This window comes from Clostridium sediminicola (genome assembly GCF_050402865.1).
Lineage (GTDB): Bacteria > Bacillota > Clostridia > Clostridiales > Clostridiaceae > Clostridium_AF > Clostridium_AF sediminicola.
In genome coordinates this window covers 403,699-572,015 of the sequence record NZ_BAABMF010000002.1, presented here as the reverse complement: position 1 = coordinate 572,015, position 168,317 = coordinate 403,699, and the positions used below count along the sequence as shown (strand labels likewise).

Below are 168,317 nucleotides of genomic sequence, written 5' to 3'. Positions count from 1 at the left end.
AATAAATCTTTAATATCTCTTACATGCGCAAAAGACATATTATGCGGTATTAATCTCCCTTTCGAGAGGCTATCCCCCACTTCGAGGTAGGTTGCCCACGTGTTACTCACCCGTCTGCCGCTAATCCACTTCCCGAAGGAAGCTTCATCGCTCGACTTGCATGTGTTAAGCACGCCGCCAGCGTTCGTCCTGAGCCAGGATCAAACTCTCAATTTGAAAAGTTCAATCATTTACTCATTACTTAAATTCATTGACTGGCATTTATTATCATTCTCTGTTTAATTTTCAAAGATCAAATCTGTAAAACTGTTTTGCTGTTTTTTCGACAGCTATATTAGTTTAACATTTTACTTCTTTATTGTCAAGAGTTTTTTTTATTTTTTCTTTCGACCATTTTCCTGGTTTCTCTTGGCGACAAGGAATATCTTATCAAATATATTATATGTATGCTTATATATTTTATTCATATAAGTCAATTATATCATATTTACTTATTAAATCTTTAATTATCTCAATTATTCTTATATTGATACACTAGGATAAGTTTATAAATATATTTCATGATATTTATAAATTGCGAAGAAAATCACTTCGCAATTTATAGTGACAAGTGGTAAGTAACAAGTTGTTGATACCTTTCGTAAACGAAAGCTTTTAATTAACCAAAATATAAAAAGAATCCTTTTGCATATCAAATGCACCATTTCAATCATTGAAGATGATAAAAACTTAGTTTAAAGATTTTCTGCAAGAAAATTTTCCTAAGAGTCGGCTTAAGGATTAGTAGAAGTTATTCTTCAACGATTTATTTCTATTCTGCATTATCTATTTCTATAAAAAAAACAGCTCCTAAGAGCTGCTTTCTATTCATTTACTTCTTCATTTACTTTTTCTGTTATTTGTTCTGTTGCCACTTCACATTCATCTATTTCATCTTGACTTATTGCTTCACATTCTTCTTCACATTTAGTAATTGCTACTTTTGTCATTGTCATAATTCTTTCTTCGTCAGATGTTCTCATAAGTGTAACTCCCATTGTATTTCTGCTTGTAGTTGAAATATCTGCTACATTTATCCTAATTGCGATGTCATTACTATTTATAAGCATTATTTCATCAGAGTCTTCTACTATTCTGGCACCAATAAGTTTACCTGTCTTATCAGAAATTTTATACGTAATTACACCTTTACCTCCACGCTTTTGAAGGCTATATTGGTTTACAGGTGTTCTTTTACCAAATCCATATTCACTTACAACAAGGAGTTCTTCTTCTCCGTTTGATATTTCCATAGAAACAACTTCATCTTCATCTCTTAATGTTATTGATTTTACTCCAGATGCTGTTCTTCCTATCGGCCTAGCATCTGACTCATGGAATCTGATAGCATAACCATCTTTAGTAACACACAGTACTTCACTTTCACCTGTTGTTACCCTTACACTTATTAATTCATCATCTTCTTTAAGATTAATGGCATTCAAGCCATTCTTTCTAATAGACGAATATTTGTCTAAAGAAGTCTTTTTAATTAATCCTTCTTTTGTTCCCATTACTAAAAAGTTATCTTCATTGAATTCTTTTAGACATATTACAGCTTGAATTCTTTCATTACCTTCTACAGGTATTAGATTGATTATATTAGTTCCTTTTGCAGTTCTTCCTGCCTCTGGAATCTGATATGCTTTTAATCTATATGCCTTACCCCTATTAGTAAAGAATATTACATTATTATGAGTAGTAGTAACAAACATATGCTCTACAAAATCATTTTCTTTAGTAGACATCGCTTGTATTCCTCTACCACCACGTCTTTGTGCACTATAAGTATCTACTGGCAATCTCTTTATATAACCAGAATGTGTTAAAGTTAAAACAACATCTTTTTCATCAATCAAGTCCTCAATATCTATTTCATAATCTTCGCCTTGAATAATCTGGGTTCTTCTTACATCGCCGTATTTTTCTTTTATTTCATTCAATTCGTTTTTGATAATATCTAACACTAATTCTTCACTCTCTAATATTGCTTTTAAGTTACTAATTACTTCTAGTAGATTAGCATATTCATCTTCAATTTTTTGTCTTTCTAATCCTGTCAACCTTTGAAGTCTCATATCTAATATGGCCTGAGATTGTTTATCACTTAATCCAAACTTATTCATCAAGCCTTCTTTAGCTTCAACAGCATTTTTAGAAGATCTAATTAAATTAATAACTTCGTCTATATTATCTAACGCAATTCTTAATCCTTCTAAGATATGTGCTCTTGCTAATGCTTTATCGAGGTCAAATTTTGTTCTTCTTTTAATTATATCCTTTTGGAAGTCTAAATAGTAAACTAAACATTGTTTCAAATTTAATGTTTTAGGTTCTCCATTTACTAATGCAAGCATATTTACTCCAAAAGAATCTTGTAATTTAGTATGCTTATACAACTGATTTAAAATAATATTCGAATTTGTATCTTTTTTTAATTCGATTACAATTCTCATACCATCTCTATCTGATTCATCTCTAAGGTCTGAAATACCTAGAATCTTTTTATCCTTTACAAGCTCAGCTATATTCTCTATTAGTCTAGCTTTATTTACTTGATACGGAATTTCTGTTACAACTATTTTTTCTCTACCCTTAACTTCTTCAATATTTGTAGTTGCTCGAACTACAATTCTTCCTCTACCTGTCTCAAAAGCTTTTCTTATTCCAGATCTACCAACAATATTTGCTGCCGTAGGAAAATCTGGTCCTTTTATTTCTCTCATAAGTTCTAATATAGTTATATCAGGGTTTTCTATTAATAGATTAATTCCATTTATCACTTCAACTAAGTTATGAGGAGGTATATTCGTTGCCATACCCACCGCAATACCTGAAGATCCATTAACTAGTAAGTTTGGATATCTAGCTGGTAGTACTGATGGTTCTTTCTCTTCTCCGTCAAAGTTAGGTACAAAGTCAACTGTATTTTTATTTATATCTCTAAGTATTTGTGTAGCTATTTTATCCATTTTTGCTTCAGTATATCTCATAGCAGCCGCGCTATCTCCATCTACTGAACCAAAATTACCATGACCATTAACTAATGTATATCTCGTAGAAAAATCTTGTGCTAATCTTACTAATGCATCATAAACAGCTGTATCACCATGTGGATGATACTTACCTAATACATCTCCAACTATTCTTGCACATTTTCTATAGCCTTTTTCAGGTGATAAACCTAATTCATACATAGAGTAAAGTATTCTTCTGTGTACAGGCTTTAATCCATCTCTTACATCAGGTAATGCACGACCTACTATTACGCTCATGGCATAATCAATATAACTTTTTTTCATTTCTCGACTTATATCAATTGGTAATATATTTCCATCGTTACCCATTAAAAACACCTCTTTACTAGCTAAATATCTAAGTTAACTACTTTTTTAGCATTATCTTCTATAAACTCTCTTCTTGGTTCAACTTTATCGCCCATCAATATTGTAAACATTTCGTCCGCTTGAATTGCATCTTCAACTTCTACTTTAAGCAAAGTCCTATCTTCAGGATTCATAGTTGTTTCCCATAATTGGTTAGCATCCATTTCACCTAAACCTTTATATCTTTGTATGTTTGTATTTTTATCCTTCCCACCAACTTCACTTAGAATCGAGTTCAACTCTTTGTCAGAATAAGCATATTTTATTTTTTTGCCCTTTTGTATTTTATACAATGGTGGTTGTGCAATATAAATATAACCTTGATCTACTAGTGGTTTCATATATCTATAGAAAAATGTTAACAATAATGTTCTAATATGTGCTCCATCAACGTCTGCATCAGTCATGATAATTATTTTATGGTATCTAATCTTATCAATTTCAAAATCTTTACCTATTCCTGCACCAAAGGCAGTTATCATAGATCTAATTGCTTCATAGTTTAAGATTTTATCTAATCTTTGTTTTTCAACATTCATTATTTTGCCTTTAAGTGGTAAAATAGCTTGAAATTTTCTATCTCTACCTTGTTTAGCAGACCCTCCAGCTGAGTCTCCCTCAACAAGATAAATCTCACATTCAGACGGATCTTTGGATTGACAGTCTGATAATTTCCCAGGCAATGATGTGCTGTCAAGAGCAGTTTTTCTTCTAGTTAACTCTCTTGCTTTCCTTGCAGCTTCCCTAGCTCTTGAAGCCACAAGCGCTTTATCTATTATTATCTTAGTTATTTTAGGGTTTTCTTCGAAAAATACACCAACTGCTTCACTTACAATACTATCAACAATTCCTCTAACTTCTGTATTTCCAAGCTTTGTTTTAGTTTGGCCTTCAAATTGAGGATCTGTAAGCTTAATAGATATAACAGCTGTTATTCCTTCTCTTGTATCATCTCCAGATAAATTTTTATCATTTTCTTTAACAAATCCAAATTTTCTTGCATAATCATTCAAGACTCTTGTTAAAGAAGACTTAAATCCTGATAGATGGGTTCCCCCCTCTACAGTATCTATGTTATTTGCAAATGAAAAGATATTCTCAGAGTATGAATCATTGTATTGAATAGCAACTTCTACAGCATAATCCTCTTTTCTACCTTCAACATAAATAGGATCTTGGTGTAATTTTTGCTTATTTCGGTTTAAGTATGATACAAAAGATTTTATTCCACCTTCATAATGAAACTCTTTTGATTTATCAGTTCTTTCATCCTCTAAAATTATTCTTATTCCTTTATTTAAAAATGCAAGTTCTCTAAGTCTTTGCTCTAATGTTTCATATTCGAATTCAACAGATTCAAATATATTAGCATCAGGTTTAAAAAATACACTTGTACCTTGTTCTTCAGTGTTTCCAACTTTCTTTAATTCTCCTACAACTTTTCCTTTTGAATATTCTTGTTCCCATATATGGCCTTCTCTTTTAACGGTTACTTTACAATATTCTGATAAGGCATTTACAACCGAAGCTCCAACACCATGTAATCCACCAGATACTTTGTATCCACCTCCACCAAATTTACCACCTGCATGAAGTACTGTCATAATAACTTCAACTGTTGGCTTTTTCATTTTTGGATGGATTCCTACAGGCATACCTCTACCATCATCATCAACTCTTATACAGTTATTTTTATCAATTAAAACTTTGATATTTTTACAATATCCACCCAAAGCTTCGTCTATACTGTTATCTACTATCTCATAAACAAGATGATGTAGTCCTCTAAGCCCTGTACTACCGATATACATACCTGGTCTTTTTCTAACAGCTTCTAATCCTTCAAGTACTTGAATCTGTGATGCATCATAATTTTGTTTATTTTCCATGTATATCCTCCTAACTAAAATCTATGGCTCATAATAATTAATATCACTTCGTTTTGTCAGCGTAGCAGAAGATATAGGTGAAAGATAAACTTTACTTTTCTTTTCAACTTCAGCTATAATAAATGACTTAGGTCTTTCCTCCGTTATTTTCTCAACGAAGCCGTCTTCTTCTGCTAATCTTAAAAATTGTCTTGTGTCAGAACTATACATGGTCGTTTCTACATCAAAGATACCTATAACATCTTTTAACGGGACTACCACATTTTCTCCTAAATGCAAAAACATACATTTACCTCCTAGATCTATATAAGCGTTCTATAAAAGTATTTCTTTTTTTATTGATCCTTCTTTTACATAGTAGACATTAACTTTATCATGTAAATATTTTTTAATATCTATAATACCTGTACATGTAATTAGTGTCTGAAATTTATTTATGGAATTTAAAATGTATTTTTGTCTTTTTATATCAAGTTCTGATAATACATCATCTAAAAGTAAAACAGGATATTCCCCATAAATATCTTTAATAATTTCAAGTGATGCAAATTTAATTGATAATACTGCGGTTCTTTGCTGTCCTTGTGAACCATATGTTCTTGTATCTATAGAATTTATACTAATTGAAAAATCATCTCTATGCGGTCCTATTGACGTTGCACGTTTATTAATGTCTTTTTGCCTATTATTTTTAAGCTGTAAATACAAATCATTTTCAATGTTATTTAAATTCTTGACAAAAGTTAAATATTTCAAACTCATTATTTCTTTATTCATTGTAATTTCTTTATGAATAATATTTGATTTTTCACTTAATCTATTAATAAAATCTACTCTTTTATTAATGATATAAGCTCCATACTTACTTAATTGAGAATCATAAACATCAAGTATTTCGTCATTATTATTCCATTTTTTAAGTACAATATTTCTCTGGTTTAAAACTTTATTGTACTGCGAAAGTGCATGATAATAACGCTTATTAAGCTTACATAACTCGATATCAATAAATTTTCTTCTATGCGTCGGGGATTCTTTGACTATTCTTAAATCTTCTGGCGAGAACATAACAGCATTAAAAGTACCAACCAAATCAGATAGTTTATTAACTTTAATAGAATTGATTGTTGCTCCTTTTTTACCTTCTTTAAAAATTTTTATATTTATTTTCTTATCAATTCTCTCTTTAGCAGCATAAACACTAATAAATGCTTCTTTTTCTTCCCAGTTAATTACTTCTTTATCTTTATTCGTTCTATGAGATTTTCCTAAACTGCAGAAATATATGCTTTCAAGAATATTAGTTTTCCCTTGAGCATTATCTCCTACCAAAATATTAGTACCTTTTCCAAACTCTAAAAATAAATTTTTGTAATTTCTATAATTTTTAAGTTCAACATATTTTATATACATAAAAAACACCTATTCTTTATTATACCACATATAAATCTTCATGAACAATTAATCTATTATTTTATATTTTTTGTCTTCAAATTCAATTATATCTCCAATATATAATTTTTTACCCCTTCTAACTTCAATTTCGTCATTCACTTTTACTTCACCATTTCTTATGAAAAATTTAGCATCTGAACCACTTGAAACAATATTTGCCCATTTTAAAAATGCATCTAGTTTTATAAACTCACTATTTATTTTTATTTCTTCCATTATTTTTCCCGTTGACACAAGTCAACGGGTTTCACCTGCCTTTTATTATATTTTAATTTGAATTCAGTAATCTTACTGGTAAAACTAAGTAAGTAAATTTAGTGTCATTATTATTTTTAATTAGACAAGGGCTTACACTACTTGAAAATTCGAGAGAAATCTCATCTTCATCAATTATTTTTAAAACATCAATTAGATATTTTGAGTTAAATGCAATTTCTAGTTCGTCACCTTGCAAAATAATATTTAATTCTTCTCTAACCATTCCCAATTGAGAATTGGAAGTTATAATTATATTTTCATTGTTTATATTAAATTTTATCAAGTTAGTATTACCATCTTTTGCTACAAGTGAAGCTCTCTCTATACAATTCAATAGTTCTGATCTTTTAACTGTTACTTTTGAATTGTATTCTTTAGGGATTATTGAATCATATTTAATAAATTCACCTTCTAGTAATCTCGAAATAATTTTAGTTTCTCCTAAATTGAACAATATATGGTTCTCTGTAAATGTAATATTTACCCCATTATCATCATCACTTAAAATTTTAGATACTTCACTTAAAGTTTTACCTGGAATAACTGCTGAAATATTATTATTATTTTCAATATATTCACTTCTTAAAGCTAACCTATAACCATCTAAAGCAACTAAATTTATGTTATTATCTGTTACCTCAAATAAAATTCCTGTTAAAATTGGTCTTGTTTCATCTTGAGCAATAGCGAATATTGAACCTTTTATCATATGTTTTAATAATTTTTGATTAACATTAAAAACAATATTTTCATCTATTTCTGGTAAACTAGGAAATTCATTAACATTTAAATTAACTAATAATGTGAATTTACTTTTTTCACATCGTATATTTAGATTATTTTCAGTTTTTTCAATTTCTATAAAACTATTTGGTAATTTTCTGATAATGTCTCCAAATAATTTTGAATCAACTGCAATAATACCATTTTCAATTACTTCAGCTTCTATCTTGGTTTCAATACTTAAATCTATATCTGTTCCAATAAAAGTTAAACTATTTTGTTCAGCTTTAATAAGAATACTATGAAGAATTTCCATTGGTGACTTAGTAGTAACAGCTTTTTGAACTATTGAAATAGCTTCTTGTAATTTTCCTTTTTCACATCTAAATTTCATTAAAGCAACCTCCTTTTATCCACACAGGATAATTTTATATAATAGAATAGTAAATAATCTTTTTAAAGTAGTAATAGTAGTAGGGGCTGTGGGTATGTGGATAAGTAGGTGTATCCAAGTAATACACTCAAAAATTACATAAAAATAAATGTGGATAAGTGATGCATGATTTTTAGCCTTTTCCACAGTATTTTTAATGTTTTATGATTTTTAGGTTTTTCCACAACATATCCTAATAATATTATAAACAGATGGTGATTATTTTTGATTAATCTTTTTAGTTAACTCTGAAATGACATTTTTTAATGAATCATCCTTTTTTAAATTCATTGATATTTTCTCATATGCATGAATAACAGTGGTATGATCTCTACCTCCAAACTCTTCTCCGATTTTAGGTAAAGACATATCAGTTAACTTTCTTGACAAATACATTGCTATTTGTCGTGGATATGTAATATTCCTAGTTCTTCTTGATGATTTTAGATCTTCAATTTTCATATTAAAATAATTTGCTACTATTTCTTGAATAAATTTAATTGTAATTTGTTTTTTGGCATCGTGAGATATAATATCTTTTAATGCTTCAGCTGCTAATTCTTCACTTATTTCTTTATTTGTTAAAGAAGAGTAAGCAACAATTCTTATTAGAGCGCCTTCTAATTCTCTAATATTAGATTTTATTTTATTAGCAATATAAACCATGACTTCATTTGGTATATTTAAATTTTCATTATCAGCTTTTTTCTTAAGAATGGCAATTCTAGTTTCAAAATCAGGAGCTTGAATATCAGCAATTAACCCCCATTCGAATCTTGAGCGTAAACGATCTTCTAAAGTTGGAATTTCTTTTGGTGGTCTGTCACTTGATAAAATAATTTGTTTATCTGCTTCATGAAGAGCATTAAAAGTATGGAAAAATTCTTCTTGAGTTCTTTCTTTTCCTGCAATGAATTGAATATCATCTATTAATAAAACATCTACATGCCTATATTTATTTCTAAATTCTTCATTTTTATCATCTTTAATAGAGTTTATTAATTCATTAGTAAACTTTTCAGAAGAAACATAAACAACTTTAGCTTTAGGATTATTTTTTAATATATAATGACCTATAGCATGCATAAGATGGGTTTTACCTAAACCCACTCCTCCATAAATAAAAAGTGGATTGTATGCTTGCGCTGGAGCTTCAGCTACTGCAAGAGAAGCAGCATGAGCAAACCTATTACTATTTCCTATAACAAAAGAATTAAAAGTATACTTAGGATTCAATGTACTATTCATTGCTTCCGAAACAGTAATTTTTTGCTTTTTATTTTTTTCAGCATATGTTTCTGCTTGGTTAGAATCTTCGGATAAAATTAAAAATTCTATTTCATAATTTTTTGAAGTAAGTACATTAATTGCATTTATTATGAGATTTTTGTATCGATTTTCTAATATTCCTCTTGTAAAATCATTTGGAACCTCTAGTTTTATAGTGTCATTCTCGATTTTTAATGGTGTAATACTTTTTATCCAAGTATTAAAACTTACTTGGCTAAGTTCTCTTTTTACAATACCTAGAGTATCATCCCATAATTTATCTAGTTGGGTAGCCATATTTTATCCTCCAGTTTCATGATCGTGCCACAAAATATAGTAATTTAACTAAATTGTTGTGGTTTAACCTTTTATAATATAAAAAATAAATATAACAAATTTATAAAAAATAAATAAATTAATTTACAAAGTATAAATTAGTAACAAGTTATTAACAATATTAAGTATCATAACATTAAGTGTTGACAATTATAATAAAAAAAATAACATGTTGATAATTATGTTGATTATTTTATTAGATTTATTTTATCAACAGATGTAGATAAAACGTTACTAACAAAATAAATAGTGCAATAAATGGCTTGAAATTATAGTTTTTTTATTTATTTATCGAAAAATTAAGAAAAAGCAAACAAGTTATACACAAAACAATCCACAAGCTGTGGATAAAAAATACTGTGGAATGTTTTCAACAGTTTAGTTTTATAATAACAAAAGAATAATGCCTATTCAAGAACTTATCCACAAAAAAAACACATAAATAAAAAATAATCAACAAGTAGGTATTTTCTTGACATTATATTTAGGTATATATATAATTAAAAGGTAAAATTACTTTAAATATCTTAGATAATATGCTTATGCTTTAAGTATAGACTTAATTTAGTAAAAGGGAGGTGTTTTGAATGAAAATGACTTATCAACCTAAAAGAAGACAAAGAAAGAAAGAACATGGGTTTAGAAAAAGAATGAAGAGTCATTCTGGTAGAAACGTAATTAAAAGAAGAAGAAGAAAAGGAAGAAAGAGTTTGACAGCATAAGGGCCGCAGAAAAGTGGCCTTTTCTGTAATTGCAGAAAATAAGGAGTTCCTAGTTAATGAAGAAGGAAGAAAAAATTAGAAAGAATAGAGACTTTATAAGAGTATATAAAAGAGGTAAGTCTTTTTCAAACTATGTACTCGTCCTGTATATTTATAAGAATAAACAAAATGTAGATTTAAATCGAATAGGAATATCAGTCAGTAAAAAAGTCGGAAATAGTGTTGTAAGAAGTAGAGTAAAGAGATTAATTTCGGAAGCATATAGAATAAATAAAGATTGCCTAATTGAAGGCTATGATTTGGTTTTTATTGCACGAAATAGTTCTAAAGAAAAAAGTTTTAAAGAAATAGAAAGTTCTGTTTTAAAATTATTGAAAAAGGCAGGTCTTTATAATTAATGTTGAAAAAAATTATAATCTATTTTATAAAGATATATCGAAAATATATATCTCCTTTAAAGGCACCATCTTGTCGATTTTATCCCACTTGTTCGCAATACGCTATTCAAGCTATTGAAAAATATGGTTTGTTAAGAGGTGGTTTTATGTCTATTAAAAGAATTGCAAGATGTAATCCTTATAGTAGGGGAGGATATGATCCTGTTAAATAAACATTAGGAGGTAATTGTATTGCATTTTTTAATTGCAAATTCAATATCAACAGTTTCAGCAAAATTTTTAAGCTTTACTTGGTTGAACAATGCTTTGGTAGATTTTTTTAATTTACTTCATAGTGGTGTAGAAGTTGTATTTAAGAATCCTAACATTTCATATGGATTAACTATAATTTTACTTACGGTTATTATAAGGCTATTGTTATATCCTTTAAATAGAAAGCAGTTAAAGTCTACTAGTAAAATGAACGAGATTCAACCTAAAATAAAAGAATTACAGAAAAAATATAAAAATAATCCGGAAAAATTAAATCAAGAAACGATGAAACTATATAAAGAAGAAGGGGTTAATCCATTAGGTGGCTGTTTACCATTATTATTACAATGGCCAATATTAATTGCTATGTACTCAGTATTTATGAATTTAGCTACTTTAAATCCAAATATAAGTGAAGTAACTTTTTTAGGATTGAGACTATTAGATTCACCTGCTGGAATACAAGCAGTTATGGGAAACCCACTTTTGGTAGGAACTTGGATACTACCTTTAGTATCAGGTGCCACTACATATCTATCTACAAGTATGTTATCACCTAAAAATTCTGAGACATCTAAACAAACGGGTACAATGAGTATCGGTATGAGTTTATTCATAACTTATTTAAGTTTTCAGTTTACAACTGCGTTAGTTTTATATTGGGTAACTAATAATTTATTCCAATTGGCACAAACATTAGTTATAAAAAGAAGTTCTACAAAACAGATACAAGAAGCTTAATAATTAATTTACGATTATTGCCTTATAAAGAATAATTGGAAGGCAGGTGCTAGTATGAAAATTATAGAAATGACAGGAAAAACAGTTGATGAAGCTATTGAAAAGGCTTTAAAGGAATTAAATACTACTAAAGATAAAGTTGAAATTGAAATATTGGAAGAAGAAACAAAAGGTTTTTTTAAGATTTTTAAAAGTAAAGAAGCTAAAGTTAAAGTAATTTTAAAAAAGAATTATGCTGATGAAGCAAAAAATTTGTTAAGAAAAATATTAAATAGTATGGATGTTTTAGCTGAAATAAGAATAAAAGAAGAAAAAAATACATTAAAGATTAATTTAATAGGCCCGAATATGGGAGTTGTCATTGGACATAGAGGTGAAACTCTAGACTCTATTCAATATTTAGTTAATTTGGCAGTTAATAAAGGTATTGAAGGAAATCATATTAGAGTAATATTAGATACTGAAAATTATAGAGCTAAAAGAGAAGAAACACTCAAAAGACTTGCAAACAGATTAGCGAGAAAAGTTAAGAAAACTCGTAAAAGTATTAAGTTAGAGCCTATGAACCCATATGAGAGAAGAATTATTCACTTTTCACTACAGAGTGATAGAGGGATTGTAACATATAGTGAAGGTGATGAACCGTATAGAAGAGTAGTTATTGATTTAAAAAAGAAAGCCATTTAGGCTTTTTTTTTGAATATTTAAGTTAAGATACCTTTGTGCTTGAAAGTATAGTATTTATATGTTATTCTTAAATACTATATTTGGTGAAAACTTAATATAGTATTTAAATCTACACACTTATACAATAAGAAATAGTTGTTTAAGAAATAAGTATGATTTTGCTTAAGTTTCTAGAAGGGATGAAAAAAATGAAAGAATATGATACTATTGCTGCTGTTGCAACTAGTGTTGGCCAAAGTGGAATTTCTATTATTAGGATATCAGGGGAAAAATCATTATCAATAGTTAGCAAAATTTTTGTTGGTAAAAATAACAGAAAGTTAGATGATATAACATCATATACTATGAGATATGGTTTTATAACAGAGTATAATACTAATGAAAAATTAGATGAAGTTATTGTTAGTTATATGAAAGGCCCTAAAAGTTTTACTTCAGAAGATACTATTGAGATAAATTGCCATGGCGGAGTTGTAGTTACAAATAAGATATTAGAACAAGTTATAAAAGCTGGTGCTAGAATTGCAGAACCTGGTGAATTTACAAAAAGAGCATTTTTAAATGGAAGAATAGATTTAAGTCAAGCTGAAGCTGTTATTGATATTATCAATGCTAAAACAGATTTAGGGATTAAATCTGCTTTGAAGCAGAGTCAAGGAAGACTTTATACAGAAATATCAAAACTTAGAAACGAGTTATTAGAAAATATTGCAAATATTGAAGCTACTGTTGATTATCCTGAAGAGGACTTAGAAGAAATTACTGCAGAAAAAGTAGAGAAAAATATTAAAGAAATACTTTATAGAATTGAGAATTTAATAGATAGTGCTGATGAAGGCAAGATAATTAGAGAAGGACTAAATACTGTTATTGTAGGAAAGCCTAATGTAGGAAAATCTTCACTTATGAATGCTTTGCTAAGTGAAAAAAGAGCAATTGTTACAGAAATACCTGGAACAACTAGGGATATAATAGAAGAGTATATAAATGTTGATGGTATTCCAATAAAAATTGTAGACACTGCAGGGATAAGAGAGACAGAGGATATTGTCGAAAAAATTGGGGTTGAAAAATCAAAGGAAAAGATTAATGAAGCTGATTTGATAATTTTTATGTTGGATACAAGTAGAATAATAGATGAAGAAGATAAGGAAATTATTGAGTATATAAAAGATAAAAAATATATAGTACTATTAAATAAGAGTGATTTAGAAAATAGATTTTTGTATAAAGGATTAGAGATGTTGGATAATAAAAAAATAATAGAAACATCTACGATAACTGGAAAAGGTTTAAGTGAATTGAAGTCTAAAATCAAGGAATTGTTTTTTTCAGGAAATATTGATGTAAAAACTATAATGATCACTAATCAACGACATAAACAAGCATTAATAAGGTCGAGAGAAAGTTTAGTTGCTTCACTTGATGCAATTAAAAATACTTTAGCTATTGATCTTGCTTCTATAGATATTAGAGATGCTTGGTCATATTTAGGAGAAATAACTGGGGAATCACTAAAAGAAAATATAATAGATAAGATTTTCCAAAAATTCTGTATAGGAAAGTAGGTGAAAAGATGAGCTATTTTGGTGGAAATTTTGATGTAGTTGTAATAGGAGCAGGTCATGCTGGTTGTGAAGCAGCATTAGCTTCTGCAAGGATGGGATGTAAGACTTTATTATGTGCAACGGATTTAAAAAGTGTTGCAATGATGCCGTGCAATCCTAATATCGGGGGAACTGCTAAGGGGCATTTAGTTAAAGAAATTGATGCTCTTGGTGGAGAAATGGGTATTAATATAGATAGTACATTTATTCAATCACGTATGTTAAATACTTCTAAGGGACCTGCAGTTCACTCGTTAAGAGCACAAGCAGATAAATTTAAATATGCAGCTAGAATGAAACGAATTGTAGAATCCACTGAGAATTTAGTACTAAGACAAACTGAAGTTGCGGCCATTGATTATGATGGAGAAGAAATTATTGGTGTATTAACAAAAACTGATGCTTATTTTAAAACTGGGGCTGTAATAATCGCAACGGGTACTTATCTAAATTCTCAAATTATATTAGGAAACTTAATTTTTGATGAGGGACCAAGTGGTTTATCTTCAGCGAAAGCAGGACTTACCACAAGTCTAATAAATATTGGTGTAAAAATGAGAAGATTTAAAACGGGTACTCCAGCTAGGGTTAATAAAAGATCCGTTGATTTGTCAAAAATGATCGAACAACCTGGAGATGAAAGAATAGTACCATTTTCATTTATGTCGGATGATGTCGAAAGAGAACAATTATCATGCTATTTGACGTATTCAAATCAAGAGACTCATAATATTGTTAAAGAAAATATTGATAGAGCACCTTTATATAATGGATCAATCAAAAGTGCAGGTCCAAGATATTGTCCATCCTTCGAAACAAAAGTAATGCGTTTTCCTGATAAAGGAAGGCATCAGATATTTGTTGAACCGGAAGGGGAAGATACTGCTGAAATGTATGTTGATGGTATGTCTAGTTCACTTCCAGAGGATGTACAAATTCAAATGTTGAGATCAGTTCCTGGCTTAGAAAATGCAGAGTTAATGAGACCTGCTTATGCTATAGAATATGATTGCCTTGATCCAACTCAATTAAAGCTTTCATTGGAATTTAAAAAAATACCAGGTTTATTTTCTGCTGGTCAAGTTAATGGAAGTTCTGGTTATGAAGAAGCTGCTGCTCAAGGTTTGGTTGCAGGAATAAATGCTGCCATGAAAGTTAATGGAAGAGAACCCTTTATATTGAAAAGATCAGATGCTTATATTGGTGTTTTAATTGATGATCTTGTAACAAAGGGAACGAATGAGCCTTATAGGATGATGACATCTAGATCAGAGTATAGATTGTTGTTACGCCAAGATAATGCAGATTTAAGATTAACAGAATTAGGTTATGAAATAGGTCTTGTATCACAAAAAAGATTTGAAAGATTTAAAATAAGAAAAGAAAATATATTTAATGAAATTGACAGGATAAAGAATATTCAAATAACAAATAACAATGGAGTTAATGAATATTTACTACAACTAAACTCTACACCTTTAAAAAAGCCTATAAAGTTATATGAATTAATTAAAAGACCTGAGTTAGATTATTTTAAAGTAAAAGAGTTAGATAAAAATAGAACAGAGTTACCAATAGATGTACAAGAAGAAGTTAATATTATAGCAAAATATGAAGGATATATAATAAAGCAACAAGATCAAGTGAACCAATTTAAAAAATTAGAAAGAAAAATAATTCCAAATAACATTGATTACTTTAGTATTAGTGGACTTAGAATAGAAGCTAAGGAAAAACTTGATAGTATTAGACCAATAAATATCGGTCAGGCTTCAAGAATTTCAGGAGTTTCTCCTGCGGATATATCTGTTTTGTTAGTTGCTTTAGAGCAATTGAATAGAAAACAAATATCAAAGGAGGAATAATATAATGGAATATAATAAAACTCACTATAATTTATTAAAAGATACATGTAAAAAAATGGAATTAAATTTTACTGATGATAAATATGAGAAATTCAATCTGTATAAAGATCTAGTTAAAGAATGGAACGAAAAAGTCAATTTAACAGCTATTCTTGATGATGATGAGATTTTTAAAAAGCACTTTATTGATTCTATTAAAGTCTATGAATTTAAGCCTTTAATCAATGCCAAAAGAATAATAGATATTGGTACAGGAGCTGGTTTTCCAGGGTTACCTATTAAGATTATGAATGATAAATTGAATATTACTTTACTGGATTCTTTAAATAAAAGAATTAATGTATTAAATGATATTGTAAATAAATTAGAACTAGAGTCTGTAAATCTTGTACATGGTAGAGCGGAAGAATATGTAAGGAATAAAGGTATAAGAGAAAGTTATGATATTGCTATTTCTCGAGCAGTTGCGAATTTAACAACTTTAAGTGAAATATGTATACCGTATGTAAAAGTAGGTGGATTTTTTATTGCATTAAAAGGTCCAGGAGTTGACGAAGAAATAGATATTGCTCGAAATTGTATTGGTACTTTAGGTGGAAAAATAATGAAAGTAGTACCTATTAACATTGAGGATTCAGATTTAAAACATAATCTTGTCATTATTAAGAAAGTTAAAGAGACTGATTTGAAATATCCAAGGAAATGGAAACAAATAAATAATAAACCAATACTATAAAAGCACTTTTTTAGTGCTTTTTTTCATTAATTTTCAATAAAATAAAGGAGTTTATATTTATTTATAGTATAATATATTTGTGTTATTTTTTTAAAAAAGAATTAAGTCTATTTAGTATATAACATTTTAAGAAGAGGATGAGGTAAGATGAAAAAAGATATAGAGTACATACCTTTAGAGCAGATAATTCCTAATGCATATCAGCCCAGAAAAACTTTCAATGATAACACAATAGAAGAGTTGGCTCAATCCATAAATACTTATGGTATAATTCAACCACTATCTGTTAGAAAAATGAAAGATAAAGTTTATGAAATAGTAGCTGGAGAGAGAAGATACAGAGCTGCTAAGAAATTAGGATTGAACGAGATCCCAGCTATTATCATAGAAGTTACTGATAAACAATCTGCTGCAATAGCTTTATTAGAAAACATTCAGAGGGAGAATTTAAATTTTCTTGAAGAAGCTGAAGCTTACCATGATTTATTAAAAGAACATAATTATACGCAAAAGGATTTAGCAGAGAAAATTGGAAAGAAACAATCAACTATAGCTAATAAGATTAGACTTCTAAAACTGGATAGAGAAGTTAGAAGTCTTGTGGTTGAGAGTAAATTATCAGAGAGGCATGCTAGAGCTTTATTAAAACTTCCTTCTAAAGAAATTCAGATAAAAATTATCAATAAAATCAAAAAAGATTCTTTAAATGTTAAAAAATCAGAACTCTTAATAGATAAAGAATTAAATAAATTAAAAGGTGATACTGTTGCTGCTGATGGGAAGAAAAAGATAAAAGGTATATTCAGTCCCCAAATTTATATAAACACTATCAAGCAGGTTTTTGATAAATATGGTATAAATGCTATATATAAATCTATTGATAGGGATGACTATATAGAAGTTGTAGTAAGAATTCCAAAAGAGTAGACTTAATATGTTTCACGTGAAACATTTATAGAATGACATAATATTGAAATTCAATAAACGAGCTACAGAGAAAAGTATAATTTCAGGAAACTTAATAGAAAAATAAATTTCAGGGATGGTGAAAAAATGAAAGTAATTTCTATATTTAATCAAAAGGGTGGAGTAGGAAAAACAACGACATGTATTAACTTATGTTCTTACTTAGCAATGAAAGGCAAAAAAGTTTTGGCAATTGATATAGATCCACAGGGAAATACTACTAGTGGAATGGGAATCGATAAAGCAAATCTTTCTGGTTCTATGTATAATATTTTAGTTACAAACAATAAAATAGAAGATGTGATTATCGAAAGTGAATTAGTAAGTAATTTTTATATTGCACCATCAGACATGGAATTAGTTGGAGCGGAAATTGAATTAATAAATTCTAAGAAAAGAGAAGGTATTCTAAAAGAAAAAATTGCAAAACTTGAAAAAGAGTTTGATTATATATTTATTGATTGTCCACCATCATTAGGTTTCCTTACAGTTAATGCTTTAACAGCCTCTAATAGTGTTTTAATACCAATTCAATGTGAATTTTACGCTTTAGAGGGAGTTAGCCAATTAATTAATACAATTCAGTTAGTAAAAAAATCTTTAAATAAAAATTTAGCAATTGAAGGTGTAGTCATGAGTATGTATGATGCTAGAACTAAGTTATCTAGCGAAGTAGTACGTGAAGTTAAGAATTATTTCAAAGGAGCAGTATATGATACTACTATTCCAAGGAATATAAGGCTTGCTGAAGCACCTAGTTTTGGGTTGCCTATAATGTTATATGATGAAAAATGTAAAGGTGCTAAATCTTACGAAACATTAGCAGAAGAATTTTTAAACAAACAGAATGGAGTGAAATAATTGAGTAAAAAGTTTGGATTAGGAAAGGGTCTTGGAGCTTTGATACCTGAAGAAAGTCAAACAGAGGAAGGTGTAACTAAAATTCTGCTTAATCTAATTAAAGCTAATAAAGAGCAACCTAGAAAATATTTCGACGAAGAAAAAATCCTCGAACTCTCAGAATCTATTAAAATATATGGAGTTATTCAACCTTTAATACTAAAAAAAGAAGGCTCTACTTATACAATTGTTGCAGGTGAAAGAAGATGGAGGGCATCAAAATTAGCTGGGTTAAAAGAAGTTCCAGCAGTAATATTAGATACTACTGATAGAGAATTACTTGAGATTTCTCTTATAGAAAATATTCAAAGGGAAGATTTAAATCCTATTGAAGAAGGACAAGCATATAAAAAACTTTTAAAAGAATTTGATATTACTCAAGAAGAATTAAGTAAAAGAGTGGGAAAATCAAGAACTGCAATTACAAACACAATGCGATTACTAAACTTGGATGAGAGAGTAAAAGAATATATTATTGAAGAGATTATTTCAGAAGGGCATGGAAGAGCTTTGCTAGGTATTGAAGATAATGATATTCAATATAAGATGTCACAAAAAATAATAGATGAAAGATTAAGTGTTAGACAAGTAGAAATTTTGATAAAACAGTTAAAAAAGAATGAAGTTGAAAACAAGAAGCCTAAAGATGAAGTCAATATTTATTATAATGACTTAAAAGATAAACTAGAAAGTTTATTTGATACAAAAGTTATAATCAAATCTAAAAATAAGGGTAAAGGAAAAATTCAAATTGATTATTATTCAGAAAATGATTTACAAAGGATTATTGATATTTTAAATATTTAATGTTTCACGTGAAACATAGGAGGAAAAAGTAATGTTTGCTATTGAAGAATTTATTAAACAGAATGTTGTATTAATAATAGCTATTATGAGTGGATTGATTTTGATAATGTTTTTTATGATAATAGCTTTAAAATTCAATGTTAATAAAATGCAAAAAAAACACAAAAGATTGCTAAGAGGAGTGAATAGCGCTAATTTAGAAGAAGTAATTGATAATTATTATGATAAAATTGAATATCAAATACAAGAAAATGATCTAATAAGAGAAAATATCAAAACACTAAATATGAAATTAAAAAGTACAACAAGCAAAATATCATTAAAGAGATATAGAGCTTTCGAAGATGTAGGTAGTGACTTGAGTTTTTCTTTAGCTATATTAGATGAAAATAAAAATGGTGTTGTTATAACTAGTTTATACAGTAGGTCTGAAAGTACTGTTTATGGCAAGACAATAGAAAATGGAAAGTCTACATATGAACTTTCTCAAGAAGAAAAAGATGTAATAGAGGAAGCAATAAAAAGAGGTTAGTGAATTATACTGACCTCTTTTTATTATTATTACTAATTCTTTCGCATGAAGCTTTTAAAATATTCTGAGGTGCTTTTCTACTTCCCATAGTTTGAATTACCGAATGGTAAATTCCACTAGAAATTATCTCTGCTAACATCATTACAGTATAGAGTCTAGTATTTTGAAGTACCATGAAATCAAGAGTTCCAGACACATTCACAATTCCTTTTATACTTAAATCACCAACAGGGGGTAACTTTTTTTCCAATGCTGATCCAGGCATTAAGGGTGTATTTTTGATAATAATATTTCCAACATCGTCTATACTACCCAAAGAAGCATCGACTGCTATAATATATGGGTCTTTATATTTTTTTTTGATAATCGATAGAGTTTCACATAGATTTTTAGCATGAACAGGATCTTCTAGTGTTCCAAAAAGAGAAAAATTTGATCTTCTTAAGAATTTCAACTTTTCACCAACTATAGGTCCCAGACTATCTCCAGTTGATCTATCTGAACCAATACAAATTAATACAATTTGTTTAGTTAAATTTTTTTTAATATTAGCAGAAAGAGTATCTCTAATTTTATAAACTGCATTTTTTTCTTTATATGTTATTATACAAGATGATTTCATAAAAAACCTCCTATTAGCATTATTTACTAATAAGAGTATTTTTATTCTAGATATATTACAATATATATTTTTATTTATGCAATTTTTTCAAAACATTTAAAGTATACTTTATATCATCTTCATTTTGAAAGTAACCAATACCAAAACGAGTTGTACCAGTAGGGTATGATCCAATAGTTTTATGAGCTAAAGGAGCACAATGAAGTCCAGTACGAGTCATAATACCATAATCCTTATCTAAAACATAAGATAGTTCTGAATTACTAAATTTGTTTGATGTAATGGATATAACAGCAGTTTTCTTACTGGTATCTGACGAACCATATAAAATAATACCATCTGTATTTTGTAAACCATTTATAAATAAAGAAGTCAAATATTCTTCTTTTTCCTTAATGGTTAAAATACCTTCTTTATTAATAAATTTAATACCCTCATATAAACCATAAATGGCAGGTGTATTTAGCGTTCCACTTTCAAACTTATCAGGGAGAAAATCTGGTTGAACAATACTTTCAGATAAACTACCAGTACCACCTTCTATAAACGTAGTACATAATTCATTAAGATCATCACTTATTATAAATCCTCCTAAGCCTTGCGGTCCAAGTAATCCTTTATGTGACGTAAAAGCTAAAGCACTACAATTGATTTCCTTAAAATTAATTGGAATTATTCCTGCACTTTGGGCTGTATCTACAATAAACAAAATATTATTATCTTTACATATTTGACCGATAGATTTTAAATTTTGTATACTTCCCACTATGTTAGATGAGTGGTTAACAATAATTGCAATAGTATTTGATTTAATTGAGTGAATAATATCGTCAGTATTAATAAAACCATCTTGATTTGCTGAAATAATATCATATTCCACATTTTTAATAGAACTTAACGAAAAAATTGGTCTTAATACAGAATTATGCTCCATTGATGTAGTTATAATATGATCTCCATCTTTTAAAAAAGATTTTAAAAGTATATTTAAAGATGTAGTTATGCCACCAGTAAAAACAACATTATTAGGATTCTCATAATTAAAAAAATTTGCAATTTCCTGTCTACATTCAAAGACAATACGAGAGGATGCTAAAGATTTTTTATATGCACCTCTTCCGGGACTTGAACCAATATTATTCATATAGTTAGTCATAGAAGTTACAACTTCTTTAGGTTTAGGGTAGCTAGTTGCAGCATTATCAAAGTATAAATTCATTTTAAGCCTCCTAGAAAATTTAAAAATTTGGTTGGGAATCATTGAACTATAGTAGTAATATTAAAGTAATATTATAGTTATTATTATACATTAAATTAGTGTATAATAGTATTAGTCGAAATTAATTAAATTGTAGAATAGGAGTGTTTAAATGTCTAAGGTAATAGATTGTAAAAATATGAGTTGTCCATTGCCAGTAGTTAATACAAAAAAATATTTTGATAATATAGAATCAGGAGAAGCTATTGTTATAGTAGATAATGAAATAGCGAGAAACAATATAATAAAGTTTGCTGTAAAACAAAGACTTGCATGTGAAATGAATAAATCATCAGGAAGTTCTTATGAACTAAAATTGACAAAAGGTTATGAAGAAATAAGTGAAGTACTAAATAAAGAAGAAAAACAAGTAAAAGAGAACTTATCAGTAGAAGAAAATAAGTTACCTAATTCAGAAAAATTTGCTATTGTTATAGGTTCAGATAAAATGGGAGAGGGTAATGATGATTTAGGTAAAATACTTATGAAGAGTTATTTATTTGCTCTTTCTGAATCAGAAATAATTCCTTCACATTTGATATTTTTAAATAGTGGGGTATATTTAACAGAAAAAAATTCGAACACTATAAATAGTATAAATAAACTCATACAACGTGGAGTTGAAATAATTATTTGTGGAACATGTATAGAATTTTATAATATTAAAGATAACATAGAAGTTGGAGAAATTAGTAATATGTATTCGATTGTTGAAATAATGAATGAATCTGATAAGGTCTTAAAAATATAAAAGGTATGAATAATAAATATTTTTTAACTTTTAAGAATACTCATGAAGCAATAAAGGCAGAAAAAACAATTGAATGTAAGGGAATATATATAGAAATAATGCCAACTCCAACCGAAGTAACAAAAAGCTGTGGAATTTGTATTTGTATTAAAGAAGATGATATTAAAATTATTTTAGAAATGATTGATAGTAATTTAATTGGAATAGATAGTATTTATTATAAAAAAGATAAAGAATATAAAAAATTAAGTAATTAACTTTTTATATTGGTTTAAAGTGAGGTAGTAAAATGAAGGAATTTAATATTGGAGATATAGTTGAAACTAAAAAAACTCATCCTTGTGGATCAAATGAATGGGAAGTTATAAGACTTGGCGCTGATATAAAAATGAAATGTGTAGGTTGTGGAAGAATTGTCATGTTACCTAGAAGTAAATTTGAAAAAAGAGTAAAAAAAGTTGTAAAATAAAATATAGATGAAAAGTAAAAAAGTGTTGATTTTACTTACATTAAGTGATAAAATAGTTAAATGTGGTCCCTGCTGTAGAAAGATTTTTATCTTAAACAGCCGTTAGTCCATAGGGAGGAGGTGAAAACATGAATAATTACGAAACTCTTTTTATTCTTAATGGAGCTTTAGATGCTGAGACTATCAAGTCAAGCATTGAAAAGTTCAAAGGTGTTATAGAAAATAATGGTGGTGTAATTGAGAATGTTGACGAATGGGGTAAAAGAAAATTAGCTTACCCGATTAAGAAACAAAACACTGGTTACTATACATTAATTAATTTCAAATCAAACCCAGATTTACCTAGAGAATTGGAAAGAAATTACAGAATAAGTGATGCTGTTATTAGATTCATAGTTGTAAATCCTGAAAAATAGGTGGTGCAAACATGAATAAAGTTGTATTAATTGGAAGATTAACAAAAGATCCAGATTTGAGATTTACTGCTGGTAAAGGTACTGCAGTGGCATCATTCACTATTGCGGTAGACAGAAGATTTAAGACACCTGGTCAGCCAGAAGCAGATTTTATTCCTGTCGTTGTATGGGGAAAACAAGCTGAGGCGACTGCTAATTATATGAGCAAAGGTAAACTAATATCAGTTAGTGGACGAATTCAAACAAGAAGCTACGAAGCAAAAGATGGAACTAGAAGATATGTTACTGAAGTAGTAGCTGATGAAGTTCAGTTTTTAGAATGGGGCGGAAGTTCCAATCAAAGACAAACTCAACAGTATCAAGGTGGCGCTACGCAACCAAATGATAATAATAGTAATTTCGGTAATTTCAATTCAGATACTTATGATGAGGATATAACTCCTATGGATGATGGAGATATCCCGTTCTAAAGATTTAGGTAAGGAGGGTCGATCATGGCTTATAATAAGAAAAATAACAGAAAAAAAAGAAAAAAGGTTTGTTCTTTTTGTGCAGATAAATCTAAAGCTATAGATTATAAAGATGTTAACAAATTAAAAAAGTACATTACTGAAAGAGGTAAAATATTACCTAGAAGAATTTCTGGAAACTGTGCTAAACATCAAAGAGAATTAACTCTAGCTATCAAAAGAGCTAGAAACATGGCATTACTACCATATACAACAGATTAATAAACAGCAGTGTCTTTTTAGGCACTGCTGTTTTAAACTATAATCAAATATTTGTTGAAAGATATGTATAAAAAACTTAAAATATATATATGGGAATTTCTTTGAAAAGGAATGATTTATATGAAAAAAGAAGATTTTAGTATAATGTCAAATGTTAAAACTATAGAAAATTTAAAATCACAGCTATTGTATGTAATAGCAGACTTCTTTGGGCTTTTAACTAAAGGAAGTAATGTAGCACAGGAAACTATGCTTCATTGTATTTCTAGCGGAATAATTATATTTTACATGTTAGCAGACAAGTTAGGCTATTCATATATTACAGTAGATGAATCAATAAAAAAGAATCTTAAGGTTGGAATAAAAGAAAACGATAAATTAGAAAAAAATGATAAAAGTTTAAGTAGGCTACATTCACATATATCAGATAGAAATTAATGGAGGAAGTTATGGAGAATAAAAAACATAATACAAAATCTATGGTTGAAGCAGGTTTAATTTCAGCGCTTATTTTTGTGATATTCCTAATCAGTGCTTATACGTCAATGCTTTCATCTGTGGGAGCGTTCATTCTACCTATTCCAGTAACAATATTATATATAAGGTATGACTTTAAAACAGCAATTCTATCAGTAGTTGTAAGTTTTATACTTGTTTCTTTGATGTGGAATGTTGTTTCTGCTTTAATTGCTGCAGTAACATTCGGATTAATTGGTCTTAGTTTTGGGTATTGTATAAATAAAAACTTTTCTAAAAAGCTAACATTATTTATATTAACAATAGTTAATTTAATCGCATATATTTTTCAAATGGTTATAACACTTTCACTTATTTTAAAACAAAGTTTAGTGGAACAAATTCAGTTTATGAGTAATATGTTTAATGAATCAATGGATATGACTATAGGGATGTATCAATCATTGGGAATGACTGAAGAACAACTAAAGACATTCGATTTGTTAAAAGAATCCTTTTCAACTGACTTCATCTTAAAAATGTTGCCTGCATCAATTTTATTTGTCGCTATAGTATCAGCATTGCTAAATTATACAATTACAAGAAGAGTATTTTGCAAATTAAAATATAATAAGATTGAAAAATTTGGTGAGTTCCAATATTTTTATATTTCCAATATATTTACTGCAGGGCTTATTATCATATGGTTATCAGGTATTTTACTAACACATTATAAACTAGATATAGGAGAGTATTTACAACTATTTGCAGTATTTACGATGCAAATTCTATTTATGTTAAATGGGTTAGCGTTATTAATTTATTATATTAGAAATCGCCGTAATAAAAATATTTCAAAAATACTAATTGTAGTAATAGCATTTTTAGGATTTACGAATAATATTTTTGCAAAAATGTTCTTTTTTACAGGTCTTGCAGAGAGTATTATTGACTTGAGAAAATTAGATCCGTATTCAACAAGAAAGAGGAAATAGGAGAGTAGGTATGGACAATAAGTTCTACTTTGAAACAAATAAATTATATTTATTTTTTTTAGCGGTATTAATAACAATATTATTTATATTAAGTCACTATGTTATAGGAGTTGTATCAGTACTATTTTTTATTGTACTAATAGTATATAACTTTTATAAGTTTAAGAACAGAGAAAGAGCTTTTTTGAAATTTATTACTGATTTTTCATCAAAAATGGATATAGCAACTAAAAATACATTGATAAATATGCCTTTTCCATTAATAATATGCAATAATGAGGGTGGTATATTATGGTATAATGGAAAATTTAATAATAAAATCGAATCTGAGGAGTTATTAGGAAATAATATAAAAAAATATATAAAAGATTTTTCTACAAAAGAAATATTACACACAAAAGAAAAAGTTTACAGATATGTAAGTATAGATAATGAGTTCTATGAAGTAACAGTTAAACTCTTAGAAAATGAAGTGAAAGGTAATAAAGAAGATTTATTCCTTCTTTATTTAAATAATAAAACTGAAGAAATAAATTTATACAGACAAAAAGAAGATAGTAAGAGTATAGTATTATTGATAGAAGTAGATAATCTAGAAGATGTTTTAAAAGTCACTGATGAAGATAATATTCCTTTATTAACAGCAGAAATTGAAAGAACGATAAAGAATTATGCAAGTAAAATAAATGCAGTTAATCTTAAATACTCACCTAGAAAGTATTTGCTTATTTCAGAAGAAAAATATATAAAAAAAGAAATGGATTCAAAGTTTGAAATACTAGAAGAAATTAAAGGATTACAATATGGAAATACAATAAATGCTACTCTAAGTATTGGTGTAGGTAGGGGTGGAGAACATCCTGAAGAGAATTTCCAGTTTGCAAATTCAGCTATGGAATTAGCACTTAGCAGAGGTGGAGACCAAGTAGTTGTTAAGACTAATGATCATTTAGAATTTTTCGGTGGAAAATCCAAAGAAGTAGAAAAAAGAAGCAGAGTAAAAGTTCGAGTTATGTCAAACGCATTGAAATCAATAATAAATGAAAGCAGTAATGTGTACATCATGGGTCACACTAATCCAGATTTAGACTTCTTAGGATCTGCATTAGGATTAAGTAGAGCGGTTAAAATTTTAGGCAAAAAGTGTTATATTATAATAGATGAAATAAATAATAGTTTAAAATCTGCTGCTGATCTCCTTAGATTAGAAGAAGAATATAATAATTTAATAGTAACGACAGAAAAATGCTATAGAAGTAAAGACAAAGATAGTTTATTATTAATATTAGATGTAAATAATAAAAATCATGTTGGAAACTTAGAATTAGCATCTTCATTTGAAAGAAAAGTTATTATAGATCATCATAGAAAAGCTCCTAATTATATAGAAGACAGTATACTTTTCTATATAGAGCCGTATGCATCATCTACTTGCGAATTAATTACAGAAATGCTTCAATATATAGTAGATGATATAAAAGATTATATACGGCATGAGGAAGTGAATCTTTTATTAGCAGGTATTAACGTAGATACAAAAAACTTTTATTTTAAAACAGGAATACGAACTTTTCAAGCAGCAGCTTATTTAAAAGGTCTAGGAGCTAATTCATCAGAAGTAAAAAAAATTCTATCAAGAAATTTAGAATCTTATAAAAGTAAAGCAAAAATAATTAGTACTGCAGAAATTGAAAATAATATTGCTTTTTCTAAATGCTCAGATGAAATAAGCGATAATACTATAGCGGCACAAGCTGCTGATGACCTTTTAAGTATTACTGATATAAAAGCGTCTTTTGTTTTGATTAAAATCGAAGATGATATTCTAATTAGTGCAAGGTCCTATGGAGATATTAATGTACAAATTATACTAGAATCTCTTGGTGGAGGAGGACATTTGACAATTGCAGGTGCAAAATTGAGTAATATCTCTTTAGAAAAAGCAGAAGAAATATTAAAGAATGCTATAGAGAACTATTTAAAGGAAGGTGGAGACTAATGAAAGTTATTTTATTAAAAAATGTAAAAGGTAAAGGTAAAAAAGGAGATGTTGTTAACGTTTCTGATGGATATGCGAGAAATTTTTTATTTCCTAGGAAATTAGCAGAAGAGGCTTCAGATAATAATGTCCATATTTTAACTAAACAAAAGGAAACAGAAAGAAAGTTGAAATTAGAGGAAATAGAAAAGGCTCAAAAACTAGCAGATTCTTTGAGAGATAAGGAAGTTATAATCAAAACAAAAGCTGGAGAAAGTGGAAGATTGTTTGGAGCTATAACAAATAAAGATATTTCAAAAGAATTAAAAAATCAGCATAGTGTAGAAATAGATAAGAAAAAAATTGTATCAGATACTATAAAGCAGTTAGGAACATATGAAGTTGAAGTAAAAGTATATCCAGAAATAGCAACAAAAATAAAGGTTGTTATTAAGGAAAACTAAAAACTAGATTGGGGGAACGCTCTAGAATTATTAGAGCTAGTATATATTTGAAATCATCAAAAGAATTAATAGAAAAAGCATTTTTAGAGTTTATAGATAACTCGCTTACAATTGAAAATAAAATAGAAAAACTTGAAGAGATAATTAAAAGTATTATTGATCCGAAAATCATTAGTACAAGAATAGTGAAGTATAAACTATCAAAATATATGAATTCAGCTGATCCATGTAAGAAAGTATATGCATTAAATAAAATTGTATCAGATAGTAAAGGTTTGGTTATAGTTCCAGATAAACAAAATCTAGAAGCTGCTTATGAAGATACAAAAAAATGGATTGCTGATGTTGTTGCCAAAAGATACATTGAGTCTTCCATTGAAAAAGAAGTAGAGAAAACAGTGATGGATAAACAAGAAAAATATATTGATGAAGTTCGCTTAGGAATAATTAAGAAGAAAAAGGGAATAGAGAACAGAAAAACTCTAAAGAAATTATCTGAGCTAGAACTTTTAGATTCAAGAAAACTTTCTAAAAATATTCAAGCATTATTAAGACCACAGAATTTTGATGAAATAGTTGGTCAGGAGAGAGCTATTAAATCATTGATTTCTAAAATAGCATCTCCATATCCTCAACATATAATATTATATGGACCTCCAGGAGTAGGAAAAACTACTGCTGCTAGATTAGCTTTAGAAGAAGCAAAAAAATTGTCATACACTCCGTTTTTTGAAGAATCAAAATTTGTGGAGGTAAATGGAACAACACTAAGATGGGATCCAAGAGAAATCACAAATCCACTATTAGGTTCTGTACATGATCCTATTTATCAAGGAAGTAAAAGAGATTTAGCGGAAATTGGAGTTCCAGAACCAAAACCTGGTCTTGTAACTGAAGCGCACTGTGGGGTTCTATTTATTGACGAAATAGGGGAATTAGATAATATCCTTCAAAATAAATTATTAAAAGTATTAGAGGATAAAAGAGTAGAGTTTTCATCATCATACTATGATCCAGATGATGAAAGTACTCCAAAATATATTAAATATTTATTTGAAAATGGCGCTCCAGCAGATTTTGCTTTAATTGGTGCAACTACTAGAGAACCTAAAGATATTAATCCAGCACTAAGATCAAGATGTACAGAAGTATATTTTGAACCACTGTCTTCAACAGATATTAGAAATATTGTTGTTAAAGCAGCAAATAAACTTAATATAAATATAGAAGATGGGGTACCTGAATTAATTAGTAGATATACCATTGAGGGTAGAAAAGCAGTAAATATTTTAGCAGATGTGTATGGATATGTTATTTATAAAAATAATTCTTTACAAGATAGAGAAATATTAATAACCCTAAAGGATGTTGAAGAAACTGTAAGTATTAGTAGATTAATTCCTTATGAAAAAGAAATTAAAAAAGCAAACTCTGAAGTAGGCCATATATATGGGCTAGGAGTAAGCGGATACATTGGTTCTACAATAGAGATAGAAACCACAATATTTGAAGCTAAAGAAAAAGGCAAAGGAACTGTAAGATTTAATGATACAGCAGGTAGTATGGCTAAAGATTCAGTATTCAATGCAGCTTCAGTAATAAGAAAGATAACAGATAAGGATATAAGAGATTTTGACGTTCATGTAAATGTTATTGGTGGAGGCAAAATAGATGGTCCTTCTGCAGGTGCTGCTATTACAGTATGTATAATAAGTGCTTTAACAGATAAACCATTAAAACAAGACATTGCTATAACAGGTGAAATATCTCTAAGAGGTAAAATTAAACCTGTTGGAGGAGTTTTTGAAAAAATTTATGGCGCAAGAAGAAAGGGAATTAAAACTGTTATTATTCCAAAGGATAATGAAAGAGAAATTCCACAAGGCCTTAATGACATAAATGTTGAAACAATTGAAAACATTGAAGAACTCATAAAATTTGTATTCTAATGATAATAAAATAGTTAAAACACAAGAGTATTTTATTTAAATATACTTTTGTGTTTTAATCTTGAAGTAGGAGAGATATATATGGATGCACCAATGAAAAGTTTACCGCATAATATACAAGCTGAGCAAACTATACTTGGGTGTATGCTTAAAGATAAGACATCTATAGTAAATGCGGCAGAAACTTTAAATGAAGAAGATTTTTATAGAGGTTCACATAAAATTTTATTCAAAGCAATTATTGATTTATTTATGAAAGATATTCCAGTCGATATGATAACTTTGATTGAGCATTTAAAGTCTATTAATGTGTTAGATTCTGTCGGAGGTATCACGTATATTACTGAGATTTCAAATTCAGTAATAATAACGTCTAATTTAAATTCATATGTAAAGATAGTTAAAGATAAATCAATTTTAAGAAATCTAATAAAATCATCTACGGAAATAATAGAAGAGTGTTATACAAAACAAGATGATGTTCCTGATGTACTTGATACAGCAGAAAAAAGAATTTTTGATATAGCACAAAATAGAGCAACAAATGATTATGAAGCTATAAGTACAGTACTTGAAAGAAGTATTACAAATGTAGAAAATATTTTTAATCAATCAGGTGTAACTACTGGAGTAAGCTCAGGTTTCCCAGAATTAGATGAAATGACATCAGGATTTCAGCCTGGAGATATGGTACTAGTAGCAGCAAGACCTTCCATGGGTAAAACAACATTTTCAATAAACATAGCTCAGAATGCGGCACTAAGAGATGGAAAAAGTGTTGTAGTTTTTTCTCTGGAAATGTCAAAAGAGCAGTTAGCAAATAAAATACTAAGTGCTGAGGCTAATGTAGATATGTTAAAACTTAGAACAGGAGAATTATCAGAAGAAGACTGGGCAAACATAGGTAAAGTAGCTGGTCCAATAGCTTCGTCAAGAATATATATAGATGATACTGCAGGAGTTACAGTAATGGAAATGAGATCTAAGTGCAGAAGGATTAAAATTGAGCATGGCATAGATATGATACTAATAGATTATCTTCAGTTAATGTCTGGTAGTGCTAGATCTGAGAGTAGACAACAAGAGGTATCTGAAATCTCAAGGTCAATAAAAGCACTAGCTAAGGAGATGGAATGCCCTGTAATAGCACTTTCACAGTTATCACGTGCACCAGAGCAAAGAGCGGATCATAGACCTATGTTATCCGACCTTAGAGAATCTGGATCTATTGAACAGGATGCTGACTTAGTTATGTTTCTATATAGAGATGAGTATTATGATAAAGAGACTGAAGATAAGAATGTAGCTGAAGTAATTATAGCTAAGCAAAGAAATGGTCCAACAGGAACTGCAAAATTGGCATGGATTGGTCAATATAGTAAATTCGGTAGATTGGATGTTATACACCAAGAATAAAGAGCTGATATTTCAGCTCTTTATTCAATTTCAATTCTTTTTTTAGTATCTAAATCTTTTTTTTCTTTAGGTAGATTGATAGTTAATACGCCATCTTTAAATGAAGCTTTAATGTCATCTTTTTTTATATTACTGAAATAAAAACTTCTTTTAAATTCACCAAAATGTCTTTCTTTTCTAATAAAATCTGAGCCTTTGGTTTCAATATCATCTTCTCGTTTGGCAGATAAAGTTACGTAATTATTTTCAAAGTTAATCATTATTGAGTCCTTTTTAAAGCCAGGCAAATCAGCTGAAATAGCATATGAAGTATCAGTTTCTTTTACATCAACGTTGAAGTTATTACTGAGTTTAGATGTTACGAAAAAATCATCATTAAAGAAGTTATCAATTAAAGTATCAAATGAACCGAAAGAGTTTATAGAGTTTTTTCTATAAGGAATTAAGTTAAACATATAAAAACCTCCTACACATTTTGTATATTTATTTTGTAACTATATTGTAATACTAAGGTCAAAGAAAGTCAAAGTTAAAAAGTCAAAGAAAGTCAAAGACAAATAAAGAAAACCTTTATTTTTTGAACTTATTTAATTATAAAAATAAATTTTGATAATATTTAAGAAAATATAGATTATTATAGGGAGTTAATAAAACATATTAATCAATAAATTACATTAAATAGCATTGCAAGAAATACTTTGCTATAGTAAAATAGTATAAAGGTTGGTAACTTAAAGTATTTGTAATATGCTTCTGTAGCACAGTCGGTAGTGCAGCTGATTCGTAATCAGAAGGTCGCAGGTTCGATTCCTGTCAGAAGCACCATAATAATTGCAATAATAAATGTAATTATTAAAACGTAATTAATAGTATGAGGGGGACGTGCATGAGTACACAAAAAAGTAGAAAGAGAGTAAGAAAAGGAGTAAAGAATACTACAAAAAAAATAATTAACAATGATTTAGAAAAAGGTATAGAGAGTGTGATGAGTACAGCTCAGTCATTTAAGGAAAACACTCAAAAAACGGGAGAAATAATTCTAAAAAAAGCAGAAAGAATAATACAGAAAAAAGAAACGGAAAAGAAATTTTTTGTAGAATATGAAAATACAAAAGTTGACAGTGATAAAGTTACAGAAAAATTTTATGAGGTATGGAATAAAAACCATGAAGAAGCAGACATTCAATCTTTAAGTATTTATTATAAAGTAGAAGATAAGACTGCATATTGTGTAGTAAATGATAATATAAAAGTTAATATAAAATTATTATAGGTATAAATAATACTTGAAATAATTGAAGATTAAATTAAAAGTCAAAGGATAATCCTTTGGCTTTTTTATTTTATATTTACATATGATAGTTAAACAAATAATTGAACAAGGGGCAAGATATACTTAACATCGATTTAACATTATCATAACACAGCCTTAACATAGAAATGATAAATTATAAATGTACTTAGGAAATAAGATTAACAAGAAATAATCAAAAATAAATTTAATTTTAGGAGGATTTACAAGCTATGAAAAAAAGAATTTTAAGTGTAATTTTGGGAATTAGTTTAGCATTTACAGTTGTTGGATGTGGTGCAAAAAATAATGCAGGTAACAATACTACTACTGATGATACAAAAGAAGAATCAAAATTAGAAGGAACAGTTGCAGTAATAGGATCTACTACAGTTCAACCAGTTGCACAAGCAATTGCGGATGAGTTTGCTAATGTTGAAACTGGTATAAAAGTTGATGTCCAAGGTGTTGGTTCTTCAGCTGGTGTTAAAGCCGCTAACGAAGGCACTGCTGATATTGGGATGGCTTCAAGAGAATTGAAAACTAAAGAAGAAGAATGGGGATTAGATAAACATATTATTGCTTATGATGGAATAGCTGTTATATTCAATTCTACTAACGAAGTTACAGATTTAACTAAAGATCAAGTAACTAAAATATTCAAGGGTGAAATTACAAACTGGAAAGAAGTAGGCGGAGCTGATGCTGAAATATTAGTAGTAAGTAGAGAAGCTGGTTCAGGTACTAGAGGCGCTTTTGAAGAATTAACAGATCTAGATGGTGCGGATGGTTCATTAGTAACTGAAGAAGCTGAAATTAAAGATGGAAACGGTGCTGTAAGAGCTTTTGTTGCTGGAGATGAAAATTCTATAGGATATATTTCTTTAGGATATATTGATGATACAGTTAAACCTGCAGTAATAGATGGTGTTGAAGCAACAGTTGAAAATATAAAGGCTGGAGATTACTCAATATTTAGACCATTGTTAATGATTACTAAAGGTGAATTATCTGCTGAAACAAAAGTATACTTAGATTTTGTTCTAGGTGCAGAAGGTCAAGCAATAGTTGCTAAAAAATACATCCCAGTAACTGAATAATTTTAGAGAGAAATAATAGATACTAAAATATTAATAAAATAGACACAATATATACAAAAGTATAAAAAGTAGAAAACTATTTAAGGGATATATACTAATTTTGGGTTTAGTATATATCCTACTTACCATGTTTATAAAGAGTAAGAGGAGATAAATTTCCATTAGTACAAGTTTGATTATGATTTAAATTAATAATATAGGAGGAAGGTATATGTTTAAAGGGGATACCTTAATATTTTCAAAAAAGAAGCATGCTTTAAACAATGATTCGAGTAATTCCCATAACGTTATTTCTTCAAATAAGAGCAAAGACTTTATAGAAAATTTATGGAAATATATATTTTTAGGCTGCGCAAGTATTGCAATTTTAAGTATTATAACAATCACAATATTTATATTTGCAAAGGGAAGTCCTGCAATTTTTGAAATTGGAGTCTTTGATTTTTTATTTTCAGCTAAATGGAAGCCTTCAGCAGAAAAGTATGGAATTTTTGCTATGATAATAGGTTCTATCTATGCTACTATAGGAGCTATAACAATAGGGGTTCCAATAGGTATTTTTACAGCAGTCTTTTTAGCTGAAATTGCACCTGACTGGTTGACTAAAATAATGAGGCCATCGGTTGAATTATTAGCTGGAATACCATCAGTTGTATATGGATTTTTTGGTCTTATAGTTATAGTTCCGATAATTGATAGTATGCCCGGTAGTGGTAGTTCAGGGTCCAGTTTATTAGCAGCTTGCATAATTTTAGGTATAATGATTCTTCCAACGATAATTAGTATTACTGAAACATCTTTAAGGTCAGTTCCTAAAGAGTATAAAGAAGGAGCTTTAGCAATTGGAGCTTCACATATGCAGACAATTTTTACAGTAATGATACCAGCAGCAAAGTCAGGAATTTTAACTGGTGTAATATTAGGTATTGGTAGAGCAATTGGTGAAACTATGGCAGTTATTTTAGTATGTGGTAATACAGTTAAAATACCACTAAGCATATTTGATAGATTTAGACCAATGACAGCAAATATAGCTTTAGAAATGTCTTATGCGTTTGGTTTACATCAAGAAGCTTTACTTGCTACAGGAGTTATATTGTTTATTTTTATTATGATTCTTAATCTTATACTTAACTCTTTAACACATAAGGTAGGTGATAGGTAGTGAATTCATTTCAAAAAATAAAAGATAATACGCTTTTAGGATTAATATATATAGCAACATTCTTAACACTAGGAATATTAGTTTGGATAATAGGTTATGTTATGATTAATGGATTAAGTCAGGTTAATTGGGAATTTTTATCCACTAACCCTGTAGGGGAAGAGGGTGGAGTATTACCGATGATTGCAAGTACGTTTTACATTGTAATATTATCATTGCTTATCGCTACTCCTATTGGTATAGGTGCAGCAATATATCTTGTTGAATATGCAAAACCTGGAAAGTTAGTTAGAGCTATAAGATTTTGCACAGAAAGTTTAGCCGGTATACCTTCAATAATATTTGGTTTATTTGGTATGATATTCTTCGTAACAATATTAAAACTCGGTTTTTCGCTTTTGGCGGGAGCATTTACTGTTAGTATGATGGTTCTTCCTACGATTATAAGAACAACAGAAGAATCTTTAAAGTCAGTTCCTAACGCCTTTAGAGAAGGTAGCTATGGATTAGGTGCTTCAAAACTAAGAACTATAGTCAAAATAATTTTACCTTCCTCAATTCCAGGAATATTAGCAGCAGTAATTCTTAGTGTTGGACGTGTTGTTGGTGAAACAGCGGCACTATACTTTACAGCTGGGATGGTTCCGAGAATGCCAACATCGATAATGGATTCAGGAAGAACACTATCCATTCATATGTACTTATTGGCTAAAGAGGGAGTATCATTTCAAAAATCATTTGCAACAGCAACAGTTTTAATCATATTTGTTGCAGTCATAAATTTTGCTGCAAATAGAATTGCTAATGCATTAAATAAATTTAAATAATTGAAAACTACTACTGATACGTAGATAAATATAAATATTAATTTGAAATATGGAGGAAGTTTAATGAGTGATTCTAAGTTAAGGGTACAAGATTTAGATTTGTATTATGGTGATTTTCAAGCACTTAAGAAAATTAATATAGATATTCCTGAAAACAAAGTTACTGCATTAATTGGACCATCAGGATGTGGAAAATCAACGTTCTTAAAAACTTTAAACAGGATGAATGATTTAGTTGAAGGAGTAAAAATAGAAGGTGATGTAAGATTAGATGGTGATGATATTTATGGAGGAATAGATGTAATAAGGTTAAGAAAAAGAGTGGGAATGGTTTTCCAAAAACCAAATCCATTTCCAATGAGTATTTACGATAACATTGCATATGGACCAAGAACTCATGGAATAAAGAAAAAGTCACAACTAGATGAAATAGTAGAAAAAAGTCTTAGATCAGCTGCTATATGGGAAGAAGTGAAGGATAGACTAAAGAAAAATGCACTAGGGTTATCAGGTGGTCAGCAACAAAGAATTTGTATTGCGAGAGCTTTAGCAACAGAGCCTGAAGTACTTCTCATGGATGAACCAACGTCTGCATTAGACCCTATTTCTACTTTGAAGATAGAGGATTTAGCGGCGGAATTAAAGAAAAAATATACAATAGTAATGGTAACACATAATATGCAACAAGCTGGAAGAATATCTGATAGGACAGCATTCTTTTTACATGGAGAAATTGTTGAATATGATGATACAAATGTAATTTTTAGTAATCCAAAAGATAAAAGAACAGAAGACTATATAACAGGTAGATTCGGTTAATAGGGAAGGAGAGATTAAATGAATATCAGAATTGGTTTTGAAAGGGAATTAGAAAATATTCATAATTCACTATTAGATATGGGTAAGATTATTGAAGAATCCATTGATGAAACAATAGAAGCTTTAGTAAATCAAGATATTAAGTTAGCAAATAAAGTGATTGTAAAAGATGATATTATAGATAATATGGAATTAGATTTGGAAGCACAATGTATAAAAATAATAGCATTACAACAGCCTATAGCAAGTGATCTGAGAATGATAACATCTATTCTTAAAATGATTACTGATTTAGAGAGAATTGCAGACCATTGTGCAGATATTTCAGAGTATACAATTAAACTTACGGGCGAAAAATACAAAAAACCATTAATAGATATTCCTCGAATGGCAAAACAAGTAAAGAAAATGGTAAGTGAAACTATTAAATGTTACATTGAATTAGATGTAAAAAAAGCAAAAGAAGTAAAATTAGAAGATGATATAGTTGATACTTATTTTGAAGATTTAGTAGAAGAAATAAATGGTTTAATGAAATCTGATAAAGAGTTCGTGTATCAAGGAACATGTTTATTGTTCATTATTAAATATTTAGAAAGAATGGCAGACCATGCAACAAATATCTGTGGTTGGATTATTTATAATGCTACAGGTATTCATAAATAGCTTCTTATATTATTATATTTTGATAAATCCCCCTTATCATATCCTATGATGTCCCAAAAGGGGGATTTACTTTATCATAAAATTTAAATAAGGGTTTTATGGTCAACACCAAAAAGTTGTTTTGCTTGAACTAAAGCACAACCTTCAATTGCAGTTAAATTATTCTCTTTACAATAGTTTAAAATTTCTTCGCTTTCAGCTCCTGGTTGGATTAAAAATTTATCTATACCCATTTCTTTTGCTTTTTTAACAAAATCGATACCGAACTTAGCATTTATACATAAATCAACACAATCTGGTTTAAAAGGGACTTCCTCTAATGATTTATATGCCTTTCCAGTTTTATCAGTTGGATAAACATCTGCAACGTTAAAGTTACTAGCGTTTAGTACTTTTGATACTTTATAAGCGAATTTATCGGGTTTTGTAGTACTACCGATAACAACCCAATTTTTGTAATTAAATAATTCTTTAATATCCATTCTAATACCTCCATATCATTAAGATGAACTATTTCTAAGTTTCATTCTTATAATGCACAATTTAGAATACTCAATTGTGTTTGAATATATATTTTACCCATATTATATTATAAAAACCTAATATTTAAAAGAAAATAATATATTTTAAATATGAGCATATAGTTTATTAGTAATATTTGTTATAATAAAAACACATGCATTTTTTAGGAGATGATTTAATGGTTAAAATTTATGCTCACAGAGGTGCCAGTGGGGAATATCCAGAAAATACAATGATAGCTTTCAAAAAGGCTATAGAACTTGGTGCAGATGGTATAGAAACTGATGTACAAATGACAAAAGATGGTGAACTTGTCCTAATACATGATGAAACTGTAAATAGAACTACAAATGGAAAAGGTCTAATAAAAGACTATCGTTATTGTGAATTAGAAAAATTGGATGCAGGGTCTTGGTTAGACGAAAGATATAGAGATGCTAAAATCCCAAGGCTAGAAGATCTTTTTGAATTAGTTAAAGACAGTAATGTTGTTATAAATATTGAACTTAAAAATAACATTATTATTTATAAAAATTTAGAACAAAAAGTAATACATATGATAGAAAAGTATAATATGACCAATAGAGTTATAATTTCTAGCTTTAATCATTATGCAATAAAAAAATGCATTGAAATAAATAAAAATATTGAAACTGGGTTATTATATACTACAGGACTATATAAACCAGAATTTTATGCGGAATATGTTGGTTCTAAAAATTTACACCCTTATTATTATGCTGTTTATAATGAACAGATTTTAAAAGGGATAAAGGCAAAGGGAATAAAAGTAAATATTTTTACAGTTAACAATGAGAGTGATATGGAGTTTTTTGTAAAAAACAACGTTGATGGAATAATTACTAACTTTCCTAAAAAGCTAAAAAGAATAATAAAATCTTTTAAAACAGAAATGGATAAAATATTATAAACGTTGATTAGTTTTAAAAATCCTTTTTCGTTGAGTGAATTTTCTAAATATGATATAATGAAGTGTATATTGTTATTTTTTATCTAATTACTAAAGATTTGATATTCTATGTGTATAATACTACAAAATGATTGATTAGTAGGTGAGGATTACAAATGATTAATAAGAAGAAAATTGGCAAGTACTCAGTGATACTTATTCCTGGAAAATATGGAACAGCAAAGAATTGGAGCATTCCAGCATGGGTATTACCTGCGGTGATAGCATTTAATGTAGCTTTTTTTTCATTTGTACTCGCTATGTATTTACAATTAAAAAATGCTAATAATGACCTGTTACATATGGAATCATTAAAAAATAGTGTTCAAATTTTAAATGAGAAAAAAAGTAATCAAGATGAGCAATTAAATCAGTATGAGCAATATACAGAAGAAATAAAAGAAAAATTACAACAGATTGAAGAATTAGAAAATAAAATACAAGATACAATGAAGCAGACTAAAGATTTAAAATCAGTGGAAATTGCTCAATTATCATATTCAGAAATGAGTGAAGAAATTGCACAATTGAATTATACTCAATTATCACAAGCACTAGATGAAAAAATACAAACATTAGATGATATTCAGAAAGATGTTAACCTTGTAAAAAGGTATAATAATAAAATTCCTACGTTATTACCGTGTACAGGAAGATACACAAGTAAATTTGGAAAAAGATCAAATCCTTTTAGTAGAGGTGGAACTGAATTTCATTCAGGTGTAGATATTGCCAATGCTTATGGAACAAAGGTAGCGGCGACAGCAGATGGAGTTGTTATTATTGCGGAATATAGTGGAGGATATGGAAATCTAGTGGCTGTTGATCATCAGAATGGATATGTTAGTTATTATGGGCACAATTCAAAAATATTAGTTGATAATGGAGATTATGTTAAAAGAGGCGAAGTATTAGCTTTGATGGGTAGTACTGGGAGAAGTACAGGGAATCATGTACATTTTGAAATAAGAAAAAATAATACACCGGTTGATCCTTTTAAGGTGTTATGGGGAGGTTTATAGTATGTTTTCATCAGCTAAAAAAAATAAGTCAGTTTCGAGTTCAGTAGGTACAATCGATACTATAATTGGGGTATCATCTTCTATGGAAGGTAACATTAATTCTAATGGTATTATAAGAATTGATGGTAAATTTAAAGGAGATGTAGTAACAAAGACAGATTTAATTGTAGGTGAACAAGGTTACATAGAAGGCAATATAATAGTAAATAATGCTAGTGTTTCTGGTAAAATAGAAGGTAATATAAAATGTCACGAGTTATTAGAAATACTTCCAACAGGTAGAGTGCTTGGTGATATTGAGGTAGCTAGTATGGCTATAAATGAAGGTGCTGTATTTAAAGGAAACTGTAAAATGGTATCAGAAGCTGCTGAAGATATAAAGCTTATAGAGTCAGCTAATGAAGAAAAGCAAGTTGAAAGTAACGCTTTTGAAATAAAAGAATAATCTTGGATATTTGTTATGTTAGGTATAATAGATAGATTCGAAGAAGATTTAGCAGTTGTGGAACTATATACTGGTGATATTATTAATGTTGAAAGAAAAAGAGTACCTAAAGAAGCGGTTGAAGGTTATGTACTTAATATTGATACAGAGATAACTATTAATCAAATAGAAACAGAAAAAAGAAGAAAAGAAATTGAAGAGCTAACTAAAGATATATGGGAAGAATAAAAACTACTGAATTTTCAGTAGTTTTTTATAATAAGTATAGTTATTAATTATCTTATTTGGCCATTTCCATAAATAATATATTTAGTTGATGTCAATTCTTTGATTCCCATAGGACCTCTAGCATGAAGTTTTTGAGTACTGATTCCAATTTCTGCACCAAATCCAAATTCACTACCATCTGTAAATCTTGTAGAAGCATTAACATAAACTGCAGCTGCATCTACTTCATTTAGAAAGGTTTGTGCATTGATGTAGTTAGAAGTTAAAATAGATTCTGAATGCTTAGTTCCATATTTGTATATATGGTTAATAGCTTCTTCCATTGTATCAACTATTTTTATCGCTAAAATTAAATCTAAAAACTCATTTGCCCAATCATGTTCTTCGGCTTTTGTTGCATTAGGAATTATTTTTAGCGTTTTTTCACAACCTCTTATTTCTACGTTATAATCTGAAAGTGTTTTTGCAAGATTAGGTAAAAATTCTGATGCAATGTTTTTATGAATTAAAACAGTTTCTAAAGCATTACAAACAGCAGGTCTTTGTGTTTTTGCATTGATAATAATATCTATTGCATTTTGTAAATCGGCAGTTTCATCAACGAAAACATGGCAATTACCGACTCCAGTTTCAATTACAGGTACAGTTGCGTTATTAACTACTGCATTTATTAAACCAGCACCACCCCTTGGAATCAATACATCTATATATTCATTAAGAGTCATCATTTTATTTACAGCTTCTCTGTCTGTTGTTTCTATAAGATTTATACTACCTTTTGGTAAACCAGCATCTTCAGCAGCTTTAGAAATAATTTCACATACTTTAATATTTGAATTAAGAGCTTCTTTTCCGCCTTTAAGAATAACAGAATTTCCTGTTTTTATACACAAAGCTGCTGCATCAACTGTTACATTAGGCCTAGCTTCATATATTATTCCTATAACTCCTAGAGGTACTCTTATTTGACCTATTTGAAGATTATTAGGTCTTTTCCACATCTTAATAACTTCACCAATAGGATCGTCTAAACCAGCAACATCAATTAAACCTTGGGCCATATCTTTGATTCTTTTTTCTGTAAGTAATAATCTATCTAGAAGAGCCTTTGAAAGTCCGCTTTCTTTTCCATTAACCATATCAATTTTATTTGCCTCAAATATTTCGTCTTTTCTTTTTAGTAAAGCATCTGACATGGAAATAAGTGCTGCATTTTTCAAATTAGTATCTATTGTAGACAATATTCTACTTGCAGACTTAGCTAATTTACCTTTTTCAATTATTATTTCATGAATATTCAAATTAATACCTCCTAATAAATATTAGTTATAAGTTGTAGATTATAAGTTTAAAGGATAACCATATTATTGGTATGTACTACTACATGATAACTTTTATAACCTAGTTTTAATTCAATTTCATTAGAGTTTAATCCTTTAATATTTTTTATATCTAATGAGCTGAAATTAGTTATTCCATTAGCAATACATTGTTTGTTGCTATTTAATATTGAAACTACATCACCTTCTTGAAAATCACCTTCAATATTAGTAATACCTTTAGGTAGCAAGCTTTTATGATTATTTATAATTGCTTTCTCAGCACCATTATCAATTATAATATACCCAGAAGGATTAGTATTATATGCTATCCAATGCTTTCTTGCATTTAGTTTATGAGAATCTGGGAAAAAGAATGTTCCAACATTATTACCCTCAATAACATTACTAAGTATATTCTCTTCAGAACCATCAACAATAATCATGGATGCACCAGAAGTTGAAGCAATTTTTGCAGCATTTAATTTCGTAATCATTCCGCCTGTTCCAAGATTAGATCCAGCACCGCCTGCGCAAGAAATTATTTCATCTGTAATTTCATAAACGTTATTAATAAGTTTTGCATCAGGATTAAGCTTTGGATTAGAGTCATATAATCCTTTAATATCCGATAATATTATAAGTAAATCAGCTTCAACTAAACCAGTTACCATAGCAGAAAGAGTATCATTATCACCAAATTTGATTTCATCAACAATTACTGCGTCATTCTCGTTTACAATAGGAATTACATTAGATTCTAATAGAGAAAAGAATGCATTTCTTATATTCAAGAATCTTTTTCTTTCGGACATATCATCTTTTGTTAAAAGCATTTGGGCAGCAATTTTACCGTATTCAGATAAAATTTTTTCGTACATATGAATTAAAATACCTTGACCAACAGCGGCAGCTGCTTGCTTTTCAGGTATAGTTTTAGGCCTAGATTTTAAACCTAATTTACCAATTCCAGCTGCAACAGCTCCTGAACTAACTAATATTACTTCAATACCCCTATTATTTATATCGGCAATTTGTCTTACCAATTTTTCTATTCTTGAAAAGTTTAATAAACCAGTGGGATATGTTAAAGTAGAAGAACCAATTTTAATAACTATTCGTTTTACATTAGAAAGATAATCATTTCTAGTAGATATATCCACTATGCTTCCCCCTTAATCAATGAATATTTATACTTATAATGTATTTTTTATTTATATAGTAGTATAATATGTGCTATATTATAATTAAGTATATAAAGTTTTATTTTAGTAATTATTTGATTTAGCAAATTATATCATATAAGTGTATAAAAATTCAATTAAAGGAGAGAACTTATGAGTAAAAAAATTGGATTTATTGGTTGTGGAAATATGGCAAAGGCAATTATCAAAGGCATAATTAATTCAGGTATTTTTCAGGGTGAAAATATTATAGCAAGTGACATTAATATTGATAAATTAGAAGAAACAAAAAAAGAGTTAGGGATAAAAACTACTAATAATAATGTATTTGTAGCAAGTAATTCAGATTACATAGTATTATCAATAAAGCCTAATATGTATAATAAAATTATAAGCCAAATAAAGAATGAAATAAAGAATAATTCAATCATTATAACAATAGCAGCAGGTGTTACATTAGAAAAGACAGAGAACAACTTCGATAAGGATATTAAATTAGTAAGGGTTATGCCAAACACTCCTGCGTTAGTTGGGGAAGGTATGAGTGCACTATGTCCTAATAGTAAGATGAATGAAGAAGAACTTAATGAAGTTAAAAATATATTTAATAGTTTTGGTAAATCAGAAATTGTTGAAGAAAAATATATGAATGCTGTAACAGCGTTAACAGGTTCATCTCCAGCAATAGTATATACATTTATTGAAGCATTAGCAGATGGAGCGGTATTGAATGGAATATCACGTGATATAGCCTATAAAATGGCGTCACAAGCAGTATTAGGATCAGCTAAGATGGTGCTGGAAACAAGGAAACATCCAGGAGAATTAAAGGATGCGGTTTGTTCTCCAGGAGGAACTACAATAGAAGCAATGTATTCTTTGGAGAAGAATGGTTTTAGAGGTACTATAATTGAAAGTATAAATAAGTGCGTAGAAAAAGCAGATAAAATGTCTAAATAGAAGCTGTAGCTTGATAATATCAGGCTACAGCTTCTATTTTTCTTAACGATACGAATTTTAAATTAAATATTTAAAAAAATATTCGTATTTGTATTGCTTTTAATAATACTGTCTGTTACTATGTTATGTGGAGACAATAATAAATTTAAAAGCTATTACATTAGTAAGTAAATATTAAAAATTGCTAGTACAAAAATTTATATAAATAAATTGAATAATGAAAGCGAGGAATATGTATGTCAGCGTTTATAGTGTTAGGTGCCCAATGGGGAGATGAAGGAAAAGGAAAAATGACTGACTATCTTGCAGAAGATGCAGATGTTGTTGTTAGATTCCAAGGAGGAAATAATGCTGGTCACACGGTGGTAGTAGGAGATGCAGAATATAAACTTCATTTAATACCTTCAGGAATTTTATACGACGATAAGTTAAACGTAATTGGTAACGGAGTAATAGTAGATCCAAAAGCATTATTTGACGAAATCAATTATCTTAAGGGTCTTGGTATAAAAATAACTCCAGATAAATTAAAAATAAGTGATAGAGCTCATTTAATTATGCCATATCATAGAGTTTTAGATGGTTTAAAGGAAAGTGCTAGAGGAAAAAATGATATAGGTACTACAAAAAAAGGAATTGGACCTTGTTATTCAGATAAAGCTTCAAGAAGTGGTTTAAGAATGTGTGATTTATTACATTTAGATGTTTTTAAAGAAAGATTAGAAATGAATGTTGAAGAAAAGAATAAAATTATCGAGATGTATAATGGAGAAAAAGTTGACTTTCAAGCTATTTACGAAGAGTATGTAGGATATTCTAAAATGTTAAAAGACTTTATTACAGATACTTCAGTTGTAGTTTATGATAGCAAAATGCAAAATAAAAACATATTGTTTGAAGGTGCTCAAGGAACATTACTTGATATTGATCATGGATCATATCCTTATGTAACATCATCAAATACTACAGGTGGTGGAGTTTGTCCTGGTGCTGGTATTGGACCAACTATGATAGATAGTGCTGTGGGTATAGCAAAAGCTTATACAACTAGAGTAGGTAAAGGACCATTTCCAACAGAATTAGTTGGAGAAATGGGAGACTTAATTAGAACAAAAGGTTTTGAATACGGAGTAACAACTGGAAGAGCTAGAAGATGTGGATGGCTTGATTTAGTTATACTAAAGAGTGCCGCTAGAATTTCTGGATTAACAAGTTTTGCTGTTACTAAAATTGATACTTTAGCAGGATTAGATAAATTAAAGGTATGTGTTGGATATAAACTTGATGGTAAAGTTATAGATTATTTCCCAGCAAGTTTAGAAGATGTTGCTAGATGTGAACCTATCTATGAAGAGTTTGAAGGATGGGATGAATCAATAGCTGATGCTAGAAGTTACGAAGAAATTCCTAAAAATGCACAAATATACTTAAAGAAGATAGAAGAATTTACAGGTATTAAGATTTCTATTGTGTCTGTTGGACCAAAGAGAGATCAAACAATGAGAGTTACAGAAATATAAAATAAAAACTGCTGATTTTTTCAGCAGTTTTTTAAACTTTTTTTGAACTTTTCCAATTAAGTAACGTATATGTAGTTGTAAGATTTAAGTTGCAAGTTATAAAATGTGACAAAAAATATACTAAAAAGAGGAGAATTAATAATGAAGAAAATTTTAATTGGAATGACAGTATTTGTAACACTATTTGTATTTATAGGTTGTGGCAAGAAAACGCCAGAGGTTAATATTGCTGTAAGTGATATTTCAAATGATGTAAAATCAATAATTGCTGAAGATTTGAAAAAAGCGGGTGTTCCTGAAGAATCTTTTAAAGATGGACAATTGCCTATGTACATGGAAATAGATTTAACAGGTGAAACACAAAATCCATTTAGTGAAATTATAAATAAAGAAGATATAGAAGAAGGTATTGCTATTCAACAAATGATGAATGTTAAATCAGATATGATAGTAATTTTAAAAGCAAAGGATGAAACTAAAGTTGAAAGTTTAAAAACCTCACTTGAAAAAATAAAAGAGCAACAAACTAAAATATGGGAAACATATTTACAAGATCAATATGAAAAAGTAAAAAACAATCTAATTTTAACAAATGGAAAATATTTAGTATATATAACATATGAGTCACCAGAAAAAATTGAAACTACTTTCAATAATGCATTAAATGAGAAATAGTTGAAGGTTTACGTTAAAGGAAAGCTTTCACTTTGTGAAAGCTTTTAATTTAAAATTAACAAGGAGTAAATTCATGGTATTTAGTAGCTTAGTATTTTTATTTATATTTTTACCTATTGTTTTATTTATATATATAATTGCACCTAAGAAGATAAAAAATATAGTGTTATTGACTGCTAGTTTGATTTTTTATGCATGGGGAGAACCGACTTATATATTTTTAATGATTTTTTCATCAGTAGTGGATTATATACATGGTTTACTTATAGAAAAATTTAGACAAAATGATAAGAAAGCTCGTATTGTTGTTCTATCATCTGTAATTATAAATTTAGGGTTATTATCTTTTTTTAAATATTCAGATTTTCTAATTAGTAATATTAATTTTTTATTTTCAACAGACTTTGTATCCCTTAACTTACCACTACCTATTGGGATTTCATTTTATACCTTTCAAACTATGTCCTATACCATTGATGTATATCGTAAAAAAGCACCAGTACAAAAGAATCCAATTGCTTTAGCCACTTATGTTACTTTATTTCCACAATTGATTGCAGGGCCTATAGTTCGGTATCAAACGGTTGCGCTACAAATCAATAAAAGAGAGGTAACAATTCAAAAGTTTAGTGAAGGTGTGAAGCGTTTTATAATTGGATTAGGCAAAAAAGTATTACTTGCTAATAATATTGGACTTTTGTGGACTCAAATACAAAACACCCATTTTGAAGATTTAACAATATTGACTAGTTGGTTAGGAATAATAGCTTTTGCATTTCAAATATATTTTGACTTTAGTGGGTATTCAGATATGGCAATTGGTTTAGGAAAAATGTTTGGATTTGATTTTTTAGAAAATTTTAATTATCCATACATATCTAAAAGCATAACAGAGTTCTGGAGAAGGTGGCATATTTCACTTGCAACATGGTTTAAGGACTATGTATACTTTCCTCTTGGAGGTAGCAAATTAAGTAAGATAAAAATGTATAGAAATTTGTTTATAGTATGGATATTAACAGGATTATGGCATGGAGCCGAATGGAATTTTGTTATTTGGGGGTTTTATTTTGGTATTATAATAGCTATAGAAAAACTTGTTCTTTTAAAGGTATTAGAGAACACTTGGAATTCAGTTAGGCATATTTATACTATTTTTATACTCTTAATTGGATGGGTAATATTTATATATGACAATTTATATGATGGAGTATTGTACTTAAAAACAATGTTTGGATTTAAAAATATTATTTTATTGGATTCACAATTCTTATATTATCTTTATAATTACGGAATCTTGTTGATTATATTATGTATAGCCTCAACACCGTTTGTTAAAAACATGCACATAAAATTAGTGAAAAATCTAAATAAAAGATACTTATATATTTATTATAATTTAGTTATGCCTATAATGTATTTCACAATATTATTTGTTTCCACTTCTTATTTAGTGGATTCAACTTATAATCCATTTCTGTATTTTAGATTTTAATTTTTATATAGAGGATGATTCATATGAAAAAAAGTTCTAATAAAATAATAGTAGTACTATTTATATCATTTTTAGTAATTATAAATATTCTAAATTTTGCTATACCAGATAGAGTGTTTTCTGAATTTGAAAATCGTATTCTTGCTCAAGCACCTAAAGTTAATTTTAAAAATTTAACTTCTGGTAGATATACGAGTAAATTTGATGAATATATTACAGACCAATTTCCTTTTAGGGATTTTTGGGTATCAATTAAGAGTGATATGGAAAGATTGACATTTAAAACATCTAATAATGGAATTTATTTTGGTGATGATGGATATTTATTAGAAGATTATAAAAAGCCTAATGAGCAACTGTTAAAAAACATAAATAGTATAAAAATATTTTCAAAGGCAGTACCTGAAGTGAAAACATATTTTTTATTGGCACCTAATTCAGTAAAAGTATATGAAAATAAATTGCCATTGTTTGCAAGTCCATATAATCAATCAAAAACTATCGAAATAGTAGAGGAACAATTAGATCAAAATGTAAATTTTATTGATGTATATCCTAAAATGATAGATAAAAAAGATGAATATATTTACTTTAAGACAGATCACCATTGGACTATGAGAGGGGCATACTATGCTTACAAGGAATTATGTAATAAAATAGATATTAAGGCATATAGTATTAATGAATTTAACACAAAAATAGTTGATACATCTTTTTATGGTACATTTTATTCAAAAGCTAATAATAGGCATATATTACCTGATTCAATCGAAATATTTACTCCAAATTTTGAAAATGAATGCAAGGTACAATACAGAGACATTGAAAAATCATCTGATTCACTTTATGAATATAAACATTTAGAGAAAAAAGATAAGTATTCAATTTTTCTTGATGGTAACCATGCACTAACGACAATTAATACAGAAATTAAAAATGAAAAAAAAATAATCATTTTTAAAGACTCATATGCGCATAGTTTAATCCCATTTTTAGTAAATCATTATGAGGAAATCCATATAATTGATTTAAGGTACTATAAATTAAATATTTATGATTATATACAACAGAATAATATAAGAGAAGCTTTATTTTTATATAATATTAATTATTTTTCTGAGGATGAAAGTATTAAGCTATTGGAACTTTTTCTTTAACAAAAGCCCCAATAACAACTATAGATGAATATTATTTTTGTGTTTGGTCAAAACAAGATTTTGCAGCAATAGCAGCTGAAGACCAAGCCCATTGTAAATTAAAACCACCGCAATCGCCATCAACATCTAAAACTTCACCAGCAAAATAGAGACCAGAAATGATTTTTGAATGTAGAGTATGAGAATCCACTTCAGTTGTATCTACTCCACCAGCAGTTACTTGAGAGTTTTTAAATCCATTAGTATCTGTAACTTTAAATGTCCACTCTTTTAAAAGTTTAAGAATACTATTTTTTTCTTTCCAAGTAATTTCCCAACAAGGTTTATGTATATTATCTACATTAGCTTCTTTCAAAATAATAGGGATAAGTTTTTTATTAATAATCCCAATTAGAGAATTGTATAAACTTCTATAGGATAGAATTCCCCAATGATTTTCTAACATATCTTTTAACTCATCGGAGGTTAGAGTATTCATCATATCTATTTTTATATGAACATTTTTTTTATTCCATTGAGCTAGTGAAGCAATTCGACTTAGCTGAAGAATAGGTGGACCAGAAATACCATAGTCAGTAAATAAAATTTCTCCAAAATCAGTTTGAATTTCTTTATTCTCAACAAGTACTGTGGCTTTTCCATTAAACTTAACTCCAGATATAGCTTTTAATTTTTTATAGTCTAATTTAAGTTGAACTAGAGCAGGTAATGGTTTATTGATTGAATGACCAAGGTTTTGAGCTAGGGTATACCCAGAACCATCAGAGCCTGTATTTGGCGCAGAATTACCGCCTGTAGCTAGTATTACAGTTTTAGAGATAAAAGTACAGTTAGTAGAAGTATTTAGTTCAAATCCATTTGAACTATGATTTATAGTATTCACTTTAGTAGATAAATAAATTGGAATATTTCGATCTTCTAAAGCCATTAAAAAAATATCAAGAACGGATGATGCCTGTAGAGATAAGGGATAGAGTTTACCATTATCTAAATTTATAAGATTTAATCCAAGAGATTTAAAGAATTCTTCAGTATCTTTTGAAGTAAATTTTGATAAAATAAAATCTGGAAATCCAGTATTACTACTATGAAATCTATTATAATTAATATCAGTATTTGATATATTGCATCTACCGTTTCCAGTAGCTAAAATTTTCTTGCCAATTCTATTATTTGACTCAATAATAGCTACATCCATTCCGCAATCTTTAGCAATAATTGCAGCAAATAAACCGGAGGCCCCCCCTCCAATAATTATTAAATCATGTTTCAACGCAATCGCTCCCTTTATCTAAAATTAGAAATGCACAATTGTAGAATAATGTGCATTGAATATATTAACACCATTTTAAAGTATTGTTGTAGACCTGTAAACAAAAATACATAAATTATTAACTTGAAAAAAGAGATGCTTATAATTATAATAAAAATAGAAAATACAGAACTATTTTAAAGTATTTTTTTATTATTATTTTGTGTATAAATAAACAATTTAAACGATAAATTAAGTATATGTAATGTTTATTTATATAATATGAGGAGGTAAAAAGATGATTACAAAAGATATGACTATAGGAGATTTAGTTAGAACAAATCCAGAAAAAGCAGATGTACTTATGCAGTTTGGTATGATGTGTGTTGGATGCCCTTCAGCTCAAGGAGAAACAATTGAAGAAGCAGCTATGGTTCATGGAATGGATTTACAAAAATTACTAGATGCATTAAATGCGTAGAGAGTTTAAATAAGTAAAGATAAAACAGCACTATTACTGTGCTGTTTTGTTTATAAATTTTAATAGGAAGTGATGATATGGGAGGTATAGTTACTGAAAAAATATTTGAAGTTCACTATTCTCATGTAGACTATTATAAAAGAGCAAAACTTACATCAATTATTGATTTTTTAAACGATATAGCAACCTATCAAAGTGAAAAATTAGGAATTGGTATTGATTACTTAAGAGAAAATAAGTCAGGTTGGGTAATTTTAAAGTGGGAAATAAATGTAAAAAAATATCCTTTGTATATGGATAAAGTTCTTGTGAGGACTCAACCAGTGGCAGGAAGAAAGATATTTGCATATAGAAATTTTCAAATTCTTGATTTACAGGGAAATTTATTGGTATCTGCAAAATCAGTATGGTCATTAGTAGATATAGAAAATATGAGACCGGTGAGATTAACAGATGAAATTTTAGGAAGATATGAAATAAAAGAAGAAAAAGGTCAAAAATATAAAATCGAAGAAGCTTTAGATTTTAGTGAAGATAAAATAAATAATAGTACAAGCTTCAGAATCAGATATAGTGATATTGATACTAATGGACATGTTAATAACGAAAAATATGCTGCGTGGATGATCGAAAATGTACCAAAAGATATTGTCTTGGGGTATAGATTAACAAAGCTTAAAATACATTTCAAAAAAGAAACTAAATATGGAGAAAACATTAAAGTCTTAAGTGAAGTAATTCAAAAGGATGATAAAATTATTTGTTTACATAAGATCAAAAATAATAAAGATATGCTTTTAACATTAGGAGAAAGTATCTGGGAATTATAGAATGATTACTGAGAGAATTAGTCATTTAGTTGCATATCATTGAGAAAGTTAGAAAATAATATTCGTGAAATGAAAATATTGATTATTAATCAAAATTTAAAAAGGAGGCAAACTAAATGTTAACAATATTTGCTGTATCAGATTCAATAGGTGAAACGTCTGAAATGGTTGCAAAAGCAACGGCTACTCAATTTACAGAGGGAATAAATGTTAAGAGAGTACCGTATATTAAAACACAAGAAGATGTTAACACATTTATAAATTCTATTGCAAAACCAGAAAATTCTATGGTAATAAGCACTATAATCTTAGTAGAAATAAGAGAATTTTTAGTAGAGAGATGTGTGGAAAAGGGAATTCATATAGTTAATATTTTAGGCCCAAGTATAAGTACTGCGGCAAGAATAATTAAGACAACTCCTAATTATAGACCAGGTGCTGTATGGAATATGGATTCTGAATATCATAAAAAAATAGAAGCTATGGAATTTGCAATTCAATATGATGATAGTAAAGATCATAGTGGTATAAAATTCGCTGATGTAGTATTGGTAGGGTTATCAAGAACATCTAAAACACCTTTATGCATGTATTTGGCTAATAAGGGTATAAAAGCTTTAAATATACCATTAATGCCAGAAGTACCTGTACCAGAAGAGGTATTCAAAATCGATAGGAAAAAGGTTATTGGCTTAACAATAGATCCTATGCAGCTTATAGAAATTAGAAAACATAGAATAGGTAAAATGCAAGCTCAGACTTCTTCTAACAAAGAAATTCAATATGCCAATGCTAAAAGAGTACTTGATGAATTAGATTATGCAGAAAGAATAATGAAAAGACTTGGATGTAAAGTGATTGATGTTACAAAGAGAGCGATAGAAGATACGGCTCTAATAATAATGGAAAGAATTCAAAAATAAAAATAAATATAAGACTATAATTTATGAGTATTAGACTTAATAAAAAAAATATTAAAAAAAATATTGAAAATATGTTGACAAAAGTTTTGATATACGGTATTATAGTCTTCGTTGGGTTACGAAGCAGTTTGAAATTCGACATATTTTTGGCTCCTTGGTCAAGCGGTTAAGACATCGCCCTTTCACGGCGGTATCAGGGGTTCGATTCCCCTAGGAGTCACCATTTTCATGGGCGCATAGCTCAGCTGGGAGAGCACCTGCCTTACAAGCAGGGGGTCACAGGTTCGAGCCCTGTTGTGCCCACCATGAAATACTATATTTAATGTGGCCCAGTGGCTCAGTTGGTTAGAGTGCCGGCCTGTCACGCCGGAGGTCGAGGGTTCGAGTCCCTTCTGGGTCGCCATTTTAATATATATTATTTAAACAAGCATATAAGCTGGCATGGCTCAACTGGTAGAGCAACTGACTTGTAATCAGTAGGTTCCGGGTTCAAGTCCTGGTGCCAGCACCATTAAAATTAATTGTTAATTAATTTAATATGGCTCCTTGGTCAAGCGGTTAAGACATCGCCCTTTCACGGCGGTATCAGGGGTTCGATTCCCCTAGGAGTCACCATTTTCATGGGCGCATAGCTCAGCTGGGAGAGCACCTGCCTTACAAGCAGGGGGTCACAGGTTCGAGCCCTGTTGTGCCCACCATGAAATACCTATATTCAATGTGGCCCAGTGGCTCAGTTGGTTAGAGTGCCGGCCTGTCACGCCGGAGGTCGAGGGTTCGAGTCCCTTCTGGGTCGCCATTTCAATATAAATTATATAAGTAAACATATGAGCTGGCATGGCTCAACTGGTAGAGCAACTGACTTGTAATCAGTAGGTTCCGGGTTCAAGTCCTGGTGCCAGCACCAATATATGAGCATATGCTCATTTTTATTTTGCAAAACTTTATAAATAAACTGAACTCAATTTAAAAATCAGTAGATAGTATCTACTGATTTTTTATTTTATTTAAATTTAATTTTACTCTTATATCATCATCATTATAAAAATTAAATATATGAAAATTTCCTAATAATCTGGATGTTATTCTATCAGTATATGTAGACATTAACTCATCCAAAGAATAATTAGTTGAAACCAACATTTTTTTGTTTGAAAGTAATTTTGTATTCAATAAATTAAATAGTTCAGTTTTAGTAAAACGGCTAATTTGTTCAGTACCTAAGTCATCAATTATTAGTAAATCACAATTCAAAAGTAAATTCTCAAGATTTGAATTATTATTTAACCTAATGTCACGTAAATCCCTAAATAAATTTTCTGCTGTTCTATATAACACAAAAAAACCTCTATCTAAAAGTTCCTTAGCGATACAATGTGTTAAAAAGGTTTTCCCAGTACCGGGCTCACCATAAAATAGAAGATTTTCACTTTTTTCATTAAATGATTCCGCATAATTTAGTGCTCTTGGGAATATTTCTTCCATGTTTTTTCGTGGTGTTTTTGGTTTATTTTCTACTCTTCTATTGGAAAAGTAATCATAAGTAAAAGTATTGAAATTTTCTCTTTTTAACACACTACTAAGTTCTGAATCCTTGTAGTAAAGTTTAACTAATTTTTTATTGAAGCATATACATTTTCTTGTACCTATAAAGCCCGTATCTTTACATTTATTACAGGAGTATATTTCATCTAAATAATCAATTGGATATCCATTTTCTACAAGTAATTCGGATTTTTTGATTTTTAAATTCGTAATTTCGTTCTTTATTGTATTTAAAGAATCTTCCCTATTCTCAATATTGTTAATAGTGTTCAAAGTTAATTTAACACACAATTTTCCAATTTGACGTTGTATGGTTGGTATTATTGGAATAAGTTTTTGGATTTCTTCTTTTCTTTTCTTTTGTTCTGATTTATTCGCACTTCGTATTTTTTCATAGATTTCTAATACTTGAGCCTGATAGCCTTTAATCATTATCATCCCATCCTAATAAAGTTTTTTCAATTTTATCTAAGTCGTAAGAACGTTGTTTTCTATTACTAAAAGAATCTGGTTTAGCACTAGAATTATAGTTATTAGCTTTTTTATTAGTAAATTTAGTTCTTTGTCTATCTTTTTTTTCAATATCTTCAATTGTACGTAAATTATCTTTGTACCAACTGTTTAATATACCATCTATATATTTAAATTCAGCTTTATTTAACCTTTCAAAACAAATATCACATGCTTTATAAATAATTTCAAGCGGAAAATTATATATATTAAACCATTTTATCAACATTTCTTCTTGTGGTTTCATAACCTCATTTGAGTTAAAACCTAAGTATTTTAAAACTTTTCTAATTTTCACCCAAATATCTTCACGTTTTTTAATAAATGATTGAGCTTCTGCAATATTTTTTATATTGGCATCATGCCATGAAATAGCTACTTTTTCAATATATCTATAATCATTTTTTCCTTTTGATATACAATATTGAATCAATAACAGAATCATTTCAGGCAAAAATTGATAATCTTTTTGCCAAGAAAGGTACATTGCAATTTCTTTATTTGATAATGTTCTACCTAATAATTTTTCAATATCCTTCATCATATCTTTTATTGAATTATTACTTAATTCATGTAATAAGTTAATATCTTCTTCTGGAATTTCCTTATTATTATTATATAAATCAATAAATTCTAATCTAAAGTTATTCATCTGATCTAATTTTTTAAAGCTAACTACACCTATATCATTCCAATAATTCCAAGCTTTTAAAACATCAGATTCTAATAAATTAAGCTGATTTGATATTTCTGAAGAACTGATACCAATTTCACCTGATAAACAATGACGAAGTCCAAGCAGATAAACTTTCACATACTCACCAGGAGCTGAGATCATAAATTTATCAATAAATTGGTTACTTACTGATGTATATGTATTAATTTTATTTTTTAACATGAATGTACTCATGTTACATCACCTTTCTGGTTATTTATTTAATGGATGATTCATATTTAATTCTTGGTCTATATTTAATTATATCAGAATAAATATTAATACTCAATTTGGGTATAATTGAAATATGAAAGTGCCTTAAATAAATTATTAATAATATTTGAACAAATTTTAATATAGTTGACAGAATTGTGATTATGATATATACTTTGATTGTCAAAATATTTGAGAGTCAAACAATATAGTTTAATAGGAAGTGATGTAGTGCATAAGTCGATAAATGCTGTGTTAAATGAATTATTAGTAACTACTTTCAATGATATTTTAGAAATAGAACAGTCAGCTATAAAAAAAGGTATTCTTAAAGATTTATCTGTTACTGAAATACATACAATTGATGCAATAGGGATGTATATTACTAGAACAATGTCCGAAGTTGCAGCTGATTTAAACATTACAGTGGGTACTTTAACTACAGCAATAAATAATTTGGTTAAAAAAGGCTATGTTGTTAGAAGTAAAGATGAAAAAGATAGAAGAGTTGTTAAAATAGGACTTACTAGAAAAGGTAAATTAGCCTATAGAGTTCATGAAAAGTTTCATTTGGATATGATTAAGGAAACGATAGAAGGTTTATCCGTTGAAGAAGAAACTATTCTTGAAAATGCATTAACTAAACTAAATAAATTTTTTAAATCTAAATATAATTTAAAAAAATAATGAAGGAATGAGAATATGTATAATGTTCAAATCATAGGCACAGGAAGTTATGCTCCAATAAATGTTATGAAAAATAGTGATATTACTCAGTTTGTTGAAACAAGCGATGAATGGATTTCTAATAGAATAGGTATTAAGGAAAGAAGAATTAGTACTGGTGAAGGAACAACAGATCTTTCTGTTGAAGCAGCAAAGGCGGCTATTGAGTCAGCAAATATTTCACCAAAAGATATAGATTTAATTGTAGTAGGAACTTGTACACCTGATAATTTTATTCCTTCAACTGCTTGTCTTATTCAAAGAGAAATTGGAGCAGTAAATTCAACTTGTTTTGACCTTAGTGCAGCTTGTACTGGATTTATTTACGGTATAAGTGTTGCCACTCAATTTATAAGAACTGGTCAGAATAAAACAGTTTTAGTAATAGGTGCTGAGACATTGTCAAGAGGCGTTGATTGGACAGATAGAGGAACTTGTGTACTCTTTGGAGATGGAGCAGGTGCAGCAATACTAACTAGAGCTGAAAATGAAGAGCAAGGTGTAATTTCAATATATACGGGTGCAGATGGAAATGGAGCAGAATTTTTAGAATATCCTGCAGTACCTTTAAAAAACACATTCGTAGAAGAAGTTGAAGAAAATAATTCTATTATAACTATGCAAGGCGGAGAAGTATTCAAATTTGCTGTTAAAATTATTGTAGAGTGTATTGAAAAGGTATTACAGGATAGTGACTATAGTATTGAAGATATAGACTATATAGTACCCCATCAAGCAAATATGAAAATTATTGATGTAGCTGCAAAAAAGTTAGGTATAGATAAAGAAAAGTTTTTTATGAATATTAGTAAGTATGGAAATACTTCAGGTGCAAGTATCCCTCTTGCATTGGATGAAATGGAGAAAGCAAATATGCTAAAAAAAGGGGATAAAATTATAATGGTAGGTTTCGGTGGAGGCTTAACATATGGAGCAGTATTGATTAATTGGAATAAATAAATTAATATAAAAAGAATCAAAAATAAAATATAAATTAAACTTTGGAGGTAGTATTATGATATTTGAAAGATTAAGAAAAGTAGTTGCAGAACAAGTTGATATTGATGTGGAAGAAATAAAGTTAGAATCAACTTTTAGTGAAGATTTAGGTATTGATTCTCTTGACATTTTTGAAATTGTTATGGAGTTAGAAGAAGAGTTTGACATGGAAATTCCAACTGAAGATTTAGAAGATATGACAAAAATTGAAGACTTAGTAAAATATATAAACGAAAAGCAAGCGTAGACTTTGATAATTTTCTCTTAAAACTAAATAAAACAAAATATGAGACTGTAGGATTCCTTCAGTCTTGTTTTCTAGGAGTGATTTTATGAATGAACTATTTAAAAAATTAGGAGCTACATACCCGATAATTCAAGGCGGTATGGCATGGATAGCTGAGAGTTCATTGGCAGCAGCAGTATCAAATGCAGGTGGAATAGGTCTGATTGCAGCAGCTAATGCTCCAGTTGATTACATAAGGGAAGAAATAAGAAAAGCTAAGAAATTAACTGATAAAACTTTTGGTGTAAATATAATGTTATTAAGTGATAATGCAGATGAAATTGCAAAGTTAGTTTGTGAAGAGGGAATAAAAGTAGTTACAACAGGTGCAGGTAGTCCAGGAAAATATATGAGTATGTGGAAGGAGCATGGAATAACTGTAATTCCAGTAGTAGCTTCAGTTGGTCTTGCTAAAAGAATGGAAAAATCAGGGGCTGATGCTGTAATTGCTGAAGGCGGAGAAGCAGGCGGACATATTGGAGAAATAACAACAATGGCTCTATTACCGCAAGTAGTTGATGCAGTTAATATTCCAGTAATTGGTGCAGGTGGCATTGGGGATGGTAGAGGTATAGCAGCAGCATTTACTTTAGGTGCTTCAGGAGTTCAAGTAGGAACTAGATTTTTGGTTGCTGAAGAATGTGTAGTTCATCAGAATTATAAAAATAAAGTGATAAAAGCAAAAGATATAGATACTGTTGCAACGGGTAGATCTACAGGTCATCCAGTTAGAGTTCTAAGAAATAGATTAACTCGACAATACAAAGAGTTAGAGAAAAATGGAGCTTCTATAGAGGAATTAGAAAAATTAGGAGCTGGTACATTGCCAAAAGCAGCAAGAGATGGTGATGTAGACTATGGGTCAGTTATGGCAGGACAAATTGCTGGAATGATATGTAAAGAACAAAATTGTGAAGAAATAATTACTGAAATGTTTAAAGAGGCTACAAAAACATTAAAATCAATAGATAATATCTTTTAATATTTTGTAATAAAGTGGAGGTTACTATGGGAAAAATAGGGTTGATATTTGCAGGACAAGGTGCTCAATATGTTGGAATGGGTAAGGACTTATATGACAATATAGATGTTTGTAGAGAAGTGTTCGAAAGTGCGGATAGAGAGTTAGGATACTCAATAAGTGAAATATGTTTCAATGGAAGCAAAGAAGAGTTAGATAGTACTGAAAATACTCAACCAGCTATTCTAACTGTTAGTATAGCTGCACTAAAAGCACTTGAGATTAATGGTATAAAAGCTGATATTGTTGCAGGTCTTAGTTTAGGAGAGTATTCAGCATTAGTATGTAGTGGAGTAATATCTTTTGAGGATGCTGTTAAAGTAGTTAAGAAGAGAGGTAAGTTCATGCAAGAAGCCGTTCCTCAAGGAGTAGGTGGAATGGCGGCTATATTAGGATTAGATAGAGAAAAAGTTCAAGAAGCATGTGATGTTGCTGGAGAAAAGGGATTAGTGAAAATTGCAAATTATAATTGCCCAGGTCAAATAGTAATAGCAGGTGAAAATGAAGCTCTTAAACTTGCTTGCGAAAAGGCTGGAGAACTTGGTGCTAAGAGAGTATTAGAACTAGCTGTTAGTGGACCTTTCCATACACCTTTATTAAAACCAGCAGCTGATAAATTATATTCAGAACTTGAAAAAGTTCAACTTAAAGAAATGAAAACACCTGTTATAACAAATGTTACAGCAGATTATATAGAGGATACTAAGGAAATAAAAAATATTCTAAAGAAACAAGTTATGAGTTCTGTATTATGGGAAGATACTATAATAAGGATGATAGAAGACGGAGTAGATACTTTTATAGAAGTAGGTCCTGGAAAAGCACTAAGAGGATTTGCTAAAAAAATAAATAGAAAATTAAACTTATATAATATTGAAGATATAAAATCAATGAATAAAACTTTAGAAAGTTTGAAAGTATAAAATATAAGCTAAATAGGAGGAAACATATGTTAAATGGTAAAACTGCAATTGTAACTGGTGCTAGTAGAGGTATTGGAAAAGCGGTTGCATTGAAGTTAGCAGAACACGGAGCAAATATTGTTATTAACTATAGAAATAGTAAAGAGGCGGCATTAGCAGTAGTTTCTGAAATAGAGCAAAAGGGAGTAAAAGCTTTGGCAATTCAAGCGGATGTAAGTAAATTCGATGAGGCTAAAGATTTGATTCTAAAAGCAAAAGAAGAATTAGGTTCAGTTGATATTCTTATTAATAATGCAGGTGTAACAAAAGATGGTGTATTACTTAGAATGAAAGAAGAAGATTTTGATAGTGTTATAGATATAAACTTAAAAGGTGTTTTTAATTGTATAAGACACGTAGTTCCTATAATGATGAAGCAAAGAAGTGGGAAAATAATAAGTATGACTTCAGTGGTAGGTATACTTGGTAATGCAGGTCAAGCAAACTATTCAGCTTCTAAAGCTGGAATTATTGGATTAACAAAATCAACTGCTAAAGAGATTGGTGGTAGAGGAATTACAGTAAATGCTATAGCACCAGGATTTATTGAAACAGAGATGACTGGAGCTATGGCTGATAAGTATAAAGAAGCAATAATTGGTAGTACAGCACTAAGAAAATTAGGAAAACCTGAAAATGTAGCTGATGCAGTTTATTTCTTAGCATCTAGTATGGGAGATTATATTACAGGCCAAGTATTAAGTGTTGATGGTGGAATGGCATTTTAAGGAGGATAATTATGAAAAATAGAGTTGTAATAACTGGTATGGGAGCTGTTACTCCTATAGGTAATGATACAGTAAGTTTTTGGAATGGAATAAAAGAAGGTAAATGTGGTGTAAATGAAATTATGGCTTTTGATGCTTCAGAGTATAAGGTGAGTTTAGCTGCTGAAGTTAAAGATTTTAAATTTGATGAATATATGGATAAGAAAACAGCAAAGAGAATGGATAGATATAGCCAGTTTGCTATGGTAGCTGCTGGAGAAGCTATGAAAGATTCTAAATTAGATCTTGAAAGTATAGATGCTGAGAGATTTGGAGTAATAGTAGGTTCAGGAATAGGTGGAATAGGTACAATCGAAGAGCAACATAAAAAGTTAATAAATAAAGGACCTAATAGAGTTTCACCATTTTTAATACCTATGATTATAGGAAATATGGCAGCTGGTAATATTGCTATTAAGTATGGTGCTAAAGGAATATGTACAACAATTGTAACAGCATGTGCAACAGGTACACACTCAATAGGTGAATCTTTTCATAAAATTAGAAATGGAGAAGTAGATATTATTTTATCAGGTGGAGCGGAAGCTTCAATAACACCATTATCTATGGCAGGATTTACTTCATTAACAGCATTAAGCAACAGTACTGATTCATCAAGAGCATCAATTCCTTTTGATAAAGAAAGAGATGGATTTGTAATGGGTGAAGGTGCTGGAATTGTTGTTTTAGAATCTTTAGAGCATGCATTAAAAAGAGGAGCAAAAATATATGCTGAAGTTGTTGGATATGGAGCAACTTGTGATGCTTATCATATGACTTCACCAGCACCAGGTGGCGAAGGTGGAGCAAGAGCAATAAATATTGCAATCAAAGATGCGGCAATAGAAGCAAAAGAGATTTCTTATATTAATGCTCATGGAACTAGTACTCCTTATAATGATAAATTTGAGACTGCTGCAATTAAATCTGTCTTTGGTGAAGCAGCATATAATATTCCAGTTAGTTCAACAAAATCTATGACAGGTCATTTATTAGGTGCAGCTGGTGCTATTGAGGCTATTATTTGCGCAAAAGCTTTAGAAGAAAGCTTTATACCTGCAACGTTAGGATATAAGGTAGCAGATGAAGAATGTGATTTAGACTATGTGCCAAACGAAGGTAGAACAGAAAATATTCAATATGCCCTATCTAATTCTTTAGGATTTGGTGGTCATAATGCAACGATAGTTCTAAAAAAATGGTCAGAGGTGTAAATTATGGAATATAAAAATATAGAAAAGTTGATAAAAATAATGAGCGAATCAGATTTAACAGAACTAGAAATTGATAGTGATGATATAAAGATAAAAATGAAGAAAGAAAAAGAAAGAGTACCTGTAATGGAAGTAGCTGAAGAAACTAGAATGGTGTCTAACGTTGTTGTTCAACAACCAGAAGTTAGTGTTGCAGATGTTCAAGAAGACACATTATCACAACCAGTAGTAACTAAAGATGATGGTCTTGAAAAAGTAAAATCACCGATTGTGGGTACATTTTATGAATCTCCATCTCCTGATGCTGATGCGTATGTATCAGTTGGAAGTAAAGTGAAAAAAGGAGAGGTTATTTGCATAGTTGAGGCTATGAAGTTGATGAATGAAATTGAAGCAGAATTTGATTTGGAAATCGTAGAAATATTAATTGAAAATGAAGGTATGGTTGAATATGGTGAACCTTTATTCAAAGTTAAAAGACTGTAAAAGTACAGGGGGAATTAATTTATGTTAACAATAAAAGAAATTCAAGAGATTATTCCACATAGATATCCATTTTTACTTTTGGATAAAGTTGAAGAAATTGAAGAAGGAAAGAAAATAGTTGCTTATAAAAATGTAACAATGAATGAATACTTTTTTCAAGGACATTTTCCTCAAGAACCAGTAATGCCTGGGGTACTAATTATTGAAGCATTAGCACAAGCTGGAGCAGTTGCTATTTTAAGTATGGAAAAATATAAAGGTAAAATAGCTTATTTTGGTGGAATAAATAAAGCAAGATTTAAGAAAAAAGTTGTTCCAGGAGATGTACTTAAACTGGAAGTTGAGATAATCAAAATAAAAGGGCCAGCAGGTGTAGGTAAAGCAATAGCATCAGTTGATGGTAAAAAAGCAGTTGAGGCTGAAATTATTTTCTTTGTGGGAGATAGCAAATAATTAGTAATCCTTATTAATTAGAGAGTAGGTGTAGTGTTGTTTAATAAAATACTCATAGCTAATCGTGGCGAAATTGCGGTTAGAATCATAAGAGCTTGTAGAGAAATGGGAATATCAACAGTAGCAGTTTATTCTGAAATTGATAAGAATTCTCTACATGTAAATTTAGCAGATGAAGCTGTATGTATCGGACCTCCAAAATCAAAAGATAGTTATTTGAATATGCAAAACATAATTAGTGCAACTGTATTAACAGGTGCTGAAGCTATCCATCCTGGCTTTGGATTTCTTTCTGAGAATAGTAAATTTGCAGAAATGTGTAATGAGTGTAATATAGTCTTCATTGGACCAGATGCTGAAGTTATGTCTAAAATGGGTAATAAAGCAAGAGCTAGACAAATTATGATAGAAGCAGAAGTTCCAGTTATACCAGGTGTTGATGGTGTACTACATAGCTATGAACATACTGAAAAAGAAGCAGATAGAATAGGATATCCAGTAATATTAAAAGCATCTGCTGGTGGCGGTGGAAGAGGTATAAGAATAGTTCATGAAAAAGAGGAACTAAAGAAAGCATATGAAACTGCCAAAACTGAAGCAAAAGTTTCTTTTAATGATGATACTATGTATATGGAAAAATTCATAGAAAATCCAAGGCACATAGAATTTCAAATATTAGCAGATAATCATGGTAATGTGATTCATTTAGGTGAAAGAGATTGTTCTGTTCAACGAAGAAATCAAAAGGTTATAGAAGAAGCACCATCTACAATAATATCTGATGATTTAAGAAGTAGAATGGGTCTGGCAGCTATTAATGCAGCAAAAGCAGTAAGGTATAAAAATGCTGGAACTATTGAATTTTTAGTTGATAAAAATGGTGAATTTTACTTCATGGAAATGAATACACGTATTCAAGTAGAACATCCAGTTACAGAATATATTACTGGTGTAGATATAATTAAAGAGCAAATTAAAATTGCTTTTGGAGAAAAATTAGAAAATCTTCAAGAAGATGTTTTAATAAATGGTCATGCAATTGAATGTAGAATAAATGCTGAAAATCCAGCTAAAGGATTTAGACCATCACCAGGAAAAGTTTCAGTAGTTGTAATACCAGGTGGAAATGGAGTAAGAATAGATAGTGCATTATATAATGGATATAAGATTCCGCCAACTTATGACTCAATGGTAGCAAAACTAGTTGTTCATGGAAATGATAGAATAGATGCGATAAATAAAATGAGAAGAGCTCTTGGAGAATTTGTTATAGAAGGTATAGATACTAATATTGAATTTCTTTATGAGATTTTAGGCAATGAAAAGTTTGTGTCTGGGGATTTTGATACATCCTTTATAGCAAAAGAGTTTAATTATTAATTTAAAATACTCTAGGGTTGGTGAAGAATGTTTAGAATAGATAAGGTTTTTAAAAAGACTAAGTATATTACACTTAAAAAAGATGAAATTGAGAATACTCAAGATTCAGAAGTCAAAGTAATAACAAAAGAAAAGAAAAACACAGATGCAAAGCCGAATATCCCCAATGGGCTATGGATAAAGTGTAATGACTGTGGAGAAGTTTTATATAAAAAAGACTTTGATGTGGATAAAAAAATATGTGTTAATTGTGGAAAACATTTTCGAATGGATGCGAGAGAAAGAATTTCAAGTATTATAGATGAAGGAACCTTTGAAGAATTTGATAAAAACATGAAGACAGTTAATCCACTTAACTTTGAAGGTTATGAGAATAAAGTTGATAACTATAAAAAGAAATCCAAACTAGAAGAAGCAGTAGTTACTGGTTGTGGAAAGATAAATGGTAAGAATGCTGTAATTGGCGTTATGGATAGCAATTTCATGATGGGAAGTATGGGTTCTGTACTTGGTGAAAAAGTTACCAGAGCAATAGAATATGCTACCCAACGTAGATTGCCAGTTATAATATTTACCGCATCAGGTGGAGCAAGAATGCAGGAAGGTATTTTTTCTTTAATGCAAATGGCTAAAACAAGCGCAGCAATAGCAAAACATGGAGAATCAGGACTATTATATATCCCAGTTTTAACTGATCCAACAACAGGTGGAGTTACTGCTAGTTTTGCAATGTTAGGGGATATAATAATATCTGAGCCAAATGCGTTAATAGGATTCGCGGGAAAAAGAGTTATAGAACAAACTATAAAACAAAAATTACCTGAAGGATTCCAAACAGCAGAGTTTTTATTAGAACATGGTTTTATCGATAAGATAATTCCTAGGACTGAAATGAAGGAAACTTTAGCGAGCATTATTGAAATACACCAATAGTGATTTTAATAATGATGATGGAGGTGTATTTAGATGTTGGAATGTGAGAAAGAGATATTTAGCTTACAAAAAAAGATTGATGATATAAAGAAATTTTCAGTAGAAAAAAATGTGGATTTTTCTTCAGAAGTAAAAAAGTTAGAGAGTGAATTAGAACATATCAAAAATAATGTTTATTCAAGCCTAACTCCAATGGATAAGCTAACTTTATCTAGAATGATTGAAAGGCCAACAGCATTAGATTATATAGAAAGAATTTTTGATTCATTTATTGAATTGCATGGAGATAGGCAGTTTAGAGATGATCCATGTATAATAGGTGGAATTGCAAAATTAAATGGTATGCCTGTAACTGTTATAGGACAGCAAAAAGGTAGAAACATAAAAGAAAATGTAAAAAGAAATTTCGGTATGCCAAATCCGGAAGGATACAGAAAAGCATTAAGATTAATGAAACAGGCAGAAAAATTTAATAGGCCAGTAATATGTTTTGTTGATACACCAGGTGCTTATCCAGGAATAGGAGCAGAAGAAAGAGGCCAAGGAGAAGCTATAGCTCGAAATCTAATGGAAATGTCAAATCTAAAGGTTCCAATTATCACAATAGTAATAGGTGAAGGTGGAAGTGGTGGAGCACTTGCTATGTCTGTTGCTGATGAAATATGGATGCTAGAGCATGCGGTATATTCTATTTTATCGCCAGAAGGCTTTGCCAGTATATTATGGAAAGACGCAAAAAGGGCAAAAGAAGCAGCAGAAATCATGAAAATAACAGCACAAGATCTATTAGAGTATAATATAATAGATAAGGTTATAACAGAACCTGTTGGTGGTGCTCATACTAATATTGATGAAGTAGCAGAACTTATAAAAGAAAAATTATTACTAGTACCTTTTAGTGAAATGAAAAATAATATTAATGATGTAACGCAAAAGCGATATGATAAATTTAGAAATATGGGAAAATTTGATGAATAAGTATTAATGATTTATTTGACTATAAAATATCTTTCATGAAAAGAAACTCTTAGGAGTTTCTTTTTGTTTAAGATATTTTTATTTTTTTTTGCAACCTTTTTTATATTATTAGCATCTATAATAATGTATAAGATAAATCTTAATTAAATTTATTAAATATAAAAATTAATAAGAAGCTCTGTAGGAATAAATAAGGAGAAAAATATGAAAATTGAATACTTGAATGAAGATTGTTTAATTCAGGCATTGAGAAAAAAAGATGATGAAGCTTTTAAATTTTTGCTAAAGAATTATGGAAGTAGTATCTTAAAGCTGTGCTTTTCTATTTTAAAAGATATACATTTAGCAGAAGATATTGTACAAGAAACATTTGTTAAGGTATATAACAAGATAGGGGAATTTAATGAACGATCTTCTTTGTACACTTGGATTTGCAAAATTGCAGTGAATGAGTGTAGAGGGAGGCTAAGAAAACAAAAAAAAGAGAAACTATTTTTTAAGATTCCCGAGATTAAATCAAAAGATAATGTTGAGGAACAAACAATAAAGAATATTGAAGGGTCAAAAATACGTAAAATAATATTTTCTTTGAAACCAATCTATAGAGAGATATTAACCTTATATTACATATCAGATTTTTCTGTAAAAGATATTAGTAGGATTACGGGAGAAAAAGAGTCTACAATAAAAAGTAGATTAAAAAGAGGTAGAGATATTGTTAAAGATGAAATTATAGAGGAGGTAAGAATATATGAAGAAAAATAAAACTAATATAGATAATAAAATAGATAAATATTTTGATGAAGAAATTTATTGTAAGTTGGAAGAGGATTTTAGAGATATACAACTATCATTTGATTTAGAAAATAGAATTTTGAACAATACAATAGATAAAAAACCGTCATTTTTGCAAAAAATAAAGAATGTTTTCGAAAAAGAAATTGAAATTTCAGGACCAATTATTGGGATATCAATGCTAGCTATTACAATAATTTTAGTAAACCCTTTTATTATTACAGAAAATATGAAAAAAACTAGTGGATTTATGGTTACTAGTAAAACTCGAGTTATATCTTTAGATGGATCAGGGTATATATTTTTAGATGACTCTTTTAAAGGAGGAGCTTTTGTTGAAAGTAAGAATTAAGTTAAAGAATTTAATATTTGTTATAATTATCTGTGTTATTTCTATAGCATTATTAATACCGCATGTCATTTATAAAAGAGCAGAAATGATTTCAGAAAAAGACCCAATTACAGCAAATTTGTTTTATGAAAAGTATATAAAACTAATACCATTTGGAAAAAATAGAGCAAAGGCGTTATATAGTATTGCTGAAAATATAGCACCTTATGAAAAATTAGTTGCTTTTAATAGTTTTCATTCCTTTGGATCTGGAAGTACAGGAATACCATTAAATAAACAGGCTCTTGAACTAGGAGAAAAATATTATTGGGAGATTATAAATAAATATGAGAATGAAGAATATGCAAGTAATGCATATAAAAAACTTGTTGATACGAAAATTGCACTATGTGATATAAAAAATGTTGATAAATTAATAACTCAGGGTAAGGATTCAAGTAATGATGATATAAATAGATTAGCTAAAAAGTATGAATTATTAAATCTAATAGTTAGAAAAGAGTATAATCGTGCTGAAAAAGGGTGTTTTAAGCTCTTAGAAAATAATAGCACTGATACAGATATTTATAGAATGCTTAGAGATATTTATTATTTCCAAGGAAATTTTAATGAATCTAAAAAGTATATAAAGAAGAGTCAAGAAGGAAATACTAATAACAATGTTTCCATATATCCAGTTTTATCTGGTGAATCATCATCTAACTATTTTGATGAAAAAAATTCTATAGATTTTGCTGAAGATTTTTATAATGGAAATAGTACTATAAAAGGAAAGGTGAAAAACATTGATAAGGGTATTCCCTATGTTATTGTAGAGTTAAAGGATAGTAGAAAGGACAGTTTAAATGAATGGAGTTCTCTTGTAGACGGTAAATTTGTTTATACTGATGAGAATGGAGATTTTGAATTTAATAATCTGTCAAAAGGAGAATATAGCATAGAAGTAAGAGTACCATCATTGTTTTTTGTGGATAATGAAGTTAATGTTAGTAAAACCATTTTTGATGATGGTTGGGTAAATATTGATGTAGATGAAACAAAAGAATTGGATGTTTCTTTTAATTCAGTTATTAATGTAACACAACCTAAAGGAATTGTAGAGGATTTAAATGAAGAAGTGGAAGTTAAGTGGTTATCTTATCCAGAAGCTTCATATTATAAAGTTGAAATAATAAGTTTTGATGATCCAGTAAATTTAACTGGTTCCAGATTTCAAAGTCCAATTAGTGATAAAATCTATACTAATGAATATAAAATTTCAATGAATGAAATAAAAAATACTAATACAGGATTTTCAACAGATGGAGATGGTATAATAAGTCCTCAAGCTTACTTTGGTTATACTTATCCCGGAAGTATTTTACCATTAGTTATAACGGCATATAATGATAAGGATAAACAAATTAGTACATCTTTGCCTTTGATAACAAATTTTAAGGATATTTCTGCTATAAAAATCAATGATGAAAATATTTTAAATGCAGATAAGTTAGTTTTAGAAGGAAAAGTAAAAGAAGCAAAAGAGGAGTATGAAGAATATTTAGAAGATAATCCAGATGATACTAGAGTACTTACAATATTAACAAAAATATATGATATAGGATATAGATGGGATAGAGAAAAACATGCATACATCGGTCAAGATAAAGTTAAGATGATTCAAATGGCAGAAAAAGTATATAAACTAACCAATGAACCTTCAATATTTAAGACTATTTACGATGGTATCTATAGGGATTTAGATAAAAAAGATGAGTTAATTTGGGCTAAAGATAAGATCAATAAGCTGCCTGAAGAAATTAAAGATGCCTCAATATATATAACATTAGCTAATATTGAAATAAAATTAGGTGATTTTGAGAAAGCAAATCAGTATTTTAATAAGGCAAAAGAAAAAGATAATTTTTATATTTCAGATGATAATATAATTACAAAATTATATCTTAAGGAGTATCAAGAGGCATTAAATCTTGTAACTCGGGAAGATTATAAAATATATTATAATGGGAATAAAGTGAATTTAATTCAATATTTGAAAAATATTATCAATAAAACATTTAATGCTAATGAGGAAAACGCTTTTGTTTCTATAATGAAAAGTTTATTAGTTAATAGTAGATTAAGTGAAAATGAAGATTTTAAGAAAGAATATAATACATTAAAATATAATATAAAAGATGATGATATGTTGAATTTACTAAAAGAATTGGAGAGAATCTTATATATAGGTTAAAGGTAAACTGAATACTAACAACCGTCAACTAAAAAAAGGAGTTCCAAAACGGAACTCCTTCTTAAGGGAGATTATGAAAATTCAAAAATAAGATAATACCATAGAATAAATTAGATCAACTGATGTTGTTTTACCTAATATGATTTATCAAGAAAAAAAATAGCTAAATAACAGTAAACACATTAGCATAAATGAAAAAACAATAGTAGAACTAATAATTAAATCTACTGAAATATTATCAAAAATGCTATTTTTTATAAATTCGTCCTCTTTATAATTCATTATGATTCACCTCCAGATATTTTAATTCTTACCAATACGGAGATATATATTCATAATTCAAATAATTTATAACAATAATTTTGGATTTATACTAAAGGATAATGAAAGTGGATATAAAAAAGTTTTAAGGATTGTAATAGAATCAGAAAAATAAATAAAGGTATGCAATGATAGCATACCTTTAGAGTTAATTAGAAGATTTGTTCTTTTTACACATATACATTTTTTTATCAACTTTGTGTATTAATTCATTAAAATCAATGTTATCTTCACCACTATAATTGAATGAACCATAAGAAAAAGAATATTTTATTTTTGTATTAGATGAGGCGTCTCTATAATTAAAACTTTGATTTTTAAAGCTATCAATAAGATTTGAGGTTGTTCCCTTATTGCTTAGCATGACGCAAAATTCATCACCGCCGTACCTGAAAATATTATCATCTCTACGTAAATATTTTTTTAATTGGCAAACAAAATCAATTAAAACTGCATCACCAATTACATGACCATATAAATCATTAATTTTTTTAAATTCATCTAAATCTAAGAATAAAAGAGTAAAAGGAGTTCCTTGAAGAAAGCTTTCTTTTAATTTTAATTCTAAAAAATTTCTGTTAAAAGCACCAGTCATAGTATCAGTAATTAGTTTTTTATTAATATCATGTGAAGATGTTTTTAAAAGTATAGCGCCATGAAGTGGAAGTATTAATAATGAAATAAATATAAGTCCCCATATGTTATAGGATTTATATGAGTAAATTAAAATAATTAATATTATGCTATAATAATATAAATAAGTAAATAAATATCTATATTTATATTCTTTAAAAGCATTACTATTCGTAAACAGGCTAATTATAGAAAGTGTTAAAATAATATTGAGAATATTATCAAAAATAACAAGTAGTAAAATATTTATTATAGTTAAAATTGATGATTCAATGGTAAAAAGATTCAATCCAATAGATACCAATTTAGCCAGTATAATATATTGGCTTATGTTATAAATACATTTCATATCAAATATACGATTATGTTCTCTTGATTTAAATTTAAGGTAAAGCTTTGATGATAGAACATAGAATATAATCATTAAATATATAAATATTAAAGGTTTGTGAATTATAGCAAAAATTGTGAATGGGCCAGTTAAAGATATACTAATGGAATTTTTATGATTTAATTGCATTATTTCTGTAAAGATAGTAACAAGAAGTATTATTAAAGATAATAAATCAAAAGATTCTATTAGTGATTCAGTAAAAAGTGAATATATAGCCAAAGCTATACTTATAGAAACTATTGAATAAAAGTATGGTTTGAACAATTTATTCATATATAATAGTTAACTCCTTTAATAGATATTTTCAATTTTCATAATGTTTGTCTATATTATACCATTTTTAGAACAATAATTTCCAGAGTAACAATTTTAATGATTAAATTTAATAATTTATTCTATAAAAATATGTATTTATCCAATACGAGGGGGTTAAAATATGAAGCAGAAAATACTAGAGTTATTAAAAAGACATTTTGGAGAATATATTTCAGGTCAAATAATAAGTGAGAAACTTGGAATTAGTAGAGCAGCTGTGTGGAAACACATGAATGCCTTAAAAGAGGATGGATATGAAATTGAATCAGTATCAAGAAAAGGTTATAGAATAATATCTACACCAGATGTATTGACCTATAATGAAATTGAAGATTTATTAAAAACTGAAAGTATAGGTAGAAAAATTGAATATTATAAAAGCTTAGATTCAACCAATAATTTTGTAAAGTCTAATGCTAGTAGATTAGAGGATGGAACTGTTATTATAAGTGAAGAACAAACAGCTGGTAGAGGTAGATTAGGTCGCTATTGGGTTTCACCTATGTATAAAGGAGTATGGATGTCTATAATCTTGAGACCAGATTTAAATCCTATTTATGTTTCTAAAATAACACAAGTAGCAGCTGCAGCTGTTAATAAGGCATTTTCAGATTTAGGAATTGAAAACAAAATAAAATGGCCTAATGATATTATTGTAAATAATAAAAAGGTTTGTGGAATTTTAACTGAAATGAATGCAGAAATGAATAGAGTTAATTTTATTGTAGTAGGTATTGGTATAAATGTGAATTTAGATATAGACGATATACCAGAAGATATTAGGTATAAAGCTACTTCTCTTAAAATAGAAAAAGGAATTGAAATCAGTAGAAAAGAAGTTGTTTCAAGGATATTGAACACTTTTGAAGAGTTATATAGAGATTTTGCACAAAACAATGATTTAAGGAAATCAATTGATATTTGTAGAGATAATTCAATTCTTATAAATAGAGAAGTTAAAATTATAGAAAGAACTAGGGAATATTATGCAAAAGTAACTGGATTAAACGAAGAGGGACATTTAGTTATAATAGATAATGAAGGTAAAACAAAAGAATTATTATCAGGAGAAGTTTCTGTAAGAAATAAAGAAGGATACATATAATAAAAAGAACCTAATGGTTCTTTTTATTATATGTATCTATTTTGATTCATCATAAATTTCTAATGGTTTTTTCATAAAATTATTAAAATCTTTAATATAGACAGGTTTAGAAATAAAATATCCTTGTACCATATCACAATTATTATTTGTTAAATATTCTAACTGACTAAGTGTTTCTACACCTTCAGCAATAACATGAAGGTTAAGGCTTTTGGCCATTGCAAGGATTGCATTGACAAGGGAATTGCTATCATTATTTTTATTTAAGTCATTTATAAAAGAACGATCTATTTTAAGGGTATTTACAGGTAATTGTTTCAATTTAGCTAGTGAAGAATATCCTGTTCCAAAATCATCCATTGAAACACTTATACCCATATCGGTAATAATTTTTAGTATTTTCAAAGTGTTTTCTGTATCACTTATTGCAATGCTTTCAGTTATTTCAAATTCTAAATATCTAGGATTAATATCAGTTTCTAATATAATACTTTCCACCATTTCTGTAAAATCCTTTTGTTCAAGTTGTAAAGATGAAATATTTATTGATATTATTAATGGTGATTCTCCGGCATCAACCCAAGATTTAATTTGTAAACAAGCTTGCCTTAAAACCCATTCTCCAATTTTAAGTATAAAATTAGATTTTTCAGCAATTGGAATAAATGTAGATGGAGGTACTTGTCCAAAGATTTTATTTTTCCATCTTAATAATGCTTCTGCTTTAATCAGTTGTTTTTTATGGATATCAATAATAGGTTGGTATGCTAAAGCTAGTTCATTGTTATTAATTGCTTTATTTAATTCGTTTTCTAGCTCAAAATTTTTATTCACAACTGATTGGAGTTTATTGGTATAAAAATTAATACAATCATTCATTGAGTAATCTTTATTGGTGATTGCAATACGAGCTTTTTGAATTAAATGATTCAAATTTTCACCATGATCTGGATAAACACTTATGCCAGTATTTGATGTTATAGATATTTCATAGTTATCAATTATAAATGGCTGTGATAATACAAATAAAATTTGTTGTGCTAAATTTTTTATGATGTTATCTTTTTCTATCTGCGTTGTAAAAACGACGAATTCATATTTATTTAAGAAAATTAAAGCATCATTATTAAAAAGCTCATTATTGATTCTTTCTGAAATTTTTATAATAAGCTTTCTTTCAAACTCATATCCTAATATCTCAGATGGTTCTTTAATCTTATTTATTTTTATGAATAGAATAGGCATTCTTTTTATATTGTTTTTAATTGAGTCATCAAATCTATCTTTTATATAATTGATATTTTTTAAACCTGTGAAAATATCAGTAAATGCAAGGTCTTTAATTTTGTTCTCAGCTATTTTGTAATCAGTTATGTCAAAAAGAAAGCCACCAATTAAGGGTTTTTTGTTTTCGCGGATTATAGGAAATTTTAAACACTTAAAATTAACTTTATTTCCAGTAGCATCTGTATAGATTTGTTCGTAAGAAATTTTACCTTCGTTTAACACTTTTTTATCGTACTTTATAGTCTCTAAAGTTTCAATTTTAGACATATATGTAGAAAAATATTTATTAGTTAGATTTTTTTCACCTAAAAAAGATTCTAAAAATTTGTTAGCGAATATATATTTACCATCTAAGTTTTTTATAAATAAACCTGCTTCTAAATGATTGGCAAATAAAGTGAACTTTTCGTTTGATTCTAATAATTTACGTTTAGATAGATTTTTTTCTGTTACATCAATTATTAGAGAATATAGATATACTTTATTACCTATATTTATTGGGCCATTAAAAACTTCAACATCCTTTATTTCGCCAGTTGAAAGCTTATGTTTAAATTCAAAACGCTGGGTTCTTTCATTAACTTCTAAGTTTATTTTATTTATAAGTGAATTATCATCCAAAATATTTATTTGGCTGATTTTTAATTGAATAATTTCTTCATGAGAATATTTATAAAAATCTAATGCTGCTTTATTTGCTTTGACAATATTTTTGGTATCAGGATCAATTATTAAAAAGGGAAGATGGTTATTATTAAATAAGCTACTATAGAATTCTTCACTCAGAATAAGTGTATTATGTGATTCAACAAGTGAATTTACTACATTTATAGTTATTAAATAAAGAAGCATGGATGTTATAATTATAAAAAGAATACCTTTAAAAGTTTGTATTATATTTACTGTATTAATATCATTAACTAAGAGATTTAGTAGATGATCGGAAAGTGAAATCCATAGAATTCCGAATATAAAGTATAGGAATACTATTTTAAATGATATTCTATTTTTACTGAATTTTGCTTTTGTTTTATTCATTTGAACCTCCCTATTGCAAGAATCCTAATATATATTATACCATGATTTAGATAAAGTCAGTCATAAATATAAAAAACAATTATCATAAAATAATTATTTCCTTTAACACAATAAAATAGAATTAATAAAATAAATTATAAAGAATTATTGGAGTGTTAGTAATGATATTAGGCTTTAAAAATAAAAGGTATTTGATGCAGTATAATAGAGAAAAAGCGGTTAGATATGCTATTCAGTATGCTAAAAAACCTAATACGATAAAATACCCATATTATAAAGGTAAAGATTGTGCTAATTTTGTTTCTCAATGTTTATATGAAAGTGGTATTAATGAAACTGGTGATAGATGGGATGATTTAGAATCGTGGTTTTGTAAATCAAATAATTCAAAAGAGTTAAAAAGAGTGTCTCTAACATGGAGAGCAGCGCGATATTTCAGAAGATATTGGGGAAATGAAAATGGTTTAGGAAATAATAGAGCGTATCAATATATAGAACTAATGCATAATGAAGTATTAGAAAATATAAATCAAATATATTCCTGGATAAACATTGGTGATGTTATTCAATATGGAAAACGCAAAGATGAATATAATCCTAGTCATACACAAATAGTTATTAATAAAAAATATAACAGACATAATAATAGGATGGATATATTTATGGCGCAACATTCAGAGAATAGGATTTATATTTCTTTATACGACTATATAAATCAATTTAATGATAAAGAGTTGAGGAGAGTATATTTATATAAAATAGCTAAAAAATAATGGTATAATGAGTAGTATATTAATAAAAAGGGGTGTTAAAAATGTTTTCTGACAAAATAGTAAAAAATCTAGAAAATTCATCATGGATTAGAGCAATGTTTGAAGAAGGGGCTAAACTTGCTAAAAAATATGGTCCTGAAAATGTTTATGATTATAGTATAGGTAATCCGTATGCTGAACCACCAAAAGAGGTTTTTGATTCTTTGAAAAAGCATACATCAGATGATGAAAAGGGACTTCATAGATATATGAGTAATGCGGGTTTTGTTGATGTTAGACAAAAACTTGCTAATAAACTTTCAGAAGAAAGCGGAGTAGAGTTATCACATGAGAATGTTGTTATGACTGTAGGGGCTGCAGGTGCGCTTAATGTTACATTAAAATCAATTTTAAACCCTCAAGAGGAAGTAATATTATTCTCGCCTTATTTCGTGGAATATGGAACTTATATTGACAATGTAGGCGGTAAGGCTGTTGTTATTTCTACAGATAAAAAAACTTTTGAACCTGATTTAGAAATATTAGAAAAATCAATTAATAGCAAAACAAAAGCAATAATAATAAATTCTCCTAATAATCCAACGGGAGTTATTTATAAAGAAGAAAAACTAAAAGCTATGGCTGAGCTTCTACTAAAAAAAGAAAGAGAATTGGGTATAAAGATTTATGTTATATCTGATGAGCCGTATAGCAGAATTGTATATGATGACGTGAAAGTACCATCTGTACTTGGCATTTTTGATAATGCTATTGTAGTTAATTCTTATAGTAAATCTTTAGGACTTGCTGGAGAAAGAATTGGATACATAGCAGCAAGCAGTAAAATTGAAAATATAAATATTTTAATGACAGCACTAGCATACTGCAATAGGACATTAGGTTTTGTTAATGCTCCTGCATTATTTCAAAAAGTTATAGGTGATGCTTTAGATGCCGCTGTTGATGTTAATGAATATAAAAAAAGAAGAGATTATTTATATGAAAATCTTACAAGATTAGGATTTGATATAGTTAAACCTGAAGGGGCTTTTTATTTATTCCCTAAAGCATTAATTGAGGACGATGTGGAATTTGTTAGAAGAGCACAGAAATATAATCTTTTATTAGTGCCAGGTTCAGGATTTGGATGTCCAGGATATTTTAGAATGTCTTATTGTGTGAAATTTGATATGATAGAAAGATCTATACCAGCTTTTGAAAAGCTTGTAGCTGAATTTAAAAAATAAAAAAGAGCCATGGGCTCTTTTATTTTTTAAATTCAGGATTTGTAATTTGTAAAGAATCTATACCAGATGATATAAAAACTTTTTTGTCACTATTTACAAAAATAGCATCTACACCATTTAATGATTCTATTAAATTCATACCTTTATCTATACCTAAAGTAAATAGAGTTGTTGATAAGCCATCAGCATCTATAGAATTATCCGCAATAATTGTCACACTCATTAATTTATTATCTACCGGATATCCAGTAAATGGGCTAAGTATATGGTGATAAGTTTTGCCGTCTACTTCTAAAAAACGCTCATAAACACCAGATGTGACAATTGATTTATTGCTTACTTTCAAAATTGCAAAATAATCGCCTCTTGAATCAAAAGGATTTTGCACGCCTATACCCCACTTTTCACCTGTTGTTTTATTACCTAGAGCAAATATATTTCCACCAAGGTTTATAATTGCAGAGTTAACATCTTTTGATTCTAGATATTCGGCTATCTTGTCAGCAGCATATCCTTTGGCTATACCGCCTAAATCAATTACCATTCCCTCTTCACTTAGTTGTATAGTTTGTTTTTCTTCATCAATTAAGATTTTTGTATAATCAATCTTACTTGTAGCTTTATCTATTTCTTTTTGAGAAGGTACTTTAGCAGATTCACTTCCAATTCCCCATAGTTGAACCAATGGACCGATTGTAATATCAAAATTTCCCTCCGATAAATTGGAGTAGTATTCACCTCTTTTTATAACTTCAAAAGTTTCATGAGAAACCATAACAGGGGATTTCCCAGCATTTTTATTGATTTTTGAGACTTCACTTTCTTCTATATTTATACTCATTTTTTCTTCAATATCATTTAAAATATTGAACATATCAGTAAACATATCATCGCTAGACTTATCGTATAATTTAATGCTTATATATGTGCCTAAAAAATAATTAGATTTCTCTTTAGGGGTATTTTCTTCAGAGGTGGCTTGAGGTTTCACTTTAAAAAACACTATTGTTAATGATATAATAATTGCAAAAAAGATTATAAATATAACTAATTTCTTATTTTTCATGTATGCCTCCGATAAAATAGATATTCTAAACCATAAATAAGATAAACTTATTTATCAGTTGACAGTTTGCAATTAACAGTGACCAGTTATAGATACCTTTCGATAAATCGAAAGCTTTAATTTAAATCTTTTTCTTTTGCAAAGCAAAAGGTCATAAAAAACTTAATTTTAAAAATTTCTGTAAGAAAATTATCATTAACTGTGAATTGTCAACTGAAAATTGTACACTTATTTCATATGTGTTTGATTATAGCATTAATAAAAGATAAAATAAAGATTGATAAAACTATAAAATAAACAGGTGATAAAATGAAAAAAGCAGATTTAATAATTATTGGTATTGCATTATTTGTAACAATAACTTTTTTTGGAGTAAAAGGATTGAATAAGTACTATGCTATAAAAAATTCTAAGAGTATATATGTTGAAATTCAAGTTAAAGGTGAAATATATAAAACAATACAATTAACAGAAGAAACAGAAGAAACTATATCAATAGAAACAGAATTGGGAAATAATACAATAATTATTCATAAAGGAATAGTAGAAATGTATGATGCTGATTGTAGAGACCAAATTTGTGTGAATGAAAAGCCTATGAGCAAAATAGGGGATATTATAGTATGCTTGCCACACAAGGTTGTTGTTGAAATTAAAGGTAATAAAGAAGCTAATATTGATGCTGTATCTAATTAAAAATAGGAGAATACTATGGTGGTTTCTAATGATACAATAAAAATATCTGTAAGAAATTTAGTGGAGTTTATATTAAAATCTGGGGATTTAACATCTACATTTGTTGGTAGTAGTAGAATGCTTGAAGGAACAAAAGCACATCAAAAAATACAGAAATCAGCAGGTGAAAATTATAAATCAGAGGTTCATTTAAAACATATATTGAATAGAGATGATATAAAAATTGAAGTTGCAGGAAGAGCAGATGGAATTATTATTAATGATGATGAGATAATAATTGATGAAATCAAAAGTACTACTAAGCCACTTGAATATTTGGAAGAAGATTTTAACATCAAGCACTGGGCTCAGGCTAAATGTTATGGGTATTTTTATTGTTTAGATAATGAATTAGATAAAATAAGTATTCAGATAACATATTATAATATTGAGACCAAAGGAATAAAGCATTTTAAAAAAGAGTATTCTATAGATGCATTAAAAGAGGACTTTGACTATTTAATTAATTCATATATAAAGTGGGCAAAAACTTTAAAAGAGTGGATGAAGAAAAGAGATAAATCAATTGAAATCCTAAAATTCCCATTTGAAGATTTTAGGGATGGTCAAAGGAAATTATCAGTTTGTACATATAAAACAATAGAAGAGGGAGAAACTCTTTTTGCACAAGCACCAACAGGTATAGGAAAAACAGTTGCAACGATATTTCCATCAATAAAAGCTATGCAAAAGGGATTTACTTCTAAAGTGTTTTATTTAACAGCAAAGACTATTACTAGAACTGCAGCAGTAAAAGCTTATGAACTGATGAAAGAAAATGGATTACGATTTAAAGTATTAACAATTACTGCGAAAGAAAAAATATGTTTTAATGATGAAGTAAATTGTGATCCAGAAAAGTGTAAATATGCAAAGGGACATTTTGATAGAGTAAATGAAGCAATATTTGAAATATATAATGAAGAAAATATTTCCAGGGAAAACATTGAAAAGTATGCTAAAAAGTACTGTGTTTGTCCTTTTGAATTTTCTCTTGATCTTGCTTTTTGGGCAGATGGAATAATCTGCGATTACAATTATGTATTTGATCCAAGGGTTCATTTAAAAAGGCTTTTTGGTGACGATGGTAGTGATTATGTATTTCTCGTAGACGAAGCACATAATTTAGTAGACAGAGCTAGAGAAATGTTTTCAGCTGAGTTGTTTAAAAAAGAAATTTTAGAATTAAAAAAGCTATGTAAGGAAGAAGCTAAAGAATTAACATCAATTTTAAACAAGATAAATAGTTATTTTGTAAAATTGAGAAAATTATGTGAAGAAAAGGGTAAATATATTACTGATAATGAATGCCCAAAAGAATTAATATCATTATTAATCAAATTTACTAACAAAGCAGAAAAGTGGTTGGTTGAAAATAACAATTGTAAAGAAGAGTTGAAAAAAGGAGTATTAGAAATATACTTTAATGCACTTACATTCATAAGAACTTCAGAAATGTATGATGAAAAATTTATTACTTACGAAGAACTGATTCCAAACAATGATGTAAAATTAAAATTATATTGTATGGATCCGTCAACTTTACTTAAGGATGCTATGGGAAGAGGAAAAGCAACTATACTTTTCTCGGCAACTTTAACACCTATGGATTATTTTCTTGATTTATTAGGTGGTAATGAAAACTCATATAGAGTAAAATTAAAATCACCTTTTAAAAGAGAAAATTTAAGTGTTTTAATTGATGGTAAAACATCTACAAAATATAGAAATAGAGAGTATACATATGGAAAAATTGCTGATAATATTTTTTCAGTTATAAAACAGAAAAAAGGAAATTATCTTGTGTTTTTTCCGTCGTATAAATATATGGATAATGTATTTTTAAATTTTAAAGAAAGATATGAAAAAATAAATATAATTTGTCAAAGTATTGGAATGAGTGAAGAGGAAAGAGAGAACTTCTTAAACAAATTTAAAAATGATAATGATAATAGTTTAGTTGCTTTTGCTGTGATGGGTGGGATTTTTGGTGAAGGTATTGATTTAGCAGGAGATAGATTGTTAGGTGCAATCATTGTAGGGGTAGCACTTCCACAAATTTGTTTTGAGAGAGATATTATAAAAGATTATTTTAATGAGAAAAACGGATTTGGATTTGATTACTCCTATGTTTATCCAGGAATGAATAAAGTGATGCAAGCAGTTGGAAGAGTCATAAGGACAGAAGAAGATAAAGGTGTAGCTTTATTAATTGATGATAGGTTTACAAGTAATAAATATACGAAATTATTTCCTTATGAATGGAATCATTTTTATAAAATCAAAAAACGACAAGATATTGATGTTTTTTTAAAAAATTTCTGGGAAAAGGTTGACATGAGAACATAAGTTCTTTATAATGAAAACATAAAGCATTATTAAGTCGAGAAAAGTAAAAATTAAATGCTTTATGGGAGGCTTATTCATGAAAGATAAAAGAACTTTAATAGTAAGAGTTAATTATAGTATAGTAGATAATGTCACTGAAAATAGACAGAAAAAACTTCATATCATAAAAGCAAATAATGAAAAGATATCTAAATATCTAATTGGTGGAGGATATTGCAACAAGTATGGAGGATCTTTTACTTTTAAAGCTAGAGACTTAAATGAAGCTAAATTAATAGCAGATAATAATTTATTTGTTAAAAATAAGCCTTATAAATATGAAATGTTGATAATGGATGAAAGAACTTTAATCGCATAGCCCATAAAAGCTTAATGCTTTTAGATAAATACTCACACATAGTAAGAAAAAATCATAAAAGTATTTGTTAAACAATACTTTTATGATTTACTTGCTTAATAATTATTGAATAAAATCTAATAAAATCCTTAAAATACTAACAACAGATTAAATTAAAATCTGTTGTTATTTTCATATTTTGGTATAATAAGCATAGAGACAGTTAAAATCTTTTTTGAGGAAGGAGTTTAATATGAGAGCAGAAATTTTAGCAGTAGGTACAGAATTGTTATTAGGAAATATAGTTAATACAAATGCTCAATTTTTAAGTCAAAGGCTTGCAGACTTAGGTATTGATGTATATAGACATACGGTTGTTGGAGACAATCCCGATAGACTGAAGAATGCAATCAAAGAGGCTTTTGAGAGAGCTGATTTGGTTATTACTACAGGAGGGCTTGGGCCAACAAAAGATGATTTAACAAAAGAAATAGCTTTTGAATACTTCAATAAAAAAGCTGTTTTAAATAAAGAATCATTAGAGAAGATTGAAAAATATTTTGAAAAACTAAATAGAGATATGGTAGATAGCAATAAAAAACAAGCATATTTTCCAAAGGATGTAACAATATTGGCAAACGATGTTGGTACGGCACCGGGTTGTGCTATTGATGAAAAGGGTAAAATTCTTATTTTATTACCTGGTCCTCCAAGAGAGATGAAACCAATGTTTGAAAATCACGTAATTACATATTTAAGTAAATATAGTGAAGATGTTCTTACTTCAAAGATATTAAGAGTAATGGGCATAGGTGAAAGTAAAGCAGAAGAAATGATAAAGGATATTATAGATGGCCAATCAAATCCAACAATAGCACCTTATGCTAAAGAAGGGGAAATGATATTTAGAATTACAGCTAAAGCAAAATGTGAGGAAGAAGGTTATAAATTAATCGAGCCTGTAGAAAAAGAAATAAGAGAAAGACTAGGTATTGCTGTATATGCAGAAGGAGAGACTACTTTGGAGACTACAGTAGGAGAGATGTTAGTAAAAAATCATCTTACTATATCCGTAGTAGAATCCTGTACTGGTGGACTTTTATCAGGAACAATTATCAATTATCCGGGAATTTCTAAAGTTTTTCTTGAAGGAGCAGTCACTTATTCAAATGATGCTAAAATGAAAAGACTGGGCGTTTCAAAAAAAACATTAGAAGAACATGGAGCTGTAAGTAGAGAGACAGCAGAAGAAATGGCAAAAGGGATGGCTCAGCGAGCAGAAACTAATATTGCAATTTCTACAACAGGAGTTGCTGGGCCTGGGGGCGGAACTAAAGAAAAACCAGTTGGACTAGTTTATGTAGGTTTATATATAAATGGTGAAGTAAAATCAAAAGAATTCCACCTTGTTGGAAATAGAGAAAAAATTAGATATACAACTGTAATGCGAGCTATTGAATGGTTAAGGAGAGAAATTATTCGATTGGTAGTTAACAGTTAGAAATAGATAAAAAGAGCCTTATGGTTCTTTTTATTGATTTATGTATGTATTATATATAAAATGTAATAAAATATATAAATAAAATTTAATTGATGCTATTCAAAAAAATTTTAGAAGAGGGGGATTATATGAGTATAAAAGATTTATTGGGGAAAAAAATATTGGTATTCGATGGTGCTATGGGAACAATGCTTCAGAATAGGGGTCTTAAGACAGGAGAAATACCTGAACTATATAATTTACATAAAAAGCAAATAGTATTTGAAATACATAAAAAGTATATTGATGCCGGGGCTGATATAATTACAACAAATACTTTTGGAGCAAATGAGTTCAAATTAAATGATACTGAGCATAGTGTTGAAGAAATAGTTAAAGGTGCTGTAGAAATTGCAAAAGAAGCTGCAGGAGAAAAGTTTGTAGCTCTAGATATTGGACCTACGGGAAAGCTTATGGCACCTTTTGGGGATTTAACCTTTGAGAAAGCATATGATGTATTTAAAAGACAAATAATTGCTGGTAAAGAAGCTGGCTGTGATTTAGTTTTAATCGAAACTATGTCAGATATGTACGAAGCAAGAGCAGCCATATTAGCAGCTAAAGATAATTCGGACTTGCCCATATTTTGTACAATGACTTTTGGTGAGTATGGAAGAACTTTAAATGGAACTGACCCGTTAACCATGGTGGTTGGGTTAGAAGCTTTAGGTGTGGATGCATTGGGAATCAACTGTTCTTTAGGTCCAGATCAAATTATGCCTTTCGTTAATGAAGTATTAAAATATTCTTCAATACCTGTTATGGTTCAGCCTAATGCTGGTCTGCCAAAAGTAGAAAATAATATAGTTACTTATGATATAAATCCTAAAGATTTTGCAAAGAGTATTAAAACTTTAGCTGAAAAAGGGGTATCCATATTAGGTGGGTGTTGTGGAACAGATGAAAGGTTTATTTATGAAGTTAAAAAAACTTTATCAAATGTGAAACCTAAATCTATAAATATTAAGGAATTTGCTGTAGTATCATCAGCAACTAAAACAGTTATTTTAGATGAGGGAATAAAAATTATTGGAGAGAGAATTAATCCTGCTGAAAAAGATGAACTAAAAGAGGCAATCTTAGATAATGATATTGGTTATATTCTTGATGAAGCATTAACTCAAAAAGATGATGAGGCAGATATTTTAAAGGTGAATGTTGGTTTACCAGAAATAGACGAAAAAAAAGTAATGATTGATTGTATAAAAGAACTTCAAGCTGTTGCTGCTATACCATTACAAATAGATAGCTCAGATAAAAATGTTATAGAGGCTGCAGTAAGAGTATATAATGGTAAACCTATAATTAATTACGTAAATGGCAATGTAGAAACAATGGATGCCATATTGCCTATTGCAAAAAAATATGGAGCTTGCTTAATTGCGGGAACAGTTGATGAAGAAGGAATTCCAAGTACAGTAGAAGAAAGAGTTGAAATTGCTAAAAGAATCATCAAAAAGTCTGAAGAATATGGTATTCCTAAGAAAAATATTTTGATAGATTGTTTAGTGTCAATAGAATCAGATAAAGAGCAGCAAGTTATGGAAACATTGAAAGCTATTAAAATAATTAAAGAAAAATTTGGGGTTAAAACAACTTTGGAAATAAGTAATATATCTTATTTAAAAATGGCCCTTACTATGGGATTAGATGTACCAAGTATTGACCCTAGCTCAGAAGAAGCAATGGGATGTATTAAGGCTTTTAAATTATTATTAAATGAAGTTAAATAGGGTAAAGAATGTATTGGTAGATGAAACTTCATTTTCTGTTTTAGTCATGTTATAATTAAACATAAATTACATAATTTGTTCTTAAAGGAGATTTTATTATGGATACGGTTATATTAGTTGATTCAAGTAGTGATTTGCCAAGGAGTTTTATAGATGAGAACAATATACCAATTGTAGGCTTAACTTGTCATCTACATGATGTAGATTATGTAGATGATTTTGGTAAAACATTGTCATATGAAAATTTTTATAATGAAATAAGAAATGGTGCGATGCCTACAACTTCACAAGTGAATGTTTTTACATTTGTAGAGAAATTCAAAGAGCTCTTGTTAGAAAATAAAGCAATTATATATTTAGCTTTTGACTCATCTATTAGTGGAACGTACAATAGTGCTGTTATTGCTAGAGAGCAAGTTTTAGAAGAAATTTCTGATGCAGATATAACTATTATAGATACAAGAAGTGCAAGCATAGGGGAAGGTTTATTAGTTTATAAAGCATATGAAATGTTGAAAAATGGTGAACCAAAAGAAAAGATAATAAATTGGGTAGAAGATAATAAGTTTAATATTCACCACTTTTTTATTGTTGAGGATTTGAATCATTTAAGAAGAGGTGGAAGAGTATCATCAACAAAAGCCGCAATTGGAACATTATTGAATGTAAAACCTATGATTTATGTGAATAAAAAAGGTGAATTAATTAATATTGCCAGCATTAGAGGAAGAAAAAAAGCGATAAAAACCATTATAGAAAGATTTGATCAAAACATTACAGATAAAAGTTGTGAAGTAGTTTGTATAAGTCATGGAGATTGTTTAGAGGATGCTTTATATTTAAAAGAAATGTTGCAAGAAAAATATAAAGCAAAAAAAGTTTTGATCAACCATGTAGGGCCAGTAATAGCTTCTCATACTGGAGCAGGAATGCTTGCTCTTTGTTTTATAGGAAAAGAAAGGATTATTTAAGGAATAATAAATAAGGAGCTTTTATTGAGCTCCTTTTACTTATTTAAATTAATATAGTTGCAAAAGAAAAAAACTGCTAAAATAAGCAGTAAATATAATGAGGGTAAATCGCAAGAAGCAGATTTAATCAAAACTTTTTGAGATAAAACCCTTAATATGAGTATTGTGAGTATAAGTGAATAGGAATACATCTATTTAAAACAAATATGTTCCATAGCTGAAACTAAAAATTAATAAAAAGAAAAATGCTGCAATTGTTTTATAAACTTTTATTTTAAATGAAAAATTTTTCAAATCTTTTGATAAATTAATATTTTTAACCAATAGCTTCACCTCATAATAATAGTCCTAATCTTTATCTTAATTTAATTATACCTCTGAAATATAATTAATTAGTAACAAATAGGTAACAAAGAAGTGAAAATTTTATGGAAGTAGATTATTAAATTCTATAGCACCTGCCCCTTGGATAAACTTGGATTCATTAATCATATTACAGGATAATTTTAAAAGAGATAGAATATCTTCAAATTTCAAATCATTATTGTTTTCAAATAATAAGGTACAAATTCCTGCAATAAAAGCACAAGAAATGGAAGTACCTGTATAGGCTACATAAGACTGTTTTAATGTATGAGGATAAATTTTTCTACCATTACGTTGAGAGATATATTCTTTATCTGAATTTAAAGAATATATATTTACACATGACGCAGATAAATCTGGTTTTACATTATTTATACTAGAACCACCTGAAGAATAAGGATACGCTTTTAAGCTATGAGTAGAATCTAAACCACCAACAGTTATACAACTTTCTAAAGTGGCTATTCCTCTCATAGAATTTTCTGTATTTCCATTATGTCCACTAGGTACAATAGGTATAATATTTTTCGAAATCGAGTGTTTAAATATACTATCAAATAGTAATAATATAAATTTGTTAGAATCAACTAATTCAAATGGAAGACATAATACTTTTATATTATATTTTTCACTTTCAGATAATAGGGTTTCAATTGAGAAAAGTATATCTGAAATAAAACCTCTTCCCAGTTTATTAAACGCTTTAACCATATATATATTACTGTTTTCAGCTATGCCTTTGTACAGTCCATTAGAGTTATAGCCACTAGAAGAGATAATACCACTAATGAATGTACCATGCCCATTATCATCATAAGGATACTCCAAGTTATTCAGTATATCTAAAAAACAGCTAATTTTATTTCTTGGATTTTTCAAGTCAGGATGAGGATAAACTCCACTATCTACTATACCAACAGTTATTCCTTTTCCAGATAATTTATAACGATTATCATGGTAAATACCATTAGCAGACGTTACACTTGATGCGCAGAGAAAAGCTTGAGTATCAAAACTAATATAATCAATTTCAGGATACTCAATTAATCTTTCAATCATTTTCTTTGAGATATTTGCACAAATACAATTAATTAAAGAAATTGAATGTATAATTTCTATTTTGTTTGACTTTAATTTTTGTTTTATCTTTTCAGGCAAATATTTACAATGGATAATAACTCTATGATTTTTAGAGTTATGTCCTTTTATAGCTGTTATTAGATTGGGATCTAATTTTTTTTTGAAAGATAACATAAAGACCTCCTTAAGAACTCTATATTATATAATATAGTACTTAAGAAATATTAATGTTAATTATTTGAAGCGGCATGATAAATAAATTAATGCTTCCATTTAAAAACTATTATCCCAACAATCATAATAATAATTCCTAAAAATTTTGTTATATCAAAATGAATTTTTTCTGCACCAAAAAGACCAAAAGAATCTATTATTCCAGCTGCTAGTAATTGAGAAATTAAAATTGTAGATATGGCATATGTAGGCCCTAAGTTTTCAATTCCACTCATAACGGTAAAAATTATTATAACACCTAAAGGTCCTCCTAAAAAGTATAACTTATTAGTTGATGATAGATTGCTGAAATTACCATTACCAGCAAAAAATAAAATAATCAATGTAACAACAAATCCAGTTCCTTGAACTAAAGTATTTGTTTCCCATACGCCTATTTTCTCACCTAACCGAGTATTAAACACTCCTTGTAGACTCATACTTATTCCTGCAATTATTGAAGATATTAAACCGAACATAATATCAACCTCCTATGATAGTTTAACCTAATTTCAATAAACTATTATAGGAGGTTGATATTAAAAAAATAAGTAGTAATTAAATTATGATTTCGCAATAGTTTCCTTTTTATGAAGAAGTAGATTTTTTTGTAGATAAGCTTTTTCAATGGTTTCTTTTTCAAAACCTAATGAAAAACCTATTGAAAGAAAGTTCTCGAATAATGTTTTGTAGTTGTCAATGTTAGGACATACAACAAAATCGTTAATGTCTATGTACAAATTAATAAATTGAGTAGTTAAGTCATTTTGTGTTTCTTGAACATCTAAATGAACATTAGTATAATCTTCATCTAAACCGATGCTTAGAATATAGTGAATCCCTTCTACAAATTCGTTTAAAACCTTGTTGTTACTAAAATTGTTTTCTTTCACCCAAAATTTATAACATTGGGTTTGGTTGACTAGTTCGCTAATTTTAACTTGTAATCCTAGAATTTTTTCAGGCAATAAAGAGTTCTTTCCCATATTACAATTTTTGTTGAATCCTTTATCAACACCTTTTTGTAATATGAATAGATTTTGTAAATCCATCACTTATTCCGCCTTTCGTAAAGATTTCCTTATAATATATTTTATAATATTTTATAAAATAAAAAAAGAAACCATAACGTTTACATGAAAAAATTTTTAAAAAAAAGTGACAATTTCAAAATAATACATAAAATATCACTATTTTTTAACAAAGTCATAAAAATAAAGTTGATTTATTGGGAAATTAATAATCTCTTAAAGGAAACGACTTAATCAAGATTTCTTTCTTATTATTAACAGGTTTTCTTAATTCTAATCTATTAATTTTTGCAAATCCTAAATAAGGAGAATCAGTCTTGTTAGGAATAGAACAATTGGATTTATCTCTAAACATTTTTCTTGCTTGATAATTGGAACTAACGATATGAATTCCAAAATTATTTTTTTGATTGCTTATGTTATATCCATGCTGATATAAGGTATCAGACAAATTTCGTGAAATCTTTTTTATGTAACCTGATTTGTCTACTTTCAATCCTATATGTTTAAAATGATCATCCAAAAAAAGTTCGGAATTTATTTGTATTTTAAATTTTTTGTATGGATATAAAGATTTAGATATTATTTTAGAAAATTCTTCAATATTGGAATCGTTGATTGTCTGTATTTTAATATAAAAATCAGTTTTTAATTTGTAAACTCTATACTTTCTACATAAATCTCTTTGGACAAGATTAATTAATTCATTTGAATTTTTATCAAATAATGCAACTAAATTATATTTCATAGTTTCCTCCACAAAATAGTTTATTGGTTTATTGTCTTAGAATTTTTAATTATTTTAATAGTTATTATACCACAAAAATTACACTATTTGTACAGATGCTTTGGTTCAGGAGATATAATAGCATTTGAATAAAAAAAAAACTAAAACAAATAATATATAGAGTATTTAAACAATAATAGGAGGTATGTTAAGTGAAACATAATAACAGTATTCATTGTAATGTAAGAGAGTGTAAAAACCATTGTGAATCTGAAGATTATTGTACACTAAAACAAATTAATGTAATCAAACATGGATCAATGTGTAATTCTGTAGAGGCTACAGACTGCGCTTCATTTGAAAAGAAACAATAATAAGTTAATATTTAGAAATAACTGCTGAACAAATTTCAGCAGTTATTTTTCGCTCTAAAATAGTATTAAATAATAACAATAAGTAAATTTTATCATAATATTACATAATTTTTTATATTTATAATAAAAATATACACATAGGAATAAAATTGTAATATAAATTTAATGTAGTTTAAGTGTTAACAATTCGTTTTATTGTGGTATAATAAATGATGTGATTATGTCTGTAATTGTAGAGTATGCATTGATAAACTTCAGTTATACATATAGATAATTTTTGAAATTATAAATTATTATTTTGTATGAAGGTTTTTAGAATTGTATTTCTATATAACACTACACAGCGAGGATGGTAAAGTATATGGATAAATTAGTTATTGAAGGTGGGCATTGTTTAGAAGGCTCTGTTGATATAAATGGAGCTAAAAATGCAGCAGTAGCAATTTTACCTGCATCAATAATGGCAAGTAGAGGAATTTGTAATTTGGATAATATTCCCAACATAAGTGACGTTAACTGTATCCTTAGCATAATTGGGTGTTTAGGAGCCAGTGTTACAAGAGATAATGACAAAGTTATAATTGATAGCAAAACTATTGAAACTACAAATGCCTGTAATGAAGAAGTAAGGAAAATGAGAGCATCATATTATTTAATTGGAGCTCTATTAGGAAGATTCAAAAAAGCAAAAGTAGAAATGCCAGGTGGATGCTCTATTGGAGTTAGACCTATTGATCAGCATATAAAAGGATTTGAAGCTTTAGGAGCAAAAGTAACAATAGAACATGGGGCAGTAATTGCTGAAGCAGAAAGGTTAGTGGGTACAAATATTTATTTTGATGTAGTAAGTGTTGGAGCTACTATTAATGTTATGATGGCCGCAACTTTAGCTGAGGGAAAAACTATTCTTGAGAATGCAGCGAGGGAACCACATATAGTTGATGTTGCTAACTTTTTAAATTCTATGGGAGCCGATATTAAAGGTGCTGGAACAGATGTAATTAAGATAAATGGCGTTAAAGAATTAATAGGATGCGATTATAGTGTTATTCCCGATCAGATTGAAGCGGGAACTTATATGATTGCTACAGCAGCATGCGGTGGTAGAGTAACAATAGAAAATGTAATTCCTAAACATTTGGAGTCAATAACTGCAAAGTTAGTTGAAATGGGAGTAAAGGTAATTGAAGAGGGAGATGCAATTACTGTTGAAAGTAATGGTGTTTTAAAATCTGCAAACATAAAAACATTACCATACCCTGGGTTTCCTACGGATTTACAGCAACCTATGTCTGTATTGTTATCAATTGCAAATGGAGTCAGTATAGTTAATGAGAGTATATGGGAAAGTAGATTTAAACATGTTGATGAATTGAAGAAAATGGGAGCGAAAATAAAAGTTGAAAATACGCTAGCGGTTATTGAAGGGATTCATAAACTTTCAGGCGCTAAGGTAGAATCAACAGATTTAAGAGCAGGTGCTGCAATGATAGTTGCAGGATTGGTAGCTGAAGGCAATACCGAAGTTTATGAACTTCATCATATTGATAGAGGTTATCCAAATATCGAATTAAAATTCAATAAACTAGGTGCATGTATTAGAAGAGTTAAAATTGAAGAATAGAGATAAACCACTTAAACTTTTCATTTATTTAAGTGAAAACTTGTTAATGCCTATGTTTTTGTGTTTGAATAAATTTTGTTTATACAAGGTTTATCTATAGAATGGAGTATTTATATGATTTTTTGCCCTTTATATAGTGGAAGTAGCGGAAATAGTATATTTGTCTCTTCAGAAGAAACAAAAGTATTAATTGATGCTGGCTTACCTGGTAAAAGGATTGAAAGTGCCTTAGAACAAATAAATCAAGAGCCGTCAAAAATAGATGCTATTTTTATTACTCATGAGCATGGTGATCATATTAAAGGGGTAGGTGTTATGTCTAGAAGATATAATATACCAATATATGCAAATGAGTCAACTTGGAGAGAAATGTTTTCAAAGATAGGGAAAATAAAAGAAGAGAATATTAAAATCATGAAAGATGATTATGTAACTATAAAGGATATGAAAATATCTAAATATAATATCTCTCATGATGCAGTTGAGCCTGTAGGGTATTCAATAGAGGCTGAAAATAAAAAAGTTTGCATAGCTACAGACTTAGGGTATTTTTCTAATGAAGTTAAAAAGGCACTTTTAGGGTCAGATGTAGTTTTATTAGAAAGTAATCATGATGTTGAAATGCTAAAATTTGGTCCATATCCATATCATTTAAAAAGAAGAATTTTGAGTGATATAGGACATCTATCGAATGATGATTGTGGTAAAGCAATAGTAGATATTGTAAAGCTTAATTGTAAAAGATTCGTATTAGGACATTTGAGCAAAACTAACAATTATCCTGATTTAGCATATGAAACAGTGGTTAATGTTTTGAGAGAAAATAATATCCAATTAAATAAAGATGTATGGGTAGATATGGCTAAAAGGGACATGCCTAGTAAATGTATAGAATTATAATTGTATTGAGTATGAGAGAAGGAATTGAGATGAAAAAAATAATATTCTTAGTTTTATTAGTACTATCATCAATGTTATTAATGATTGGTTGTAAATCAAATCAAGTTACAACAACTGTAAATAATAATGATAAGATAAAACAGAGGAATATAGGAAATTCTGATGAAAATAATGTTCAGCTTAACCTATATTTTGATGCTTCTAAAGATGATAGCAAATTAGAAATAGGTCAAGAAGAAAGAATATTAATAAAAGAAGAGATGTTAGGACAAATAATAGTACAAGAACTTATTAAAGGTCCTACTATGGATAGTTCATTAAAACCAATTTTATCTAAAGATACAAAGGTGCTATCATTTTCTATTAATGATGGAACAGCATATGTAAATTTAAGTAATGAAGCAAAGGCAAATATGTCAAAAGTTAAGGAAGAAGCATATTTAAAAAGCCTGGCATTATCTTTGTGTGAATTAGAATCTATTGTAAATGTTAAAATATTAATTCAAAACAAAGATGTGGATACATTAGGTGGGAATTATAATGTATCAAAGCCTTTTTGTGCTGATACAATAAAGTTGATAGAAGAAGAATCTACAGATAATATTGAAGATGCTGAAGAAAAAAAAGAGTAAAAACATATATTATTTAGATAATTAAGAACATAAGGAGAATTGAATATGAGTTTATATAATGATTGGACTGAAATGGTTGTAGACTATGTGAAAACTAAAGGAGAAGCAGCTTTTTGGAGTAAGTATGAGGAAATAGAAAAAGAGGTATATGTAAGAGTTTTAAACGATTATACAGAAGTGATTTCAGGAAAAGTTGGGGAGTTAGCTGAAAGATTTGAAACTCCAATTAATTTCTTTATGGGATTTTTAGATGGGATAAATGAAAGTTTGGTTCAAAAAATAGATGTTGAAAATCTTGAATTAGAAACAGAAATTACTTTAGAGATAGAATATGAAAATCTTTATTTTAATATGCTAGATGCTAAAGCTGAATATTTATATAATTTATCTCAATGGAATGGTATATTTTCAGAAGAGAAGAGAAAAGAAATAACAAAAGCATGGAGAGCATCGAAAATGGTTGTTAGAGATCCTAAAGTAGGAAGAAATGATCCTTGTCCATGCGGAAGTGGTAAAAAATATAAAAAATGTTGTGCTAATAAATAATCGGTTAAATCATTAAGGGAGATTTTCTTTTGAAAATCTTCTTTTTTATGATATATATACTTTTGTTTTCATTGAAGTTAGTACTATTATAATTTATACTTTAAGTAGGTGTTTATGATAATTTAGTTTGGAGGTAGAATTATGGATAAAAATGCTTATTTTGTAGTTCAAAAAAAAGTAGAAAGAACTATAGAAAATCTTAACAAGAATAATATGGATGGCTACTTTGTTCAAGATGAACAAGAGTTACAGAAAAAAGTAAAAGAGCTAATGAGTGCAGGGGAAACTGTATCTGTTGGTGGATCAATGACATTATTTGAAACTGGACTAATTGATTTATTAAGGAATGGTGATTATAACTTTTTAGATAGGTATGAGAAGGATTTAACACCAGAAGATATAACTGAAATATATAGAAAAACCTTTTTTGCTAATACATATTTAGTAAGTAGTAATGCAGTAACTGAAGATGGTGAATTATATAATGTTGATGGGAGAGGAAATAGAGTATCAGCAATGATTTTTGGGCCTGATAAAGTTATAGTAGTAGTAGGAGTAAATAAACTTGTTAAAGATTTAGATGCTGCAATTGAGAGAAATAGAGAAATAGCAGCACCAGCTAATGCTGTTAGATTAAGAAGAAAAACACCTTGTGCAAAGGTAGGATATTGCATGGATTGTGATAGCCCTGATAGAATATGTAATTCTTATACATTAATTGGAAGACAAATGAAAAAAGGAAGAATTCATGTTATATTTGTAAATAAGGAATTAGGATATTAGAGATAAATTAATAACATTTTAAAATAGAGGTATTTGATAAAACTCCCAGTTTGTAGTGGGAGTTTTGTTGTGAGATAATCATAATATACAGTTTATATGAAAGTGAGAAAGCTAATGAATGTAACAATTATTGCAGTTGGTAAGTTAAAAGAAAAATATTTAAAAGCAGCTATAGATGAGTATAGTAAGAGATTAGGTAGATATTGCAAAATAAATATTATTGAATTAGCAGACGAAAAAACTCCTGATAATGCTTCGGCTAAGGATGAATTAATTATTAAAGATAAAGAGGGAGAAAAGATTCTAAAAAATATTAAAGATAATACTTTTGTCATAGCTTTAGATTTAAATGGAAAAATGTTGTCATCTGAAGAGCTAGCTGACTTTATAGATAAATCTACAGTTTCAGGGAAAAGTAATTTTACTTTCGTTATTGGAGGTTCATTAGGATTATCAAAGGAAGTATTAATGAGAGCAAACTACAAGTTATGCTTTTCAAAAATGACATTTCCTCATCAATTGTTTAGAGTAATGCTCCTAGAACAGATATATAGAGCCTTTAGAATAAATAATGGTGAACCCTATCACAAATAATAATTATGATGCTACATAAAAATGATATCTAAAAAATTAAAATAAACTATTATAATTTATCTAAATTAATGTTAAAATAGTCAAAGAATAAAAAGAATAGTGAGGGTAATTATGAAAATAGGTTTTGATCACAAGAAATATTTAGAAGAACAATCCAAGTTTATACTTGAAAGAGTAAATGATTATGACAAACTTTATTTGGAATTTGGAGGTAAACTTTTATTTGATATGCACGCAAAAAGAGTGCTTCCAGGTTTCGATGAAAATGCTAAAATTAAACTTCTTCATAAGTTAAAGGAAAAAGTTGAGGTTATCATTTGTGTTTATGCAGGTGATATTGAAAGAAATAAAATCCGTGGAGATTTCGGTATAACATATGATATGGATGTACTAAGATTAATTGACGATCTTAGAGCTTATGACTTAGATGTTAATAGTGTAGTAATTACTAGATATGATAATCAACCGGCAACTACAGTATTTATGAATAAGCTTGAAAGAAGAGGAATCAAGGTATATACACATAGAGCAACAAAAGGATATCCTACAGATGTAGACATTATTGTTAGCGATGAGGGGTATGGAAAAAACCCTTATATTGAAACAACAAAGCCAATTGTAGTTGTTACAGCACCTGGTCCAGGTAGTGGTAAACTTGCTACATGCTTAAGCCAGTTATATCATGAACATAAGCTTGGTAGAGAAGTAGGATATTCCAAATTCGAAACTTTCCCTGTATGGAATGTACCACTTAAACATCCATTAAATATTGCTTATGAGTCAGCAACAGTTGATTTAAAGGATGTTAATATGATTGATTCTTTCCATTTTGATGCATATAACGAGGTTTCAATAAATTACAATCGTGATATTGAAACATTCCCTGTACTTAGGAGAATCATTGAAAAGATAACAGGAGAAGAAGCTGTCTATAAATCACCAACAGATATGGGTGTTAATCGAGTAGGTTTTGGTATTGTTGATGATGAAGTTGTTAAAGAAGCATCTAGACAAGAAATAATTAGAAGATATTTTAAAACTGGATGCGAATACAAAAAGGGATATGCTGATTTAGAAACTTTTCATAGAGCAAAGCTAATTATGGAAGAGCTTAATCTCAAAGCAGAAGATAGAAAGGTAGTTTTACCTGCTAGAGAAAAAAGTATAAAATTAAATAAGCAATCAAGTAATGATGAGAAATTCCCTGCTGTAGCGCTTGAGTTACCAGATGGTACAATCTTAACGGGTAAAGGATCAAGTACAATGAATGCTACCGCAGCGGTTATTTTAAATGCTGTTAAGTATCTTGCTAATCTTACGGATGAAATACACTTGATTTCACCTGTAATTCTTGAACCGATAATAAATCTTAAATCAAAAACTTTTGGTAGCAAAACAACAGCTCTAGCTTGTGAAGAAATTTTAATTGCGCTTAGTATAAGTGCTGCAACTAATCCAATGGCGAAAGCGGCTATGGAAAAATTATATATGCTTAAAGGGTGCCAAGCTCATTCTACAACTATTTTAAGCACAAATGATGAGCAAACTTTAGGTAAATTGGGTATTGATGTTACAAGTGATGCTGAATATTTGTCAGATAGTTTATATTATAACAACTAGCTTTTGCAAGTAAAAACATAAGAATAAGTCTCAATTTTGTTAGAATTTTAGTAGGAAATAAAATAACAAATTTGAGGCTTTTTATGTTAAAATAATTATAAAAAGAAATAGAAAGAGGTGAGCAAATGGATAAAGTAGTGACACATAAAGATATAGAAAACTTTCTAGAAGAGTATAGTGAAAATAATAAAAATAAGAGTAGTTTAGGAAATGGGTATATTGATAACAATTTGGAATTGATACTAGATATCCCATTAGAGATAAGTGTTGTATTAGGTAATACGAAAAAAACTATTAAAGAGATTATGAATGTAATTCCTGGATCAATTATTCAATTGGATAAATCTATTAATGAACCTTTGGTGATAAACGCTAATGGAAAAAAGATTGGAGAAGGAGAAGCTATTGTAACAAATGAAAAATTTTGTATAAGAACTACTGAGATTGAAGATAAAAAACAATTAAATAGTAATGGGTAGACTTTCGCTAGAACTTTATTGGGCGAAAGTTTACCCATTGTTATTATAATTGATTTAAATTTAAAAAATTTATATTAGTGCATTTTTAAAATAATCTAGTTTTATTTCAATAATGAAAGTAAAGTTTGAGGTATTTTTTCTAGAGAAACTTGTTTTTCTACAGCACCTACTTCAAAAGCAACTTTTGGCATGCCGTAAACAACACTTGAATCCATATCTTGTCCAATTGTTCTTGCACCTTTTCTCCTCATAGATAGTAAACCTTTTGCACCATCATAACCCATGCCAGTCATTATGATACCGATAGCATTATCTTTACATTGTTTTGCTACTGATTCAAATAGAACATCAACTGAAGGACAGTGACCATTTATTTTCTCACCAGAAAATACTTCTACTTTATATCTTTGCCCAATTTTTCTGACGGCCATATGTTTATCGCCTGGAGCTATAAGGATTTTTCCAGGTTCTAAATAATCTCCTGATTCAGCTTCTTTAACCTTAAAATTCGTTTGATTATTAAGCCGATCAGCAAACATTTTAGAAAATAGTGGTGGTATATGCTGAACAATTAAAATACCCGGCATTTGGGATGGTAATTGTTTTAGTAATGAATAAATTGCTTCTGTTCCTCCTGTAGACGCACCTATAGCAATTAGTTTTCCATTATCTATATTATCCTTTTTTTCTAAGTTTCGATCTTCCGAGAAGGAATGTTTAATAATTTTTGCTTTGGCTGCTATTTTGATTTTTTTTATTAGTTCGTTTATGAAAGTTTCTACTCCTTCTGGCGATTGAACATCTGGTTTTGTAACAAAGTCTACGGCACCAGCATTTAAGGCATCAAATACAGCTTCGCTTACAGAACTAACGACAATTATAGGAAGAGGGTACTGTGGCATCAGGCGCCTTACAAAATCAATTCCATTCATTTTGGGCATTTCTACATCGCATGTTATTACGTCTGGTTTAAATTCTAAAATTTTGTCTCGCGCATCAAAAGGGTCAATGGCTTTAGCAACAACTTCAATGATAGAATCTGATTCTATTCCTCTTGATATAACTTCCCTAAAAACTAAACTATCATCTAAAACGAGTACTTTTATTCGTTTATTCATATGAAAGCCTCCTTAAATACTGCTATATTTTTCTATAGATAGCTGGACTAATATATTTGAATCTGGTCTTATCTCGATTTAACGATTCTGAAAGGCCTATAAATAGATACCCTCCTGGCTCCATAATATCATAAAATTTATTTACCAGTCTATTCTTTGTTTCATCATTAAAATAAATCATAACATTTCTACAAAAAATCACATGGAACTTCTTTTTAAAAGGAAAGGTATTTTCCATAAGGTTAAACTTTCTATAAATGACCTCAGACTTTATCTTATCTGCAACTATAAAATTTTCTTTATCGTATTTGTTGAAATAATTCAATTTCCATTGTTTGGGTAATGGTTGAATCTTTTCATTGCTATAAACTCCTTTTTTAGCAGTTTCTAAAACACTTTTTGATATATCAGTTGCTAATACTTTGGTATCCCACCATAACTTTTCTTTATTAAAAAATTCATCTAAAATCATAGCAAGTGTATATGGTTCTTCACCTGTAGAACTGGCTGCACACCAAATACGAAGATCTTTGTCTAAAGCAATTTTTTTCAAATATGGAAGTACTTTATCTCTAAAAAAATAGAAATGTTCAGCTTCTCTCATAAAATAAGTATGATTTGTTGTGATTTTGTCAATAAGAACTTTACTTGCTGTTCCGGTTTTATCAGATACAAGGTATTTGTAATACTCTTCATAACTGTTGAAACCTAGTTGAGCAAGGGTGTTATGAAGTCTCCCAGTAACTAAAGTTTGTTTTTCTTTCTTTAAATGAATCCCGAAATTTTTTTCAATATATTCCGCTAATAAGTAGAATTCTTTATCTGTTATTGTAATCAATGTCTACACGTCCTTTTATAATAGGAGTCCACTATTTAGTGGGCTCCGTATTATTAAGATTTTTAATGCCGTGAATTACCTATTAGTACTTTCCGAATTCTGGATCACTTAATACAATTTTATCAGGAGTATTAGGTGTATCTTCTTTACACACATTTTCATTTAGCATACTTTTTTTGCTCATACTTTCAAGAATTTTCAGTACTTCTGGATTGAGATTTTCAATACCTTTATAAGTCAGTATTTCATTTTGCTCTTTAAGTTTGAATTTATCCACTTGATTTTTGAGCATTTGTGCTTGACTCGAAAGTTCTTCACTAGCAGAAGCTGTCTGTTCAGAAGTAGCTGAAGTTGTTTGTACAACATTTGCTATTTGATTAATGCCCTGATTCACTTGGTTAACACCAATAGCTTGTTCGTTAGAAGCAACAGCAATATTTCCAACCAACGTAGCTGCTTTATCAATGTCCTCAACTATACCATGAAGAGATTCTGCTGTTGACATTGCAATTTGAGCGCCATCTCCGATTTTTTTAATAGAATCTTCTATCATAACTGTTATTTCTTTTGCTGCATTAGCTGAACGAACTGCAAGATTTCTTACTTCTTCAGCCACTACAGCAAAACCTTTACCATGTTCTCCTGCTCTTGCTGCTTCCACAGCTGCATTAAGTGCTAGGATGTTGGTTTGAAATGCTATTTCATCAATTACTTTTATTATTTTTGATATATTATTAGAGGATTCGTTAATTACGCTCATTGACTCTAACATATTATACATTTGTTTATTGCCTTGAGATACATTATCTTTAGCGGTTTCTGTGATTTCTTTTGCATCATTGGCATTTTGAGCATTTTGTTTTGTTTGAGAAGCGATTTCTTCTATGGAAGCTGTTAACTGTTCGATAGAACTTGCTTGCTCAGTAGCTCCTTGAGATAGTGCTATACTTGAGTCTGATACTTGACTTGAGCCTGTAGCTACTTGATCTGCGGCATTATTTATATCTGATAAAACTTGGTTCAAAGAATCAATTATATTATCTAAAGAAGTTTTTATCTCGGCAAAATCTCCTTTATATTCTACAGTTGTCTCCACATCTAGATTTCCGTTGGATAATTCTAATAATATATGTGATACTTCTCCTATGTTAGTAGACATATTTTCTATTGCTGTTTTAAGGTAATTGTTTATTTTTACAAAATTCTCTCTATCATGTTTAGTATACTCATCTGCTTCAGCAACTTCAAAATTTAGACTTAAATTTCCTTCTGAAAGTAAATCAAGATTTTTGGCAAGTCTTTCAACTTCTGTATTTTGGTAAACTTTCTTTCTATGTTCCTCAGTTATATCTCTTGTGAGTTCTATATGACCTATTTTTTCCCCGTCTTTATTGTATAGATAAGAAGCGTCTACATCTAAATGTTTTCCGTTTTGATCAAACATAGTTTGATTTATATTATTCCTTAATCGAGTAATTCCACAGTTTTCTGTATTACATATAGTTCCGTTTAACATAGAACACTTCTTACCAATTATATCTTCTTTTTTTGAGTGGAGAATTTTTTCGAAAGATTTATTGATAAATGTCCAATTCATATCTAAATCTGTTACTGATATTGGGGTTGGTATAGAATTTAGAATGCTTTCATACCAGTAAATTTTATCAATAACAGTATGGAGGGTTCCGTTTATTCCTTCAACAATATTTTTATATCCACCATCAAACTTATTTATATTACCCCTAGCATCAAAATTTCCTTCTTTGGCTGCTTTAGTAAGAGTATTTGTTTCTTCAACAACATTCTTTAAAGTGTCAACTACTAACTGCATACTATTAGCTAGTACATCTTTTTCGGATTTTGATTTTATATATACTGAAAGGTTTCCGGTAGATATTTTTTCAGCAACAGTAGCTTGAGCTTTTATGTTCTGTATCATTTTTTCAAAAGAAGTAGTAAGGATTCCGATTTCATCTTGTGAAGTTGATTTAACATTGACATCTACATCACCATTTGCAAGTTTATCAGATGCTTCTACTAATTTTTTTATTGGTTTGCTAATAATTCTTGATATATATAGTCCAAGACCAATTGCTAGTATTATTCCAATGATAATATATATAGTCATTTTAAATATAGCATCTTTTGTGATTTTTGAATTAAGAGCAGCTTTTTCACCAGCCTCTTCAAGTTTCTTAGCAGCAAGTTTTTCTATAGCTGTTTCTACCTTGAAGGCTTTTCTGCCTAAATTTCCTTTTATTAGGGTTAAGGCTTCATCATCTTTATTTTGTTGACATAAAACTAATAACTCATTCAAACCATCTGAAAACTCAATTTTAGCAGACAAGAACTCATTGAATAATATTCTTTCTTCATCAGATTCATCATTAGAGATTGAATTTTCAAGGTTATCGGATTCTTCATCAATGGCTTCCATTGCTTTTCGGATATTTGCAAATTTAGAACTAACTTCAAATCCTTGATCTTCAAGAATTAACTCATTAGCCGCTACTCTAGTTCTTTGGAAAAGAGAAACAATTTTAGCTGACTGAGCTACTGGAACTGTCATGTTATCATAGAGCTCTTTATCATTATTATCTATAGTTTTTATATTAATAATACCAATTATTCCAACAATTCCTGCTATCATAGCAACTAAAATAAAACTAGTAATAAGTTTTGTTGAAATTTTAAAATTATTAATTCCTTTAAGCTTAAAACTTTTCTTTTGTTTTTTAATTTCTTTTGATTTTTTAATCTTTTTGAAATTATTAAAAAGTTTCATGTGTAGTACCTCCTAGCATTCCATATCTGCTAAATCGCTTACTTCCTCTTCTTCTAAGAGTCTTTCGCAATCTAGAATCAATGTTACATTGTTACCAGTTTTGCCTATACTTTTAATGTATTTTTTCCCTTGTTTATTAAGGTTCGGCGGAGGTATTATATCATCATCTGGGATAGCAAGAACTTCTGATACGCTATCTACTATAAGACCAATTGAAAGCTCATCTAAATCGATGACAATAATGCACGTCCTATCATTATATTCTTTAGATGATTTTTTGAATTTCAACCTGACGTCCATAACGGGAATTATTTTTCCACGGAGATTAATAATTCCTTTTATATAATCTGGAAGTTCAGGAACCTCTGTGATAGATTGAATACCGACTATTTCAGTTACATATAAAATCTCAATACCATATGATTCTTTATCAAGTGAAAAAGTAAGAAATTTACCTTTTTGAGTATCTTCTTTTTCTTCTGGTACTATTTTTTCATTCATATTTTCAGCTCCTTTATTGTTTTTTATAAATATAAAATATTTATAAAATTAATCTTCCAATATCAAGAATTAAACTAATGCTTCCATCGCCAAGTAATGTACATCCACTTAATCCATTTATTTTTTTGTTCTTTTTAATATAATTAGGTAAAGATTTAACAACCACCTGTTGTTTGCCTATAAGTTCATCTGCAAATAGACAACATGCTCTTTCATCTTGTTCTACCATAATAAAAATACCTTTTTCGAAATCTGTTATATCGGTTTCAACATTGTAATAGTTATGAAGGCGAAGAATTGGGAAACATTGACCTCTAACCATAACCATCTCATTTTTTTCAGGGTCTATGACGATATCATCCTCTTTTGGTCTAAAGGATTCTTTTATCGCAGTTATTGGAATAGTGTATTTAGAACTCCCTACTTTAATATTCATTCCATCAATTATTGCTAGGGTAAGTGGTATTTTCATTGTAATGATTGAACCTCGTCCCTCAACACTATCTACAGAAACTGAACCTCCGACGCTTTCTAGATTTTTGGCAACTACATCCATACCAACTCCTCTTCCAGAGAATTCAGTAATCTTTTCTTTTGTGGAGAAACCAGGTAACAATATTAAATTATAAATTTCTTTATCAGTCATCTCAGTTTCTTTTTTCTTTAATATATTATTTTCTTTTGCTTTTTTTAGTATTTTTTCTTTATTTAAGCCTTTGCCATCATCTCTAATAATTACTAATACATCGCTACCAGAATTTTTTGCCTCTAATGTAACTGTACCTGTTTTTTCTTTTCCTAACCTTATTCTTTCTTCAGCATCTTCTATTCCATGATCAATTGCATTTCGAATCAAGTGCATTAGAGGATCAGAAATATGTTCAATAATATTCTTATCAACTTCTGTTTCTTCTCCAATGACATTTAGATTAACCTCTTTATCTAATTTTTTGCACATGTCCCTTACAATACGGTGCATTTTAAGAAAAGTAGTTGAAAGAGGAACCATTCGTATTGACATGACTACATCTTGTAATTCATTTGTTATCTTGTGTAATTGTCGGGCAGATTTTTTGAAATTCTTTAAATCTAAGTTCACAACTTCAGGATTTTGTGTTACCATTGCTTCTGCAATAACCATCTCAGCAACTAAATCCATTAAGACATCTAATTTTTCTACATTAACAGTAATCATGCTTTGGTTACTTGAACTAGATATTTCCTTGGAAGCTTGTTTTTTATTAGCAATTTGCTTTTTAATAGGTGGCTTATTTGCTTCTGGAGCTTCTGTTTTTTCACTTTGAATTTGTTCGAATTCTAAATCTTTTAAAAACATAGTTTGCTCAAAAAATTTATTCATTTCTTCGTAGGAATGTTCAGTTTTTAATACTATTTCAAAGCCTTTATCTCGTATTAGCTGTACACTTTTGTCATCTTCTAAAATATTATTTGGGGTATGAGAAATATGATGTGCTAATTCGCCTAGATCATTAATGATTGAGTATGCCCTTATATTTTCCATTTCACAACCATCTTCAAAGAAAATAGTTGCTTTAAATATATTTTCACCTTCATGGGGTATGCTTTTTTCAGTTACTTCTAAGATTTGTTCTATTTCTTTAGGTTTTAAACTTTCAGATTCTAGTTCAATGGAATCTGATGATTTAAGGTTATTAAGGAATGCCTTTATTTCTAAAATTATATGGCCTGAATCTCCATCAACAGCATCTCCATTTTTGATTTTTTCTAATTCAATTTTAATAAAATCAACACCTTCAAGTACTAAATCTGAAAGAGTTGAATAATCTACAGTATCAGGTTTGTTTTCTCTTAAGTAATAAAATAAATCTTCAATAGAATGTGCAAGGGATCCTATTTCATTAAAAAGCATCATGGTTGATGAGCCTTTGATAGTATGCATAAATCGAAAAATTTCATTTATTGAATCCATTGAATAACCACCTGATTTTTCACTCGATATGATTGCTTGCTCTAATTGTTCTAATAATTGTGATGTTTCAAAAATGTACATTTCAAGCATCGGCTCATTAGTATATGTTTCTGACAATTTATTAGCCCCCTTTTGCTAGTTCTTATATAATTAATATGATTTTTTAATAGTCTATTAAATTAAATTATATTATATTATAGATTATCTGCCAAGTCTTTACTGGGAATTTATAAAAACATATAATTTAAAATTGTATTATATTAAAAATTATATTATAATCTATATTATGTATCGGTATAAGTTGATTTAATTCAATATGTTTCATGAAAATAAATAATTAATATAGGATTATTTAAGAAAATATATTGGATAATGTCATTTACAAATAAGTGAGGAATTTAAACTTAAATTGGAGGTGTTAAATTTTGAAAAGGGTATTGATAGTTGATGATGCTGCATTTATGAGAATGGTAATTAAAAATATGTTAGTGAAGAATGGTTTTGAAGTTGTAGGTGAAGCAGAAAATGGTAAGGAAGCCTTCAAAAAGTATTTGGAGCTAAAACCAGATGTTGTTACTATGGATATAACAATGCCGGAAATGGATGGAGTTCAATCATTAAAAGCTATTAAGTCTCAGGATCCTAATGCAAAAATAATTATGATAACTGCAATGGGACAAGAGTCAATGGTTAAGGAAGCAATTATTTCTGGCGCTAGAGGCTTTATAGTAAAACCATTTAAAGAAGAGAATGTTTTATCATCTGTAAATAAAGTACTCTCTTAGTGAGAATACTTTGTGTAGAATTTTTTTAAGCTGATAGATAAGAGGTAATTTATATGATAATAATTGGTATTGGTGAATATCATATTTCTAATGATAAAAAAGATGTAATAAAAACATATTCATTAGGATCATGCGTTGCTATGACAATATATTGTCATAAAAGAAAGGTTTCAGGTATGGCACATATTGCTTTACCATTTTACACGAACGATAGGGATTTAAAAGAACGTCCTGCTCATTTTGCCAATTCTGCAATCCCATTGATGCTAGATAAATTTTGCTATAATTATGGTTGTAATATCAAAAATTTACAAATAGGGATTTTTGGAGGAGCATCATCAATTAGAAAAGATGATGTATTTAAAATTGGTTTGCGCAATGTTGAAAGTATAAAAAATATACTATCGAGTAGATCCTTACCTATATACAAACAAGATACAGGTGGATATTGCAGTCGAACGATTGAAATGGCTGTAGATACTGGGGAAGTAAAAATAGATACTCAACCCATTATTATTTAGAATAAACATATAGACTAGATACAATAAATATTTGTATATCATACAAAGGTTAAAGGAAGGAGGGATTACTTATGAAACAGGAATATATTGATCCATTTATTGATGGTAGTAAAAGCGTAATACAGCAAGTTACGGGAATTGAACCTAAACTTGGAGAAGTATTTATAAAAGATATTCCTTACCACAGTGATTCCGTTGTTATTTTGATAGGATTAACAGGACAAATATATGGTAATGTAGTTATTTCTTTATCAAAAAAATTAGCATGTGATATTGCATCAATTATGATGGGAGGCATGCCTGTTCCAGAATTAGATGAAATAACAAAGAGTGCTATTGCTGAACTCTGTAATATGATTTTAGGCAATACTGCAGCTAATTTCTATAAGAACAATATGGTTATTGATATTACACCACCTACAGTTTTCACTGGTGAAAATATGCAAGTTACACCAAGTAAAGCTGAAACGGTGTGCATTCCTCTAATGTTTAATGACGGTGAGCTTTTTGAGATAGATATCACTTATAAAGAAAAGTAAATTATTTTTAGCTACAAATAGAATATTTAAATTTAATTATTTATCTGTAGCCAACAGGGTTTCTAGCGTAAGCTGGAAACCCTGTTGACTTACAATATTAAATAAATTATACAGAGATAACACAAAGGATAAATGGAGCTAAATAATTATGTGGTTTAAACATATAATTATGATATAATATTTATAATTAAGATACAATGCAAGGGGAGAGATTATGGAAGAAGTATTATCTAATGAGGAAATTGAAAAACTACTCCAACAGTTTGAAGGAAATAGTAAAAAAGAAAGTAATGTAAAAGACGATGGACCTTATGATTTTACTAAACCTCATAGTATAAAAAAAGAAAATATTGAAGCTCTTAAAATTATCTATAATATGTATTCAAATTATTTAGGCAACTATATTTCAGATTTAATTAGGGAACCAGTTAAAGGTAAGTTGGTTACTATAGAGCCAATTAGGCTTGATGAGTTGGAACGCTGGGTACCATCTAATAGTACATTGGCAAGTTTTAACAGTATTCCATTAAACGGTGAATTTCTGATTTATGTGCCAGATGTTTTTTTGGGCCAGATTGTAGAATTAATATGTGGTGCAGATATTACAGAAATCGCTAGATATACTCAAGACAAGATTTTTACTGAGGTGGTTTTTACTGACCTTGAATTAAGTGTTATTGAAGATTTGATGGATAATATGATTCAGCAAATGATACCTTGTTGGAAAAAGATTTTGTCAATGGAAACAAAATTGAACTATGTTCAATCACATAGAGAAAATTCTAGAGTAGTTGACGAAGGTATGTATTATTTACTGGTAACAATTATGATAGATTGTTATGAAATAAAAGGCGAAGTTTATATGTGCATACCATATGAGGCTCTTGAAAGTATTACTGATAAACTAGAGGTTGATAAAAAGAACCTTAAACTAGCAGAAGATGATAAAAATAGATACATTGAAGATATGAATGATACTATTGAATCGGTAAAAGTGAATTTACAAGTAAATTTAGGAGATGTATCAATGACAGTGAAAGATTTTCTTCAACTGGAAACAGGGGATGTTATTCAGTTAAATAAGCATATCAATACTCCTATTGATATGTATGTAGAGGAAAAACTTAAATATAAAGTTATATCAGGCAAGCAAAATGGTAATATGGCAGTAAAAGTTGTAGATATTTGCGAAAAGGAGGTATTCTAAAATGGATGATCTATTGTCAAGTGAAGAAATGAATATGCTATTGGATAAAAATACTGGCGAAGAGATACCTAAAGAAAGTGAGCAGACATTAGCAGATTTCGCTGAATTCTCTGATTTTGGAAGTAATAAAGAAACTAGTTCTCAAATTACTGGAAACTTAGATTTAATACTAGATGTTCCTCTGAAAATAAGTGTGGTACTAGGAAAAGCAAAAAAATCAATTAAGGACATAACTAATATCGTACCAGGTACAGTAATTGAATTGGATAAATCGGTTGATGAACCTCTAGAAATTTATGCTAATGGAAAGAAAATAGCAGAAGGAGAAGCGGTTGTTATCAATGAGAAGTTTTGTATAAGGATAACTAAGATTGTAAGTAAAAGAGAATTATTTAGTAAATTATAGGACTTTCGCTAAGAGTTTTGCTTAGCGAAAGTTTTTTGTTTATAATTTGGTATAAATAAATTTATAGGTAAGTCGATAATAATGATGTAATGAATTTTAGGAGTGATTTTATGAAAATTTATAATAATAATTACTATGATAAAAAACTTTATACAAATAATAAGACAAATAAAAGTGATAAGACTTCCACTAAAGAAACTAAAGCAATAAAAAATAATAACGGCGATAGAGTTGAACTATCTTCAGCAGGTACTAAGTTAAAATCCTATATTGATAGAATTGAAAAATTAGATAAAGCTAGAATGGATAAAATTGAAGATATAAAAAGTAAGGTAAAAGAAGGTAAATATAAGGTTTCTTCTGAAGAATTAGCGGATAAAATTATTGATAAACTAAATAGATAAACTAGAAGAGCGGGGGGAATAATAATGAGTATTTTTCATTTATATTCTAAAGAAGAAAAAGTGCTAAAAAACTTAAAAACTCTTTTATTAAAGGAAAAAGATATTTTAGTAAAAGGTAAGTGGCAAGATTTAACGCAGATTGTTGAAGAAAAGAAAGAAATCATGAACGAGTTAAGTAGATTAGAGAATAAAAGATTAGAAGCAAATGAAGATGATTTATTTAATGAATTGACAGGGGATATAAAAGAGAAAAGTTTAACTGTAAGACAGAATATAAAAAAGTTGATTATTGAAATTCAACAACAAGAAGAAACAAATGATTTACTAACCAAAAGTTCATTAAGCTACACAAAACAAGTGTTAAATAGCTTGGGAGTAAATAATAAATCAAATACTTATGGAGCCAATGGGAAAATAGAGAAAAGTTTAGGAAAATTAAATATTTCAATTAATCAATCTGTATAGAAGAGGAGATATTATGTCACAATTATTTGCAAGTTTTTATACACCAAAAAGAGGAATGTACGATGCACAAAAGAGAATAGAAATAGCGGGAAAAAACATTGCTAATACAAATACAGAAGGATATTCAAGGCAAAAGGTATCCACAGTGAGTGCTAGAATCTATAACATAGATATAGCTGGGAAAATTGAAAATGGCCCAGATGCATTAAGGGTTATGAGAGAAAGAGATACTTTTTTAGATAGTCAAATAAGAAAAGAAAATGGAATTTTCGGACAGTTCCGAAGTAAATCAGAAATTTTAAGTCAAGTAGAAACTTCCTTTTTAGAACCTTCAGATAACGGTTTAAATAAGGCCATGTCTGAAATGTGGAATTCTTGGCAAGAACTTAGCAAAAATCCTTCAGAAGTCAGTGTCAAAACTGTAGTTACCCAGACTGCTGAAAACTTTGCATTGACGTTGAATACTGTCGCTGCAAGATTAGAAGATTTAAAAGACAATTCAAAAAATATTATAGAGAATGAAGTTTTTAATTTGAACAAAACGTTAGAAAGAATTGATAATTTAAATAATGAAATATACAAGGCTACAATCAGAAATATAGAGCCAAATGAGCTTCTAGATCAGAGAGATTTGTTGTTAGATGAAGTTTCAAAGTCAGTAAATATAGATGTAACTCTTGATAAGTTTAATAGAGCTACTGTTACATCAAGTGGAGTTGATTTAGTATCAGGTAATCCTAAAGTAGAAAGTGATTCTGCAATATCATTTGTGGATTCTATTGAAGAAGTAGCTGGAGGCTACGAAGTAAGACTTTCTTTAGCAGGAGATGGTGTTAAGAATTCGAAAAGTATAACTATATCAAAAGCTGAATTTGAAGCTAACTATAGTTTCTTAGAGGAAGGGGCAGTAGTCGTAAGTAAGAAAGATTTTATTGATGAGAGTTCAATATCTAAATTTGAAGATAAAATGGTTACTGGAGAAATAAAAGGATATAAAGAATCTTTTGAAAAAACAAAAGAATACTCAAATAACCTAGATAATCTAGCAAATTCTATTGCTCAAAGAATTAATATTATTCACAAAGATGGAGGAAGTAATTTCTTTGAAGGTGCTATAGATGGTAAATTCACAGCTAAAAGTATAAAGATGAATACAGAAATTGTTAATGATCCTTCAAAAATAAATGCAGATAAAGATGATGGAGATGGAGCAAGAGCTTTAGCTATTTCGGTTCTTAGAAATAGTAATTTCTCGATTGATAGTAGCGATACTGCGGCAATTGAAAGTACATACGATACAAATAGTCTTGAATTTGACACAGAGGTTACAGGTGTAAGTTTTGATAGCTATTATACAAATATGATTTCTAACATAGGTATAGAAAAGCAAAGCGCTGATAGAATGGTTGAGAATGAAGAAGCGTTGCTCCAACAACTAGATGGAAAAAAAGAATCCATCTCAGGTGTTTCATTGGATGAGGAGATTGCAAATTTGGTACAATTCCAAAATGTATATGCAGCTAATGCAAAAGTCATGTCAACTATGTCAGAGATGTTAGATGTTCTTATGAATAGAACAGGGTTATAGGAGGTAACTAATGAGAATTACAAATAAGGTGTTAACAAATAATTTCATTAATAATTTAAATAAAAACTCAGCACAGCTTTCAAAATTGCAAAATCAGCTTGCATCTGGTAAAGAAATAGAAAAACCTTCAGATGACCCAATTGGTGTAGCTAAAATTATGAATTTGACAAGAGATATTGATAGAAGAGAACAATATAACAAAAATATGGACGATGCAATAGGATGGAATAATATGACTGATACTGCCATGGAGAACATAGGTAATTCACTGCAAAGGCTCAGAGAAATAACTGTTCAAGCGGCTAATGGTACTTACTCAGATAGTGACAAACAACAGATGTTAGAGGAAGCAGACCAATTGATACAACAAATAGCGCAAGATGGAAATACTATGTATGATGGTAGATACATATTTGCAGGGAATAAGATAAAAACTCCTCCATTTGAACTTTCGGATTCAGAATTAGTATACAAAGGGGATGAGGGTGAAATGATGGTAGAAGTAAGCCCTTCTCTTAATGTTAAAATAAATACTACAGGTAAGGAGTTTGATAATGGTGTCAAATTATCAGATACTTTAAAATCATTAAAAGAGGCTTTGTCTAATGGGGATGAAGATGAGTTGAGTAATGAAGTGTTAGGTGACATAGACGAAAGTATTGAGGGTATTTTAAATCAAAGAGCAAAGGTTGGAGCAAGAACCAATAGATTTGAATCTATAAAAGAAAAAAGTAATGCAGAAACATTAAATATGAAAGAAATATTATCAAAAACACAGGATATAGATGTAGCTGAAAAAATGATGGAATTCATGACTATGCAAAGTATATATCAAGCTACACTTTCAACAGGAGCTAAGGTTATTCAGCCGACATTGCTAGACTACATTAGATAATGCACGATGCACAATTTAAAATGCACAATTAATGTTGATTTTCTTGCAGAAAATCTTTAACTAAGCCTTTATCATTTTCTATGATCGGAATAAGGTACTTTTGCTAGTGCAAATGAAATCATTTTATCTTTTTTTCAATTAAAAGCTTTCGCTTACGAAAGGTGTTCTGAATTGTGCGTTGTGAATTGAACACAGGGGGTTTTTTATGTTAGTTAAAAGCAGATTTTTAGGAGAACTTCATATAGATGAAAGTAGGATAATAATCTTTGAAGATGGAATTTTAGGGTTTGAAGATATAAAGGAATATTGTATAGTGCCTATTCCACTGAAAGAAAACTTCTTTTTACTTCAAAGTGTTAAAGATAAGAATATTTCATTTGTTTTAATTAATCCTTGGGATACTTTTAAAGCTTATGATATAAATATAGAAGATAACTATTTAAAATCAATGGATATAAAGGATACTTCTCAACTAGCAGTATATAGTATTATAAGTTTTAAGAAAAATGATGTAACAGCTAATTTATTAGCTCCAGTAGTCATCAATGCGGAAACAAAAAAAGGAACCCAAATTGTTTTACATTCCTCAAAGTATAAAACAAAACATAGTATATATACTACTATGCATGAGGAGGAATGCTAATGTTAGTTCTTACAAGAAAAAAAGGAGAGAAAATCACATTAGGTGATAATATTGAGGTAGAAGTGATTTCTATTGAAAATGGAAAAGTAAAACTTGGAATAAAAGCTCCAAAAGATTTGAAAATATTTAGGACTGAAGTATTGGAAGAAGTTAAAGAAGAAAATAAAGAGGCTTTAACTGTAAATATAGATATTTTAAATAATTTTTTAAGAAAATAATAAAAACAATTTATAAAGGTATAAACTTATTTTAAAAATAGCCGAAATAAATAATGTAAGAAACATTAAATGATATTTAATGGTGTACACCCATTTAATATAAAGTAATTTATAAAAATGTATAGTTGACAGTTAACGGTGTGCGGTTGTCAGTATTGGACTTTTCTTTAGAAAGTTTTAATTAAAGGCTTTTACAAAGTGAAAGGTGTCCATAATTGTGAATTGTGCATTGTGAATTGTGAATTAAATAAACGGCATGGATGCCAACAAAATTCAAGGAGGAATATATAATGAGAATTAATAACAATTTAGGTGCAATGAATACTTATTCAAGACTTACAAACACAAATGCTTTAAAAGAAAAATCTTTAGAAAAATTATCTTCAGGCTTAAGAATTAATAGAGCAGCTGATGATGCTGCTGGTTTAGCAATATCAGAAAAAATGAGATCTCAAATCAAAGGTTTAAATCAAGCAAGTAGAAATGCACAAGATGGTATCTCTTTAATCCAAACAGCAGAAGGTGCTTTGTCAGAGACTCATTCAATGCTTCAAAGAATGAGAGAATTATCTGTACAAGCTTCTAATGGAACCGTTAGTGATGATGACAGAAAAAATATTCAAAAAGAAATAACAGCATTAACTGATGAAATTAGTAATATTGCGACGAAAACAGATTTTAATGGTAGCAAATTATTAGATGGTAGTTTTGGAGCACAGATGACCTCTTCTACTTTAGATGCTCAAACAGGAATGAATGTTACACTAGATGGAGCAGCGGCTGGTACGACTTTTAATGTAGCATATGATAATGCCACAGATTTAATGACAATTGAAAATGATACAACAAAGGAATCACAAACTATAAAGGTATCAACTGCTAAGGCTGTCTCAAAGGGAGATTCATTTGATTTTGATGCATTAGGAATAAAAGTTTCTTTCTCAGAAGATATAGCTGATATTAGTGCTGCTGATTCAAAAGATATTGTAACAGGCGCAGCAGGTGGAGATATGCAGGTGGGGGCTAATCAAAGCGATACTATTAATATCAAAATTGATAGTATTGATACAGGCGCATCTGGTTTGAATATTGCAACTGCAAATGTTGAAACTCAAGCAGGTGCTACAGCAGCAATTACTACTTTTGATAATGCAATTAAAAAAGTATCAACACAAAGAGCGCAACTTGGTGCTTATCAAAATAGATTAGAGCATACTATGAATAATTTACAATCATCTTCAGAAAATATGACAGCTGCTGAATCAAGAATAAGAGACGTAGATATGGCTAAAGAAATGATGGAATTCACAAAGAATAACATCTTAAGCCAAGCTGCAACTTCAATGCTTGCACAAGCTAATCAATCAAGTCAAGGCGTACTTCAATTATTAAGATAGTTTAAATAAAAAGGCTGGCAGCAGCCAGCCTTTTATTTAGTTAACAATTTACAGTTAACAGTTGACAGTTTAAAGAATTCTTTTATTTTGCTAAAGTATAAATGATTTTTTGGAATAATCTTGAACTGTGAACTGTTAACTGATTATAATTAAGGTAAGAAATCATTTGAAAATTATTAAAACCTCATTTTTTCAAAAGAAAAGTAGAGTAATTTTTCAGTCGACTCGAAGGAGTGAATTAACAGTGGAAATTGTAAAAGTAATATCACCTACAAAATCTAATGAACCTATTTTAAACAGCCATGTTGTGACTCCTGTAGAATCAAAATTAGATGATGTAGAAATTAATATATCTGAAGAAAAAAGTAAATCTAATAATGGACAAAGCAATCATCCAGGTAAAAAAGATTTTAGCAAAGAATTATTAGATAGAGAGATAGAAAAATTAAATAAGGTAATGTTTGGAACAGATAAGCATTTTGAGTTTTCAGTACATGAGAAAACAAATGCTGTAATGATAAAAGTCGTTGACACAGAGACAAAAGAAGTTATTAAGGAACTTCCACCAGAAAAAATTCTTGACTTAGTTGCTAAGATGGAAGAAATGGTTGGAATGCTTGTTGATGAGAAGGGGTAGGAGGTAAGATATGTCTGGTATAAACTTTTTAGGGTCCTATTCTGGAATAGACCAAAGTATGATTGATCAATTAATGGCTGCTGAAAAAATGCCTCTAATAGGTATGAGTACAAAAGTACAAGACTATGAAACTGAAAAAAATGCTTGGAAAGACATTAATACAAGAATGAATACATTGAGTACTAAAATAAATGCTTTGAAAAATGATGATTTGTATAATGATAAGAAATTCAATTCAAGTGAATCTGGAATTGTAAATGCTTCTGTAAGTAATGATGCTATTGAAGGTGATTATAAAATAGAAGTAACCACTCTTGCAAAAAGTACTACTTTAGTAGGGGATAAAGTAAAGCCTCCGACAGCAAGTTTAAATCAGTCAGGAACCTTAAGTGTAGAAATTGTTGATGGTGCTACATTTGATATTTCAGTTGAGTCAGGAGATTCTGTAAATGATATTGCTCAAAAGATAAATGAATCAGTAGATAATACGGATCTTGTTACTGCATATGTAGTCAATTCTGAATTAGTTTTAGAGAGTGTAGAACTGGGAAAAGTAGTTAACTTTACTGATGATCAATCAGACGCTATAGTTAATGCTGTAAAGAATGATTTGAATCTAAGTGGGATTTTGAATATTAAAGTTGGAGAGAATAATGCAGAATCAATAACTATCACTGGAACAGATTCATTAAGTGATATAGTTGATAAAATTAATAAGTTAGATAATGTATCAGCTTCAATTATTGATTATCAATTGGTTTTAAAAAGCAATCAATCTGGTGAGCAATCAATAACTTTAACTGATAGTGATTCAGATAATATAATTAATTCTATCGGGATGAGTACTGCTGATGAAACCTTAGGAAATGATAGTATATTTAAGGTAAATGGTATATCAGTAACTAGATCTTCAAATGAAATATCTGATGTTGTAAGTGGACTTACTTTTGATCTAACAAAAGAAGGAACAACTACATTAACTATCTCAAAAGACTATAGTGACCTAGAAAGCAAAATAGAATCTTTAGTTGAACAATATAATTCTACTTTAAGTTTTATGCAATTAAAGTCCAAAGCTGGCGAGCCTGGAAAACCAGGTGGTGAGGCTGGTAAACAAGGTGGCGATTTAGCTGGAGATTCTGCACTACAAAGATTAATTTCAAATTTAAGAACATCAGTATCTGATACAATTTCAGATATTACATCTGATTACAAAACGGCTTCAAATATTGGAATTAAAACAATTGATAACGAAGGGACACTCTCTTTTGATAAAACTAAATTTCAAGAAGCAATGAGTAATGATTCAGAAGCTGTTAAAAACTTTTTCTTTAGTAAAAATGCTTCCAACGAAGATACTGGATTTACAAATAAAATCGATGGATTTTTAGATTATTATATAGATAGTTCAGATGGTATAATTGCTTCCAAGGAAACAAGCTTGGATAGTATGATAAAAACAGTTGATAAAAGAATTGAGGCTTTTAATGATAGAATGGAAGCAAAAGAAGCTTATTATATAAAAATCTTTGCAAAGTTAGATTCATATATGGCTAAAGCAGAATCAACAACATCATGGTTAACATCTCAAATGGGAGCTATGAATTCAAGCAGTAATCAATAGGGGGACGGAAAATGTATTATAACAATACCTCAAATGCATATGATACCTATAAAAATAATCAAGTGAATACAGCTTCAAGAAAACAACTTCTACTTATGTTGTTTGATGGAGCAATAAAATTTCTAAGATTTGCAGCTATATCGATAGATAATAAGAGTATAGAGGATTCTCACAAATATATCGTGAAAACAGAGGATATTTTGGTAGAATTAATGTCAACTTTAAATCATGATGCAGGGGATATCGCAAAAAATTTAAATGATATATACCAGCACTTATACGATGAGCTTGTTCAAGCCAATATGAAAAAAGATAAAGAAAAAGTACTTTATGTACAATCCATGATGGAAGAGTTGAGAGAAACATGGGCTCAAATTTAGATAAGATAAAAGAACTATGTATTGAGTTAAATCAAAATCTTGATATTTTAGAAAATGAATTAGGAAGATTGGAAAGTTTAAATGATGAAAAACAATTCGAAAAAATCTTCTCTAATATAGATTTAAAAGAGAAATTATTGATGCAACTAAGAAAACTTCTAGAAATAGAAAAATCTATCCCAGAAGAAATAAATAATATCAAAATCAAAACCTTAAGAAAGGCTTTTGAAGTTACTAAAAAAGAGTTGGAGTTTCATAAAAGCCATAAAAAAAGAATAAAAGAAATAATATTACAGATAAATAAGAAAAACAAAATCAATAATGGATATCTAGAGAAAATAACAAATTCTTACTTCATTAACAAAAAAATTACATAATACGCTAAAATACTGATAAAAGCTTGTTTAGAGTTAGATTTATTAATTAAATTTAGCCTAAATAAGCTTTTTTTGTCTTTTTTTGCATTGACTACTTAGCAATAATAATTTATCATATTATTTATAGTTCAATTCTAATTTTAAGCGAATTAAATAATGAGTTAAAATTATGTTAAATATATCGAAAAATAAAGATAAAAAATTAAATATATTAAAAACAAGCTAGAAATAATAGCTTTTTATAGAACTACATCAATTTGTAGTTAAAATTACTTATTTTTGTAAAATTTAATGTCTTTATAATAATATTAAAAGAGGTTGATATTATGTCTAAAATTATCAAAAATAGCACTTATGATTTAATGAAAAATGCATTAGATGCAGTAAATTTAAGACAAAGTGTTTTAACTAATAACATTTCAAATGTAAATACACCAAACTTTAAAGCAAGTAGAGTAAAATTTGAAGAGACACTTAAAGATACCATTGGCCAAGGGAACGTTTCATTAAAAGGTGAACGTAACAATCATATAAGTACAAGCACCCTAGAAGATATAAAAGGGAAAGTAATAGTAGATAAAAATATAAAGGTAAAAGAAGATGGAAATAGTGTCGACATTGAAAAAGAAATGATGGATATGGCTGCAAATCAAATTTTATATAATGCTCTTGTGCAACAAGTAAATAAAAAATTATCAAATATAAGTTATGTAATTACAGGAGGTAGATAGCTATGTCAATTTTCAGGAATATGGAAATAAGTTCAAGTGGTTTATCAGTTGAAAGAATGAAGATGGAGTTAATATCTTCTAATATTGCGAATTCATCTACTACAAAAACAGAAGATGGAGAGGTTTACAAAAGAAAAACGTTAACTTTTAAAGAAAAGTATGAAACTGTAATTAATGAATCAGGACAAAAAGAAAAATTAGGTAGTGGAGTAAAGATAGAAAAGATAGTTGAAGATGATTCTGATATAAGAATGATTTATGATCCATCACATCCTGATTCAGATGAAAATGGTTTTGTAACTATGCCAAACGTAGATGTATTAGATGAAATAATAGATATGATGGTGGCTACTAGAGCCTATGAAGCTAATGTTACAGCTTTCAATTCTAGTAAAAGTATGTTGTTAAAAGCATTAGAAATCGGAAGATAATGAAGTATAAACTACTTTTTCAGTGCGCAGTAACTGTGGACTCTTAACCAACTAAGGAGGATAATTTTATGAAAATAGGTAATATAACAAATAATATGAATTCATTATTAATAGATAATGAAAAAACTAATGGAGATTTCTCCTTTGGTAAAATTTTAAATGATAGATTAAATAATTTAGAGGAACTGCAAAATAAAGCTGATGATCTTACAACTAAAATGGTGACTGGGGAAGTTCAAGATATACATAAAGTAATGATAGCAAGTGAAGAAGCCCAAATAGCACTTCAAATGACTGTGCAAATCAGAAATAAAGTTATAGAAGCTTATCAAGAAGTTAGTAGAATGCAGTTATAAAGGAGCTTAAATGCATGGGTGTTTTTAAGGATTTATCAGGTAGAGTCTCAAATGGGTGGCAGTCACTTGGCAAAAGCGGCAGAATAGTGGCAGGCGCAGTCGGTGCGTCGATTATTGTTTCATTAATATTGTATTTTACTGTGTTTGGAGCTACTAAATATGTAACTATGTTTACAAATTTGAGCCTTGAAGATTCTGCAAGTATAGTAAGTAAATTTGATGAATTAAAGATCCAAAACTATAAGCTTGAAGATGGTGGAAGTACAATTTTAGTTGATGAAAAAAAGGTTGATAAACTAAGATTGGATCTTGCTATGTCTGGTTCATTACCGAATAGTGGTAAAGGATATGAAATTTTTGACAATTTAGGTATTATGGTTACTGATGAAGATAGAAAAATAATGTATCAAAGAGCTCTAGAAGGAGAGCTTCAAAGATCCATAATGTCTCTTCAGGAAATTAATTATGCTAGAGTTCATCTTGTATTAGCTGAAGACAATTTGTTCAACAAAGAAACTAAACCTGCGTCTGCATCTATTTTGCTTGAGATAAAAGAGACGCAGTCTTTATCTAATGATCAGATAAAAGGAATAATCTCGCTAGTATCAGGTGCTGTAAATAACTTATCGGAAGAAAGTGTAAAAGTTTTAGATGCCAACGGAAATTTACTTAGCGAAAGAGTTTCTAATGACAATGAATATGATTCAACTTCAGCAATTATGAACAAAAGAGATTTAGAAAATACATATAACAGGGAATTAGAAAATAATCTTACTAACACTTTAGAAAAAACTTTTGGGACAGGTAAAGCTGTTGTAGATGTAAGTGTTAAATTAGATATGGATACAAAAGAAAGTGTAAGTAAATCCTATGATGGAGAACCTATTGTAATAAGTGAGCAAAAAAAGTATGAGGGTAAAGCTACAAGCGATACAGGGGATAATCCCACGGATACTGGATCTTATATTTCTGATGGGGATATAATTAATGATTCAAATACTGAATCCTATGAAACGATAAGAAATTTTGAGGTAGGAGAAACAACTACAACAACTATTAAAGCTCTAGGAACTGTTGAAAGAATATCTGCTTCAGTAATTATTGACGGAACTTTAACTGATGAGAAAAAAGAATCTATTAAAAATATTGTTATGACTGCTATAGGTGCTGATGAAACTAGAGGAGATATTATCAATGTTGAAGGGATTCCTTTTGATACCAGCCTTAAAGAAGCAGTAAAAGATGATTTAGAAAAAGAATTACCACAAACAGGGCTAATGAATGAGATTTTAAAGTATATATCATTACCAGTTTTATTAGGTATATTTGCTGCTATTTTACTAGGTATTATATTAATTACAGTGATGCTTTTACGTGGTAGAAGAAAGAAAACTAGAGAAAAAGAAGTAGAAGATATTATGTTGAAAGAAACACTTCCAAGAGAAGAAAGAAGAAGTCCAGATATAAAAGGTCAAGATATAAGAAGCAAAGACATAATTGATGAAGTAATAATAGACACTGGAAAAGTAAAAATAGATTTTAAAGATAAAATAAATTCATATGCAAATGAAAACCCTAAAGAAGCAGCGGAATTATTGAAGTTGTGGATTATTGAAGGGAGCGAAAAAGATAGTGAAAACTAAAGTTTCGGGCATAAAAAAAGTTGCCATGTTATTAATAGTACTAGGACCAGAAACTTCATCAAAAATTTTAAAAGAATTTCCAGAAAGTTTGATAGAAAAGATAATATTAGAAATTGGAAAAATTGAATTTGTTGGAAATGAAACAAGAAGTCAATTAATTGAAGAATTTGGAGCAATGGTTAGCGGTCAACAATTCGTAAGTACTGGTGGAACTCAATATGCTGAAAGTGTTTTAAGTAAAGCTTTAGGTAAACAAAAGGCTCAAAGTGTTTTGAAAAGATTAAAATCTTCAAGAAATGAGAATACTCCATTTGAAATTGCAAGAAAAATTGATTCTGACAAATTACTTAAAGTTTTATTAAAAGAGCAACCGCAGACAATTGCAATGGTACTTTGCTATTTACAGGCTGAGAAAGCTGCATTGATATTATCTGGACTTCCAGAAAATATTCAAAGTGAAGTTGCAGATAGAATAGCAAGTATGAAGCCTCTTTCGCCAATTGCTATAAAAAAAATAGAAGGTGCATTAGAAAAGAAACTAATAAGTGGAAGCTTTTTGGATAGCGATAAAATAGGCGGAGTTGATACATTAGTAAAGATTTTAAATTCTGTTACAAGAACCACAGAAAAAAATATTTTAGATGGTATAGATTCGAAAAAACCAGATTTAAAACAGGAAATAAAAGCAAAATTATTTACATTTGAAGATATTAAACTTCTTGATAAAAATTCAATCCAAAAGGTTCTTCGAGAAGTATCTATTGGAGATATTGCACTATCAATAAAAGGCGCATCTGAGGAAGTAACTAATTTAATTTATGAAAACATGTCTTCAAGGGCTAGTGAAGCAGTTAAAGAAGAGCTTGAAATGATGGGACCAGTAAAAGTTACTAAGGTGGAAGAAGCACAGCAAAAAATCGTTGCTATAATTAGAAAATTAGAAAATGACGGAGAAATAATCATTAACAGAGGTGGAGATGATGACACTATATACTAATATAATAAAAAAAAATAAAGTTAATAATAGTGTCATAAAAAAGTATACTGCAGAGAATTTTGAGAATACTGATTTTTCCGTTAAGGTTGAGATTAAGGAAGAAAAAGAATCAATAAATAGTTTGCCAGATATACGTAAAGAAGAAGAAATATTGGATTCTGCAAGAAAAAAAGCAGAGGATATAAAAAATAAAGCTAAAAATGATGGGTATGAAGAAGGTTTTGAACAAGGAACTACACTAGGTTACGAAGCAGGATTCAATAAAGCATTGGAAGATATACAAGCTCAAAAAGAAGGAGTAACAGAACTTTTAATGCAAGCAGAAGTAGAAAGAAAAAAAATGTTATCAAATATAGAAGATGACGTAATAGAAATGGTTATGAGTATTGCAGAAAAAGTAACTAAAATTTCTATTGAAGATAATTATGAAAAGATTTTACCAATGATAAAATATGCATTAAACGATATGGTTAATAGAGAAAGAATTATCTTAAAAGCCAATTCTAAAAATATGGAAATTTTAAAGAATAACGAAAAACAATTGAAGAGTATCTGTCCTAGTGCAAACTTTACATTTTTAGAAGACAATACATTGGATACAACAGAATGTATTATTGATAGTGAAACAGAAACTATAGATTTAGATATACAAACTCAAATAAGCAATATTTTAAAAGAATTTGCTAAGGTAAGGTAGATTAAAATGGAGTTGAAATTTTTAGATAAGTATAGGAAAGTCTTAGAGGATAATAAATTTTATAATTCATATGGAAAAGTAAAAGAAGTAATTGGACTTACTATTCAAGTTGAGGGTATAAAATCTTTTGTAGGAGAAGTTTGTAAGATTATATTAGGCAATAATGAAGTAGTAGAAGCTGAAGTTGTTGGCTTCAAAGGTGATACAGCATTACTAATGCCTTTAGGAGAATTACGAGGAGTAAATTCAGGTGCTCTTGTTAAAACTACAGGAAAATCTCTTTCTGTAAAAGTTGGGTCTGAACTTTTAGGTAAAATTGTAGACGGTTTAGGAAATGTAATAGAAGGAGAATCGCTGGATTTAAAGGATGAATACAGTATTTATAATCCGCCGCCAAATCCATTGAAAAGAAAAAGAATAAAAGAAATAATGCCAACAGGAGTAAAAGCTATTGATGGGTTGATAACCTGTGGAGAAGGTCAAAGAATAGGTGTTTTTGCAGGAAGCGGAGTAGGAAAGAGTACTTTGTTAGGAATGATGAGTAGATATTGTGAATCTGATGTGAATGTTATTGCACTGATAGGTGAAAGAGGACGAGAAGTTCTTGATTTTATGGAAAACAACCTAGGCGAAGAAGGACTAAAAAAGTCAATTGTTGTGTGTGCTACTTCTGACCAACCAGCCCTTATCCGATTAAAAGGAGCATTTGTAGCTACTGCTATAGCTGAATATTTTAGAGATTGTGGAAAAAAAGTAATGCTAATGATGGACTCAGTAACTAGATTTGCGATGGCTCAAAGAGAGGTAGGATTAGCTATAGGGGAACCGCCTGCTACTAAAGGGTATACGCCTTCTGTATTTGCAATGCTTCCTCAATTGTTAGAAAGATCGGGAACATCAGAAAAAGGTTCAATAACTGCATTTTACACTGTTTTAGTAGAAGGCGATGATATGAATGAACCAATTGCTGATTCAGTAAGAGGAATTTTAGATGGACATATAATTCTATCCAGAAAAATAGCTGAAAAGAATCATTTTCCGGCTATAGATGTTCAACAAAGTATTAGCAGATTAATGAAGGAGATTGTCTCTTCAGAACATTATAATGCAGCTAGTGAATTAAGAAATAATCTTGCTACATATGAAAAGGCAGAAGACTTAATAAATCTTGGTGCATATAAAAAAGGTAGTAACGTCCTGATAGACAGAGCAGTAAATTTAAATCCTCAAATTGATGATTTTCTTAAGCAATCCGTTGAGGAGAGAATTCATTACGATAAAGTAGTCCAAAATATCACAAAAATATTTCAATAGGAGTAAGTTATGAAAAAATTCAAATATTCTCTAGAAAATGTTTTGAAATATAAGAAAGATACTGAGGATAGCATAAAGGAAAACTATCTAAAACTAAAAATTAGAATCGATGAAGAACAAGGAATTTTGGAGAGCTTAAGTTTTCAATTACAAAATAATATATCAGGAATTACTGGTAAAAGAAATTCAAACGCAATGAATTTTAAAAATTCTTACTTATATATATATACTCTACAAGAGAAGATAGAAAATCAAGATAAAGTTATTAATGAATATAAGCTTGAACTAGATGAAATAAGGAATAAGCTAATAATTGCCCAGAAGGAAAGAAAAACTATTGAGCTTCTCAAAGAAAAAGCATATGAAAATCATCTAAAAGAAATGGAAAAAGAGGAACAAAAACTCATTGATGAATTAGGTTTATATGCACATTTAAGAAAAGGTAAAATTTAGTTCAAAGTTCACAGTAATTGTTGTTTCGTTTTTTAAACAATTAAAAGCTTTGACGCTAGTGAAATGCGTCCACAACTGGGAACTGTAGACTGTGAACTGTGAACTGACATGAAGGGGGGTGAATAAGATGACACAAGTAACTGCAATAAATATTCCAAAGCAATTGAAGATAGATGAGGCTTGTAGCACAATAGAAGAATCAAGTACTGCATTTACAGAAGTGTTACAAGCTTTATTTACTAGTGAAACTAATAAGAGCGATGCATTGAATCAAGATATACTGTCTGATTCACTAGTAAGCAATGATTTGAATGGTGATAAGGTGAGTAGCAATGTAGAAGAAGAAATAGAAGAAGAGACTGAACTAATTAATATAAACTTAAATATGGAGCTGATTCCTCAAGTTAATATGGAAAGTAAAGTTTCAGTTAAAGAAGAATTTAATCAAATTAAAGAAGTATCTATAAAAAACATTCCTAGCAAACTAGTTTCACAGAACGTTGTAAATGAGTTAGAAAACTTAGAATCTTTAAATATTTCAAGCAAAAAAGCTTCTCAGGATATTGTGAATAATATAGGAAAGTTATTTGTAGATAAGGAAGAATCTGAAAAAACAATAATCAAAAAATCAGAAATCTTAAACACTATAAAAGAAAACTTAACTGTAGATGTAAAAGTTTCTAATACTTTGCAACAAAGTGAAAAAGTTTTTGAGGTGAATGCAGAAATTAATAATTCAGAAAAACAAAGTATTCTAAGAGGAAATTTAATTGAAGGTATAGAAATTGTAAATTCTAAAGACGCCAATTGCTCTGTACAAAGTAGTGAGTTAAGTCAATTAGAAAATATTAATTCATGGAGAATATCTAAAATAAGCACTGAGAATACAGAAGCAAATGTGCAAAACATGAATTTTAATTCTATAGAAGAGACTAATAATAACTTTGAGTTTATTATAAAAGGGTTAGAACCAGAAAATGGGTTAGAATCAGAAAAAGAAATTCAAAATTTTGATAAAGTTGTTAGTGAAATTTCTGAGAAGATTAATATTTTAAAAGATAATAGTAGTGAAACTATGAAAATTAAATTGAAACCTCAAGAATTAGGAGAATTATCTATTGAACTTGAAAAAAAAGGCAATGATATAGTAGCAAGAGTTTTAGTACATTCAAATGAAACAAAGCAGCTAATTGAGAAAAACATGACTTTACTTCATAATTCAATTAGTAATTATAATGTGAAGGTAACAGAGGTAAATGTTGATAGCCAAGCAAATTCAACTATGGATTTTTCATTCAATCAAGGATCAGAAGATATGCAAAGTAACAGTCATTTTTTTGATGATCAAGAAGAAAAAAATAATGGAAACAATAATTTTGCAAATGATGAATCCTATGACAAAACAAAAAAGACTAATAAATATAAAATCACTAATAATTTAAATCAATCAAGTAATAATATAAACATTCTTATGTAGGAGGTGTAATATGCCGGTTAATTCGATTTCAGCAAATAAATTAACATATAACAATGGAGTTACCAAACTATCAAATGATGATTTAGATAAAGATGCATTTTTAAAAATACTTACTGCTCAATTACAATATCAAGACCCAATGGAATCTATGGACAATTCTGAATACATTGCTCAAATGGCTCAGTTTGCAGCTCTTGAGCAAATGCAAAATTTAAATGATAATTTAAGTTATTCCATAGGTCTTCAAAATACACAGTTAGGTGCTTCACTTATTGGTAAAGAAGTTAAAGTTATAAGAGATGGTATCACTAGTACAGGAACTGTTGATAAGGTCAGCAATTTTGGAAGGTTTCTTACTATTGAATGTGATGGGGAGCAGTACTATATTGATGAAGTAGTTGAAATAATCAATGAAGAAGAAGTAGAAATTCAGGAGGGTTAGATTTGAGCTTAAAAATTTCAAATAGTAAAGCATATGGCAACTTATCTAATGGAAATAAAGATTTAGATAAGATAAAGAAAAATTCCCATTTTGATGAGCTACTGAAAAAGCAGATTCAAAGAGAATCTCTTAAAAACCATACAGATATAGAAAAGAAAAGTTCCATAACAATTTCAAAACATGCTCAAAGAAGATTAGAAACAAGAAATATAAATTTAACACATAAAGACTTAGAAGCTTTAGGTAATGCAATGGATAAAGCTGAAAGTAAAGGAGCGAAGGAAAGTTTATTAATATATAAAGACTCAGCTTTTATATCTAACATAGCCAACAGAATAGTTATAACAGCTATGACTTTAGATGATAATGAAGAGAATGTTTTTACCAATATCGATAGTGCAGTTTTTATTAAAAATAATAATTAGGCTGGACCCTAACGGGAAGCCTCCGTACTGGTGAAGGATAGAAGCAGTACAAATAACAACAAATAGAGGAGGATTTTTATGTTAAAGTCATTATATTCAGGTGTAAGTGGTATGAGAAGTAATCAAATTAAAATGGATGTTATAGGTAATAATATAGCTAATGTAAATACAACAGCATTTAAGGCTAGTAGAGTTAAATTTCAAGATATGTTAAATGATACTCTATCTACTGCTCAATCTCCAGATTATTCAGGTAGAGGAGGGAAAAATCCTAAACAAGTAGGTCTTGGAACCACTGTAAGTTCAGTGGATACCATAATGACTGATGGTGCACTTCAACCAACAGGGAGAGAATTAGATTTTGCTATTGAAAATAATGGTTTTTTCGTGGTGGCAGAAAGTGCAAAACGAGGCACAACTGAAGAAGATATAAATGGAATTAAATTCACTAGAGATGGTGCTTTTTACAGAGATAATGAAGGTAATCTAGTAAACGCATCAGGATTTAAGGTTTTGGGATATATGCCAGCAGATAAGGACGGGGACAGTATAATTGACTATACTAAGGAACCACCTGAATATAATACAGGATTTGACGAAGTGAAAGCAGCTGATAAAGATAATTTGAATTCATTAAAAATTCCAGTGAAAATTGAGAATTCAGCTGGAGAAATAGTTAGTTTAGAAACCTTCAATGTAGATGCTTCAGGCCAGATAACAGCCATATACAGCGATCAAGAAAGTTACGTTTTAGGAAGAGTGGCGATAGCCAAATTTAAAAATCCAGAAGGGCTGGATAAGCTAGGGTCTAATACATATGGTGCTACTTCAAATTCAGGCGAAATTGAATATGGAGTTGCAGGTTCAGATGCATTTGGTTCAATTAAACAAGGAGTATTGGAAATGGGAAATGTTGATTTAGCAAATGAATTTACAGAAATGATTATAACTAGTAGAGCATACCAAGCTAATTCTAGGTCAATAACAACTTCAGATGAAATGCTTCAGGAGCTACTGAATCTAAAAAGATAAATAATTAAGGTTCGGCTTAAGAATAAATTAGTGGAAGTTATTCTTAAACGATCCCTATACATATGGAAATGGAGGGATACACATGAAGAGTAATTTAACAGCCATTACGGGGCTTTTCCTGGGCTTGGCATTAATTATAGGGTCTATAATTTTGTCAGGTGATTTAACAGGCTTTATAAGTGCTTCTTCATTTTTAGTAACAATGGGGGGTTCATTTATGGCATTAACCATAAGTGAATCCTTAGATAATATGAAAAGAATACCTGTTTTACTTAAAATCGCTTTTTCAGAAAAGAAAGAAAGTAAAGCTGAATTAATGGATTTGTTTTTAGAATTGTCTAAGAAAGCTAAAAAAGAAGGATTCAATTCTTTAGAAAAAAATCTTGAGGAGATGGATGATGAATTTCTCAAGAGGGGTCTTTTAATGGTAATAGATGCAATGGATGTAGAATTGATAAAGGATATTTTGAATCTTGAAATAGAAGTATCTGAGGATAGACATGCTGAGGGTCAAAGTATGTTTAAAAAGTGGGCAGAATATGCGCCATCTTTTGGTATGATAGGTACAATTATAGGGCTTATAAACATGCTTGGTAATCTTGATGATGCATCTTCTATTGGATCAGGAATGGCAGTAGCTTTAGTTACTACCTTCTACGGAGCTTTATTTGCAAATTTAATTTTAATTCCTATTGCAACCAATCTTGAAAATAAATCAAATGAAGAAATGAACATAAGATATATGATGGTAGAAGGTGTTTTGGCTATTCAAAAGGGATTAAATCCTATGGCAATAGAAGAAAAGTTACAAACATTTTTATCTCCAAAAGAAAGATTAGCTAGGAAAAATGGTGATTTGAAGGTGGAGTTAGAGAATGCGTAAAAAGAAGAAAAAAGAATCTAGGGGAGCTCCAGCATGGATGGCTACATTCTCAGATTTAATGACTTTGCTATTAACATTTTTCATTTTGCTTTATTCTATCTCTACTGTTGATCAAAATAAATTCGTAGATGTGGCAAATGGTTTAAGAGATATACTTACAAATAGCAGTAAGTCAGTTATTGACTTGGGTGAAAATGCTGAGATAAATGTTCCAGAAGATGAGGCAGATGATGAGTTAGAAGAAGAAATAGATGAAATGACTGAAGAAGAAAAAATGCAACAACTGAAATCTATAATTGAAGAATATGCAACAGCACAAGGGTTAACAGATAGTATTGAAGTTAATATTAATGAAATAGGAGTTCAAATTGATATAAAAGATAAACTTTTATTTGAAGTTGGAAAATCTGATTTAAAAGACGAGGCCTTTGGAATTCTTAATAAATTAGGTCAAAAATTCAATGAATTGCCTAACGATATTATGGTTGAAGGACATACAGATAATGTGCCTATTAACACATCACAATTTGAAAGTAATTGGGAATTATCTGCGTCAAGAGCAATAAATGTGGTAAGATATTTAGCTGAAAAACAAGGAGTGGACCCTAAGCGTATGAAAGCGGTAGGGCATGGAGAGTACAGCCCAAAAGTTCCTAATACTTCAGCAGAAAACAGGCAGCTGAATAGAAGAGTTAATATAGTTGTTCAGTATATTGATGGAGAAAAAGATTAGGAAAGTAGGTTTAGTATGGAAGAAAACAAAAAGTATGAGGAAGAGTATAAAAAGAAAAAGGAGAAGAAAAGTAAGATTATTATTATTGTACTAGTGATTGTTTTATTGGTTGGATTAGGGGGAACATATTTTTATCTTAAATCAACTGGCTTTAAATTTCCTTTTACTAAAGAAGAAGTACAAACAGAAAAAGTGATTCCTTTAAGACAGTTTGTAGTTAATCTTAAAACTAGTAGCTCAAGAAATAGTTATTTAAAGGCTACTATTGTGTTAGCATATATGGAAAGTGATAATGAGGAAATTTTGGCAACCAATGAGGATAGAATAAGGGATAAGATTATTGAAATACTTAGAACTAAATCTAACGAAGAACTTAAAAAAGATGAAGGCGCAATTGAATTAAAAGAACAGTTAAAACAAAGTTTAAACGAACTTTTAGGTGAAGTAATAATAACAAATATCTATTATAATGACTTCATGATTCAGTAAAAATAATTAGAAAAGAGGAGAATAGAATGTCAACTAATATAAATTTTTTGAATTCATTTTTTCAAATGATATTTGCTTTAGCAATAGTGCTTTTGCTTATTTATATAACTTCTAAAATTGGCAAAAGATTTACACGGCAACCTTTAAAAAGAAATTTAAGAATAGTTGACAAACTTCCGGTTTCTAATAAAAGTAGTATATGCGTTGTAAAAATAGGAGAAGAAATGCTTTTATTAGGTGTAACTGAAAATAATATAAATGTTTTAGAAAAGCTTCCCGAGGGTTTTGAAGATAGATATACAGCCAATGATAGTTCTATTACAAATACACCACTAGATAAAATAATTAGTAATGGAATAGATATGGTAAGAAAGGGCAAAAGATAATATGAAAAAAAAGATTATTGTTTTTGGAGTAGTATTAGCTACACTAATATTAATTGTAAGTACAATAGCCTTCGCTGATCCTATTGCGATACCTAAAATAGGAATAGATCTTGGTGAGGCATCTTCTCCAACAGAAACAATGGATAGTGTAACATTATTATTTTTATTAACGGTTCTTACTTTGGCACCATCGATATTAATACTGATGACCTCATTTACAAGAATAATAGTTGTCTTTTCGTTTTTAAGAAATGCACTAGGGACTCAACAAAGCCCTCCAAATCAAATACTAATAGGACTAGCTTTGTTTTTAACATTTTTTATAATGGGACCAGTTTATACTGAAGTTATGAATGATGCAGTAAATCCATATTTAGAAGAGAAAATAAGTCAAGAAGAGGCAATTGAAATAGGATCAAAGCCATTGAAAGAGTTTATGCTGAAACAAACAAGGGAAAAGGATTTGGCTCTATTTATAAAACTTTCCGATTCGGAAGTACCAGCTGAAGCTATCGAAACAAGTTTTAATGTATTAGTACCTGCATTTGTTATTAGCGAGTTAAAAACTGCATTTCAGATTGGGTTTTTATTATTTATTCCATTTGTTGTTATAGATTTAGTTGTAGCCAGCATACTGATGTCAATGGGGATGTTTATGTTATCTCCAGTAATGATATCACTTCCATTTAAAGTTCTATTATTTGTAATGGTTGATGGGTGGCACTTAATAGTTAAATCACTAGTAGAGAGTTTTATATGATTACTATTTAAGGAGGCAAAGTATGAGTGAAACAATGGTATTGGATATTATGAAAGATGCTTTTTGGACAATATTATTAGTAGCAGGACCTACGTTATTGACATCATTATTAGTGGGTCTTACAATAAGCATTTTCCAAGCAACAACTCAAATACAAGAACAGACCCTTACTTTTGTACCAAAGATTTTAGCTGTCTTCTTATCGATAATAATCTTTGGTAATTTTATGTTAAACACTCTTTTAGGGTTTTTTAATAGAACTTTGGTTAATATACAAACAATTTTACGGTAGGTGGATATGGTAACATTAAATTTTACTGCATTTTTATTAATACTTGTAAGGGTTACTAGTTTATTTGTCACAACACCATTATTAAATATAAAGGGTATTCCAAACACTCTTAAGATAATGTTTTGTATTGTATTATCATATATTATATATTTTAGTATTGCTTCTCTTGATATACAAATCAGTGTTAGTATGGCTACTTTTGTAGTTCTTTTGATAAAAGAAGCTTTAGTTGGCTTGTTTTTGGGTATTTTAGTTAATATTGTTTTTATGTCTATACAAATGGCTGGTCAATTTATGGATATACAAGGAGGCCTGGCATCATCTACTTTATTTGATCCAATGTCTCAAAACAAATTATCTATTTATGGTCGTATATATTTTTGGATAGCGCTAATTTTATATTTTATTTTTGATGGTCATCACTATTTGATTTTAGCAATATCGAATAGTTTTAATATTATAAATATCAGTAATTATAATGTGAATTTTTCAGGGTTAATTGGCGCGGTTGATATAGTAAAGCAAAGTTTTGTTATAGGTGTTCAGATAGCGGCGCCTATGATATTAGTGTTTGTTATAACTGATTTAATTCTTGGAATCATTTCACGAACAGTACCACAGTTAAATGTACTTATTTTGGGATTACCTATGAAAACTTTAGTGGGTATAATTACTTTTTTAGCTATTTGTCCAATTGTAGTAAAGCTAATTTTAGGTGTTCTAGATATAATACCAGGTAATCTAGATAATATTATTAAACTCATGTCACAATAAGTTTAGGGTGAAACTTGTGCAGTATAATGATTTGTTAATTTTAAATATAGTCAGTATAATTTTTTGTCTTATATTCCTTTATACTTTTATATCTGAGGATATAATTGATATTTTAGAAAATAATGATAGTTTACTTATAAATAGAAAAATCGGGTCAAATATTTTATTTATGGCTGATGAAAAAACTGAAGATCCTACTCCTAAAAAGTTATTAGATGCTAAGAAAAAAGGTCAAATAGCTAAAAGTCAGGACTTTAATTCAGCTCTTCAATTATTAATGTTTTCAATTGTAGCTACTTCTCTAGGCGATTTAATTTATAAAAAGATTGTTTTATTTCTAAAATTAGGATTATCTGTAGATTTTAAAATGAGTTTTACTGGAAATAATGTTAAATCATTTGTTATAGATAATATAGTAAATTTTATTGGTATAATAATTCCTGTTTTTGGAGTTTTATTTATATCTGCGATAGTAATTAATTTAGCGCAAACTAAATTCAACTATTCATTTCACCCATTAAAGCCAGATTTTAAAAAACTTAATCCAATAGAAGGTTTTAAGAAATTATTTTCCAAGAAGGTTCTTTTTGGGTTTGTGAAAAATATAAGTAAATTAGCGCTTGTAACTTATATATCTTATAGTTTTATAAAAGAAAATATTTTCAAGATACAGGGTATTGCGCTTACCTCAGTTAATAACTTTTACACGTATTTAAGTGAACTTTTAAGAGGTTTTGTAATTAAATTTGCAATTATTTTAGTTATAGTTGGAATAGCAGATTATGTATATCAGATATATGACTTTAAGAAGAGTTTAAAAATGACAAAGCATGAAGTAAAAGAAGAATATAAACAAGTAGAGGGAGACCCTCTAATTAAATCAAAACGAAGGCAAAAACAAAAACAACTTGCTATGAGCAGAATGATGGCAGATGTAGAAAAATCAACTGTTGTTGTTACGAATCCAACGCACTTAGCATTAGCAATCAGATATGATGATAAATTAGATTCTGCACCAAAATTATTAGCAAAAGGAGCAGATAATGTAGCTGCTAAAATAAGAGAGTTGGCTAAATCAAAGGGAATTCCTATAGTAGAAAACAAACCATTAGCTAGGGTTTTATTTAAGAAAGTTAAAATCGGACAAGAGATTCCAGTAGAATTTTATGAAGCAGTTGCTGAAATTTTAGCTTTCGTATATAGATTAGAACAGAAGAAAAAAAGTTTTACTAAATCTAGAAGAAGAATGTAGGTGAAGTTTTTGGAAAACAAAAGTAATTCGGGTATTAAAAAAATTATTAATAATATGGATACCATTGTGGCATTAGGTGTGTTGGGTATTATAGCAATGATTATTTTACCAGTTAATCCAATTCTTTTAGATATATTATTGGTATTTAATATTACCTTTGCATTGATTATTTTTGTATTAACAATGTTTACAACAAGTATATTGGAGTTTTCTGTATTTCCTACTTTACTTTTAGTAACAACTTTATTTAGATTAGGATTAAATATTTCCTCTACCAGACTTATATTAAGTAATGGTGAAGCTGGATCAGTAATCCAAGCTTTTGGATCTTTTGTAGCAGGAGGGAATTATATAGTTGGAGCGATTATTTTTATTATTATTGTTGTAATACAATTTTTGGTTATAACCAATGGTGCAGGCAGAGTTTCGGAAGTTGCGGCTAGATTTACATTAGATGCTATGCCAGGTAAGCAAATGAGTATAGATGCAGATTTAAATGCTGGGTCAATAACTGATGTACAGGCCAAACAAAGAAGGGAAGATCTTCAAAGGGAAGCGGATTTTTATGGAACAATGGATGGTGCTAGTAAATTTGTAAAAGGAGATGCTATTGCTGGAATTATTATTGTAATAATCAATTTTATTGGTGGAATAGCTATATTTTCCATACAAAAAGGAGTAGGTATTTCAAAAGCGCTTGAGCAGTTTGGTATTTTGACAATTGGAGATGGTCTTGTAGGCCAAATTCCAGCACTACTGATTTCAATTGGAACCGGTATGTTAGTTACTAGGTCAAATTCAAAATCTGATTTTGGTACAGAAATGAGTCAGCAATTATTTGCCATGTGGAAGGTAATAGGTATAGTTTCAGCTTTATTAATAGCTGTTGGAAGCATACCGGCATTTCCTACTCCACCATTTTATTTAATGGCGGTAATTACTGGTGGTATATCTTATCTTTTATATCAAGATGAAAAGAATAAAGTAGTACAGGATGTTGTTGAAGTTAGTAATGAAGAAATTGAAGAGCCTCCGTCAGAAGTAAGAGTAGAGCAATATGAATCATTAGAAATAGAAATTTCTTATGACTTGATACCATTGGTGGATAAAGACTCAGGAGGAGATTTAGTTCAAAGAATTTCTTCTATGAGAAGACAAATTGCCAACGAACTTGGATTAGTTATAAGACCAATAAGAATTAGAGATAATTTGATGTTATCTCATAATGAATATTCTATAAAAATTAGAGGTATTGAAGTTGCAAAAGGTACTATAATCTATAATAAACTTTTAGTTATGGATCCAGGTAGTGATAATATAGATTTAGAAGGAATTCCAACTGTAGAACCAGCTTTTGGATTACCAGCATTATGGGTTGATGAAAAGCAGAAGGATATGGCTGAAATCAAAGGATATACAGTTGTTGATCCTACTACTGTACTTATAACTCACTTAAAAGAAGTAATAAAATTACACAGTCATGAGTTAATTACAAGACAAGATGTTAATGAACTAGTTGAGGGAATAAAAGAAGAAAATAGTGCAGTAGTTGAAGAATTAATTCCTGATTTATTAAGTTTAGGAGAAGTTCAGAAAATACTACAAAATCTTCTTAGAGAAAATGTTTCAATAAGAGATATGGTAACTATTTTAGAAACTTTAGCAGATTATGCAGTAAACACAAAGGATATAGAACTTCTAACTGAATATGTTAGATATAAGTTAGGAAGAAGTATTGTGATGGAGTTTTTAGATACAAATAAAAAATTAAATGTTATCACAATACATCCACAAATTGAAAAGCTTATAGGAGATAATATTCAAAAATCTATTCAGGGTTCATTCCCGGCAATAGATCCTAATATAAATACTAGGATACTCCAAAAAATACACAGTAATATTGATAATTTAGCAATGCAGGGAAAAGAAGCTGTAGTTTTAGCGGCACCTAAAATTAGACCTGCATTTAAAAGGATGATAGAAATTGCATTTCCTAAAGTTCCAGTTATTTCATTAAATGAAATACCAAATTATATAGATATCGAAGCTGTTGGGATGGTGAAATTGGATGATAGTTAAGAGGTACGTTGTTAATAACATGCAGGAAGCTATGCTTAGAATCAAAATGGACTTAGGCGATGATGCAGTCATAATAAGTGATAGATATATTAGTGAAGGTGGGTTATTTAAGGTTTTTAAAAAGAAAAAGCGAGAAGTAATTGCAGCTATAGATGAAGAAAAAGTTACAAGAAAAGATGAAGAAGATAGTAATAAGGAAGATATAAAAGTGAATTTCAATCTAGAAGAATTTTTTGAAACTATAGATTTGAACAAAGAAGTTCAAAATGAATTTTATAATTATTGTAGACAGAATGGGCTAAAAGAAAATAGAATAAATAAATTTGTTTTAAATGAATTTTTATGGGAACAAGTAAAACAAAATATTGAAATAAATGAGGATATTGAAAATAGAATATTATCTTTTATTGGACCTACAGGAGTTGGAAAAACAACGACTATTGCAAAGATAGCAGCAAAGGAATCTATAGTAAATAACAAAAAAGTAGGACTTATAACATTAGATACTTATAGAATTGGAGCAGTAGAGCAGCTAAAGACTTATGCTGATATTTTAAATATTCCATTAGAGGTTGTTGTTAAAAAAGAAGACATGCAAAAGGCATTAATAAAATTCAAAAAATATGATTTAATATTAATTGATTCAACAGGAAGAAGTTATAAAAATAAGGAACAAATTCAAGAATTAAATCAGTATATAGCTGGAATAGAGAATATGAGCACATATTTAGTAATTAGCTTAACAACTAAATATAGAGATATAAAGGCTATTATTGATAGTTATAGTTTAATTGGTTTTGATAAATATATACTCACAAAAATTGATGAAAGTTCAGGATATGGAAATATAATAAATATTGCTAAATATATTCAAAAGCCCTTATCACATTTATGTATTGGACAAAATGTACCTGATGATATTGAAAAAGCAACTATAGATAAACTTTTTTATTATATTTGGGGAGAGATTAGAGTATGATAGATCAAGCACAGAATCTAAGAAAAATGGTTTTTTCAAAACAAAATTCTATTAAAGATGATACATCAAAACAAAGTGATAGTATATTAGTATATACGATTACAAGTGGAAAAGGTGGAGTTGGTAAAAGTAATTTTACAGTTAATCTAGCTTTGCAAATGCAGAGAAGAGGGAGAAAAGTTTTAATAATAGATGCTGATTATGGAATGGCTAATATCAATATACTTTTAGGGATATCAATAAATAAAACTCTTCATGATGTTATATTCAAAGGAGTACCATTAGAAGATGCAATTATTGAAAATGAAGATGGGATAAAAATAATATCTGGAGGTTCAGGACTGCTTGAAATGACAGAGTTAAGTAATGAAAAACAGCAGAGATTAATTGATGGACTTTCAAAACTAGATAATATAGATACTATTTTGATAGATACCAGTGCAGGTGTATCCAAAAATTTATTATCATTTATATCTTTTTCCCAGGAAATGATTTTAGTTACTACACCTGAGCCTACATCATTAACTGATGCGTATAGTTTAATGAAAATTGTATCCAAATTACAAATAAAGAATTCTATAAAGGTTGTAATAAACAAGGCTCAGAGTAAAAAGAGTTCGGAGCTTGCTTTTGAAAGATTAGAAAGAGCAGTTATGAGATTTTTAGATATAAAATTAGAGAAAATCGGATATATATCAGAGGATAAAAAGGTTCAAGAGGCTGTTATGACGCAAGTACCTTTTACAAAATCATATCCAAAATGTACTGCAAGTGAGAATGTTTTATCTATTATTGATAATTTATTTAATGAGCATACTTCGAAAAAAGAATTAAGTTCAATGAAACAAGTGATTAGTAGAATGTTAAAAGTATTTTCATAAGAAGAAAATTAGGTGATATAATTGAAGGTAACTTATACTATGGAAAATTCTAAAAGAGAAGAAATGATAATTAAACATTTGCCTTTAGTCCAAAAAATTTCAAGAAGCATAAAATTAAATAATAATATGAGTATTACACGAGAAGACCTTTATAGTGTTGGGATAATTGGACTTATGGAAGCGGTAGATAAGTATGATTGCAATAAGAATGTTACATTTCCAACATACGCTACTTTGAGAATAAAAGGTGCTATGATAGATGAAATAAGAAAGCAATCAAATATATCTAGAGGAAAAGTAAAAAAAATCAATGAATATAATAATGCACTAAATCAATTAAGGCATGAGCTTTTGAGGGAGCCAAAAGATAATGAAATAAGTAGTTATTTAAACATAAATATTCAAGAATTATATAAGATAAAAAATTCTGCAGCAGATATTGCAACATATTATTTAGAAAAAAGTATATCTCCTGAAACGGAAAATGAAACGAGTTTAAAAGATTTATTAATTGATACAAAACAACTGTCTCCAGAGGACGATTGGTTATTAAAAGAAAAAAAGTTGTTATTAGCAAATGCAGTAGAACAATTACCTGAAAGAGAAAAAATAATATTGAATTTGATTTATAAAGAAGAACTGTCTTTAAAAGAAATTGCATATGTTATGGAAATATCTATATCAAGAGTATCACAAATTCATGGTAGAGCACTTAAAAGATTGAGAGTTAGTTTAGAAAATAGAATCTAAAGAGAATCTTTATATGTTAGGAGAATACAAATGATTTATATAATGCTAATTATTGGTATTGTAATATTAGGATTTGGAGTAATTCTACAAAAAAGAGAGTATGCTGATAATATAAGTGATAACTATAATGATATTTTTGCTGATGAAAAAGAAGTAAAAGAAGAGTCAGTGGATTTTAAGGAATTAGTTGAGAAAAAAATAAGTGAAAAAGAAATTAGTAATGATTTAGAAAATAGATACCATGGAGAGGAAATAATCCATGCAAAATTGGATAAAATTGAAGAAATGTTAGTTTCTATTTCAGATATTACTGATAAAGAAAAAAAACTATTAAGCATAGAAAAAGAATTGTTAAAAAGAGAAAGAGCTATAAAAAGAAATGAAAATAGAATAGATAAATTAGTAGAAGCTAAAGTGAAAAACCTTTCTAAAGGAAAAAGCGCTACTAAAACTAACTCTACTGGAGATAAAAATAAAACTAAAAGTGTAACAAATACTAGAAATACAACTAAGGAAATAGAAAAAAATACTAGTAATAAAAGTAAAGAGATAGATAAAATTAGAAATTTAGAAGAAGAAGGAAAAAGTCTTGAAGAGATAGCGTCTGAATTATCTATGGGTAAAGGGGAGGTATTATTATTAAGAAATTTACAAAAGCAATTAAAAAAATAATTGCACCTAAAACCATGATAGGAATTGGAATTGGAATAATAATTACATGTTTAATATTAATGCCTTTTGTTAAAACATATGATAGTAGTTATGTAGAAAAGAAGGCAAGAGAGTTTGGAATGGTATATCCAGATGAAGTAAAAGTACTAGAAAATAGTGAGGTGAATAGTAAATGATTAGAGGAATCGAGGCATCACATTCTGCTATGAAATATTTACAGAAAAAGCAAGATATAGTTGCTAATAATATTTCGAATACGGGAACTGTAGGATTTAAGGAACAGATAATAACTGCAAAATCTAAGGAAAAAATGAATATAATAAACAGAAGTACAGGAGAAGAAGTGGGTTTTACAAATCCTGGAGTAGAGTCTAATAAACTTTATGAAATATCTGATCAAGGAACTATAGTAGACACAAGTATACAAACAGACTTTGCTATTTTTGGTGAAGGATATTTTACAGTAGAGATGACAGATGGTAGTTATGGATATACAAGAGATGGTAGCTTTAATTTTGATGTAAATGGAAGATTGGTAACTGCCAAGGGATATCCTGTAATTGCAAAAGATATCGCTACTGGTAGAAAAACTTATATAGAAGCTGATGAAGGCAATATTAAGGTTAATTCTGACGGTTCTATAGGCAATACTAGGACAGGAGGGACAAAGTTTAGTGTAGTAAAATTTGAGAATCCTCAGTTATTAACTAGAATTGGTGAAAACTTATATGCATCAGGTAATAATCAGCCTCAAGAGAACATTACATATACTGTTAAGCAGTTTTCTTTAGAAAATTCTAATGTTGATATGGCAAGTCAAATGATAAAGATGCTAGAAGTTAGTAGGGGATATTCTGCAAATCAGAGAGCTATAAAAGCTAATGACGAAACATTACAAAAGGCTGTAAATGTATTAGGCTCATTAAAATAACCCATGATTTATGGGTTATTTTTTATTGGCCATTTTTCTTTCTTGTTCAGCAATCATTCTTTTGACCATTTCTCCACCAACATTTCCTCCGCTCCCCATGTTACCTGCTACTTTTGAAGAAACGGAACCCATGTAAGGGTGATTTGAATCGTCATTCATTTCTACACCTAAGTCATTAGCTACTTCTGTTTTGAATTTATCAAGGTTTGCTTTTGATTCTGGAACTACTGGTCTCTTAGACATAATATAAACTCCTCTCAGTATTTCGGAAACTATTAATAGTTTTCCTAATAGAGGATTATTTATTTATATTATCAAAAATAATTTGTTTATTGAATCAAACAAATACTTTGGCAAGAAATGCCGGAACCAGATCCAGTAAAACCTAACCCTTCCTCCGTGGTTGCTTTCACATTAATACTAGTTGTTGGTATGTTTAAAGAATTGCTTATGTTTTCAACCATTTTAGTGATATGAGGGGCCATTTTGGGTTTTTGAGCAACAATAGTAGCATCTATGTTTATTATTTTATAACCGTTATCTTTTAATATATCTCTAACTTTTTCTAAAAGTAAAAGACTAGATATACCTTTATAACCATTATCAGTATCAGGAAAGTGTCTTCCAATATCACCTAGAGCGGCTGCACCTAATAGACTATCCATAATAGCATGAAGTAAAACATCTGCATCTGAATGACCTAATAAGCCTTTTTCAAAAGGAATATTTACACCGCCTAAAATCAAATCTCTATTTTGAACTAATTTATGAACATCATAACCCATTCCAACTCTCATTTTGTACCTCCATGTATAATAAATTTTAATATATTATAACATAAAACTTTATTGATAAAGATAAATGTTGTAAGAATGATTTATTGAGATAGTGGGGAATTGAAATAGATTATGAACTAGTTGACGGTTGACTATAAATTGCTTCGCAATTTACAATTATTGTGTATAAAAAGAAGCATTAATTATAATAAATTAATGCTTTGAAAATGGGCTAAGCACTAAAATGCTCAATTAAACATATGATATTTTATTAGGGATTATACCAAAGATTTAATATAAGTTATCCACAGAAATATGGGTTATTAAGATAATTAATAACAGATAATTTAATAATTATAAACATGTATGTGAATAATGTGGATAACTTTTTGAATCATATTATGACAAATAGTGACTTTGTAATGGGGCAAAGCTTATATAAAGATTAAAAACTACATAATGTGTGATTTGGTTAACAATAAGTTAACAAGTTATACACAGGGTAATTGTGGACAATGTGGATAACTTGGTGTAAATTATAATTGGGGGGAGTAATATGAAAATACTGTTAATTATGTTATTTATATTTTTAGTAGTTTTTATAATCTATAAAACAGTTTCGTTTTATTATTCTGAGTTTGTTACTATGAAAGTTCGAGCTTATGATAAGTTATATCAGGAACAGCTTTCTAAAGAATTATTTGATGATAAGTATTATGAATCTTTAATAAAGGAAGATATATGTATAACTACTGATGATGGTCTTAAACTTAAGGGCATTTACTTTAAAGCAAAGCCTAATTCTCATAAAACTATAATTATAGTACATGGAATTACAGTTAATATGGCTACATCAATTAAATATATGCAGATGTTTGCTAAAAGAGGATGGAATGTTTTGATATATGACCATAGAAGACATGGCAAAAGTGAAGGTAGGCTCACAACATACGGATATATGGAAAAGTATGATTTGGATAAGTGGGTAAACTGGGTAAAAGATAAAGAACCTAATAATCGCATTTTGGGATTACATGGTGAATCAATGGGGGCAGGAACAGTTCTTCAGTATGCAGGTATAAATAAGTTTGTAGATTTCATTATTGCGGACTGTGGTTTTTCAGATCTTAATAAGTTAGTGAGAATAAGAATGAAAGAAGATTATCATTCTTTCTTAATTCCATTAATCTCATTGGCTGATATTAGAGTTTATAGAAAAGCAAAATTTAAGATAAAAGATATATCTCCTATTAATATAATAAAAAATTCAAGTATTCCAACATTATTTATTCATGGAAAAGAGGACAGATATGTACCTACTTTTATGAGTGTTGAAATGTATGAAGCTAAAAAAAATAATAAAAAATTATACTTAGCTGACGGTGCTAAGCATGCAGATTCTATTAGGGTTGATAGAGAAAGATACGAGAAAGAAGTTTTTGATTTTATTAATGAGTACTTTTGAAATAAAAGACGAAGAACATCAGTGACAAGTTAAGGTTGATTTTCTTGCAGAAAATCTTTAACTAAGCTTTTATCATCTTCGATGATGGAATAATGTGCTTTTGATAACGCAAAAGTAATCTTTTTATCTTTTGTCTAATTAAAAGCTTTCGTTTACTAAAGGTATCCACAACTTATCACTTGAAACTTGTCACTATAAATATTACGAACAAGGGAATTAATATTCCAAGTTCTTTTCAGTTTCAATATTTTCAATTGTTTGAGTATTTTCTACATGGTCAATTTCTTCAGTTTCTACTAGTTTGTTTTCGGGTTCAGATATAGTTTGTTGGTTAAGTACTGAAAGTGATGATTCTAAATCATTGATTTTACTTTTAAGATCGTTATTTTCATCTTCAATAACTTTCAGGTCTTTATTAGCTTTTTTTAAACTAATTTTGACTTTTAGATTTTTGTAAAAACCTAATATTGCAACTATAATGGCACCGCAAATTGCAGAAACAAAAATAACTAATGCTTGTGATATTTCTACGTTTGTAAATAAAAAATTAATGTTAACTGCAGCAGAGTTTTGAATAGCAAATATTGTAATGATTATTGCAAATATTAAAGAAAAAATAAATCCTAATTGCATTTATTTACCACCTTCCTAATAACACTTAATTCAATGCACAGTTATAATATATCGTCAACTGTAACTTAGAATTAAATTATTTTAAAGCATAATCTACTTTTATTATAATATAAATATAGTGAAAATATAAAAGATTTTTACTAAAATTAATGTAATTCTAATAAAAAACAATAGATTTTAAAAAAATTACTTGCATTATTATCGACAATTAATTATAATTATACGTAAATTAAAAGCTAAGAAGGGTAGTAGTAAATTTACATTCTATTAAAGAGAGCTAATGTTTGGTGGAAATTAGTATAGAATTTTATTGAATCCGACCTGGAGCTGTGTAGGGGTAATAACTTACACCGGGAGACCGTTAATCTTTGAGGCTGAGAATATCAGCAAATTAAGGTGGTACCACGCGACTATTATAGCGTCCTTTGAGTAATCAAAGGCGCTTTTTTTATATAATTTTTTATAGAAGATAGGGGATTTATGGATGAAACTACGAAGTAGGTCATCTATATGCTACTGAATAAGAGGGGGTAATAAAAGTGGAAGGAAAATTATTAATGACACCGGGGCCAACAAGAGTACCTGATAGGGTTCTAAGAAAGATGTCTGAGGCAGTACTTCATCATCGAACAATAGAATATTCAAAAGTATTTGGAGAATTATCAGAAAGATTAAAGTACGTGTTTCAAACTGACAAAACTGTTTTGACGTTTCCTGCTGTAGGGACAGGCGGATTAGAAAGCGCTATAGTTAATATGTTTTCTGAAGGGGACAGAGTATTAGTTGTATGTACAGGCGTTTTTGGAGAAAGATTTGCTACTATTGCTAGAAACTATAGACTAAAAGTTGATACTATAGATGTTGAATGGGGAAAATCAGTATCATTAGATCAAATAGAAGAAAAATTTGATGATAATATTTATAAAGGATTAATAGTTACACATAATGAAACGTCTACTGCAGTATTAAATCCTATTGAAAAGATAGGGGAATACATGAAAGATAAAAATGCATTATTTATTGTTGATTCAGTAAGTGGACTAGGTGGACTTGACATAAAAATGGATGAGTGGAATATAGATGTTTTAATAACAGCATGTCAAAAGGCTTTGATGTCACCTCCGGGACTGGCTTTTGTAGGGGTATCAGATAAAGCTTGGGAAAGAGCACAAGAGTCAAAAATACCTAAATATTATTGGGATTATATCAATTGTAGAAAATATTTAGAAAAAGTAAATCCTCAGAATCCTTATACACCAGCAGTTTCGTTAGTTTCAGCTACTAATGAAGCGTTGAAAATGATTCAGGAAGAAGGATTGCAAAATGTATTTAAAAGGCATGAAATTTTAGCTACTAGATTACGAAAAGCTACCAATGATATGGGATTAAAAATTTTTACTGATTCAAATAGTTTATCTAATAATTTAACGGCTTTTACATTTGAAGAGCAAGGAAAGGCAATAGAAATTAAAAAAAGAATGGAAGAAGAATATAACATTGTTATTTCTGGAGGACAGGCACATTTAAATGGAAAAATGATTAGAATAGGTCATATGGGGTTTGTTGACCAAGAAATGATTGATTTAACTGTTAATGCATTAAAAAATTGTTTATAGAATAAAAAAGGGGGCTTTATTAATGAAAAATAGAATTATAATAGCTGAGAAGATTGATGATATTGGTATAGAAATGCTACAAAAAGAATTTGATGTTGATGTATGTATAGGTATAGCAAGAGAAGATTTACTAGAAAGAATAGAAAATTATGATGCACTTGTTGTTAGAAGTGCGACAAAAGTAAATGCTGAGTTGATGGATAAGGGTAAAAAACTAAAAATTGTAGGAAGAGCTGGAAATGGTATTGATAATATTGATGTTCCAGAAGCTACTAAAAGAGGGATAATTGTTGCGAATACTCCAGATAGTAATACGATATCAGCATGTGAAATAGCTATTGGATTAATGTTTGCTCAGGCTAGGGATATTCCTCTTGCCGATAGACAGTTAAAAGAAGGAATTTGGGGTAGAAATTCATTTGCAGGTACTGAATTATTTAATAAAACATTAGGAATTGTTGGTGTTGGAAGAATTGGCGCTTTAATGGCAAGAAGAATGAAGGCTATGGGTATGAAACTTATAGGTTATGATCCATATATATCTGATGAAAGATTTAAAAGATATGATGTTGAAAAAAAGGAAACTCTTGATGAATTATTAGTGGAAGCAGATTTTATAACTATTCATACTCCACGTACGGAAGAAACCATTGGGATGATAGGATACAAAGAATTTGAATTGATGAAACCTACAGCAAGAATTGCCAATGCAGCTAGAGGAAAAATTATTGACGAGGAAGCTTTATATTATGCATTAAAAAATAAAAAAATTGCTAGTGCAGGACTTGATGTTCATGCAAAAGAACCTAGAGGAGAATCTCCACTAAATACATTGGATAATATAGTTCTAACTCCGCATATAGGGGCTAATACAATTGCTGCTCAAAAAAATGTAGGTTTGTCTATAGCAGAGCAAGTCAAGAATGGTATTCTAGGTAACATAGTTGCTAATGCTGTGAATTTACCTGGTATGAATAGAGATGAGTTCAAACATATTCAGCCTTATTTGGGTCTTATGGAATCATTAGGAAAATTATATTATCAAATAAAGAAAGAATCTGTAAAATTTGTTGAAATAAATTATTGGGGTGATGTGGCTAAAGGAGAAGTAGAATTAGCTGATATTGCATTCTTAAAAGGATTATTAGAGCCTGTTATGGGAGAGCAAGTGAACTATATAAATGCAAAGATATGTGCAAATCAAGCAGGGGTTGGTTTGAATGTTAAGAGTTTTAGTGATAATTATAATAATTATTCTAATTTAGTAAGAATCAAAATAATTAATAAAGACATGGAAGAGTTTACTTTATCAGGAGCTATTGGAACAAATGCAGAAGGAAAATTAGTAGAAATAAACGGATATGAAGCTGATGCAAAACTTACAAATCATATGCTATTCATTCAAAATAAGGATGTACCGGGGGTTATAGGTAGCGTAGGTACATTAGTAGGAACATGTGGGATAAATGTTGCTACTATGCAGGTTGGTAGAAAAGTAAAAGGGGACAAAGCTTTTATGGTATTAAATGTTGACGAAAAAATTAGTAAAGAAAATATTCAAAAGTTCAACGATGTAGAAGATGTAATTTGGGCTAAATCTATTCAGCTATAGGGGAGAATTTGATATGGTTTATGTTAAAGGATTTAAAGCTATTAGGCCAAAGAAAGATTTGGCTAATAAAGTTGCTGCATTACCTTATGATGTTATGAGTAGTAGTGAAGCAAGAAAGATGGTTGAAGGAAATCCATACTCATTTCTTCACGTAGATAGAGCAGAGATTGATCTGGACGAAGATACAAATATATATGATAAAAAAGTTTATGAGAAAGCACGAGAGAACCTTTATAATATGTTAAATAACGATGTGCTTATTCAAGATAGTAAAGAATGTTTGTATATTTATAGGCTTATCATGAATGGTAGAATCCAAACAGGGTTAGTCGTAGCAGCTTCAATAGATGATTATTTAAATAATAAAATAAAAAAACATGAATATACTAGAGAAGAAAAAGAAAGAGATAGAATAAATCATGTTGATTATTGTGATGCTAATACAGGACCAATATTTTTAACTTACAAGAAGAATGATAGAGTTAGCTCTATAATTGAAGAGTGGACAAATAATTATAAGCCAGAGTATGATTTTGTTGCACAAGATGGTATAACACATATGGTTTGGGTTATCAATGACTCTGATAAAGTTAATGAACTTTTGGAATTATATAAGGACTTAGATAGTTTATATATTGCTGATGGGCACCATAGGTGTGCATCAGCTGCAAAAGTAGCTCTTATGAGAAGACGTGAGAATCCAGACTATCTTGGAATGGAGCCATTTAATTATTTTTTATCTGTTGTATTTCCAGATGAAGAATTAAATATTATGGATTATAACAGGGTTGTTAAGGATTTAAATGGACTAACGGATCTTGGCTTTTTAAAAAGAGTAAAAGAAAGTTTTTTTGTAGAAGAATACAAGAATATAGGTTGCTTTAAACCAGAAGAAAGAAATTCTTTTGGAATGTATTTAAACAACAAATGGTACGTATTACGAGCAAAAGATACTATTGTAAATAATGATGATTTAGTTGAACGTTTAGATGTTTCAATTCTACAAAATTACTTGTTAGATCCTATATTAGGAATAAAAGATCCTAGAAAAGACGATAGAATAGATTTTGTAGGAGGAATTCGAGGTCTTGAGGAATTAGAAAAAAGGGTTGAGGATGGGATGAAGGTAGCATTTTCAATGTATCCTACTTCTATAAAAGAATTGATGGATATTGCGGATAATGACAAAGTTATGCCCCCAAAATCAACTTGGTTTGAACCAAAGCTAAGAAGTGGATTATTTGTTCATAAATTAAAATAATTAAGAAAAAAGCATATTTTGTATGCTTTTTTCTGTTATTGTAGGATGAAAATTAATATAAAGTTTAATTTAATAAAAAAATTATTTTAATTATTGAATATTTATTGAAGAGATTAACCAAATAATGTACAATCTTCTTAGGGGGTGCTAGAGTTGAATAAAAAATCAAAATATATTAAAGTAAGTGCAGTAACACTTGTGGTATTAATTGCTATTTTATTTATTGGAAAAGATAAAGCTATAAGTTCAAATAGATTTTCAGACAAAATTGATATTGCAACAAATAAAGTATGGACTATTAAATTTGATGCGGAAATTGATCCAAATTGTATAACAACAGATACAATTTCCATAGTTGACAGTAATGGAAATAAGGTAGCGGCTAATATATCTATTGGAAGTGATAATAAATCTATCTTAATAGACCCACCAATTGACTGTTATGTACCTGGTAAAGATTACTTTATTGAAATTAATCAATCATTAAGATCTGTACAAGGTATAAATCTTACTGAGTCAATAAGCATGAAATTTAATACTACAGAAAAATTTTTAGATTCAACTTCATTTTCCGATTTACCCGTAGTAAATAGTTTTAAAATTGCACAACAACCAGCTATAGTTAATGAAAGATTAGACTTTAATGTTACTTCAAATACTTCGGAGGCTGTACAATATAGAGCATATATATACAAATATCCTAACAACGTATATGACCCTACATATAAGTATTCAAATATCCCTTATGTAGAAATAACTAATGGATATAGTAATGCAATACAAGGAAATACACCTCAAACTTTTACAAAACAAGAGGGATTATCTGAAGGAAAGTATAAACTGATGGTTTTTGTTAGAAAAGCTGGGGCAGAAGGAAGTCATAAAAATGAATATACCGACTATGATAATTTTTATTCCACTTATTTTAGAGTTTTGAATAAAGATATAATAACGAACCATTCAGAAAATGAAACTATTAAGTTGATTAATTATGATAAGACTTTAGAACAGGTTGTAAATGAAGAGTATTTAAGAGGAAGAGCATTACATGACCATGGGTTAAAGTGGATAAAGGCTAGTGAAAATATAATTGGATATTATATGAATCCTGCTAATTTTTTGAACGAATATGGCAAGTATATGTTCTTAGATTTAAGATATATGGAAGGTGTATCTGCTCAGGATTTAGATAATTTACTTGTAGGAAAAGGTGTGTTAGAAGGTCAAGGACAAGTATTCTTAGATGCAGCGCTAGCAAACAATATTAATCCAATCTATCTAGTTTCTCATAGTTTATTAGAATGTGGATATGGGGAATCTCAACTTGCATCAGGTATTTCTGTGTCTGAGGTAAATGGACAACCTGTCGAAGAAAAAATTGTATACAATGTTTTTGGTGTACATGCTTATGATAGTAATCCTAATAAATATGCATCTGAATATGCTTATGAACAAGGTTGGTTTTCTGTAGCAGAAGCAATTGCAGGAGGGGCTCAATATATAGGCAGTTCTTATATAAATAACTCAATGTATAATCAAAACACATTATATAAAATGAGATATAATGTTGATAAAAACTGGCATCAATATGCAACAGATATTGCTTGGGCATATAAACAAATAAAGAATATAAGCTCATTGATAGAAAGTTGTGGAAATCCGCAACCTATATATGAGATACCAGTATACAAATAAAAATCCGCTCTAAGCGGATTTTTATTTGTAATCAGAGCCATTTTGATTAATAATTAATTTTAGTTTTTTTGTATTCATAAAATCTTTAAATTCAGTTATATCAAGATAAATTTTTTTATCACTAGTTAAATAAATGGTTATAGGTTTTTTATAAGGGAAGTAGCTCTCATCTATAATTTTAGAGGATTCATAGTAAGTTATGATTTCTTTTAATGCATCATTAATTTCCCAATTAAATAAATCTGTGTCATTAACAACTGTATTACTACTTTGTCTTAAAGGTTTTATTTTAATAACCTTATTATACTTATTGACATTTATATATATTCTACGAGGAGAATCTAAAATTACTGTAGATACTGGTTGGAAATATTGAAATACTCCATATATTGATGTTAAAAGTATTATTAAAGCTAGTGGGATGATTAATAAGTAAAATTTTTTAGGATTTTGTTTTTTCTGTGCAATTTTATCTTTAAGTACAATAACATTGTTACCCATATTTAGAATCTCCTTTTTTAACTAATTATAATTATAAAGATTTAATAATTTGATTTAAGTTTCATAAAAGTATAATATTAATTCTATAAGATTTAATTTGATAGAATTATAAGTATATTAATTAAATACCTTTAACTAAAAATTATATACCAGTAATGTTTATTCTTATTATAACAAAACTTATCTAAATAAGTAATTACAAAGGAGGCTTTTATGGAAAAAATTTATTCAATAGAAGAAGTAAAGAAAATAATAGATCATAATGAGTTCGTTTTCTTATATATTAGTGGGCCTAAGTGTAGTGTATGTACTGCGTTAAAGCCAAAAATTAACGAGGTCTTAAATAAGTATGAGAGAATCAAATCTATTGAAATGAATATTAGTGATAATGAACATATTTCAGGGGAATTCTCAGTATTCACTATACCTGCAATTATTGGGTATTTTAAAGGTAAGGAGATACTAAGAGAGGCTAGGTTCATAAGTGTATTAGAACTAGATAAGAAGTTAAATAGGTATTATGATTTTTTGTAATAAATAAAGAACCAACGAAAAATGGTTCTTTATTTATCTGAAAAGAATTTATATTTTTAGTAAGTTCGTTTTTCGATTACAACAGGATTTTCTGTATCACCTTTGAGTTCTTTTCCTCGTTCTATTATTACGTTTTTGTCTAAAATAACATTTTCCAGTCTAGCATTTTCTTTTATAACGCAGTTTTGCATGATTATAGAGTTTTTGACTTTAGCCCCTTTTTCAATAACAACTCGTCTAGATATTATACTATTAGACAAGTCTCCATCAATTATACACCCATTAGCAACCATAGAGTTATTAACTGAGGATATATCACTATATAAAGTAGGTGGAGCATCTTTTACTTTTGTATAAATTGTGCGGTCTGTGAAAAATAATTCTTTGTTTACTTTTGATTTAAGCATATTCATATTTGCATTGTAGTAATCTTCTATTGAAGCGATTCTTTCTAGGTGTCCTTCGAAACCATATGCTTTTATTGATAAATTTTTAACATTTTCACATATATAATCAGATATTGAACTATAGTATCCCGTAGAGATACATTCAGCTAGGATATCTAATAAAGTTTGTTTTTTTATTAGGTACATATTCATAGAAATGTTAATCTCATCTTGACTTCCTATATTATTACCTATACTTAAAACATTACCGTCATCATCAATATTCAATGTTTGATTTCCTTGAAATTTAGATTTTCCATTATTTATTTTTTTATAGATAAGAGTAATATCATTGTCATGTTTTTCATGATACTTTATAGCTTTCTTATAATTTACATTACAAATCATGTTAGAGTATGAACAAATGACCTGTGTTTGAGGACTTCTATGCAAATAATCAATATTATTTTTTAGTAAGGATATATCACTTCTATGGTATATTGAATTATGCATATTAAACAAGAACAAACCATTTCTTCTTCTATCTAAATCCCAATCCTTACCAGAACCTAAGTGATCTATTAAGGATCTAGAATTGCTGTTTGTAAATATCCCAATGTTTCTAACTCCTGAGTTAACCATATTAGATAGTGTAAAATCAATAATTCTATATCTTCCACCAATAGGGATTGAAGCTAGAGGTCTTTTTTTTGTTAAACTTTTAATATTTGATTCATCTTCAATCAAGCTTACTATTCCCATATAATCTTTTATCATAATGTCCCCCTATTCTATTTTATAACTGAGTTAGATTTTATTTCAGCATTATCTGCTACAACGGTTATGTCTTCAGCATTCCCAACAACTGAGTTTCTTCTAACGGTTACTTCAGTTGCAATAATACTTTTTCTCACTATAACATTATCACCGATTTTAGTATTTGCCATAACTACAGAATCTTCAATTATACTATTCTTACCTACATGTACACCAGGGAAAAGAATAGAATTTTTTATAGAACCATGAACAGTACAGCCTTCAACTAGCAAAGAGTTTTTGATTTTTGCAGAAGGTCCTATATATTGAGGTGGCTTATTTGGATTAACAGAGTAAATCTTCCATGACCTATCATATATATTTAATTCATTTTCAGGGTTTATCAGATCCATATTTGCTTGCCAATAACTTTCAATTGTACCTACATCTTTCCAATAACCATCAAATGGATAAGCATATAGTTTCATCTCGTTATTTAATAGTTTAGGTATTATGTTTTTGCCAAAGTCGTGGCTAGAGTGTTTGTCTTTTGCATCATCAATTAAATATTTTTTTAATACTTTCCAGTCAAAAATGTAAATTCCCATACTTGCATTTGTACTTTTTGGATGTTCTGGCTTTTCCTCAAATTCATATACCTGTCCATTTTCTTTGGTATTCATAATTCCAAACCTGCTTGCTTCTTCTAAGGGGACATCAATTACAGCAATAGTTGCTGTTGCATCTTTTTCCTTATGAAATTTCAACATTTCTGAATAATCCATTTTGTAGATATGATCTCCAGAAAGAACTATGATGTATTCAGGGTCATATGTATCTACAAATTGGATGTTTTGGTAAATGGCATCAGCAGTTCCCATATACCAATATCCACCATCCTGTTTCATATGAGGAGGAAGAATACTAACACCACCATTATTTCTATCTAAATCCCAAGGTGTGCCAATTCCAATATGGGCGTTTAGTTCGTGGGGTTGATATTGAGTTAGTATTCCTATAGTGTCTATACCAGAATTAGAGCAATTACTTAGTGCAAAATCAATAATTCTATATTTGCCGCCAAATGGAACTCCTGGTTTAGCGTTACTTTTTGTTAAGGCTTTTAAACGTGTACCTTGTCCACCTGCTAAAATCATTGCAATGGTTTCTTTTTTAAGCAATAAAAACACCTTCCTTTTCGAGTGTGATAAACCATAAATATACAATAATAGAAAAATTAAAGTTATAATAATATATTACAATATTTAGCAAGTGTAATCAACAAAATATGGAAATTTTATTAAAAATATAATAGAAATAAAATTAATTATTAATTGGAGTAAATATTCAGAAAATAAAAAAAATAATAAAAATTGCTTAAAAAATAAATACTAATAGTTGAGTAAGGATATTTAACTATCATATATTCTTACAAGATTACATAGGAGGGGTAATATTGAAAAAAAAATTAAGATATAAAATTTTGATTGTTGTTTTATCATTTATTTTTCTCATAGGGTGTACAACGAAAAAGGTGGAAGTAAAATTAAAATTAAAAAATGGAGATATGTTACAAGTTGAAGAGAATACTGAAAAGAATTATACAAATGAAATTGAAGAAGTAACAAATGTAAATAGTTTAAAAAAGAACGTACTTTATAGCTCTCTTGTAAAATCAATTGATGAAAGAAAGAACATCAATATGATGGTGACTATTAAAGAATTAACCGTAAGCTACGTAATGAATAATGGAGATATATTTGAATATAGTTCTAATTTAAATACGGAGCAAAATAATAAGATCGGAAAGATTTTCTCTTACTTAATGGATAAAAGTTTTGAAGTTTTTATATCTGAACAAGGAAAAATAAATGATATAGTTGGTCTTGATGAGATAATTAATAAAAGTATAGAAAATATTGAGTTTTCTTCTCAAGAAGAAGAAGAGATGTACTCAAAAATAATATTCGAAGAATTTGGAAGAGAGAATACTATAATGAAATTAAATAACCTAAATGATGTTTATAAAGATGAAGCTGTAAAAGAAGGTGAAAGTTGGGATAAAAAAGGCGAATTTAAAGAGATTGTATTTTTTGATACTAAGGGAGAGTATAAATTGGAGAGTGTTTCAGATAAAAATGGAAAAATAAAAGAAAATACGAAATTGAAATCTAATAAAGAAAAAAGTAAGTTAACTATAGAAAATTTCATATATAATTTTGATTTAACAGGTGAAGAAAATGGTGAGATATATCTTGATACAGAAACTGGAATAATAAAGAATGCGGATTTAATGTATAAATCTGAAGGAATAGTGAAAGTAACCTCTGAAAATCCAGATGAAGGAGCAAAAGAGTATCCATTAAAAATTACTGTTAAGCATTCTATAACAATAAATAAATAACTAATACTAGTTGTAAGGTTTAAATTGTAAGCGATAAGCTTACTTGGTGTTTATAATCAAAACTGTCTTTGTTATTACCATAAAATTCATTTATAATATATTTAAAGAAGTTTATATACAATTTAATAAACAGGGGGAAAAAAATGTATAATGTTAAAGAAAGATTTTTGAAATATGTAAAGATAAATACTAAATCAAATGATGATTCTAAGTGTACTCCTAGTACGGAAGGACAATTAATTTTTGCAAAAGATTTATCAGAGGAATTACAGCGTATAGGATTAAAAGAAGTGACGGTAGATGCAAACGGATATGTAATGGCTACATTACCTTCTAATATTGATAAAAATGCTCCTGTGATAGGTTTTATTGCACACATGGATACAGCGCCTGATTATTCTGGAGAAAATATAAATCCTCAAATTATAGAAAACTATAATGGAGAAGACATACTTCTGAATAAAACAAAAAATATTGAAATGAAGGTCAGCGAATTTCCAGAGTTAATACAATATAAAGGAGATACATTAATTACAACTGATGGTACTACTTTGTTAGGTGCAGATGATAAAGCGGGAATAGCTGAAATAATAACAGCAGTGGAGTATATGTTAAAAAATCCTGAAATAAAGCATGGAAAAATAAGAATAGGATTTACTCCTGATGAAGAAATAGGAGCTGGAGCAGATCACTTTGATGTAGAGAAATTTGGGGCCGATTTAGCGTATACTATAGATGGTGGAAAAATAGGTGAACTTCAATACGAAAATTTTAATGCTGCTGGTGTTAAGGTAGTGGTCAAAGGAAGAAATGTCCATCCTGGAGATGCGAAAAATAAAATGATAAATTCAATATTGGTTGCAAATGAGCTATTAAGTTTACTTCCAAATAATCAAGTACCAGAAAAAACTGAAGGATACGAAGGTTTTTATTACTTGAGCAATTTAAATGGAACAACAGAAAAAACAGTTTTAAAATTGATAATAAGAGATTTTGATAAAGAAAGTTTTAATAAAAGAAAAGAATATATGATGCAAATATCTAAAAAAATAAATGAAATATATGGTAATAACATAGTGACTACTGAAATTAAAGATCAATACTATAATATGAAAGAAAAAATTAAAGATAAAATGTATATCATTGATAATGCAAAAATAGCTATGGAAGAATGTGAAGTAAAACCAGTAATAGAACCTATAAGAGGTGGTACTGATGGAGCGAGACTATCCTTTATGGGACTTCCAACGCCGAATATATTTACTGGTGGCCATAATTTTCATGGTAGATATGAGTTTATACCAGTGAGTTCTATGGAAAAAGCAGTGGATGTAATTATTAAGATATCTGAAGCTTACACAAACTTATAATTTGCAACTAAAAAAGGGGGGATTTTATGAGTAAAACATTAGTAATATATTATTCAAGATCAGGAAAAACTAAAAAAGTAGCTGAAAGTATTGCTAAAAAACTGCATGCTGATTTACAGCAGATTATCGATAATAAAAAAAGAAGTGGGCTATTTGGTTTTATTTGTTCAGGAAGAGATGCTATGAATGAGAACTTAGCTGATATCCAAGAAATTCATGTCAATATAAATGACTATGATAAAATAATTATTGGGACACCAGTATGGGCCTCAAGGATTGCAACACCGGTCTTAGAATTTATTAAAAAACAGAAGAATAATATAAAAGAATACTCTTTGTTTTATACTCAAGGAGGACCAGGAGACAATAAAATAGAAAGTCAATTAGATAAATATTTAAATACAAAACCTGAAATAATAGTAGGTATTGTAGGTAAAGACTTTAAAGAAAATACGTACGAGGAAAAACTAAAGATATTAGTATAATTAAGAGTGCTTTATAAATGAATTTAAAAAAAAGAATCAAGGGAATCCTTGATTCTTTTTTATCCTATTGTACTACTTCAAAACCTTTATTGCCCCATCCCATTCCAGGATTAGCTTTTTCCATGCCCATACCACCGTTTAATGATACAGCGTCAAGTCCTAGTAATCTTAAAGCAGCAACTGTTTGACCAGCAGTTTGTCCAGTGTAACAATAAACTACAATAGTTTTGTCAGTAGGTAATGTACCGAATTGTTCAGCCATATCATTACCCCAAGGAATATTTGTAGCTCCTTCTATATGTCCAGCAGCAAAATCTTCAGCACTTCTGATAGAAAGGAATACTATTGTATCATCACCAGTATCAACAGCTTTTTTTGCATTATCTTCACTGATTTTATAGTTCTTGAATTGAGTTTCTTTAACATCAGCTAAACCTGCGTAGTATTCTTTGATAGCTTTTTCGATATCTGCATCAATAGATAATGCTTCAACTTCAGGAAATTCAGTAACTGTAGTTTCAGTTACATCTTCATAACCTTCAACTTTAGAAATTCCTAACATCCATCCTAAGTTAACTGATTTTGCATCAAAACCTGCCATGTTTAATAAAGCAACAGTTTGTCCAGCAGTTTGACCTGTGTAACAATAAACCATTATTGTTTTATCACTAGGAAGTTTGTCAAGATTATCACTAATTGCAGTTCCCCATGGGGCATTTACTGCACCAGTAATATGACCAGCAGCATAATCTTCAGCAGTTCTGATATCTAATACAAAAATATCTTCACCAGCTTGAACTTTTTCGATGAACTTAGCTTGATTTATTTTGTAAATGTCTTCTGGCATGCTTGTAAAGTAGTCGTTTACAGCCACTTCTATTGCTGATTTTTCAACTTCTTTAGTAGTGTCATCAGTTGTAGCTTCTGAGTTAGTAGTGTTGTTTTTAGCATCGTTTGTAGTTGTATTTTTGTTACCACAAGCAGCTAATGAAAATGTAAGTACTAATGCTAATATTACGGATAAAAGTTTAGTTCTTTTCATTTTATATCCCCCTTAAAGATATTAATTGTGTTATTTTTTTCACATTTATATTATACCAAGTAATTTATGTGTTTCATAAAGCAAAAATGTTATATTACATTAAAAAAACTAATAGAGTAATTTTGGATGCAATAATTATAAATTGCGAAGAAGTCGAAATTTATAGTGACAAGTTACAAGTGATAAGTGATAAGTTCATGATACCTTTCGTAAACGAAAGCTTTTAATTAAACAAAAGATAAAAAGATTACTTTTGCGTTAGCAAAAGCACATTATTCCATCATTAACTTGTCACTTGTAACTTATCACTTGTAACTGAGTTGTTTCGCTTTTTATTTCAAGCGCGAACTCTATTTTAGATATTAACACCGCCTAAAACTTAATCAAAATAAAAAGCAGACATATATGCCTGCTTTAATGCTAAGAATTATCTTGCTCATTTGATTCAATTTTATTCTCTACTGGTGTTTGGACTGGTAATGATTCATCAGAAGACCATTCAACCCATGCTCCGTCATAAAGTTTTAAATTTTCATAACCTGCATTATATAACGCAAGATATGTTTGAGCACCTCTTATAGAGGTTTTACAATACATCATTACTGTATTGTCTGGAGTAATATCATTTTCAAGATACAATATTTTTAAATCTTGAATTGACTTATAAGTTCCATCAATATAATTGTTTTCTGCATAATCGATTAGTACTGAACTTGGAATTGTTCCAGCGTTGAATTCATCTAAAGACCTAGTATCAAGTATAACAACATTATCACTAGGATCATTAATTTGAGCCTTAACATCATCTAAAGTAGCAATCATGTTTTGATTTTTTTCTTTTGCTGTATAATTTGATTTAGTTATAGCTGTTTTTTCAGAAGTAATTTCAGCACCTGCTTTTCTTAAAGCTTCCAAGCCGCCGCTAACCACTTTTACATTTTCATGTCCATAAACTCTCATTGACCACCAAAGTCTTGCAGAATCCATATTATCATTTGTATCATAAATGATAACAGTTGAATCGTTAGAAATTCCCGTTGAATTCATAACTTTTTCAAATTGATCTTTGTTTGCCAACATGTTTGTAAAAGGATCATTTTTTACAATATCTATTCTAGCAATATTTACAGAACCTTTAACATGTTCTTTAGAATATGGAACAGATTTTTGAGTGTCTACAATTACAACGTTATCACCTTTTATTAGTTCAATAGCAGCTTTAGCGTCAATTATGTATTCACCTTTTTGAGAGGCTGTAGAACATCCTGTAAAAGTAAACACTAAAATAGAGATTAAAACGATAGATAGAAACTTTGATAGATATTTCATAAACTATCTCCTTCCTTCTTTAAATCTAATATTTTTGAATTGAGTTTGTTAATATTTATACAATATCTCTAGTTTTATTATACTTTATAATGAAATGCTTTTGATATAAAAAATACTTATAGTACATTTAATTATCAAATAAGAATTTTATGCTTACGTATATGCTAGGAAATAACTATTTAATAATTGTTTAATAAGAACTTTAACATGTTGATTTGCATTTTATTGATGATATAATTTGTAGTAAAGGAGTGGTCATATTGCAAGTACGTAAATTGGAAAATATGTTTATACTTATTTACATAACTATATATTCCTATGTTAATGTATTATTTTTAGAAAAATATCCATTCATTCATTCTGATGAGGTTTGGCTAGCGGGTTTAACAAGAAATATGATGGAAAATAAAAGCTTTTCAGTTACTGAAAGTTTTTTTGATTTGTATCCTAGAGCACCTCATGCAATAAAGATGTTTTTTCATGGCTTTCAAATGATCTTTATAAAACTTTTTGGATATAATATATTTAGTGTAAGGCTTATGTCTCATATATTTGGAATAATATCTTTATTGTTATTTTATAAATTATGTTTATTAATATTTAAATCTAGTAAGATATCTATAGCTTTAACAATTTTAATGAGTTTAGATAGTCAATTTATATATGCATCTCATTTTGGTAGGAATGAAATACTAATATTTCTTATGATCATTGTATCCTTATTTTATTTTTTTAATAACATAGAATCTTTAAATTATAAACATGATATAGTAGCTGGGATTTTGACGGGGATTTCTATAGGATTTCATCCCAATGCTTTTATGATTTTTATTTCAATGATTTTTGTTTATTTATTTTATATATTTATAAGAAAGAAGAAAACAATAAAGAATTTAATTCTTTATTTTGCCATTGTAAGTATTTTTGGCATTATTTTTATTTTAGTAAGTTTAAAATTTAATATTAATTTTTTTAGAGATTATTTTGAGTATGGAAAGCAATTTGGAGTTAACTACCCAATTGAATCAAAGATAAATCAGATTAAGTTTTTTTATATAAAATTATTTTATGGTATAAGTGGGACTTATTATACTCCTGATATCAAATTTCAACTCATATTGTTTTCAATTGCGTTTTTTACATCAATATTAAAGTTAATATTTATTGAAACTGATAATGAGAATTTTATTTCTCCTATAATTTTGTTTGTGCTAGGCATAAATATGGGGATTATTTTAATTGGTAGGTTCAATCAAACAAGTGTGATATTTATATTTCCTTTTCTTTATATATTAATATACTATTGCATTAAAAGTTCAAATTTTAAACTAAATATATTAATATTTTTGGTTTTATCGTCAATTCTAGGTTATCAAAGTTATAAAAATATTGTTTATTATAAAGATAATAACTACGAAAGTTATTTAACTGAAATATCAACAGTAGTACCTAATAATGCAGAAGTTTTAGGAAATCTTAATAGCGAATTTTATTTTGATAATAAAGTGTTTCATGATTATAGAAATTTAGGCTATCTAAAAGAAGCAAATAAGAGCTTTGAAGAATACATAACAGAGAATAAAATACAATATATAATTTATCCTGAAGAAATGGATTTTATTTATGAAAAAAGACCAAAATGGAATGGTTTATATGGTAATGTAGCATATTACTATGAAGATATGCAGAATTTTTTTGAGCACAGATGTGAACTCCTCCATGAGTTTAGTGATAAAGTGTATGGAATGAGAATAGTAAGATATATTAATACTAAAGATTGGAATATAAAGATTTATAAAGTAGTACGTTAAGGAGTTGACAGTTGACAGTGAAAGGTCTCCAATACTGTACACTGTTAACTGTCAACTAAACTATCATTTTTTATTTCATTATATATATCATTATAAATTTCTGAAAATTCTTTAGAGGTTACATCTCTAGGTCTTTTTAATGTGTTATTAATTATTTTTTTTAAACTATTAGGGGCATTCCCCATTACCATTATTTTATTAGAAAGAAGAATTGATTCTTGAATATCATGAGTTACAAAAATAATTGTGGTTTTTGTTTTATCCCAGATATCCAATAATAATTCTTGTAGTGCTGTTCTATTTTGTGCATCTAGACTTGCAAAGGGTTCATCCATTAATAAAATTAAAGGTTTTAGAGCTAATGCTCTAGCTATAGAAGCACGTTGCTTCATGCCACCTGATAACTCGCTTGGATAATAGTTGAAAAATTTATCTAAACCAACCATACTTAAATACTTCATTGCGATTTCTTCACGCTCTGTACGTGAATTCCCAATCTTATTCATGTTTAAAGGAAAAGTTATGTTTTGTATGATAGTTTTCCAAGGAAAAAGTTGATTAAAATCTTGAAATATGATTAATCTATTTAAGTCAGGATTTTTTATAATTTTATTATCTAAATAAATTTCACCCATTGTTTGTTTTTCTAAAGAAGCTAAAATTTTAAGTAAAGTAGATTTTCCACATCCTGAGCTACCTACTATGCAAAAGATATCCCTATTATTTATGTCAAAATTCAATCCTTCTAATACTATAGTCTTTTTTTTGTTTTTTTCATAAGTTTTGCTTATATTACTAACTGATAACATTGTTACTTAAACCCCATCTACTAAGTGTATTTTTTTCTAATTTAACAAATATTAAATTTTCAACTAATATGCCAATTGATATTATTACTATTAATCCAGCATACAATCCTGCAGTATCCATAAAAACTCTTTTCTTAAATATAAACCATCCAAGTCCACCTTTATTATCAATGGCTCCAAAGATCATTTCAGCGCTAATTAAAGCTCTCCATGAACGAGCCCATCCAATTTTTAAACCGGATATTATATACGGAAGAGATGCAGGCATTAATATATGTGCTATTATCTGTACAAAATTCAGCTGATAATTCTCTCCGAGTTGAATATAAATTTTGGGTATTGATTTGAAACCTGAATTTAAATTAACTACCATTGGCCAGAGAACTGAATGTACAATAATAAATATCACAGAAGATTCTCCGGTACCTAACCATAAAATAATAAGAGGAAGCAAAGCTATACCAGGTAAAGGATGAGCAATTGAAATCAATGAAGATATAAAGCTATCAAAAAATTTTGAATATGCACTAAGGGCTGCTAGTATTAGTGCAAGGATAATTCCAATGAATAAACCTTTACCTATAATTACTAAAGAATATATTGTTTCTTTTAATAGATCTCCATATACTAGAGAGGTGTAGATTGATTCCAATATACTCTTAATTGAAGGAAATAAAAGTGGGGAAAACACCTTAGATAAATAAATGCTTTCCCATACTCCCATTAATAATATAATCAAGGCTATTTTTTTTATTTTGTATAACAATTTTTTATTTTTCATATTTAACATTATCCCATAAAATATCACTATTAGATTGAAACTTTTTACTTATGTAATTATTTTTTAGCATAAAATCAGCAAACTCGTCGATTCCTTTTACTTCAGAATTATATTCATTACCTTCCCAACTCAAATACTTTAAAAGTTCTTTCTCAGGGATATTATATATAGGAGACAAGATTTTTACAGCATCTTCTCTATTGTTTTCAATGTAAGAAATAGCTTCATTTAAAGATTCAATAAATGTATTATATAAGTCAGCATTCTTATTATGGAAATCTTCAGTAGTCACACCAACAATAAACGTAAAATCTTTGCCAAAAGCTTCTTTACCAGAAATAACTGAATGCAAATCTGGATTCTCTAATTCTTTGAAAATATATGGTGGTGATGTAAAATGTGCAGTAATATCAGTATTTGATAATAGTGCGCTCATTCCATCAGGATGAGACATGGTAACTAATTGATTATCAAATTTATGTGAATCTCCTAATTGTCTTTCGCTTGCCATTGATAGAAGTATATGTTGAATACTACCAGGTTGAGGAAGGGCAATTTTGTCAGAAGGTTGAATATCACTTAATAAATTTATATTTGATTTATTTGTAACCAATCCAAGGGGACTGGAGGATAATCCAGTTGCAATTTTCCAAGACATGCCTTTATCCCATCCAATTAAAAATGGAGGAATAGCCATAAAACCTATATCCAGTTTATTTGCTAGCATAGATTCTCTAATAGCTGCGGTATTTGCTAATTGACTCCATTCAACAGTAATTTCAGGGAGTTTATTTTCTAAAATTTTATTTGCTTTCATTATTTGAATTGGTGCATAAGCTAATCCGTATTGCTCTGCAATTTTTATTGTTTTGTTATTAGAAGAATTTTTTTTGCTACAACTTGTGAAAAGCATTGATTCAGTCACTAAAACTAGGACTAGAATTAATATTAAGATTTTTTTCGATTTTTTATACAAATTAGTCACCTACTTATAATAATTTGTGGAATAGTTATTAAAATTGATTATTAAATTTTTGTTTTTATTGTCTAGAATTTTAATGTTGTCGAAAACATTTTTGATTTTTGTGTTCAAATCTGAAGGAGATTCACCACTTATAACTGCATACCCAATACGTTGAGTTGCATTTGTTATAGGTTCTATTTTACTTCCTTCAGATATACTATAATTACAATCAATAACTCCGGGCAACTTATTGATTGATTCTGATTTCGTGATATAGGATACAGTACCGGAATCAGAAAATAATAATTGAACAGATGATAATTTCAAATTATTGTCCAAGGAGTATTTTTTTAATTTATCTTCATTAATAGTTTTACCCAAAGAGGAGTCTATTAATAATTGCAAAATATCTATTCCTGTTAAATAGGGTATAGATATATCTTCGTAAGCGCCTCCTAATCTACAAGCTATCTCATTTACTTTTATTCCTTCATTACCGATTAGCATTTGAAAATATATCGGGCCATTTTCAATTTTAAATGATTTAACAATTTTATTAGAGATAGATAATATTTCCTCATTATATCTTTTAAAGTATTTTGATGGAAAATTATGAGCAGTACAAATACCTATATTAGGATAGTTGCAATATGTAACTCTATCAGTAACGGTTAATATGTAGGGGGTACCATTACAAACCCAACCACTTACAGTTATCTCATCGCTAGGATAATACTCTTCTACTAAAATCTCATTTACTCTAGAAAAGGATAAAACATTTGAAAAATTTTTCTTTATATCATCGTATGAATCAAGCTTTAAGACACCACGTTGGCCTTGGCTATCTAGAGGTTTAATTACTAATGGTGTTCTTAGATGCGAAATTTGATCTAAATTAAATGTTTCATCTATTACTACAAACTCATTTGTAGGTATATTATTATCAACAAACAATTCCTTCATATACTTTTTATTTGTTACGTTTCTTGCACCAGAGACAGATAAAGCAAAAGGAATTTTTGTTGCTTTAGCTACTTTAGCTGCAGTAAAGACTGGCTGGTCTGTACCAGCAGTAACAACAGCATCTATGTTGTACTTTTTAGCTAAAGATATATTTGCTTCAATATCAAATGTACTTGTTAAACTTTTTATATCACATAAAGCTTTTCCTGGTGCATCATCATAATAATCAGAAACAATTACAGTATGACCTAATGATTTTATTTTTTTGATTAAATTTAATTGGCAATTTCCACCGCCTAAAACTAAAAATTTCATAGTTTTACTCCTTTATAAATAAATATGCTTTACTTTATATTGAGGTTTTTTATTTTTTATGAACTTTGATAGTTTTGAATAATAAATAATAATTTTCAAAAACAACAAAAGAGATTTTCGAAAACTATAGTTACTTTTACCATGTTTTCTTTTGTCATGCAATACATGTATATTAGCAATATTTTTTGTGTGTCTTAAAATTAGTGCAGATATATATACAAAAGAAGCCTTGTTTAAAGAGATTTTGTGGGCTAAATCTTTTTTTAGGATTCTAAATGAAGTGATTTTAATGTTTTTAGGTTTACCGCAAATAAAATTAAAAAGAAAATTATTTAATCTTGAACCAATATTTTTTATTTTTGTATGTTGTTTTTTTAAGGGTACACCATATACGACATCATATCCTTCTAAAATTTTAGAAACGAGTTTTCCTATTTCTTCAGGAGGATTCTGAAGATCATCATCTAATGTTACTATATAGTCTGATTTGGCATAATTAAAACCACAAATTAATGCATTTTGCTGTCCGAAATTACCATTTAAAGATATTATTTTAATGTTTGCATTTTTAAATTGTATCTTCTTTAAAATACTAAAACTATTATCTGTGCTTCCATCATCAATAAAAATTATTTCATGAGTATGTGAAAGTTTTTCTAAAGATTTTACCAATCGAATACTTAACTCTTCTAAAGTACTTGAGCTATTATAAACAGGTATTATAGCCGATATAGAATCTAGCATTACTAAAACTCCTTTAATATTTCCACTAATTTTTCACCGATAAATTCAATTTCAATCTTTGTTAAGTCAGGATAGATTGGAAGTCGTAAGATTGAATCCCAAATATCATCTGTATTAGGAAGATCATATTTATTAAAACCATATTTTTTACCCATAACTGATGTGTGAAGAGGAACATAATGTGGAATCGAAGTTATTCCATAAGTTTGTAATTTGGTTTTGAGCAAATCTCTTCTTTTTTTATCATGCAATATTATATAGAATAGATGATAATTAGGTGTATTATATTCAGGTATATATGTTATTTTTTTTATGGTTCCATTCTTAACAAAAGGTAACAAAATAGCATGGTAATAATCGTGAATTATTTTTCTTTTTTCTAAAATATCATCTAAACTTTCTAATTGAGAATATAAAATTGCCATTAGAACGTCTGATGGCACATAACTTGAGCCAGTCATGCACCAACAATATTTATCAATATCTCCTCGTACAAAACTCTTTCTATTTGTACCTTTTTGACGAATTATTTCAGCGTTTTCAATAACAATCTTTTTTTTAGTATTTATTAATAGAGAGCCACCCTCGCCACAAGAATAATTTTTTGTGGAATGGTAGCTGTAACATGAAAATTCTCCTAGCGTACCTAAAGGTTTATCTTTATAATAGGAATTGACAGCTTGAGCTGCATCTTCAATTATTAACGTGTTATTTTTTTTTGCGAGTTTTTTTAATTCATCCATATTGCAGGAAATACCGGCATAATGAACAGGAACAATTGCTTTAGTTTTAGAAGATAATTTATTTTTAACATCCTGTAAGTCTATACAGAGTGTTTTAGGATTTATATCAACAAAAACTGGTTCTGCGCCAAACAACATGAAAGCATTAGCTGTTGAAGGAAAAGTAAAAGAAGGAATGATAACCTGGTCTCCTGGTTTTATTCCTATTAATAAAGCAGCCATTTCCAAAGCATGGGTAGCAGAAGTTGTCATAAATAATTTGTTTATATCAAATCTATTTTCTAAATAATTAGTTACTAAGTTAGTATAGTAGCCATCACCTGATAAGGAATCTATTTCTAAAGCTTTTTGGATATATTGAAGTTCGTTATCAGAGTGAAAAGGTTTATTAAATTTTATATTCAAGATAATCACCTGTAATAAAAATTTGGTTTATTAATTTTAACATAATTTGATATTTAACCCTATTGTAGGGTAAAATATAATTAAAAATATCAGAAAGTAGGCGAAACTATTGAAAAACATTGATTGTATAGGCGATATGTGCCCAGTACCCATTATCAAAATTCAGAAAGCCCTAAAAACTTCTAAAAAAGGTGATGAAATCATCTTGACAACAGATCATAGTTGTACTGTTGAAGAAGTTTTAAGCTTGCTTAAAAATAAAAATTATGATATTTGTGTTGATGAAGTCATGAATGGTATATGGGAAATAACTGTAATTGTTAAATAAATTAGCAAAAACTTTTTTTTCCTACTTTTTGAAAGTAATCAATAAATTCTTCTATTGCATGAGAAGTGTACTGATTTCTTTTGTTAATTATATAAATATCATAAGTTAATGAAAAATTGTTAATTTTAATTTCTTTTAATTGTTTAGTATATAATTCTTTTTTTACAGATATGTATGGTAAGAAAGCTACGCCATATCCATTCAAAATAGAAGATTTTACTGATTCAGTTGAGTCTAGGGTAAAAAGTATATTTAAATCTTTTGAACTTAAACCATAATGTTTGAAATTACTATTTAACGTATTAGTAAGATTTAATCTATCATTAAGTAATATAAGAGGATAATCCAAAAGATGATTTGATTCGATTTCATCTGGTATTTTAAAATCTTGTGATGATACGAGAACCAGATTATCAGTTGTGGCTTTATAGTATGATAAAGAATTATCTAGAGGTTTATGATAAATAAATCCAATATCACATATATTATTTAAAACATTTTGTTCTACAGTATCAGAAAAGTTAGATGTTAGTTTATAGTCATGATAGGGAAATTTCTTTTTCATGCTATATAACGTACATGGTAGAGCATACGTAGAAACAGCATAACAGGAATCTATTCTAATTACATTGTTATTCTTATCAATATCATTCAAATCTTCCACCATCTTATCAAAAGTTCTCATTATATTTTCTGAGTATTTTTTTACTATTTCGCCTTCACGTGTTAGCTCAACACCTTTATTGCTTCTTTTTAGTAATTTATAACCAAGACTTTCTTCAAGTCTTTGAATTTGTTGGCTTAACGCAGATTGAGAGATATGTGAAATAGTGGCTACTTTTGAGATACTTTTTGCTTTAGCTACTTCACTGAAATACTTAAAACATTCTATATGCATAAACTGCTCCTCCTTATTTATTTATACATAATAATACATAGAGAAAATTTGTTAGAATTATAACAATCCCGTATGTTTTATTATATCATAGTATTTGCCATAAGAATATCTAATGGCAAAAAAGCTGCTATTAGTTATTTTTATATAGCATAATCATATTAAATGATTAAAGTTATCTTATGTATGATAGTATTAAATTATGATATTGTTAAATATATATCGAACAAGGAGGACGATATTATGGCAGAAACAAATACTGGTTCTATTAGAAGATCAACATCCTCTAGAGCTAGAACTAGAAAGCCAAAGAAAAATCAAATACCTGTCGGAATAGGTGTTTTAGTAGCTGTAACCGTTTTTGGTATATTTTTATCTACTATTTCAGCTAAACTAAGCTTATTTTGGATGATTGGAATTTGTTTTGGTTTTATATTACAAAAATCAAGATTTTGTTTTACAGCATCTTTAAGAGATCCTTACCTTACTGGAGGTACAACTTTAACTAGGGCTGTATTAATTGCATTTGCTATAACTTCTATTGGGTTTACTGCAATCAAGTATGGTGCTTTTTCAAAAGGATTACCGATTCCTGGACAAGGATATGTAGTACCAATTAGTATAGCCACAGCAGTAGGAGCATTTATATTTGGTATAGGTATGGTTATAGCCGGTGGATGTGCATCAGGAACTCTAATGAGAGTTGGAGAAGGATTTATGATGCAGATTTTATCTCTATTATTCTTTGTGATTGGTTCTTTATGGGGAGCGCATGATTTTGGATGGTGGAAATTGAATTTCATGTTAAAAGGAAAGGCTGTTTTTCTACCTGATGTATTTGGGTGGTTCGGAGCAATAGTTATCCAATTACTACTCATTGCAGCTTTATTTATTTTTGCTGACAAATGGGAAAATAGAAAAAATGAAGAAAATTAATTGAATATAAAATAAGAGGAGGAAATAAAAATGAAAGAAGTAATGTTAGATTGTTTAGGAGAAGCTTGTCCAGTACCTTTGGTGAAAGCTCAAAATAAATTAAAAGAAATGGAAGTTGGAGATTTATTAATCGTTCAAATAGATCATAGTTGTGCTATGAAAAATGTACCAGAGTGGGCAAGAAAAGATGGGCATAATGTTGAAATTGATGAAGTAGATGATGGTGAATGGGAAGTTGTTATAGAAAAAGCAAAATAAATAAAATTCACAGATAAAATAATATTGAGGAGGAAATGAAAATGAAAGAAGTAATGTTAGATTGTTTAGGAGAAGCTTGTCCAGTACCTTTGGTGAAAGCTCAGAATAAATTAAAAGAGATGGAAGTTGGAGATTTATTAATCGTTCAAATAGATCATAGTTGTGCTATGAAAAATGTACCAGAATGGGCAAGAAAAGATGGGCATAATGTTGAAATTGATGAAGTAGATGACGGCGAATGGGAAGTTGTTATAGAAAAAGCAAAATAAATCTAAGGAGGTAGAACCATGGATATTCGAAAGAATAAGTTCTATAAAAAATGGTTCAAAAGTGCTTGGACATATGTGACTGGAGCAATTTTACTATCAGTATTTCAGATTGTTACTTTAGCAACTACAGGTAACCCATGGGGAGTATCAGGTACATTTGCAAATTGGGGTGCTTGGCTATATAGAGCAGTTGGTGGAAATGTTGATAAATGGTACTATTTTAGTAGTAAAGGTGCACAAGCTACATTAAACAATGGGTTCTTTAATGATCCAGGCTCTATGAGAAATTTAGGTATTATATTTGGTGCATTATTTGCAACTTTAATGGCATCACAATTTAAAATAAAGAAGATAAAATCAAAGAAACAAATTATAGCAGCCTGCCTTGGAGGATTACTGATGGGATATGGAGCTAGAATTGGTTTTGGATGTAATATCGGAGCATTGTATAGTGGAATTTCATCGCTTTCTTTATCAGGATGGGTATATGCACTATTCTTATTCTTCGGTGCTGTTGTAGGAAGCAAGCTTTTAGTTAAATACTTTATGTAGTAGGAGGCAATTATGCAAAAAAGAGTAGAGAAATATGATGTTGTTATAATAGGTGGAGGAGCTGGCGGTCTTACAGCTGGTATATACTGTGGAAGAGCTAGACTTAAGACTTTATTAATAGAAAAATCTTTAGTTGGCGGACTTGCAACTTACACGAATGAAATAGAAAATTATCCTGGATTCCCTGAAGGAACTACTGGATTAGATTTAATGAATTTATTTCATAAACAAGCAAAGAAATTTGGAGTAAAATTTAAATTGACAGATGTTAAAAATGTTGATTTAGAGGGTGAAACAAAAATAGTTGAAACTTTTAGAAATAGATATGAAGCAAAAGTTGTAATTATTGCCTCTGGTGGTAGACCAAGAATAACAGGTGCTAATGGTGAAGAAAATTATCTTTTTGACAAAGGAATTTCTTTCTGTGCTACTTGTGATGCTGCTGCAAATACGGATAAAGATGTTATGATTATTGGTAGTGGAGATGCTGCTATAGAAGAAGGTATGTTCTTAACTAAATTTGCAAGAAAAGTTTATGTATCTGTAATGCATGATACTGGAAAAATGGATTGTAACGAAATTGCAAAAGCAGAAGCACTTCAAAATCCTAAAATGGAGTTTATATGGAATACTGTAGTTGACGAGTTTAAAGGTGATGGTCATTTAGATGAAGTAGTACTTAAAAACCTTAAAACTGAAGAAAAAATACCTGTAAAGGTTGATACATGTTTTGAATTTATAGGATATATTCCTAATACTGAAATCTTTAAAGATCAAGTTAATATGGATAGAAGAGGTTATGTTCTTTCTAATGAAAACATGGAAACTAATATTGAAGGTGTTTATGTTGTTGGTGATGTAAGAGATAAATTCTTAAAACAAGTAGCTACTGCAGTAGGCGATGGTGCTATAGCAGGATTTGCTACAGAAAAGTATATTGCTGAAAGTGAAGCATTCCATAATCAAATATTAGGTTCAGATGTGCCGAACATAGTTTATGTATACAATGCAGTTGATGCTGATAGTAGAGATAAATTATCTATATTCGAAAAGATAGAAAATGAAAATAAAGATAATTTAAAAGTAACTAGAGTAGATGTATATAAATCAAAAGGATTAGCTAACAGATTAGGAATAGAAAAATTCCCAACTGTAGCTATAGTAAAAGATAAAAAAATTGTAGCACAAATAAGTGAAAATATAACTGAAGAAACTGTACTTTCTTCGCTATAATACCTCTAAAAATGAGAGCTTACACAGCTCTCATTTTATTTTACCTTTCCTGTTTCAGTTAATTCTGATGGATGTACTACCATACATTCATTTTCAGACAAACTTCTAACTTGAACTAAATCTCTTTTATCGTTAATATCTTCAAGCCATACACTAGTATTGTTAAAAATTACTTCAATATTGGAATTCGCTTTCATAATGTCTCTAGCTCTATCTAAAGATAACATTTCAAAACCTCCTTACATATAGTATTTAATGTAATTTAGCAAATTATACGATTTAACTTTGTTTCTTTATTTATTGTAAAACTAGTGAAAATTTTCATAAAGTTAAAGTATAAGGACAAAATAGAGTAGTTTAAAATAAAAAAGCTCTAATAATCAAGAATTATTTAATTATTAGAGCTTTTGTTTTTTTTGCATAAAACTAAATAAGGGAAATATATTTATTATATGATGCCATTGAAATAAAAGACGAAATAGATTAGTTAAGAGTTAAAAGTTAAGAGTGAAGAGTTAATGATGATTTTCTTGCACAAAATCTTTAACTAAGCCTTTGTTAGCTTCGCTAACCGAGATAAGGAACTTTTGCTGGTGCAAAAGGAAGTTATTTTATATTTTGTAAAATTAAAAGCTTTCGCTTGAGAAAGGTGTCCACAACTCTTAACTTTTAACTCTTAACTATAAATTGCGAAGCGTTTTTCTTCGCAATTTATAATTAAAACGACATAACTTAATATTACATAATATATTTTAAAGTAATTTATTTGGGGGTACATATGATTAATGTAATTTGGTTTTTTATAATAGTAATAGGGGTAGTTTTTGGACTAGCTACTGGAAAAGGGGAAATTTTATCAAAATCAATAATAAATTCAACAGAAGATTCCGTTACGCTTATAATAGGACTCATAGGATTAATGTGTTTATGGAGTGGAGTAATGAAAATTGCTCAAAAGAGTGGAATAACTGATAAATTATCAAAAGTATTAAGTCCTATATTAAAGCTTTTATTTAAAAGCGCAACACCTGAAGCTATGGGAAGTATTTTGATGAATTTAACTTCAAATATGATGGGCCTTTCTAACGCTGCTACTCCTTTTGGAGTAAAAGCTATGGAAGAATTACAAAAAGGAAATAAGGATAAAGAGACTGCTACAAATGATATGGCTTTATTTTTAGTGATGAATGCTGCATGTATACAAATAATACCTACTTCTGTAATTTCAATGAGAGCTGCATGCGGTTCAACTAATCCAGCAATTATAGTAATTCCTGCTACAATAGCTACTGGTATAGCCGCAGTTATGGGAATACTTTATTGTAAAGTATTAGAAAGATTCTTTTAGAAATTGATAAATCACTTTTTTAATGGAGGAAATAAATTTGAAATATTTTATAATTTCAATTATCCCAATATTGGTTGTTTCTATAGTAATTTATGGAGGGATAAAAGGAGTAAAGGTGTATGAATGCTTTGTAGATGGAGCAAAGGAAGGATTAACTTTATGTTTTAATATATATCCATATTTGCTAGCAATGTTAGTAGCTGTTGGTATTTTTAGAGAATCTGGAGCATTAGCATATTTGATTGA

Annotated in this window: 181 protein-coding genes, 9 tRNA genes, 1 rRNA gene and 1 other annotated feature (1 of these 192 running past the window's edge); of the genes, 145 read left to right on the top strand and 46 right to left on the bottom strand. The window is 28.9% G+C overall.

Features of this window, described 5'->3' with window-relative positions:
- The 8 genes from ACQ3F0_RS06695 to dnaA form a co-directional block, all read right to left on the bottom strand.
- Positions 1-216: ribosomal RNA gene (locus ACQ3F0_RS06695) — 16S ribosomal RNA — on the bottom strand; the annotation flags it as partial.
- A 647-nt stretch (positions 217-863) separates the two neighbouring features.
- Positions 864-3,386 (bottom strand): DNA gyrase subunit A, encoded by a 2,523-nt coding sequence (gene gyrA, locus ACQ3F0_RS06690; RefSeq protein WP_428864366.1) that lies wholly within the window; start codon positions 3,384-3,386, stop codon positions 864-866.
- Positions 3,387-3,406: 20 nt separating this feature from the next.
- Positions 3,407-5,314, bottom strand: a complete 1,908-nt coding sequence (gyrB, locus tag ACQ3F0_RS06685) for a DNA topoisomerase (ATP-hydrolyzing) subunit B (protein WP_428864365.1) — start codon at positions 5,312-5,314, stop codon at positions 3,407-3,409.
- Between the two features lie 21 nt (positions 5,315-5,335).
- Positions 5,336-5,599 carry an extracellular matrix regulator RemB gene (remB, locus tag ACQ3F0_RS06680; RefSeq protein WP_428864364.1) on the bottom strand — a complete coding sequence of 88 codons (264 nt, stop codon included), beginning with the start codon at positions 5,597-5,599 and terminating at the stop codon, positions 5,336-5,338.
- 30 nt (positions 5,600-5,629) lie between these two features.
- Positions 5,630-6,727, bottom strand: coding sequence for a DNA replication/repair protein RecF (gene recF / locus ACQ3F0_RS06675; RefSeq protein ID WP_428864363.1), 1,098 nt, complete (start codon positions 6,725-6,727; stop codon positions 5,630-5,632).
- 48 nt (positions 6,728-6,775) lie between these two features.
- A complete protein-coding gene (gene yaaA / locus ACQ3F0_RS06670; RefSeq protein ID WP_428864362.1) occupies positions 6,776-6,985 on the bottom strand; it encodes a S4 domain-containing protein YaaA in 210 nt (69 codons plus the stop codon).
- Between the two features lie 52 nt (positions 6,986-7,037).
- Entirely contained in the window at positions 7,038-8,144 is a 1,107-nt protein-coding gene (dnaN, locus tag ACQ3F0_RS06665; protein WP_428864361.1) for a DNA polymerase III subunit beta, read from the bottom strand.
- A gap of 258 nt (positions 8,145-8,402) precedes the next feature.
- Positions 8,403-9,749, bottom strand: coding sequence for a chromosomal replication initiator protein DnaA (gene dnaA, locus ACQ3F0_RS06660; protein WP_428864360.1), 1,347 nt, complete (start codon positions 9,747-9,749; stop codon positions 8,403-8,405).
- Between the two features lie 626 nt (positions 9,750-10,375).
- Here dnaA and rpmH point away from each other — a divergent pair.
- The 12 genes from rpmH to ACQ3F0_RS06600 all read left to right on the top strand — a co-directional run bounded on the left by rpmH (position 10,376) and on the right by ACQ3F0_RS06600 (position 20,001).
- On the top strand, positions 10,376-10,510 hold the full coding sequence (gene rpmH / locus ACQ3F0_RS06655; RefSeq protein ID WP_428864359.1) for a 50S ribosomal protein L34: 135 nt from the start codon (positions 10,376-10,378) through the stop codon (positions 10,508-10,510).
- Positions 10,511-10,566: 56 nt separating this feature from the next.
- The gene (rnpA, locus tag ACQ3F0_RS06650) at positions 10,567-10,908 is read left to right on the top strand and encodes a ribonuclease P protein component (protein WP_428864358.1); all 342 of its coding nucleotides are present in this window, start codon (positions 10,567-10,569) and stop codon (positions 10,906-10,908) included.
- A 2-nt stretch (positions 10,909-10,910) separates the two neighbouring features.
- A complete protein-coding gene (gene yidD / locus ACQ3F0_RS06645; RefSeq protein WP_428864378.1) occupies positions 10,911-11,120 on the top strand; it encodes a membrane protein insertion efficiency factor YidD in 210 nt (69 codons plus the stop codon).
- Between the two features lie 19 nt (positions 11,121-11,139).
- Positions 11,140-11,901, top strand: a complete 762-nt coding sequence (yidC, locus tag ACQ3F0_RS06640; RefSeq protein WP_428864357.1) for a membrane protein insertase YidC — start codon at positions 11,140-11,142, stop codon at positions 11,899-11,901.
- Between the two features lie 54 nt (positions 11,902-11,955).
- Entirely contained in the window at positions 11,956-12,588 is a 633-nt protein-coding gene (gene jag, locus ACQ3F0_RS06635) for an RNA-binding cell elongation regulator Jag/EloR (RefSeq protein ID WP_428864356.1), read from the top strand.
- 188 nt (positions 12,589-12,776) lie between these two features.
- Positions 12,777-14,156, top strand: a complete 1,380-nt coding sequence (gene mnmE / locus ACQ3F0_RS06630) for a tRNA uridine-5-carboxymethylaminomethyl(34) synthesis GTPase MnmE (RefSeq protein ID WP_428864355.1) — start codon at positions 12,777-12,779, stop codon at positions 14,154-14,156.
- Between the two features lie 8 nt (positions 14,157-14,164).
- Positions 14,165-16,060 (top strand): tRNA uridine-5-carboxymethylaminomethyl(34) synthesis enzyme MnmG, encoded by a 1,896-nt coding sequence (gene mnmG / locus ACQ3F0_RS06625; protein WP_428864354.1) that lies wholly within the window; start codon positions 14,165-14,167, stop codon positions 16,058-16,060.
- Positions 16,061-16,064: 4 nt separating this feature from the next.
- On the top strand, positions 16,065-16,796 hold the full coding sequence (gene rsmG, locus ACQ3F0_RS06620; protein WP_428864353.1) for a 16S rRNA (guanine(527)-N(7))-methyltransferase RsmG: 732 nt from the start codon (positions 16,065-16,067) through the stop codon (positions 16,794-16,796).
- A 147-nt stretch (positions 16,797-16,943) separates the two neighbouring features.
- On the top strand, positions 16,944-17,723 hold the full coding sequence (gene noc / locus ACQ3F0_RS06615; protein WP_428864352.1) for a nucleoid occlusion protein: 780 nt from the start codon (positions 16,944-16,946) through the stop codon (positions 17,721-17,723).
- Positions 17,724-17,849: 126 nt separating this feature from the next.
- On the top strand, positions 17,850-18,623 hold the full coding sequence (locus ACQ3F0_RS06610) for a ParA family protein (protein WP_428864351.1): 774 nt from the start codon (positions 17,850-17,852) through the stop codon (positions 18,621-18,623).
- Entirely contained in the window at positions 18,624-19,469 is an 846-nt protein-coding gene (locus ACQ3F0_RS06605; protein ID WP_428864350.1) for a ParB/RepB/Spo0J family partition protein, read from the top strand.
- Between the two features lie 31 nt (positions 19,470-19,500).
- Positions 19,501-20,001, top strand: a complete 501-nt coding sequence (locus ACQ3F0_RS06600) for a DUF4446 family protein (RefSeq protein ID WP_428864349.1) — start codon at positions 19,501-19,503, stop codon at positions 19,999-20,001.
- A 4-nt stretch (positions 20,002-20,005) separates the two neighbouring features.
- Here the strand turns inward: ACQ3F0_RS06600 and yyaC are convergent, their stop codons facing one another.
- Together yyaC and ACQ3F0_RS06590 are read right to left on the bottom strand one after the other, a co-directional pair.
- Positions 20,006-20,623, bottom strand: a complete 618-nt coding sequence (gene yyaC / locus ACQ3F0_RS06595; RefSeq protein ID WP_428864348.1) for a spore protease YyaC — start codon at positions 20,621-20,623, stop codon at positions 20,006-20,008.
- Positions 20,624-20,693: 70 nt separating this feature from the next.
- Positions 20,694-21,842 carry an aminotransferase class V-fold PLP-dependent enzyme gene (locus tag ACQ3F0_RS06590; protein WP_428864347.1) on the bottom strand — a complete coding sequence of 383 codons (1,149 nt, stop codon included), beginning with the start codon at positions 21,840-21,842 and terminating at the stop codon, positions 20,694-20,696.
- Positions 21,843-21,993: 151 nt separating this feature from the next.
- Between ACQ3F0_RS06590 and yedF the strand changes: the two genes are divergently transcribed.
- From yedF to ACQ3F0_RS06530, 12 genes are all read left to right on the top strand, one after another.
- Entirely contained in the window at positions 21,994-22,632 is a 639-nt protein-coding gene (yedF, locus tag ACQ3F0_RS06585) for a sulfurtransferase-like selenium metabolism protein YedF (protein ID WP_428864346.1), read from the top strand.
- Between the two features lie 5 nt (positions 22,633-22,637).
- On the top strand, positions 22,638-22,889 hold the full coding sequence (locus ACQ3F0_RS06580) for a putative Se/S carrier protein (protein ID WP_428864345.1): 252 nt from the start codon (positions 22,638-22,640) through the stop codon (positions 22,887-22,889).
- Positions 22,890-22,921: 32 nt separating this feature from the next.
- Positions 22,922-23,101, top strand: coding sequence for a DUF951 domain-containing protein (locus ACQ3F0_RS06575; RefSeq protein ID WP_428864344.1), 180 nt, complete (start codon positions 22,922-22,924; stop codon positions 23,099-23,101).
- Positions 23,102-23,229: 128 nt separating this feature from the next.
- Positions 23,230-23,517, top strand: a complete 288-nt coding sequence (gene rpsF / locus ACQ3F0_RS06570) for a 30S ribosomal protein S6 (RefSeq protein WP_428864343.1) — start codon at positions 23,230-23,232, stop codon at positions 23,515-23,517.
- A gap of 11 nt (positions 23,518-23,528) precedes the next feature.
- Complete coding sequence (locus tag ACQ3F0_RS06565) at positions 23,529-23,987, top strand: single-stranded DNA-binding protein (RefSeq protein ID WP_428864342.1); 459 nt, start codon at positions 23,529-23,531, stop codon at positions 23,985-23,987.
- Between the two features lie 24 nt (positions 23,988-24,011).
- Positions 24,012-24,248 carry a 30S ribosomal protein S18 gene (gene rpsR, locus ACQ3F0_RS06560; protein ID WP_428864341.1) on the top strand — a complete coding sequence of 79 codons (237 nt, stop codon included), beginning with the start codon at positions 24,012-24,014 and terminating at the stop codon, positions 24,246-24,248.
- Between the two features lie 120 nt (positions 24,249-24,368).
- Positions 24,369-24,686 (top strand): MazG-like family protein, encoded by a 318-nt coding sequence (locus ACQ3F0_RS06555; RefSeq protein WP_428864340.1) that lies wholly within the window; start codon positions 24,369-24,371, stop codon positions 24,684-24,686.
- Positions 24,687-24,697: 11 nt separating this feature from the next.
- On the top strand, positions 24,698-25,699 hold the full coding sequence (locus tag ACQ3F0_RS06550; protein ID WP_428864339.1) for a YybS family protein: 1,002 nt from the start codon (positions 24,698-24,700) through the stop codon (positions 25,697-25,699).
- Between the two features lie 10 nt (positions 25,700-25,709).
- Positions 25,710-27,698 carry a DHH family phosphoesterase gene (locus tag ACQ3F0_RS06545; protein ID WP_428864338.1) on the top strand — a complete coding sequence of 663 codons (1,989 nt, stop codon included), beginning with the start codon at positions 25,710-25,712 and terminating at the stop codon, positions 27,696-27,698.
- Entirely contained in the window at positions 27,698-28,141 is a 444-nt protein-coding gene (rplI, locus tag ACQ3F0_RS06540; RefSeq protein WP_428864337.1) for a 50S ribosomal protein L9, read from the top strand. The genes ACQ3F0_RS06545 and rplI overlap by 1 nt, the downstream gene beginning before the upstream one ends.
- A gap of 110 nt (positions 28,142-28,251) precedes the next feature.
- Positions 28,252-30,090: a Lon family ATP-dependent protease gene (gene lonC / locus ACQ3F0_RS06535; protein ID WP_428864377.1), complete on the top strand. Its 1,839-nt coding sequence runs from the start codon at positions 28,252-28,254 to the stop codon at positions 30,088-30,090.
- An 81-nt stretch (positions 30,091-30,171) separates the two neighbouring features.
- On the top strand, positions 30,172-31,506 hold the full coding sequence (locus ACQ3F0_RS06530) for a replicative DNA helicase (protein WP_428864336.1): 1,335 nt from the start codon (positions 30,172-30,174) through the stop codon (positions 31,504-31,506).
- 20 nt (positions 31,507-31,526) lie between these two features.
- On the opposite strand, the gene ACQ3F0_RS06525 is transcribed toward ACQ3F0_RS06530, so the two are convergent.
- A complete protein-coding gene (locus ACQ3F0_RS06525) occupies positions 31,527-31,961 on the bottom strand; it encodes an Hsp20/alpha crystallin family protein (protein ID WP_428864335.1) in 435 nt (144 codons plus the stop codon).
- Between the two features lie 294 nt (positions 31,962-32,255).
- Between ACQ3F0_RS06525 and ACQ3F0_RS06520 the strand changes: the two genes are divergently transcribed.
- The 7 genes from ACQ3F0_RS06520 to phoU all read left to right on the top strand — a co-directional run bounded on the left by ACQ3F0_RS06520 (position 32,256) and on the right by phoU (position 37,374).
- Positions 32,256-32,331, top strand: a tRNA-Thr gene (locus tag ACQ3F0_RS06520).
- Positions 32,332-32,392: 61 nt separating this feature from the next.
- Complete coding sequence (locus tag ACQ3F0_RS06515; protein WP_428864334.1) at positions 32,393-32,779, top strand: DUF6465 family protein; 387 nt, start codon at positions 32,393-32,395, stop codon at positions 32,777-32,779.
- A gap of 251 nt (positions 32,780-33,030) precedes the next feature.
- Positions 33,031-33,897, top strand: a complete 867-nt coding sequence (locus tag ACQ3F0_RS06510; RefSeq protein WP_428864333.1) for a phosphate ABC transporter substrate-binding protein — start codon at positions 33,031-33,033, stop codon at positions 33,895-33,897.
- Between the two features lie 211 nt (positions 33,898-34,108).
- The gene (gene pstC / locus ACQ3F0_RS06505) at positions 34,109-35,062 is read left to right on the top strand and encodes a phosphate ABC transporter permease subunit PstC (protein ID WP_428864332.1); all 954 of its coding nucleotides are present in this window, start codon (positions 34,109-34,111) and stop codon (positions 35,060-35,062) included.
- The gene (gene pstA / locus ACQ3F0_RS06500; protein WP_428864331.1) at positions 35,062-35,889 is read left to right on the top strand and encodes a phosphate ABC transporter permease PstA; all 828 of its coding nucleotides are present in this window, start codon (positions 35,062-35,064) and stop codon (positions 35,887-35,889) included. Before pstC ends, pstA begins: the two co-directional genes overlap by 1 nt.
- Before the next feature lie 63 nt (positions 35,890-35,952).
- Positions 35,953-36,708, top strand: coding sequence for a phosphate ABC transporter ATP-binding protein PstB (gene pstB / locus ACQ3F0_RS06495; protein WP_428864330.1), 756 nt, complete (start codon positions 35,953-35,955; stop codon positions 36,706-36,708).
- An 18-nt stretch (positions 36,709-36,726) separates the two neighbouring features.
- A complete protein-coding gene (gene phoU / locus ACQ3F0_RS06490; protein ID WP_428864329.1) occupies positions 36,727-37,374 on the top strand; it encodes a phosphate signaling complex protein PhoU in 648 nt (215 codons plus the stop codon).
- Positions 37,375-37,457: 83 nt separating this feature from the next.
- On the opposite strand, the gene ACQ3F0_RS06485 is transcribed toward phoU, so the two are convergent.
- Positions 37,458-37,856, bottom strand: a complete 399-nt coding sequence (locus ACQ3F0_RS06485) for a CoA-binding protein (RefSeq protein ID WP_428864328.1) — start codon at positions 37,854-37,856, stop codon at positions 37,458-37,460.
- 218 nt (positions 37,857-38,074) lie between these two features.
- Here ACQ3F0_RS06485 and ACQ3F0_RS06480 point away from each other — a divergent pair, with 218 nt between their 5' ends.
- The 4 genes from ACQ3F0_RS06480 (at position 38,075) to ACQ3F0_RS06465 (ending at position 40,561) form a co-directional block, all read left to right on the top strand.
- On the top strand, positions 38,075-38,827 hold the full coding sequence (locus ACQ3F0_RS06480) for a glycerophosphodiester phosphodiesterase (protein WP_428864327.1): 753 nt from the start codon (positions 38,075-38,077) through the stop codon (positions 38,825-38,827).
- Positions 38,828-38,982: 155 nt separating this feature from the next.
- Positions 38,983-39,888, top strand: coding sequence for a peptidoglycan DD-metalloendopeptidase family protein (locus ACQ3F0_RS06475; RefSeq protein WP_428864326.1), 906 nt, complete (start codon positions 38,983-38,985; stop codon positions 39,886-39,888).
- A 1-nt stretch (position 39,889) separates the two neighbouring features.
- The gene (locus tag ACQ3F0_RS06470; RefSeq protein WP_428864325.1) at positions 39,890-40,333 is read left to right on the top strand and encodes a bactofilin family protein; all 444 of its coding nucleotides are present in this window, start codon (positions 39,890-39,892) and stop codon (positions 40,331-40,333) included.
- A 15-nt stretch (positions 40,334-40,348) separates the two neighbouring features.
- Entirely contained in the window at positions 40,349-40,561 is a 213-nt protein-coding gene (locus ACQ3F0_RS06465; RefSeq protein ID WP_428864324.1) for a DUF3006 domain-containing protein, read from the top strand.
- A gap of 47 nt (positions 40,562-40,608) precedes the next feature.
- Here ACQ3F0_RS06465 and ACQ3F0_RS06460 read toward each other — a convergent pair whose 3' ends face one another.
- On the bottom strand, positions 40,609-41,862 hold the full coding sequence (locus ACQ3F0_RS06460) for a glutamate-5-semialdehyde dehydrogenase (RefSeq protein WP_428864323.1): 1,254 nt from the start codon (positions 41,860-41,862) through the stop codon (positions 40,609-40,611).
- A gap of 47 nt (positions 41,863-41,909) precedes the next feature.
- Positions 41,910-43,037, bottom strand: coding sequence for a glutamate 5-kinase (gene proB / locus ACQ3F0_RS06455; protein ID WP_428864376.1), 1,128 nt, complete (start codon positions 43,035-43,037; stop codon positions 41,910-41,912).
- 180 nt (positions 43,038-43,217) lie between these two features.
- Between proB and proC the strand changes: the two genes are divergently transcribed.
- The 5 genes from proC (at position 43,218) to ACQ3F0_RS06430 (ending at position 48,871) form a co-directional block, all read left to right on the top strand.
- A complete protein-coding gene (gene proC, locus ACQ3F0_RS06450) occupies positions 43,218-44,024 on the top strand; it encodes a pyrroline-5-carboxylate reductase (protein WP_428864322.1) in 807 nt (268 codons plus the stop codon).
- A gap of 236 nt (positions 44,025-44,260) precedes the next feature.
- Complete coding sequence (locus ACQ3F0_RS06445; protein WP_428864321.1) at positions 44,261-45,544, top strand: adenylosuccinate synthase; 1,284 nt, start codon at positions 44,261-44,263, stop codon at positions 45,542-45,544.
- Between the two features lie 141 nt (positions 45,545-45,685).
- Positions 45,686-46,219 (top strand): DUF4358 domain-containing protein, encoded by a 534-nt coding sequence (locus ACQ3F0_RS06440; RefSeq protein ID WP_428864320.1) that lies wholly within the window; start codon positions 45,686-45,688, stop codon positions 46,217-46,219.
- 73 nt (positions 46,220-46,292) lie between these two features.
- Positions 46,293-47,714: an MBOAT family O-acyltransferase gene (locus ACQ3F0_RS06435; RefSeq protein ID WP_428864319.1), complete on the top strand. Its 1,422-nt coding sequence runs from the start codon at positions 46,293-46,295 to the stop codon at positions 47,712-47,714.
- A gap of 23 nt (positions 47,715-47,737) precedes the next feature.
- A complete protein-coding gene (locus ACQ3F0_RS06430; RefSeq protein ID WP_428864318.1) occupies positions 47,738-48,871 on the top strand; it encodes a DHHW family protein in 1,134 nt (377 codons plus the stop codon).
- A gap of 31 nt (positions 48,872-48,902) precedes the next feature.
- On the opposite strand, the gene ACQ3F0_RS06425 is transcribed toward ACQ3F0_RS06430, so the two are convergent.
- The gene (locus tag ACQ3F0_RS06425) at positions 48,903-50,144 is read right to left on the bottom strand and encodes a BaiN/RdsA family NAD(P)/FAD-dependent oxidoreductase (RefSeq protein WP_428864317.1); all 1,242 of its coding nucleotides are present in this window, start codon (positions 50,142-50,144) and stop codon (positions 48,903-48,905) included.
- A gap of 277 nt (positions 50,145-50,421) precedes the next feature.
- On the opposite strand from ACQ3F0_RS06425, the gene ACQ3F0_RS06420 reads away from it, so the two are divergent.
- From ACQ3F0_RS06420 to ACQ3F0_RS06370, 11 genes are all read left to right on the top strand, one after another.
- On the top strand, positions 50,422-50,604 hold the full coding sequence (locus ACQ3F0_RS06420; RefSeq protein WP_428864316.1) for a DUF1858 domain-containing protein: 183 nt from the start codon (positions 50,422-50,424) through the stop codon (positions 50,602-50,604).
- 77 nt (positions 50,605-50,681) lie between these two features.
- On the top strand, positions 50,682-51,434 hold the full coding sequence (locus ACQ3F0_RS06415; protein WP_428864315.1) for an acyl-[acyl-carrier-protein] thioesterase: 753 nt from the start codon (positions 50,682-50,684) through the stop codon (positions 51,432-51,434).
- A gap of 116 nt (positions 51,435-51,550) precedes the next feature.
- Positions 51,551-52,357, top strand: coding sequence for a pyruvate, water dikinase regulatory protein (locus ACQ3F0_RS06410; RefSeq protein ID WP_428864314.1), 807 nt, complete (start codon positions 51,551-51,553; stop codon positions 52,355-52,357).
- A gap of 148 nt (positions 52,358-52,505) precedes the next feature.
- Positions 52,506-52,580: transfer RNA gene (locus ACQ3F0_RS06405), tRNA-Glu, on the top strand.
- Positions 52,581-52,587: 7 nt separating this feature from the next.
- Positions 52,588-52,663, top strand: a tRNA-Val gene (locus ACQ3F0_RS06400).
- 20 nt (positions 52,664-52,683) lie between these two features.
- Positions 52,684-52,760: transfer RNA gene (locus tag ACQ3F0_RS06395), tRNA-Asp, on the top strand.
- Between the two features lie 32 nt (positions 52,761-52,792).
- Positions 52,793-52,868, top strand: a tRNA-Thr gene (locus tag ACQ3F0_RS06390).
- Between the two features lie 29 nt (positions 52,869-52,897).
- A tRNA-Glu gene (locus tag ACQ3F0_RS06385) sits at positions 52,898-52,972 on the top strand.
- Positions 52,973-52,979: 7 nt separating this feature from the next.
- Positions 52,980-53,055: transfer RNA gene (locus ACQ3F0_RS06380), tRNA-Val, on the top strand.
- Positions 53,056-53,076: 21 nt separating this feature from the next.
- Positions 53,077-53,153 (top strand) — tRNA-Asp (locus ACQ3F0_RS06375).
- A 32-nt stretch (positions 53,154-53,185) separates the two neighbouring features.
- A tRNA-Thr gene (locus ACQ3F0_RS06370) sits at positions 53,186-53,261 on the top strand.
- An 80-nt stretch (positions 53,262-53,341) separates the two neighbouring features.
- Here the strand turns inward: ACQ3F0_RS06370 and ACQ3F0_RS06365 are convergent.
- Both ACQ3F0_RS06365 and ACQ3F0_RS06360 read right to left on the bottom strand, forming a co-directional pair.
- On the bottom strand, positions 53,342-54,331 hold the full coding sequence (locus tag ACQ3F0_RS06365; RefSeq protein WP_428864313.1) for an ATP-binding protein: 990 nt from the start codon (positions 54,329-54,331) through the stop codon (positions 53,342-53,344).
- The gene (locus ACQ3F0_RS06360; RefSeq protein ID WP_428864312.1) at positions 54,324-55,319 is read right to left on the bottom strand and encodes a DnaD domain protein; all 996 of its coding nucleotides are present in this window, start codon (positions 55,317-55,319) and stop codon (positions 54,324-54,326) included. The genes ACQ3F0_RS06365 and ACQ3F0_RS06360 overlap by 8 nt, the downstream gene beginning before the upstream one ends.
- A 249-nt stretch (positions 55,320-55,568) precedes the next feature.
- Between ACQ3F0_RS06360 and ACQ3F0_RS06355 the strand changes: the two genes are divergently transcribed.
- The 15 genes from ACQ3F0_RS06355 to ACQ3F0_RS06285 all read left to right on the top strand — a co-directional run bounded on the left by ACQ3F0_RS06355 (position 55,569) and on the right by ACQ3F0_RS06285 (position 68,922).
- Positions 55,569-56,024, top strand: coding sequence for a MarR family winged helix-turn-helix transcriptional regulator (locus ACQ3F0_RS06355; RefSeq protein ID WP_428864311.1), 456 nt, complete (start codon positions 55,569-55,571; stop codon positions 56,022-56,024).
- 15 nt (positions 56,025-56,039) lie between these two features.
- Positions 56,040-57,023 (top strand): beta-ketoacyl-ACP synthase III, encoded by a 984-nt coding sequence (locus tag ACQ3F0_RS06350; RefSeq protein WP_428864310.1) that lies wholly within the window; start codon positions 56,040-56,042, stop codon positions 57,021-57,023.
- A gap of 55 nt (positions 57,024-57,078) precedes the next feature.
- Positions 57,079-57,309, top strand: a complete 231-nt coding sequence (acpP, locus tag ACQ3F0_RS06345; protein ID WP_428864309.1) for an acyl carrier protein — start codon at positions 57,079-57,081, stop codon at positions 57,307-57,309.
- A 64-nt stretch (positions 57,310-57,373) separates the two neighbouring features.
- Complete coding sequence (gene fabK, locus ACQ3F0_RS06340; protein ID WP_487250437.1) at positions 57,374-58,330, top strand: enoyl-[acyl-carrier-protein] reductase FabK; 957 nt, start codon at positions 57,374-57,376, stop codon at positions 58,328-58,330.
- A gap of 26 nt (positions 58,331-58,356) precedes the next feature.
- Positions 58,357-59,292, top strand: a complete 936-nt coding sequence (gene fabD / locus ACQ3F0_RS06335; RefSeq protein WP_428864307.1) for an ACP S-malonyltransferase — start codon at positions 58,357-58,359, stop codon at positions 59,290-59,292.
- A 26-nt stretch (positions 59,293-59,318) separates the two neighbouring features.
- On the top strand, positions 59,319-60,059 hold the full coding sequence (gene fabG / locus ACQ3F0_RS06330; RefSeq protein WP_428864306.1) for a 3-oxoacyl-[acyl-carrier-protein] reductase: 741 nt from the start codon (positions 59,319-59,321) through the stop codon (positions 60,057-60,059).
- Between the two features lie 11 nt (positions 60,060-60,070).
- A complete protein-coding gene (fabF, locus tag ACQ3F0_RS06325) occupies positions 60,071-61,312 on the top strand; it encodes a beta-ketoacyl-ACP synthase II (RefSeq protein WP_428864305.1) in 1,242 nt (413 codons plus the stop codon).
- 3 nt (positions 61,313-61,315) lie between these two features.
- Positions 61,316-61,798 (top strand): acetyl-CoA carboxylase biotin carboxyl carrier protein, encoded by a 483-nt coding sequence (accB, locus tag ACQ3F0_RS06320; protein ID WP_428864304.1) that lies wholly within the window; start codon positions 61,316-61,318, stop codon positions 61,796-61,798.
- Between the two features lie 21 nt (positions 61,799-61,819).
- Positions 61,820-62,251, top strand: coding sequence for a 3-hydroxyacyl-ACP dehydratase FabZ (fabZ, locus tag ACQ3F0_RS06315; protein WP_428864303.1), 432 nt, complete (start codon positions 61,820-61,822; stop codon positions 62,249-62,251).
- Between the two features lie 36 nt (positions 62,252-62,287).
- Positions 62,288-63,631, top strand: a complete 1,344-nt coding sequence (locus tag ACQ3F0_RS06310) for an acetyl-CoA carboxylase biotin carboxylase subunit (RefSeq protein WP_428864302.1) — start codon at positions 62,288-62,290, stop codon at positions 63,629-63,631.
- Between the two features lie 27 nt (positions 63,632-63,658).
- The gene (accD, locus tag ACQ3F0_RS06305) at positions 63,659-64,564 is read left to right on the top strand and encodes an acetyl-CoA carboxylase, carboxyltransferase subunit beta (RefSeq protein WP_428864301.1); all 906 of its coding nucleotides are present in this window, start codon (positions 63,659-63,661) and stop codon (positions 64,562-64,564) included.
- A 33-nt stretch (positions 64,565-64,597) separates the two neighbouring features.
- Positions 64,598-65,542, top strand: a complete 945-nt coding sequence (locus ACQ3F0_RS06300; RefSeq protein ID WP_428864300.1) for an acetyl-CoA carboxylase carboxyltransferase subunit alpha — start codon at positions 64,598-64,600, stop codon at positions 65,540-65,542.
- Positions 65,543-65,746: 204 nt separating this feature from the next.
- Positions 65,747-66,307 carry an RNA polymerase sigma factor gene (locus ACQ3F0_RS06295; RefSeq protein ID WP_428864299.1) on the top strand — a complete coding sequence of 187 codons (561 nt, stop codon included), beginning with the start codon at positions 65,747-65,749 and terminating at the stop codon, positions 66,305-66,307.
- Positions 66,294-66,689, top strand: coding sequence for a hypothetical protein (locus ACQ3F0_RS06290; RefSeq protein WP_428864298.1), 396 nt, complete (start codon positions 66,294-66,296; stop codon positions 66,687-66,689). Before ACQ3F0_RS06295 ends, ACQ3F0_RS06290 begins: the two co-directional genes overlap by 14 nt.
- Positions 66,673-68,922, top strand: a complete 2,250-nt coding sequence (locus ACQ3F0_RS06285) for a hypothetical protein (RefSeq protein WP_428864297.1) — start codon at positions 66,673-66,675, stop codon at positions 68,920-68,922. Before ACQ3F0_RS06290 ends, ACQ3F0_RS06285 begins: the two co-directional genes overlap by 17 nt.
- A gap of 147 nt (positions 68,923-69,069) precedes the next feature.
- On the opposite strand, the gene ACQ3F0_RS06280 is transcribed toward ACQ3F0_RS06285, so the two are convergent.
- Together ACQ3F0_RS06280 and ACQ3F0_RS06275 are read right to left on the bottom strand one after the other, a co-directional pair.
- Positions 69,070-69,204 (bottom strand): hypothetical protein, encoded by a 135-nt coding sequence (locus tag ACQ3F0_RS06280; RefSeq protein WP_428864296.1) that lies wholly within the window; start codon positions 69,202-69,204, stop codon positions 69,070-69,072.
- Positions 69,205-69,391: 187 nt separating this feature from the next.
- Complete coding sequence (locus tag ACQ3F0_RS06275; RefSeq protein ID WP_428864295.1) at positions 69,392-70,543, bottom strand: GGDEF domain-containing protein; 1,152 nt, start codon at positions 70,541-70,543, stop codon at positions 69,392-69,394.
- Between the two features lie 163 nt (positions 70,544-70,706).
- Here ACQ3F0_RS06275 and ACQ3F0_RS06270 point away from each other — a divergent pair, with 163 nt between their 5' ends.
- The gene (locus ACQ3F0_RS06270; RefSeq protein WP_428864294.1) at positions 70,707-71,690 is read left to right on the top strand and encodes a biotin--[acetyl-CoA-carboxylase] ligase; all 984 of its coding nucleotides are present in this window, start codon (positions 70,707-70,709) and stop codon (positions 71,688-71,690) included.
- Positions 71,691-71,726: 36 nt separating this feature from the next.
- On the opposite strand, the gene ACQ3F0_RS06265 is transcribed toward ACQ3F0_RS06270, so the two are convergent.
- Positions 71,727-74,015, bottom strand: a complete 2,289-nt coding sequence (locus tag ACQ3F0_RS06265; RefSeq protein WP_428864293.1) for a sensor domain-containing protein — start codon at positions 74,013-74,015, stop codon at positions 71,727-71,729.
- A 161-nt stretch (positions 74,016-74,176) separates the two neighbouring features.
- Between ACQ3F0_RS06265 and ACQ3F0_RS06260 the strand changes: the two genes are divergently transcribed.
- Positions 74,177-74,788, top strand: a complete 612-nt coding sequence (locus ACQ3F0_RS06260) for an amidase domain-containing protein (protein WP_428864292.1) — start codon at positions 74,177-74,179, stop codon at positions 74,786-74,788.
- 41 nt (positions 74,789-74,829) lie between these two features.
- Complete coding sequence (locus ACQ3F0_RS06255) at positions 74,830-76,014, top strand: pyridoxal phosphate-dependent aminotransferase (RefSeq protein ID WP_428864291.1); 1,185 nt, start codon at positions 74,830-74,832, stop codon at positions 76,012-76,014.
- A gap of 19 nt (positions 76,015-76,033) precedes the next feature.
- Here ACQ3F0_RS06255 and ACQ3F0_RS06250 read toward each other — a convergent pair whose 3' ends face one another.
- On the bottom strand, positions 76,034-77,080 hold the full coding sequence (locus ACQ3F0_RS06250) for an FAD:protein FMN transferase (protein ID WP_428864290.1): 1,047 nt from the start codon (positions 77,078-77,080) through the stop codon (positions 76,034-76,036).
- A gap of 309 nt (positions 77,081-77,389) precedes the next feature.
- Between ACQ3F0_RS06250 and ACQ3F0_RS06245 the strand changes: the two genes are divergently transcribed.
- The 6 genes from ACQ3F0_RS06245 to ACQ3F0_RS06220 all read left to right on the top strand — a co-directional run bounded on the left by ACQ3F0_RS06245 (position 77,390) and on the right by ACQ3F0_RS06220 (position 84,745).
- Positions 77,390-77,776, top strand: coding sequence for a NusG domain II-containing protein (locus tag ACQ3F0_RS06245; RefSeq protein WP_428864289.1), 387 nt, complete (start codon positions 77,390-77,392; stop codon positions 77,774-77,776).
- A 15-nt stretch (positions 77,777-77,791) separates the two neighbouring features.
- Positions 77,792-80,164: an ATP-dependent DNA helicase gene (locus ACQ3F0_RS06240; RefSeq protein ID WP_428864288.1), complete on the top strand. Its 2,373-nt coding sequence runs from the start codon at positions 77,792-77,794 to the stop codon at positions 80,162-80,164.
- Positions 80,165-80,240: 76 nt separating this feature from the next.
- Positions 80,241-80,522 carry a hypothetical protein gene (locus tag ACQ3F0_RS06235; RefSeq protein WP_428864287.1) on the top strand — a complete coding sequence of 94 codons (282 nt, stop codon included), beginning with the start codon at positions 80,241-80,243 and terminating at the stop codon, positions 80,520-80,522.
- Positions 80,523-80,754: 232 nt separating this feature from the next.
- Complete coding sequence (locus ACQ3F0_RS06230) at positions 80,755-82,002, top strand: competence/damage-inducible protein A (RefSeq protein ID WP_428864286.1); 1,248 nt, start codon at positions 80,755-80,757, stop codon at positions 82,000-82,002.
- Positions 82,003-82,130: 128 nt separating this feature from the next.
- On the top strand, positions 82,131-83,774 hold the full coding sequence (locus tag ACQ3F0_RS06225; RefSeq protein WP_428864285.1) for a homocysteine S-methyltransferase family protein: 1,644 nt from the start codon (positions 82,131-82,133) through the stop codon (positions 83,772-83,774).
- A 98-nt stretch (positions 83,775-83,872) separates the two neighbouring features.
- Positions 83,873-84,745, top strand: coding sequence for a DegV family protein (locus ACQ3F0_RS06220; protein ID WP_428864284.1), 873 nt, complete (start codon positions 83,873-83,875; stop codon positions 84,743-84,745).
- A 426-nt stretch (positions 84,746-85,171) separates the two neighbouring features.
- Here the strand turns inward: ACQ3F0_RS06220 and ACQ3F0_RS06215 are convergent, their stop codons facing one another.
- The 4 genes from ACQ3F0_RS06215 to ACQ3F0_RS06200 all read right to left on the bottom strand — a co-directional run bounded on the left by ACQ3F0_RS06215 (position 85,172) and on the right by ACQ3F0_RS06200 (position 88,183).
- Complete coding sequence (locus tag ACQ3F0_RS06215) at positions 85,172-86,365, bottom strand: S8 family serine peptidase (RefSeq protein WP_428864283.1); 1,194 nt, start codon at positions 86,363-86,365, stop codon at positions 85,172-85,174.
- A gap of 86 nt (positions 86,366-86,451) precedes the next feature.
- Positions 86,452-86,883 carry a DMT family transporter gene (locus ACQ3F0_RS06210; RefSeq protein ID WP_428864282.1) on the bottom strand — a complete coding sequence of 144 codons (432 nt, stop codon included), beginning with the start codon at positions 86,881-86,883 and terminating at the stop codon, positions 86,452-86,454.
- An 84-nt stretch (positions 86,884-86,967) separates the two neighbouring features.
- Positions 86,968-87,456, bottom strand: coding sequence for a dUTP diphosphatase (locus tag ACQ3F0_RS06205; protein WP_428864281.1), 489 nt, complete (start codon positions 87,454-87,456; stop codon positions 86,968-86,970).
- 184 nt (positions 87,457-87,640) lie between these two features.
- The gene (locus tag ACQ3F0_RS06200; RefSeq protein ID WP_428864280.1) at positions 87,641-88,183 is read right to left on the bottom strand and encodes a 2'-5' RNA ligase; all 543 of its coding nucleotides are present in this window, start codon (positions 88,181-88,183) and stop codon (positions 87,641-87,643) included.
- 191 nt (positions 88,184-88,374) lie between these two features.
- On the opposite strand from ACQ3F0_RS06200, the gene ACQ3F0_RS06195 reads away from it, so the two are divergent.
- The 9 genes from ACQ3F0_RS06195 (at position 88,375) to fliN (ACQ3F0_RS06155) (ending at position 95,714) form a co-directional block, all read left to right on the top strand.
- On the top strand, positions 88,375-88,536 hold the full coding sequence (locus ACQ3F0_RS06195; protein WP_428864279.1) for a DUF1540 domain-containing protein: 162 nt from the start codon (positions 88,375-88,377) through the stop codon (positions 88,534-88,536).
- A gap of 361 nt (positions 88,537-88,897) precedes the next feature.
- Positions 88,898-90,160, top strand: a complete 1,263-nt coding sequence (gene murA / locus ACQ3F0_RS06190; protein ID WP_428864278.1) for a UDP-N-acetylglucosamine 1-carboxyvinyltransferase — start codon at positions 88,898-88,900, stop codon at positions 90,158-90,160.
- Positions 90,161-90,274: 114 nt separating this feature from the next.
- The gene (locus ACQ3F0_RS06185) at positions 90,275-91,060 is read left to right on the top strand and encodes an MBL fold metallo-hydrolase (RefSeq protein WP_428864277.1); all 786 of its coding nucleotides are present in this window, start codon (positions 90,275-90,277) and stop codon (positions 91,058-91,060) included.
- 29 nt (positions 91,061-91,089) lie between these two features.
- A complete protein-coding gene (locus ACQ3F0_RS06180) occupies positions 91,090-91,692 on the top strand; it encodes a GerMN domain-containing protein (RefSeq protein WP_428864276.1) in 603 nt (200 codons plus the stop codon).
- A 45-nt stretch (positions 91,693-91,737) separates the two neighbouring features.
- Positions 91,738-92,238 (top strand): SEC-C metal-binding domain-containing protein, encoded by a 501-nt coding sequence (locus ACQ3F0_RS06175; RefSeq protein WP_428864275.1) that lies wholly within the window; start codon positions 91,738-91,740, stop codon positions 92,236-92,238.
- A gap of 141 nt (positions 92,239-92,379) precedes the next feature.
- A complete protein-coding gene (locus ACQ3F0_RS06170) occupies positions 92,380-93,021 on the top strand; it encodes a lactate utilization protein (protein ID WP_428864274.1) in 642 nt (213 codons plus the stop codon).
- 114 nt (positions 93,022-93,135) lie between these two features.
- Positions 93,136-93,615 (top strand): 23S rRNA (pseudouridine(1915)-N(3))-methyltransferase RlmH, encoded by a 480-nt coding sequence (gene rlmH / locus ACQ3F0_RS06165; RefSeq protein ID WP_428864273.1) that lies wholly within the window; start codon positions 93,136-93,138, stop codon positions 93,613-93,615.
- 111 nt (positions 93,616-93,726) lie between these two features.
- The gene (locus ACQ3F0_RS06160) at positions 93,727-95,235 is read left to right on the top strand and encodes a DUF1846 domain-containing protein (RefSeq protein ID WP_428864272.1); all 1,509 of its coding nucleotides are present in this window, start codon (positions 93,727-93,729) and stop codon (positions 95,233-95,235) included.
- A 125-nt stretch (positions 95,236-95,360) separates the two neighbouring features.
- Positions 95,361-95,714, top strand: coding sequence for a flagellar motor switch protein FliN (gene fliN / locus ACQ3F0_RS06155; protein WP_428864271.1), 354 nt, complete (start codon positions 95,361-95,363; stop codon positions 95,712-95,714).
- A gap of 101 nt (positions 95,715-95,815) precedes the next feature.
- Here the strand turns inward: fliN (ACQ3F0_RS06155) and ACQ3F0_RS06150 are convergent, their stop codons facing one another.
- The 5 genes from ACQ3F0_RS06150 to ACQ3F0_RS06130 all read right to left on the bottom strand — a co-directional run bounded on the left by ACQ3F0_RS06150 (position 95,816) and on the right by ACQ3F0_RS06130 (position 103,024).
- Entirely contained in the window at positions 95,816-96,832 is a 1,017-nt protein-coding gene (locus ACQ3F0_RS06150) for a protein-glutamate methylesterase/protein-glutamine glutaminase (protein ID WP_428864270.1), read from the bottom strand.
- Between the two features lie 22 nt (positions 96,833-96,854).
- A complete protein-coding gene (locus ACQ3F0_RS06145) occupies positions 96,855-97,670 on the bottom strand; it encodes a CheR family methyltransferase (RefSeq protein WP_428864269.1) in 816 nt (271 codons plus the stop codon).
- Positions 97,671-97,752: 82 nt separating this feature from the next.
- Positions 97,753-100,455 carry a methyl-accepting chemotaxis protein gene (locus ACQ3F0_RS06140; protein WP_428864268.1) on the bottom strand — a complete coding sequence of 901 codons (2,703 nt, stop codon included), beginning with the start codon at positions 100,453-100,455 and terminating at the stop codon, positions 97,753-97,755.
- A 12-nt stretch (positions 100,456-100,467) separates the two neighbouring features.
- On the bottom strand, positions 100,468-100,956 hold the full coding sequence (locus ACQ3F0_RS06135) for a chemotaxis protein CheW (protein ID WP_428864267.1): 489 nt from the start codon (positions 100,954-100,956) through the stop codon (positions 100,468-100,470).
- A 40-nt stretch (positions 100,957-100,996) separates the two neighbouring features.
- Complete coding sequence (locus ACQ3F0_RS06130; protein WP_428864266.1) at positions 100,997-103,024, bottom strand: chemotaxis protein CheW; 2,028 nt, start codon at positions 103,022-103,024, stop codon at positions 100,997-100,999.
- Between the two features lie 305 nt (positions 103,025-103,329).
- Here ACQ3F0_RS06130 and ACQ3F0_RS06125 point away from each other — a divergent pair, with 305 nt between their 5' ends.
- The 43 genes from ACQ3F0_RS06125 (at position 103,330) to ACQ3F0_RS05915 (ending at position 136,852) form a co-directional block, all read left to right on the top strand.
- A complete protein-coding gene (locus ACQ3F0_RS06125; protein WP_428864375.1) occupies positions 103,330-103,692 on the top strand; it encodes a response regulator in 363 nt (120 codons plus the stop codon).
- Between the two features lie 53 nt (positions 103,693-103,745).
- Positions 103,746-104,213: a chemotaxis protein CheD gene (locus ACQ3F0_RS06120; RefSeq protein ID WP_428864265.1), complete on the top strand. Its 468-nt coding sequence runs from the start codon at positions 103,746-103,748 to the stop codon at positions 104,211-104,213.
- Positions 104,214-104,284: 71 nt separating this feature from the next.
- Positions 104,285-104,752, top strand: coding sequence for a chemotaxis protein CheX (locus tag ACQ3F0_RS06115; RefSeq protein WP_428864264.1), 468 nt, complete (start codon positions 104,285-104,287; stop codon positions 104,750-104,752).
- A 214-nt stretch (positions 104,753-104,966) separates the two neighbouring features.
- Positions 104,967-105,959, top strand: a complete 993-nt coding sequence (locus tag ACQ3F0_RS06110) for a flagellar motor switch protein FliM (protein WP_428864263.1) — start codon at positions 104,967-104,969, stop codon at positions 105,957-105,959.
- Between the two features lies 1 nt (position 105,960).
- On the top strand, positions 105,961-106,365 hold the full coding sequence (gene fliN, locus ACQ3F0_RS06105; RefSeq protein ID WP_428864262.1) for a flagellar motor switch protein FliN: 405 nt from the start codon (positions 105,961-105,963) through the stop codon (positions 106,363-106,365).
- Positions 106,366-106,475: 110 nt separating this feature from the next.
- Positions 106,476-106,769, top strand: a complete 294-nt coding sequence (flgM, locus tag ACQ3F0_RS06100) for a flagellar biosynthesis anti-sigma factor FlgM (protein WP_428864261.1) — start codon at positions 106,476-106,478, stop codon at positions 106,767-106,769.
- A gap of 24 nt (positions 106,770-106,793) precedes the next feature.
- Positions 106,794-107,234 (top strand): flagellar protein FlgN, encoded by a 441-nt coding sequence (locus ACQ3F0_RS06095; protein ID WP_428864260.1) that lies wholly within the window; start codon positions 106,794-106,796, stop codon positions 107,232-107,234.
- Positions 107,235-107,247: 13 nt separating this feature from the next.
- The gene (flgK, locus tag ACQ3F0_RS06090) at positions 107,248-108,822 is read left to right on the top strand and encodes a flagellar hook-associated protein FlgK (RefSeq protein ID WP_428864259.1); all 1,575 of its coding nucleotides are present in this window, start codon (positions 107,248-107,250) and stop codon (positions 108,820-108,822) included.
- 10 nt (positions 108,823-108,832) lie between these two features.
- Positions 108,833-109,717 carry a flagellar hook-associated protein FlgL gene (gene flgL, locus ACQ3F0_RS06085; RefSeq protein WP_428864258.1) on the top strand — a complete coding sequence of 295 codons (885 nt, stop codon included), beginning with the start codon at positions 108,833-108,835 and terminating at the stop codon, positions 109,715-109,717.
- Positions 109,718-109,922: 205 nt separating this feature from the next.
- On the top strand, positions 109,923-110,360 hold the full coding sequence (gene fliW, locus ACQ3F0_RS06080) for a flagellar assembly protein FliW (RefSeq protein ID WP_428864257.1): 438 nt from the start codon (positions 109,923-109,925) through the stop codon (positions 110,358-110,360).
- Positions 110,360-110,578, top strand: coding sequence for a carbon storage regulator CsrA (csrA, locus tag ACQ3F0_RS06075; protein WP_428864256.1), 219 nt, complete (start codon positions 110,360-110,362; stop codon positions 110,576-110,578). Before fliW ends, csrA begins: the two co-directional genes overlap by 1 nt.
- A 290-nt stretch (positions 110,579-110,868) precedes the next feature.
- Positions 110,869-111,975: a flagellar hook-associated protein FlgL gene (gene flgL, locus ACQ3F0_RS06070; RefSeq protein ID WP_428864255.1), complete on the top strand. Its 1,107-nt coding sequence runs from the start codon at positions 110,869-110,871 to the stop codon at positions 111,973-111,975.
- Between the two features lie 244 nt (positions 111,976-112,219).
- Positions 112,220-112,612: a flagellar protein FlaG gene (locus ACQ3F0_RS06065; protein WP_428864254.1), complete on the top strand. Its 393-nt coding sequence runs from the start codon at positions 112,220-112,222 to the stop codon at positions 112,610-112,612.
- A gap of 10 nt (positions 112,613-112,622) precedes the next feature.
- Positions 112,623-114,236, top strand: coding sequence for a flagellar filament capping protein FliD (gene fliD, locus ACQ3F0_RS06060; RefSeq protein ID WP_428864253.1), 1,614 nt, complete (start codon positions 112,623-112,625; stop codon positions 114,234-114,236).
- 11 nt (positions 114,237-114,247) lie between these two features.
- A complete protein-coding gene (fliS, locus tag ACQ3F0_RS06055; protein ID WP_428864252.1) occupies positions 114,248-114,616 on the top strand; it encodes a flagellar export chaperone FliS in 369 nt (122 codons plus the stop codon).
- Positions 114,601-114,993, top strand: coding sequence for a hypothetical protein (locus ACQ3F0_RS06050; RefSeq protein ID WP_428864251.1), 393 nt, complete (start codon positions 114,601-114,603; stop codon positions 114,991-114,993). Before fliS ends, ACQ3F0_RS06050 begins: the two co-directional genes overlap by 16 nt.
- 326 nt (positions 114,994-115,319) lie before the next feature.
- A complete protein-coding gene (gene flgB, locus ACQ3F0_RS06045; protein WP_428864250.1) occupies positions 115,320-115,724 on the top strand; it encodes a flagellar basal body rod protein FlgB in 405 nt (134 codons plus the stop codon).
- Positions 115,725-115,726: 2 nt separating this feature from the next.
- Complete coding sequence (flgC, locus tag ACQ3F0_RS06040; RefSeq protein ID WP_428864249.1) at positions 115,727-116,155, top strand: flagellar basal body rod protein FlgC; 429 nt, start codon at positions 115,727-115,729, stop codon at positions 116,153-116,155.
- Between the two features lie 68 nt (positions 116,156-116,223).
- Complete coding sequence (fliE, locus tag ACQ3F0_RS06035; RefSeq protein ID WP_428864248.1) at positions 116,224-116,511, top strand: flagellar hook-basal body complex protein FliE; 288 nt, start codon at positions 116,224-116,226, stop codon at positions 116,509-116,511.
- 14 nt (positions 116,512-116,525) lie between these two features.
- Positions 116,526-118,154, top strand: coding sequence for a flagellar basal-body MS-ring/collar protein FliF (fliF, locus tag ACQ3F0_RS06030; RefSeq protein WP_428864247.1), 1,629 nt, complete (start codon positions 116,526-116,528; stop codon positions 118,152-118,154).
- Positions 118,144-119,151 carry a flagellar motor switch protein FliG gene (gene fliG / locus ACQ3F0_RS06025; RefSeq protein WP_428864246.1) on the top strand — a complete coding sequence of 336 codons (1,008 nt, stop codon included), beginning with the start codon at positions 118,144-118,146 and terminating at the stop codon, positions 119,149-119,151. The genes fliF and fliG overlap by 11 nt, the downstream gene beginning before the upstream one ends.
- On the top strand, positions 119,132-119,848 hold the full coding sequence (locus ACQ3F0_RS06020; RefSeq protein WP_428864245.1) for a FliH/SctL family protein: 717 nt from the start codon (positions 119,132-119,134) through the stop codon (positions 119,846-119,848). The genes fliG and ACQ3F0_RS06020 overlap by 20 nt, the downstream gene beginning before the upstream one ends.
- A 6-nt stretch (positions 119,849-119,854) precedes the next feature.
- Positions 119,855-121,162, top strand: coding sequence for a flagellar protein export ATPase FliI (gene fliI, locus ACQ3F0_RS06015; protein ID WP_428864244.1), 1,308 nt, complete (start codon positions 119,855-119,857; stop codon positions 121,160-121,162).
- 9 nt (positions 121,163-121,171) lie between these two features.
- Complete coding sequence (fliJ, locus tag ACQ3F0_RS06010) at positions 121,172-121,615, top strand: flagellar export protein FliJ (RefSeq protein WP_428864243.1); 444 nt, start codon at positions 121,172-121,174, stop codon at positions 121,613-121,615.
- A 127-nt stretch (positions 121,616-121,742) separates the two neighbouring features.
- Complete coding sequence (locus tag ACQ3F0_RS06005; protein WP_428864242.1) at positions 121,743-123,092, top strand: flagellar hook-length control protein FliK; 1,350 nt, start codon at positions 121,743-121,745, stop codon at positions 123,090-123,092.
- A gap of 10 nt (positions 123,093-123,102) precedes the next feature.
- Positions 123,103-123,534, top strand: coding sequence for a flagellar hook assembly protein FlgD (locus ACQ3F0_RS06000; protein ID WP_428864241.1), 432 nt, complete (start codon positions 123,103-123,105; stop codon positions 123,532-123,534).
- Between the two features lie 2 nt (positions 123,535-123,536).
- On the top strand, positions 123,537-123,959 hold the full coding sequence (locus tag ACQ3F0_RS05995) for a TIGR02530 family flagellar biosynthesis protein (RefSeq protein ID WP_428864240.1): 423 nt from the start codon (positions 123,537-123,539) through the stop codon (positions 123,957-123,959).
- Positions 123,960-124,037: 78 nt separating this feature from the next.
- The gene (locus ACQ3F0_RS05990; RefSeq protein WP_428864239.1) at positions 124,038-124,991 is read left to right on the top strand and encodes a flagellar hook-basal body complex protein; all 954 of its coding nucleotides are present in this window, start codon (positions 124,038-124,040) and stop codon (positions 124,989-124,991) included.
- Positions 124,992-125,073: 82 nt separating this feature from the next.
- Positions 125,074-125,874 carry a motility protein A gene (locus ACQ3F0_RS05985; RefSeq protein WP_428864238.1) on the top strand — a complete coding sequence of 267 codons (801 nt, stop codon included), beginning with the start codon at positions 125,074-125,076 and terminating at the stop codon, positions 125,872-125,874.
- Positions 125,867-126,607, top strand: a complete 741-nt coding sequence (locus tag ACQ3F0_RS05980) for a flagellar motor protein MotB (RefSeq protein ID WP_428864237.1) — start codon at positions 125,867-125,869, stop codon at positions 126,605-126,607. The genes ACQ3F0_RS05985 and ACQ3F0_RS05980 overlap by 8 nt, the downstream gene beginning before the upstream one ends.
- A gap of 15 nt (positions 126,608-126,622) precedes the next feature.
- Positions 126,623-127,096: a flagellar basal body-associated FliL family protein gene (locus ACQ3F0_RS05975; protein ID WP_428864236.1), complete on the top strand. Its 474-nt coding sequence runs from the start codon at positions 126,623-126,625 to the stop codon at positions 127,094-127,096.
- A gap of 26 nt (positions 127,097-127,122) precedes the next feature.
- The gene (fliO, locus tag ACQ3F0_RS05970; RefSeq protein WP_428864235.1) at positions 127,123-127,482 is read left to right on the top strand and encodes a flagellar biosynthetic protein FliO; all 360 of its coding nucleotides are present in this window, start codon (positions 127,123-127,125) and stop codon (positions 127,480-127,482) included.
- Position 127,483: 1 nt separating this feature from the next.
- Entirely contained in the window at positions 127,484-128,242 is a 759-nt protein-coding gene (gene fliP / locus ACQ3F0_RS05965) for a flagellar type III secretion system pore protein FliP (RefSeq protein WP_428864234.1), read from the top strand.
- Between the two features lie 22 nt (positions 128,243-128,264).
- Positions 128,265-128,534 (top strand): flagellar biosynthesis protein FliQ, encoded by a 270-nt coding sequence (gene fliQ / locus ACQ3F0_RS05960; protein ID WP_428864233.1) that lies wholly within the window; start codon positions 128,265-128,267, stop codon positions 128,532-128,534.
- A gap of 6 nt (positions 128,535-128,540) precedes the next feature.
- On the top strand, positions 128,541-129,308 hold the full coding sequence (locus ACQ3F0_RS05955) for a flagellar biosynthetic protein FliR (protein ID WP_428864232.1): 768 nt from the start codon (positions 128,541-128,543) through the stop codon (positions 129,306-129,308).
- 16 nt (positions 129,309-129,324) lie between these two features.
- Positions 129,325-130,560 (top strand): flagellar biosynthesis protein FlhB, encoded by a 1,236-nt coding sequence (gene flhB / locus ACQ3F0_RS05950; protein WP_428864231.1) that lies wholly within the window; start codon positions 129,325-129,327, stop codon positions 130,558-130,560.
- Positions 130,561-130,614: 54 nt separating this feature from the next.
- Entirely contained in the window at positions 130,615-132,639 is a 2,025-nt protein-coding gene (gene flhA, locus ACQ3F0_RS05945) for a flagellar biosynthesis protein FlhA (RefSeq protein WP_428864374.1), read from the top strand.
- A complete protein-coding gene (locus ACQ3F0_RS05940; protein ID WP_428864230.1) occupies positions 132,629-133,618 on the top strand; it encodes a flagellar biosynthesis protein FlhF in 990 nt (329 codons plus the stop codon). Before flhA ends, ACQ3F0_RS05940 begins: the two co-directional genes overlap by 11 nt.
- The gene (locus ACQ3F0_RS05935) at positions 133,615-134,499 is read left to right on the top strand and encodes a MinD/ParA family protein (RefSeq protein ID WP_428864229.1); all 885 of its coding nucleotides are present in this window, start codon (positions 133,615-133,617) and stop codon (positions 134,497-134,499) included. Before ACQ3F0_RS05940 ends, ACQ3F0_RS05935 begins: the two co-directional genes overlap by 4 nt.
- A gap of 39 nt (positions 134,500-134,538) precedes the next feature.
- A complete protein-coding gene (locus ACQ3F0_RS05930) occupies positions 134,539-135,249 on the top strand; it encodes a sigma-70 family RNA polymerase sigma factor (RefSeq protein WP_428864228.1) in 711 nt (236 codons plus the stop codon).
- 30 nt (positions 135,250-135,279) lie between these two features.
- Positions 135,280-135,921 (top strand): DUF6115 domain-containing protein, encoded by a 642-nt coding sequence (locus tag ACQ3F0_RS05925; RefSeq protein WP_428864227.1) that lies wholly within the window; start codon positions 135,280-135,282, stop codon positions 135,919-135,921.
- A 14-nt stretch (positions 135,922-135,935) separates the two neighbouring features.
- Positions 135,936-136,097 carry a hypothetical protein gene (locus ACQ3F0_RS05920; RefSeq protein ID WP_428864226.1) on the top strand — a complete coding sequence of 54 codons (162 nt, stop codon included), beginning with the start codon at positions 135,936-135,938 and terminating at the stop codon, positions 136,095-136,097.
- Complete coding sequence (locus tag ACQ3F0_RS05915; RefSeq protein WP_428864225.1) at positions 136,094-136,852, top strand: flagellar hook-basal body protein; 759 nt, start codon at positions 136,094-136,096, stop codon at positions 136,850-136,852. Before ACQ3F0_RS05920 ends, ACQ3F0_RS05915 begins: the two co-directional genes overlap by 4 nt.
- Positions 136,853-136,867: 15 nt before the next feature.
- Here the strand turns inward: ACQ3F0_RS05915 and ACQ3F0_RS05910 are convergent, their stop codons facing one another.
- Both ACQ3F0_RS05910 and ispF read right to left on the bottom strand, forming a co-directional pair.
- Positions 136,868-137,095 carry an alpha/beta-type small acid-soluble spore protein gene (locus ACQ3F0_RS05910; protein ID WP_428864224.1) on the bottom strand — a complete coding sequence of 76 codons (228 nt, stop codon included), beginning with the start codon at positions 137,093-137,095 and terminating at the stop codon, positions 136,868-136,870.
- Positions 137,096-137,181: 86 nt separating this feature from the next.
- Positions 137,182-137,649: a 2-C-methyl-D-erythritol 2,4-cyclodiphosphate synthase gene (gene ispF / locus ACQ3F0_RS05905; RefSeq protein ID WP_428864223.1), complete on the bottom strand. Its 468-nt coding sequence runs from the start codon at positions 137,647-137,649 to the stop codon at positions 137,182-137,184.
- 535 nt (positions 137,650-138,184) lie between these two features.
- Here ispF and ACQ3F0_RS05900 point away from each other — a divergent pair.
- A complete protein-coding gene (locus tag ACQ3F0_RS05900) occupies positions 138,185-139,093 on the top strand; it encodes an alpha/beta hydrolase (protein ID WP_428864222.1) in 909 nt (302 codons plus the stop codon).
- A gap of 216 nt (positions 139,094-139,309) precedes the next feature.
- Here the strand turns inward: ACQ3F0_RS05900 and ACQ3F0_RS05895 are convergent, their stop codons facing one another.
- On the bottom strand, positions 139,310-139,726 hold the full coding sequence (locus tag ACQ3F0_RS05895) for a LapA family protein (RefSeq protein ID WP_428864221.1): 417 nt from the start codon (positions 139,724-139,726) through the stop codon (positions 139,310-139,312).
- Between the two features lie 229 nt (positions 139,727-139,955).
- Positions 139,956-140,155, top strand: a binding site (T-box leader).
- 110 nt (positions 140,156-140,265) lie between these two features.
- Between ACQ3F0_RS05895 and ACQ3F0_RS05890 the strand changes: the two genes are divergently transcribed.
- The 4 genes from ACQ3F0_RS05890 to ACQ3F0_RS05875 all read left to right on the top strand — a co-directional run bounded on the left by ACQ3F0_RS05890 (position 140,266) and on the right by ACQ3F0_RS05875 (position 145,910).
- Positions 140,266-141,342 (top strand): pyridoxal-phosphate-dependent aminotransferase family protein, encoded by a 1,077-nt coding sequence (locus ACQ3F0_RS05890; RefSeq protein WP_428864220.1) that lies wholly within the window; start codon positions 140,266-140,268, stop codon positions 141,340-141,342.
- A gap of 22 nt (positions 141,343-141,364) precedes the next feature.
- Positions 141,365-142,954, top strand: coding sequence for a phosphoglycerate dehydrogenase (gene serA, locus ACQ3F0_RS05885; protein ID WP_428864219.1), 1,590 nt, complete (start codon positions 141,365-141,367; stop codon positions 142,952-142,954).
- 13 nt (positions 142,955-142,967) lie between these two features.
- Complete coding sequence (locus ACQ3F0_RS05880; RefSeq protein WP_428864218.1) at positions 142,968-144,215, top strand: DUF1015 domain-containing protein; 1,248 nt, start codon at positions 142,968-142,970, stop codon at positions 144,213-144,215.
- 153 nt (positions 144,216-144,368) lie between these two features.
- Entirely contained in the window at positions 144,369-145,910 is a 1,542-nt protein-coding gene (locus tag ACQ3F0_RS05875) for a glucosaminidase domain-containing protein (protein ID WP_428864217.1), read from the top strand.
- Between the two features lie 21 nt (positions 145,911-145,931).
- Here ACQ3F0_RS05875 and ACQ3F0_RS05870 read toward each other — a convergent pair whose 3' ends face one another.
- Complete coding sequence (locus ACQ3F0_RS05870) at positions 145,932-146,411, bottom strand: anti-sigma-I factor RsgI family protein (protein ID WP_428864216.1); 480 nt, start codon at positions 146,409-146,411, stop codon at positions 145,932-145,934.
- 213 nt (positions 146,412-146,624) lie between these two features.
- On the opposite strand from ACQ3F0_RS05870, the gene ACQ3F0_RS05865 reads away from it, so the two are divergent.
- Positions 146,625-146,945, top strand: coding sequence for a thioredoxin family protein (locus ACQ3F0_RS05865; protein WP_428864215.1), 321 nt, complete (start codon positions 146,625-146,627; stop codon positions 146,943-146,945).
- A 56-nt stretch (positions 146,946-147,001) separates the two neighbouring features.
- Here ACQ3F0_RS05865 and glgD read toward each other — a convergent pair whose 3' ends face one another.
- Positions 147,002-148,108, bottom strand: a complete 1,107-nt coding sequence (glgD, locus tag ACQ3F0_RS05860) for a glucose-1-phosphate adenylyltransferase subunit GlgD (protein ID WP_428864214.1) — start codon at positions 148,106-148,108, stop codon at positions 147,002-147,004.
- 14 nt (positions 148,109-148,122) lie between these two features.
- Positions 148,123-149,268 carry a glucose-1-phosphate adenylyltransferase gene (locus tag ACQ3F0_RS05855; protein WP_428864213.1) on the bottom strand — a complete coding sequence of 382 codons (1,146 nt, stop codon included), beginning with the start codon at positions 149,266-149,268 and terminating at the stop codon, positions 148,123-148,125.
- 275 nt (positions 149,269-149,543) lie between these two features.
- On the opposite strand from ACQ3F0_RS05855, the gene ACQ3F0_RS05850 reads away from it, so the two are divergent.
- The 3 genes from ACQ3F0_RS05850 to ACQ3F0_RS05840 all read left to right on the top strand — a co-directional run bounded on the left by ACQ3F0_RS05850 (position 149,544) and on the right by ACQ3F0_RS05840 (position 152,346).
- Positions 149,544-150,491, top strand: coding sequence for a DUF6263 family protein (locus ACQ3F0_RS05850; protein ID WP_428864212.1), 948 nt, complete (start codon positions 149,544-149,546; stop codon positions 150,489-150,491).
- A gap of 143 nt (positions 150,492-150,634) precedes the next feature.
- Complete coding sequence (gene pepT, locus ACQ3F0_RS05845) at positions 150,635-151,861, top strand: peptidase T (RefSeq protein WP_428864211.1); 1,227 nt, start codon at positions 150,635-150,637, stop codon at positions 151,859-151,861.
- A gap of 26 nt (positions 151,862-151,887) precedes the next feature.
- Positions 151,888-152,346 carry a flavodoxin family protein gene (locus ACQ3F0_RS05840; protein ID WP_428864210.1) on the top strand — a complete coding sequence of 153 codons (459 nt, stop codon included), beginning with the start codon at positions 151,888-151,890 and terminating at the stop codon, positions 152,344-152,346.
- 64 nt (positions 152,347-152,410) lie between these two features.
- Here the strand turns inward: ACQ3F0_RS05840 and ACQ3F0_RS05835 are convergent, their stop codons facing one another.
- The gene (locus ACQ3F0_RS05835; protein WP_428864209.1) at positions 152,411-153,388 is read right to left on the bottom strand and encodes a rhodanese-like domain-containing protein; all 978 of its coding nucleotides are present in this window, start codon (positions 153,386-153,388) and stop codon (positions 152,411-152,413) included.
- A 420-nt stretch (positions 153,389-153,808) separates the two neighbouring features.
- Positions 153,809-154,717: a sulfurtransferase gene (locus tag ACQ3F0_RS05830; protein WP_428864208.1), complete on the bottom strand. Its 909-nt coding sequence runs from the start codon at positions 154,715-154,717 to the stop codon at positions 153,809-153,811.
- A 260-nt stretch (positions 154,718-154,977) separates the two neighbouring features.
- Between ACQ3F0_RS05830 and ACQ3F0_RS05825 the strand changes: the two genes are divergently transcribed.
- Positions 154,978-156,528, top strand: a complete 1,551-nt coding sequence (locus ACQ3F0_RS05825; protein ID WP_428864207.1) for an ArnT family glycosyltransferase — start codon at positions 154,978-154,980, stop codon at positions 156,526-156,528.
- Positions 156,529-156,572: 44 nt separating this feature from the next.
- On the opposite strand, the gene ACQ3F0_RS05820 is transcribed toward ACQ3F0_RS05825, so the two are convergent.
- From ACQ3F0_RS05820 to rffA, 6 genes are read right to left on the bottom strand one after another with little or no spacing between them, the layout of a single operon-like run.
- Positions 156,573-157,337 (bottom strand): ABC transporter ATP-binding protein, encoded by a 765-nt coding sequence (locus ACQ3F0_RS05820; protein ID WP_428864206.1) that lies wholly within the window; start codon positions 157,335-157,337, stop codon positions 156,573-156,575.
- Entirely contained in the window at positions 157,324-158,118 is a 795-nt protein-coding gene (locus ACQ3F0_RS05815; protein ID WP_428864205.1) for an ABC transporter permease, read from the bottom strand. The genes ACQ3F0_RS05820 and ACQ3F0_RS05815 overlap by 14 nt, the downstream gene beginning before the upstream one ends.
- On the bottom strand, positions 158,108-159,094 hold the full coding sequence (locus ACQ3F0_RS05810; protein WP_428864204.1) for an ABC transporter substrate-binding protein: 987 nt from the start codon (positions 159,092-159,094) through the stop codon (positions 158,108-158,110). Before ACQ3F0_RS05810 ends, ACQ3F0_RS05815 begins: the two co-directional genes overlap by 11 nt.
- A gap of 9 nt (positions 159,095-159,103) precedes the next feature.
- Positions 159,104-160,360: an ATP-grasp domain-containing protein gene (locus tag ACQ3F0_RS05805; RefSeq protein WP_428864203.1), complete on the bottom strand. Its 1,257-nt coding sequence runs from the start codon at positions 160,358-160,360 to the stop codon at positions 159,104-159,106.
- Between the two features lie 12 nt (positions 160,361-160,372).
- A complete protein-coding gene (locus tag ACQ3F0_RS05800; protein ID WP_428864202.1) occupies positions 160,373-161,104 on the bottom strand; it encodes a glycosyltransferase family 2 protein in 732 nt (243 codons plus the stop codon).
- A 2-nt stretch (positions 161,105-161,106) separates the two neighbouring features.
- Positions 161,107-162,252, bottom strand: coding sequence for a dTDP-4-amino-4,6-dideoxygalactose transaminase (rffA, locus tag ACQ3F0_RS05795; protein WP_428864201.1), 1,146 nt, complete (start codon positions 162,250-162,252; stop codon positions 161,107-161,109).
- 109 nt (positions 162,253-162,361) lie between these two features.
- Between rffA and ACQ3F0_RS05790 the strand changes: the two genes are divergently transcribed.
- Entirely contained in the window at positions 162,362-162,580 is a 219-nt protein-coding gene (locus tag ACQ3F0_RS05790) for a sulfurtransferase TusA family protein (RefSeq protein WP_428864200.1), read from the top strand.
- A gap of 1 nt (position 162,581) precedes the next feature.
- On the opposite strand, the gene ACQ3F0_RS05785 is transcribed toward ACQ3F0_RS05790, so the two are convergent.
- Positions 162,582-163,478, bottom strand: coding sequence for a LysR family transcriptional regulator (locus ACQ3F0_RS05785; protein ID WP_428864199.1), 897 nt, complete (start codon positions 163,476-163,478; stop codon positions 162,582-162,584).
- A gap of 240 nt (positions 163,479-163,718) precedes the next feature.
- Here ACQ3F0_RS05785 and ACQ3F0_RS05780 point away from each other — a divergent pair, with 240 nt between their 5' ends.
- Genes ACQ3F0_RS05780 through ACQ3F0_RS05760 form a run of 5 tightly spaced genes read left to right on the top strand, consistent with a single transcriptional unit; the run spans position 163,719 to position 166,723 of the window.
- Complete coding sequence (locus tag ACQ3F0_RS05780) at positions 163,719-164,411, top strand: YeeE/YedE thiosulfate transporter family protein (RefSeq protein WP_428864198.1); 693 nt, start codon at positions 163,719-163,721, stop codon at positions 164,409-164,411.
- 30 nt (positions 164,412-164,441) lie between these two features.
- Positions 164,442-164,669: a sulfurtransferase TusA family protein gene (locus ACQ3F0_RS05775; protein WP_428864197.1), complete on the top strand. Its 228-nt coding sequence runs from the start codon at positions 164,442-164,444 to the stop codon at positions 164,667-164,669.
- A 41-nt stretch (positions 164,670-164,710) separates the two neighbouring features.
- Positions 164,711-164,938 carry a sulfurtransferase TusA family protein gene (locus ACQ3F0_RS05770; protein ID WP_428864197.1) on the top strand — a complete coding sequence of 76 codons (228 nt, stop codon included), beginning with the start codon at positions 164,711-164,713 and terminating at the stop codon, positions 164,936-164,938.
- Between the two features lie 18 nt (positions 164,939-164,956).
- Positions 164,957-165,490: a YeeE/YedE thiosulfate transporter family protein gene (locus ACQ3F0_RS05765; protein WP_428864196.1), complete on the top strand. Its 534-nt coding sequence runs from the start codon at positions 164,957-164,959 to the stop codon at positions 165,488-165,490.
- A gap of 12 nt (positions 165,491-165,502) precedes the next feature.
- Positions 165,503-166,723: an FAD-dependent oxidoreductase gene (locus tag ACQ3F0_RS05760; RefSeq protein ID WP_428864195.1), complete on the top strand. Its 1,221-nt coding sequence runs from the start codon at positions 165,503-165,505 to the stop codon at positions 166,721-166,723.
- 35 nt (positions 166,724-166,758) lie between these two features.
- Here the strand turns inward: ACQ3F0_RS05760 and ACQ3F0_RS05755 are convergent, their stop codons facing one another.
- Entirely contained in the window at positions 166,759-166,950 is a 192-nt protein-coding gene (locus tag ACQ3F0_RS05755) for a small, acid-soluble spore protein, H family (protein ID WP_428864194.1), read from the bottom strand.
- Positions 166,951-167,501: 551 nt separating this feature from the next.
- On the opposite strand from ACQ3F0_RS05755, the gene ACQ3F0_RS05750 reads away from it, so the two are divergent.
- Both ACQ3F0_RS05750 and ACQ3F0_RS05745 read left to right on the top strand, forming a co-directional pair.
- A complete protein-coding gene (locus ACQ3F0_RS05750; protein WP_428864193.1) occupies positions 167,502-168,071 on the top strand; it encodes a nucleoside recognition domain-containing protein in 570 nt (189 codons plus the stop codon).
- Between the two features lie 37 nt (positions 168,072-168,108).
- On the top strand, positions 168,109-168,317 hold the 5' end (the start) of the coding sequence (locus ACQ3F0_RS05745; protein WP_428864192.1) for a spore maturation protein. The gene runs 313 nt beyond the window's last position; 209 of the gene's 522 nt are visible here — the first part of the coding sequence; it begins with the start codon at positions 168,109-168,111; its stop codon lies beyond the right edge, outside the window.

Bases quoted from the DNA above. Each gene is read 5' to 3' on its own strand.
- ACQ3F0_RS06485 (WP_428864328.1), bottom strand. From the start codon at position 37,856: ATGGATATTAAAGAATTATTTAATTACAAAAATTGGGTTGTTATCGGT.
- ACQ3F0_RS06280 (WP_428864296.1), bottom strand. From the start codon at position 69,204: ATGAATTATAAAGAGGACGAATTTATAAAAAATAGCATTTTTGATAAT.
- remB (WP_428864364.1), bottom strand. From the start codon at position 5,599: ATGTTTTTGCATTTAGGAGAAAATGTGGTAGTCCCGTTAAAAGATGTT.
- serA (WP_428864219.1), top strand. From the start codon at position 141,365: ATGAAAAATAGAATTATAATAGCTGAGAAGATTGATGATATTGGTATA.
- ACQ3F0_RS06420 (WP_428864316.1), top strand. From the start codon at position 50,422: ATGATTACAAAAGATATGACTATAGGAGATTTAGTTAGAACAAATCCA.
- fliO (WP_428864235.1), top strand. From the start codon at position 127,123: ATGTCAACTAATATAAATTTTTTGAATTCATTTTTTCAAATGATATTT.
- ACQ3F0_RS06110 (WP_428864263.1), top strand. From the start codon at position 104,967: ATGGAAGAAGTATTATCTAATGAGGAAATTGAAAAACTACTCCAACAG.
- fliD (WP_428864253.1), top strand. From the start codon at position 112,623: ATGTCTGGTATAAACTTTTTAGGGTCCTATTCTGGAATAGACCAAAGT.
- ACQ3F0_RS06240 (WP_428864288.1), top strand. From the start codon at position 77,792: ATGGTGGTTTCTAATGATACAATAAAAATATCTGTAAGAAATTTAGTG.
- flgL (WP_428864258.1), top strand. From the start codon at position 108,833: ATGAGAATTACAAATAAGGTGTTAACAAATAATTTCATTAATAATTTA.
- ACQ3F0_RS05765 (WP_428864196.1), top strand. From the start codon at position 164,957: ATGGATATTCGAAAGAATAAGTTCTATAAAAAATGGTTCAAAAGTGCT.
- csrA (WP_428864256.1), top strand. From the start codon at position 110,360: ATGTTAGTTCTTACAAGAAAAAAAGGAGAGAAAATCACATTAGGTGAT.
- ACQ3F0_RS05800 (WP_428864202.1), bottom strand. From the start codon at position 161,104: ATGCTAGATTCTATATCGGCTATAATACCTGTTTATAATAGCTCAAGT.
- ACQ3F0_RS05780 (WP_428864198.1), top strand. From the start codon at position 163,719: ATGGCAGAAACAAATACTGGTTCTATTAGAAGATCAACATCCTCTAGA.
- ACQ3F0_RS06565 (WP_428864342.1), top strand. From the start codon at position 23,529: ATGAATAAAGTTGTATTAATTGGAAGATTAACAAAAGATCCAGATTTG.
- rpsR (WP_428864341.1), top strand. From the start codon at position 24,012: ATGGCTTATAATAAGAAAAATAACAGAAAAAAAAGAAAAAAGGTTTGT.
- fliI (WP_428864244.1), top strand. From the start codon at position 119,855: ATGGAGTTGAAATTTTTAGATAAGTATAGGAAAGTCTTAGAGGATAAT.
- ACQ3F0_RS06550 (WP_428864339.1), top strand. From the start codon at position 24,698: ATGGAGAATAAAAAACATAATACAAAATCTATGGTTGAAGCAGGTTTA.
- ACQ3F0_RS05930 (WP_428864228.1), top strand. From the start codon at position 134,539: ATGGAAAATTCTAAAAGAGAAGAAATGATAATTAAACATTTGCCTTTA.
- rlmH (WP_428864273.1), top strand. From the start codon at position 93,136: ATGAATGTAACAATTATTGCAGTTGGTAAGTTAAAAGAAAAATATTTA.
- acpP (WP_428864309.1), top strand. From the start codon at position 57,079: ATGATATTTGAAAGATTAAGAAAAGTAGTTGCAGAACAAGTTGATATT.
- ACQ3F0_RS05915 (WP_428864225.1), top strand. From the start codon at position 136,094: ATGATTAGAGGAATCGAGGCATCACATTCTGCTATGAAATATTTACAG.
- ACQ3F0_RS06135 (WP_428864267.1), bottom strand. From the start codon at position 100,956: ATGAATGAAAAAATAGTACCAGAAGAAAAAGAAGATACTCAAAAAGGT.
- fliP (WP_428864234.1), top strand. From the start codon at position 127,484: ATGAAAAAAAAGATTATTGTTTTTGGAGTAGTATTAGCTACACTAATA.
- ACQ3F0_RS06220 (WP_428864284.1), top strand. From the start codon at position 83,873: ATGGATACGGTTATATTAGTTGATTCAAGTAGTGATTTGCCAAGGAGT.
- ACQ3F0_RS06360 (WP_428864312.1), bottom strand. From the start codon at position 55,319: ATGAGTACATTCATGTTAAAAAATAAAATTAATACATATACATCAGTA.
- ACQ3F0_RS06175 (WP_428864275.1), top strand. From the start codon at position 91,738: ATGAGTTTATATAATGATTGGACTGAAATGGTTGTAGACTATGTGAAA.
- ACQ3F0_RS06430 (WP_428864318.1), top strand. From the start codon at position 47,738: ATGAAAAAAAGTTCTAATAAAATAATAGTAGTACTATTTATATCATTT.
- ACQ3F0_RS06350 (WP_428864310.1), top strand. From the start codon at position 56,040: ATGTATAATGTTCAAATCATAGGCACAGGAAGTTATGCTCCAATAAAT.
- ACQ3F0_RS05770 (WP_428864197.1), top strand. From the start codon at position 164,711: ATGAAAGAAGTAATGTTAGATTGTTTAGGAGAAGCTTGTCCAGTACCT.
- ACQ3F0_RS06215 (WP_428864283.1), bottom strand. From the start codon at position 86,365: ATGTTATCTTTCAAAAAAAAATTAGATCCCAATCTAATAACAGCTATA.
- ACQ3F0_RS05750 (WP_428864193.1), top strand. From the start codon at position 167,502: ATGATTAATGTAATTTGGTTTTTTATAATAGTAATAGGGGTAGTTTTT.
- ACQ3F0_RS05985 (WP_428864238.1), top strand. From the start codon at position 125,074: ATGAAGAGTAATTTAACAGCCATTACGGGGCTTTTCCTGGGCTTGGCA.
- fliJ (WP_428864243.1), top strand. From the start codon at position 121,172: ATGAAAAAATTCAAATATTCTCTAGAAAATGTTTTGAAATATAAGAAA.
- ACQ3F0_RS06580 (WP_428864345.1), top strand. From the start codon at position 22,638: ATGAATAATAAATATTTTTTAACTTTTAAGAATACTCATGAAGCAATA.
- recF (WP_428864363.1), bottom strand. From the start codon at position 6,727: ATGTATATAAAATATGTTGAACTTAAAAATTATAGAAATTACAAAAAT.
- fliW (WP_428864257.1), top strand. From the start codon at position 109,923: ATGTTAGTTAAAAGCAGATTTTTAGGAGAACTTCATATAGATGAAAGT.
- ACQ3F0_RS05805 (WP_428864203.1), bottom strand. From the start codon at position 160,360: ATGAAATTTTTAGTTTTAGGCGGTGGAAATTGCCAATTAAATTTAATC.
- ACQ3F0_RS06095 (WP_428864260.1), top strand. From the start codon at position 106,794: ATGAGTATTTTTCATTTATATTCTAAAGAAGAAAAAGTGCTAAAAAAC.
- ACQ3F0_RS06610 (WP_428864351.1), top strand. From the start codon at position 17,850: ATGAAAGTAATTTCTATATTTAATCAAAAGGGTGGAGTAGGAAAAACA.
- mnmG (WP_428864354.1), top strand. From the start codon at position 14,165: ATGAGCTATTTTGGTGGAAATTTTGATGTAGTTGTAATAGGAGCAGGT.
- ACQ3F0_RS05895 (WP_428864221.1), bottom strand. From the start codon at position 139,726: ATGCAATTAGGATTTATTTTTTCTTTAATATTTGCAATAATCATTACA.
- mnmE (WP_428864355.1), top strand. From the start codon at position 12,777: ATGAAAGAATATGATACTATTGCTGCTGTTGCAACTAGTGTTGGCCAA.
- fabF (WP_428864305.1), top strand. From the start codon at position 60,071: ATGAAAAATAGAGTTGTAATAACTGGTATGGGAGCTGTTACTCCTATA.
- ACQ3F0_RS06435 (WP_428864319.1), top strand. From the start codon at position 46,293: ATGGTATTTAGTAGCTTAGTATTTTTATTTATATTTTTACCTATTGTT.
- ACQ3F0_RS06210 (WP_428864282.1), bottom strand. From the start codon at position 86,883: ATGTTCGGTTTAATATCTTCAATAATTGCAGGAATAAGTATGAGTCTA.
- ACQ3F0_RS05900 (WP_428864222.1), top strand. From the start codon at position 138,185: ATGAAAATACTGTTAATTATGTTATTTATATTTTTAGTAGTTTTTATA.
- jag (WP_428864356.1), top strand. From the start codon at position 11,956: ATGAAAATTATAGAAATGACAGGAAAAACAGTTGATGAAGCTATTGAA.
- ACQ3F0_RS06235 (WP_428864287.1), top strand. From the start codon at position 80,241: ATGAAAGATAAAAGAACTTTAATAGTAAGAGTTAATTATAGTATAGTA.
- ACQ3F0_RS06180 (WP_428864276.1), top strand. From the start codon at position 91,090: ATGAAAAAAATAATATTCTTAGTTTTATTAGTACTATCATCAATGTTA.
- ACQ3F0_RS06270 (WP_428864294.1), top strand. From the start codon at position 70,707: ATGAAGCAGAAAATACTAGAGTTATTAAAAAGACATTTTGGAGAATAT.
- ACQ3F0_RS06225 (WP_428864285.1), top strand. From the start codon at position 82,131: ATGAGTATAAAAGATTTATTGGGGAAAAAAATATTGGTATTCGATGGT.
- ACQ3F0_RS06200 (WP_428864280.1), bottom strand. From the start codon at position 88,183: ATGAAATATAATTTAGTTGCATTATTTGATAAAAATTCAAATGAATTA.
- ACQ3F0_RS05975 (WP_428864236.1), top strand. From the start codon at position 126,623: ATGGAAGAAAACAAAAAGTATGAGGAAGAGTATAAAAAGAAAAAGGAG.
- pepT (WP_428864211.1), top strand. From the start codon at position 150,635: ATGTATAATGTTAAAGAAAGATTTTTGAAATATGTAAAGATAAATACT.
- dnaN (WP_428864361.1), bottom strand. From the start codon at position 8,144: ATGAAATTTAGATGTGAAAAAGGAAAATTACAAGAAGCTATTTCAATA.
- fliS (WP_428864252.1), top strand. From the start codon at position 114,248: ATGTATTATAACAATACCTCAAATGCATATGATACCTATAAAAATAAT.
- ACQ3F0_RS06545 (WP_428864338.1), top strand. From the start codon at position 25,710: ATGGACAATAAGTTCTACTTTGAAACAAATAAATTATATTTATTTTTT.
- ACQ3F0_RS06140 (WP_428864268.1), bottom strand. From the start codon at position 100,455: ATGAAACTTTTTAATAATTTCAAAAAGATTAAAAAATCAAAAGAAATT.
- ACQ3F0_RS05815 (WP_428864205.1), bottom strand. From the start codon at position 158,118: ATGAAAAATAAAAAATTGTTATACAAAATAAAAAAAATAGCCTTGATT.
- fabD (WP_428864307.1), top strand. From the start codon at position 58,357: ATGGGAAAAATAGGGTTGATATTTGCAGGACAAGGTGCTCAATATGTT.
- ACQ3F0_RS06150 (WP_428864270.1), bottom strand. From the start codon at position 96,832: ATGAATAAACGAATAAAAGTACTCGTTTTAGATGATAGTTTAGTTTTT.
- ACQ3F0_RS06525 (WP_428864335.1), bottom strand. From the start codon at position 31,961: ATGTTTAACTTAATTCCTTATAGAAAAAACTCTATAAACTCTTTCGGT.
- ACQ3F0_RS06230 (WP_428864286.1), top strand. From the start codon at position 80,755: ATGAGAGCAGAAATTTTAGCAGTAGGTACAGAATTGTTATTAGGAAAT.
- ACQ3F0_RS06185 (WP_428864277.1), top strand. From the start codon at position 90,275: ATGATTTTTTGCCCTTTATATAGTGGAAGTAGCGGAAATAGTATATTT.
- ACQ3F0_RS06160 (WP_428864272.1), top strand. From the start codon at position 93,727: ATGAAAATAGGTTTTGATCACAAGAAATATTTAGAAGAACAATCCAAG.
- ACQ3F0_RS05755 (WP_428864194.1), bottom strand. From the start codon at position 166,950: ATGTTATCTTTAGATAGAGCTAGAGACATTATGAAAGCGAATTCCAAT.
- flgC (WP_428864249.1), top strand. From the start codon at position 115,727: ATGTCAATTTTCAGGAATATGGAAATAAGTTCAAGTGGTTTATCAGTT.
- ACQ3F0_RS05775 (WP_428864197.1), top strand. From the start codon at position 164,442: ATGAAAGAAGTAATGTTAGATTGTTTAGGAGAAGCTTGTCCAGTACCT.
- ACQ3F0_RS06050 (WP_428864251.1), top strand. From the start codon at position 114,601: ATGGGCTCAAATTTAGATAAGATAAAAGAACTATGTATTGAGTTAAAT.
- fabG (WP_428864306.1), top strand. From the start codon at position 59,319: ATGTTAAATGGTAAAACTGCAATTGTAACTGGTGCTAGTAGAGGTATT.
- fliQ (WP_428864233.1), top strand. From the start codon at position 128,265: ATGAGTGAAACAATGGTATTGGATATTATGAAAGATGCTTTTTGGACA.
- ACQ3F0_RS06480 (WP_428864327.1), top strand. From the start codon at position 38,075: ATGGTTAAAATTTATGCTCACAGAGGTGCCAGTGGGGAATATCCAGAA.
- rnpA (WP_428864358.1), top strand. From the start codon at position 10,567: ATGAAGAAGGAAGAAAAAATTAGAAAGAATAGAGACTTTATAAGAGTA.
- ACQ3F0_RS06260 (WP_428864292.1), top strand. From the start codon at position 74,177: ATGATATTAGGCTTTAAAAATAAAAGGTATTTGATGCAGTATAATAGA.
- fliE (WP_428864248.1), top strand. From the start codon at position 116,224: ATGAAAATAGGTAATATAACAAATAATATGAATTCATTATTAATAGAT.
- ACQ3F0_RS05760 (WP_428864195.1), top strand. From the start codon at position 165,503: ATGCAAAAAAGAGTAGAGAAATATGATGTTGTTATAATAGGTGGAGGA.
- ACQ3F0_RS06410 (WP_428864314.1), top strand. From the start codon at position 51,551: ATGTTAACAATATTTGCTGTATCAGATTCAATAGGTGAAACGTCTGAA.
- ACQ3F0_RS05990 (WP_428864239.1), top strand. From the start codon at position 124,038: ATGTTAAAGTCATTATATTCAGGTGTAAGTGGTATGAGAAGTAATCAA.
- pstC (WP_428864332.1), top strand. From the start codon at position 34,109: ATGTTTAAAGGGGATACCTTAATATTTTCAAAAAAGAAGCATGCTTTA.
- ACQ3F0_RS06265 (WP_428864293.1), bottom strand. From the start codon at position 74,015: ATGAATAAAACAAAAGCAAAATTCAGTAAAAATAGAATATCATTTAAA.
- ACQ3F0_RS05840 (WP_428864210.1), top strand. From the start codon at position 151,888: ATGAGTAAAACATTAGTAATATATTATTCAAGATCAGGAAAAACTAAA.
- ACQ3F0_RS05880 (WP_428864218.1), top strand. From the start codon at position 142,968: ATGGTTTATGTTAAAGGATTTAAAGCTATTAGGCCAAAGAAAGATTTG.
- ACQ3F0_RS06295 (WP_428864299.1), top strand. From the start codon at position 65,747: ATGAAAATTGAATACTTGAATGAAGATTGTTTAATTCAGGCATTGAGA.
- ACQ3F0_RS06530 (WP_428864336.1), top strand. From the start codon at position 30,172: ATGGATGCACCAATGAAAAGTTTACCGCATAATATACAAGCTGAGCAA.
- murA (WP_428864278.1), top strand. From the start codon at position 88,898: ATGGATAAATTAGTTATTGAAGGTGGGCATTGTTTAGAAGGCTCTGTT.
- flgM (WP_428864261.1), top strand. From the start codon at position 106,476: ATGAAAATTTATAATAATAATTACTATGATAAAAAACTTTATACAAAT.
- ACQ3F0_RS06475 (WP_428864326.1), top strand. From the start codon at position 38,983: ATGATTAATAAGAAGAAAATTGGCAAGTACTCAGTGATACTTATTCCT.
- ACQ3F0_RS06120 (WP_428864265.1), top strand. From the start codon at position 103,746: ATGATAATAATTGGTATTGGTGAATATCATATTTCTAATGATAAAAAA.
- ACQ3F0_RS06555 (WP_428864340.1), top strand. From the start codon at position 24,369: ATGAAAAAAGAAGATTTTAGTATAATGTCAAATGTTAAAACTATAGAA.
- yaaA (WP_428864362.1), bottom strand. From the start codon at position 6,985: ATGGAAGAAATAAAAATAAATAGTGAGTTTATAAAACTAGATGCATTT.
- ACQ3F0_RS05935 (WP_428864229.1), top strand. From the start codon at position 133,615: ATGATAGATCAAGCACAGAATCTAAGAAAAATGGTTTTTTCAAAACAA.
- noc (WP_428864352.1), top strand. From the start codon at position 16,944: ATGAAAAAAGATATAGAGTACATACCTTTAGAGCAGATAATTCCTAAT.
- ACQ3F0_RS05785 (WP_428864199.1), bottom strand. From the start codon at position 163,478: ATGCATATAGAATGTTTTAAGTATTTCAGTGAAGTAGCTAAAGCAAAA.
- ACQ3F0_RS05865 (WP_428864215.1), top strand. From the start codon at position 146,625: ATGGAAAAAATTTATTCAATAGAAGAAGTAAAGAAAATAATAGATCAT.
- glgD (WP_428864214.1), bottom strand. From the start codon at position 148,108: ATGATAAAAGATTATATGGGAATAGTAAGCTTGATTGAAGATGAATCA.
- ACQ3F0_RS05910 (WP_428864224.1), bottom strand. From the start codon at position 137,095: ATGTCTAAGAGACCAGTAGTTCCAGAATCAAAAGCAAACCTTGATAAA.
- accB (WP_428864304.1), top strand. From the start codon at position 61,316: ATGGAATATAAAAATATAGAAAAGTTGATAAAAATAATGAGCGAATCA.
- fliN (WP_428864271.1), top strand. From the start codon at position 95,361: ATGGATAAAGTAGTGACACATAAAGATATAGAAAACTTTCTAGAAGAG.
- ACQ3F0_RS05835 (WP_428864209.1), bottom strand. From the start codon at position 153,388: ATGAAAAGAACTAAACTTTTATCCGTAATATTAGCATTAGTACTTACA.
- flgL (WP_428864255.1), top strand. From the start codon at position 110,869: ATGAGAATTAATAACAATTTAGGTGCAATGAATACTTATTCAAGACTT.
- fliF (WP_428864247.1), top strand. From the start codon at position 116,526: ATGGGTGTTTTTAAGGATTTATCAGGTAGAGTCTCAAATGGGTGGCAG.
- ACQ3F0_RS06575 (WP_428864344.1), top strand. From the start codon at position 22,922: ATGAAGGAATTTAATATTGGAGATATAGTTGAAACTAAAAAAACTCAT.
- flhA (WP_428864374.1), top strand. From the start codon at position 130,615: ATGGATACCATTGTGGCATTAGGTGTGTTGGGTATTATAGCAATGATT.
- rpsF (WP_428864343.1), top strand. From the start codon at position 23,230: ATGAATAATTACGAAACTCTTTTTATTCTTAATGGAGCTTTAGATGCT.
- flgK (WP_428864259.1), top strand. From the start codon at position 107,248: ATGTCACAATTATTTGCAAGTTTTTATACACCAAAAAGAGGAATGTAC.
- ACQ3F0_RS06590 (WP_428864347.1), bottom strand. From the start codon at position 21,842: ATGAATTTATACTTTGATAATGCTGCAACTAGCTACCCTAAACCTAAA.
- ACQ3F0_RS05980 (WP_428864237.1), top strand. From the start codon at position 125,867: ATGCGTAAAAAGAAGAAAAAAGAATCTAGGGGAGCTCCAGCATGGATG.
- gyrA (WP_428864366.1), bottom strand. From the start codon at position 3,386: ATGGGTAACGATGGAAATATATTACCAATTGATATAAGTCGAGAAATG.
- ACQ3F0_RS06300 (WP_428864300.1), top strand. From the start codon at position 64,598: ATGTTGGAATGTGAGAAAGAGATATTTAGCTTACAAAAAAAGATTGAT.
- ACQ3F0_RS05830 (WP_428864208.1), bottom strand. From the start codon at position 154,717: ATGAAATATCTATCAAAGTTTCTATCTATCGTTTTAATCTCTATTTTA.
- rpmH (WP_428864359.1), top strand. From the start codon at position 10,376: ATGAAAATGACTTATCAACCTAAAAGAAGACAAAGAAAGAAAGAACAT.
- ACQ3F0_RS05955 (WP_428864232.1), top strand. From the start codon at position 128,541: ATGGTAACATTAAATTTTACTGCATTTTTATTAATACTTGTAAGGGTT.
- flgB (WP_428864250.1), top strand. From the start codon at position 115,320: ATGTCTAAAATTATCAAAAATAGCACTTATGATTTAATGAAAAATGCA.
- ACQ3F0_RS05920 (WP_428864226.1), top strand. From the start codon at position 135,936: ATGATAGGAATTGGAATTGGAATAATAATTACATGTTTAATATTAATG.
- ACQ3F0_RS06245 (WP_428864289.1), top strand. From the start codon at position 77,390: ATGAAAAAAGCAGATTTAATAATTATTGGTATTGCATTATTTGTAACA.
- ACQ3F0_RS06000 (WP_428864241.1), top strand. From the start codon at position 123,103: ATGCCGGTTAATTCGATTTCAGCAAATAAATTAACATATAACAATGGA.
- pstB (WP_428864330.1), top strand. From the start codon at position 35,953: ATGAGTGATTCTAAGTTAAGGGTACAAGATTTAGATTTGTATTATGGT.
- ACQ3F0_RS06205 (WP_428864281.1), bottom strand. From the start codon at position 87,456: ATGGATTTACAAAATCTATTCATATTACAAAAAGGTGTTGATAAAGGA.
- ACQ3F0_RS06465 (WP_428864324.1), top strand. From the start codon at position 40,349: ATGTTAGGTATAATAGATAGATTCGAAGAAGATTTAGCAGTTGTGGAA.
- accD (WP_428864301.1), top strand. From the start codon at position 63,659: ATGTTTAGAATAGATAAGGTTTTTAAAAAGACTAAGTATATTACACTT.
- ACQ3F0_RS06365 (WP_428864313.1), bottom strand. From the start codon at position 54,331: ATGATTAAAGGCTATCAGGCTCAAGTATTAGAAATCTATGAAAAAATA.
- rplI (WP_428864337.1), top strand. From the start codon at position 27,698: ATGAAAGTTATTTTATTAAAAAATGTAAAAGGTAAAGGTAAAAAAGGA.
- ACQ3F0_RS06445 (WP_428864321.1), top strand. From the start codon at position 44,261: ATGTCAGCGTTTATAGTGTTAGGTGCCCAATGGGGAGATGAAGGAAAA.
- ACQ3F0_RS05940 (WP_428864230.1), top strand. From the start codon at position 132,629: ATGATAGTTAAGAGGTACGTTGTTAATAACATGCAGGAAGCTATGCTT.
- ACQ3F0_RS06415 (WP_428864315.1), top strand. From the start codon at position 50,682: ATGGGAGGTATAGTTACTGAAAAAATATTTGAAGTTCACTATTCTCAT.
- proC (WP_428864322.1), top strand. From the start codon at position 43,218: ATGAGTAAAAAAATTGGATTTATTGGTTGTGGAAATATGGCAAAGGCA.
- ACQ3F0_RS05925 (WP_428864227.1), top strand. From the start codon at position 135,280: ATGATTTATATAATGCTAATTATTGGTATTGTAATATTAGGATTTGGA.
- ACQ3F0_RS06005 (WP_428864242.1), top strand. From the start codon at position 121,743: ATGACACAAGTAACTGCAATAAATATTCCAAAGCAATTGAAGATAGAT.
- ACQ3F0_RS06250 (WP_428864290.1), bottom strand. From the start codon at position 77,080: ATGAAAAATAAGAAATTAGTTATATTTATAATCTTTTTTGCAATTATT.
- yedF (WP_428864346.1), top strand. From the start codon at position 21,994: ATGTCTAAGGTAATAGATTGTAAAAATATGAGTTGTCCATTGCCAGTA.
- ACQ3F0_RS06170 (WP_428864274.1), top strand. From the start codon at position 92,380: ATGGATAAAAATGCTTATTTTGTAGTTCAAAAAAAAGTAGAAAGAACT.
- ACQ3F0_RS05870 (WP_428864216.1), bottom strand. From the start codon at position 146,411: ATGGGTAACAATGTTATTGTACTTAAAGATAAAATTGCACAGAAAAAA.
- dnaA (WP_428864360.1), bottom strand. From the start codon at position 9,749: ATGGCTACCCAACTAGATAAATTATGGGATGATACTCTAGGTATTGTA.
- ACQ3F0_RS06255 (WP_428864291.1), top strand. From the start codon at position 74,830: ATGTTTTCTGACAAAATAGTAAAAAATCTAGAAAATTCATCATGGATT.
- ACQ3F0_RS06275 (WP_428864295.1), bottom strand. From the start codon at position 70,543: ATGAATAAATTGTTCAAACCATACTTTTATTCAATAGTTTCTATAAGT.
- ispF (WP_428864223.1), bottom strand. From the start codon at position 137,649: ATGAGAGTTGGAATGGGTTATGATGTTCATAAATTAGTTCAAAATAGA.
- gyrB (WP_428864365.1), bottom strand. From the start codon at position 5,314: ATGGAAAATAAACAAAATTATGATGCATCACAGATTCAAGTACTTGAA.
- ACQ3F0_RS06510 (WP_428864333.1), top strand. From the start codon at position 33,031: ATGAAAAAAAGAATTTTAAGTGTAATTTTGGGAATTAGTTTAGCATTT.
- ACQ3F0_RS05820 (WP_428864206.1), bottom strand. From the start codon at position 157,337: ATGTTATCAGTTAGTAATATAAGCAAAACTTATGAAAAAAACAAAAAA.
- rsmG (WP_428864353.1), top strand. From the start codon at position 16,065: ATGGAATATAATAAAACTCACTATAATTTATTAAAAGATACATGTAAA.
- phoU (WP_428864329.1), top strand. From the start codon at position 36,727: ATGAATATCAGAATTGGTTTTGAAAGGGAATTAGAAAATATTCATAAT.
- ACQ3F0_RS06440 (WP_428864320.1), top strand. From the start codon at position 45,686: ATGAAGAAAATTTTAATTGGAATGACAGTATTTGTAACACTATTTGTA.
- ACQ3F0_RS06020 (WP_428864245.1), top strand. From the start codon at position 119,132: ATGATGACACTATATACTAATATAATAAAAAAAAATAAAGTTAATAAT.
- fliN (WP_428864262.1), top strand. From the start codon at position 105,961: ATGGATGATCTATTGTCAAGTGAAGAAATGAATATGCTATTGGATAAA.
- ACQ3F0_RS06600 (WP_428864349.1), top strand. From the start codon at position 19,501: ATGTTTGCTATTGAAGAATTTATTAAACAGAATGTTGTATTAATAATA.
- ACQ3F0_RS06115 (WP_428864264.1), top strand. From the start codon at position 104,285: ATGAAACAGGAATATATTGATCCATTTATTGATGGTAGTAAAAGCGTA.
- yyaC (WP_428864348.1), bottom strand. From the start codon at position 20,623: ATGAAATCATCTTGTATAATAACATATAAAGAAAAAAATGCAGTTTAT.
- ACQ3F0_RS06470 (WP_428864325.1), top strand. From the start codon at position 39,890: ATGTTTTCATCAGCTAAAAAAAATAAGTCAGTTTCGAGTTCAGTAGGT.
- ACQ3F0_RS06290 (WP_428864298.1), top strand. From the start codon at position 66,294: ATGAAGAAAAATAAAACTAATATAGATAATAAAATAGATAAATATTTT.
- fabZ (WP_428864303.1), top strand. From the start codon at position 61,820: ATGTTAACAATAAAAGAAATTCAAGAGATTATTCCACATAGATATCCA.
- ACQ3F0_RS06515 (WP_428864334.1), top strand. From the start codon at position 32,393: ATGAGTACACAAAAAAGTAGAAAGAGAGTAAGAAAAGGAGTAAAGAAT.